General features: G+C 66.7%; 222 protein-coding genes, 1 tRNA gene and 3 pseudogenes (1 of these 226 running past the window's edge). 125 read left to right on the top strand and 101 right to left on the bottom strand.

What is annotated here, in order from left to right:
• From ASE90_RS13245 to ASE90_RS13195, 12 genes are all read left to right on the top strand, one after another.
• Positions 1-924 carry the 3' portion of a GMC oxidoreductase gene (locus ASE90_RS13245; RefSeq protein WP_200910897.1) on the top strand. It extends 771 nt beyond the left edge of the window, so the window shows 924 of its 1695 coding nt (coding positions 772-1695); its start codon lies off the left edge, out of view; the stop codon is at positions 922-924.
• Positions 921-1634, top strand: a complete 714-nt coding sequence (locus ASE90_RS13240; protein WP_056001465.1) for a gluconate 2-dehydrogenase subunit 3 family protein — start codon at positions 921-923, stop codon at positions 1632-1634. The genes ASE90_RS13245 and ASE90_RS13240 overlap by 4 nt, the downstream gene beginning before the upstream one ends.
• Before the next feature lie 190 nt (positions 1635-1824).
• On the top strand, positions 1825-2325 hold the full coding sequence (locus ASE90_RS13235; RefSeq protein ID WP_056001462.1) for a helix-turn-helix domain-containing protein: 501 nt from the start codon (positions 1825-1827) through the stop codon (positions 2323-2325).
• Between the two features lie 143 nt (positions 2326-2468).
• A complete protein-coding gene (locus ASE90_RS20200) occupies positions 2469-2936 on the top strand; it encodes a hypothetical protein (protein WP_056001459.1) in 468 nt (155 codons plus the stop codon).
• A complete protein-coding gene (locus ASE90_RS13225; RefSeq protein WP_056001456.1) occupies positions 2888-3229 on the top strand; it encodes a MarR family transcriptional regulator in 342 nt (113 codons plus the stop codon). The genes ASE90_RS20200 and ASE90_RS13225 overlap by 49 nt, the downstream gene beginning before the upstream one ends.
• 304 nt (positions 3230-3533) lie before the next feature.
• Positions 3534-3854 (top strand): hypothetical protein, encoded by a 321-nt coding sequence (locus ASE90_RS13220; protein WP_056001453.1) that lies wholly within the window; start codon positions 3534-3536, stop codon positions 3852-3854.
• A 36-nt stretch (positions 3855-3890) separates the two neighbouring features.
• On the top strand, positions 3891-4256 hold the full coding sequence (locus tag ASE90_RS13215) for a CsbD family protein (RefSeq protein WP_056001451.1): 366 nt from the start codon (positions 3891-3893) through the stop codon (positions 4254-4256).
• A gap of 7 nt (positions 4257-4263) precedes the next feature.
• Positions 4264-5781, top strand: coding sequence for a PAS domain S-box protein (locus ASE90_RS13210; protein ID WP_056001448.1), 1518 nt, complete (start codon positions 4264-4266; stop codon positions 5779-5781).
• Complete coding sequence (locus tag ASE90_RS13205; protein ID WP_056001445.1) at positions 5778-5960, top strand: hypothetical protein; 183 nt, start codon at positions 5778-5780, stop codon at positions 5958-5960. The genes ASE90_RS13210 and ASE90_RS13205 overlap by 4 nt, the downstream gene beginning before the upstream one ends.
• A gap of 31 nt (positions 5961-5991) precedes the next feature.
• Complete coding sequence (locus ASE90_RS13200) at positions 5992-6903, top strand: hypothetical protein (RefSeq protein WP_056001442.1); 912 nt, start codon at positions 5992-5994, stop codon at positions 6901-6903.
• Positions 6904-6969: 66 nt separating this feature from the next.
• A complete protein-coding gene (locus tag ASE90_RS19285) occupies positions 6970-7110 on the top strand; it encodes an entericidin A/B family lipoprotein (RefSeq protein WP_082449796.1) in 141 nt (46 codons plus the stop codon).
• A gap of 75 nt (positions 7111-7185) precedes the next feature.
• Positions 7186-9594 carry a ligase-associated DNA damage response DEXH box helicase gene (locus ASE90_RS13195; RefSeq protein WP_082449795.1) on the top strand — a complete coding sequence of 803 codons (2409 nt, stop codon included), beginning with the start codon at positions 7186-7188 and terminating at the stop codon, positions 9592-9594.
• A 278-nt stretch (positions 9595-9872) separates the two neighbouring features.
• On the opposite strand, the gene ASE90_RS13190 is transcribed toward ASE90_RS13195, so the two are convergent.
• Positions 9873-10142, bottom strand: a complete 270-nt coding sequence (locus tag ASE90_RS13190) for an I78 family peptidase inhibitor (RefSeq protein WP_235530303.1) — start codon at positions 10140-10142, stop codon at positions 9873-9875.
• Between the two features lie 89 nt (positions 10143-10231).
• The gene (locus ASE90_RS20695) at positions 10232-12736 is read right to left on the bottom strand and encodes a S8 family serine peptidase (RefSeq protein ID WP_056001433.1); all 2505 of its coding nucleotides are present in this window, start codon (positions 12734-12736) and stop codon (positions 10232-10234) included.
• Positions 12737-13391: 655 nt separating this feature from the next.
• Between ASE90_RS20695 and ASE90_RS20690 the strand changes: the two genes are divergently transcribed.
• Together ASE90_RS20690 and ASE90_RS13180 are read left to right on the top strand one after the other, a co-directional pair.
• Positions 13392-13772 (top strand): hypothetical protein, encoded by a 381-nt coding sequence (locus tag ASE90_RS20690; protein ID WP_156361579.1) that lies wholly within the window; start codon positions 13392-13394, stop codon positions 13770-13772.
• Between the two features lie 105 nt (positions 13773-13877).
• Positions 13878-14705 (top strand): TrmB family transcriptional regulator, encoded by an 828-nt coding sequence (locus ASE90_RS13180; RefSeq protein ID WP_056001430.1) that lies wholly within the window; start codon positions 13878-13880, stop codon positions 14703-14705.
• A gap of 202 nt (positions 14706-14907) precedes the next feature.
• Here the strand turns inward: ASE90_RS13180 and ASE90_RS13175 are convergent, their stop codons facing one another.
• The 9 genes from ASE90_RS13175 to ASE90_RS13135 all read right to left on the bottom strand — a co-directional run bounded on the left by ASE90_RS13175 (position 14908) and on the right by ASE90_RS13135 (position 21205).
• Positions 14908-15321, bottom strand: coding sequence for a hypothetical protein (locus tag ASE90_RS13175; RefSeq protein WP_162235096.1), 414 nt, complete (start codon positions 15319-15321; stop codon positions 14908-14910).
• A gap of 100 nt (positions 15322-15421) precedes the next feature.
• On the bottom strand, positions 15422-16204 hold the full coding sequence (locus ASE90_RS13170; RefSeq protein ID WP_056001426.1) for a 3-hydroxybutyrate dehydrogenase: 783 nt from the start codon (positions 16202-16204) through the stop codon (positions 15422-15424).
• The gene (locus ASE90_RS13165) at positions 16201-17418 is read right to left on the bottom strand and encodes a patatin-like phospholipase family protein (protein WP_056001423.1); all 1218 of its coding nucleotides are present in this window, start codon (positions 17416-17418) and stop codon (positions 16201-16203) included. Before ASE90_RS13165 ends, ASE90_RS13170 begins: the two co-directional genes overlap by 4 nt.
• Positions 17411-17977 carry a carboxymuconolactone decarboxylase family protein gene (locus tag ASE90_RS13160; RefSeq protein WP_056001420.1) on the bottom strand — a complete coding sequence of 189 codons (567 nt, stop codon included), beginning with the start codon at positions 17975-17977 and terminating at the stop codon, positions 17411-17413. Before ASE90_RS13160 ends, ASE90_RS13165 begins: the two co-directional genes overlap by 8 nt.
• 129 nt (positions 17978-18106) lie before the next feature.
• Positions 18107-18529 (bottom strand): nuclear transport factor 2 family protein, encoded by a 423-nt coding sequence (locus ASE90_RS13155; RefSeq protein ID WP_056002287.1) that lies wholly within the window; start codon positions 18527-18529, stop codon positions 18107-18109.
• Positions 18530-18613: 84 nt separating this feature from the next.
• Positions 18614-19258 (bottom strand): NADPH-dependent F420 reductase, encoded by a 645-nt coding sequence (locus ASE90_RS13150; RefSeq protein ID WP_056001417.1) that lies wholly within the window; start codon positions 19256-19258, stop codon positions 18614-18616.
• 234 nt (positions 19259-19492) lie between these two features.
• On the bottom strand, positions 19493-19726 hold the full coding sequence (locus ASE90_RS13145; RefSeq protein ID WP_056001414.1) for a DMT family transporter: 234 nt from the start codon (positions 19724-19726) through the stop codon (positions 19493-19495).
• A gap of 24 nt (positions 19727-19750) precedes the next feature.
• Positions 19751-20131, bottom strand: coding sequence for a hypothetical protein (locus ASE90_RS13140; RefSeq protein WP_156361577.1), 381 nt, complete (start codon positions 20129-20131; stop codon positions 19751-19753).
• Between the two features lie 180 nt (positions 20132-20311).
• Positions 20312-21205 carry a LysR family transcriptional regulator gene (locus tag ASE90_RS13135; RefSeq protein WP_056001408.1) on the bottom strand — a complete coding sequence of 298 codons (894 nt, stop codon included), beginning with the start codon at positions 21203-21205 and terminating at the stop codon, positions 20312-20314.
• Positions 21206-21403: 198 nt separating this feature from the next.
• Here ASE90_RS13135 and ASE90_RS13130 point away from each other — a divergent pair, with 198 nt between their 5' ends.
• Genes ASE90_RS13130 through ASE90_RS13110 form a run of 5 tightly spaced genes read left to right on the top strand, consistent with a single transcriptional unit; the run spans position 21404 to position 25329 of the window.
• Positions 21404-22321: a pirin family protein gene (locus tag ASE90_RS13130; protein ID WP_056001405.1), complete on the top strand. Its 918-nt coding sequence runs from the start codon at positions 21404-21406 to the stop codon at positions 22319-22321.
• Between the two features lie 35 nt (positions 22322-22356).
• Positions 22357-22965: an FMN-dependent NADH-azoreductase gene (locus tag ASE90_RS13125; protein ID WP_056001402.1), complete on the top strand. Its 609-nt coding sequence runs from the start codon at positions 22357-22359 to the stop codon at positions 22963-22965.
• A 23-nt stretch (positions 22966-22988) separates the two neighbouring features.
• Positions 22989-23819 (top strand): pirin family protein, encoded by an 831-nt coding sequence (locus ASE90_RS13120; RefSeq protein WP_056001398.1) that lies wholly within the window; start codon positions 22989-22991, stop codon positions 23817-23819.
• Between the two features lie 19 nt (positions 23820-23838).
• On the top strand, positions 23839-24273 hold the full coding sequence (locus tag ASE90_RS13115) for a nuclear transport factor 2 family protein (RefSeq protein WP_056001396.1): 435 nt from the start codon (positions 23839-23841) through the stop codon (positions 24271-24273).
• 30 nt (positions 24274-24303) lie between these two features.
• Positions 24304-25329: an Atu2307/SP_0267 family LLM class monooxygenase gene (locus tag ASE90_RS13110; protein ID WP_200910896.1), complete on the top strand. Its 1026-nt coding sequence runs from the start codon at positions 24304-24306 to the stop codon at positions 25327-25329.
• A 3-nt stretch (positions 25330-25332) separates the two neighbouring features.
• Here the strand turns inward: ASE90_RS13110 and ASE90_RS13105 are convergent, their stop codons facing one another.
• Complete coding sequence (locus ASE90_RS13105; RefSeq protein ID WP_056001390.1) at positions 25333-26259, bottom strand: LysR family transcriptional regulator; 927 nt, start codon at positions 26257-26259, stop codon at positions 25333-25335.
• A 77-nt stretch (positions 26260-26336) separates the two neighbouring features.
• On the opposite strand from ASE90_RS13105, the gene ASE90_RS19280 reads away from it, so the two are divergent.
• Genes ASE90_RS19280 through ASE90_RS13095 form a run of 3 tightly spaced genes read left to right on the top strand, consistent with a single transcriptional unit; the run spans position 26337 to position 28211 of the window.
• Positions 26337-26963, top strand: coding sequence for a DsbA family protein (locus tag ASE90_RS19280; protein ID WP_156361576.1), 627 nt, complete (start codon positions 26337-26339; stop codon positions 26961-26963).
• A 30-nt stretch (positions 26964-26993) separates the two neighbouring features.
• The gene (locus ASE90_RS13100) at positions 26994-27809 is read left to right on the top strand and encodes an MBL fold metallo-hydrolase (RefSeq protein ID WP_082449791.1); all 816 of its coding nucleotides are present in this window, start codon (positions 26994-26996) and stop codon (positions 27807-27809) included.
• Between the two features lie 3 nt (positions 27810-27812).
• Positions 27813-28211, top strand: coding sequence for a nuclear transport factor 2 family protein (locus ASE90_RS13095; protein WP_056001387.1), 399 nt, complete (start codon positions 27813-27815; stop codon positions 28209-28211).
• A 20-nt stretch (positions 28212-28231) separates the two neighbouring features.
• Here ASE90_RS13095 and ASE90_RS13090 read toward each other — a convergent pair whose 3' ends face one another.
• From ASE90_RS13090 to pobA, 10 genes are all read right to left on the bottom strand, one after another.
• Complete coding sequence (locus tag ASE90_RS13090; RefSeq protein ID WP_162235095.1) at positions 28232-29167, bottom strand: hypothetical protein; 936 nt, start codon at positions 29165-29167, stop codon at positions 28232-28234.
• A gap of 148 nt (positions 29168-29315) precedes the next feature.
• Positions 29316-29453: a hypothetical protein gene (locus tag ASE90_RS19275; RefSeq protein WP_414889235.1), complete on the bottom strand. Its 138-nt coding sequence runs from the start codon at positions 29451-29453 to the stop codon at positions 29316-29318.
• Positions 29454-29747: 294 nt separating this feature from the next.
• The gene (gene pcaF, locus ASE90_RS13085; RefSeq protein WP_056001381.1) at positions 29748-30950 is read right to left on the bottom strand and encodes a 3-oxoadipyl-CoA thiolase; all 1203 of its coding nucleotides are present in this window, start codon (positions 30948-30950) and stop codon (positions 29748-29750) included.
• Positions 30950-32128: a 3-oxoadipate enol-lactonase gene (gene pcaD, locus ASE90_RS13080; protein ID WP_056001378.1), complete on the bottom strand. Its 1179-nt coding sequence runs from the start codon at positions 32126-32128 to the stop codon at positions 30950-30952. Before pcaD ends, pcaF begins: the two co-directional genes overlap by 1 nt.
• 4 nt (positions 32129-32132) lie before the next feature.
• Positions 32133-33275, bottom strand: coding sequence for a lyase family protein (locus tag ASE90_RS13075; protein ID WP_056001375.1), 1143 nt, complete (start codon positions 33273-33275; stop codon positions 32133-32135).
• Complete coding sequence (gene pcaG / locus ASE90_RS13070) at positions 33272-33931, bottom strand: protocatechuate 3,4-dioxygenase subunit alpha (RefSeq protein WP_056001372.1); 660 nt, start codon at positions 33929-33931, stop codon at positions 33272-33274. The genes ASE90_RS13075 and pcaG overlap by 4 nt, the downstream gene beginning before the upstream one ends.
• The gene (gene pcaH / locus ASE90_RS13065; protein WP_056001369.1) at positions 33921-34622 is read right to left on the bottom strand and encodes a protocatechuate 3,4-dioxygenase subunit beta; all 702 of its coding nucleotides are present in this window, start codon (positions 34620-34622) and stop codon (positions 33921-33923) included. Before pcaH ends, pcaG begins: the two co-directional genes overlap by 11 nt.
• The gene (locus ASE90_RS13060) at positions 34619-35248 is read right to left on the bottom strand and encodes a 3-oxoacid CoA-transferase subunit B (RefSeq protein ID WP_056001366.1); all 630 of its coding nucleotides are present in this window, start codon (positions 35246-35248) and stop codon (positions 34619-34621) included. The genes pcaH and ASE90_RS13060 overlap by 4 nt, the downstream gene beginning before the upstream one ends.
• A complete protein-coding gene (locus tag ASE90_RS13055) occupies positions 35245-35958 on the bottom strand; it encodes a CoA transferase subunit A (protein ID WP_056001363.1) in 714 nt (237 codons plus the stop codon). The genes ASE90_RS13060 and ASE90_RS13055 overlap by 4 nt, the downstream gene beginning before the upstream one ends.
• On the bottom strand, positions 35955-37142 hold the full coding sequence (gene pobA / locus ASE90_RS13050) for a 4-hydroxybenzoate 3-monooxygenase (protein WP_056001360.1): 1188 nt from the start codon (positions 37140-37142) through the stop codon (positions 35955-35957). Before pobA ends, ASE90_RS13055 begins: the two co-directional genes overlap by 4 nt.
• 125 nt (positions 37143-37267) lie before the next feature.
• Between pobA and ASE90_RS13045 the strand changes: the two genes are divergently transcribed.
• Positions 37268-38146 (top strand): helix-turn-helix domain-containing protein, encoded by an 879-nt coding sequence (locus ASE90_RS13045; protein ID WP_056001357.1) that lies wholly within the window; start codon positions 37268-37270, stop codon positions 38144-38146.
• Between the two features lie 93 nt (positions 38147-38239).
• Here ASE90_RS13045 and ASE90_RS13040 read toward each other — a convergent pair whose 3' ends face one another.
• The 13 genes from ASE90_RS13040 to ASE90_RS12985 all read right to left on the bottom strand — a co-directional run bounded on the left by ASE90_RS13040 (position 38240) and on the right by ASE90_RS12985 (position 52236).
• Positions 38240-39163 carry a sugar phosphate isomerase/epimerase family protein gene (locus ASE90_RS13040; RefSeq protein WP_056001355.1) on the bottom strand — a complete coding sequence of 308 codons (924 nt, stop codon included), beginning with the start codon at positions 39161-39163 and terminating at the stop codon, positions 38240-38242.
• 19 nt (positions 39164-39182) lie between these two features.
• Complete coding sequence (locus tag ASE90_RS13035; RefSeq protein WP_056001352.1) at positions 39183-40139, bottom strand: sugar phosphate isomerase/epimerase family protein; 957 nt, start codon at positions 40137-40139, stop codon at positions 39183-39185.
• A 65-nt stretch (positions 40140-40204) separates the two neighbouring features.
• On the bottom strand, positions 40205-40978 hold the full coding sequence (locus ASE90_RS13030) for a TIM barrel protein (protein ID WP_056001349.1): 774 nt from the start codon (positions 40976-40978) through the stop codon (positions 40205-40207).
• Between the two features lie 347 nt (positions 40979-41325).
• Positions 41326-41487 carry a hypothetical protein gene (locus ASE90_RS19990; RefSeq protein WP_156361573.1) on the bottom strand — a complete coding sequence of 54 codons (162 nt, stop codon included), beginning with the start codon at positions 41485-41487 and terminating at the stop codon, positions 41326-41328.
• Entirely contained in the window at positions 41484-42422 is a 939-nt protein-coding gene (locus ASE90_RS13025; RefSeq protein WP_056001346.1) for a fumarylacetoacetate hydrolase family protein, read from the bottom strand. Before ASE90_RS13025 ends, ASE90_RS19990 begins: the two co-directional genes overlap by 4 nt.
• Complete coding sequence (locus tag ASE90_RS13020) at positions 42419-43204, bottom strand: cyclase family protein (RefSeq protein ID WP_056001343.1); 786 nt, start codon at positions 43202-43204, stop codon at positions 42419-42421. The genes ASE90_RS13025 and ASE90_RS13020 overlap by 4 nt, the downstream gene beginning before the upstream one ends.
• Positions 43201-44358, bottom strand: a complete 1158-nt coding sequence (locus ASE90_RS13015; protein WP_056001340.1) for an alpha/beta hydrolase family protein — start codon at positions 44356-44358, stop codon at positions 43201-43203. The genes ASE90_RS13020 and ASE90_RS13015 overlap by 4 nt, the downstream gene beginning before the upstream one ends.
• Before the next feature lie 5 nt (positions 44359-44363).
• A complete protein-coding gene (locus ASE90_RS13010) occupies positions 44364-45266 on the bottom strand; it encodes a VOC family protein (protein WP_056002285.1) in 903 nt (300 codons plus the stop codon).
• A 65-nt stretch (positions 45267-45331) separates the two neighbouring features.
• A complete protein-coding gene (locus ASE90_RS13005; RefSeq protein WP_056001337.1) occupies positions 45332-47647 on the bottom strand; it encodes a TonB-dependent receptor in 2316 nt (771 codons plus the stop codon).
• A 125-nt stretch (positions 47648-47772) separates the two neighbouring features.
• Positions 47773-48225, bottom strand: a complete 453-nt coding sequence (locus tag ASE90_RS13000) for a nuclear transport factor 2 family protein (RefSeq protein ID WP_056001334.1) — start codon at positions 48223-48225, stop codon at positions 47773-47775.
• Positions 48222-50564 carry a glycoside hydrolase family 3 C-terminal domain-containing protein gene (locus ASE90_RS12995; protein WP_056001332.1) on the bottom strand — a complete coding sequence of 781 codons (2343 nt, stop codon included), beginning with the start codon at positions 50562-50564 and terminating at the stop codon, positions 48222-48224. Before ASE90_RS12995 ends, ASE90_RS13000 begins: the two co-directional genes overlap by 4 nt.
• Complete coding sequence (locus ASE90_RS12990) at positions 50561-51127, bottom strand: NADPH-dependent FMN reductase (protein ID WP_056001329.1); 567 nt, start codon at positions 51125-51127, stop codon at positions 50561-50563. Before ASE90_RS12990 ends, ASE90_RS12995 begins: the two co-directional genes overlap by 4 nt.
• Before the next feature lie 5 nt (positions 51128-51132).
• Entirely contained in the window at positions 51133-52236 is a 1104-nt protein-coding gene (locus ASE90_RS12985; protein ID WP_056001327.1) for an LLM class flavin-dependent oxidoreductase, read from the bottom strand.
• 128 nt (positions 52237-52364) lie between these two features.
• Here ASE90_RS12985 and ASE90_RS12980 point away from each other — a divergent pair, with 128 nt between their 5' ends.
• From ASE90_RS12980 to ASE90_RS12965, 4 genes are all read left to right on the top strand, one after another.
• Entirely contained in the window at positions 52365-53033 is a 669-nt protein-coding gene (locus tag ASE90_RS12980; protein ID WP_056001324.1) for a TetR/AcrR family transcriptional regulator, read from the top strand.
• A gap of 87 nt (positions 53034-53120) precedes the next feature.
• Positions 53121-53750 (top strand): gluconate 2-dehydrogenase subunit 3 family protein, encoded by a 630-nt coding sequence (locus ASE90_RS12975; protein WP_056001322.1) that lies wholly within the window; start codon positions 53121-53123, stop codon positions 53748-53750.
• Positions 53750-55444 (top strand): GMC oxidoreductase, encoded by a 1695-nt coding sequence (locus ASE90_RS12970; RefSeq protein WP_056001319.1) that lies wholly within the window; start codon positions 53750-53752, stop codon positions 55442-55444. Before ASE90_RS12975 ends, ASE90_RS12970 begins: the two co-directional genes overlap by 1 nt.
• 159 nt (positions 55445-55603) lie before the next feature.
• Positions 55604-56944 carry an MFS transporter gene (locus ASE90_RS12965; RefSeq protein WP_056001316.1) on the top strand — a complete coding sequence of 447 codons (1341 nt, stop codon included), beginning with the start codon at positions 55604-55606 and terminating at the stop codon, positions 56942-56944.
• A gap of 43 nt (positions 56945-56987) precedes the next feature.
• Here ASE90_RS12965 and ASE90_RS12960 read toward each other — a convergent pair whose 3' ends face one another.
• From ASE90_RS12960 to ASE90_RS12945, 4 genes are read right to left on the bottom strand one after another with little or no spacing between them, the layout of a single operon-like run.
• The gene (locus tag ASE90_RS12960; RefSeq protein ID WP_235531812.1) at positions 56988-57803 is read right to left on the bottom strand and encodes a DUF1080 domain-containing protein; all 816 of its coding nucleotides are present in this window, start codon (positions 57801-57803) and stop codon (positions 56988-56990) included.
• A 29-nt stretch (positions 57804-57832) separates the two neighbouring features.
• Positions 57833-58210 (bottom strand): C-glycoside deglycosidase beta subunit domain-containing protein, encoded by a 378-nt coding sequence (locus tag ASE90_RS12955; protein ID WP_056001310.1) that lies wholly within the window; start codon positions 58208-58210, stop codon positions 57833-57835.
• A gap of 11 nt (positions 58211-58221) precedes the next feature.
• Positions 58222-59232 (bottom strand): sugar phosphate isomerase/epimerase family protein, encoded by a 1011-nt coding sequence (locus ASE90_RS12950; RefSeq protein ID WP_156357638.1) that lies wholly within the window; start codon positions 59230-59232, stop codon positions 58222-58224.
• 21 nt (positions 59233-59253) lie between these two features.
• Positions 59254-60483 (bottom strand): MFS transporter, encoded by a 1230-nt coding sequence (locus ASE90_RS12945; RefSeq protein ID WP_056001304.1) that lies wholly within the window; start codon positions 60481-60483, stop codon positions 59254-59256.
• A 108-nt stretch (positions 60484-60591) separates the two neighbouring features.
• Here ASE90_RS12945 and ASE90_RS12940 point away from each other — a divergent pair, with 108 nt between their 5' ends.
• Positions 60592-62013, top strand: a complete 1422-nt coding sequence (locus tag ASE90_RS12940) for an MFS transporter (RefSeq protein WP_156361572.1) — start codon at positions 60592-60594, stop codon at positions 62011-62013.
• A gap of 28 nt (positions 62014-62041) precedes the next feature.
• Positions 62042-62839: an MBL fold metallo-hydrolase gene (locus ASE90_RS12935; RefSeq protein WP_056001298.1), complete on the top strand. Its 798-nt coding sequence runs from the start codon at positions 62042-62044 to the stop codon at positions 62837-62839.
• On the opposite strand, the gene ASE90_RS19270 is transcribed toward ASE90_RS12935, so the two are convergent.
• Together ASE90_RS19270 and ASE90_RS12925 are read right to left on the bottom strand one after the other, a co-directional pair.
• Positions 62790-63233: a hypothetical protein gene (locus tag ASE90_RS19270; protein WP_235531811.1), complete on the bottom strand. Its 444-nt coding sequence runs from the start codon at positions 63231-63233 to the stop codon at positions 62790-62792. The genes ASE90_RS12935 and ASE90_RS19270 overlap by 50 nt on opposite strands.
• A gap of 199 nt (positions 63234-63432) precedes the next feature.
• Positions 63433-63702, bottom strand: a complete 270-nt coding sequence (locus ASE90_RS12925; RefSeq protein ID WP_056002282.1) for a GlsB/YeaQ/YmgE family stress response membrane protein — start codon at positions 63700-63702, stop codon at positions 63433-63435.
• A 162-nt stretch (positions 63703-63864) separates the two neighbouring features.
• Here ASE90_RS12925 and ASE90_RS12920 point away from each other — a divergent pair, with 162 nt between their 5' ends.
• Both ASE90_RS12920 and ASE90_RS12915 read left to right on the top strand, forming a co-directional pair.
• Complete coding sequence (locus ASE90_RS12920) at positions 63865-65325, top strand: PAS domain S-box protein (RefSeq protein ID WP_056001292.1); 1461 nt, start codon at positions 63865-63867, stop codon at positions 65323-65325.
• Between the two features lie 223 nt (positions 65326-65548).
• Positions 65549-66529, top strand: coding sequence for a hypothetical protein (locus tag ASE90_RS12915; RefSeq protein WP_056001289.1), 981 nt, complete (start codon positions 65549-65551; stop codon positions 66527-66529).
• A 186-nt stretch (positions 66530-66715) separates the two neighbouring features.
• On the opposite strand, the gene ASE90_RS12910 is transcribed toward ASE90_RS12915, so the two are convergent.
• The 6 genes and pseudogenes from ASE90_RS12910 to gyrB form a co-directional block, all read right to left on the bottom strand.
• Positions 66716-67081 (bottom strand): response regulator, encoded by a 366-nt coding sequence (locus ASE90_RS12910; protein ID WP_235530288.1) that lies wholly within the window; start codon positions 67079-67081, stop codon positions 66716-66718.
• Between the two features lie 50 nt (positions 67082-67131).
• Positions 67132-69477 carry a PAS domain-containing protein gene (locus tag ASE90_RS19265; protein WP_082449790.1) on the bottom strand — a complete coding sequence of 782 codons (2346 nt, stop codon included), beginning with the start codon at positions 69475-69477 and terminating at the stop codon, positions 67132-67134.
• 398 nt (positions 69478-69875) lie between these two features.
• Positions 69876-70394 carry a rhodanese family protein gene (locus ASE90_RS12900; RefSeq protein ID WP_056001283.1) on the bottom strand — a complete coding sequence of 173 codons (519 nt, stop codon included), beginning with the start codon at positions 70392-70394 and terminating at the stop codon, positions 69876-69878.
• Between the two features lie 4 nt (positions 70395-70398).
• Positions 70399-70713: an ArsR/SmtB family transcription factor gene (locus tag ASE90_RS12895; RefSeq protein WP_056001280.1), complete on the bottom strand. Its 315-nt coding sequence runs from the start codon at positions 70711-70713 to the stop codon at positions 70399-70401.
• Positions 70714-70737: 24 nt separating this feature from the next.
• A pseudogene (locus ASE90_RS19255) lies at positions 70738-71157 on the bottom strand (ArsB/NhaD family transporter); the annotation flags it as partial.
• A 125-nt stretch (positions 71158-71282) separates the two neighbouring features.
• Positions 71283-73763 carry a DNA topoisomerase (ATP-hydrolyzing) subunit B gene (gyrB, locus tag ASE90_RS12885; protein ID WP_056001274.1) on the bottom strand — a complete coding sequence of 827 codons (2481 nt, stop codon included), beginning with the start codon at positions 73761-73763 and terminating at the stop codon, positions 71283-71285.
• Between the two features lie 197 nt (positions 73764-73960).
• Here gyrB and ASE90_RS12880 point away from each other — a divergent pair, with 197 nt between their 5' ends.
• Positions 73961-74335 carry a glycine zipper 2TM domain-containing protein gene (locus ASE90_RS12880; RefSeq protein ID WP_056001271.1) on the top strand — a complete coding sequence of 125 codons (375 nt, stop codon included), beginning with the start codon at positions 73961-73963 and terminating at the stop codon, positions 74333-74335.
• An 86-nt stretch (positions 74336-74421) separates the two neighbouring features.
• On the opposite strand, the gene ASE90_RS12875 is transcribed toward ASE90_RS12880, so the two are convergent.
• Positions 74422-77445 (bottom strand): TonB-dependent receptor, encoded by a 3024-nt coding sequence (locus tag ASE90_RS12875; RefSeq protein ID WP_200910895.1) that lies wholly within the window; start codon positions 77443-77445, stop codon positions 74422-74424.
• A 263-nt stretch (positions 77446-77708) separates the two neighbouring features.
• Here ASE90_RS12875 and ASE90_RS12870 point away from each other — a divergent pair, with 263 nt between their 5' ends.
• Positions 77709-79223, top strand: a complete 1515-nt coding sequence (locus tag ASE90_RS12870) for a tryptophan halogenase family protein (RefSeq protein ID WP_056001265.1) — start codon at positions 77709-77711, stop codon at positions 79221-79223.
• A gap of 91 nt (positions 79224-79314) precedes the next feature.
• Complete coding sequence (locus ASE90_RS12865) at positions 79315-81867, top strand: TonB-dependent receptor (protein WP_235531807.1); 2553 nt, start codon at positions 79315-79317, stop codon at positions 81865-81867.
• Between the two features lie 143 nt (positions 81868-82010).
• Here ASE90_RS12865 and era read toward each other — a convergent pair whose 3' ends face one another.
• Positions 82011-82913 carry a GTPase Era gene (gene era, locus ASE90_RS12860; RefSeq protein ID WP_056001262.1) on the bottom strand — a complete coding sequence of 301 codons (903 nt, stop codon included), beginning with the start codon at positions 82911-82913 and terminating at the stop codon, positions 82011-82013.
• Positions 82914-83094: 181 nt separating this feature from the next.
• Here era and ASE90_RS12855 point away from each other — a divergent pair, with 181 nt between their 5' ends.
• Both ASE90_RS12855 and ASE90_RS12850 read left to right on the top strand, forming a co-directional pair.
• A complete protein-coding gene (locus ASE90_RS12855) occupies positions 83095-84669 on the top strand; it encodes an alpha-N-arabinofuranosidase (protein ID WP_056001259.1) in 1575 nt (524 codons plus the stop codon).
• Between the two features lie 172 nt (positions 84670-84841).
• Positions 84842-85399 carry a hypothetical protein gene (locus tag ASE90_RS12850; protein ID WP_056001256.1) on the top strand — a complete coding sequence of 186 codons (558 nt, stop codon included), beginning with the start codon at positions 84842-84844 and terminating at the stop codon, positions 85397-85399.
• On the opposite strand, the gene ASE90_RS12845 is transcribed toward ASE90_RS12850, so the two are convergent.
• Positions 85360-86460, bottom strand: coding sequence for a glycosyltransferase (locus ASE90_RS12845; protein WP_056001253.1), 1101 nt, complete (start codon positions 86458-86460; stop codon positions 85360-85362). The genes ASE90_RS12850 and ASE90_RS12845 overlap by 40 nt on opposite strands.
• A 135-nt stretch (positions 86461-86595) precedes the next feature.
• Here ASE90_RS12845 and ASE90_RS12840 point away from each other — a divergent pair, with 135 nt between their 5' ends.
• A complete protein-coding gene (locus ASE90_RS12840; protein ID WP_056001251.1) occupies positions 86596-87372 on the top strand; it encodes a hypothetical protein in 777 nt (258 codons plus the stop codon).
• 166 nt (positions 87373-87538) lie between these two features.
• Here the strand turns inward: ASE90_RS12840 and ASE90_RS12835 are convergent, their stop codons facing one another.
• Together ASE90_RS12835 and ASE90_RS12830 are read right to left on the bottom strand one after the other, a co-directional pair.
• Positions 87539-89014, bottom strand: a complete 1476-nt coding sequence (locus tag ASE90_RS12835; RefSeq protein WP_056001247.1) for a hypothetical protein — start codon at positions 89012-89014, stop codon at positions 87539-87541.
• A 4-nt stretch (positions 89015-89018) separates the two neighbouring features.
• Positions 89019-90626 carry an inorganic phosphate transporter gene (locus ASE90_RS12830; RefSeq protein ID WP_162235094.1) on the bottom strand — a complete coding sequence of 536 codons (1608 nt, stop codon included), beginning with the start codon at positions 90624-90626 and terminating at the stop codon, positions 89019-89021.
• Positions 90627-90844: 218 nt separating this feature from the next.
• Here ASE90_RS12830 and ASE90_RS12825 point away from each other — a divergent pair, with 218 nt between their 5' ends.
• The 7 genes from ASE90_RS12825 (at position 90845) to ASE90_RS12795 (ending at position 99310) form a co-directional block, all read left to right on the top strand.
• Positions 90845-91204 carry a hypothetical protein gene (locus ASE90_RS12825; RefSeq protein ID WP_056001243.1) on the top strand — a complete coding sequence of 120 codons (360 nt, stop codon included), beginning with the start codon at positions 90845-90847 and terminating at the stop codon, positions 91202-91204.
• Positions 91205-91287: 83 nt separating this feature from the next.
• Positions 91288-91701: a DUF2147 domain-containing protein gene (locus ASE90_RS12820; protein ID WP_056001240.1), complete on the top strand. Its 414-nt coding sequence runs from the start codon at positions 91288-91290 to the stop codon at positions 91699-91701.
• Positions 91694-94309 carry a bifunctional lysylphosphatidylglycerol flippase/synthetase MprF gene (gene mprF / locus ASE90_RS12815; protein WP_056001237.1) on the top strand — a complete coding sequence of 872 codons (2616 nt, stop codon included), beginning with the start codon at positions 91694-91696 and terminating at the stop codon, positions 94307-94309. Before ASE90_RS12820 ends, mprF begins: the two co-directional genes overlap by 8 nt.
• Entirely contained in the window at positions 94306-95055 is a 750-nt protein-coding gene (locus ASE90_RS12810) for an AcvB/VirJ family lysyl-phosphatidylglycerol hydrolase (RefSeq protein WP_056001234.1), read from the top strand. Before mprF ends, ASE90_RS12810 begins: the two co-directional genes overlap by 4 nt.
• Positions 95056-95152: 97 nt before the next feature.
• Positions 95153-96289 carry an HlyD family secretion protein gene (locus tag ASE90_RS12805; protein WP_056001231.1) on the top strand — a complete coding sequence of 379 codons (1137 nt, stop codon included), beginning with the start codon at positions 95153-95155 and terminating at the stop codon, positions 96287-96289.
• A 1-nt stretch (position 96290) separates the two neighbouring features.
• A complete protein-coding gene (locus ASE90_RS12800) occupies positions 96291-97847 on the top strand; it encodes an MDR family MFS transporter (protein WP_056001229.1) in 1557 nt (518 codons plus the stop codon).
• Positions 97847-99310 carry an efflux transporter outer membrane subunit gene (locus ASE90_RS12795; protein WP_056001227.1) on the top strand — a complete coding sequence of 488 codons (1464 nt, stop codon included), beginning with the start codon at positions 97847-97849 and terminating at the stop codon, positions 99308-99310. Before ASE90_RS12800 ends, ASE90_RS12795 begins: the two co-directional genes overlap by 1 nt.
• Here ASE90_RS12795 and ASE90_RS12790 read toward each other — a convergent pair.
• Positions 99252-99833 carry a TetR/AcrR family transcriptional regulator gene (locus ASE90_RS12790; protein ID WP_056001224.1) on the bottom strand — a complete coding sequence of 194 codons (582 nt, stop codon included), beginning with the start codon at positions 99831-99833 and terminating at the stop codon, positions 99252-99254. The two genes, ASE90_RS12795 and ASE90_RS12790, sit on opposite strands and share 59 nt — an antisense overlap.
• 218 nt (positions 99834-100051) lie before the next feature.
• Here ASE90_RS12790 and ASE90_RS12785 point away from each other — a divergent pair, with 218 nt between their 5' ends.
• The 4 genes from ASE90_RS12785 (at position 100052) to ASE90_RS12770 (ending at position 104977) form a co-directional block, all read left to right on the top strand.
• The gene (locus tag ASE90_RS12785; RefSeq protein ID WP_235531804.1) at positions 100052-101443 is read left to right on the top strand and encodes an MATE family efflux transporter; all 1392 of its coding nucleotides are present in this window, start codon (positions 100052-100054) and stop codon (positions 101441-101443) included.
• 139 nt (positions 101444-101582) lie between these two features.
• On the top strand, positions 101583-101870 hold the full coding sequence (groES, locus tag ASE90_RS12780) for a co-chaperone GroES (RefSeq protein WP_056001221.1): 288 nt from the start codon (positions 101583-101585) through the stop codon (positions 101868-101870).
• A gap of 79 nt (positions 101871-101949) precedes the next feature.
• Positions 101950-103596: a chaperonin GroEL gene (gene groL, locus ASE90_RS12775; RefSeq protein WP_056001218.1), complete on the top strand. Its 1647-nt coding sequence runs from the start codon at positions 101950-101952 to the stop codon at positions 103594-103596.
• A 199-nt stretch (positions 103597-103795) separates the two neighbouring features.
• Positions 103796-104977, top strand: a complete 1182-nt coding sequence (locus ASE90_RS12770) for an acyltransferase family protein (RefSeq protein ID WP_082449787.1) — start codon at positions 103796-103798, stop codon at positions 104975-104977.
• On the opposite strand, the gene ASE90_RS12765 is transcribed toward ASE90_RS12770, so the two are convergent.
• Together ASE90_RS12765 and ASE90_RS12760 are read right to left on the bottom strand one after the other, a co-directional pair.
• Positions 104940-105350: a DUF2147 domain-containing protein gene (locus tag ASE90_RS12765; protein ID WP_056001215.1), complete on the bottom strand. Its 411-nt coding sequence runs from the start codon at positions 105348-105350 to the stop codon at positions 104940-104942. The genes ASE90_RS12770 and ASE90_RS12765 overlap by 38 nt on opposite strands.
• Positions 105347-105628, bottom strand: coding sequence for an ETC complex I subunit (locus tag ASE90_RS12760; RefSeq protein ID WP_056001213.1), 282 nt, complete (start codon positions 105626-105628; stop codon positions 105347-105349). The genes ASE90_RS12765 and ASE90_RS12760 overlap by 4 nt, the downstream gene beginning before the upstream one ends.
• Before the next feature lie 298 nt (positions 105629-105926).
• Between ASE90_RS12760 and mdh the strand changes: the two genes are divergently transcribed.
• The 9 genes from mdh (at position 105927) to ASE90_RS12715 (ending at position 117484) form a co-directional block, all read left to right on the top strand.
• Entirely contained in the window at positions 105927-106889 is a 963-nt protein-coding gene (gene mdh / locus ASE90_RS12755) for a malate dehydrogenase (protein ID WP_056001210.1), read from the top strand.
• A 102-nt stretch (positions 106890-106991) separates the two neighbouring features.
• Complete coding sequence (locus ASE90_RS12750) at positions 106992-107279, top strand: GIY-YIG nuclease family protein (protein ID WP_056001207.1); 288 nt, start codon at positions 106992-106994, stop codon at positions 107277-107279.
• Positions 107280-107317: 38 nt separating this feature from the next.
• Positions 107318-108202, top strand: coding sequence for a succinate--CoA ligase subunit alpha (gene sucD / locus ASE90_RS12745; protein ID WP_056001204.1), 885 nt, complete (start codon positions 107318-107320; stop codon positions 108200-108202).
• Positions 108203-108278: 76 nt separating this feature from the next.
• On the top strand, positions 108279-111242 hold the full coding sequence (locus ASE90_RS12740; RefSeq protein WP_082449786.1) for a 2-oxoglutarate dehydrogenase E1 component: 2964 nt from the start codon (positions 108279-108281) through the stop codon (positions 111240-111242).
• 42 nt (positions 111243-111284) lie between these two features.
• Positions 111285-112541 carry a 2-oxoglutarate dehydrogenase complex dihydrolipoyllysine-residue succinyltransferase gene (odhB, locus tag ASE90_RS12735; RefSeq protein WP_056001198.1) on the top strand — a complete coding sequence of 419 codons (1257 nt, stop codon included), beginning with the start codon at positions 111285-111287 and terminating at the stop codon, positions 112539-112541.
• Between the two features lie 23 nt (positions 112542-112564).
• Complete coding sequence (locus tag ASE90_RS12730; RefSeq protein ID WP_162235093.1) at positions 112565-113056, top strand: DUF1877 family protein; 492 nt, start codon at positions 112565-112567, stop codon at positions 113054-113056.
• Positions 113057-113071: 15 nt separating this feature from the next.
• Positions 113072-114472, top strand: a complete 1401-nt coding sequence (gene lpdA / locus ASE90_RS12725; RefSeq protein WP_056001192.1) for a dihydrolipoyl dehydrogenase — start codon at positions 113072-113074, stop codon at positions 114470-114472.
• Positions 114473-114761: 289 nt separating this feature from the next.
• Positions 114762-116282: a CpaF family protein gene (locus ASE90_RS12720; protein WP_056001189.1), complete on the top strand. Its 1521-nt coding sequence runs from the start codon at positions 114762-114764 to the stop codon at positions 116280-116282.
• A gap of 32 nt (positions 116283-116314) precedes the next feature.
• Positions 116315-117484, top strand: a complete 1170-nt coding sequence (locus ASE90_RS12715; protein WP_056001186.1) for an aspartyl protease family protein — start codon at positions 116315-116317, stop codon at positions 117482-117484.
• A 239-nt stretch (positions 117485-117723) separates the two neighbouring features.
• On the opposite strand, the gene ASE90_RS12710 is transcribed toward ASE90_RS12715, so the two are convergent.
• Positions 117724-117915, bottom strand: coding sequence for a hypothetical protein (locus ASE90_RS12710; protein ID WP_056001183.1), 192 nt, complete (start codon positions 117913-117915; stop codon positions 117724-117726).
• A 26-nt stretch (positions 117916-117941) separates the two neighbouring features.
• Here ASE90_RS12710 and ASE90_RS12705 point away from each other — a divergent pair, with 26 nt between their 5' ends.
• A complete protein-coding gene (locus ASE90_RS12705; protein ID WP_056001180.1) occupies positions 117942-118742 on the top strand; it encodes a class I SAM-dependent methyltransferase in 801 nt (266 codons plus the stop codon).
• Positions 118743-119266: 524 nt separating this feature from the next.
• On the opposite strand, the gene phaR is transcribed toward ASE90_RS12705, so the two are convergent.
• Positions 119267-119839 carry a polyhydroxyalkanoate synthesis repressor PhaR gene (gene phaR / locus ASE90_RS12700; protein WP_056001177.1) on the bottom strand — a complete coding sequence of 191 codons (573 nt, stop codon included), beginning with the start codon at positions 119837-119839 and terminating at the stop codon, positions 119267-119269.
• 91 nt (positions 119840-119930) lie between these two features.
• Here phaR and ASE90_RS12695 point away from each other — a divergent pair, with 91 nt between their 5' ends.
• The 14 genes from ASE90_RS12695 (at position 119931) to ASE90_RS12630 (ending at position 133027) form a co-directional block, all read left to right on the top strand.
• A complete protein-coding gene (locus ASE90_RS12695) occupies positions 119931-120920 on the top strand; it encodes an alpha/beta fold hydrolase (protein WP_056001174.1) in 990 nt (329 codons plus the stop codon).
• A gap of 29 nt (positions 120921-120949) precedes the next feature.
• Entirely contained in the window at positions 120950-122122 is a 1173-nt protein-coding gene (locus ASE90_RS12690) for an acetyl-CoA C-acetyltransferase (RefSeq protein WP_056001171.1), read from the top strand.
• A 227-nt stretch (positions 122123-122349) separates the two neighbouring features.
• Complete coding sequence (locus ASE90_RS12685) at positions 122350-125538, top strand: TonB-dependent receptor domain-containing protein (RefSeq protein ID WP_056001168.1); 3189 nt, start codon at positions 122350-122352, stop codon at positions 125536-125538.
• A gap of 110 nt (positions 125539-125648) precedes the next feature.
• Positions 125649-126920, top strand: a complete 1272-nt coding sequence (locus ASE90_RS12680; RefSeq protein ID WP_056002270.1) for a glutamate-5-semialdehyde dehydrogenase — start codon at positions 125649-125651, stop codon at positions 126918-126920.
• 31 nt (positions 126921-126951) lie between these two features.
• On the top strand, positions 126952-127212 hold the full coding sequence (locus tag ASE90_RS12675; protein ID WP_056001165.1) for a hypothetical protein: 261 nt from the start codon (positions 126952-126954) through the stop codon (positions 127210-127212).
• On the top strand, positions 127200-127499 hold the full coding sequence (locus tag ASE90_RS12670; protein WP_056001162.1) for a type II toxin-antitoxin system RelE/ParE family toxin: 300 nt from the start codon (positions 127200-127202) through the stop codon (positions 127497-127499). The genes ASE90_RS12675 and ASE90_RS12670 overlap by 13 nt, the downstream gene beginning before the upstream one ends.
• On the top strand, positions 127496-128119 hold the full coding sequence (locus ASE90_RS12665; protein ID WP_056001159.1) for a nicotinate-nucleotide adenylyltransferase: 624 nt from the start codon (positions 127496-127498) through the stop codon (positions 128117-128119). Before ASE90_RS12670 ends, ASE90_RS12665 begins: the two co-directional genes overlap by 4 nt.
• A gap of 35 nt (positions 128120-128154) precedes the next feature.
• Positions 128155-128508 (top strand): ribosome silencing factor, encoded by a 354-nt coding sequence (gene rsfS, locus ASE90_RS12660; RefSeq protein WP_056001157.1) that lies wholly within the window; start codon positions 128155-128157, stop codon positions 128506-128508.
• Between the two features lie 12 nt (positions 128509-128520).
• Positions 128521-128943, top strand: coding sequence for a 23S rRNA (pseudouridine(1915)-N(3))-methyltransferase RlmH (locus ASE90_RS12655; protein WP_056001154.1), 423 nt, complete (start codon positions 128521-128523; stop codon positions 128941-128943).
• Positions 128940-130091, top strand: a complete 1152-nt coding sequence (locus ASE90_RS12650) for a murein hydrolase activator EnvC family protein (protein ID WP_082449785.1) — start codon at positions 128940-128942, stop codon at positions 130089-130091. The genes ASE90_RS12655 and ASE90_RS12650 overlap by 4 nt, the downstream gene beginning before the upstream one ends.
• A gap of 135 nt (positions 130092-130226) precedes the next feature.
• Positions 130227-131573, top strand: a complete 1347-nt coding sequence (locus ASE90_RS12645; RefSeq protein WP_056001151.1) for a S41 family peptidase — start codon at positions 130227-130229, stop codon at positions 131571-131573.
• Between the two features lie 4 nt (positions 131574-131577).
• Positions 131578-132057: a disulfide bond formation protein B gene (locus tag ASE90_RS12640; protein WP_056001147.1), complete on the top strand. Its 480-nt coding sequence runs from the start codon at positions 131578-131580 to the stop codon at positions 132055-132057.
• Positions 132054-132593: a demethoxyubiquinone hydroxylase family protein gene (locus ASE90_RS12635; RefSeq protein WP_056001144.1), complete on the top strand. Its 540-nt coding sequence runs from the start codon at positions 132054-132056 to the stop codon at positions 132591-132593. Before ASE90_RS12640 ends, ASE90_RS12635 begins: the two co-directional genes overlap by 4 nt.
• Positions 132594-132628: 35 nt before the next feature.
• Positions 132629-133027, top strand: a complete 399-nt coding sequence (locus tag ASE90_RS12630) for a hypothetical protein (RefSeq protein WP_056001141.1) — start codon at positions 132629-132631, stop codon at positions 133025-133027.
• Positions 133028-133410: 383 nt separating this feature from the next.
• Here ASE90_RS12630 and ASE90_RS12625 read toward each other — a convergent pair whose 3' ends face one another.
• Together ASE90_RS12625 and ASE90_RS12620 are read right to left on the bottom strand one after the other, a co-directional pair.
• Complete coding sequence (locus ASE90_RS12625) at positions 133411-134703, bottom strand: homoserine dehydrogenase (protein WP_056002264.1); 1293 nt, start codon at positions 134701-134703, stop codon at positions 133411-133413.
• A 216-nt stretch (positions 134704-134919) separates the two neighbouring features.
• On the bottom strand, positions 134920-135873 hold the full coding sequence (locus ASE90_RS12620) for an isopenicillin N synthase family dioxygenase (protein ID WP_056001138.1): 954 nt from the start codon (positions 135871-135873) through the stop codon (positions 134920-134922).
• A 119-nt stretch (positions 135874-135992) separates the two neighbouring features.
• Here ASE90_RS12620 and ASE90_RS12615 point away from each other — a divergent pair, with 119 nt between their 5' ends.
• From ASE90_RS12615 to ASE90_RS12600, 4 genes are read left to right on the top strand one after another with little or no spacing between them, the layout of a single operon-like run.
• The gene (locus ASE90_RS12615) at positions 135993-137282 is read left to right on the top strand and encodes a multidrug effflux MFS transporter (RefSeq protein ID WP_082449784.1); all 1290 of its coding nucleotides are present in this window, start codon (positions 135993-135995) and stop codon (positions 137280-137282) included.
• Positions 137283-137336: 54 nt separating this feature from the next.
• Positions 137337-137678: a hypothetical protein gene (locus ASE90_RS12610; RefSeq protein WP_056001134.1), complete on the top strand. Its 342-nt coding sequence runs from the start codon at positions 137337-137339 to the stop codon at positions 137676-137678.
• Positions 137675-138316, top strand: coding sequence for a hypothetical protein (locus ASE90_RS12605; protein WP_056001131.1), 642 nt, complete (start codon positions 137675-137677; stop codon positions 138314-138316). Before ASE90_RS12610 ends, ASE90_RS12605 begins: the two co-directional genes overlap by 4 nt.
• A complete protein-coding gene (locus ASE90_RS12600) occupies positions 138313-138711 on the top strand; it encodes an acyl-CoA thioesterase (protein WP_056001128.1) in 399 nt (132 codons plus the stop codon). Before ASE90_RS12605 ends, ASE90_RS12600 begins: the two co-directional genes overlap by 4 nt.
• 137 nt (positions 138712-138848) lie before the next feature.
• Here ASE90_RS12600 and ASE90_RS12595 read toward each other — a convergent pair whose 3' ends face one another.
• Positions 138849-139571, bottom strand: a complete 723-nt coding sequence (locus tag ASE90_RS12595) for an SIMPL domain-containing protein (RefSeq protein WP_162233614.1) — start codon at positions 139569-139571, stop codon at positions 138849-138851.
• A gap of 194 nt (positions 139572-139765) precedes the next feature.
• Between ASE90_RS12595 and ASE90_RS12590 the strand changes: the two genes are divergently transcribed.
• From ASE90_RS12590 to ASE90_RS12550, 9 genes are all read left to right on the top strand, one after another.
• Positions 139766-140974 (top strand): efflux RND transporter periplasmic adaptor subunit, encoded by a 1209-nt coding sequence (locus ASE90_RS12590; protein WP_056001125.1) that lies wholly within the window; start codon positions 139766-139768, stop codon positions 140972-140974.
• A 4-nt stretch (positions 140975-140978) separates the two neighbouring features.
• Positions 140979-144176, top strand: a complete 3198-nt coding sequence (locus ASE90_RS12585; protein ID WP_056001123.1) for an efflux RND transporter permease subunit — start codon at positions 140979-140981, stop codon at positions 144174-144176.
• Between the two features lie 87 nt (positions 144177-144263).
• The gene (locus tag ASE90_RS12580) at positions 144264-145529 is read left to right on the top strand and encodes a DUF445 domain-containing protein (RefSeq protein WP_235531802.1); all 1266 of its coding nucleotides are present in this window, start codon (positions 144264-144266) and stop codon (positions 145527-145529) included.
• Positions 145530-145778: 249 nt separating this feature from the next.
• The gene (gene pdeM, locus ASE90_RS12575; protein ID WP_056001116.1) at positions 145779-146441 is read left to right on the top strand and encodes a ligase-associated DNA damage response endonuclease PdeM; all 663 of its coding nucleotides are present in this window, start codon (positions 145779-145781) and stop codon (positions 146439-146441) included.
• 103 nt (positions 146442-146544) lie between these two features.
• On the top strand, positions 146545-147672 hold the full coding sequence (gene metX / locus ASE90_RS12570; RefSeq protein WP_056001113.1) for a homoserine O-acetyltransferase MetX: 1128 nt from the start codon (positions 146545-146547) through the stop codon (positions 147670-147672).
• Positions 147669-148103, top strand: a complete 435-nt coding sequence (locus tag ASE90_RS12565) for a GNAT family N-acetyltransferase (protein WP_056001110.1) — start codon at positions 147669-147671, stop codon at positions 148101-148103. Before metX ends, ASE90_RS12565 begins: the two co-directional genes overlap by 4 nt.
• Before the next feature lie 32 nt (positions 148104-148135).
• Positions 148136-148723, top strand: a complete 588-nt coding sequence (gene metW / locus ASE90_RS12560) for a methionine biosynthesis protein MetW (RefSeq protein WP_056002256.1) — start codon at positions 148136-148138, stop codon at positions 148721-148723.
• 29 nt (positions 148724-148752) lie between these two features.
• Positions 148753-149445, top strand: coding sequence for a hypothetical protein (locus ASE90_RS12555; RefSeq protein WP_056001107.1), 693 nt, complete (start codon positions 148753-148755; stop codon positions 149443-149445).
• A 40-nt stretch (positions 149446-149485) separates the two neighbouring features.
• Entirely contained in the window at positions 149486-150283 is a 798-nt protein-coding gene (locus tag ASE90_RS12550; protein ID WP_056001103.1) for a DUF72 domain-containing protein, read from the top strand.
• A 3-nt stretch (positions 150284-150286) separates the two neighbouring features.
• Here the strand turns inward: ASE90_RS12550 and ASE90_RS12545 are convergent, their stop codons facing one another.
• Complete coding sequence (locus ASE90_RS12545; protein ID WP_056001100.1) at positions 150287-151261, bottom strand: NAD(P)H-dependent glycerol-3-phosphate dehydrogenase; 975 nt, start codon at positions 151259-151261, stop codon at positions 150287-150289.
• Positions 151258-152298 (bottom strand): tRNA (adenosine(37)-N6)-threonylcarbamoyltransferase complex transferase subunit TsaD, encoded by a 1041-nt coding sequence (gene tsaD, locus ASE90_RS12540; RefSeq protein ID WP_056001097.1) that lies wholly within the window; start codon positions 152296-152298, stop codon positions 151258-151260. The genes ASE90_RS12545 and tsaD overlap by 4 nt, the downstream gene beginning before the upstream one ends.
• Before the next feature lie 85 nt (positions 152299-152383).
• Here tsaD and hemC point away from each other — a divergent pair, with 85 nt between their 5' ends.
• Genes hemC through ASE90_RS12510 form a run of 6 tightly spaced genes read left to right on the top strand, consistent with a single transcriptional unit; the run spans position 152384 to position 157728 of the window.
• Positions 152384-153295, top strand: a complete 912-nt coding sequence (gene hemC / locus ASE90_RS12535) for a hydroxymethylbilane synthase (RefSeq protein ID WP_056001094.1) — start codon at positions 152384-152386, stop codon at positions 153293-153295.
• Entirely contained in the window at positions 153292-153963 is a 672-nt protein-coding gene (locus ASE90_RS12530) for a uroporphyrinogen-III synthase (RefSeq protein ID WP_056001091.1), read from the top strand. Before hemC ends, ASE90_RS12530 begins: the two co-directional genes overlap by 4 nt.
• A 33-nt stretch (positions 153964-153996) precedes the next feature.
• Complete coding sequence (locus ASE90_RS12525; protein ID WP_082449839.1) at positions 153997-154911, top strand: hypothetical protein; 915 nt, start codon at positions 153997-153999, stop codon at positions 154909-154911.
• A gap of 11 nt (positions 154912-154922) precedes the next feature.
• Positions 154923-156107 carry an acyl-CoA dehydrogenase gene (locus tag ASE90_RS12520; RefSeq protein WP_200910894.1) on the top strand — a complete coding sequence of 395 codons (1185 nt, stop codon included), beginning with the start codon at positions 154923-154925 and terminating at the stop codon, positions 156105-156107.
• A complete protein-coding gene (locus tag ASE90_RS12515; protein WP_056001083.1) occupies positions 156107-156619 on the top strand; it encodes a GNAT family N-acetyltransferase in 513 nt (170 codons plus the stop codon). The genes ASE90_RS12520 and ASE90_RS12515 overlap by 1 nt, the downstream gene beginning before the upstream one ends.
• Positions 156616-157728: a CaiB/BaiF CoA transferase family protein gene (locus ASE90_RS12510; protein WP_056001079.1), complete on the top strand. Its 1113-nt coding sequence runs from the start codon at positions 156616-156618 to the stop codon at positions 157726-157728. The genes ASE90_RS12515 and ASE90_RS12510 overlap by 4 nt, the downstream gene beginning before the upstream one ends.
• 209 nt (positions 157729-157937) lie before the next feature.
• On the opposite strand, the gene ASE90_RS12505 is transcribed toward ASE90_RS12510, so the two are convergent.
• The 3 genes from ASE90_RS12505 to ASE90_RS19250 all read right to left on the bottom strand — a co-directional run bounded on the left by ASE90_RS12505 (position 157938) and on the right by ASE90_RS19250 (position 161082).
• A complete protein-coding gene (locus tag ASE90_RS12505; RefSeq protein WP_056001076.1) occupies positions 157938-159764 on the bottom strand; it encodes an AsmA family protein in 1827 nt (608 codons plus the stop codon).
• Positions 159765-159899: 135 nt separating this feature from the next.
• On the bottom strand, positions 159900-160688 hold the full coding sequence (locus tag ASE90_RS12500) for a class I SAM-dependent methyltransferase (RefSeq protein WP_056001073.1): 789 nt from the start codon (positions 160686-160688) through the stop codon (positions 159900-159902).
• A gap of 226 nt (positions 160689-160914) precedes the next feature.
• Positions 160915-161082 carry a DUF1674 domain-containing protein gene (locus tag ASE90_RS19250; protein ID WP_082449783.1) on the bottom strand — a complete coding sequence of 56 codons (168 nt, stop codon included), beginning with the start codon at positions 161080-161082 and terminating at the stop codon, positions 160915-160917.
• 93 nt (positions 161083-161175) lie between these two features.
• On the opposite strand from ASE90_RS19250, the gene ASE90_RS12495 reads away from it, so the two are divergent.
• From ASE90_RS12495 to ASE90_RS12485, 3 genes are all read left to right on the top strand, one after another.
• Positions 161176-162435 carry an RsmB/NOP family class I SAM-dependent RNA methyltransferase gene (locus tag ASE90_RS12495; protein ID WP_056001069.1) on the top strand — a complete coding sequence of 420 codons (1260 nt, stop codon included), beginning with the start codon at positions 161176-161178 and terminating at the stop codon, positions 162433-162435.
• A gap of 70 nt (positions 162436-162505) precedes the next feature.
• Positions 162506-163165, top strand: a complete 660-nt coding sequence (gene rpe / locus ASE90_RS12490) for a ribulose-phosphate 3-epimerase (protein WP_056001066.1) — start codon at positions 162506-162508, stop codon at positions 163163-163165.
• Positions 163162-164898 carry a heparinase II/III domain-containing protein gene (locus ASE90_RS12485; protein WP_056001063.1) on the top strand — a complete coding sequence of 579 codons (1737 nt, stop codon included), beginning with the start codon at positions 163162-163164 and terminating at the stop codon, positions 164896-164898. Before rpe ends, ASE90_RS12485 begins: the two co-directional genes overlap by 4 nt.
• Positions 164899-164904: 6 nt before the next feature.
• On the opposite strand, the gene ASE90_RS12480 is transcribed toward ASE90_RS12485, so the two are convergent.
• Complete coding sequence (locus ASE90_RS12480; RefSeq protein WP_056001060.1) at positions 164905-165684, bottom strand: SDR family oxidoreductase; 780 nt, start codon at positions 165682-165684, stop codon at positions 164905-164907.
• Positions 165685-165867: 183 nt separating this feature from the next.
• Between ASE90_RS12480 and purH the strand changes: the two genes are divergently transcribed.
• Both purH and ASE90_RS12470 read left to right on the top strand, forming a co-directional pair.
• On the top strand, positions 165868-167454 hold the full coding sequence (purH, locus tag ASE90_RS12475; protein ID WP_056001057.1) for a bifunctional phosphoribosylaminoimidazolecarboxamide formyltransferase/IMP cyclohydrolase: 1587 nt from the start codon (positions 165868-165870) through the stop codon (positions 167452-167454).
• A 69-nt stretch (positions 167455-167523) separates the two neighbouring features.
• Complete coding sequence (locus tag ASE90_RS12470; protein ID WP_082449782.1) at positions 167524-168126, top strand: HAD-IA family hydrolase; 603 nt, start codon at positions 167524-167526, stop codon at positions 168124-168126.
• Positions 168127-168328: 202 nt separating this feature from the next.
• Here ASE90_RS12470 and ASE90_RS12465 read toward each other — a convergent pair whose 3' ends face one another.
• From ASE90_RS12465 to ASE90_RS19240, 3 genes are all read right to left on the bottom strand, one after another.
• A complete protein-coding gene (locus tag ASE90_RS12465; RefSeq protein WP_056001054.1) occupies positions 168329-169441 on the bottom strand; it encodes a serine hydrolase in 1113 nt (370 codons plus the stop codon).
• Positions 169442-169535: 94 nt separating this feature from the next.
• Positions 169536-171125, bottom strand: a complete 1590-nt coding sequence (gene nadB, locus ASE90_RS12460; RefSeq protein WP_056001051.1) for an L-aspartate oxidase — start codon at positions 171123-171125, stop codon at positions 169536-169538.
• Positions 171126-171329: 204 nt separating this feature from the next.
• A complete protein-coding gene (locus ASE90_RS19240; protein ID WP_321163790.1) occupies positions 171330-171482 on the bottom strand; it encodes an energy transducer TonB in 153 nt (50 codons plus the stop codon).
• Positions 171483-171700: 218 nt separating this feature from the next.
• On the opposite strand from ASE90_RS19240, the gene ASE90_RS12455 reads away from it, so the two are divergent.
• Genes ASE90_RS12455 through ASE90_RS12435 form a run of 5 tightly spaced genes read left to right on the top strand, consistent with a single transcriptional unit; the run spans position 171701 to position 176228 of the window.
• A complete protein-coding gene (locus ASE90_RS12455; RefSeq protein WP_056001047.1) occupies positions 171701-172561 on the top strand; it encodes an STAS domain-containing protein in 861 nt (286 codons plus the stop codon).
• A gap of 5 nt (positions 172562-172566) precedes the next feature.
• Entirely contained in the window at positions 172567-172977 is a 411-nt protein-coding gene (locus tag ASE90_RS12450) for an STAS domain-containing protein (protein ID WP_056001044.1), read from the top strand.
• On the top strand, positions 172958-173362 hold the full coding sequence (locus ASE90_RS12445; RefSeq protein WP_056001042.1) for an ATP-binding protein: 405 nt from the start codon (positions 172958-172960) through the stop codon (positions 173360-173362). Before ASE90_RS12450 ends, ASE90_RS12445 begins: the two co-directional genes overlap by 20 nt.
• A complete protein-coding gene (locus ASE90_RS12440; RefSeq protein ID WP_200910892.1) occupies positions 173353-174366 on the top strand; it encodes an anti-sigma regulatory factor in 1014 nt (337 codons plus the stop codon). The genes ASE90_RS12445 and ASE90_RS12440 overlap by 10 nt, the downstream gene beginning before the upstream one ends.
• Positions 174363-176228: an ATP-binding protein gene (locus tag ASE90_RS12435; protein WP_056001039.1), complete on the top strand. Its 1866-nt coding sequence runs from the start codon at positions 174363-174365 to the stop codon at positions 176226-176228. Before ASE90_RS12440 ends, ASE90_RS12435 begins: the two co-directional genes overlap by 4 nt.
• A 129-nt stretch (positions 176229-176357) precedes the next feature.
• Here the strand turns inward: ASE90_RS12435 and ASE90_RS20685 are convergent.
• Positions 176358-176568 (bottom strand): annotated as a pseudogene (locus ASE90_RS20685) (IS3 family transposase); the annotation flags it as partial.
• Between the two features lie 329 nt (positions 176569-176897).
• A tRNA-Ser gene (locus ASE90_RS12430) sits at positions 176898-176990 on the bottom strand.
• A 164-nt stretch (positions 176991-177154) separates the two neighbouring features.
• On the opposite strand from ASE90_RS12430, the gene ASE90_RS12425 reads away from it, so the two are divergent.
• Positions 177155-177874, top strand: coding sequence for a DUF1134 domain-containing protein (locus ASE90_RS12425; protein ID WP_056001036.1), 720 nt, complete (start codon positions 177155-177157; stop codon positions 177872-177874).
• Positions 177875-178033: 159 nt separating this feature from the next.
• Here the strand turns inward: ASE90_RS12425 and ASE90_RS12420 are convergent, their stop codons facing one another.
• On the bottom strand, positions 178034-179365 hold the full coding sequence (locus tag ASE90_RS12420; protein ID WP_056001033.1) for a dihydroorotase: 1332 nt from the start codon (positions 179363-179365) through the stop codon (positions 178034-178036).
• Between the two features lie 45 nt (positions 179366-179410).
• On the opposite strand from ASE90_RS12420, the gene ASE90_RS12415 reads away from it, so the two are divergent.
• On the top strand, positions 179411-180142 hold the full coding sequence (locus tag ASE90_RS12415; protein ID WP_056001030.1) for a YgfZ/GcvT domain-containing protein: 732 nt from the start codon (positions 179411-179413) through the stop codon (positions 180140-180142).
• A 7-nt stretch (positions 180143-180149) separates the two neighbouring features.
• On the opposite strand, the gene ASE90_RS12410 is transcribed toward ASE90_RS12415, so the two are convergent.
• The 17 genes from ASE90_RS12410 to ASE90_RS12330 form a co-directional block, all read right to left on the bottom strand.
• Positions 180150-180959: an APH(3')-I family aminoglycoside O-phosphotransferase gene (locus ASE90_RS12410; RefSeq protein ID WP_056001027.1), complete on the bottom strand. Its 810-nt coding sequence runs from the start codon at positions 180957-180959 to the stop codon at positions 180150-180152.
• Between the two features lie 110 nt (positions 180960-181069).
• Positions 181070-182191, bottom strand: a complete 1122-nt coding sequence (locus ASE90_RS12405) for an OmpA family protein (protein ID WP_056001024.1) — start codon at positions 182189-182191, stop codon at positions 181070-181072.
• A 107-nt stretch (positions 182192-182298) separates the two neighbouring features.
• Positions 182299-182799 carry a DUF2793 domain-containing protein gene (locus tag ASE90_RS12400; protein ID WP_235531800.1) on the bottom strand — a complete coding sequence of 167 codons (501 nt, stop codon included), beginning with the start codon at positions 182797-182799 and terminating at the stop codon, positions 182299-182301.
• On the bottom strand, positions 182799-184913 hold the full coding sequence (locus ASE90_RS12395; protein ID WP_056001019.1) for a phage tail protein: 2115 nt from the start codon (positions 184911-184913) through the stop codon (positions 182799-182801). The genes ASE90_RS12400 and ASE90_RS12395 overlap by 1 nt, the downstream gene beginning before the upstream one ends.
• Positions 184914-184922: 9 nt before the next feature.
• Entirely contained in the window at positions 184923-185282 is a 360-nt protein-coding gene (locus ASE90_RS12390; protein ID WP_056001016.1) for an NlpC/P60 family protein, read from the bottom strand.
• Positions 185279-186061: a DUF2163 domain-containing protein gene (locus ASE90_RS12385; RefSeq protein WP_056001013.1), complete on the bottom strand. Its 783-nt coding sequence runs from the start codon at positions 186059-186061 to the stop codon at positions 185279-185281. The genes ASE90_RS12390 and ASE90_RS12385 overlap by 4 nt, the downstream gene beginning before the upstream one ends.
• Positions 186058-188346 (bottom strand): DUF2460 domain-containing protein, encoded by a 2289-nt coding sequence (locus ASE90_RS12380; RefSeq protein WP_056001010.1) that lies wholly within the window; start codon positions 188344-188346, stop codon positions 186058-186060. Before ASE90_RS12380 ends, ASE90_RS12385 begins: the two co-directional genes overlap by 4 nt.
• A 1-nt stretch (position 188347) precedes the next feature.
• On the bottom strand, positions 188348-188899 hold the full coding sequence (locus ASE90_RS12375; protein ID WP_056001007.1) for a tail tape measure protein: 552 nt from the start codon (positions 188897-188899) through the stop codon (positions 188348-188350).
• Complete coding sequence (locus ASE90_RS12370; RefSeq protein ID WP_056001004.1) at positions 188892-189083, bottom strand: phage tail assembly chaperone; 192 nt, start codon at positions 189081-189083, stop codon at positions 188892-188894. The genes ASE90_RS12375 and ASE90_RS12370 overlap by 8 nt, the downstream gene beginning before the upstream one ends.
• Entirely contained in the window at positions 189080-189391 is a 312-nt protein-coding gene (locus tag ASE90_RS12365; RefSeq protein WP_056001002.1) for a GTA-gp10 family protein, read from the bottom strand. The genes ASE90_RS12370 and ASE90_RS12365 overlap by 4 nt, the downstream gene beginning before the upstream one ends.
• Positions 189388-189795 carry a phage tail tube protein gene (locus ASE90_RS12360; protein WP_056001000.1) on the bottom strand — a complete coding sequence of 136 codons (408 nt, stop codon included), beginning with the start codon at positions 189793-189795 and terminating at the stop codon, positions 189388-189390. The genes ASE90_RS12365 and ASE90_RS12360 overlap by 4 nt, the downstream gene beginning before the upstream one ends.
• A 212-nt stretch (positions 189796-190007) precedes the next feature.
• Entirely contained in the window at positions 190008-190388 is a 381-nt protein-coding gene (locus ASE90_RS12355; protein WP_056002250.1) for a DUF3168 domain-containing protein, read from the bottom strand.
• Positions 190385-190588: a hypothetical protein gene (locus tag ASE90_RS12350; RefSeq protein WP_056000997.1), complete on the bottom strand. Its 204-nt coding sequence runs from the start codon at positions 190586-190588 to the stop codon at positions 190385-190387. The genes ASE90_RS12355 and ASE90_RS12350 overlap by 4 nt, the downstream gene beginning before the upstream one ends.
• The gene (locus ASE90_RS12345) at positions 190585-191079 is read right to left on the bottom strand and encodes a hypothetical protein (RefSeq protein WP_056002247.1); all 495 of its coding nucleotides are present in this window, start codon (positions 191077-191079) and stop codon (positions 190585-190587) included. The genes ASE90_RS12350 and ASE90_RS12345 overlap by 4 nt, the downstream gene beginning before the upstream one ends.
• Before the next feature lie 148 nt (positions 191080-191227).
• Positions 191228-192259, bottom strand: a complete 1032-nt coding sequence (locus tag ASE90_RS12340) for a phage major capsid protein (protein WP_056002244.1) — start codon at positions 192257-192259, stop codon at positions 191228-191230.
• 77 nt (positions 192260-192336) lie between these two features.
• Positions 192337-192714, bottom strand: a complete 378-nt coding sequence (locus ASE90_RS12335) for an HK97 family phage prohead protease (protein ID WP_056000995.1) — start codon at positions 192712-192714, stop codon at positions 192337-192339.
• Positions 192702-193010, bottom strand: coding sequence for a DUF6127 family protein (locus ASE90_RS12330; RefSeq protein ID WP_056000993.1), 309 nt, complete (start codon positions 193008-193010; stop codon positions 192702-192704). Before ASE90_RS12330 ends, ASE90_RS12335 begins: the two co-directional genes overlap by 13 nt.
• Positions 193011-193045: 35 nt before the next feature.
• On the opposite strand from ASE90_RS12330, the gene ASE90_RS19985 reads away from it, so the two are divergent.
• Positions 193046-193195 (top strand): hypothetical protein, encoded by a 150-nt coding sequence (locus ASE90_RS19985; RefSeq protein ID WP_156361568.1) that lies wholly within the window; start codon positions 193046-193048, stop codon positions 193193-193195.
• A 6-nt stretch (positions 193196-193201) separates the two neighbouring features.
• Here the strand turns inward: ASE90_RS19985 and ASE90_RS12325 are convergent, their stop codons facing one another.
• The 3 genes from ASE90_RS12325 to ASE90_RS12315 form a co-directional block, all read right to left on the bottom strand.
• Positions 193202-194329, bottom strand: a complete 1128-nt coding sequence (locus ASE90_RS12325; RefSeq protein WP_056000990.1) for a phage portal protein — start codon at positions 194327-194329, stop codon at positions 193202-193204.
• 177 nt (positions 194330-194506) lie between these two features.
• On the bottom strand, positions 194507-195814 hold the full coding sequence (locus tag ASE90_RS12320; protein WP_056000987.1) for a DNA-packaging protein: 1308 nt from the start codon (positions 195812-195814) through the stop codon (positions 194507-194509).
• Positions 195811-196299, bottom strand: coding sequence for a hypothetical protein (locus tag ASE90_RS12315; RefSeq protein ID WP_056000984.1), 489 nt, complete (start codon positions 196297-196299; stop codon positions 195811-195813). Before ASE90_RS12315 ends, ASE90_RS12320 begins: the two co-directional genes overlap by 4 nt.
• Before the next feature lie 269 nt (positions 196300-196568).
• Between ASE90_RS12315 and ASE90_RS20355 the strand changes: the two genes are divergently transcribed.
• Complete coding sequence (locus ASE90_RS20355) at positions 196569-196739, top strand: hypothetical protein (RefSeq protein ID WP_200910889.1); 171 nt, start codon at positions 196569-196571, stop codon at positions 196737-196739.
• Positions 196736-197074, top strand: a complete 339-nt coding sequence (locus ASE90_RS12310) for an antitoxin Xre/MbcA/ParS toxin-binding domain-containing protein (protein WP_235530300.1) — start codon at positions 196736-196738, stop codon at positions 197072-197074. Before ASE90_RS20355 ends, ASE90_RS12310 begins: the two co-directional genes overlap by 4 nt.
• A 248-nt stretch (positions 197075-197322) precedes the next feature.
• On the opposite strand, the gene dapF is transcribed toward ASE90_RS12310, so the two are convergent.
• Complete coding sequence (dapF, locus tag ASE90_RS12305; RefSeq protein WP_056000981.1) at positions 197323-198276, bottom strand: diaminopimelate epimerase; 954 nt, start codon at positions 198274-198276, stop codon at positions 197323-197325.
• Positions 198273-198929: a glutathione S-transferase family protein gene (locus tag ASE90_RS12300; protein ID WP_056000978.1), complete on the bottom strand. Its 657-nt coding sequence runs from the start codon at positions 198927-198929 to the stop codon at positions 198273-198275. Before ASE90_RS12300 ends, dapF begins: the two co-directional genes overlap by 4 nt.
• Before the next feature lie 67 nt (positions 198930-198996).
• On the opposite strand from ASE90_RS12300, the gene ASE90_RS12295 reads away from it, so the two are divergent.
• Positions 198997-201420: a DUF2339 domain-containing protein gene (locus ASE90_RS12295; RefSeq protein ID WP_162235092.1), complete on the top strand. Its 2424-nt coding sequence runs from the start codon at positions 198997-198999 to the stop codon at positions 201418-201420.
• Positions 201421-201460: 40 nt separating this feature from the next.
• On the opposite strand, the gene ASE90_RS12290 is transcribed toward ASE90_RS12295, so the two are convergent.
• On the bottom strand, positions 201461-201913 hold the full coding sequence (locus ASE90_RS12290; protein ID WP_056000972.1) for a DUF6456 domain-containing protein: 453 nt from the start codon (positions 201911-201913) through the stop codon (positions 201461-201463).
• Positions 201914-202007: 94 nt separating this feature from the next.
• Here ASE90_RS12290 and ASE90_RS12285 point away from each other — a divergent pair, with 94 nt between their 5' ends.
• The 7 genes from ASE90_RS12285 to ASE90_RS12255 all read left to right on the top strand — a co-directional run bounded on the left by ASE90_RS12285 (position 202008) and on the right by ASE90_RS12255 (position 212732).
• The gene (locus tag ASE90_RS12285) at positions 202008-202568 is read left to right on the top strand and encodes a helix-turn-helix domain-containing protein (protein ID WP_056000969.1); all 561 of its coding nucleotides are present in this window, start codon (positions 202008-202010) and stop codon (positions 202566-202568) included.
• A 237-nt stretch (positions 202569-202805) separates the two neighbouring features.
• Positions 202806-205082, top strand: coding sequence for a phosphoenolpyruvate--protein phosphotransferase (gene ptsP / locus ASE90_RS12280; RefSeq protein ID WP_056000966.1), 2277 nt, complete (start codon positions 202806-202808; stop codon positions 205080-205082).
• Between the two features lie 224 nt (positions 205083-205306).
• Positions 205307-206119: a helix-turn-helix domain-containing protein gene (locus ASE90_RS12275; RefSeq protein WP_056000963.1), complete on the top strand. Its 813-nt coding sequence runs from the start codon at positions 205307-205309 to the stop codon at positions 206117-206119.
• A gap of 59 nt (positions 206120-206178) precedes the next feature.
• Positions 206179-207129, top strand: a complete 951-nt coding sequence (locus tag ASE90_RS12270) for a tetratricopeptide repeat protein (protein WP_056000960.1) — start codon at positions 206179-206181, stop codon at positions 207127-207129.
• Positions 207130-207520: 391 nt separating this feature from the next.
• Entirely contained in the window at positions 207521-208567 is a 1047-nt protein-coding gene (gene tilS, locus ASE90_RS12265) for a tRNA lysidine(34) synthetase TilS (RefSeq protein ID WP_056000957.1), read from the top strand.
• Positions 208568-208636: 69 nt separating this feature from the next.
• A complete protein-coding gene (ftsH, locus tag ASE90_RS12260) occupies positions 208637-210601 on the top strand; it encodes an ATP-dependent zinc metalloprotease FtsH (RefSeq protein ID WP_056000954.1) in 1965 nt (654 codons plus the stop codon).
• A 193-nt stretch (positions 210602-210794) separates the two neighbouring features.
• Positions 210795-212732 (top strand): CocE/NonD family hydrolase, encoded by a 1938-nt coding sequence (locus ASE90_RS12255; RefSeq protein WP_056000951.1) that lies wholly within the window; start codon positions 210795-210797, stop codon positions 212730-212732.
• Positions 212733-212776: 44 nt separating this feature from the next.
• Here the strand turns inward: ASE90_RS12255 and ASE90_RS12250 are convergent, their stop codons facing one another.
• The 3 genes from ASE90_RS12250 to ASE90_RS12240 form a co-directional block, all read right to left on the bottom strand.
• Positions 212777-213685, bottom strand: coding sequence for a prephenate/arogenate dehydrogenase family protein (locus ASE90_RS12250; protein WP_056000948.1), 909 nt, complete (start codon positions 213683-213685; stop codon positions 212777-212779).
• Positions 213685-214779, bottom strand: coding sequence for a histidinol-phosphate transaminase (gene hisC, locus ASE90_RS12245; RefSeq protein ID WP_056000946.1), 1095 nt, complete (start codon positions 214777-214779; stop codon positions 213685-213687). Before hisC ends, ASE90_RS12250 begins: the two co-directional genes overlap by 1 nt.
• A 256-nt stretch (positions 214780-215035) precedes the next feature.
• Positions 215036-215875: a zinc-ribbon domain-containing protein gene (locus ASE90_RS12240; RefSeq protein ID WP_082449777.1), complete on the bottom strand. Its 840-nt coding sequence runs from the start codon at positions 215873-215875 to the stop codon at positions 215036-215038.
• A gap of 189 nt (positions 215876-216064) precedes the next feature.
• Here ASE90_RS12240 and ftsE point away from each other — a divergent pair, with 189 nt between their 5' ends.
• From ftsE to ASE90_RS12215, 5 genes are read left to right on the top strand one after another with little or no spacing between them, the layout of a single operon-like run.
• Positions 216065-216745 (top strand): cell division ATP-binding protein FtsE, encoded by a 681-nt coding sequence (gene ftsE / locus ASE90_RS12235; protein WP_056000941.1) that lies wholly within the window; start codon positions 216065-216067, stop codon positions 216743-216745.
• Positions 216742-217623: a cell division protein FtsX gene (locus ASE90_RS12230; protein WP_056000938.1), complete on the top strand. Its 882-nt coding sequence runs from the start codon at positions 216742-216744 to the stop codon at positions 217621-217623. Before ftsE ends, ASE90_RS12230 begins: the two co-directional genes overlap by 4 nt.
• On the top strand, positions 217620-218159 hold the full coding sequence (locus ASE90_RS12225; RefSeq protein ID WP_056000934.1) for a YdcF family protein: 540 nt from the start codon (positions 217620-217622) through the stop codon (positions 218157-218159). Before ASE90_RS12230 ends, ASE90_RS12225 begins: the two co-directional genes overlap by 4 nt.
• Complete coding sequence (locus ASE90_RS12220) at positions 218156-218851, top strand: lysophospholipid acyltransferase family protein (RefSeq protein ID WP_056000931.1); 696 nt, start codon at positions 218156-218158, stop codon at positions 218849-218851. The genes ASE90_RS12225 and ASE90_RS12220 overlap by 4 nt, the downstream gene beginning before the upstream one ends.
• Before the next feature lie 48 nt (positions 218852-218899).
• Entirely contained in the window at positions 218900-219199 is a 300-nt protein-coding gene (locus ASE90_RS12215; RefSeq protein ID WP_056000928.1) for a DUF6980 family protein, read from the top strand.
• Positions 219200-219214: 15 nt separating this feature from the next.
• On the opposite strand, the gene ASE90_RS12210 is transcribed toward ASE90_RS12215, so the two are convergent.
• A complete protein-coding gene (locus ASE90_RS12210; RefSeq protein ID WP_056000925.1) occupies positions 219215-221299 on the bottom strand; it encodes a malate synthase G in 2085 nt (694 codons plus the stop codon).
• Between the two features lie 131 nt (positions 221300-221430).
• On the opposite strand from ASE90_RS12210, the gene ASE90_RS12205 reads away from it, so the two are divergent.
• The 4 genes from ASE90_RS12205 to ASE90_RS12190 all read left to right on the top strand — a co-directional run bounded on the left by ASE90_RS12205 (position 221431) and on the right by ASE90_RS12190 (position 225278).
• Positions 221431-222285, top strand: a complete 855-nt coding sequence (locus tag ASE90_RS12205) for a LysR family transcriptional regulator (protein ID WP_056002238.1) — start codon at positions 221431-221433, stop codon at positions 222283-222285.
• A gap of 52 nt (positions 222286-222337) precedes the next feature.
• Positions 222338-223396, top strand: a complete 1059-nt coding sequence (hppD, locus tag ASE90_RS12200; RefSeq protein WP_056000922.1) for a 4-hydroxyphenylpyruvate dioxygenase — start codon at positions 222338-222340, stop codon at positions 223394-223396.
• Positions 223397-223629: 233 nt separating this feature from the next.
• Positions 223630-224922 carry a homogentisate 1,2-dioxygenase gene (gene hmgA, locus ASE90_RS12195; protein ID WP_056000919.1) on the top strand — a complete coding sequence of 431 codons (1293 nt, stop codon included), beginning with the start codon at positions 223630-223632 and terminating at the stop codon, positions 224920-224922.
• Entirely contained in the window at positions 224919-225278 is a 360-nt protein-coding gene (locus ASE90_RS12190) for a Rieske (2Fe-2S) protein (RefSeq protein ID WP_056000916.1), read from the top strand. Before hmgA ends, ASE90_RS12190 begins: the two co-directional genes overlap by 4 nt.
• Here the strand turns inward: ASE90_RS12190 and ASE90_RS12185 are convergent, their stop codons facing one another.
• A complete protein-coding gene (locus tag ASE90_RS12185; protein WP_056000913.1) occupies positions 225279-226313 on the bottom strand; it encodes a patatin-like phospholipase family protein in 1035 nt (344 codons plus the stop codon). It lies immediately after the preceding gene.
• A 370-nt stretch (positions 226314-226683) separates the two neighbouring features.
• On the opposite strand from ASE90_RS12185, the gene ASE90_RS12180 reads away from it, so the two are divergent.
• Entirely contained in the window at positions 226684-227301 is a 618-nt protein-coding gene (locus ASE90_RS12180) for a YbhB/YbcL family Raf kinase inhibitor-like protein (RefSeq protein ID WP_056000910.1), read from the top strand.
• A gap of 175 nt (positions 227302-227476) precedes the next feature.
• On the opposite strand, the gene ASE90_RS20885 is transcribed toward ASE90_RS12180, so the two are convergent.
• The gene (locus tag ASE90_RS20885) at positions 227477-227605 is read right to left on the bottom strand and encodes a hypothetical protein (protein WP_268795016.1); all 129 of its coding nucleotides are present in this window, start codon (positions 227603-227605) and stop codon (positions 227477-227479) included.
• An 80-nt stretch (positions 227606-227685) separates the two neighbouring features.
• Between ASE90_RS20885 and ASE90_RS12175 the strand changes: the two are divergent.
• Positions 227686-228724 (top strand): annotated as a pseudogene (locus tag ASE90_RS12175) (IS256 family transposase).
• Positions 228725-228959: the final 235 nt, after the last annotated feature.

Below are 228959 nucleotides of genomic sequence, written 5' to 3'. Positions count from 1 at the left end.
ATGGTATCGCGGGTGGTGATGGCGTCGGGCAACCGCGCTGGCGGCGTCGAATATGTCGACCGCAAGACCGGCATGCGCCACCAAATCACGGCACGCGCGGTCGTGCTGGCCGCCGGTACCGGCGAGACGACGCGCCTGTTGCTCAATTCGGGACAGGACGGGCGCGCCCTTGCCAACACCTCGGGCGAACTCGGCCGCAACCTGACCGATTCCACCGGCGCGTCGTTCCGCGCCTATATTCCCGGCCTCGCAAACCGCCCGCGCTATAACGAGGACGGGATTGGCGGGCAGCATATCTACATCCCGTTCTGGCTGTACGGCCAGCAGCATCGCGGCGAACTGGATTTCGCGCGTGGCTATCATTTCGAAATCAACGGCCGGTTCGGCATTCCGCCCGACACCGCATTGCCGCGCGCATGGGGACCGGCGTTGAAACAGGCGGTGCGCGAACGGTCCGGCGCGACGATCGGACTGACGCTGCGCGGCGAGATGATCCCCAACAAGGATTCCTATTGCGAGATCGATCCGGGGGTGAAGGACCGCTTCGGTATTCCGGTGCTGCGCTTCGCGTTCAAATGGTCGCAGCATGAGATCAATCAGGTCGCGCATGGCCGTCGTGCCGCGCATTCGGTGTTCCGCCGGCTGAACGGCACGATCCTCGACCCCGATTTGCCGCCCGAAAAGATCATGACGGCGGGCGGCGAGATCATTCACGAACTCGGCACCGCGCGCATGGGCAGCGACCGGCGATCCTCGGTCGTCGACGGCTATGGCCAGACATGGGACGTCGACAATATCGTACTGATGGACGGTGCGACCTTCGCATCGGGACCGCACAAGAATCCGACCCTGACGATCCTCGCGCTCACGCTGCGCGCATCGGAACGATTGGCGACGCGCCTGCGGTCGGGAGCGCTCGCATGACCTTCAGCCGCCGCACGACCCTGCAATGGTTCGCGACCGCGACCGCCCTGACGCTCACCGCACGGCTGCCGGCCATCGCGCCGGTGGTGAGCGAGGCCGGCATCCCGCCGCCCTTCGGGGTGGTCGACTGGCCCGCACAGGTCCCCGACCTGCCGCCGGCAAAGGGCTATGGCCGCGATCCCGACCTGACCGATCCCAAGGTGCCATGGCCGCTCACCCTGACCAGGGGGCAGCGCGCGACCATCGACCTGCTCGGCGACCTGATCCTGCCCGCCGACAAGGCATCGCCCGGTGCCGGCACCCTTGGCGTCGGAGCGTTCATCGACGAATGGATCAGCGCCCCCTATCCGCGACAGCAGGAGGATCGCGGCAGGATCCTCGCCGGGCTCCTCTGGCTCGACGCGCAGAGTCGGGCGCTGCACGGTGCGACATTCGCCGCATCGACGCCCGCGCGGCGGACGATGCTGCTCGACGCGCTGACCGTCGCCACCCCGTCGCTGGCCATGGCCCAGCCGGTCGCGTTCATGGACCGGCTGCGCAACCTCTTCATCCTGGGCTTCTACAGCCTGCCCGAGGGGAAGGCGGATATGGGCTATATCGGCGACCAGCCGACCGAGGGCCCCTATCCCGGCCCGAACGATGCCGCCCTGACGCATTTCGCCGCCTTGCTCGACGAACTGAAACTGACGGACGCCACCCGGCGGGGATAGCCGGACGCCCCCCCCCCCGAGGCGGAGTTTGGAAGCACGGCCTGCGCCGGTCGCGACGAGCATACCGTGCCGGCACACGTACCCGCATCGCCCTGTTCGCAAGGTGTGTAGCGTACCGAAGTCCGAATTATTCCGGCAACCGAGAGGCGCGGGCGTTGGAAAGGCCGGGCATGGCGGTAAACGTCCGGTTGTGACCGAATCGGAAGCCCTCGCCCGCCTGACACCGCGTGAACGCCGCTGCCTCGACCTGGTGGCGCAGCATTATGACACGGGCCAGATCGCCGCCGAACTCGGCATTTCGGTCGCGACGGTCAACGGCTATCTCGCCGATGCGCGGCGGAAGCTGGGCGCGCGCAACCGCAAGGAAGCGGCACGGATGCTGGGTGCGGCACCCGTTGCCTTGCGGGAACCGCCGGTCGCCGATGCCCCCTCCGAACATGGGGGTATGTTCGAACGGGTTGAGCCAGTGCCCCCGCCCCCGACACTGTCCGCCGCGCGGGTCGAGCGTGGATCGGGAGGATGGTTGTCCCGGCTGCTCTATCTCGAACGAACGATCGAACCCCATCGCTTTGGCGCGGGCGGTCGGACGTTGATGATCGTCGGGCTGGTCGTGGCGATGTGCGCTGCGCTGGCGATGGCGGTCGTCGCCGCCGTGGGCCTCGTATCGATCTTCGCGAGCCTGCGTTCCTGAAGCGACCAAGGGGCACGTCATGCACCAGCCATCCTGTCGGGCGACCACCGCGATCGCCCAGCGGCCACCGACCGCCAAAGGGTCGACCGGCGATGCGATCCGCGCACCGCTGCCGGTCACGGCCTAACCGATCGGGCGACGCCGTGAACGTCTGGCTCTTTCTGGCGCTGCTGGGGACCGTATCGGTCTGGACGCTGTGGCGTGGCGGAGCACCCGAACGGATCGCGATGCTCGCGATCCTGGTCGCGGTTGTCGCCACGCTCGCGGTCGTTTCCGACCGGCCGTTCGCCGACCGCGAGACCGGCATCTTCGCGGTCGATCTTGTCCTCACTCTGGCATTTTGTACGCTGGCGATGCTGGCGGAAAGGTTCTGGCCGATATGGCTAAGCGCAATTCTGATCGTTGGCCTGATGCTGCATCTGGCGATCTGGTACGCCCCGCGCCCGTACCGGGAAGTCTATCTGATCCTGCACGCAATGAGTGCCTATCCGACGCTCCTCCTGATCCTTGCGGGAACGCTGCGCCATCGCCACCGGCTGCGGCGCGACGGGCACGATCCGGCATGGTCGAGGACGGCACGTCGGAAAATGCCGCCCGCGCCCGCCGCCTGATCGCGATGAAGGACCGCATCGCCGGCCTGTATCCGGTGAAGGTGACCGATCCGGTCTATGACGCGCTGTTCCAGCTCTACATCGCCGAAGAGGAAGGCCGGCCGATGTCGGTATCGGCGGTGGCACCGATGATCCGCGTACCATCGACCACCTGGCTGCGCTGGGTATCGTTGATGGAAGAGGCCGGGCTGGTCGTGCGTCAGCCCGATCCGGCCGATGGTCGCCGCTGCTGGATCGCGCTGACCCGCGACTGCAAGGCGCGGCTGGACCAGTTGATCGCCGATCTGTGGTAAGCGGTGAATGTGCGATATCGTACGCTGGCTGTCGCTCGGGCCTACTGTCGCCGTTGAGTCAGTGAAACTGGCTCGACCGACACCGCATCGGCACGCTTGGGACAACTTCCTGAACGCGCTGTACAAATATCGTTTAGCAATTCGCTCGACATTGAATTTGTCACATTTCGTCGCGAAACATCCCGAACGACATGGTAGTTTGCTACTAGTCCTTGCAGCAGAAATACCAGGAACGGTAATCCTGCCGGTCGGTTGATGCGCCCGAACCGGCCGCGTGTTTACGCCCCGGTCGGAGGAACCGACCATGAAACCATTGGCGCTGATCTTGATCGGTGCGGCCACGCTATCGGCATGTGCTGCACCCGCCACCCGTATTTCTACAGGGTTGCAGCGCTATGGTCTCGATACGCAGCGTGCCGATTGCGTCGGCACCCGTTTGCAGGGTGACCTCTCGCTCGGACAGTTGCAGCAGCTCGGTCGCGCCGCCGCCGCCTATGGCAAGAACGACCCCAATCCGGGCGTCCTGACCGTCGGCGACCTGATCCGCGTCGCCAGCGAGCTGAAGGACCCGGCGATCCCGCTGGCGGTCGGCAAGGCCGCGGCGGGTTGCAACGTCCTGCCCTGACGCCCCGATCCCATTCATGCATACAGGAGACGATCGATGAACAACGACGAATTCGAAGGCAGCATCCGCTATGCGACCGGCAAGGTTGAAAAGGCCGTAGGCGATGTCGCCGGCCGCAGCGACTGGCAGGCCGATGGCGTCGTCGATCAGGTTGCGGGCGGCGCGCAGCACGGCTACGGCCGCGCCAAGTCGATCCTGAACGACGCGATCGACAGTGCGCCGGGCCTGCTGAAGGATGCCCGCGACCGTCTGGAATCGACCGGCAGGCAGGTGGCCGATGCCGCACAGCGCGGCGGCGAGACCACCGTGCGCACCGCACAGGAACAGCCGCTGGTCTGGGCACTGGGCGCAATCGCGCTCGGCTATGGTCTGGGCTGGCTGATCCACGGACGGCACGACTGATCGCAGCATGACGAAGGCGTCGTTCACCTCGCTGCGCGAGACGGCCGATCTGCGGCATTTGCGGCAGATCATCGTCGGTCTCGACGAAGGCGTGATCCTGATCGATCCCGATCAGAGCCTGTTATGGGCGAACGACGCCGCGCTCGCGATGCACGGCGTGAAGGATATTGCCGATCTGGGGGCGACGGTCGACGAATACCGGTCGCGTTTTCAGCTGCACTATCGCAACAATCACCGCCTGTCCGCCGACGATTACCCGATCGACCGGGTCGTATCGGGCGACCGTTTTTCGGAAGTGGTGGTCGAGGTGACGGTGGCGGGCGAGGACAAGCCGCGCTGGACGCATCAGGTGCGCAGCCTCGTGCTGAACGATGCCGACGATGCCGAACCGGCCTGTCTGGTGCTGGTCGTGCAGGACGTGACCGCCCGGTATGAGGCCGAGGACCGGTTCGAACAGTCGTTCAACGCGAATCCAGCCCCTGCCGTCATCTGCCGCCTGCGCGATCTGCGGTTCGTGAAGGTCAATCAGGGGTTCCTCGACATGACCGGCTATGACCGCGATCAGGTGCTGGATCGGACAGTGTACGACATCGACGTGCTGCGCGGTGCCGAGCGGCGCGATCTGGCCAAGGAACGGCTGGCCGAGGGGCGCACCATTCCGCAGATGGAGGCAGAACTCGACCTGCCGAACGGTGAGACCAAGCTGGTGATCGTCGCCGGACAGCCGATCGAGATGGGCGACGAACCCTGCCTGCTATTCACCTTCGCCGATCTCGAACCCCGCCGTCGCGCGCAAGACGCGCTGCGCCACAGCGAGGAACGCTTCACCCGGACGTTCCAGATGGCACCGGTGCCGATGGCGATCGGCGCGCGCGACGGCCACCTGCTGTGTGAGGTGAATGCCAGTTTCGTGCAGATGACCGGCTATTCGTCCGAGGAAATCATCGGCCGGCCGCTCGGCGACGTCGGGCTCTGGGAAAGTCCCGCCGTCCGCCGCCGTGTCGAGGCGGCGATCGATGCCGGGCAGGATCTGCGCGATGAAGAGGTGCGCATCCATGCCAAGGACGGCGCGATCCTCGACTGTATCGTATCGACCGAAGCGATCCGGCTGGGCGACGGTGCCTGTGTGTTGTGGGCGATGCAGGACATCACCCAGCGCAAGGCGACCGAAGTCGAGCTGGTCGAGGCGATCGAGGCGGTGATGAAGGATACCAGCTGGTTCAGCCGGTCGGTGATGGACAAGCTGGCCCGGCTGCGCACGCCGCCGGGCAACAAGACCGGCCCCGGTCTGAACGACCTGACGCCACGCGAACGCGACGTGCTGGCACTGATCTGTCGGGGTCAGGACGACAAGACGATCGCGCGCACGCTGGACGTATCGTCCAACACCGTTCGCAACCATGTCGCCCGCATCTACGCGAAAATCGGCGTCAACCGCCGGATCGCGGCGGTGGCATGGGCACGCACCCGCGGCTTCGACGACGGCACGCGGCTGGAAACCGGCGATCGGGAGGCAGCCGAATGAACGACAAGACTCCCCCCGACCCCAAGGGTGCCGACGACAAGCCGTCGGTCCGCGCCGTCAAGGGATCGGTCCACGAAGCGATCGGCAAGCTGATCGGCGACGACGACGCCCGCGATCGCGGCTCCGCCGAAAAGGCTGCGGGCGAAGCTGCCGGGGAAAAACCATCGTCGCGGCGCTGACCGCGACGTTCCGTAACCAACAGGAGTAACTATGGCGACCAATCTGAACACCGGCTACCGGCCGGCCGACCCCGCTTATGTGGACAAGACGCCGACCCGTATCTCGTGGGGCGCGGTATTCGCCGGGGTCGTGATCGCGGTCGCGGTACAGCTGGTGCTCGGCATCCTCGGTGCCGGCATCGGCCTGACGATGGTCGATCCGGTGGAGGGCACCACCCCCGGCGCCGCCGGCTTCGGCATCGGTGCGGGTCTTTACTGGCTGATCACCACTGTCGTCGCACTGGGCGCGGGCGGCTATGCCGCGGCTCGCGTGTCGGGCGTGACCGAACGGTTCGACGCGCTGGTCCATGGGCTGGTCGTGTGGGGCGTCACGCTGATCCTGACGCTGTATCTGCTGACCTCGGCGGTCGGCGGCATCATCGGCGGCGCATTCCGCACCGTCGGCGCGGTCGCCGGTACGGCGGGCAGCGCGGTCGGTACGGTCGCTTCGACAGCGCCCGTCGCCGCGTCGGTCGCGGGTGTCGATGCCAATGACGTCAAGGACGTCGCGCAGGATGTGCGGAGCGAAGCCGCCGCCTATCTCTCGGACGCGCCCAATGATCCGGCGCAGATGACCCCCGAACAGGCGCAGACCGAAATCGCGAGGCAGCTGCCCGCACTCGCCCGTGGCGGTGCCGATGGCCAGCGTGCCGAAAGCCGCATCGTCGATATCGTCGCGGCACAGCGCAAGATCAGCCGCCCCGAGGCGCAGGCGCAGGTCACGCGCGCCAAGCAGCAGTTCGTCCAGACCAAGGACGAAGCGGTCGCGACCGCCAAGTCGGCAACCGACAAGGCAGCCGGTGCGGCAGCCGGTACCTCGTTCGTCCTCGTGCTCGCGCTGCTGATCGGTGCGGCAGCGGCAAGTTTCGGTGCAACCACGGCGGCACGTCGTAAGTTGCGCTGAGTGTAGGTGGCGGGTCGGCGTATTTCGGCCCGCCACAACCCGGTTTTATCACGAAGGAGAAATGCCATGACCCGCAAGATCGGTCTCATCGTCGCCCTTGCCGCCACCGTCACGCTCGGCGCGTGCAACACGGTGAACGGCGCCGGCAAGGACCTGAAATCGGCCGGATCGGCCATCGAAGGTGCCGCCGGCACGGACAAGAAGTAAGTTCGGCAACGGGCGGGGTACGGAAGCGCCCCGCCCGCTTTGCAGTCGTGCGCCCGCGATCCTACATCGTGGTTCGTGCGAAACCTTCCTGCTCCCCTGTCCGACTGGTTCGCCGCACGCGGCTGGACCCCCCGCCGCCATCAGCTAGAAATGCTCGAACAGGCGCGCGCCGGACGCCATGCCCTGCTGGTCGCCGCGACCGGGGCGGGCAAGACGCTGGCCGGTTTCCTGCCGACGCTGGTCGATTTGATCGATACCCCGCGCGACGGGCTCCATACCCTCTACATCTCGCCGCTCAAGGCGCTTGCGGTCGACGTGCAGCGCAACCTGCTGACCCCGATCGCCGACATGGGACTGCCGATCCGGGTCGAAACGCGCACCGGCGACACCCCGTCCGATCGCAAGGCACGCCAGCGCGCCAAACCCCCGCATATCCTGCTGACGACGCCGGAATCGCTCAGCCTGTTGCTGTCCTACCCCGACAGCGACAAGCTGTTCGCGTCGCTCTCGACGATCGTCATCGACGAAGTCCATGCCTTTGCCACCGACAAGCGCGGCGACCTGTTGTCGCTGTGCCTGACCCGGTTGCAGAAATTCGCACCCACGCTGCGCCGTGTCGCGCTGTCGGCGACGGTCGCCGATCCCGATGGCTATCGCGCATGGCTCGGTCCCGATGGCGATATCGATACGGTGGCGCTGGTGCAGGGCGAGGCGGGGGCCGAACCCGATATCCGCATCCTGCTGCCACAGGAGCGCATCCCGTGGTCGGGCCATTCGGGGCGCTACGCCGCCGAACAGGTGATGCGCGAAATCCGCGCCCACCGCACGACCATCGTCTTCTGCAACACCCGCAGCCTCGCCGAACTGATCTTTCAGGATCTGTGGAAGGCGAATGACGACCAGTTGCCGATCGGCGTCCATCACGGCAGCCTTGACCGCGAAGCGCGGCGCAAGGTCGAACAGGCGATGGCCGACGGCCGATTGCGCGCGCTGGTCGCCACCGCCAGCCTCGACCTCGGCGTCGATTGGGGCAATGTCGATTGCGTGATCCAGATGGGCGCGCCCAAGGGGTCTTCGCGCCTGCTCCAGCGGATCGGGCGCGCCAACCACCGGCTGGACGAATCGTCGAAGGCGCTGCTGGTGCCCGGCAACCGTTTCGAATTTCTAGAGGCGCAGGCGGCCCTCGACGCGGTCGATGCCGGCGAGCTCGACCGCGACGTGTTTCGCCCCGGCACGCTGGACGTGCTGGCGCAGCATCTGATGGGCTGCGCCTGCGCCGAACCGTTCGACACTGCCGACATGCTCGACGAAGTGCGTGGGGCCCTGCCCTATTCGGCGCTCGACCGCGACACGTTCGACCGCGTCCTGCACTATATCGCCGAGGGCGGCTACGCGCTGAAGGCATATGATAAATTCAAGCGCCTGCGCTTGGGGAGCGATGGCCGCTGGACCGTCACCAAACCGGGTTTTATCGCGCAACACCGCTTGAACGCCGGCATCATCGTCGACGCCCCGACGCTCGACGTGCGGTTCAGGAACGGGCGGCGGCTGGGCACGGTCGAGGAATATTTCGCCTCGACCCTGTCGCCGGGCGACACCTTCTTCTTCTCCGGCTTGAGCCTCGAGGTCGAGAAGATCGAGCTGACCGATCTGGTCGTCCGCGCGACCAGCAAGCCCGCGCGCATCCCCAAATATGGCGGCACACGCATGGCATTGTCGACCAACCTCGCCGACCGGGTGCGCGGCTTCCTCGCCGATGCCGGCGAATGGCACCGCTTCCCCGACGATGTCCGCGAATGGCTGGAGATACAGGCGCGGCGATCGGTGCTGCCGCGCGCGGGCGAATTGCTGGTCGAAACCTTCCCCCATGACGGGCGGCACTATATGGTCGCCTACAGCTTCGAAGGGTGGAACGCGCACCAGTCGCTCGGCATGTTGATCACGCGGCGGATGGAGGCATTGGGGCTGAACCCGATCGGGTTCGTGTCGAACGACTATGCACTCGCCTGCTACGCACTCGAACCGATTACCGATCCGGGAGCGTTGTTTTCGCCCGACATTCTCGAACATGAGTTCGTCGACTGGGTACAGGGATCGGCGCTGCTCAAGCGCGCGTTCCGCGAGGTGGCGGTCATCGGCGGCCTTGTCGAACGCCAGCATCCCGGCAAGCGCAAGACTGGCAAGCAGGTCACCTTCTCGACCGACCTGATCTACGACGTGCTGCGCAAATACGAACCCGGCCATCTGTTGTTGCAGGCGGCGTGGGAAGATGCGCGGGCAAGAATGACCGATGTCGGACGATTGGCCGTCTTGCTCGAAACCGCCGAATCCCGGATGCGGCACGTCACGCTGGAACGGGTCAGCCCGCTGGCGGTCCCGGTGCTGGTGCTGATCGGCCGCGAACGGGTGACGCAGGGGTCGGCCGACGATGCGCTGCTGGTTGAGGCCGAAGCGCTGGCCGCGCAGGCGATGGCGCTGGATTAAGGCCTTTGGCCGTCGTCCCGCCCCCATCCGTTGGCTCCGAACGCGGGTTCCAGCCTGTCGAGAAGGACTAACCCCAAGCGATCAGCCCCGCCCGTTGCGTTACCCGTGCTCGTGCGACACCATCGGCTGGTCCCGGGTCGTCACCGGGTGAAAGAATGGGAGCACGTCACCCGGTGCGCAATTCACCGAATGGTCAGGCCTGGCGACCGGTGGACCCGGAATTTCCCGTCCTTGTCGCATGGTTCGAGGCGGGCCAACACCTGTTCATCGACGACAGCTTATCCGCACCGAATTTCGATGATGGTTCCATCGCCGTCCACGATCAGGTTGATGCGGTCCTGCACGAAGTCCATTGTCGCCATGTTACCCGGCCGCAGGATACGCAATCGAGAATTGCCGACGGCCGCCTGACGGACATCGTCCGAAAGCTTCGTACCGACCTTCAACTCCGCCATGCCGCGTTCCGCCAGCATGGTACCAATATCGCCGCCGAGACCAAGCCCGCCCAGCCTTCCGGGCCATGGCGGCGGCGCTGCCGGTATCGTCATCGCGATCACTCCTGCCCAGATAAAAATCGAGATACATGACTCGGTCGACACCGGTGCAGGCAACGCGCCTGCACCGGTGCTGCGTGGTATCAGGCGTACGCGGCCGGCATGTGGGTGCCGTCGTTCATGGCATACACATAATACCCGTCCTGCATGCCCATATAGACGAGCCCCTTCGTCGCGTCCAAGCCGTCGATGGCGACCCGGTCCCCGCTGTTGCCCGTATCGAGATTGAGGAGCTTGTTCGTTCCCAGACCGATATAGCCGTCGCGGTTGCTGTCGCGGATCGCGCGGGTCGTGTACAACAGGTCGTCCGAAGCGAAGTCGGTGATGCGGTCCACCCCGGAGGTACGGGCGTTGTCGAAGAAGAAGATATCCGCGCCTGCGCCGCCGGTGAGGATATCCGCACCGGTACCGCCGTCGAGCCAGTCGCGACCGGCCCCGCCGTCCAGCTTGTCGGCACCCGCCGCGCCGAACAGCATGTCATTGCCGCGCATGCCATGGAGTTCGTTGGCAAGGCTGTTGCCCGTCACGTTGTCGTTGCCGTCGCCGGTGACGACATTCTCGATCTTGCTGCGCGATGCGATCGTGAAGGCGTCCTTCCCGCCGATCGTGTTGGTGACGCCGGCGACGAGCGAGACATTGACGCTGGCCGTCACCGCCGCCGCGTTGATCCAGTCGACCCCGCCATTGGTGTCCGACAACAGTGCGCGCTTCGCGCCCTCACCCTCGATCGCCTTCATCGTGAAGAATTCGTTGGTGTAGGTGTACACGTCGTCGGCCGACGGTGCCGATCCGAACACGTCCATCTTCAGGCTGTCGATGGTCAGGGTGTTGTCGGTATAGCCCTCCGAGCTCTCGCCGAAGACAGCTTTCAGATCGAGGTCGAGCGACTGGAACTCCAGTGTCCACGTCCCCTTGGTTTCGACCCCCCGGAAACCGGAGAAGCCATAGACGAACTCCTGAGCCGGCCCCGAACCATCGAGTAGATTGCCCATCTGGGCGGTGAAACCGACCGTGCCATCCGGCGCGATCAGCTTGAACTGTGCGAACTGCGGCATGCCGGTCGCCCTCAACTGCTCCTCGCCGGCCCACAGAAATTTGACCAGCGTCGACCCCGTGATGGTGAGGTCGATATGGTCCGCGTCGATGCTCGTGCCGAATTCGAACGTGAAACGCTGCGGCTCGCCGACGATGTCGCTGTTGAACCCGATCGTGTTGGTCGCGACAAATTCGATATCGGTATTGGCGGTCATCCCGATGGGCAGCACGCCGGTGGTTGCCGTCACCTCGTTCGCCGAGGTCTTGGCCGGGCCGAACAACGACCACACTTCCGCCATGCGGGCCGCGCCATAGGCATCGACCGCGCCATAGCCATAGCTGTTGTTGAAATGCATCGCGCCGCCGTTCCAGCCGGCCGACTGCCCGTTGAGCTGGGTCGCCGTTTCGTTCATGGCGTACAATAAGGTTCCCCCGCCGGCGGACATCCTGTAGCCGGTCGGTCCGGTATCGAAGGCCAGCGGCATCTTGGCGGAGGCGGCAAGGATGTCCTTCACATCGCGCCAACCGAGCCCCGCATTGGCATCGAGCATCAGCGACACGACGCCCGTCACGATCGGCGTCGCGCCCGACGTGCCACCGAACTGGTCGGTATAGTCGGCGGCCGCGCCCGAATCGATTTCCATGTTGTAACCGGCCTGACCGCGAATATCGGTCGTCACCAGCCCGCTGCCGCCGAGTACGGTATAGTCGCTCGACGGACCGGCGACGAGGATATGGGCACCGTAGGAGGTGTAATAGGATGATACGCCGTCGGCCTCGCGATAGGCGGACACCGCGATGTTGTGACGATCGGTCTTCGATCCCTGCGACTCGCGGTCGACGCCTTCATTGCCTGCCGCCGAGACCGAGATCGTGCCCAGACCGTCCCGGCCGGTCGCCGCGATATAGGCAAAGGACTTCGCCAGATCGTAATAGAATGTGCCTTCGGTCGAACGCGACATGCGAGTCGTTATGGCGGTGTTGTTGTCACCCCAGCTGTGGTTAACGACATCGAACCGGTTGGCCTGGTTCATGGCCTCCATGAAGGCGCCGTAATTGCTGCCGTTGACATCGACGGGCGACGCGGAATCGAAGATGTTGACGCCGGTGACCTTGGCGTCGAACGCGACGCCGACACCGCCGCGGCCGTTGGCGGCCCCCGCGATCAGCCCCGCCACCGACGTGCCGTGCCCTTCCATCGATGCACCGAGGCCGCCGTTGATGGCGACGCCGTCGATGACCAGTTCCTTCGACGCGTCGTAATTGGCCGCAAGGTCCCAATGGTCCTTTTCGACGCCCGAATCATAGATGCCGACGCTGACGCCGCGGCCGGTATAGTCCTGCCACACCGAAGCGATATCGCCGAGCCGGGACAGATGCCATTGCCGGCCGAATTCCGCGCCGAGCGCCGCACCGGGGTTGAAGATGTCGAACGCCGTCGTCACCGTCTTGCCGGTGTAGAGATCATAGGACTGTCCGACCGGACCATCACGGACCAGAGGAGGAGTATTGGTCGCGGCATTGGCGGCGGTTGCCTGCAATGCGGTGCCCACTACCAGATCCTCGGAATCCGGAAGCTTTTCATACGTTGAAAATCTCGTCGTCATCGGTTTTAAACCCCCGCACAGTGTAGACTTTTGAATATTATTGGCCGGACAAGCGTTCCTCGATCAGGCGTAAAACGCAACAATGGTTCGCCATGTAATCGATGCCAATAATGACGCGTTTCATCGGGTCGCAAGTTTTCATGGAAGCAGATTCCGCTTCCGATAAAGGGCTTGTACGCAGCAGAACTGTCGAGGTGCCGTCATCCGACGACGCATTAAATGCATCGTCAGTGTAAAAACCTTCCCCCAGGACCCTTGATGACGATTAAGTACGAATCTTACTTATGTGTCAATGATCGGACATATCGATCTCGCAATGCGCAATGCCCGAAAATTGAACACCATCTGCTCAAAACTAGGGCAGGATAAAAAATACGTCAGCAAAAATAGGTACTTGATATGCCTGTTGCAGGTCACACGCCGGATTTTGCCATTTTGTCGAGAATATCCATACTTCCTAACACGTTGCGTGAATTCTTCACCGCTTGTTATAATCAAACCTGTAAAGTGACAGCGAAGAAGCAAGTATGATGCGCTTGCATCGGCCCGTGGAGATCGAAAATTTTTTTCATTTATTCATAATCCCGCAACCTGCCGGTGATTGCCAGGCACCGCAGCGCAACATCGCCAGCCGCAGACAAGCGGCGCGAAAGCGGCTTTCCGGCATCCGAACTTCAAAAGGTATTCGCAGGGACGTACCGGTCTGATCTGGCGTCAGAATGTCGTTTCTCGATCGATTTCCGAAGCGACGGATTCCCATGACGAGAAACCCGTGGTGCAGCGGGCATCGATCGAAACGACGCTAGGAATGGGCCTCGTCACCGCGCGGCATGAGGATGCCGATGCGGCGATTGTTCGGCACGATGACGCTGCGCAGCGTCGGTCGGGAAGATTGCAGGATGGGGCGGTCAGGGCAACGCAGCGTCCCGCTGCGGCAACGGCCTTCATAGTCGTGGCTACTAGCAGCTTACCGCCGCTTTGATAACCATTGTCGCATGGCCAGATGGTCCGGGAAACGGCAATGCTTTCCTTTAAATGCAACCCGCTCTAACGCATGGTTCACTGCAACAGGGTATGTCAGTTAGATATGGCGGACGACGGCGCGATAGAGACGACATTGGCCTCGCTTGGATTCACCGAGATGGAGGCACGATTATATTGCGATCTGCTGCGCCACGGCCCAGCGTCGGGCTATCGACTGGCGCAGCGCACCGGAAAGGCCGCCGCCAATACCTATCAGACATTGGGTACGCTCAGTCAGAAGGGAGCGGTCATCTTCAGCGATGAAGGTGGTGACAAGAAGGTCTACAGTCCGTTTCCGCCGCGCCAGTTGTTGAACATGCTTCGCCGACAGTTCGAGTTGCGTCACGATACTGCGCTGACCGGGCTGGAGGCGCTGCACGAGCCGAAAAGCGACGAGCGCGTCTATTCCATCGGCACCGTGGCACAGGTGCTCGAACGCGCCCGCACGATGCTGGAGCAGGCGACCGAGATCGTCCTGTTCGACTTCTTCCCGCAAATCTACGACCTGTTGCGGGAGGAGGTGGACGCCGTGCGCGCCCGTGGGGTGACGGTGGCAGGCATAGCCTATGAAGAGCGCCATGCGGTGCGCGATATGCCCCTCAACCGCGAGTCGACCGAACTGGTCGGATCGCGCTGGCCCGGTCTGGGACTGATCCTGATCGTCGATGCGTCCCAGCATCTGATTGCTCAATTGTCCAAGGATATGCAGCGTGTTCTAAACGCAGTGTGGACGGACAGCGTCTTCATCAGTTGCGTTTTCCACAGCGCGGTTGCCGCCGATATCCGACTGGTCGCGCTGCGGGCAGATCCATCGGATCCCCTACGCAAGCTATCGCTGCAGGGGGCCGCGCCGATCGGGTTGAAACGCATGCTGGAGAGCGATCGGCGTTAGAGGCGGACCTGCCCAGATCGTGTGGCGCGACATCGACTGGCGTGACGCAGGTCGTTCGAACTGATCCTCCCCCAGGGATGTGCATACGGTTTCGATGGTCATAACCGTCGATATGTTCGGACAGCGCCTGCTGTGCCTTGGCGTGCGTGGACCATCCGCAATTGCGGGTGCGGCTCATCAGGGGCACCGCGCCGTTATATCTCTATTTCGCTTCGATCCGTAGCATATCGATCATTGGCGATATTTCGCCGCAATGCTGACGAAATATTTCGAACGATTCGGCCATTACGGTCGCACGTCTGATCGGGTCGGTGTCGATAACCTGACTTTCGTCGATAAGGAAATCCAGCGGGATAGCGAGCCGGATCATCAGGTCGTGCAGGCGGAAGCGTAGGTCAGTATCGCCGATATCAAACATCGCCTCGCGGTTGCGTTCGTACAGTTCAATCTCGCGGCGCGCGGACCGGATGAGACGCATCGTCAGGCGCCCGAACGGATCGCCCCGATCATGGACCTCGTTGAGGGTAGCAACGACGTGCCGTAGCGAGGTGAGAACCTCATGCCCGATCGTCGCCGCGAACCGCGCGCGGCGACGTTGCTCGACCCTCGCTGCCAACCGCCCGGATATGAACCCGCCGGTGGTCGCGAGAACCGCGCCGATCGTGACGCTGAGGAGAGGCAGATATGGCGTCACGGCGTCACGATCGTCCGAAGCATCACTGCATGAACCAGCCGTGGCTGACGACGATCGACTGCCCGGTCAGCGCATTGGTCGGAAACCCCGCAAGGAACACGGCGGTCTGCGCGACGTCGTCGACCGTGGTGAATTCGCCGTCGACCGTCTCTTTCAGCATCACGTCGTGAATCACCGCGTCCTCGGTGATACCCAGTGCCTTGGCCTGTTCCGGTATCTGTTTCTCGACCAGCGGCGTGCGAACGAAACCGGGGCAGATGACGTTGGCGCGCACGCCGTGTTCGGCCCCTTCCTTGGCGACGACCTTGGCCAGCCCGACCAGCCCGTGCTTGGCGGTGACGTACGGCCCTTTCAGTTTCGACGCCTCCTTCGAGTGCACCGATCCCATATAGATGATGCTGCCGCCGCGCCCCTGTGCGTACATATGGCGCAGGCAGGCGCGCGTGGTCAGGAACGCGCCGTCAAGATGGATCGCCAGCAGCTTCTTCCAGTCGGCGAACGCGAACTGGTCGATCGGCGCGACGATCTGGATGCCGGCGTTGGACACCAGTATGTCGATCCCGCCGAACCGGGCGGCGACCGCTTCGATTCCCGCATCGACCTGTGCTTCGTCGGTGACGTTCATCGCCACCCCCATCGCGCGGGTGCCGTCCGGATCGAACTCCAGCGCGGTCGCATTCGCCGCATCGATGTCGAGATCCGCGATCGCGACCTTCGCACCGGCATCGAGGAAGTGTTTGGCGATATCCTTGCCGATACCGCTCGCTGCTCCGGTAATGACGGCGACCTTGTCCTGAAGAGTCATGCTGGGTCTTTCACCGTTGCGGGCAAGGCTTGCGCCCCGGCCCTGGGGGTCAGGAAGTCGTAGACGGCAACGCCGGGCGGTTCGGCCGGCGGCACGAGTATCTCGGGGTGCGCGAGCGTCGTCAGCGCATTCTCGTACCCGGTCCGCCAGTGATCCTCCATCGTCTGACGCGAGAATTCATAATCCTTCGAATCCCCTTCGTAGGTCGGCGAGCGATAGACGAGCTGGACGATGCTGTACGCGGCCGGGTCCGACGCACCGGCCAGCAGTTGCGCCTCCGGACTGTGCTTCAATGCATCCGGCAGGCTGTTGAACAGCGTGTTGAACGCCGCGCGATAGGTCTGGAGTTCGCGGAACGTGTCGGTCGCGGCGCGCGTGCGGCTGGAGAACTGGATCTCCTTCATCCGCACCGCCACCGAGGCAAGGTCGCGCGGAACGACACCCCCCGCGCTCCACAGATCGACCTGAAAGATCAGCGTGTCGAGACCGGCGGGTGCGGACAATACCCAATCGAGCGGCGTGTTCGACACCAGGCCGCCGTCCCAATATTGCTCGCCGTCGATCTCCACCGCCGGAAAGCCCGGCGGCAGCGCGCCCGACGCCATGATATGGTCTGCACGGATCGTGTCGGTGGCATTGTCGAAATAGGCGAAATTGCCGGTCCGGACATTCACCGCGCCGACGCTGAACCGCATTTCGCGCGCGTTGATCCGGTCGAAGTCGATCAGCCGCTCCAGCGTCGGCCGCAGCGCGCTGGTGTCGTACCAGCTGGTCGCGCCCGTCGTGCCGGCGAGCTGGAACGGCGGCGACGGGAAACGCGGCGCGAAGAAACCGGACACGCCGTTCAGCATCGTTCCGCTTGCCGCGATCTGGTTCACCCATCCACGTACGTGCGTATCGTCGATCAGGTGCGGCACCCAGTTTGGCCAACCGCCTGGACCGGAAGACACCCCTTCCCAGAAGTCGCGCAGCCGGTCGATTCGGTGTTCGGGCGCGTTGCCGGCGATGATCGCGCTGTTGATCGCACCGATCGAAATGCCCGCGACCCAGGTCGGCTCGATCCGGTGTTCGGACAATGCCTGGTAGACGCCGGCCTGATACGCCCCCAGCGCGCCGCCACCCTGCAACAGCAGCGCGATGCTGGGGAACGGCGTCGCCGTGGCGCAGGCGGTAGCGGCCGGGGCGCGGGCTTTCCGCGTGACGGGCTTATTCACGTTCGGGAACCGGCACGTTGAAGCCGTTTAGCGTCGTCGAAACGAGGCTGTACAGCCCCACGAGGTAGATCAGTTCGTTGGTGCCATGCTGGCCGAAGGTATCCACCGCAAGTCGATAGAGCGGCTCGGGCAGAACCCCGCCACGGACCAGCGCATAGGCGAAGTCGTAGGCAATGCTCTCTTCGGGCAGGAAGTCGGTCGGCTTGACGCCCGCGACGAGCGTCGCGAGCCGCTCGATCGCCATGCCCTCGCGTTCCGCGACGGCGATATGCGCGTAGATCTCATACGCGGCATCGAACCGCGCCCCGACGACGAGAATGGCGATTTGCCGGACGTTGTCGGGCAGGCTTGCTTCGGCAGTCATCGCCAGCGTCAGATCCCAGATCGCCTTGCCGATCCGCGGTTCGTGGAGCCACGGATTCCACGGTCCCATCAGTGCGCCGTCTTTCCGCTCGACCTGGAATGCATTGAAGTTGCTGGCGATGCCTTTACGCATGTCGTCGTACAGCGGCCGTTGTTCGGACGTCAGATCGCTTGGCTGGATCAACGGAAGGCGCATCGGATAAATCCTTTTACAATCACCGCTCCTATTGCGGATGCCGCGTTGGGACCGCGTGACGCGTGCGTGAAACTTTGGTCATCGCAGCGCCGGCAGTGGCGGGGAATGCCACCGCCGTCACCATCGGGATCAGCCGTCGAAGCTCGCACCGCTCATGGCGGTCATGAATGCCTGCGGATTCCAGTATTCACGGTAGCTGACGATCAGCCCGTCGCGGAACGTCACGAAGGTGGCGTAGCGCATCTCGTACGGATTGCCGTTCGAGAGCACCTTGCCCGATGCGCTCCATTCCGCGATCGCGACATTGGCATCGTCGGTGGTGTACACCTTGAGCGTCGGCAGCGACGCGATGTCGATCGCATCGGGATAGCCACGCAGATAGTCGTACAGCGCCGTCTTCCCTTCGATACGGGCTGGCGAACCTTCGGGTGCGAACGGGAATTCGGCGACGACATCTTCGGCGCAAAGATCGGCCCAGCCCTTCATATCCTTGGCGAGAAAGGTGTCGAGGCTCTTGCGCAGCAGGTCGGCGGCGGTCGGAATGTTGGTCATCTTCAGTTTCCGAAAAAAGATAATATAGTTACCCGCCGTCCCGTTGTGCGGGCGCAACGCCCCGGTGCCGACGGGCAACGACGATCATATCCGCACGAAATTGTGTGTCGCAAGCGGACCGAACGGCAGCGATGCAAGCGGCCCGCCGATGTCGAGCGTTCCCAGATCGATCGGCAGGAAACCGGTCGCCTCCAGAATTGTACGGACCTGCGCCTTGGCGTCGGCATCGTCCCCCGAATAGAACAATACGCGTTGTCCGCCGGCGGCTTCGGGATGCGGCAGGACGTTGACGTCGAGGTGGTTGAACGCCTTCACGACGCGTGCACCGGGAACGAGGTCGGCAACGATCGCGCTCGAATGGCGGTCACCGATATCGGCGGCCTTGATGCCATACGCGGCGAGCGGGTTCGCCGGGTCCTTGGCGTCGGGGGAATCGGGATCGAGGAACAGCACGGGGTTGGTGCCGTCGATCACGATCCGGCCGTTCCAGTCGGACAGGCCCGACAGCACGTCCTCCAGTGCGACCCATGGCATTGCCAGCACGACGATGTCCGCAGCCGCCGCCTCGGCGACGGTGCCGGCGGTGATGGTGTTGCCCAGTTCGCCGACGAGATCCTTCAGCGATTCCGGACCGCGCTTGTTGGCGATGATCGCGGCCCGGCCCTTCTGCGCCAGCGCCCGCGCCACGTTCGAACCGAGTGCGCCCGAACCGATGATACCGATGGTCATGTTATCTTTTCCTTTATGTCACGGAATGATGAAGAAACGGATCGATGCTTTCCCGATGTCGGGCGTCGCACGTGCGGTGACGGCTATGCGCATGGGACGGGAGAGTAGCCCTTCAGCGGCGCTGTCAGTTCGGACGGACCGAACCGCATAATTGACCGTCCCGACTGTGGCGGCGATCTGCGATGCCCGGGACGGCGCGATGCCCGACAGCATCAGGACTAGCGGAAGCCAAGGTCATCGCTGGTCGGCCCTGGGCGCGATGACGACGAGAAACGCCATCACCGCCAGCAACGTTATGATCGCGGCCGGCAGCGGATCGCCCAGCGCACGATAGAGGCGCGAGTAGATCGAGGCGGTCGCTGCCACACCCAGCCCGATACACACCGCCCTGACGGCGAGACGGATGGTGCGGAGGCAGAGGACGGCCGACCAGTCGTTGCCCGAGCCAGCGCGTATGATGACGTTCATGACGAATTCCTTCGATCAAGGGAGTCAGGCCATTACCCGCCCGGGCGCACGGACCAGTTGGCGGATTTCGGCAAGTGCCTCGCGGACGAAGCCGGCATGGATCAGGCGATCGACCTCCGCGTCAGGCAGCGCATCGCCATACACCCGCGCCATCACGGCGAAGCGGCGCAGCGCCTCCAGCCGCGGCTCCGCAAGGCGATTGGCCGGTTTCACGGCAAATACCCAGCGCAGCATCCTGCCGATCCGTCCCGGTTCGTTCAGGCTCGACTGTGCATCTGTGGAGGCGAGTTGCAGGACCTTCCGCTCCAGTGGCGCGATCCGTGACACCGTATCGCGCACCGGGCCGGTGACCGGCGCGACCAACGCGGCGCGGGGGAGGTCGAACGCCAGATCCAGATACGCCATGCCGAACATCCTTTCTCATCGCCGGCGGCGCGTTGCCGTCGTGAGACTGTATGTGGCAGTGACCGGACGATCGCGTCAGCTGAAAAAGATCGACGAGAACGTTCGAGAAAATAGATCGATCACGATGTGTGCTTCCCCGTCATCCGGTTGCATTGGCGCAATAAGGCGGCGGTTCCCGGCCTAAATCTGGTTGCGCAGGCGTTCGATCAGCCAGGACGCGGCGGGACCGGGCAGCGTATCGCTGCGATGGATCGCATGGAGCGAGTAGTCCCCGCTCGCCGCGTCGGGCATGTCGAGCACGACGAGACGGCCCGTAGCCACGTCTTCGCGAACCATTGGTTCGGGCATATAGCCCCAGCCGATCCCCGCGTTCAGCAGCATGTGCTTCGACGAGACGTCGGCCAGCTTCCACATCCGGCTGCTCATCACCCCGAATGTCCGTCCCTCGGTCAGCGGGGATCGATCGGTAAGGATCAGCTGGATATGCTCGCGCCCGGCCCCCGGCGCGTTACGTCCCGCCATCGCCAGCGGATGGGTCGTGGCGGCCACCGGAATCATCCGTACCCCGCCGATCGAGATCCGCTCGATCCCGTCCATCGTGTCGAGCGGACCACTGACGCCGATCGTCGCCCGGCGGTTGAGTATCAGCTGCGTCACCGCGCCCAGCGTTTCGACCGACAGATGAAGCGACACCGTTGGGAAGGCCGCGAAGAAACCGGTCAGCGCGTCGACGACCCGGTCTTTCGGCAGGAAGGTGTCGAGGACGACATGGAGTTCGGACTCCAGCCCTTGCAGCAGACCCTTCGTCTTGGCGCGCAGGGTATCGATGCCGCTGGCGACGAGCCGCGCCTCGCCCAGCACCATCCGGCCGGCATCGGTCAGCTGCGGCTTGCGGGTCGATTCACGATCGAACAGCCGGACACCGAGCTGCGCCTCCAGATTGGCGATCGTGTAGCTGATGACCGAGGTGGCGCGATTGAGCTTGCGGGCGGCGCCCGCGAAGCTGCCGACCTCCACCACGGTCACGAGGACGCGCAACTGATCGAGGGTCGGCGTGCCGGGTTCCGAACTCATGCTTCCTCCACATACGTCTGCCGAACGAACGGCAACCGTAGCAGCATACCGATTTAATCGAACATATCGATCTAAACTTGGCCGGTTTTCGCGAACCTTCATTCCCCATAGCTAGAGGCCAAGGCAACGTTTCCGGGCACACCGTCCCCCCCAGTCCGGAAGCACTGTCGGCCCGAACATCGTCCGAGGAGACGCCAGATGACGCTTTCATCCCACACCGGTCCGGTCGAGCAGATGATCCTGCCGGCGACCCGCGACCTCGGCGACTTCTCGGTGCGCCGCGCGCTGCCGTCGGCCAAGCGCCGCATGGTCGGCCCGTTCGTGTTCCTCGACAGCTTCGGCCCGGTCGTGCTCGGCCCCGGCCAGGGCGCCGACACCCGCCCGCATCCGCATATCGGGCTGAGCACGCTCACCTATCTGATCGAGGGCGAGAGCGATCACCGCGACAGCGAGGGCTATGTCCAGACGATCCGCCCGGGCGAGGTCAACCTGATGACCGCCGGTCGCGGCATCGTCCATTCCGAACGCAGCGGCCCCGCCAGCCGCGGTCGCGAGGAGACGATGTTCGGATTCCAGGCGTGGCTCGGCCTGCCGCAGGCGCTGGAGGAAACCGACCCCGGCTTCCAGCATGTCGACGCCGCGGACGTCCCCGTCCTGACCGACAACGGCATCCAGATGAAGCTGCTGGCCGGCAGCTTCGGCGGTCGCACCGCCCCGACCCGCCTGTTCTCGGAAACGCTCTATGCCGACATCGTGCTGGCACCGGGCGCGCGTTTCGCGATCGAGAGCAGCCATATCGAGCGCGCGGTCTATATCGTCCAGGGCGGGATCGAGGTGACCGGACAGGTCGGCATCTTCTGCAAGGACGAACTGGTCGTGTTCCGCCCGGGCGCCGAGATCGTCGTCCATGCCGGCGGCCCCACCCGGCTGATGCTGATGGGCGGCGAGCCGCTCGACGGGCCGCGCCACATCTTCTGGAACTTCGTCTCCAGCCGGCAGGACCGCATCGACCAGGCCGCCGCCGACTGGCGCGAGCGGCGCTTCCCCGGCGTGCCGGGCGACGACGTCGAATTCATTCCGCTTCCCGAAAACCCGCCGTTGCGCGCGGCGGCCTGAACCCTCCCCTCTCCATCCACTGAAAGGATTCCATCATGAAACTCCTCCACATCGATTCGAGCATTCTCGGCGCCTATTCGGTCAGCCGCCAGCTGTCGGCCAAGGCCGTTGCGCAACTGACCGCCGGTCGCGACGATATCGAGGTCGTCTATCGCGACGTCGCCGCCGATCCGATCCCACACCTGTCGGGCGGCTATCTCGCCGCACTGCAAAGCGCCGAAGCCGATCGCACGCCCGAGCTTCAGGCGGAGATCGCGCAAAGCGCTGCGGTGCTCGACGAATTCATCGCCGCCGACATCGTCGTGATCGGCGCCGGCCTCTACAATTTCGGCATCCCCAGCCAGCTGAAGGCGTGGATCGACCGCATCATGGTGGCGGGCAAGACGTTCAAATATGTCGATGGCGCGCCGGTCGGCCTCGTCCCCGGCAAGCGCATCGTCCTGACGGTCGCGCGCGGCGGCTTCTACACCGGTGACTCGCCGATCGTGTCGTTCGAGCACACCGAAACCTATCTGAAGACCGCTTTCGCCTTCATCGGCCTGAACGCGGAGGCGATCGTCGCCGAAGGCATCGCCGTCGGCCCCGAACAGCGCGCCGCCGCGATCGAAGCGGCCGAAACGCAGATCGCCACGCTCGCCGCCTGAACCCCCTGATCGGAGACGCCGCCATGGCCACCCTCGCCACCACGCGAGCCATCATCCACCGGACCCGTGGCACCCGCCACGGTCCGATCACTCGGCTGATGAGTCCGGGCGATCTCGGCCAACTGGTCAAGCCGTTCGTCTTCCTCGACCTGTTCGAGGCGGACCGCTTCACCGCCGGCGTCTCCGCGCATCCCCATTCGGGGATCGCGACGCACACCACCTTCCTGCGCGGCGGCATGACCTATGCCGATTCGACGGGCGAGGCGGGGGCGCTCCACGACGGCGCGGTCGAATGGATGCGCGCCGGCCGCGGCGTCTGGCATACCGGCCAGCCGCTGGGCGGACAGCCAATCCTCGGTTTCCAGCTCTGGCTGGCCTTGCCGCCCGAGCTGGAGCTGTCGGCACCCGAAAGCCGCTATCTAGATCCGGACACCCTCACCACCGTCGGGCCGGTGCGCGTCCTGCTGGGTACGCATGACGGTGTGTCCGGACCAATCGACCTGCCGATGCCGCTGACCTATCTCCACGTCCGCCTGTCCGACGGCGAGCGCTGGACCTACACGCCGCCCGCCGGGCACGACATCGCCTGGGTCGCGGTCAGCGGCAGGCGGCTGGGCGTGAGCGGCACCGTGGTCGAGCGCGAGATGATCGTGTTCGCCGACGGCGACGCCCCGATCGCGTTCGTCGCGCACGGGCCAACCGAATTCGTCCTCGGCTCGGCCGCGCGGCATCCGCATCCGCTCGTTCTGGGCAGCCATTCGGTCCACACCAGCGAAGCGGCGCTGGCCGAAGGCCGGCAGACCATCGCGGCGCTCGCCCGCACGCTCGGGGTCGCCGCGCTGCTGCGCGCCTGACCATCAGAGGAGACCCGACATGACCGATCAGGACGACTGCAACGTCGCGATCGCGAAGGAATATTTCCGCCGCAGCGACGCACGGGACCCGCGGCTGATGGAGCTGTTCCATCCCGACCTGCGCTTCTATTTCCCCAAATTCGGCATCGGCCACGGGCCGCAGTCGGTGCTCGACATGGTGGCGGGGTTCGCCGGACAGATCGAGGCGATCGAGCATGACAGGGACGACCTCCTGTACGTCGCGCGCGATCCCCATGTCATCGTCGAGGGGACATCGCGCGGGCGGCTGAACGGCGTGGAATGGGACGGCGGCAGGACCGCGGGCGGGCGTTTCTGCAACGTCTTCGAATTTCGCGACGGGTTGATCGCGCGGTGTCACGTCTATCTCGATCCCGATTATACCGGGCAGGACGAGGCGCGCTTCCGCTGGGGCCATGACGGCCGTGAGTGGTAGGATGACGGGTTCGCCCGCAACGAAGGACAGATGATGGACATCGGCATCGACAGTTTCGCCGCCACCTCCGCCGCACTGGGCGAGGAGCCGCCGGTCGGCGACGCCGATCGCATGGCGTTCCTGCTCGACGAGATCGTCGCGGCGGACCGCGCCGGGCTGGACGTGTTCGGCGTCGGCGAACACCATCGCGGCGACTATCTCGACAGCGCGACCGCGGTGATCCTCGCCGCCGCCGCGGCGCGGACGCGGACGATCCGGCTGACCAGCGCGGTCACCGTGCTGAGCGCCGCCGACCCGGTGCGCGTGTTCCAGGAGTTCGCGACGCTCGACCTGATCGCGCGCGGCCGGGCGGAGATGGTGGTCGGGCGCGGATCGTCGGTCGAGGCCTATCCGCTGTTCGGGTTCGACCTGAACGATTACGACGCGCTGTTCGCCGAGAAGCTCGACCTGCTGCTCAGGGTCCGCGAGCGCGCCAGCATCGACTGGTCGGGCCGGTTCCGCGCGCCGCTGCGCGGGCAAGGCATCTATCCGCGCCCGCAGCAGCCGGTGCTGCCGATCTGGCTCGGCGTCGGCGGGACGCCGCAGTCGTTCGTGCGCGCCGGCACGCTGGGCCTGCCGTTGATGATCGCGATCATCGGCGGCGAGATCGCGCGCTTCCGCCCGCTGGTCGACCTGTACCGCCGCGCCGGGGCGGCGGCGGGCCATGCGCCGGAGACGCTGAAGGTCGGGGTCCACGCGCTGGGCTTCGTCGCCGACACCGACGGCGCGGCGCGCGACGCCTTCTTCCCCGGCTGGCAATATATGTTCACCAAGGTCGGGGCGGAGCGTGGCTGGCCGCCGGCGACGCGTGCGCAATACGACCAGATGACGGGGCCGCGCGGCGCGTTCCTGATCGGCAGCCCCGACACGGTGGTCGCGCAATTGCAGCAGGCCGACCGCGACCTGGGCGGCATCGACCGGGTGACGTTCCAAATGAGCTCGGCCGCGCGCGACCAGCCGGCGATGCTGCGCTCGATCGAATTGCTAGGGCAGGCGGTGCGGCCGCGCGTGCGCTAGGCGTCAGCGGCGGCGTTCGCGCTCGGCGAGGATGTCGAGGAAGGCGGTGACGCGCGCCGGGCGGAAGCGCGTGCCCGGCATCACCGCATGGACGCCGCCGCGGTCGAGTTGCCAGTCGGGCAGCAGCCGGACCAGCCGCCCGCTCGCGAGGTCGTCCGCCACCGCGAAATCGGGCAGGATCGCGAGGCCGGCGCCGCCCCGTGCCGCCTGCAACACGCCGATCGTCGCGCTGATCGCCAGCGTCGTGGCGAAGCGCACCGTTTGCGCCGTCCCCGCATCCGACCGGAACGTCCAGCCGAGCGGATCGCCAAAATTGCTGTTGGCGACGAACGGCAGCGTCGCGACGTCCGCGGGCGTCGCCTCGGGCGGGAGCGTATGGTCCGGGCCGGCGACCAGCACCTGCCCGAACGTCCCGATCCGCCGCGCGCGCAACGCGCTGTCGGCCAGCCAGCCGACCCGGATCGCGAGTTCGATGTCGCTGCCGACCGGATCGAGCGTCGCATCGCTCAGCACCAGATCGACGGTGCAGGCGGGGAACCGGTCGCGGAACGCGGCGATCGCGGGCACCACCATCGCGACGCCGTAATCGAGCGGCGCGGTCAGCCGCAGCAGCCCGGTCGGCGCACCATCCGCCGCCGCCAGACCGTCGAACGCCGCCTGCGCTTCCGACAGGATCCGGGCGCAGCGTTCGTAGAAGATTCGCCCTTCCTCGGTCGGCCGGACGCTGCGGGTCGTGCGGACCAGCAGCGTGGTTTCGAACGCCTGTTCCAGCCGCGCGACCTGGCTGCTGACCACCGCCTTGGTGATTCCCAGCCGAACGGCGGCGGCGGTGAACGATCCGGTTTCGACGACCTCCGCGAAATAGGCGAGCCGTTTCAGGTTGTTGATGCCGTGATTGGCGGCGGCGCGCGGATTGTATGCTGTCGGCATACGGCGTGGGATATATTGTCGATCTAGCCCCGGCAATCGCTTGCGCGCATATCACCGTCAGCATGGAGAACAGTCACATGACGACCCGTTTCCTCTACCTCTTCGATCCGATGTGCGGCTGGTGCTATGGCGCGTCGGACGCCATCGCGACGCTCGCGGCGCAGCCCGGCGCGACGGTCGAGCCGCTGCCGACCGGCCTGTTCGCCGGCGCGGGCGCACGCACGCTCGATTCCGGCATGATGACGCACGTCCTGAGCGCCGACGGCGCGATCGCTGCCACCACCGGCGCGACGTTCGGCGACGCCTATCGCGCGCGCATCACGGACGGCGGCGACGTGCGGCTCGACAGCGGTCCCGCGACGCTGGCGCTGACCGCGGTCGCACGCACCGCGCCCGACCGCGAACTGGCGCTGCTCGGCATCGTCCAGCGCGCGCGCTATCGCGACGGGCAGAATATCGCCGACACCCGCGTGCTGGCGGACCTGCTGCGCACTGCCGGGTTGGAGCCGGCGGCGGTCGCACTGGGCGAGGACGCGCCGGACCTGCACGCCGCCAACCGCCAGCGGCTGGCGCGCGCCGGGTCGATCATGCACGCGCATGGCCTGCGCGGCGTCCCCGCGCTGCTGCGGATCGACGGCGACACGCTGACGCCGATCGACACGAACCTTCTGTACCGCGACCCGTTGTCGCTGCTTGCCGCCTGATCGCCTAACCCCCACCACCGGAGACAGACCATGACCGATACCCTGCACTGGCAATCCTTCCCCGCCGGCGAGAACGGCTTCTTCCGCGCACCCGTGCTGCTGTGGGGCGCGACCGAGGCGGTGCTGGTCGACGGCGGCTTCACCCTGCCCGACGGGCGCGCGCTGGCGGAGGCGATCGCGAAGACGGGCCGGACGCTGACCGCGATCTATGTCAGCCAGAGCGACCCCGATTATTATTTCAGCCTGGCCCCGATCAAGGCGGCGTTCCCCGACGCGCGCGTGCTGGCCGCGCCCGAGACGTTCGCCGCGATCGAGGCGAACGTGTCGAAGAAGCTGGCGACCTGGGGGCCGCAGCTTGGCGACAACGGACCGAAGACGCTGGACGACGTGGTCATGCCGACGCCGTTCGCCGACACCGCGCTGACCGTCGATGGCGAACGGGTCGAGATCGTCGCCGCGGACGGCCTCGCCAACCGGCGTTACCTGTGGGTGCCGTCGCTGTCGGCGATCGTCGGCGGGGTGCTGGTGTTCTCGGGCGTCCATGTCTGGACCGCGGACACCAACAGCCCGGCGGGGCGCGCGGCGTGGATCGCGCAGCTCGACGCGATGCTGGCGCGCGATCCGGCGGTCGTCGTGCCGGGGCACATGACCCCCGACGCGCCGACGGGGGCGGCGGCGCTGGCCTTTACCCGCGATTACCTGCGCGCGTTCGAGGCGGAGCTGGCGACCGCCGCCGACAGTGCGGCGCTGATCGCGGCGATGACCGCGCGCTATCCCGATGCCGGGATGGGCGTGGCGTTGCAGGTCGGCGCGAAGGTCGCGACCGGCGAGATGGCGTGGGGCTGAACCATGGCGACGAACAAGGACATCATCCGCGCCACCTATGAAGGGTCGTCCGAGGACAACGGCCGCAACCTGCGCGCCGCGCTGGCACCCGACGCGACCTGGACCGAGGCGGCGGGCTTTCCCTATGCCGGCACCTATGTCGGCGCCGACCGGATCGTCGCGGGCGTGTTCCACCGGCTGGCGACCGAATGGGACGGCTATGCCGCGAAGGTCCACACCTATCTGGAGGATGGCGACCGCGTCGCGGCGTTCGGCGTCTATTCGGGCACCTATCGCGCCACCGGCAAGGCGATGACCGCGACGTTCGCCCACCTCTACCGGCTGGAGGATGGGAAGATCGTCACGATGGAGCAATATGTCGACAGCGCGACGGTGATGGCGGCGCTCTCGCCGGATCGGTGAGGGGCGATGCGACCGCGCGTCTATTCGCGCGCGGTCGCGATCCGTTCCAGACTGCTGCGGACCAGCGCATGAGCCTCGCGGTCGGGCAGGGCCGCGAGCTGGTCCGGCGTGCGGGTCCGCGCCAGATCGTCGGCAACCAGCGCGCCGATATAATATCCCGATCGCGGCGGGAACGCACCGCCCTTCACGCCCAACGCGAAGTAACGATTGGAGACCGCCGGATCGCGACTGTCCAGATCGGCCAGAACGGCGCGTGCGATCTGCTGCCGCAACGGACGCGACCTGGCTTGCAGGGTCAGGTCCATGAGGCTGCGGTCGCGCCCGATATCGCCGTTCAGTCCTTCGCTGACATGGACCGCCAGCCCCTCGGACCACAGCGTCGCATAGAGCGGTTCGTTGCCGTCCGCGCTCGCGCCGAACGCGCCGCGGGACGCCTGCGCATGATAGATGTGGAAGAGTTCGTGATCGAACAGCAGCTTGAACTGCGACAGCCGGTCGCCGTCATATCGCAGGATCGTCACCGGCGAGAATACCAGCGCCAGCCCGTCCGGTGTCCTCATCGCCGCCGCGTTCATCGTTCCGAACGACGGCGCGACATAGATGGTGAAATTGCAGGTCAGCTTCGGAAACGCCCGGGTGAAGTCGTCGATATAATGCGGCATCTCCTCCACGATGACGCGGGAAACGGATCGGGCGGCGAACGGGTTCTTCGACAGGAAGGTCTGCTCCTCCTGCTCCCATGCCGTGAAATGGTCGCCGCGCAGGGCATTGACGAAATCGCCGGTGTACAGCGCCGGATTCTTGTCTGCCAGGATCGTCTTATAGTCCCGGAACGGGGCCGCCTTCGCCTGCAACGCCCAATATTGTGGCATGAGGTTCGTCACGGGACAGCGCGGCGCGCCCGATGACGTTGGCGTTGCCAGCAGCATCGCACCGAGTATCGCAGATCCAATCATCCTGTGTCCCCGACGCCCCGGCATGTTGCAGGTGCGTCCCTATCGCACACGCCGTCCGTCCGCCACCCATGGCGCATGGATGACGGACGTCCCCAGCGCACGCCGTTCGGCCGGTTGCGGATTCCGGGAACAGCGGATCGTCGTCCGGTCAGTATCCGACGGTGAAGCGATGGCGGATATGCGAGGGGCGTTCGATGTCGTCGGCCAGCGCGATCGCATAATCCTCGAACGAGATGCTCGAACCCCCGTCATTCGTGAGCAACGTGTCCTTGCCCAGCCGGAACACCCCCGGTCCGCTCGCCCGCGCAGCAACGCCGCCAGCGCGCCGCCATCGGTGACGTCGGGCAGCGCCGCGACCCTTCCGGGTGGCGCGCAATCGAGGTGACGTGGTGCCCGCCGCCGGACAATTCCTTCAGGATGCCTTGGTATCGCCGGGCTTGGCGAGCGGGACCAGCATGTCGTCGCGGGACCGGACAGCCCGCGCAGACGATCGCCTGTTATCGCTTCCCCATTCCCGACGCCTTCTGGCAGGCGGTGGCGGCGGAGAATTTGCTGCGGGCGACCCACCGCTCCCCGTATGTCAGGGGCGTTCCAGCATCAGCGCGATGCCCTGTCCGACACCGATGCACATGAACGCAATGGCGTAGCGTCCGCCGGTGCGGTGCAGTTCCTCTGCCGCAGTCATCGCAATGCGCGCGCCGGACATGCCGAGCGGATGGCCCAGTGCGATCGCCCCGCCGTTGCGATTCACGCGCGGGTCGTCGGTGGCGAGGTTCAGGTCGCGCAGCGTTGCGATCGCCTGGGCGGCAAAGGCTTCGTTGAGTTCGATCACGTCGATCTGATCGAGGCCGATGCCCGTGATCCGGCACAGCTTGCGCGCCGCCTCGATCGGGCCTGCCCCCATGATGCGCGGCGCGATCCCGGCGGATGCCATGCCCAGAATGCGTGCGCGCGGGGTCAGGCCATGGCGCGCTGCCGCGGCTTCGGACGCGATCAGGATCGCCGCCGCGCCGTCGTTCAGACCCGAGGCATTGCCGGCGGTAATCGTGCCGCCGGCGCGAACGACGGGTTTCAGCCTGGCCAGAGCGTCCAGACTGGTCGCGCGCGGATGTTCGTCCTGGGCGAAGACGATGGGATCGCCCTTGCGCTGCGGGATGGTGACCGGCACGATTTCGGCTGCCATGCGACCGCTGGCGATGGCGGCGGCGGTCTTTTGCTGGCTGGCGAGCGCAAAGGCATCCTGATCCTCGCGGCTCACCTGCCACTGGTCGGCGACATTCTCGGCCGTCTGCGGCATCGTGTCGACGCCATAGGCCGCTTTCATCGCCGGGTTGATGAAACGCCAGCCCAGCGTCGTATCCTCGATCTGCTGCGCCCGGTCGAAGGCGCTACCCGCCTTGCCCATCACATAGGGGGCGCGGGTCATGCTTTCGACGCCGCCGGCAATGACGAGGTCGGCGTCGCCGCTGCGGATCGCCTGTGCAGCGCTGCCGACCGCGTTCAGACCCGATCCGCACAGCCGGTTGATCGTGCCGCCGGGTACCGTGTCGGGCAATCCGGCGAGCAGCGCCGCCATGCGCGCGACGTTGCGATTATCCTCGCCCGCCTGATTGGCGCAGCCGAGCAGCACGTCGTCGACCGCCTCCCAATCGACACCGGCGTTGCGCTCGACGAGCACGCGCAACGGGATCGCCGCGAGGTCGTCGGCGCGGACGCTCGACAGCGCCCCGTTCAACCGGCCGATAGGCGTGCGGATCGCGTCGCAGAGATAGGCGTCGGGCATCAGGCTTCCTGTTCGAGCATGGCGATGATCTTCTGCGCCTCGGCAAAACCGGTGTTTGCGGCGGGAACGCCGGCATAGACGGCCGTCTGCATCAGCACTTCCTTGAGGTCGTCGGTGGTGAACCCGCCTTGCGCGAGCCCGGCGCGAACATGCAGCGCGAACTCCTCCCACCGCCCCAGTGCGCAGGTGATGGCGAGAACGAGCAGGCGGCGGGTGCGATCGTCCAGACCCGGCCGACCCCATATTTCGCCCCACGCGACGCGGGTAATCATCGCCTGGAAATCGGCGGTGAACGACGTGCGCTTTGCAAGGCTCGCATCGACCCAGGCATCGCCCAATACGCGACGGCGGTTGAGAAGGCCGACGTCGAACAGCATATCGGCCGCATCGGACGCCGCATCGGCAGTGCACAGAAAGCGGCACAGCGCCGTTGCCAGCGCCCCCGGCGCCTCGATCGGCGGAAGGTGCGCGCCATCGACGCCGGCATGGCACGCGCGCGGAATCGTCATCAGATGCTCGCCGTGCCCCGCATAGGGAGTCGAAACGTCGAGCGTGGCAGTGACGACCAGCGTCGGCACCGTTATCCCGCCGATCCGCCCGGCCAACGCCATGTCGCGGATTGCTGCCCCTGCCCCGGCATAGCCGGCATCGCACTGGCGAGCGATGCCGTCGCGCAGGCTGTCGGCGATTTCCGGGTGGCGCGCAGCAAAACCGGTCGACAGGAAACGTCCGACCGCCATGTCGGCGATCGCTGCCGTCCCCTTTTGTCGAACCGTTTCGATCCGGGCGGTCCACGCCGCCGGGTCCATCGTCGCCGAGGTACAGATCAACGCCAGCGCCGACACGCGTGCCGGATGATCGAGCGCCAGTTGCATCGCGACCATGCCGCCGAGCGACACGCCCGCGACCGCCGCCCGTTCGACTCCGGCGTCGTCGAGGATGGCCGCGACATCGTCCGCCAGCATCGACAGGCTATAATCGCCCGCCGGTGCATCCGACCCACCCGCCCCGCGCGTATCGATGCGCAACAGGCGAAAGGCGGGAAGCAGCAACGGGACCGTCCGGTCCCACAGCGACAGATCGGTGCCGATCGAATTGAGCAGCACCAGCAACGGGCGATCCGCCGCCCCTTCGAGCCTCCAGTGCAGCCGTACTCCGTCGCGGATGGTCGTGGCCATGGCGTCAGTCCCTCATCCCGTCGAGCAGGTCGGCGATGATCGCCGCGCTTTCGCCGATATCGTCGCCGACCCCCGCTACGGCGAGGTTGCGGGCAATGGCCGCTTCATCGACCTCCAGTCCTTCCGCCACCATCGCCAGCGCGGCGGCGCTGCCCGAAGCGAGGAGGAACAGGTCGGCCAGCGCCGGCCCCTCCGCCTGCCAACCACCCAGCCCCCGTTCCGCTTCCTGTGGCAGCCCGGCCAGCAGCGAAGCGACCAGTCCCGGTGCGCGGGTCGCAGCGGACAGCGCGACCTGACACCCCGTCGGGTTGCGCTTGTGCGCCATGGCCGACGATCCGCCACGCCCGGCGATCAGCGGCTCGCGCGCCTCACCGACGCCATTCTGCGCCAACAGGGCGACATCGCGGGCGAACTTGCCAAGCGCACCGATCAGGATGCCGATCGTCGCCCCGATCGCGGCGACGCCGCTACGCCGCGCGTGCCAGGGAGCGGACCGTTCCAGCCCGAGCGCCCGGGCAATATGCTCCGCGACCGCCGCGCCCTTGCCGTCCATACCGGCGCGCGTTCCCGCTGCGCCGCCGAGCTGCACGACGGCATTGGCCGCCACTGCGGTGTCGAGCATCGCCAGCGCGTCGCCGATCCCCCGCGCCGCCTGCGCCAGTCGCAGTCCGAAGGCGACCGGCATCGCATCCTGCAACAGCGTCCGCCCGATCGCTGGCCGCTCAGCATGGCTGCGCGCCAATACCGCCAGCGCATCGCGTACACGGGTGACATCGGTTGCCAACAACCGGTGCGCCGCGCGAACCTGCAGCATCAGCACGCTGTCGGCGACGTCCTGGCTGGTGGCGCTCCGGTGCAACGCCCGGGCCGCATCGCCGCCGACCATCCTTCGCAGGCGCGCGACCAGCGGGATGGCCAGCGTTCCAGCCAGTGCCGCTTCTTCGCCCAGCTCCACCGGATCGATCCCTGCCGGATCGACACCGGCGACGATCGCCGCGGCAAGGTCGGGCGCGATCACGCCGTACGCCGCCTGCGCGCGGGCCAAGGCGGTTTCGAAGGCGCAGGCATGGGCGACCGTCGCGGCATCGTCGAACACCGCGATCATTGCAGCCGTCGCGGCCGGGCGGAGGCGCAGCAGGTCGCTCACAGGTCGAAGAACACCGTTTCGCGATCACCCTGCAACACGAAATCGAGCGACCAGACGCCATCCCCCCCGGAGGTCGCGATCAACGTCGCACGCCGTTCCGCGGGAACCCGTGACAGCGTCGCGTCTCCTGCCTCCAGACCGGCAAAATACAGACGCGTCGCCAGTCGCTTGATGACGCCGCGCGCGAAGATCGACACGGCGATATGTGGCGCATGATCGCGCGCGATCCGACCGGGCAGAATGGTACGGAACCGATAGCTGCCATCCTCGGCCGTTGCCGCCCGGCCGAAGCCGACGAAATGCGGGTCGGCGTCCGCCTCAACAGGATAGTGGCCGGCGGCATCGGCCTGCCAGATTTCCAGCATCGCGTCGGGCACCGGTGCGCCATCGCCATCGAATACGCGGCCCGTGAGTTCGATCATCTGGCCCTGTGGCGTACCGGTCGGTGCGGACAGGTGCAGCACATAATGCGCTTCGGGAAACAATTCGGGGCGGGCACCCATGTCGGATTGGCCGACAAGGTCCGCCCCCCCCTTCCACGGCAGGCCATAATGGAAGAAGGGACCGACCGTCTGGCCGGGCGTCTGGCCGAACAGCGCGGGGTCCTGATTGTCCTGCCGGGGGTCGGGCAGGCGATCGGCGACGTCAATGGTCATGGTCGTCCTCCTCGAACGGCGTTTGCTCGCACCCCTTCAGCACCACGTCGAAACGATAGCCCAGTGCCCGATTCGGCTCGGTCACGTCCATGTCGAACCGGGCGACCAGCCGCTGGCGAAAAGGCATCGGCACCGCATTCGCGATCGGATCGATCTCGATCAGCGGATCGTCGGGGAAATAGAGCTGCGTCACCAGTCGCGTCGCAAAGGCCGGACCCAGCAGCGACAGATGGATATGCGCCGGCCGCCACGCATTGCGGTGGTTGCCCCATGGATACGCACCCGGCCGGATCGTAACGAAACGATAGCGCCCGTCCGCATCGGTCACGACACGGCCCGCGCCGGTGAAGTTCGGGTCGTGCGGTGCGTCCCATTGATCCTTGCCATGGATGTAGCGCCCGGCGGCATTCGCCTGCCAGATTTCCAGGACGGTGTTCGGCACGGCCCGACCATCCTCGTCCAGCACGCGGCCGGCGACGATGATCCGCTGTCCCTGCGGCATGGCGCGGTGCTGCGTCGTCAGATCGGCGAGTGCCGGGCCCATCAGCCGCTCCCAGCCCGCCGGGCCCGTCGTCTCGGTCCGCGTCTGCGGCACACGCAACAGCGGTTGCAGCGGGGCACGCCGCCGCGTCGACCCGTAGTCGGGGAAGAGCGACGGTGGCGCCCCGGCGTCGTCTCGCTGGTAGCTCATGCCGACAGCTCCACCCCGGTCCTGCCGCGCACTTCGTCCGCCGTGACGCCGGGTGCGCATTCGATCAGGCGCAGGCCCGGCTTGTCGCAGGCGATGACGGCAAGGTCGGTAACGATCAGGTCGACACAGGCCTTACCGGTCAATGGCAGCGTGCAGTCGGGGAGGATTTTCGGATCGCCATGTTTCGACACATGGTCCATCACCACGACGACTCGGCGGACCCCGGCGACGAGGTCCATGGCCCCGCCCATACCCTTCACCATCTTGCCCGGAATGGTCCAGTTGGCGAGGTCGCCCGCCTGGCTCACCTCCATCGCGCCAAGGATCGCCATGTCGATATGGCCACCCCGGATCATCGCGAAACTGTCGGCGCTGGAAAAGAAGCTGGACGTCGGCAACGCGGTGATCGTCTGCTTGCCGGCGTTGATGAGGTCCGGGTCCGCTTCGCCTTCATACGGGAACGGGCCGATGCCGAGCATTCCGTTTTCCGATTGCAGCGTCACCTCGATGCCCTCGGGCACATGATTGGCGACCAGCGTCGGAATGCCGATGCCGAGATTGACGTAGAAACCGTCTTGCAGCTCGCGTGCGGCTCGGGCCGCCATCTCGTCACGGGTCCAGCTCATGCCGCTTCCCCCCGGCTGCGCGTGGTCAGCTTCTCGATCCGCTTCTCGTTGATCGTGCTCTTGACGATCCGGTCGACATAGATGCCGGGCGTGTGGATGCCGTCGGGATCGAAGCTGCCTTCGGGGACGATCTCCTCGACCTCCGCCACGGTCACCTTGCCCGCGGTCGCCATGTTCGGGTTGAAGTTGCGCGCGGTCTTGCGGAACATCAGATTGCCCACCGGATCGGCCTTCCACGCCTTCACGATCGACAGGTCGGCGCGCAGCCAAGTCTCGCGGACATAGTCCTCGCCCTCGAAGGTTTCGACAGGCTTGCCTTGCGCGACGACCGTGCCGACGCCGGTCTTCGTATAGAAAGCCGGGATGCCCGCCCCGCCCGCCCGGATCCGCTCGGCAAGCGTCCCTTGCGGGTTCAGTTCCAGTTCCAGTTCGCCCGAGAGATACTGTTGCTCGAACAGCTTGTTCTCACCGACATAGGACGAGATCATCTTCGCGACCTGCCGGCTTTCCAGCAGCATCCACAGGCCGAAGCCGTCGGCGCCGGCATTGTTGGAGATGACCGTCAACCGCTTCACCCCGCTCGCCCGGATTTCGGGGATCAGGCTTTCGGGATTGCCCGACAGGCCGAAGCCACCCGACATGATCGTCATGCCGTCGAACAGCAGCCCGTCCAGCGCCGCACCGGGGGTATCGTAGATCTTGCGCTTCATGCCGCCTCCAGCGGTAGACCGACGTAATTTTCGGCCAAGGTACGTTGCGCCGCCATCGAGCCGCGCAGATAGTCCAGTTCGGCCATCTGGATGCGCCGGTCGAAACCATCCATGGTCGGGAAACGGTGGGTGACCGAAGTGAACCACCATGAGAACCGCTCGGCCTTCCACACCCGCGCCAGCGCGCGTGCCGAATAGCCGTCGATGCCGGTATCGCTGCGTTCGCGGTAATGTTCGGTCAGCGCCTCGCCCAGCATCGTCACGTCGGACACGGCAAGGTTCATGCCCTTGGCACCCGTCGGCGGCACGATATGCGCGGCGTCGCCGGCAAGGAACAACCGACCCCAGCGCATCGGTTCCGCGACGAACGAACGCAGCGGCGCTATCGACTTTTCGAACGACGCTCCGCGCGTGACCTTCGCCGCCGTTTCCGGTCCCAGGCGCAGGCACAGTTCGTCCCAGAACCGATCGTCCGACCAGTCGGCGATATTCTCGTCCAGTCCGCACTGGATATAATAGCGGCTGCGCGTCGTCGATCGCATCGATGCCAGTGCGAAGCCGCGTTCGTGATTGGCGTAGACCAGCTCATGTTCGGCGGGCGGCACATCGGCCAGCACCCCCAGCCAACCGAACGGGTAAACGCGTTCGAAGGTGCGCAGAACGTCGGCCGGCATCGCCGCGCGGCTGACGCCATGATAGCCATCGCAACCAACGACGAAATCGCACTCCAGTCGCTGCGCCTCGCTTCCGTCGCGCCACGTCACCACCGGCCGGTCGCTGTTAAGGTCGGACAGCGTCACGTCGGCGCTATTCCAGCGAATGTCGAGCCCTCGATCCGCAGCGGCATCGAACAGATCGCGCATGACTTCCTGTTGCCCATAGACGGTGACGGTCGACCCCCCGGTCAGTGCCGCCATGTCGATCCGGAACATCCGTCCGTCGAGGGACACGTTGGTGCCGCCATGGACCAGCCCCTCGCGTTCCAACCGTCCGGCGATACCAAGACGTCGCATCAGGTCGACCGTACCCTGTTCGAGCACCCCTGCGCGCACCCGCCCCTCGACATAGTCGCGGTCGCGGCGTTCGATCACGACCGCGGCGATCCCCTCGGCGCGCAGCAGATGAGCAAGGAACATTCCTGCCGGCCCGGCGCCGATGATCGCTACCTGCGTACGATGCCGCATCCCGTCCTCTCCTGTCGGCATTCTTGCCGTTCCGGGAGGCAGCATGCCGTATCGGGGAAGGGCAGACGATGGATACCCCGCGCAAAAAGTTGGACGATCCGGTTGCACATCCGTAGACTTGCGAGATGCGCGGCGGTTCGGTTCCCAGCTTCTATCTATATGGCGAGCCGCATCGCGCGGTGGACGCTGGCTTCGTTCATGCCGAACGACTGGACGATCGGTCGCGCCCCAGCGAATGGACGATCCTGCCGCACGCCCATGCCGATCTGGTTCAGTTGTTCGTTCTCGATCAGGGCGGCGGCGAGATGCGTGCCGAGGACGCACGGCTTGCCGTCGCTGCACCCGCGCTGTTGCTGGTGCCGCCCGCGGTCGTCCATGGCTTTTCGTGGCAGCGGGAATCGGCCGGATCGGTCGTCACCTTGTCGGTCCGCCATCTGGCATTGCTCGACAGCCGCTATCCCGGCCTAGCAGCCCTGTTCCAATCCGCGCGCGTCATCGCGCTGGACGATGCCGCACACGCCGCACTCGAAGCAGGCGTTACCGCGCTGATGCGCGAACTGGGCTGGGCGGCACCGGGCCATAGCGCAGCGGTCGATGCCGCGCTGCTCGCAATCCTTGCCGAGACATGGCGCGCGGGCGGATCGTCGGTGGCCGATACCGGCGTTGCTCCGGGCCATCAAAGCGCCCTGGTCGCCCGGTTCCGCGCGCGGGTCGACGAACGATTCCGTTTGCGGGAGCAGATCGCGGTCCATGCTGCCGCCCTCGGCGTTAGCGAGAGCCGCCTGCGAACGGCCTGCGCGCAGATCGCCGGCCTGTCGCCCGCGGCAATGCTCGACCAACGCGCGGTCCTCGAGGTCAAGCGCGCGCTACTCTACACCAACCTGTCGATCGCCGAGGTCGGCTATGCGTCCGGCTTCGGCGATCCAGCCTATTTCACGCGGTTCTTCACGCGCCACGCCGGAATGTCGCCGCGCGCCTTCCGATCGAGGGGGAGCTATCGTTGATCGCATACTGTGTTGCGGATGATGTCGCGGCAGGCGCAGTGAATGGCCGGGAAGGATCGGCGCCGCACGGGACGAGCCAATCCCCCCGAACCGTCAGTCGTAGATTGGACGCAGCACGGTATCGAGATGATAGCGCGTCAGCGCCATCGACGCGAGCATATCGGGCGATCCGTCATACTCGATCGACATCCACCCCTTGAACTGACGCTCCTTCAGCATCCGGTACAGCCCTTCCAGATCGAGCCTGCCGAGCCCCGGTTCCCAGAACCAGCGCGTGCCGTCGTCGGTGATCTCGGGGTCCTGCGCATGGCGGACGCTGTCGGGCTGTCGTTCCGACGCGGTGTCCTTCAGATGGAACGTGCTGATGCGGTCGTGATAGTCGTTGTAGAAGGTCAGCAGGTCCTCGCCCATGATCGCCACCTGCGCGGTGTCGAGACAGTAATGGACATAGCGCGGATCGGTGGATTCGATCAGCTCGCGATGGTTGGGCAGGTTGATCGCGCAGAAGAACTCGTTGTGCAGGCCGATCTTGACCCCGTGATCGGTGGCGTAGCGGCCGATCTCGTTCATCACCCTGGCGCACTGCTGCACTTCTTCGCGGCTCAGCGGCCCCGATCCGTAATAGTTCTGCGTCGGGCAGGTATTCATGTAGCTGCCGCCGAACCTGACGATCGTGTCGACCGCCTCGCGTCCCGATCGGACCGCTTCGTCGTAATGATCTGCCTGGTGCGAGGCATGCGCGCCGTGGAACATGCCGATCACCTCGACTCCGCGATCCTTGGCGAAGGCCGTGAAGTTCTCGGGCGATCCGAACAGCGGCAGGATATCGGCGAGATCCCATGGGGCGATCTCGATCCCGTCGAAGCCGAGCGCCGCCTGATACTTCAGGATCGTGTCCCAGTCCGAATAATAGGCGGTGTTCGTCTTGTCCTCGTAATAGAACTCCCGAAAATTATCGATCTTGCGATAGGGAATGCTCTTCCAGTGACACATGTTGGCGTAGCGGATGTTGGGCATCGCGGAAACTCCGTCCGGCTTAATTCTGTAGTTGGTTCATGAGCGCGCGGGTGCGCAGCAACGCCCGGAAGGGGTCGCGCGTCTGGCGGGCGCTGCACACGATCGGTCCGGCATAGCCGGTCTGCTCCAGTAGAGCGACAACAGCGCCGAGGTCGACGGTACCCGTGCCCGGATCACGGAACACCTGCATCGCGCGGTCCTCCGGGAATTCCGGGTTGGGCGTCTTCCACGTCCCGGCGGTATCGACGAAGCTCGTATCGGTCAGGTGGACGCACCCGATCCGGTCGCGCTGCGCGGTGACGAACGCCACCGGATCGATCCCCGCGATCGTGAGGGTCGCGGTATCGACGTCGAGCTTCACGCTGTCGGGCAACCGGTCGAGCAGCGCCAGAATGCGTTCGCCGCGGAACAGGCTCCAATATTCGTTGCGCAGCACCAGCGTGACGCCCGCTGCTTGTGCCTTTGCCGCAAGGCCGCCGAGCAGGTCGGCCGTCCGGTCGGTGAACGCCGCTGCCTTGTCCTCCAGATCAGGATGATAGTGCGCGATACGGCCATAATAGGCCGACGGGCTGATCGCGAGATAATCGGCTTTCAGATCGGCGGCATGACCCAGTGCTTCGCCCGCAAAATGCCCGGTGGCACCGAAATAGAAATCGAGGTTGGCGTTGCGCATGAACAGGTTGGAATCGAACGTCACCCCGGTGACCCGATCGATGTCACCCTTCGCCAGCGCCGCGCGATACTTGTCCGCATTCTGGTATTTGGTGTTGACGCAATAGCGGTTCATCGGAACGCCGCTGCGTCCGCCGAACTGCCACACCGGTTCATAAGGAATCTCGATCGAACGAAACCCTGCTGCGCCGATGAGTGGGTATAGCTCTTCCCAGAAATACTTGCTCTCGTACCGGTTTCGGTTGGGTTCCTGATAATGGCGATTGACCAGATCGAGGCTGATCGCGAATTGATCGCTATGCATGGATGAATTCCGCAATTGAAGGACGCTGTCGTTCGCGTCCCGAAGGTAAAAGGGGCTCGGCGACGTCAGTCGGATAGCTTCCGCCGGGATTGGGCCAGCGACTGATCCATTGGCATCGTCGGAAAATATTCGAGCCCGATCGCCCCATCATAGCCGATCGTACGCAGCGTCTGCGCGATCAGCCACCAGTCGAGCGTCCCGGTACCCGGTTCGTTGCGATCGGGCATGTCGGCGACCTGGACGTGCCCGACCAGGTGGACGCGCCCCGCCAGCACGGCGCCCATATCCTCGCCCATCACCGCACTGTGCCAGACATCGTAGAGCAGGCGCAGGTTGGGGCTGTTCACCGCCTCGACCAGATCGAGGCCGAGCTTGGTACTGACCAGATACATGGTCGCGAACAACCGGGTGTTGAGTGGTTCGAGAAGCAGCAGGACCCCGGCATCCTCGGCCGCATCGGCGGCGGCACGCAGCGCGGCGACGGCATTGGTGAAATGTTCTTCCTCGCTCATTCCATCGACACGGAAACCCGATGCGACGATCAGGTTCGGCTTGCCGAGGATCGCCGTCGCCGCGATCGTTTCCCGTACCGCGGTGACCATCGCGTCGCGCTCGGCGGGGTCGACGATCGAACGGCGCGGATCGACGCACAGGCTGGTCAACCGCATACCGGTTTCATCCAGCGCGGTGGCAATCGCCTCGACCGGCTTGTCGCGCCACAGGTGAAACTCGGCGAGATGGAACCCGGCGTCCCTGGCGGCGCGAAGCCGCGCGGCAAGATCGCCCGCTTCGGCGAATTGCCATTCGATACAAGAAGATAGCTGATAGACCGCAGACATAGGACCCTTCCCATTCTACGGCCCCGTGGTGCGCACCGCACCCCGTATGCCTGGCGAGCGCCTGCCCGCTATTTTGTGGTTCGTCTGGTACAATAATCGGTGCGATAATCAAGTTTGTAACGGGTGGCGAACTGCCGATCGGTCGCGGCGCATCGCTGCCCCCGTTCAGTACAGGATGCCGGCCATCCAGAACGACCCGACCAATGCCGTCAGCGCGCTGATCGCCATCGCCGCACAGCGTGCATCTTCGAACCGGCGCATCCCGGCCTGATCCTTCATCCGCATCGTCCACTCCCAAATTGGCCACCCCGACATCGTGCGTGCCGGTGACGGCAGGTTGAAATTCGTTACGCGGTGTCCCGCAGCGGCCGTTCATCGACGGTGTCCAGCCCATAGCCGTTGTTGCGCGCCATCAGGTCGAGCCCGAGCTTGTCGACCACGAAGACCATCCGCCCGTTACGGGCTTCGTCGATGATTTCCTCGGGGCTGGAGAAGAAGGCGTGGATCACCGCTGGACGACCCGTTGGCCAAGGGTGCCGAAGCGGTCGCCGGCGTGCATCGTGACCCGGTCACCGAAGCTGAGGAACGGCGTGAGGGGCCGACCGGCGATCGCGTCGATGGCGCGGCGTTCGGACAGACAGGTCGATCCGACCTTGGCATGGTTGGCGTTGGACACGGTGCCCGATCCGATGATCGTGCCGGCGGGCAAATCGCGGGTGCGGGCGGCGTGGGCGATCAGGTCGTGAAAGCCATAGGCCATGGCGCCACCGACCGGGCTGCCGAACCATTCGCCGTTGATCTCGACGGTCAGCGGCAGACAGACGCGGCCATCGGCCCATGCGTCGCCCAGTGCGTCCGGCGTCACCGCAAAAGGCGCGACCGAACAGGCTGGCTTGGCCTGTACCCAACCGAACCCGGTCTTCATCTCGACCGGTGCGATCGTGCGCAGCGACCAGTCGTTGAGGAGCAGAACCAAGCGGATATGGTCGAGCGCCTCGTCGGCGCGGCACCCCATCGGCACGTCGCCGGTGACGACCGCGAACTCGCCTTCGAAATCGATGCCATCGGCCTCGCTGGGGAACGGCACGTCCTCGGTCGCCGACAAAAAGCGATGCGACATCCCCTGATACATCAGCGGCTTGGTCGTCTCGATCGGCGGCAGCTTGAACGCCTGCTGCATGAGGTGCCCGTGCGTCGGGAAAGCCGAGCCGTCGAGCCATTGCCATGCACGCGGCAACGGGGCGAGCAGCGTGGCGGTATCGAGCGGCTCGCCCTGCCCCGCGTCGAGCCGCTGTGCCAGCACGCGCAACGCTGGCTCGGTCCGGGTCCAGTCGTCGAGCGCCGCTTGCAACGTCATGTCGGCGGGCAGGCACCGCTGCGCATCGTCCGACACGACGACCAGTGTGCCGTCGCGGCTGCCGTCGGCGCGGGTCGCGAGTCTCACAGCCCATCCTCGAAGATCGCGACCGCACGGCACCAGCCCGCCGATCCGCGCTTCACCTTGACCGGCAGGCACGACACGATGAACCCGGTGGCGGGCAGCTGGTCGAGCTGGGTGAGCTTCTCCATGTGGCAATAGCCGATGTCGCGCCCGGCCTTGTGCCCTTCCCACACCAGAGAATAGTTTCCGGTCTCCGCGACTTTGGCGGCGGTGTGGCTGAACGGTGCGTCCCAGCTCCACGCATCGGTGCCGGTGACCCGTACCCCCTGGCGGGTCAGGTACATGGTCGCGTCATAGCCCATGCCGCAACCTTTGCCGAGAAAGTCGGGCCGCCCCAGCGCCGCGCCGGCGGCAGTGTTGACCAGCACGATGTCGAGCGGGCGCAGCGTATGGCCGATCCGCACCAGTTCCGCCTCGACTTCGGCAGCGGTCACGACATGGCCGTCGGGCAAATGCCGAAAGTCGAGCTTGACGCCGGGTTGCAGGCACCAGTCGAGGGGGATTTCGTCGATGGTCAGCGCCGGTTTGCCGCCGTCCATGGTCGGGTGATAATGCCACGGCGCGTCGAGGTGCGTGCCGTTGTGCGTCGACAGCGTCAGCGTCTCCGACGCGGCAAAGCCTTCGCCACCCGCCATCTTGTCGGCGGTGATGCCGGGAAAGAACATCGCCGCTTCCGCCACCGTCTCGGCATGGGTCTGGCGGGTGATGGTCGGTCGCATGAACGGCGGATCGGTGACGACGTCCGGGTCGATCGCGATGGAAAGGTCGAGGATGCGGCGGGTCATGCCGTGGCACCCCCCAGCGTCTCGGCGAACCAGTCGGCCAGCAGGTCACGGCCATAGGCCATGTTGTCGGCGCCGACATGCTCGACCCCGCCTTCGCGGGCTGTGAAGATCACCTTTTCACGGCGGGGGGAGTTGACCAGCTGGTCGTAGAGGTCGTCGGCGTACGCGACGCCGATCTGCCGGTCGTTGGCACCGTGCGTCACGAGGAACGGCACCGTGATGCGGTCGATATGGCCGTTGAGGTTCATCGCCTCCGATTTGCCGAGGAAATCGTCCTGGTCGCTGGCACCGAACGCCCAGTGGACGTGCTTCCAGTAATGCGGGACGGGGTTCTCGCCCTCGCGCGCCATGCGCTTGTCCTGAACTTCACGCCAATTGTGGTTCGCACCCCACACCGCGCCGCTGGCGAAGCGCGGTTCGTATGCGACGGCGCGCGGCGCGAAATGGCCGCCCAGCGAAATGCCGGTCATGCCGATACGATCAGGATCGACATCGGCCTGCTGCTCCAGCCAGTCGACCGCCCTGCTCGCCCAATGCTCGCTGTGCGGATCGACGGGCAGGTTCTGCAACCGCAATGCTTCCCCCGACCCCGGCTGATCGACGCAGAGCGTCGAAATGCCACGCCGCGCCAGTTCGTGCGGCAGGCGGGTCCAGAACAACAGCTCCTTGCAACTGTCGAGACCGTTGCAGAACACCACCACCGGCTTGGCGCCCTGCCCCGGCGCACGGGTGTAGAGCGCGGGCATCGTGCCCGTCGCCAGCGGAATCTCCACCCGCTCACGGTTCAGCGCGCCCAGCACCGTCGAACGGTCGAACGCCTCGCGTGCCTTGGCATAGGTTTCCTTGCGCCCCGGCGCGCCATGGCCCTGCATCCGTTCGGCGGTGAACAGGTAGAGCGACGCGCGCTCCAGCTTGTTCGACGCGGAAAAGGCGCGCCCCTTGGCCTCGTCCTCGGCGGCCAGCTCGATCAGCTTGGTCCCCATCGCCGCCCATGCCGCCATGAACTGCGGCGTGCCGGCATCCGCACCGGTCGCCGCCGCTTGCGTGAGCGGCTGGCACATGTCGATGATCTCGCCGAGCTGCGCGCCCGACTCCATCGCGATCGCGACCGACAGGTTCCAAATGTAATTGGGGAAAGGTTCGTACAGCGCCATGTCGCTTACGCCACCGCCGCCTGCCACAGCCCGGCATCGGGCGCGGGCTTGGGCATGGTCTGCGGACCGCCGATACCGCTGCCCCACTGGTCCATCGTATCGGGGCGGGGCACATGGACCTGATGCTGGTGATGGTCGTCGTCGACCTCCTCCAGTTCCGACGTATACTCGACGACATTGTTGTTGGGCGTCGTGAAGTAGCTGAAGGTGTTGTTGCCCGCCGTATGTCGGCCCGGCCCCCATTTGATGTCGACGTCGTTGCGCTTCAGCCGGCCGACGCCGCGCATCATGTCGTCCATGGTCAGCACGTCATAGGCGACATGGTTGAAGCAGGGCGGCCCGGGCAGGAACGCCAGCCGGTGGTGCCAGCTGTTGCAGCGCATGAAGCACATGAAATCGCCCAGCCAGTCCGACACGCGGAAGCCCAGCGCCCTTTCATACCATGCGACCAATGCCTTGTGGTCGGGCGAGTGCATGACGACGTGGCTGATCTTGACCGGGATCGCCTCGCCCTTCGCCAGTTCGCGCTTGGTCCCGCGTTCGACGTCCGCCGAAATCTGGAGCGTGAAGCCGTTGGGGTCGAAGAAGCGGAAGCCATAGCCGCCGCCCAGCGTGTCCAGATCATGCGGTTCGCTGATGATCTTGCCGTCGTTCGCCTTCACCTGTTCGAACAGCGCATCGACATCGGCGCGTGTTTCGGCAGCCCAGCCGATGACGTCGATCCGCTGCGTCGCGTCCTCCCGCAGACGGACGACATATTTCTCGTCGGTTCCTTCCGCGGCAAAATAGGCCATGCCGTCGGCCGACGGCACCTCGGTCAACCCCCAGACATCGGCGTAGAAGCGTCGCTCCGCCGCCAGATCGGGTACGGCATAACCGACGAACCGGATTTCAGAAACGCGGGCCATGCTCGCCTCCATTCGGGAAAAAGGGACGGGCCGGCGCGTCGAGCGCCGACCCGGTTTGGGGATTGTCAGAAGCGGAACGTACCCTGCACGCCGTAGGTGCGCGGCTGGCCGAAGTTCCAGTTGTAGATGTTGATGCCGCCGCCGGTGAAACCGGCATAGGTCTTCACCCGGTTGTTCTCGACGTTGCGGACATAACCCTGAAGGCTGAGCTTATCGCCCGGCAGGTTCAGTTCGAGGCTGAGATCGGTCGTCGTGAACGCTTCGACCCGATCGCCGCGATAGTTGAACGCGGTCAGGTAATATTCCGACTTGAACCGGCTGAACCCGTTGGCGACCAGTTCATAGCCTTGGCCGAGGTCGATCGACTTGTTGTAATTGATGCCGATCGTCCATTTCGGTGCCTGCGGCGCGGCATTGCCGGCGAGGTCGAGCGTCAGCCGCGGTACGTTGGCCGGGGGATTGGTCAGCGTCGGGGCGGGAATACCGGCGAAGTCCTGCAGCTTCGCATCGATATAGTTGACGATCAGGCTCAGGCGGTCGCGCGGCGAAAGCTTGACCGTGGTGTCGGTTTCGATGCCCCACACCCGGCTTTTGCCCGCGTTGAACGTCCGCGCGCCGACCGTGGTGTCGATATAGACCTGCACCTGCTGGTCCTGGTAATCGTAGTAAAAGGCGGATGCGTTGAATTCGAGCGTGTTGTTCAGGAACCGGTTCTTCGAGCCGATTTCATAGGCGGTCAGATTTTCCGCATTGAACGCGCCGACCAGATCGAAGCCGCCGCTTTTGAACCCGGTGCTGACCTTGGCATACAGCATATTGTCGCGCGCCGGCTTGTATTCGACGCCCGCCGTCCAGGTGATCTTGTCCTCGGCATAGGACGGGAAGCGGATGACCGCGCCGGGGCCGCTGCCGTCGGCAGGCGGACGCACCATGTTCTGGGTGCGGAAAAAGCCATAATTGATGTATTCGGCATTCTTCTTGTCGTCGGTATAACGCACGCCGCCGGTGAAGCTGAGCGTATCGGGTACCAGCCAATAGGTCGCCTGCGCGAAAGCGGACTTGGATTCCGACTTCACATAGGGACGATAGAAGAAGTTCGCGAAGGCACTGGCCAGCGGCAGGTACAGGCCGCGCGCGATGATCTGGTTCTCGTGGAAATAGAAGCCGCCGACCTGCCAGACGAAGCTGCCCTGCGCGCCGCCGTTCAGCCGGACTTCGTGGCTGTGGGTGCGCGTGTCGTAGCGGTCGTTGTAGAAGGTGAACTGTTCGGGCAGGAACCCGTTCTGCGGCAGGATGACCTGGTTGTCGACGTGGCGATAGCCGCCGATATAGCTGAGCGTCGCAGGACCGAAGTCATAGGCGACACGCCCGCGCACCGCATATTGCTGGCTCTTGAAATTGCCGCGCCGGCCGATCGGGAAGCTGGCCGGGTCGAACGTCTGCGGCAGATCGACGAAGCTCGGCACCAACCGCTGCGTCAGCGTCGGATAGGTTGCGGGCGGTGCGACCGACGCGGGCAGTTCGGTAAGGCCCGGCGTCGCGCCGTTGACCAGCAGGCCATACTGTACCGGACCCGTCTGGTTCACATCGACATATTCGCCGGCCAGATAGACTTCGAGCGCGCCCGGCGCGAACAGGATGCTGCCGCGCACCGCATCGACATTGGCGTCGTCGCCCTGTCCGGCCAGCGAGCCGTTGTCGACATAGCCGTCATGTTCGTTGTGCAGACCGGCGATGCGGATCGCGACGTCGTTGCCCAGCGGTACGTTGACGGCACCGGTCGCATAGATCGCGTTATAGTTGCCATAGCCGGCGGTGGCCGATCCTTCGAAGCTGCCCAGAACCGGCTTGGCCGCGACGATGTTCAGCGCGCCGGCGGTCGAATTGCGACCGAACAACGTGCCCTGCGGACCGCGCAGCACTTCGATCCGTTCGAGGTCGAAGAAGTTGGCGTTCAGCGCGACCGGGCGGTTCACATATTCGCCGTCGATCGAGACGGTGAGGGCCGGGTCGGCGCTTTCGGAAATATCCTGGCTGGAAACGCCGCGGATCGCGATCTTCGTGAACACCGAATCGGGCGTGATGCCAAGGTCGGGGGCCAGACGCTGCAAGCCGCTGACGTCGGTAACGGCGGCTTTGGTCAGATCGGCACCGCTGACGGCGCGGATCGCGATCGGCGTGTCCTGCAGTCGGGTCGTGACCTTGGTCGCGGTGACGATGATCTCTTCGAGCTGGCTGTCGTCGCGTTGCGTCGTCGTGTCGTTGGCCGTGGTCGGTGGCGTCGCCCCGGTCGGTTCGGCGGTCTGCGCCCATGCCGGGGCAGCGACCCAGATGGCAGTACTAGCAAGCGCCATGCTGGCGATGCGGCGGAACGTCGTCATACGATCCCCTCTCCATGATGTCGGAGGCGTATCCGCCCCTCGTTCAGAACTAGAATTGCTATTCTATTTAAAACTTGAGTCAAGTGCCTCCGGTCATCCCGAAGCGCATTTAATTTCGCGGCATGTCAAAACATTGGATGCGGATTGCGCGCGGTCGCCGGGATCGGTTGGATCACGTCCCAATGTTCGACGATCTTGCCGTCCCTCAACCGGTAGATGTCGGCCACCGCCCCGCCGGCGCTGGCCGGATCAGCCCGGCCGTGCAGGTGGATGACGGCCAGGTCGCCGTCGACGATGATCCGCTTCACGTCGAACCGTGCGCCGGGCGCCGCGAATTTGGGTGCCAGTGCCGCGACGGCCGCGTCGCGACCATCGGGCAGGCCGGGATTATGCTGGATATAGTCGGACACGACGAATTTTTCGAACGCACCGGCGACATCGCGGCGACCGTAGAACTGGTTGGCAAAGGCCGTGACGATCGCCCGGTTGCGCTCGGTTTCCGACGCACGCGGGCGGGCCGGCGCGCCGGCGGCGATCAGTGTCGTGGCGAGCAGGGCGGAAGCGACGATCCGGTTCATGGGGTGATCTCCACTGCAAGGACAAGACGGTCGCTTGCCGGCCCGGCCGACAGGCGGGCGGCAGTCCGGTTCTGCCAGCCATCGCCGGCCCAGATACGGAACATCCGGGCTTCGGGCGTGACACGCACGACCGCCGTTTCGCCGGCCGCGATCACGACCCTGGCAAAGCCGACCAGCGCGAATTCCGGGTCGTGGCGATAAAGCTGGACCACCTCGCTGCCGGTGCGGGTGCCGACATTGCGGAGCGTGACCACCACGTCGCGACCATCGGCGACGGCCCCGATCCATTCGAACCGGGTATAACCCTGCCCGGCGCCGAAAGCGTAGAGCGGCGTACGATCGCGCGCGGCAAACCCGCGATAGCCGACCAGCACATCATCGTCGTAGCGCAGGTCGCCCACATCGTCCGGTTGCAGGGCAAGTGCGGGGTAATCTTCCTCGCGCCGTGCCAGCGTCACCGGCAGGCGTCCGCCCGGTTCGACATCGCCCGCCAGCACGGCCGCGAGCGCGGGGCCGAACCCCTCGCCCGGATACCATGCCGACAGCAACGCCGCCGCCCGGTCGCTCCAGCCCGCGTCAAAGGCGTGACCGATATTGGCGACGATCGCGACGCTGGCGTTCACCGCGCAGACTGCCTCAATCAGCGCGACCTGATCGGCGGCCAGGGCGGTATCGGCGCGGTCCTTGCTCTCGACGCTGGAATCAGACGTTTCGCCGACCATCAGCAGTACCGCGTCGGCGGTCCTGGCGGCATCAACAGCGCGCGCGAGCATCGCCGCCGCGCTGTGGGGGCCACGGACCCCGTACCACAGGCCGTGGACGCGTGCGCCGTCATAGGTGAACTCGACCTCGACCAGCACCCGCTGCCCGGCGGACAGCTGCACCTCGACGCTGTCGGCATCGCCCCGCTTGAGCGATCCCATGACGTCGGAGGCGGCCATACGTTCGGCATGGTCGTGGACGATGCGGCCGTCGACGCGCATCCGCACCGCGCCGGTCGCGCCGACATAGAAACGATGCGCACCATTGATCGTCGCGGTGAACCAACCGCTCGCCCGCACGCCAGCGGGACGATCGAACACCCCTTCGTCATGGACACCGACGAACCAGACGAGCGAATTGGTGTCGCGCACCTCGGTGAAGATCGGATCGCCGCCAAGATCGATGTCGGCAAAATAGTCCACGGTCATGCCGCGCCCTGCACCACCGAGCGGAACCACCGGCATCGACGGCAGCCGCGGCTGCGGATCGACGCCCGGTTCATAGACGATCGCGGTATCGCCGTAGCGCGCGCGGATCGCGTCGAGCGGGCGCAGCGCATCGGGCGACAGCGCGATCTTGGCAAAGGTGCCCCCTTGATAACAGGGGGCCGCCGCGTTGGGGCCGATCACCGCGATACGGGCGTGTCGTCCGGGGACGAGCGGCAACAGGTCGCCTTCGTTGCGCAACAGCACCATGCCCGCCGCCGCCGCTTCGACCAGCAGCGCGTCGGCATCCTCGGTCGGCGGGGTCTTCGTACCCGACCAGCGCCGCCCGGCGCGCGCGACGCGGTCGGCGGCATCGGCGAGACGGCTGGCAGGCACCTCGCCCCCTTCGACCGCGCCGATCGCCTTCGCCCCCACGAAGCGCGCGGGGCCGGGCATTTCGAGGTCGAGGCCACCGTTCAGGCTACCGGCCGTCGAATGCGTCCCGAACCAGTCGCTGATGAACGGGCCGGCAAAGTCCCACTCCTGCTTGACGATCGTGGAGATGTGGCCCTGTTCGGCGCACCATGTCCCGTTCACCCGGTTATAGGCGGTGAGCATCGCCCCCGCCCCGGCCGCCGCGCACAGTTCGAAGGGCAGGAGATAGATTTCACGCAGGGCGCGTTCGCCCACGACCGCGTTCATCCGGTCGCGATCGGTTTCGCTGTCGTTGCACACCAGGTGCTTCACACACGCGCCGGTGCCGGTCGATTGCAGACCACGCGTCCACGCAGCGCCGGCAAGGCCGGTCAGCAGCGGGTCTTCCGAATAATATTCGAACGCCCGTCCGGCCAGCGGGCTGCGCGCCAGATTGACGTTGGGCGCCAGCACCATGTCGACGCCGCAGCGCACCGCTTCGCCCCCGACCAGCGCGCCGACCCGTTCGATCAGCGACAGGTCGAAGCTGGCACCAAGCGCGGTGGCACAGGGCGACAGTCGGGCGACGTCGCGTTCGTCGACCCGCCCGCTGGCGATACCCATCGGCCCGTCGCTCAGATGCAGCGACGCAATGTCCGCATGCGGGATCGCGGCCGTGCGCCACATCGAGGCACCGGCGGTAAGGCTCGCCTGCTCGGCGATGGTCAGCGCGGTCACGCGACCGGCTCCAGACGAAAGGCCATGATCTGGCGCGCCATCGTCGCGATCTGTCCTGCGACCCCGGCGTCGGCGAGTTCGCCTTCGCTTCCGAACGGCTTTTGCGCGATCGAATTGATCGCGATTCCCGCCGGCGTCGGCCAGCCGCGCATCGCATGGACGATGCCCCGTAATGCCGCCAGCGTGACGCCACCCGCCTGCCATCCCGCCGCCGAGACGATCAGCCCGACCGGCATCCCGTCGAAATACACACGCTCATCGCCGCGCAGATCCTCGAGCAGGTCGATCGCGTTCTTCACGACCCCCGACACGCCGCCGTGATACCCCGGCGTCCCGATCACCAGCCCGTCGGCGTCACGCAGCGCGGCGACGAACGCCGCCTGCTCGACCGTGCGGTCGGGGCGTTCGGGATTGAAGTGCGGCAACGCGGCGAGCGCAGGCCCGTCGAACATCGTCGTCCGCGCGCCCAGTCCCTCGCATTCGGCAAGCACGGCGCGCACGAGCATCTCGCTCGACGACCGCGGGCGGAAGGTACCGCCAATCCCTACGATATGACGTGCCATCGCTTTCAAGCCTTCTTGAATGCGGGCATGACCTTTTCCGACAGCAGGCGCAGCGTCTGGTCGCCCAGCCGCAGCCGTTCGTCGGTCAGCGGCCCGGTGGTGGTGCCGCACAGGATGTTGCCGATGCCGAGTTCTTCGTACGGCTTCAGATGCTCGATCACCGTTTCGGGCGAGCCGTACAGGCACCAGGTGCCGATCCAGTCCTCGGTCAGTGCGTTCGGCGTCCGGTCGGTCTTCCTGTTCGCGTCGTTGGATTCGGCGCGAGCGTTGAATTCCGCCTCGCGTTCGATCGCATCCTGATAGGCGCGCAGGATCGCCATCATCTCGTCGCGGGCCTGTTCGTCGCTGTCGGCGACATGGACCAGCTGGTAGGTATGCGTCGTCCAGTCGAGCGCGCGGGCGATCTTCTCGGCGCTGTGGCCCGCTTCCTCGAGCATCGTGCGATAGATGCCGAAGAACTTGGCGACATGCTTCATCGGCTCCGTCCCGCCGATCTGCGGCGGGGTGAAGGCGGGGATGAACGCCGGCCACGCATTCTCGGCGGCACGGCGTGCGCTCGATTCCTTCATCGCCACCGGCATCAGCCGCGCATGACCCTCGCTATAGGCGGCGGGCGCAATGCGCTGCAGGACGCGGCCCTGGTGCGGACCGTTGTCGATCTCGACCGCCGGGTCGTCCATCGTCTTCGCCCAGAGCTGTTCGGCAAGCGCGAGATTCTTTTCGGCGATCGCACCGGCATCGCGGTAATCGACGCCGAAGCCGATCATCTCCTCGGGCGTGGTGCCCGAACCGACGCCGACCAGCAGCTTGCCGTCGGTCAACTGGTCGAGGATGTTGATCCGTTCGACGAAGCGCACCGGATGATGCAGCGGGACCGAGGTGACCGAAAAACCGAAATGCATGTGCGGGAACTTCGCCGCCAGATAGGACGCGAACATATAGCTGTCGCTGGCGATCGGCATATAACCGTTAAAATGATGGTCGGGCAGGAAGAGCGCATCGAAGCCGAGCGCAGCGGCATGTTCGGCATGGCTGGTCAGGGCATGGATCAGCGCGCGGTCCTGCTCCGGCGCCATCGAACGTGCATTGAGGAACACCGAGAAACGCATTCGACCTCTCCCTTTTCACGCCCGGTTATCCCGGTGCGCGGTTGCCGCCCGTTGCCGAGTGGCCTAAACTGAAATTAGAACTGTTATTCTGATATGCCGCCGATCCGGGGGCTGTCAATGGGGTGCCGATGGATATCGAAACGATCATGGCGAAGGCGCGTGTGCCGCAGCAGGGCCGCAGCAAGGCCAGCTTCGAACGCATGTTGGTCACTGCCGAACAGTTGATGACGGAGCGCGGATCGGACGAATTCACGCTCAACGAAGTGGCCAGGCACGGCAAGGTGTCGATCGGATCGATCTATTGTCGCTTTGACAGCAAGGACGACCTTGTCCATGTCGTGCAGCTGCGCGTGCTGGAGCGCGTCGATACCGACATGCTGGCCGCGATCGCGGCGGTACAGGCGCGTGGGTCCGACCTGGTCGAAATGGTCCATGATCTGGTCCAGTCGATCGCCGACGTGCTGCGCCGCTATGCCGAGGTGATGCGCCCGTTGATGCTGCGCGCGAGCGGCGATCCCGTCATCGCCTCGATCGGCAAGCGCAGCTATTCGCGCACCAGCGAAGCGGTGATCGATGCGTTGCTGACCTGTGAGAAGGAAATCCGGCACCCCCATCCGCGCCACGCCGCCGATGCCGGGTTCCGCATCGTCTATGCCGCGATCGCCCGCTATCTGGGGTTCGGTTCGTCGCTCGACGCCGCGGGCGAAGGCGACTGGAATCATTTGAAGAATGATCTGGGCGACATGCTCGCCGCATATTTGGCGACCGAGCCGAAGGGAAACCGCCAGCCCGCTTGACAACTCCCCCCATCCACGTTCAAATCAGAATAATAATTCTGATAAGCGTTGCATACAAGCGGCGCTCGAACGAGGATGAGGAGCGTCATGGCCGAAACAGGCTGGACCCGGCGCGACACGTTGGGCGGTGCTGCGCTGTTCGCGCTGGTGGTGGGAATACCCGTCGCGGCCGTACGGATGACCGACACCACCAACGACGTCACCGACCGGCAACGCATGGTGTTGCGCGTGGCAGCGCAAGGGGTGATCCCGCGGACCGCGACGCCCGGTGCGGGCGATATCGGCGCGCATGACTTCGTCGTTCTGGCGCTCGCCCACGGCCTCGACGGTACCCGCGCGCCGGCCGCCGGTGCGGCGCTGCCGGTCACCGTCGCCCGCCATCTGCGCCGCGACGGCACGCTCGATTATCTCGACTGGCTCGAATGGCAACTCGACAGCCGCGCGCAGGGCGACTTCCTGCGGGCCGCTCCCGCTCGCCGGCAAGCGGCACTCGCCGCGGTCGATGCCGAAGCGTTCGCCGAAACCGCTCGCGATGCGCCCGAGTCGCCGTGGAAGAAGCTCAAGGCGCTGATACTCACCGCCTATTACACGTCCGAAATCGGCGGATCGCGCGAGCTGCAATATGAACTGGTTCCCGGGAAATGGGAACCGGACCTACCCTTTGTCCCCGGCAGCCGCGCATGGTCGAGCGACTGGACCGCAGTGGAGTTCAGTTGATGGCAGACGCAATGTTCGACGCGATCGTCGTCGGATCGGGAATCACCGGTGGCTGGGCGGCCAAGGAACTTACCGAGGCGGGGCTGAAGGTCCTGATGCTCGAACGCGGGCCGATGGTGGAGCATGGCGCGGGCTATACCAACGAGACGAAGGCACCGTGGGATCTGGAATTTCGCGGCCTCGGCGATGCCGCGCTGTACGAAACCGATTATGCGGTGCAGCGCAAGAACCGCCACTTCACCGAATTCACGCAGGACCGCTTCGTCAACGATCGCGAGAATCCGTACACGACCGAAGGCGCGACCGAATTCAACTGGTGGCGCAGCTATAATCTGGGCGGCCGGTCGCTGTCATGGGGTCGGCAATGCTATCGCTGGTCGGATTACGACTTCGACGCCAATCGTCGCGACGGCCATGGCACCGACTGGCCGATCCGCTACGCCGAGATCGCGCCCTGGTATGACAAGGTCGAGGAGTTCGTCGGCGTGGCGGGCATGGCCGAAGGGTTGCCGCAATTGCCCGACGGGCGGTTCCTGCCGCCGATGGCGCTCAACCCTGTCGAGGAACATGTTCGCACGGTGATCGGCGAACGCTGGACCGGACGGCGGCTGACCATCGGGCGCAACGCCAACCTGACCGTCGCCAAGCCCGATCAGGGGCGCGCGGCGTGCCAGTATCGCTCGATCTGCGCGCGCGGCTGTTCCTATGGCGCCTATTTCTCGACGCAGAGTTCGACGTTGCCGGCCGCGCAAAAGACCGGCAATCTGACGCTGATCACCGGTGCGGTGGTCGAGGCCGTCGAATACGATCCGGTTACCGGCAGCGCGACCGGCGTCCGCTTCATCGACACCGGGAACGGTGATCGCAAACGGGTGACGGCCCGTATCGTGTTCCTGAACGCGGGATCGTTCAACAGCGTCGGCGTCCTGCTTCGCTCCGCCGACGCGACAAATCCCAACGGCCTTGCCAATTCGAGCGGCGTGCTCGGCACGCATATCATGGACCATGCGCAGACCGTCGCCGGCATCGCGATCATGCCGGGATTCGAAGACCACACCTATTTCGGCAATCGGCCGACCGGCGTCGTCATTCCCCGCTTCCGCAACCTCGATACGCTCGACGGCAAGGGGCACTCGCGCGGCTTCTCCTATCAGGGCGGAGCGTTCCGGGCAGCATGGACGCGGGGCAAGCGCGACGCCGGCATCGGCACCGAGTACAAGGACGGTCTGCGCGAACCGGGGCCGTGGCGGATGGTGCTGGTCGCCTTTGCGGACTCGATGCCGCGCGCGAGCAACCGCATCACCCTCGATCCGACGGTCAAGGATGCCAACGGCCTGCCCGCGATGCGAATCGCGTTCGAACATGGCGCGCAGGAACGCGCCGCGCTGGCCGAAGCGAAGGCGGAGGCTGCCGCGATGCTGACCGCCGCTGGCGGTCACGTCATCATGGGACTCGACCAGCCCAGCCCCGGCGGGTCGGCGATCCACGAAATGGGCGGCGCGCGGATGGGACACGACCCCCGGACCAGCGTGCTGAACAAATGGAGCCAGGCGCACGACGTGCCCAACCTGTTCGTCACCGATGGTGCGCAGATGTCGTCGTCGGCCTGCCAGAACCCGTCGCTGACCTACATGGCGCTGACCGCGCGCGCCTGCGCGACCGCCGTGTCGATGCTGAAGGAAGGCGCGATCTGATTCCCGTTTGCTAGCGGGCACATCCCGCCAGGTGCCGCAGGGTCGGTGCCGCCCGGAGTGAACACCCATGTATCTTGCCGCCTGTATCGCGGGGCGATCCGCCTTCACGGCCCCGCCCGTCCCCGGCCGTCACCGCGCCGCGCCGGGGGTCTGAAGGTCATGGACGACATGCTGGACGCGTCTCCCGACGCGTCTCCCGACGCTTCGCCGCCGCTCCCGGCGTCGGCCAAGGTCGCCTATGGCCTTGGCGACTTCGGCTTCGGTCTGTCGTGGAACATGGTGGGGGCGTTCCTGCTGTTCTTCTACACCGACGTCGCACTGCTCCCCGCGGCAGCGGTCGGCACCTTGCTGCTGGTCTCGCGGTTGGCCGACGCGGCGATCGACCCGATCATCGGCCTTGCGGTCGATCGGACGCACGGACGCAGCGGGCGTGCGCGTCCGTGGTTCAAATGGGGTGCCGTGCCGTTCGGGCTGCTCTGTGCCGCGACGTTCTGGATGCCGCCGGTCGGAGAGACGGGACGCCTGACATGGGCGGTCGTCACGTTCGGCGCGCTCGGCATCCTCTTTTCGGTGGTCAACATCCCGTACGGTGCGCTGCTGCCGATGATGACCAACCGCAATGGAGAGCGCCTTGCGCTCGGCAGCCTGCGCGCCGCCGGCACCGCGATCTCGGTTATCGTCGCCACCTCCGCGACGATGCCGCTGGTCGGCGCATTGGGCGGCGGCGACCAGGCAACGGGCTTTCTGCTCGTCGCCGGGTTGTTCGGGCTGCTGACCACCCTGACCACGCTCAATCTGTTGCGTTGTCCCGAACAGGTCCATGCCGTCGCGCAACCGCTCGCCCAGGCGATCTGGCCGCAGGTGCGGGCAATGATCGGCAACCGGGCGTGGAACACCGTCTTCCTGTTCGCGCTGCTCAACTTCGTCCGCTTCGGCGCGGTGCTGGCGATCACGCCGTTCTTCGCGATCAACGTGCTGGGCAAGCCGTGGATGATCTCGATCCTGCTCCCGGCGGTGTCGGGCACGTTGCTGATCGGCTCGATCCTCGCCCCGCCCTATCTGAAGCGGATGGGAATGCGGCGCGGCAACCTGATCGCGCTGCTGGTTGCGCTGCCGCTGTTCGCGCTGCTGCCGCTGGCCGAAGGGTCGACCGTCGCCTTCCTGACGCTCTACCTTGCCGGATCGGTGCTGCTCAGCATCACCATGACCGCGATCTTCGCGATGGCGGCCGAGGCGATCGAGTATCACGAACAACGGACCGGTACCCGCAACGAAGGGCTGTTGTCGTCGGGAATCAGCCTGTCGACCAAGATCGGCATGGCGCTCGGCGGTGCGCTGGTCGCGTTCGGACTGGCAGCTATCGGATATGTCCCCGGCCGGGGCGGCGCGGACGTCGCTACGGGGCTGCGCTGGCTTTACTACGCGCCGGTCGTCGCATGCCTGGTGGCGCAGATGGCGGTCATCGCTCGCTATCCGATGATCGACCGCGCGGTTCGGTAACGGTTCCGCTCCCCGGCCACCGGTCGGGGAGCAGGCCGGTCGATCAGGCCCCGCCGGCCTTCAGACGTTGAATATCCTCCGCCGAAAGCGCCCGGATCATAACATCCCGATACATGATTTCCGCCGCCTCGAATTCGAGTGCGATACGACCACCGGTCAGCGGTGCCTCCCCGCGATCGCGCATTGCGAACAGGGTCATGACGATCCGTCCGTTCACCAGATGGGCAGCCTGATCGCCGAAAGCATAGAGGTCCAGCGTGTTCCAGCCATCGAGCGTCTCATAGGCGCCGGTATGACGGAACCATTGACGAGCAGTGCCGCCAGCGACGACCGGCGGCTCGTAGGTCGTCGGCAGACCCGGGAAATAGGTCGGCCATAGCGGCGTCCCTCCCAAAACGGGGCCGGCGAGGGCCCGCGTATTGATCATGATGGCGTCGCCGACATCGCCCTCTTCGACCTGAAACTCGACGCCGTCGGGAAACAACCGGTCGCGCTCTGGACCGAGATGATACAGGATCCCGCTGTTGCGGCGCTGCAAGGCACGCGGCGCGAAGCGTGCCTGACCCCATCGATATTGAAGACGCAGATGATAGTTGGACCAGCTGTCGATCGTCGCGATGTGTCCGAACGCAGCCTTATCCGGCCCCCGATAGTCGCGCCCGTGGAAATGCAGGACGCCATCGTCGATCGCTACGACGCCCAGCGTGTCGCGGGCACCGATGCCGTCCTGATAGAAGGTCCAACCGTCGAGGTTGTTTTCGTTGAACAGCGGCCGCCAGCCGGCTTCGGTTCGTGGTCCCGCCGCGATCGCCGTTCCGGTCATGCCGACCAACGCAGTGGTCGCGGCACCTGCCAACACCGAACGGCGATTAAGACCAGGACCGGACATCATGCCATCAGCCGAAGCATCTTGGCGTCCTTCGTTGTTGGTACGAACGGCAGGTACGAGATGCGCATGGTCTCGGCCAGTTCAACGTGGTGCTCGCCCGGCGTCAGGCCGGCGGCGCGCTTGCAGCCGACCACGGCCTTCTCGCCAAAGTTCCACCGGTCGCCATATTCGGTTTCCAGCTCGTCGAGCGTCCACGTTCGGCCACGGAGCGTCAGCGTCACGTCCTCGCGCGGCACCGTCTCACCATTGATGGTGACCGCCACGTTCTCGATCATCGACAGGCCAAGCCCGCGATAATAAGGCAGCCGCGCTTCGATGCTGAAACCATCGGCGGTCGCCTTGAGGCTATCGTCCACGATCATCTTGTTGTCGAACATTTCGGATTCCTTCAGGCGGCGAGCGCGGTGGGGGTCGGGGCGTCGATCAGCCGCCCGAGCATCTCTTGCTGACGACGGACCTGTTCGACGGAGTCGACCTCATAGGCGTCCTCGATCCAGCGATTGCCTTCATATTCCGAGCAGATGTAGCCGTCATACCCGCCCTGTTTGAGTACGCGGACGATCTCGTCATAGGGAATGCACGGTTCGACCAGATCTGCGTCCATCTGGTAGAATTTGCCGTGGATGTTGTGGATGCGGGGCATGTAATCGAGCATCCGCTTCGGTTCGAACGCGGCATTGTGGCGCAGCGTTTCGGCCATGCCGATCGCCGGGCCGACGCCGCCCATCTCGCGCACGTTCAGGATCACATATTCGCTAAGAACGCGGTCCTCATATGCCTTGACGATATAGTCGGCGATGTGGTGCGGCACGCCGTTGCGCATGAAACGCTCCTTCCACACCGGCGGGAACTTGAACAGGAACATGCCCATGTCTGGCAGGAAGCCGAGCGCGTCGCTGCCCGACTTCTCAAAAGCCTCGGCATGGCGGATGATCCATGGATGGTCGAAATGCAGCGGCGCGTGCACTTCGATCAGGATCTTGATCGCCTTCTCCTCGGCGTATGGCGCGGCCGCTACCAGCACCTCGGGCGCGATCGATACCAGCGCGCGGATATATTTGACACCGAGCCGCGCGGCGAAGTCGATATCCTTCTTCACGCTCGCAACCTGTTCGTCGAAGGGCATTTCCCGACCCTTGTAGCGCTTGTAATCGAGCATGAAGTCATGGGCGACCGGCACCGCCCCGTATTTGTCGATCAGCTGGTGCCATTCGGCGACCTTTTCATCGGCGACACCCACTTCCGGCCAGCCCCAGAAGGTCTGCTCGCCGATGATCTCGATCCCCGGCGCGCCGAGCTCGACGCTCGTGCGGATGCAATCTTCGAGCGTCATCTTGCCGAGGAAGGTTTCGTTCTGGAAGCTGTAGAGGCTCACGCCCCGCTTGATCGTCATGGCGATGTCCTTTTGGAATATGCGGGATCAGGCGACTGCGGCGACGGGGGTACCGCCATCGCGCCGGGTCGCGGCGAAAAGGACCGCGGCGAGCGCGCCGACGACCCCGGCCGCGCCCATGATGAGGAACGCGCCCTGCATCGCGCCCGTCTGGACGCGGAACAATGAAACCAGGAACGGGCTGGAGAACTGCCCGAAGAAGAAGCACGCCGTCCACACGCCCATGCCGCGCCCGCGGTGTTCGAAGGGCAGCTTGGTCTGTGCCCAGGCGATCAGCGTCGGCACCGCCATCCCCGCCCCCGTCTGCTGCACGACCAGACCGGCGACCATCCAGCGCCAATCGGGTGCCAGCCCGATCGTCGTCAGCCCCCCGCCGATCAGCACGAGGAAGATGGCGAGTTGCACGACGGGACGCGCACGTCCCGTTGCCCAGAAGATCAGCGAGCCGACCATGACGAACAGGCTGGGGATGAAGGTCAGCTTGCCCAGTTCCTGTGACGACTGGATTCCGACTTCGCGGAACGCCATGCCGCCGTTGATGATGAACACATAATAGAGCGCGGAAGCGAACAGCGTCACCGCACCGATCGATGCCACCGATGCCGCCGGAAACGGGCTGCGCGCCGACGCGCTGCCGATGCCCAGCATCTTGCGTGCGGTCGCATCGCTGCTGGGTTCGTACAGGAACTTGGCGGCAGCAACGAAGGTCGGGAACGCGATCAGGTAGATCAGGAAGATACCGTTCCAGCGCAGGCCAGTCAGGAAACCCGAAGCGAGAATGACGCCACTGGCGAGGAACGGCCCGGCCAACCCTTGCAGCGTCAGCCAGTTGCGGCGCCCCTTTTCGTCCCAATAATCGCCGATCAGCGTGTTCATGGTTGTCAGGATCGCTGCTTCGGCAATGCCGAGCAGCAGCCGCGATCCGTAGATCGCGTTGAGATTGTCGAGCAGGAACGGCGCGGTCCCGAACACGCCGAACAGCAGCGTCGCCACCAACAGCAACTTCCGGCGTCCGAACTTGTCTACCAGGATCCCGGCGAACAGCGCGAAGATCGCGATGGTCAGTCCGGGTGCCGACACCATCGCCGGCACCTTCCATGCGGCACTGGGATCCCCCGCGAAATGGTCGATGATCGAGGGTACCGCCGGGAACAGCGACACGATCGCGAGGATCGGCAGGAAGCCGGCGATAATGACGGTCAGTCCCTGGCCGATGCCAGGGCTGCGGACGGTCTTGTCCTGTGTGTCGGCGATCATCCGAATCCTCTCCCACGCAATCGACCGGTACGCCGGCTCAATTAGAACTTGCATTCTGATAAGCGGTATTGCCATGACCTGCAACCCTGTCAAGCAAGGAACGATCAGGTGGCAAATGCGGTAGTTTCAGGCCAGTTGAGCGAACGACAGCGTAGCCTTGCGTTCGCTACCGTCCTGATTGCGTTCGTGATGGACGTCGTGGACTCGACGATCGTCAATACCGCGCTGCCCGCGATCCAGACTGCCCTGACAGCGTCCGATGGCGCGATGCAATGGGTCGTGTCGGGCTATTTCCTGACGTTCGCCGTGTTGTTGGTCGTCGGCGGACGACTGGGCGATTTATTCGGTTATGCCCGCATGTTCGTGATCGGAGTGGTCGGTTTCACGCTCGCGTCGCTTGCCTGCGGCCTTGCTCGGGACGGTAGTGCCCTGTCGATCGCCCGGCTTGCCCAAGGTGCAGCAGCGGCGATCATGGCACCACAGGGCGTGGCGCTGATCCAGCTGCTCTATTCGCCGACCGAACGTATCGGCCGTCTCGCTGCCTTCGGTGTCATTGGCGGCCTTGCGGCCATCGGCGGTCCGGTGATCGGCGGGCTGCTGATCGAATGGAGTCCGCTGGGTCTTGGGTGGCGTAGCGTGTTCCTCATCAACCTGCCTTTCGGCGTGCTGGCGTTGATCGCCGGACTGACGCTGTTGCCGCCCGGCCGGTCCGGCCAGGCATTGCGTCCCGATGTGCCGGGGACGCTGCTGTTGTTCGCCGCGCTCGGTACGTCGCTCCTCCCGCTGATCGAAGGACGGGCAGCGGGATGGCCGTGGTGGACCGCGGTGGCAGGCATCGCGAGTACCGGACTATGGTACGCGTTCTGGAGCTACGAACAGCGGCGACGAACGGTAATCGGCTCGGCGCTGATCGAACCCTCGCTCTTTGCCGACAGCAGCTTTCGCATCGGACTGACCGCTACGGCAGGCTTTGCCATGGCGTCGGCCGGATTTCTGCTGACGTTCAGCCTGACCCTGCAACGTGGCCTCGATTATGCGCCCATCGATGTTGCCCTGCTGCACGTTCCGTTCGGTCTTGGCGTGATGGCCGGGATCAGCCAGATCGGACGCAAGGCACTGCCTCGCCACGGGCGTCGCGTGCCAATGACGGGCGCCCTGACGATGGCGACCGGGTGCCTGGCGACGGCGCTGGCACTATGGATGGCCCTGCCGACGATCGTGATCGGGGGCGCACTCCTGCTCGCGGGAATCGGCATGGGCACTCTTAGCGGCCCACTCGGTCCGATCACCCTTGCCCATGTCGACCGAAACCATGCCGGCGTTGCCGGGGCCATGCACAAGACGGTGCAGCAGATCGGTGGCGCGCTTGGCACGGCGTTGATCGCGACGATCTACTTCACGATCGTTCCCGATCAACGACAACAATCGATCCCTGCGGCGTTTCTGGTGACGACCGCGGTCGTCGCACTCGACCTCCTGATCCTGGTGTTGCTACTTCGCCGTTTGCCCGAACGCCTGTTCGAGCGATGACCACCTTCCAACGATATGAGAGTCGGCTGTGATCCATGTCTGCGTCGCATGCGGAACGTCCTATCAATCGGATGAACTTCCGCCCGACCGCTGCGCCATCTGCGACGACGAGCGTCAGTATGTGCCGCGCGCCGGACAACAATGGACCAATCGGGAAGCCATCGCCGTTCGCCACAGCAATAGCTGGCGCGAGCATGTGCCCGGCCTGTTTGGCATCGTAACGACGCCTCGCTTTGCGATCGGGCAACGGGCATTCCTGTTGACCACGCCAGCGGGTAATATCTTGTGGGATTGTATTGCCAACCTCGACGCGGCAACCCGGAAACTGATCGAGGGGCTGGGCGGTATCGACGCAATCGCGGTCTCGCATCCGCATTACTATACGACCATGCAAGACTGGTCCGACGCCTTTGGCGCGCCCGTGTATATCCACGATGCCGACCGGCAGTGGGTGATGCGCGACCGTGCCGCCATTCAATTCTGGAACGATGACAGCCTGACGTTACTGCCAGGTGTCCGGTTGATTCATTTGGGCGGTCACTTCGCCGGCGGCACCGTCCTCCACTGGGAGAAGCATGACGGCACGTTGCTCGTGGGGGACATTATCCAGATCACACCCGGCGCAGACCGGATATCGTTCATGTGGAGCTATCCGAATATGCTTCCACTGGCGGGTGGAACCGTCAAGATGATGACCGAACGGATCGGTCGCATCGACTTCGATCGAATGTACGGTGCGTTCGAGGGTCAGGATATGGAAACCGACGCAAAGGATATCACCTTTCGTTCCGCGAACCGCTATCTGAAGTGCATTGAGGAAGCGTAGATGATCTGGCTTTGCCTACGGCTGGACTTTTGAACTCCATCCTTATCGCGACGAACGGCGCCGATCCGCGGTTCTTGACGGCATGCAATCCCTCTGGTTCGCCCCTGACTGTTTGCGATGTATCAAAGGCCGGCGCGTCAAGGCGTTCGGTTTCGACCGGCTTTCCATCAACCAGCTTGTAGGTGATGTACGTGATCGGCTGAGGCTGCTCGAAATACATCACGCTGGAGCAACGGTGATCGTGGACAGGTTCGGTCGCACCGGGAGCCACCTCTACCCGCAGCACGCGAATCTTGTCGTCTTCCAGTAAGACACGGTGGCTATCCGGAGCAGCGGCGACCGCGTCGAAGCTCGCTGGTGCAGTCTGAACCGCCAGCAGAAACAAGAATATCATCCCGCCCTCCTCAATTCGCGTGCCAGACTGTCATCAATTCATTGCTGCCGCAACGCGGCGGTTGCTGAAGTGCGACGGTCCTGAAACGCTGGAAGAAGGGCGACCCAGTTGCCAACGTTCCGACCGCGTATGGCGAAGGACGGCCGGGCAAGCCCGGGCACCGGCCCTTCAAGATATGGGCCGGTGCCCTGACGATACCTTACCGAACCGTGCCGCGACGAAAGAGGTTGACGATCGCGAGCAGCACGATCGCACCGACCAGCGACACCAGGATCGACGGGACGCTGATGACGCCGCTGGTGATCGGCGCGCCGCCGATCAGCGGCGTGACGAGGAAGCCGGCGAGGAGCGCGCCGACGATGCCGACGACGACGTTCAGGACGATGCCCTGTTGCCCGTCGGTCCGCATGATCAGGCTGGCGACCCAACCGATGATACCGCCGACGACGAGGAGTATGATAAGACCCATGACCATTCCTTTTACTTAAACTGAGGACCATGGTGAAACGGGCGATACATTCCTTCGGTTCACGACCCGCCATCGGCGACCATCGCGGCGCATGGTGCAACAGCACTATTATGATTGGTACGAAGCCGGGAACGCAGCGCGGCTCGCAGCGGTTAAAGGGACATGCCAGACCCTGCTGCCCCACCCACGCTCCGCCATCTCGAACAACTCATGGCGCAGTTGCTCGACGGCGTCATCGTCGTCGATCCGACCGGGGTCATCCTGCGCGCCAATGCCGCTGCGCTGAAGATGCACGGCATCGATCGCGTCGAGGATTTGGGCGCAACTGCCGAGGCCTATGCCGAACGCTTCACCCTGCGATCAGGCAATGGCCGCCTGCTCAAACGCCGCGAATATCCGCTGTTTCGGCTGTTGGGCGGTGAAGCATTCCCGGACGAGACGGTGCAGGTGGCGCCGTCGGGTGACGACGAGGTGCGATGGGTCCATGAAGTCCGCGACGTGGCCATGGACGTCGATGGCGGCGATGCGGATTATCTGGCGCTGGTCCTGAGCGATGTGTCCGCCCGCTTCAACGCCGAACGGCGGTTCAAGGCGATGTTCGAAGCCAATCCCGCCCCCGCCCTGATCGTGCGCCTGCGGGATCTGCGCATCGTGCAGGGCAATCCCGGGTTTCTGGCCCTTACCGGCTTCCTGCAGGAGCAGCTTGCCGGAAAGAGCCTGTTCGGGCTCGACCTGCTGGGCGGACTGGCGGACCCGACCGCAACGCGTGCCCGGATCGAACAGGGCCGGGTCCTGCCCCAGTCCGACGCCGAACTGCTCGTCGCCGATGGGACCCGGCGGCTGGTCGTCTTTGCCGGCCAACCCATCGACGTGACCGAGGAAGACGCGCTGCTGCTGACCTTCGCCGACCTGCAACCGCGGCGCGAAGCGGAGATCGCGTTGCAGGCGAGCGAGCAGCACCTTCTCGCCGTCTTCGACATGGCACCGGTCGCTATGGCAGTGACGCACCATGCCGACCATCGCATCGCGCGGGTCAATGCCGCCTTCCGCTCGCTCACCGGTCTTGACGACGAACGCGTGCTCGGAAAAACCGCCGATGAACTGGCGCTATGGGAAACGGCTGCCGAACGGGAGGTTGCGGAAGCGGCCCTGACGGCGACCGGATCGCTCCACCAGCACGAGGCCCGATTGCTGGCGCGGGGGCGCGACCCCATCGATTGCCTCGTCGCCGCGCAAGCCGTCGACATGGATCAGCAGCCCTGTGTGCTGTGGGTCTATCAGGACGTCACCGACCGGCGACGCAACGAGGTCGAACTGGCAGCCGCCATCGACGAGGTGATGAAGGACGCGAGTTGGCTCAGCCGCTCCATCCTCGACAAGCTCGCGACATTGCGGCGGCCGGGGCCGATCGCCGCCGCCATCGACCTCAGCGCCCGCGAACGCGAAGTCCTCGGCCTGATCTGCGACGATCTGGACGATGGCGACATTGCGCAGCGTCTGAACCTGTCGCGCAACACGGTTCGTAATCATGTTGCCCGGATCTACGCCAAGCTGGGCGTCAATCGCCGCAGCGGTGCCGTCATCTGGGGCCGCGAGCGCGGCCTCGGTTCGCATGGACTGTAGCTGCGGGGCATGTCGCCGGACGAGTGAACCATGCCGTCCTGCTTGGGTCCGGGTGGACGGTTGAACCAACGAGCTAGTGCTGTCGCACCATCGCTCCGACGCGCTTCGGTGAACCGTCCACGCCCCAACACGTTCGAACCTGCCTGGGTACAGCCCCATGGACCGCAGCCGTTGCGCTCCACCCGACTGTGCTCCGGCAAGACAACTCGATTGGAGAGACAGCATGAGCGATGGCAACCGGAACGGATACGGGGACAATGCTACGGACGACGGCATCGCCCGGCGTACCGAAGGTGCGTTCGACCGCCACGACGATTCGAACCGCGGTCCGCTCGACCGGGCAGCGAACGCCGTTACCGGCGGCAGCGGTGGCGTCGGCGGTGCGCTGCATCGTGACGATCCGAACCGTGGCCCATTCGATCGGGCCGAGAACACGCTTGGTGGCCATGACGACCCGAATCGGGGGCCGCTTGATCGCGCCGCGAACGCCATCACCGGCGGCAGCGGTGGTGTCGACGGTGCGTTGCATCGCGACGATCCGAACCGTGTTCCGTTCGATCGGACCGAGAATACCCTGCGCGGCCATGACGACCCGAACCGGGGACCGCTCGACCGTGCGGCCAACGCCATCACCGGTGGCGTCGGTGGCGTCGCCGCCGCCACGGTCGGAACGTCGCGCGGCACCGGCCAGACCGTCTCGGCAATCTTCGATACCGAAGCGGAAGCGCAGCGGGCGGTGGCCGACCTGCGCAGCGCCGGGGTCAGCGACAGCGCGCTGTCGGTGATCGCACGCAGCAACGGCACGACGACGGCTCGCGACGTCGATGGCGAGATCACCGACGAACATCATGAAAGCATCGCTCGGGGTGTGTTGGGCGGTGGCGCACTGGGTGCCGGTCTCGGCGTGCTGGCGCTGGCCATCCCGGGCGTCGGCCCGCTGATCGCGGCCGGAGCGATCGCAGCTTCCGCCGTGCCCGGCGCGATGGCGATCGGTGCCGTCGCTGGCGCTGCGGCCGGCACGTTCAACGAAGTGCTGAAGGGCCATGGCATCAGCGACGAGGACGCATCCTATTACGGCGAACACCTGACCGGTGGCGGCGTCCTCGTCACCGTCGATGCAGCCGCGGCAAATGCGAATGTCAGCGACATTCTGCGCCGCAACGGTGGGCACAGCGTCAACAACCCGCGCGTGGCCGCGCTCTAGCGTCCGGGGGTGACCGGGAGATTACCCTCCCGGTCCCTCGTCGTGCATCCTGAAACGGGAAAAGCGATCGACAAGAAACGTTCGGACGGCTCAGGCCGGTCTCATGAAGCGAAATCTATTCGCTTTCGACAACCAGCACGAAAGTCGCGGTCGTACGGAGAAGATGCTTCGACCCGTCTGACTCCTTTACCGTGAACCGGTCGCGACATTCCCCATCAATCGGTGCATGGCATCGACGATTTCGACGTGGTTCACCGGCTTGGGGTAGAACTCGGCACGCTCGGGAAGCCGCACGCTGTCGCGCGTGAAATAAGCAGCGGTCAGAATGATCTCGATCGGCGGCCAGCGCTGACGGATCGCCTCGGCAATCTCGATACCCTTGCGGCTGCGCGGCATGTCCAGGTCCATATAGACCAAGCGGATATCGAGGCGCTCTTCGAGGAGACGTATGGCATCGGCGCTGCTCAACGCCTCCACGGCCTCGAAACCGGCCTTTTCGACCATGCTGATCGCGTCGAGCCGCAAGATCGGCTCGTCTTCGACCACCAGCACGGGCCATCGCATAAGAGGTTGAGACTGTCCCATATCGTGAACCTACGCTTCTACGCCTCTTGAACCTGATACAATGGTGCCGTCGCCTCTACCGTGAGACCCTCTGCGCCGTAGCGAACCTCAACGCCGCCCGAGCCGCTTAGACCCATGCGAATGATCCGCGAGCCGAATCCTTTCCGCGTCGGTTCAACCGCCGGTGGGCCGCCATGCTCCGTCCAGCACAGATTGAGGGTATCCGTGTCGCCGTCGCGACGCAGCGCCCAGCTTACCGCCACCTTGCCTTGCGGCACGGTCAGGGCGCCGTATTTGGCGGCGTTGGTCGCCAACTCGTGCAACATGAGGGTAAGCGCCAGCGTAGCCCTCGACCCGATCGTCACTTCCGGACCGACGAGTGTGAAACGGGCCTCGCCGAACGTCGCCAGAGCGCCGTGAGCGACGTCGCCAAGCTTCGCTGTCGCCCAATGGTCCCGCGTCAGCACCTCATGAGCAGATGCGAGCGCGCCCAGTCGCTTGCCGAAAGCGGCCACCGCTTCCTGATCCTCCGCCTTGCCAAGCGTCTGGTGGGCAATGGCCTGCACCACGCTCATCGTGTTCTTGATCCGGTGAGCCAGTTCGCCGTTGAGAAGCTGCTGCTGCTCGCGCGCCTTATGGAGTTCGGTATGGTCGCGCGATACCGAAAGGATGCGGGCGACTTCGCCGTTCGGGCCGGCGATGGGCGACACGGACACCGACCAATGCTTGGGCGTGCCGATATAGGTGTCGGCCGGCGCCTCGAAGTGCGTCGTCTTGCCGCGCTTCGCAGCTTCGATGGCCTCGCGCGCGTAGGCAGGACCATCCTCCTTCAGAAACTCGGGCCATGGGCAGCCGCGAACGGCATTGAAGTCGCTGATCTCCATGACCTTCATGCCACCGTCGGTCATGAAGGACAGCGTGCCGTCCAACTCGACCACTTTGATGCAGTCGGTAGAAGCGGCCAGCACGCTTTGCATGAAGCTCGCCGTTTCGCGTGCCTCCTCTTCGGCCCGGCGTCGTTCGAGCGCGGTTCGGGTGCGGTTGCCGGCGTCGGCGATGAAGGCCAGATCCTCGGGCGTCCAGTCCCGTGGCCGATCGTCGTTGACGTAGAGGACGGCAACCGTGCGCCCCTTCTCGACGATCGGCCGGTTGACCAGGCTGCGCACCGCAACGGCTTCAAGCGGTGCCGTGTTGCCCGATGTGCGCGGATCGAGACGAATATCGGGAATGACGACGGTTTGCCCGTGGCGCAAATCGTCTGCATATGCCCCATAATCGTCCATTCGGTAGGTCCCTGCGAGGCTCGGATAGCCGTGCGCCGTCCAGTCGTTCGGAATGGTGAACGTTTCCCCGTCTTCCGCGACCGTTCCATACCCGACGCGGCCCGCGCCCAGGGTGCGCCCGATGATTGCCGTTGCCGCGCGCGTCACCGCATCGGGATCGGCGATGGCCGGCAGGGCGCGACCGAGTTCCGCAAGCGCCTCACGCCGTTGATCGGAACGAACGCGATCGGTAACGTCCTGGAACAGCGCCGCGAAACGATCGCCTCCCGCCGGTTGGCACATCCCATCGTACCAGCGGTGAAGATCACCGACCTGCCGTGTGAACCGGATTGCTTCCCCCGTCTCGACGACGCGGGCAAACTCCATCACCAGCTCGTCCTCAACGTCGGGAAACACCTCCCGGATCGTCCGCCCCACCGCGCAGCCGCGTTCGATCCCGACCAGATCGTACCACGCGTTGTTGACCTCGTCATAACGCCAGTCGACGATCCGGCCCGCCTCGTCTCGAACGACCTCGCCAAGGATGAATCCTTCCTCCAGCGTCTCGAACAGGCCGCGCCATCTTGCTTCGGTGGTGGACAGCTCTGCCGTTGCGGTGTTGCGCTGGCGCTGTGCCGTGACCCGCGACGTGCTTTCCGATGTGACGTTGAGCAGACCGACGACCTCCCCGGCCTCGCCCCGCACCGGCGAATAGGCGAAATCGTACCAGGTTTCTTCCGGAAAACCATTGCGCGTCATGGTCATGGGCTGGTCACGAAAGGCGACGCTCTCGCCCGCAAAGACGCGGTTGATCAACGGCTCGATATCATACCAGAGTTCAGACCATATCGCGGCCGTCGGTTGCCCAAGCGCACCGGGATGGCGTGCCCCGAGATACGGGGCGTAGCCGTCATTGTAGAGCAGGATACGCTCCGGCCCCCAGATCAAACACATGGGATGCAAGGAGGCAAGCATGGTATCGACCACCACCCGGAGTGCGGCAGACCACGTGCTGCGTTCCCCCAGTGGTCCCGACGCCCAATCATGGGCCGCTACCAGATCTTTCATGACCAGCGCGCTGCGCGTGTCGCTTCTCGAAACGTCCTGGACGTGGGTCATCATTGCTGTCGCTTCCTAGACCCTGGTACCGCACGGCCCGCCCCCGGCAGGCTGAAGCATCCATGTAGTGGGTCGCGCGCCAAAAGCGAACGGGATGCAGCAGGGTGATGCATTGCCGGACACCTGCGTGTACCGAGAACCTTGCCGAACACCGCCAAGACGCTGGTGCACCGCCACTTCATGCATCCGGCGCGGGCCTGACCGATCCGGCTGGCACGGGTGTTGACCGTGACGGCGACGGCCGCGGTTCCTGCCGCGGCGTGCGGCGATCCGACGCCGGCGACGCAGGTCAGGAGCGGCAAGGCGAAGATCGAGCCGGCCCCGCCGACCAAGCGGCAATCAGGCCGATCACGCCGCCCTATGCGGGTGGAGCAAGGATGACGGTATTGTCCATGATCGCGTCAAACAGCCGCGCGCCGGTTCCATGGCATGACGCGCAGCAGAGTGGCCATGCCGCACCATCCGGTCACCCCGGCAAACATCAGCCCGGCACCGACGAATGCCGAGAGGCCAAGGAAGCCGGGAGCCAAGAACAGGCCGAGCAGCACACCGACCAGCACCAGCCCGCCGGCGGTAATCTGCACCTGCCGCATGATCTCCAGCGGCTGCGACCGATCGGCGACAATGGGCTGTCCGGCCTGTCGCCACGCATCGATGCCGCCCCCGAGCATGAAGGCTGGTGCGCCGCCAGCTGCCGCGCCAAGTTGCGCCGCGTTTGCAGCGGTGCGCATCCCCGATGTACAGTGGAAGACAATGGGTCGACCATCCTTCGGTAGCTTGCTGATCTGATCTAGCGGGACGTTCTGTGCGCCAGGAATGTGCTCACGCGCATGTTCGTCGGTTCCGCGAATGTCGATCAGGTGCGCACCGGCATCGATCGCGGCGCGGGTATCGGCGGGGGAAAGGGTCGCGAGCGTCATCGCATCAATCCTTGCAATAGAGCTGGTAGAGGGTAGCAAGCAGCGTTTCGACGCGGGCGTCGGCAATGGCGTACCAGAGCGCCTGGCTCTGCCGCCGATAGGTGACGAGACCTTCGTCGCGCATCTTGGCCAAGTGCTGCGAGCAGGCCGATTGCGACAGGCCGACATCGCGGGCGAGATCGCCGACCGTCAGCTCGCCATGTTCGACCAGCTTGCACAGCAGCATCAGCCGGCGCGCATTACCGATCGCCTTCAGCGTGTCGGCAACCTGTCCGGCCTTCGCTTCGAATGTCGCGAGGTTCATCGACGGCTTGAGCATCGCCGCTACTCCATAAGTTTATTCTTATGTAGAATCCTCTAATATATTGGCAAGTGCTACGGGAAGAAATTTTGATCCGGCGCTATCGGAATTCGCGGCGTCACGGATCGCGGCGCCGCGAGCGCGGTGCACGGCCACATCGTAATTTCGCGGTATGTCACGACGAAGAAGAACAGCAGCGCGCGCAGCGTGGCGGTAATCGCCAACAGGTCGACCGGCACCATCGCGGCGCATCGTTGGCAAACCGGTCTTGAAGAAGGCGGCCGACACGATGTTGACGAGGTTCGTCACGACCAGCGGCAGGCCGGCGGTGTCGGAGACGAGCCCCGCTGCCATGACGAACGCAAGTTTCGTCTCGTCCTCGAAATCCGGCGTCCGCAGCACATCGATGACGATCGGCGTCAGGATCGGCGCCACGCCATCTCGAGCGAACAGCGCCACGACGGCCCCGCCCGTCGCGCTGTTCTGATCGTGTTAAGACGCGCCTGACCTATTCAGCGACTTGATCCCAAATTCCGGCTTTCTGCTTCCGTTTGCGATTATTCGCATCCGGGAACATGAGACCGATTTCAGACGTCCAGATTGGCGACGTTCAACGCATTTTCCTGAATGAAGTCGCGCCGCGGCTCGACGACATCGCCCATCAACCGCGTGAAGATCTCATCCGCCACATCGGCCTGATCGATCGCCACCCGCAGCATCGACCGGTTCGACGGGTCGAGTGTCGTTTCCCACAACTGCTCGGCGTTCATTTCGCCCAGACCCTTGTAGCGCTGGATTGACAGTCCCTTGCGCCCGGCGGCGAGAATCGCGTCGAGCAACTGGCTGGGTCGTGCGACCAGTGTCTCGCCCTTGGCGGCAACGGCGGGGATTTCGCCCTCCTCGACCTCGGGTTCGGCGACGGGATCGCTCGCGGCGCTGCGCGCGCTCACCAGCTTCGACACGCCGGCATAGCTCGCCGCTTCCTCGGCGGCGAGGCTGTGGAGCTTGCGCCCTTCCGCCGACAGCAGGAACGCCGGTTCGATATTGTGGGTGTCGGTCACCCCGCGCCAGCGCCGCTGGAACTGCAACCCGCCATCCTCGGTCACGCGCGCGGTCCAGTCCGCCTCGACATCGGTCCGCCCGATCCGCGACACCGCGTCCTGCAACCGCGTCTGGCGGTCGGTGTCGTTGATCTGCGGATCGAGCACGCCGGCCAGCGCCAGCACCTCGACGATGCCCATGTCGTACCGCCGCGGCACATAGCGCATCAGCGTCCGCATCCGCCGGGCATGACCCAGCAGCGCCTTCAGGTCGTCGCCGCTGCGCGCGCCCGCCGGGCTTTCCAGCACATGCGCGCTGACCCCGGCCTCGACCAGATATTCGTCGAGCGCGTTGTCGTCCTTCAGATACACTTCGGACCGGCTTTTCGTCGCCTTATACAGCGGCGGCTGCGCGATATAGAGGTGCCCCGCCTCGATGATCTCGGGCATCTGGCGATAGAAGAAGGTCAGCAGCAGCGTGCGGATATGCGCGCCGTCGACATCGGCGTCGGTCATGATGACGATCTTGTGGTAGCGCAGCTTGTCGAGATTGAAGTCGTCGCGGATACCGGTGCCGAGCGCGGTGATGATCGTCCCGATCTCGCGGCTGGCGAGCATCCGGTCGAACCGCGCGCGTTCGACGTTCAGGATCTTGCCGCGCAGCGGCAGGATCGCCTGGAAATGGCGGTCGCGGCCCTGCTTGGCCGATCCGCCGGCCGAGTCACCCTCGACGAAGAACAGTTCGGACTTGGCCGGATCGCGCTCCTGACAATCGGCCAGCTTGCCGGGCAGCGAGGCGATGTCCATCGCGCCCTTGCGCCGGGTCAGCTCGCGCGCCTTCTTGGCGGCCTCGCGCGCGGCGGCGGCGTCGATGACCTTCTGAATGATCGACTTCGCATTGGCGGGATTTTCCTGAAGATACTCGGCCAGCTTGTCGGCCATCAGCGCTTCCAGGGGCTGACGCACTTCCGACGAAACCAGCTTGTCCTTGGTCTGGCTGCTGAACTTCGGATCGGGCAGCTTGACCGATACGATCGCGGTCAGCCCCTCACGCATGTCGTCGCCGGTGAGGCTGACCTTTTCCTTCTTCAACATGCCCGACTTGTCGGCATAGTTGTTGAGCGTGCGCGTCAGCGCGGCGCGGAACGCCGCCATGTGCGTGCCGCCGTCGCGCTGCGGAATGTTGTTCGTGAAGGCGAGGACGTTCTCATAATAGCTGTCGTTCCATTCCAGCGCGACGTCGATGCCGACATCGTCGCGAAAGCCGTGGATCGCGATCGGATCGGGCATCAGGGGCGTCTTGGTCCGGTCGAGATATTTCACGAACGCGGCGATCCCGCCTTCGTAGAACAGTTCGATTTCGCGCGGCTCCTCGTGCCGGGCATCGACCAGCACCAGCCGGACGCCGGAGTTCAGGAATGCCAGTTCGCGAAAACGATGTTCAAGCTTGTCGAAGTCGAATTCGACGATCTTGAACGTGTCGGGGCTGGGCAGGAAGGTGACACGGGTACCCCGCTTGTCCGACGGCCCCACCATCTTCAGCGGCGCCTCGGCATCGCCGCGGCGGAAGCGCATGTAATGCTCCTGCCCGTCGCGCCAGATCGTCAGGTCGAGGAAGTCGCTGAGCGCGTTGACCACCGACACGCCGACGCCGTGCAGGCCGCCTGACACCTTGTACGCATTGTCGTCGTTGGTGTTTTCGAACTTACCGCCGGCGTGCAGCTGGGTCATGATGACCTCGGCCGCCGACACGCCTTCTTCGCTGTGGATACCGGTCGGGATGCCGCGGCCGTTATCCTCGACCGAGACCGAACCGTCGGCGTTGAGCGTGATCAGGATGCGGTCGCAATGTCCGGCCAGCGCCTCGTCGATCGCATTGTCGCTGACCTCGAACACCATATGGTGCAGGCCGGAGCCGTCGTCGGTGTCGCCGATATACATGCCGGGGCGCTTGCGGACCGCATCCAGCCCCTTGAGCACCTTGATCGAGTCTGCGCCGTAGTCGTTCTGATTGGGGTTCGTTGCCATAGCGAGTATATAGGGTTTCAGGGCACGGAACTAAAGCAAAACCCGCATGTGCGCCCCGACCGTTCCGGCCCGATAATGAACGGCAGCTAACAGGCGCATTCAGTATCGGCTCAAGCGAATCGGCGCATACCCCAAATCACAGACGGACCACCCGCCAGGGACTTTCGGACCGTCGCCAGATTTGAGGGAGAAGACCCATGTTCAAGAAGCTGACGCTCGCTGCCGCCGCACTCGCCACGGTCGCCACCGCCGCCGCTCCCACCGCCGCATCGGCGCAGAGCTGGCGCGGGGACCGCTACGAGCGGGACTATCGCGACGGCCGCAGCTATCGCGAATATCGCGGCGACCGCGGCTATTACAACGACCGCAACTATGCCCGCCGCAGCAACAATCGCGGATGCGAGAATGGCGACGGCGGCACGGTGATCGGCGCGATCGCCGGCGGCCTGCTCGGCAACCAGGTCGGTGGCAATGGCAACCGTCTGCTCGGTACCATCCTCGGCGGTGGCGTGGGCGCACTGGCCGGCCGGGCGATCGATAAGTCGGACGCCCCGCGCTACTGCCGCCGCTAAGCCTTTCCCGACCCCGAGTTGCGTAACGGGGTCACGGGAATGGGGCCGGTCCTCCGACACGGAGGGCCGGCCCTTTTTTATCGCGCTCAGTCGCCGAAGCGGAAGCGCAGACCCACGCCATAGTAGCGACCCTCGTCGCGCACGTCGATCGGCGACGACCGGCCGGGCTGGAAGTTGACATAGTTACGGAACGGTCGCGCCAAAATGTTGCCGATATCGGCGCTGACGGTGATGTTCTTGTTGATGTCATAGCTCGCCCCGGCGTCGAGCCGATCGCGGGCATAGGTGGATTCGCCCGAGTATTGGAAGCCGCTCAGCTGGTCGGTATTATACCGGTTCACCCAGTCCGAACGCCGGTTGTACGAGACGCGGGCGACGAGACCCGACTTCTCGTAAAACAAGGCGGCGTTATACGTCCATTTCGACAGGCCGGGAATGGTCAGATACGCGCCCTCGCCTTCGAACGTGTCGGTATTCGGGTTGTAGCCGTTGGGGTAACGGTTCTTTCCCGTCAGGTAGCTGACGTTGCCCGAGACACCGAAACCGCTCAAAGCGCCCGGCAGGAAGTCGAAGAAGGTCTGGAAATTGGCTTCCGCGCCCTTGATGTTCGCATCACCCGCGTTGATCGGGCTCGACAGCGACAGGATGCCGAATTGCGGATCGTTGCGGAACCGCTGCACCCCGGTCGTGAACCCGAATATGTCCCGCTGGAACACCGACGCGCTGACGAAGCCCGTTTTCGAGAAATACCATTCGAGGCTGATGTCGTAGTTCGTCGACGTGAACGGCTTGAGCGACGGATTGCCCTGCGACCCGCTATAGTTCGGGTAGATGCGGCCCGGAATCCGGCAGCTCGTGGTGTCGGTCGGGTTGTAGTTCGGGGCGGTCGGTTCGAGGCACGGCTGGTAGATCACCGGCTGAATGTTCAGCGCCGGATTGAGGTCGCCGAAATTCGGCTTGGTCCGCGTCTTGGTGTAGCCGAGACGAAGTTGCAGTTCGGGCGTGAATTTGAAACGGGCACTGACGTTGGGCAGGATGTCGAGATAGTCCTGCTTCTCGGTCCGCTCCGACAGCGAGCGGATGCAGGTGTCATCCCGCGGATCGGCCGGCGTGCCGCCATCGTTCAGGGTGCAGATGTTCGATACACCGAAGCTGGTGCCATGCGTCATCACGGCGCGAACGCCGACGACGCCATCGATTTCCAGCCCACCCAGCGCGAAATTATACTTGCCCTGCGCATAGGCCGCGTAGGTGCTCTCGTCGGCCTGCCAGCCCGAGGTCGTGGGCGGCTGGACCGTTTCGGTGCTCCATTCGGCCAGCCGGTCCTTATACCCTTGATCGTTCGGGAACCGTGCCACCAATTGGGCGAGCGTATCGTAGCTCAGCTTCCGCAGTGCTTCCCGGTTCTCGTAGATGCCGGCACGCGGCGGCTGGAGGTACGACACGAAACCCTGCGCGCTGCCACGGAACGGATCGATCGTCTTCGCCAAGTCGCCGATCGGCAACGATGCATAGGGGATCAATGCCGCCGACAATTCGGCATAGCGTGAACCATCGGTGGTTCGCTCACTGTGGTGCTTCGTCGCGCGCAGACCGAACTGGATCTTCGGCAGAACGGCCCAGTCGGTATCGAGCGCGAGGTCGCCGCGCCACTGCCAGTCGTCGCCCTTCACATCGTACGTGGCTTCATAATAGCCGCGGAACATATAGTTGGCGGGGTTGAACGGGTCCCAGCTCGGAAAGTTGAACGACACGCCGCCATCGCGATTGAACGCGACGTCGACCGACTTTGCGCCGACGGTACGGAAATCGAGGCTGTAATTGTCGCGGGTGTAGCGGCTTCGGCTATAGGCGAGGTCGGTCGACAGCGTCGCACGATCGGTCTGCCAGCGCGCACCGGTCGCGATCTGATAGGTGTTGGTCTGATCCTGCGTCGTGTTGCGATAACCCTGCGGCTCGGAGCCTGACGTCTTCGACAGCGATACCGCCTGCGGTACCGTCGTCACGTCATAGGGCGGCTCCTTGCCGGGAAGCAGTTTGATGTCGTTGTACGACTGCCCGTCCATCAGCACGACGTTGGTGAAAACCGGTGGGGTCGAATTCGGACCCCATTGCTCCAGCGGCACGTCGAAATTGTCGGCATAGCCGCGACCGCGATAGCCCTGGTAGATGCCCTCTACATAGATTTCGGTGTCCGGGTTCGGTTTATACTGCAGTGAGAAGTTGCCGGACGGACGATACCGTTTGCCGCCATCATTATACAGGCCGATATTGTTCGGGAAGAAGAAGAGGCCGTTGGCGTTGCCCTTGTCGAAATTGTCGCGAACCTTCGCTCCCTGCACACCGAAGTCCGAGTAACGGGAATCGCGGACATAGCTCGCATTGTAGCGGACGCCGTTATAATATTGCGACTGTGCGAAAGTGGCGTTGACCAGCAGGCCCATTTCGCCGTCGCCCACCTTCCAGCGGTCCGAAATCAGCACGTTGCCGCCCGGATCGTACTTGCGGCTCTGGTCATTATAGGTACCGCGGAAGCCGCCGGCGATGACGCGGCCGTTGAAGTCGAGCGGACGACGCGTGCGGACGTTGATCAGGCCGGCAAGACCCGGTTCGACCAGATCGGCGGTACCCGACTTGTACACTTCCATGCTGGCGATCGCCTGTGCCGGAAAATCCTGCAACTGCACGCGGCGCAGTTCGGCAGTGAACAGTTCGCGACCGTTATACGACGTCGCAACGTCAGGCAGGCCACGGATCAGCACCCCGTTCACTTCATCGCTGAAGCGGGTGACCTGGACACCGGCGATACGCGCCAGGCTTTCGGCGGCGGTGTAATCCGGCAGCTTGCCGATATCGTCAGCGACGATCACGTCGATGATCGAGTCCGAATTGCGCTTGATCGCCTGCGAGCTGGCAAGGCTGCGGCGAAGACCACGCACCAGGATTTCGGACTGTTCGTCGTCCTTCTTGGTCGCGTCCGGCACTTCGACCGTTTCGCCGGCATCGGCACCGACCGGTCTGTCGGTCGGCGAAACCTGCGCGAATGCCGGCGCGGCAGCCAGCATGATTGGCACGACGGCGACCGACGCCATCAGCGTGAAACGACGCATTATACCCCCCCTTTTTGTATTTTATGTTCTATATGACAAATCGCTATTATCTATTTGTCCTACTTTCAAGCGGTATTTGTTGCTGAAGGGTTGCTGATATCGCTACCAATTGGGCATGTGCGGCGAACCCGATGGTCGACGCCGGATCGATATCGCATTAACCCGTGCCACATGCCGGGATCGGGCAAGATCGTTGCCGATAATACGATATTCGAACGATCGCCCGCCGGTGATTCGATCCTGAACCGGCAAAGGAGGGGGCCATGCCAAAACCTGCGACTGTGTCGACAACGGATGCATTAGTACGGCAAGTCGTTATCGTCGGTGGGGGAACGGCAGGCTGGATGGCGGCGGCAGCGCTGTCGCGCGCGCTTGGACCGGTCGGGCGTCATATCACGCTGATCGAATCCGACGCGATCGGCACGGTCGGCGTCGGCGAAGCGACCATTCCGCCGATCCGTGCCTTCAACGCCATGCTCGACATCGCCGAGGACCGCTTCCTGCGCGAAACGATGGGCAGCTACAAACTCGGCATCGAATTCGTCGATTGGGGCCGGATCGGGCAGCGTTATTTCCATCCCTTCGGCGCGGCGGGACAGGATTTCCACGGTGTGCCGTTCCATCAACTGTGGCTGCGCCACCGGGCGCGCGGTGGCGATACCGGGCTGACCGATTATTCGATGTGCACCGTCACCGCGCGCGAGGGACGGTTCGGGATCCCGCCGGCGGGCGACCGCACGCCGCTCGCGCATATCGCCCATGCCTATCATTTCGACGCGACCCTCTATGCCGCACTGCTGCGTCGCGTCGCCGAGGAACAGGGCGTCGTCCGCCATGAAGGGCGGGTCGTGCAGGTCGATCGCGACGGCGGGACGGGCGACGTCACTGCGGTCCGGTTGGACGACGGCCGGACGATCGCCGGCGATCTGTTCGTCGATTGCTCGGGGTTTGCCGGGCTGCTGATCGAAGGGACGCTGGCGACCGGCTATCACGACTGGCGGCATTGGCTGCCGATGGACCGCGCGCTGGCGATGCCGACGACCCGGCTCGATCCGCTGCCGCCCTACACCCGCGCCACCGCCCATGCCGCCGGATGGCAGTGGCGGATACCGCTGCAGCATCGCACCGGCAACGGGCATGTCTATTCCAGCGGCTTCACCACCGCCGAGGATGCCGAACGCCTGCTACGCGACCATGCCCCGGGCGAGCCGTGCGGCGATGTCCGGTCGCTGTCGTTCACCACCGGTATGCGGCGCAAGGCATGGTCGCACAATGTCGTGGCACTCGGCCTTGCCGCCGGTTTCGTCGAACCGCTCGAATCGACCAGCATCCACCTGATCCAGCATGGCATCCAGCGGCTGATCGCATTGTTTCCGGGCGCTGCCGTCCACCCGGCCGAACGCGACGCCTATAATGCCGACATGGCCCGCGCGTTCGAGGCGGTCCGCGACTTCGTCGTGCTGCATTACAAGGCGACGACCCGCAACGACAGCGACTTCTGGCGTACGATGCGGGCGATGACCGTGCCCGACAGCCTTTCCCACCGGATCGAATTATGGCGCGCGCAGGGGCGGTTGATTCCGCAGGCGGGCGATATCTTCGCGGTTCCCAGCTGGGCGGCGGTGCTGACCGGACAGGAGCTATGGCCCGCCGCCTACGAACCGGGCGTCGACCGGCTGAGCGCCGATTCGGTCGAAGCCGCACTGCGTGACATGCACGCCGCCTATCGCCGCGCTGCGCGGTCGCTGCCGATGCACGCCGCGGCCTTGCCTCGATAGGATCGTCCCGCCGCGCGGTTGCCTCGTTTCGCCACGATCCGGTCGGAAACGCCGCCTACTGCGCGCTCGCAACGACGATGGAGCATGCTGCATGACGGGACACGGGCGGGACGGCTGGCGGATGCTGGCCGGGGCGGCAGTGGTGATGGCCCCTGCCCCGGCACTGGCGCAGGACGATCCCGAACCGGCCACCGATGACATGCACAAGGACGACATCGTCGTCACCGGCAAGCGTCCGCCGGGATCGGCGCTGGGCGAGGCCGCACCGGTCGCGGTGCTCGATGCAGAGGCGATCCGCGCCCTGGGCGTGACCAGCATCAACGACCTGCTGAAACTGCTCAAGCCGCTGACGACGTCGAACAGCGGCGGCGAACCGGTGTTCCTGCTCAACGGCCGCCGCATCTCCGGCTATCGCGAGATCCAGACCCTGCCACCCGAAGCGCTGGAGCGGACCGAGATCCTGAACGAACAGGATTCGGCGCGGTTCGGGTTCCCGGCCACGGTCCGCATCGTCAATTTCGTCACCAGGAAACATTTTCGCGCGCTGACCATCGAACAGGGGGCGGGCACCACCACCGATGGCGGCGGCGGCACCGCGCGCGTCGAACTGGGCACGACCCGGATCGAGGGGGACCGCCGCACCTTGCTGTCGATCAAATACGACCGGCAGAATCCGCTGTTCGCCGATGAACGCCCCTATCAGATCGACAGCGACACGGTGTTCGACCGCACCGGCAATCTGCGCGGGCTGAACGGCGGCAGTATCGACCCAGCACTCGATCGCCTCGCCGGCCGCGCGGTCACCGCCACCGCCGCGCCGACCGATCCGGCCCGCCGCGACAGCCTGAGCGCCTATACCGCCGGCACGACCCGCGCGACCGATCTCTCGCCCTTCCTGTCGCTCCGCAGCAACGACCAGCTGAAGGTCGACATGACCCATGCCGTGCCGATCGGCAAAACCCTGACCGGGTCGCTGAACCTGATCATGGACGCGCAACGCGGTTTCGCGCTGGCCGGATTGCAGGGGGCCGCGCTGCGCCTGCCCGCCGCCAATCCCGCCAGCCCGTTTGGCGGCGACGTGATGCTCTATCGCTATCTGGACGAAGCCGGCGCGCTGACCCAGCGCAACGACAATCTGACGCTGCACGCCGGATCGGCCGTGCAGGGCGGGATCGGTCGCTGGATGTGGACGGTCAGCGGCGAATTCGACCGCGTCCGCGCCCGCGCCTCGGTCGATCGCGGCGTCGATCCGGCGGTATTGCAGGCGGCGGTCGATGCCGGCGCCGATCCGTACGACCTGTCCGGTCGCATCGCCACCGCCGGCCGGATCATCGTCCGCAGCCGCACCCTGACCAACACCGCCACGGCCAAGGCGACCGCCAACGGCCCGCTGTTCGATCTGCTCGCCGGACAGGCGCTGCTGACCCTGAACGCCGACTATGCCACGTCGAACAGCACCGGGCGGCTGGCCGACAATGCCGAGGCGGCGACGTCGCTCACCCGGACGATCGCGGGCGGCAGCGCCAGTCTCGACCTGCCGATCACCTCGGCCGATCGTGGCGTGCTGGACGCGATCGGCACGGTTTCGGCCAATGCGACGCTCGGGCTGACCGGGGTGTCGGATTATGGCAACCTGACCAGCAGCAACCTCGCGCTGCGCTGGAACCCATGGCGGCCGATCCAGATCACCGCATCGATCAACACCGCCCGGACGCCGCCGGTAATCGCTGCGTTGACCAACCCGGTCGTCACCGTCCCCAATACGCCGTTCTTCGACTTCGTGACCGGCACCAGCACGTTGATCGTGGTGACCGGCGGCGGCAATATCGATCTCGCACCCGAAGAGCGGCAGATCCGCACCCTCGGCGTCGACTGGCAACCGATCAAGGGCAGCGAGCTGCGCCTGAACCTCGCCTATGTCGACACGCGGATCACCGATCAGCTGGTGTATCCGGGCAGCGCGACCGCCGCGCTGCAAGCGGCGTTTCCCGAACGATTTCCGCGTGATGCCGCCGGACAATTGCTGCGCGCCGACCTGCGCCCGATCAACGCGCTGCGCGAACGCGAACGCAAGATCACCACCGGCTGGTCGTTCTTCGGCCAACTCGGCCCCAAACCGCCCGCACCGACACCCCCGGTCAAGGACGCGCCGCCCCCGCCTCCGCCCAGGCAGCGCCCGATGCTGTGGAGCTTCACCACCTTTACCGTCCGGCTCGACGACCAGCTGGTGCTGGCCCCGGGCCAGTCGCAGCTCGACCTGCTCAATGGCGCGTCGCTCGACGGCAATAGCGGGCGTCCGCGCTATGAAGTGCAGGGCAATGTCGGCGGTTCCTACGGCCCGGTGCGGCTGGGCACCTATATCTTCTGGCAGGCACCGACCCGGATCCGCAGCACGATCGCCGCATCCGACCTGCGCTTCACCCCGGCGACGTTCATGGGCTTTTATTCGCAGTTTGAGGGCCAGCAACTCGCCCCCAAGGCGGCGTGGGCAAAGGGGATGACGTTCCAGTTCGAGGTGCAGAATATCCTGAACGACCGACCCGACGTCCGCGACCGGAACGGCGCGGTGCCGTTCCGTTTCCAGCCCTCGTTCCTCGATCCGTACGGGCGGATCGTGAAGCTGTCGGTGCGCAAGCTGTTTTGAGAGCGCCCCGTCCCATTGCCTCCGTCATTCCCGCGAAGGCGGGAATCCATATCCGCCGACATCCGGGCAGGGTTCGCCACCATAACGTCTATGGATTCCCGCCTGCGCGGGAATGACGGCTGTGAGACGGAGGACGCCCGCCCCTACTCGACCCAATCCAGCCCGATATCGCGGTACAGCATCCGGTCTTCTTCCCAGTTCGGCTTGACCTTCACATGCAGGTACAGATGCACCCGCACGCCGAGCAGTTCCTGCAATTCCTTGCGCGCGGTCGCGCCGATTTCCTTGATCCGCTGTCCGCCCTTGCCCAGCACGATCGCGCGCTGCGTCTCGCGCGCGACATAGATTTGCTGGTGGATTTCGACCGACCCGTCCTCGCGCTCCAGATAGCGTTCGGTATCGACCGCGCTGGCATAGGGCAGTTCCTCGTGCAGCTGGTGATACAGCTGCTCGCGGGTGACTTCCGCCGCCAGCATCCGGTCGGTGGCGTCGCTCACCTGATCCTCGGGGAAATGCCATGGCCCCTCGGGCATCCGCTTCGCCAGCGCCGCCTTCATCTCGCTCAAGCCGTCGCCGGTCGTCGCGCTGACGAAGAAGGTCTCCTCGAACGCCGCCAGTTCGTGCAACCGCGCCGCGTGGTCGAGCAGGCGCGGCTTGTCGGCGATATCGACCTTGTTCAGGATCAGGATCTTGGACTCCTTCCGCCCGGCGAGCGGTTCGACGATCGCGCGGACCTTCGGCCCGATCCCGCCCTTGCCGTCGACGACCACCGCGACCGCATCGGCACCCGCCGTGCCTTCCCACGCCGCCGACACCATCGCGCGGTCCAGCCGCCGCTTCGGTTCGAAGATGCCCGGCGTATCGACCAGCAACAGCTGCGTATTTCCCTCGATCGCGATGCCCATCAACCGGGTGCGCGTCGTCTGCGCCTTGGGGCTGGTGATCGCGACCTTCTGTCCGACCAGCGCATTGACCAGCGTCGACTTGCCCGCATTGGGGGCGCCAAGGACCGCGACAAGGCCGCACGACTGGGAAGAAGACGTCAAAAGCTAACCTCATTCAAATTTCGATGATGCCCTTCTTACGCGCGCCGGCGGCGCAAGCAAAGCATGTGCGCGGCGCAAGTCGGTGCTTGATCCGGCCCGGCAGGCCCGCTACCCAATAGTCCGACAAGAACATAGGAGGGGGCGAGAACCCATGCGTGACCAATCCACTGCGCGCCGCACGATGCGGACCCGTGCGCGCAATTTCGTGCTCGGTACGGCATCGCTGCTGATCGCGGCGACCGCATCGGCCCAGACGCCCGCCACCACGCCGCAGCCGGGCGAGCCGGCGCAGATCGCGATCCGGGGCGACCAGCAGGGTCCGACCTATGACCGCCGCATCTTCACCCAGTTCGCCGAACATCTCGGCAACGGCATCTATGGCGGCCTGTGGGTCGGCAACGACCGCAGGATTCCCAACACGCGCGGGTTTCGCAACGACGTCGTCGCCGCGCTGAAGCGGCTCGGCGTGCCGGTCATCCGCTGGCCCGGCGGCTGCTTCGCCGACGAATATCACTGGCGCGAAGGGATCGGGCCCAAGAACAAGCGCCCGGTCAAGATCAACAACCACTGGGGCGGCGTGACCGAGGATAACGCGGTCGGCACCCATGAATTCATGGACCTGACCGAACAGGTCGGTGCCGAAGCCTATATCTCGGGCAATGTCGGCAACGGCTCCCCGCGCGAAATGGCCGAGTGGGTCGAATATATGACGCAGGAGGCCGGCACCCTCGCCGACGAACGCGCAAAGAACGGCCGCAAGGCACCGTGGAAGGTGCCCTATTTCGGCATCGGCAACGAACTCTGGGGCTGTGGCGGCAACATGCGCCCGCAATATGCCGCCGACGAGACCCGCCGCTTCGCGACCTTCATCAAATCGCCCGCCGGCAGCCGCATCCTGAAGATCGCGTCGGGCGCGAACAACGACGACTATAACTGGACCGACGTGATGATGCGCGAATCGATCGGTCAGATCGATGCCGTCTCGCTCCATTACTACACCGTTCCCGGTGGCTGGGCACCGCGCGCCAGTCCGACGCAGTTCGACGAATCGGGCTGGGCCGAAACGCTCGCGCTGACGTGGCGGATGGACGAATACATCACCAAGCACGTCGCGATGATGGACAAGTACGACCCGCAAAAGCGCGTCTGGCTGGCCGTCGACGAATGGGGCACGTGGTATGCACAGGATCCGGGCACGACGCCGGGCTTCCTGCGCCAGCAGAACACGATGCGCGACGCGCTGGTCGCCGCGATCAACCTCGACATCTTCGCCAAACATGCCGACCGCGTGAAGATGACCGCCATCGCCCAGATGGTGAACGTGTTGCAGGCGATGATCCTGACCGACGGGCCGAAGATGGTCCTGACGCCAACCTATCACGTGTTCGAAATGTACAAGCCGTTCATGGACGGCACGGTGCTGCCGATCACGGTCAACAGCCCCTATTACTCGCGCGACAAATGGGTGATGCCGGCGGTGTCGGCCTCGGCGGTGCGCGGCAAGGACGGGGTGGTCCATGTCGCCCTGTCGAACGCCGATCCGAACCGTCCGACCACCGTGTCGGCGGCGCTGACCGGGATCAACGGCGCAACCATCACCGGCCGCGTGCTGACCGCCCCGACGATCACGGCGCACAACACGTTCGACAACCCGAACGCCGTGACCCCGACCGCCTTTACCGGTGCACAGGTCGCGAACGGCACGCTGACGGTGACGCTGCCGGCCAAGTCGGTGGTGATGCTCGACATCAAGTGAGGAACGGGGCGGCGCAGGTCGCCCCGGACCGCTCCCCTCCCCGAAACGGGAGGGGAACCACGCTGGTCGACGCAACGACCGCGCATTCTTCACCGAATCTGCACAGGCCATCCATTCGCGGCCGACACCGACCGGCCATAGGGTCCGGTACGAAGACCGCGAAAGGACCGTCATGCCCCGATCGATCAATCCACACCTGCTCGGCTGGGGCGGCGCGCTGCTGCTGCTCGCCATGCCCGCCCTGCTGGGCGCGCCATGGACGTCGTCCGATTACGGTTTCGCCGCAATCCTGTTCGCGCTGGCGGGCGGCGCGGTCGAACTCGGCCTGCTGGCATCGTCGAACATCGCCTATCGCTTCGGCACGATGGTGGCGGTCGTCACTGCGTTCCTGCTGACCTGGGTCAATGCGGCGGTCGGGTTTCTCGGCAACGAAGCCAATCCCGCCAATGCGTTGTTCGGCATCGTGCTGCTCGTGGCGCTCGGCGGGGCGGTCCTCGCCCGCTTCACGGCACGCGGCATGGCACAGGCGATGGCCGTCGCCGCCGTCGCGCAACTGCTGGCGGGCATCGTCGGCTGGACCCTCGGCTGGGCCTCACCGGGCGCGAACGGTGTCCGTGAAGTGGCGATCGGCACCGGCCTGTTCTGCGCGCTGTGGTGCATCAGTGCGGCGTCGTTCGCCCGCGCCGCGCGTCAATCGGCCCAGAGCCGCACCGCCAGCCCCTCGATATAATCCGCCGCCCGCGCCGCCGCATCCGCGTCGTAAAGCGCGGCCAGCGCCGCCGGATCGAGCGCCTTCGCCGCATCCAGCAGCCCGCGCCACGGTGCCAGCGACCCCGGCCACTGGTGCAGCGCCACCGCCGCGCCGACCTCTGCCAGCCGGTCGGCCTTGCGCGTCTGTTCGGCGAAATACCGCCATTCGGGCGCGCAGATATAGGGGCGGCCGACCCGCGCGATCTCGTGTACGGTATTGTCGCCCGCCGATGCGATGACGACGTCGGCGGCGGCGATGTAATCGGTGACGCCCTCGACCCAGCCGCGCTCGACCAGATTGCCGAAATCGGTCTCATGCCCTTCGCGGTGGACCGGCCCGATCACCAGCCACAGGGCTTGCGGAACCGCCCGCGCGGCCATGGTCAGCGGCGCATAGGGCGTCCCCGCCCCGCCGCCGCCGGTCAGCACCAGCACGACCTCTTGGGTAGGATCGATGCCCAGCTTCGCCCGTGCCTCGTCCCTGGTCGGCACGGGATCGGTCGTGGTGCACAATCCACCGGTGTAACAGGTCTTGGCCCGGCCCCAGTCGGGGAAGTCGTCCTGTTCGATCGCTTCGTCGAACGGCGCCAGCAATCCGACGCATGCCTGATACGCGCCCAGATGCCCCGGATCGGTGCGATCGCCATGCATCCGGATCTTGATCGCAGGCACGCTGGCGATCCGCGCCATCAGCGCGATCTCTGCCGAAACGTCGACCACGAACAGCGCGGGTGCGGCATCGTCGAGATGGTCGAGGATCGTCCGCATCGTCCGCCGCGTCGCCTCGACGCCCAGCGGCACGCAGTGCAGCACTTCGGGCGTCGGCTGGTCGAACAAGGCCCTGGTCGGCACCGGCGCGCCGATCATGTTCGGCAGGGCGACGATCTCGATCGGGCGGTCGAATCCGTCGAACAGGTCGGGGCGGGCGCACAGGATCGTCACCCGCCGGTCGGCGGGCAGTTCCCGGATAATTGCGATCGCCCGATTGGCATGGCCGCGACCCTGATGGTGGATGAAGAAGGTGATCGGCCGCGTCGTCATGTACCCCCCGGAGAAACCCGTCTTGGCCGCAGGAACGCGGCGGAACCGATTCCGGCTCCCCGCGTAGCTGCCTTCAGCAGAAATTATTTCGGAAGCTCAACGATTTCCGATGATTCAGATGGGAATAGAACCTGCATGATGACGCATGACGGCTGGTCCAATCCGCGCCCCGGCCTGACGATCCTGCGTCGCGGCGACGCGCCGATCCGCTCGATCCAGGTGTACGGACAGCGTTGTTCGGGCACCAACGTTCTGATCCGGTCTATCGAGGCCAATCTGGGCCGCACCGCCTTTACCGAAAGCTACGGCTTCAAACACTGGTTCGTCCCCGAACAGGTGTTGTTTCCACGCGACGTGATGGTGCTGGTGGTGGCGCGCGACCCGGTCGACTGGGTGCGCAGCCTGCATCGCCAGCCATGGCACGCCCATCGCGAGATAAAAAAACTCGGCTTCTCCGACTTCATCCGCGCGCCGTGGCATAGCTATTGGGACAGCGAATTCTGGGGGGTCGAGGCGGATCATCCGGTGCTGGGGCGCGAAATGCTGCACGAACGCTGCCCCGATACCGGCGATCGCTTCGCCAATCCGGTGGCCAAACGCACCGCCAAGCTGCGTCACTGGGCCGGGCTGCACGACCGGGCGCATCATGTGGCATTGCTGGGCCATGCGGCGTTCTGCGCCGATCCGGCCGGCGTGATCGCCGACCTCGCCGCCGCGACCGGCCTTGCGATGGCCGATCCCTTCATCGCGCAGGACACGTACAAGGGACAGGGCCGGCGCAGCTTCACCCCGACCGCCTACCCACCGGTATCCGATGCCGATCTCGCCCATATTCATGCGTGGCTCGACCCGGCGGTCGAGGCGAAGTTCGGTTTTGCCATTCCGGAACGTCAGGCGCAGGCGGCGGAATAGAAGAATGGTTCACGCGAAGGCGCGAAGGCGCGAAGGGGTTTCGCCAGCGGGCAACCCACCCGCGCCAGCGGTCTCATCTCCGTTGCAACTGGGGAGGATGTCTCCCGATCGCGCGACCGTCGCCCGGAACGCAACGCCTTCGCGTCTCCGCGCCTTCGCGTGAACCCTATCTTCCTTCAGCCTTAGCCCGCCCGACCAACACCGCCAAAGCAACCGTCAGCAACCCGGCAACCAACGCCCAGATCGCCAGCCCCTGCCACGGCGTATACCCGAACCATTCATCGGCCACCGTCCGCAAATACCCCGGATCGAACCGCGCCGCGAACACCGACTTTAACAGTGCGCGCGGTTCGTCCTGCGGGGCGGTGATCTCCGCGCTGGCGATCGCCATGTTCAACGTGACCGACCCGGCCAGCAGCGCGCCGACGGCCACCCGCGACCAGCGGGTCGTCCGTGCCCAGAAGGCACCGATGCCGATGCACAGGAACCCGACCGCGGGCAACGCATGGCGCGGCCCGGTCGCGTTGCCGCCGTCCCAGTAATAATAGGAGGCGTTGATCAGGAATGGCACCACCGCCCCTGCGATCGCCAGCCAACCGAGATCGCGTGTGGCGCGATCACGCACCAGCATCGCCAACCCGAACGGCGCGACGATCAGGATCGGCGCGACCCACACCATGCCGCGCCGCTCGCCGAAAACCAGTTCGAACAACACATAGGGCTTGGGATAGGTCAGTCCGAACAGCCCCTCCTGCATCCCTGCAAAGCCGGCCACACCCGAATAGCCGAGCCGCAACACCGTCCCGAACGCGATCAGGTTGTAGGCGAGCAGCACGACCAGCGCGCTCGTACCCGCCGCCAGCGCGACGAGGGACGTCCGTATGGCGGCGGCGCGGGGCAGATCGCGCAACCGCCACAGCGCGAAGCCCGCAACCGGCAGCCCGGCGATCAATGCCGAATGCTCGATCAGCACCGCCCAGCCGAGCGCCAGCCCGGCGATGACGGCATGCCCCCGCGATCGCGCCGGCCCGGTCCCGCGCCATACCGCCCAGCTCGCGATCAGCAGCAGCGCGGCGACCGGCGCATGGCCGAAGATCGTGGTGGACCATCCCCAGACGGTCGTGCCCAGCCCATAGGCGAGCGCGGCGACCGCCCCCGCCTCGATATCGCCGGAGATCCGGCGAACGAGATCGTAGAGCAGCATCGCTGCCAGCGCGCTCAACACCGCACAGATCGTCGCCGCGACCAGCCGGATGCGGATCTTCAGGAAGCGGTTGAACGCGGGATTTTCGAAGGCGGGGACGAAGGTATCGGCGCGCTGCCCCGATATCCGGTCGGCAAGGGCGACGGCGGGGATGCCGAGCACGGTCATCCCCGGTGCCTTGTCCGAATAATAATGCTCCCCGAACTGCGCCTTGTCGATCGTCAAGGGCGCGAATTCGTCGATCGTCGCATCGCCCTGTTCGACCAGCGACAGCGTGGCGAACATCCGCACGGCGTTGTTGGGATTGAACTCCCACGACCCGAACCATGCGCAGGAGAACCAGACCAGCAGCGCGATCAGCCATGCCACCGGATCGCGGCGGAGCGGCACGACCGGCACCGCATCGGGCCGGTCGACCCGTTCCGCCGCCCCCGTCATCCGATCAGAAGACCCGGTTGAGCAGCAGGTACAGCGACCCCGACAGCAGCACCGACACCGGCAACGTCAGCACCCACGCCATCAGGAGGTTGCGCACCGTCGACGTCTGCAACCCCGACCGGTTCGCCGCCATCGTGCCGGCGACACCCGACGACAGGACATGGGTGGTCGACACCGGCAGGCCCATGCTGTCGGCACCGAAGATCGTCGCCATCGCCACCAGTTCGGCCGACGCGCCCTGCGCATAGGTCAGGTGGGTCTTGCCGATCTTTTCGCCGACGGTGACCACGATCCGCTTCCACCCGACCATCGTGCCGAGGCCGAGGGCAAAGGCGACCGCGACCTTTACCCAGAGCGGGATGAAGCGCGTACCGGCGTCGAGCGAGCCGCGATAATCGGTCAACACCTGCTGATCGCGCTCGTTCAGGCCCAGCGACTTTTCCTTGCCGATGCGCTTCACCGCTTCGGAGGCGAGGTACATGTCGTTGCGCATGTTGCCGCTGACGGCGGCCGGTACCTTCGCCAGCGAACCATATTCGCGGACCTGCCGGTCGATCGTGCCGACCAGCGCAGTGACGGCGGGCACGGTTTCGGCGTCCAGCTTGCGCTCGGTGATGTAGCGCTGCGTCTGGCTGCGGGCGGCGGTATCGTCGAGGCTGACGCGCGCGCCGCGGGGGCTCAGCACCTGCGTCGCGGCCGCGCTGTTGGTGACGAACTGCGCTTCATATTCGGCGGGAACCGCGCGGTTGAGCGCATAGGCGGTCGGCACGGTACCGATCAGGATCAGCATGATAAGGCCCATGCCCTTCTGCCCGTCATTCGACCCGTGGGCAAAGCTGACGCCGGTGCAGGTGAAGATCAGCAGCGCACGGATCCACAGCGGCGGCGGCGTATCGCCGACCGGCGCCTCGTACAGCTTGCGGTTGCGGATCAGCGTCTTCATCGTGAGGAACAGCAGCGCGGCGACCCCGAAGCCGATCAGCGGCGAGATGAGCAGCGCCTTGCCGATCTCGGTCGCCTTGTCCCAGTCGACGCCAGCCGACCCGCTGCGCCCTTGCAGGATCGCATTGGCGACGCCGACGCCGATGATCGATCCGATCAGCGTGTGCGACGACGACGACGGGATGCCCAGCGCCCAGGTGGCGAGGTTCCACACGATCGCCGCGATCAGCAGCGCGAAGACCATCGCGAAGCCCGAAGACGACCCGACCTGCAAGATCAGTTCGATCGGCAGCAGCGAGATGATGCCGAACGCGACCGCGCCGGTCGACAGCAGCACGCCGAGGAAATTGAAGAAGCCCGACCACACGACCGCGACGTGCGCGGGCATCGAATTGGTGTAGATCACCGTCGCCACCGCATTGGCGGTGTCGTGGAACCCGTTCACGAATTCGAAGCCCAGCGCGATGATGAGCGCCAGCACCAGCAGCCCGAACGGCATCAGCGTCAGCGGATCGACACTCGCCGCCGCCGCATCGCGATAGACGTTGTAGACGACATAGCCGAGCGCGGCGACGATCGCCACGGCGAATCCAAACGTACCGGCACGACCAAAGCTGTCGTCCAGTTTCGGGCCGGGGCGTACATCCCGCTCCAGCGCTGCGCTCGTCATCGAAATTCCCCTGCCGAATGGACGAATCGCCCTACTGGCGAAGTGTGACAGTTGCACACCGCCCCCGCGTCGGCGTCGCGGTCGGCGAGCGGCCCATAGCCGATGGAAGATGCTTTGGCGATATGATGCGAAAGGGTGTTCGGCCACGGTTTATCCGCCGGCCGCGCCCTTTTCTGTGCTTGACGCAGACGCCCGCTTCGCCGCACCGCAGGGCCGCCATGACCGACCGCATCGATCCGCCGCGCGCCGGACGGCGCAACCGTCGCGACCTGCTCGACGAGCGGACCTGTCAGATGATCTGCCCGATCGCCGCGGCGATGGTCGGCGTCTGCCTGACCGGCATCGGGCTGCTCCACGTCACCATCACCCTGCGCGCGCGCCAGACCTTTGCGGACGACCTGTTGTCGATCGACGCGCTGATGTTCCTGATCGCGACGCTCAGCGCCTATTTCGCGCTGCGGGTACAGGGCGTGCGGCGACTGCACTGGCTGGAACGGATCGCGGATACGGCCTTCATCATCGCGATGCTGTTGCTGACCGCCGCCTGCTTCTTCATCACCTACTCCCTCAACCGGTGAATCATTACCGATTGTTCAGCGCGCGCTGAACGCCCGGCAAGAATAAGGCCGCTACACGCCCCAGGATGAAGGGGATGTGAGCGATGCGCAGGTGGTTGGCGATTTTGGCGATGACACTGGCGGTGCCGGCGGGCGCGGCGGAAGCGCCCCAGCCCGCCGGGCTGTGGCTCAGCCCGCATAGCGATGTGGCGGTCCGCACCGCGCCGTGCGGCAACCGGCTGTGCGGCTGGGTGGTCTGGGCCAGTGCGACCGCGCAGGCCGATGCCCGCGCCGGCGGCACCGACCGGCTGATCGGCACCGAATTGCTCGAAGACTATACCGCCGACGGGCGCGGCACCTGGTCGGGCATGGTGTTCGTCCCCGATATGGGCCGGCGGTTCTCGTCGCGGATCGAACAGCCCTCGGTCGATCGCCTGCAGATTCGGGGCTGCCTGCTCGGCGACATGCTGTGCCGGACCCAGATGTGGACCCGGATCGCGCAGGTGCCCCATGGCTGACCTGCGCCGCTGGATCGAACGCTATCGGACGCCGATCAGCGTCCTGATCGTCCTCGTACTGATCGGACTGGGCTTCGCGGCGCTGGAGCATCTGACGCAGGAAGTCCGCTTCGACGATGTCCGCGCGGCAATGCACGCGCTGTCGCCGCACCGGATCGTGCTGGCGCTGATGGCGACGGCGGGCAGCTATCTCGCGCTCACCTTCTACGACGTGCTGGCGCTGAGCGTCATCGGACGCCCGCTGCCGTGGCGGACCGCCGCGCTTGCCTCGTTCACCAGCTATACGCTCAGTCACAATCTCGGCCTCGCCCTGCTGACCGGCGGATCGGCGCGCTACCGCGTCTATACCACCGCCGGACTTGACGGACCCGACGTCGCCCGCGTCATCGCGATCGCCAGCGGCACCTTCTGGGCCGGGGTGATCAGCGTCACCGGCGTGGCGCTGCTGCTGCATCACGGCCCCCTCGACCTTGTCGGGTTGAAGCTCGGCGCGGGTGAGGTCGCGCTGGCCGGCTGGGGCATCGCGGCGCTGACACTCGGGTCGCTCGCCGCCTGTGCGCTGATGCGCAGCCCGATCCGCCTGTTCGGCTTTTCCATCCCGCTGCCGACGCCGATGCAGCTGTTCCTCCAGATCGCCATCGCGCTGATCGACATCAGCTGCGCCAGCGCCGCCCTGTTCGTGCTGATCCCCGGCGCGACCCCGGCGCTGCTGCCCGCCTTCATCCTCGCCTATGCGCTCGGCATCGTCGCGGCGGTCATCACCCATGTTCCGGGCGGGATCGGTGTGTTCGAGGCGGTGGTGCTGGCGGTCGTCCCCGCCGGCCGCGCCAAGCTGTTCGCCGCGCTTATCGCCTATCGTGTGCTCTATTACCTCCTGCCGCTCGCGCTCGGCATCCTCGTGCTGGCATGGCATGAAGGCGCGCGGCAGCGGCGGCGGCCGGTTCGCTTCCTGTCGGGCGTCCGCGCCGTCGCCACCGGCGTCGCCCCGCTGGCACTCAGCGCCGCGACCTTCACCACCGGCGCGATGCTGCTGCTGTCGGGATCGCTGCCCTCGGTCCGCGCGCGCATGGGCGACCTTGCCGCAATCCTGCCGCTGCCGATGATCGAGGCGAGCAGCATCGCCGCCAGCCTGACCGGCACCGGCCTGCTGCTGCTCGCCCCCGCGCTCTATCGCCGGCTCGATGGCGCGTTCGTTGCCGCCCGCGCACTGTTGATCGCGGCCGCGCTGTTCTCGATCGGCAAGGGGCTGGATTATGAGGAAGCGACGATCTGCCTGACCGTCGCCACGCTGCTGCAATGGACCCGCAGCGCATTCTATCGGCGGACGACGCTGACCAGCCAGCCGATCGGTCCCGGCTGGATCGCATCGGTCGCGGCCGTCATCGCTCTGACGATCTGGGCGGGTTTCTTCGCGTATCGCCACGTCCCATATTCGGAAAATCTGTGGTGGAAATTCGCGCTGAACAGCGATGCGCCGCGGTTCCTGCGCGCGTCGCTGGGCGTGATCGTGATGCTGGCGGGCGCGTGCATCTGGCGGTTGATGGCACCGACCGCCGCTGCCGCCCGCACCATGCCCTCGATCGTCGACGCCGCCAGCGTCCGCCGCATCCTGACCCAGGCCAACCGCACCGATGCGATGCTGGCGCTGACCGGCGACAAGCGTTTCCTGCTGTCCGATGCGGGCGACGCCTTCGTCATGTATCAGGTGTACGGTGCCAGCTGGATCGCGATGGGCGATCCGGTCGGCCCCCGCGCGGCGTGGGGCGAATTGCTGTGGAACCTGCGCGATCTGGCCGATCGCGAACAGGGGCGGCTGCTGCTCTACGAAGTATCCTCCCCGGTGCTCGACATCGCGATCGGCATGGGATTGAACATCGTCAAATATGGCGAGGATGCGGTGGTCGACCTGACGACCTTCACCCTCGACACGCCCCGCCTGCGCGCGCTGCGCAAGTCCGAACGCGCCGTCGCGCGCAAGGGCGCGAAGCTGCACATCGTCGCCGCCAGCGAACTCGGCAGCATCATCGACGAGCTCGAAAGCGTGTCCGACGAATGGCTGACGGCCAAGGCACAGCGCGAGAAGGGCTTCAGCCTCGGCCATTTCGACCGCGCCTATCTCAGCCATTTCGACGTGGCGGTGGTGACGATCGACGACCGCATCGTCGCCTTCGCCAATCTGTGGCTGACCGCGTCGAGGAACGAAGCCTCGGTCGACCTGATGCGCCATCGCAGCGACGCACCGCCGGGAACGATGGATTTCCTGCTGGTCGACCTGATGCTGTGGGCGCAGGCACAGGGCTATGCCCGCTTCTCGCTCGGCATGGCGCCGCTGTCGGGGATCGAGGATCGCCGGCTCGCCCCCGCCTGGGCCAAGGCGGCGGCGTTCATCTTCCGCCATGGCGAACGATTCTACGGCTTCCGCGGCCTGCGCACCTACAAGGAGAAGTTCGCGCCCGGATGGGAGCCGCGCTACATCGCCGGCCCCGGCGGCATCGGCCTGTTGCAGAGCCTGCGCGACCTCTCCCGCCTGATCGGTCGTCCGCAGCCCGCCCAGTATCTGCCCCCCGCCCCGGCCCCCGCCCCCCTGCCAGCGAAAGTCCATCCATGAGCCTGTCGCCCCTCGCCCGCCGCACCCGCCTGCGCCGCCGGATCGGCATCGGCGCACTCCTTGCCGGGCTGCTGGTCCTGCTCGGCCTCGCCGCCCCGGCGCTGCACCTGATCGATACCCAGTCGATCCGCTTCTTTCAGGGAAAAAAGCATCCCGACGTCGTCGCCGTGTACTTCTCCGGTGACATGGGATTGCGCTTCGGCATGGGCAGCAAGGTCGTGCCCGCGCTCGCCGCGCACGGCATTCCGGTGATCGGGGTCAGCTCGCCGGTCAATTTCGGCACGACCCGCAGCCGCGAACAGGCCGATGCGATCGTCGTCGGGGCCATCCGTACCGCGCTGGCGCAGACCGGCGCGCACCGCGTGATCCTGATGGGCCAGTCGTTCGGCGCCGACATCGTCTCGGCGATCGCGCCCGACCTGCCCGCCGACCTGCGGGCAAAGGTCGCGGCGATCAACGTCGTCGTGCCGGCGCAGACCGTCTTCTTCCGCTCCGACCCGACCGGCATCCTGTATCACGGCACGCCCGATGCGCATCCCGAAGCGGCGATGCGCGCACTGCACTGGGCACCCGTCATCTGCATCTACGGCACCGACGAGACCGAAAGCCTGTGCCCGACCCTGCGGGGCAGCGGCGCGCAGGTCGTCGGCCTGCCCGGCGGGCATTTCCTGCGCAACGACGACCAGTTGCTGGTCGCGACCATCCTCGCGACGCTGCGCACTGCCGACCCGTCGATCCTGACGTGAGGATTCTCCCGCTCGGTCTTGAACCGGACATTTTGCCCGCTTATTGTGCGATGCAGCGGACGGAGGGGCGTTCCGCGACTCATCGGAACGACGACGCATGACCGACCAGCAGCCCATTGCCGTTGCCGCAGACGAACCGGAATCAGCGAAGCCAACCCGCAAGAACGGCCGGGCGAAGCTCATCCTGATCGTCGTGCTTCTCGTCGCGCTGGTCGCGGGCATCTGGTGGTACATCGGCTATCAGGACCACGGCAAATATCTGCAGGACACCAACGACGCGACGGTGCAGGCCGACATGGTGACCATCGCCCCGCGCGTATCGGGCTATGTCGCCGAGGTGCTCGTCGCCGAGAATCAGGACGTTCGCGCCGGCCAGCCGCTGGTCCGCATCGATCCGCGCGACGCGCGCGCACAGGCGGCGCAGGCCGAGGCGCAGATCGCCGTCGCCGGGGCGCAGGCCGATACCGCCCGTGCGCAGATCAACGAACAATATGCCGCGATCGAACAGGCGCGCGCGCAACTCGCCGCCGCCCGCAGCAAGGCGGCCTATGACGCCGCCGAGGTCGCACGCTATCGCCCGCTTGCCGCGTCGGGTGCCGAAACCCGCCAGCAACTGGCGCAACTCGAAGTCGCCGCGCGCCAGTCGGCCGACAATGTCCGCGCCGCGCAGGCCGCCGTCGCCGCGCAACAGCGCCGCGTCGGATCGCTCGAAAGTCAGGTCGCGCAGGGCCGCGCGCAGGGACAGGCCGCCCGCGCCCAGCTCGCCGCCGCCAGCGTCGATGTCGGCGCGACCCAACTGACCGCCCCGATCGGCGGGCGGATCGGCGACAAGACGGTGACGATCGGCCAATATGTTCAGGCCGGTACGCGGCTGATGTCGATCGTCCCACTCGATCGGCTGTATATCACCGCCAATTTCAAGGAAACGCAGCTCGCGCTCATGCGCCCCGGCCAGCCGGTCGAGATCCATATCGACGCGCTCGACGACGTGGTGGTGAAGGGTCGGGTCGAGAGCCTCGCCCCCGGCACCGGCGCGCAATTCTCGCTGCTGCCGCCGCAGAACGCCACCGGCAACTTTACCAAGATCACGCAGCGCGTGCCGGTCCGCGTGTCGATCGAGGCGACGCCCGCCGCCCGCCGCCTGCTGATCCCCGGCCTGTCGGTGACCGTCACCGTCGACACCCGATCGGCCCGCGACGAAATGCAGCAGCTTCGCGAGCAGGCGGGCCGCTGACATGGCCAGTGCGGCGATGACCGCCGCCGCCCCGCCGCAACGTGCCGATCTGAGCGCGTGGCTGGCGGTGATCGCCGGCAATCTCGGTGCACTGATGGCGACGCTCGACATCTCAATCGTCAATTCGGCTCTGCCAACCATTCAGGGGGAGATCGGCGCGAGCGGGACCGAGGGGACATGGATCGCCACCGCCTATCTGGTCGCCGAGATCGTCATCATCCCGATGGCCGGCTGGTTGCAGCGGATGCTGGGCCTGCGCACCTTCCTGCTGATCGCCGCCGGGCTGTTCACGATCTTCTCGGTCGTCTGCGGCATCGCCACCACCCTGCCGATGATGATTATCGGCCGGGTCGGACAGGGCTTTACCGGCGGGGCGATGATCCCGACCGCGCAAACGATCATCGCCCAGCGCCTGCCGCGATCGCAACAGCCGATCGGCATCGCCGTGTTCGGCGTGACCGCCATTCTCGGTCCGGTGCTGGGGCCGCTCGTCGGCGGCTGGCTGACCGAGAATATCAGCTGGCACTATGCGTTCTTCCTGAACATTCCGATCTGCGCGATCCTCATCACCCTGCTGTTGGTCGGGTTGCCGCACGAGAAATCGAAGCTGGAACTGTTCCGGCAGGCCGACTGGTTCGGCATCGCCGGGCTGGCGCTGGGTCTTGGCGGACTGACGGTGTTCCTTGAGGACGGGCAGCGCGAACAATGGTTCGATTCCGAACTGATCCGCTGGATGGCGTTCATCACCGCCATCGGCTTCGGCCTGCTGTTCTATGGGCAGGCGACGTCGCAACGCCCGATCATCAAGCTGAAGCTGCTGCTCGACCGGCAATTCGGGTCGGTCGCGCTGATGGGCGTGGTGCTCGGCGTCGTCCTCTACGGCACCAGCTACGCCATTCCGCAATTCCTTGCGGCGCTGGCCGATTACAATGCGTTGCAGGCGGGCAAGGTCGTGCTGCTGTCGGGCATCCCCAGCCTGATCCTGATGACGATGGTCCCGATCCTGCTCAAACGCGTCGATATCCGCATCGCGGTATCGGCCGGGCTGCTCATCATGGGCACGTCGGCGCTGCTCGACGCGAACCTGACCGCGCAATCCTCCGGCCCCGACTTCACCGTGTCGCAGTTGATGCGCGGTGTCGGGCAGATTCTAGCGATGCTGTTCCTGAGCCAGGCCTGTGTCCGCTCGGTCCCGCCCGAGGATGCCGGCGATGCGTCGGGCCTGTTCAACGCGATGCGCAATCTGGGCGGCAGCTTCGCGCTGGCCGGCATCTCGATCCTGCAGGATCAGCGGATGTATTTTCATTCGCGCCGCATCGAGGAAACGCTGAACGCCAACAGCCCGGCGGTGCAATCCTATGTCACCGGCCTCGGTCAGGCGGCCGGCGACCAGCGCGCCGGTCTGCGGCTCCTGTCGCAACAGATCGCGCAGCAGGCGCTGACCATGACCTACAACGACATCTTCTGGATCATGGGCGTCGGCGCACTCGCCGTCCTGCCGCTGGTCCTGTTCCTGCGCCCGCTGCCCACGGGTGCCGAACCGGTAACGGTGCACTGATGACCCGATCCCTTCCCCTGTTCGCCCTGTTGCTGCTCGGTGCCTGCACCGTCGGCCCGAACTATGCCGGTCCGCCGGCAACCGTATCGGACGCCAGCGGGCGCAGCGGCTTTGTCCGCGCGACCGATGCGGCACTGACGCCCGCCCCCGGCCTTGCCCGCTGGTGGGAAGGGCTGAACGACCCGCTGCTCACCCGGCTGGTCGACGATGCCCTGACCCAAAGCCCGACCATCGATCTCGCCACCGCCCGCCTGCGCGAGGCGCAGGCGCGGCTGACCCAGCAGCGCATCGGCCAACTGCCCAGCGCCAGCGCCAACGGCACCGCGATCGTTGCCGAACTGCCGCCGATCCAGCCGGATGCGGGTGGCACTAGCGCCAGCTTCTACAATCTCGGAATAAATGCGTCGTGGGAAGCCGACCTGTTCGGCGGCGGCCGCCGCACGGTCGAACAGGCGCGGGCGACCGCCGGTGCCCGGCAGGCCGATCTTGCCGATGCGCAGGTGTCGCTGTCGGCCGCCGTCGCGCAGGCCTATGTCGCGCTCCGCGACGTACAGGCCCGCATCGGCTTGAGCGACGCCAACACCCGCCTGCAACAGCGTCAGCTCGACCTGACCCGCCAGCGCTTCGCCGCCGGCACCGCGTCCAGACTCGCGATCGAACGGCTCCAGACGCAGCTTGAGAATACCCAGGCCGACGCGATCCCGCTCGCCGCACAGCGCGACGAGTATCTGAACCAGCTGGCGGTCCTGACCGGCCGCACCCCCGGCACGCTCGATGCGACGCTGACCCAGCCCGCCCCGGTGCCGCTGCCGCCGCAACGCGTCGCGGTCGGCGATCCCGCCGCGCTGATCGCCCGCCGCCCCGACATCCGCGCCGCCGAGCGCCAGCTTGCTGCCGGCACCGCCGCGATCGGGGTGAGCAAGGCGCGCGAACTGCCCGGCATCCGCTTTCTCGGGCTGCTCGGCCTTGGCGGCACGTCGCCCGAAAAGATCCTCGACCTCGGCAATCTGGCGGCACTCGCGGTGCCGTCGCTCAACTGGTCGTTCCTCGATTTCGGCCGTGCCAAAGCCGCCACCCGCGTGTCGGAGGCGCAGCGCGATCAGGCCGACGCGACCTATCGCCGCACCGTGCTCGACGCGTTGCAGGATGCCGAGACTGCCCTGTCGCGCTTCGGCAATCGCCGCCAACAACTGGGGCAATTGGTGCAGGTGGAGGCGACCGCCGCCCGCGCCGCCGCGCTCAATCGTCAGCGGGTCGCCGCCGGCACCGCCACGCTGATCGATCAGCTCGATATCGAACGCCAGCAGGTCTCGGCGGCCAGTGCCGTCGCACAGGCGCGCGCCGGGCTGACCCAAAGCTATATCGCGGTGAACAAGGCGCTGGGGCTCGGCTGGACCGATCCGGTCAGCGCGGACGCAGCCCCGCGAACAACAGCCGCAGACCTGTCTCGATCTGCGCGCTGACTTCATCGTCGCTCATGACCGGCAGCACCAGACTGCCGGCCATGCGCAGCGCCAGCACCAGATCGCACGACGTCGCATCGTCCCGCACCTCGCCGCGCCGCTGCGCCGCGACCAGGGCCGGAGCGAGGATCGCCTCCAGCCGCCCCCCGAGCGCCTGAAACGCCGCGCGGTTGGCATCGTCGAGATGCAGTTCGGCGGCAATCCGTGCGAACAGCGAGAACGCCCCCGTCCCCGCCCGCACCATCGCCGCGACCGTCTGCGCGATCGGCAGGGTCGGGTCGACCAGCACCGCCAGCCGATCGACCTCGCGCGAAAAGATCGCCAGTGCCAGCGCTTCGCGATCGTCGAAATTGCGATACAGCGTCGCCCGCCCGACCCCGGCCGCCGCCGCGACGGTTTCCAGCGGCACGCCATAGCCCTGTTCGGCGAAACAGGTTGCCGCCGCATCGATCAGCGCATCGCGCCGACGGGCGGCATCGCGCCGTAGCGCGCGGATCGACCGTGGCTCGGCATCGTCGTTCATCACGGTGTCCTACCGGGAAAAGGAGGCGGCGTCATCGGCCCGACACGCTCCATCGCTTCCATCGTCGCTCCCGCGAAGGCGGGAGTTCATAAACGCTACCGGTGCGAACCCCGCCGAAACGTTGGCGGGTATGGATTCCCGCCTGCGCCGGAATGACGAATATAGTACCCCCCGCCCCCAACTGGCCTCCCCCCGCCAAAACCACTACACGCCCCCCCGTGACCAACGCCGCCGCCCCTGCCGCGCCCGCCAGCGCCCGTGCCGAACTGACCGCGACGTTGCGGCTGGCGGCGCCGCTTGTCGGCGCGAACCTGTTGCAGATGGCGGTCTATGCGGTCGACGTGGTGTTCGTGGCGCGGCTGGGCGCGGTCGAACTCGCCGCCGCCACGCTCGGCGTCTATCTCTACAGCGTCATCCTGTTCGCCCTGTCGGGACTGGTTGGGGCCGCCGCGCCGATCATCGCCGCCGAACTCGGTCGTCGTCGCCATGCCGTGCGCGAAGTGCGACGCTCGTTCCGCATGGGCGCATGGATCGCGGTGCTGGGCAGCCTGCCGTTCATGGCGATCCTTGCCCATGGCGAGAGCCTGTTGCTGCTCGCCGGGCAGGACCCGCGGGTCGCCGTGCGCACCGATGCGTTTCTCGACATTCTGCTCTGGGCGTTGATCCCGGCGCTCGCCGGCAACGTGATGCGCATCACTGCCTCCGCGCTCGGCCGCGCGGGATGGGCGATGGCCATCACCGCGCTGGGTCTTGGCGTCTCGATCCTTGCCAACTGGTTGCTGGTGTTCGGCAATCTCGGCTTTCCGGCGCTGGGGCTGGAGGGGTCGGCGGTGGCCAGTCTCAGCACCGCGATCGCGATGATGATCGCCTATGCGGTGGTCCTGCTCGCCGATCGCCGGCTGCGGCGCTTCCATCTGTTCGGCAACTGGTGGCGCGGCGAATGGACCCGCCTGCGCCAAATTTTCGTGCTGGGGCTACCGATCGCGGCGACGATGACGTTCGAAGGGGCGCTGTTCTCCGCCGCCGGGTTCCTGATGGGCCTGATCGGCGTGACCGAGGTCGCGGCCCATGCCATCGCGTTGCAGATCGCCGCCTTCCTGTTCCAGGTGCCGTTCGGCATCGCGCAGGCGGCGACGATCCGCGTCGGCCTCGCCTATGGGGCCGGCGACCGCATCTGGATCGCGCGCGCCGGATGGTCGGCGCTGATCGTCGGCACCGGCTTCATGGGGTTCACCGCGCTGCTGCTATGGATCGCGCCGCGTGCTTTCCTGTCGATCTATATCGAACCGGACGCATCCGCCAATGCGGCGATGGTCGCGCTGGCGCTGCAATATCTCGCCATCGCCGCCATCTTCCAGCTGGCCGACGGTGCGCAGGCAGTCGCGGCGGGGGTCCTGCGCGGGGTTCAGGATACGCGGGTGCCGATGGTGATCGCGTTCGTCGGCTATTGGGGCGTCGGCTTCACCGCCTCGGTCGTGCTCGGCTTCTGGACCGATCTGGCCGGGGTCGGGGTATGGATCGGCCTCGCGCTGGGATTGCTGGCGGTTGCGCTGCTGCTGGTCGACCGCTGGCGCCGGCGCGAACGGCTGGGGCTGGTTCGACCCGTCTGACAGGGGCCACGTATCACCTGCAAAATTGTTCCGGCCCTGCTTGACGCTGGGTGAACGGCTCCACATATCCCTGCTGCTGGCACTCCCGAACGGTGAGTGCCAGGACCAGTTTCGTATTACCAATCAAAGGGAACCGCGCATGAACTTCCGTCCGCTGCACGACCGCGTGCTCGTCCGCCGCGTCGAGGCCGAGGAAAAGACGCTCGGCGGGATCATCATCCCCGACACCGCCAAGGAAAAGCCGCAGGAAGGCGAAGTCGTCGCCGCCGGCACCGGCGCACGCACCGAAACCGGCACGATCACGCCGCTCGACGTCAAGGCCGGCGACCGCATCCTGTTCGGCAAGTGGTCGGGCACTGAGGTCAAGGTGAACGGCGAAGACCTGCTCATTATGAAGGAATCGGACATTCTCGGCATCGTTGGCTGAGCGACCGATCCTGATCCGGTCGCACTTGCATGGCGAGTGTGACCTTTGTGACTTTTGACATTTGGAAAGGGTAGCCACCATGGCAGCCAAGGAAGTAAAATTCGGTCGTGACGCCCGTGAGCGCATTATGCGCGGCGTCGACATCCTCGCCGATGCGGTGAAGGTCACGCTCGGGCCGAAGGGCCGCAACGTCGTGATCGACAAGTCGTTCGGCGCGCCCCGCATCACCAAGGACGGTGTGTCGGTCGCCAAGGAAATCGAACTGAAGGACAAGTTCGAGAACATGGGCGCGCAGATGGTGCGCGAAGTGGCCTCGAAGACCAACGACATCGCGGGCGACGGCACCACCACCGCCACCGTGCTGGCACAGGCGATCGTGCGCGAAGGCATGAAGTCGGTTGCCGCCGGCATGAACCCGATGGACCTGAAGCGCGGCATCGATATCGCCGTCCTGAAGGTCGTCGAGGACGTGAAGGCCCGTTCGAAGCCGGTATCGGGTTCGTCGGAAGTCGCACAGGTCGGCATCATCTCGGCCAATGGCGACGTGGAAGTCGGTGAGAAGATCGCCGAAGCCATGGAAAAGGTCGGCAAGGAAGGCGTCATCACCGTCGAGGAGGCCAAGGGCCTCGAATTCGAGCTGGACGTCGTCGAAGGCATGCAGTTCGACCGCGGCTATCTCTCGCCCTACTTCATCACCAACCCGGAAAAGATGCAGGTCGAACTGACCGACCCGTACATCCTGATCCACGAGAAGAAGCTGTCGTCGCTGCAGGCGATGCTGCCGATCCTCGAAGCGGTGGTGCAGTCGGGCCGTCCGCTGCTGATCATCGCCGAGGACATCGAAGGCGAAGCGCTGGCGACCCTCGTCGTCAACAAGCTGCGCGGCGGCCTGAAGGTCGCAGCGGTCAAGGCTCCGGGCTTCGGCGATCGTCGCAAGGCGATGCTCGAAGACATCGCGATCCTGACCAAGGGCGAAGTCATCAGCGAGGACCTCGGCATCAAGCTCGAGACCGTGACGCTGGGCATGCTCGGCACGGCCAAGCGCGTGACGATCGACAAGGACAACACCACGCTGGTCGACGGCGCCGGCGATGCCGAAGCGATCAAGGGCCGCACCGATGCGATCCGTCAGCAGATCGAAGTCACCTCGTCGGACTATGACCGTGAGAAGCTGCAGGAGCGTCTGGCGAAGCTCGCCGGTGGCGTCGCGGTCATCAAGGTCGGCGGTGCGACCGAAGTCGAGGTCAAGGAGCGCAAGGACCGCGTCGACGACGCGCTGCACGCGACCCGCGCAGCCGTCGAAGAAGGCATCGTTCCCGGCGGCGGCACCGCGCTGCTGTACGCGACCAAGGCGCTCGACGGCGTCACCGGCGCGAACGACGACCAGACGCGCGGCGTCGACATCGTCCGCAAGTCGCTGACCTCGCTGGTGCGTCAGATCGCGCAGAATGCCGGCCATGACGGTGCGGTCGTCTCGGGCAAGCTGCTCGACCAGACCGACACGTCGTTCGGCTTCAACGCCGCGACCGACGTGTACGAGAACCTCGTCGCTGCCGGCGTGATCGACCCGACCAAGGTCGTCCGCACCGCGCTGCAGAACGCGGCCTCGGTCGCCGGTCTGCTCATCACCACCGAAGCGACCGTTTCGGAACTCCCGGACGACAGCAAGGGCAGCGCAATGCCCGCCGGCGGCGGCATGGGCGGCATGGGCGGCATGGACTTCTGATTTTGGACCGGGGGAGCCACGCTCCCCCGGACACAAAATCGGAAAGGCCGGCGGGTGCCAAGGCACCCGACCGACGGGCACCGGCTTTGCCGGTGCCAGACCCCAGAGAAAAGGCCGGGAAGGGACACCCCCTTCCCGGCCTTTTCGCATTTTCTGCCAACATATCAAATATTAGCACCTGTCGGGTACGACGACGGCGATGACCGCTGCCCCCGCCACCGCGATCTCCCACGACCGACCCTTGACCGCGCATTACCCCGCGCTCGACGGTCTGCGCGGCATCGCGGCGCTATTGGTGGTCGCCTTCCATCTGTTTCAGGCACATGCGCGCGGCGACGTGCAGCGGCAGATCGTCAACCACGGCTATCTAGCCGTCGACTTCTTCTTCCTCCTGTCGGGCTTCGTCCTTTCACACGCCTATGACCATCGCTGGGAAAGCATGTCGGTCGCCGACTTCTGGCGCCGGCGTCTGATCCGGCTACAGCCGATGGTGGCGATGGGCAGCGTGATCGGCGCGGCGCTGCTTCTGTCCGGTGCATCGTCCGCGACCGAAGCCATATCGCCCCCGCGCGTCCTCGGGATCCTGCTGCTGGGCGTGGCGATGATCCCGCTCGCGCCCCATGCCGGCTTGCAAGGAGGCGCGGCACTCTATCCGCTCAACGGGGCGGCGTGGTCGCTATTCTACGAATATATCGCCTATGCCGCCTATGCCGCAGGCGTGCGCAACGCCTCCGATCGGGCATTGGGGCTGCTGGTCGCCCTGTCGGCGCTGGCGGTATTTCACCTCGCCGTGTTCGGCCCGCATGGCGAGATGGTCGGCGGCTGGGCGTTCGACGGGTGGGGCGTGCATGTCGGGCTGACCCGGGTCATGTTCCCTTTTTTCGCGGGCATCCTCCTGCGCCGCAGCGGCTGCGCGCTGACCGTCCGCCACGGCTTTCCCATCGCCGCGGCGCTGCTGATGGTCGCGCTGGCGATGCCGAGGATCGGCGGCACCGACCGGCTCTGGCTCAACGGCCTGTACGAGGCTGGCTGCGTCCTGCTGCTATTCCCGCTGATCGTCATACTCGGCGCGAGCAGCGGCAGGGCCGCCGGCCGCTCCGGACAGGCCACCCGCTTTCTGGGCGACCTGTCCTACCCGCTCTACATCACCCATTATCCGGTCGTGACGCTCTACGCGGACTGGGTCGACCAGCGCCACCCGCCGATCGTCGCGACCAGTTTGATCGGACTTGCCGTGTTCGTCGCCTGCCTCGCCGTCGCGCTGCTCTGTCTCCGGCTATACGACGTTCCGGTCCGGCGCTGGCTGTCGCGTCCGTCGCGCGCGCGCCGGGCCGAAACCGGCCTTACCCCGCCGGCTTCCACCGCTGCGTCTGGCAGATGAAGGCGATACACCCCTGCACCTTCAGCGTGCCGTCACCGTTGCGCGACACGATCGATTTATAGCTCTTGCCGTTGCGCGGGTCGTAGATGCGGCCGCGCCAGTCCTTGCCGCCGTCGGCGAAGCCGCTCAGGATCGGCATGCCCAGAATAGGCCGCGAACGGAGCGCCGGATCGCTGTTGTTGACGTCGGTCTTGGGCGCGTTCGGCTCGGACTTCAGGATGCGGACCAGCTTGCCGCAGACCGTCGCGCCGCAGCGGCCGATCTCGATCACGCCCGACCCGTCCTCGGTCACATAACGCCCGGCGATCGGCGTCGCCGCGAACGCGGGCATGGCCAGCAGCATTGCGCCGGCGACGAACGAAGCGCGGATCATTTGAAGTTGTCCGCATAGGCCTGCAGCTTCAGCTTGCGCTCGGGCGCGGGCACCACGTGAAAGTCGATCCCTTCGCGCTTCGCGTAATCGGTCGCGGCGTCAAGCGACGGAAAGCGCAGCTTGACCTGTTCGCGCGTATCGCCCGACCCCGCCCAACCGGTCAGCGGATCGGCCTGTTTCGGCTCGGCCGGTTCGAATTCGAGCATCCAGATCTGCGTCTTGGCACGACCCGACTGCATCGCGTTCTTCGGGTATTGATAGATACGGGCGTTGGGCATCGACGAAACCTTAGCAATCGGAATTCACCGCCTGCATAGCAAAGCCCACGCCGGTTGCCAGCAGAGTCGCACAGCGGACCACCCCGAATCGCGGTTTGTTACTTCCGCCAGGCGGCTTGATGGCAATTTTTTAGCGGTTGTTCCGCAAGAAGCCCGCATTTGCGACCCGATTGAGCCCTATTGCACTTGAGATCTATTATCATTAAGACGTGCTTTAGGGTTGTTTCTCGTTGGAAAACGCCGTACAGCGCCCCCGTCGCGGCAGGACCGCGCCCGACTTGCTACGGAGAGAGACGTCTTGGCTCGCAAGAAGATCGCGCTGATCGGCGCTGGCAACATCGGCGGCACGCTCGCCCACCTCGCTGCCCTCAAGGGGCTGGGTGACATCGTTCTGTTCGACGTCGTCGAAGGCGTGCCGCAGGGCAAGGCGCTCGACCTGTCGCAGTGCGGACCCGTCGAAGGGTTCGACGCGACGATCACCGGCACCAACGACTATGCCGACATCGCCGGTGCGGACGTCATCGTCGTCACCGCCGGCGTCGCGCGCAAGCCCGGCATGAGCCGCGACGATCTGCTCGGCATCAACCTGAAGGTGATGAAGGCGGTCGGCGAGGGCATCAAGAACAACGCCCCCGACGCGTTCGTCATCTGCATCACCAACCCGCTCGACGCGATGGTGTGGGCGCTGCGCGAATTCAGCGGCCTGCCGCACAACAAGGTCGTCGGCATGGCCGGCGTGCTCGACAGCGCGCGCTTCAGCCACTTCCTCGCCGACGAGTTCGAGGTGTCGGTCAAGGACGTTAACAGCTTCGTGCTGGGCGGACATGGCGACACGATGGTCCCGGTCCTCGAATATTCGACCGTCAGCGGCATCCCGGTCACCGACCTGATCGAAATGGGCATGTCGACCAAGGAGCGCGTCGACGCGATCGTCAAGCGCACCCGTGGCGGCGGCGGCGAGATCGTCGGCCTGCTCAAGACCGGTTCGGCCTTCTACGCACCCGCGACCAGCGGCATCGCGATGGCCGAAGCCTATCTGTACGACCAGAAGCGCGTCCTGCCCTGCGCGGCGTATCTGTCGGGCGAGTACGGCATTGACGACCTGTATGTCGGCGTGCCCGTCGTGATCGGTGCCGGCGGCGTCGAGAAGATCGTCGAAGTGAAGCTGGCCGACGAAGCCAAGGCGAACCTCTCCGTCTCGGTCGATGCGGTCAAGGAACTGCTGGTCGCCTGCAAGGGCATCGACAACAGCCTCGCATGACTTAGGTGACGTACCCCCGCGCAGGCGGGGGTCCAGGGTAACGGAGCGTACCGCTCGTGGCTCTGGATCCCCGCCTGCGCGGGGATACGAAGGGGCGGCGGGATGAAGGCAGGTTTCGTCTACATCGTTGCCAGCCGCCGGAATGGAACGATCTATACCGGTTCGACCAGCAATCTGATCCAGCGCGTCCATCAGCATCGCGACGGTACGGTTGAGGGATTTACGAGCCAACACGAATGCATTCTTCTGGTCTGGTACGAATGTCATGACGATCTGCAGGAAGCGCGATTACGCGAACGCCGGATCAAGAAATGGAACCGTGACTGGAAGTTGCGGCTGATTGAAGAGAACAACCCCGGCTGGCACGATCTGTTCGGACAGCTGACCTGATTTTCGCTCCGTCACTCGGAGCAGCAAGGGAAACGAAGATGAGCATCCTCGTCAACAAGAACACCAAGGTCATCACCCAGGGGATGACCGGCGAAACCGGCAGCTTCCATACCAAGGCGGCGCTGGAATATGGCACGCAGATGGTCGGCGGCGTGACGCCGGGCAAGGGCGGCACCGAGCATCTCGGCCTGCCGGTCTACAACACCGTCGCCGAAGCCAAGTCGAAGACCGGCGCCGATGCCTCGGTCATCTACGTGCCGCCGCCCTTCGCCGCCGACTCGATCCTCGAAGCGATCGACGCCGAAATCCCGCTGATCGTCGCGATCACCGAAGGCATTCCGGTGCTCGACATGGTCAAGGTCAAGCGCGCGCTGTCGGGTTCGAAGTCGCGGCTGATCGGCCCAAACTGCCCGGGCGTGCTGACGCCGGGCGAGTGCAAGATCGGCATCATGCCGGGTTCGATCTTCAAGAAGGGCAGTGTCGGCGTGGTCTCGCGCTCGGGCACGCTGACCTATGAAGCGGTGTTCCAGACTTCGAACGCCGGCCTCGGTCAGACGACCGCCGTCGGCATCGGTGGCGATCCGGTCAACGGCACCAACTTCATCGACGTGCTGGAGCTGTTCCTGGCGGACGACGAAACCCAGTCGATCATCATGATCGGCGAGATCGGCGGCGATGCCGAAGAACAGGCCGCGCAGTTCCTGATCGACGAAGCCAAGCGCGGTCGCAAGAAGCCGATGGCCGGCTTCATCGCGGGCCGTACCGCCCCTCCGGGCCGTCGCATGGGCCATGCCGGCGCGATCGTGTCGGGCGGCAAGGGCGACGCGGAAAGCAAGATCGCGGCGATGGAAGCCGCCGGCATCAAGGTTGCGGCTTCCCCAAGCGAACTGGGTTCGACGCTGCTCGAAGTGCTGAACGGTTGAAGGTGACTTGCCCCGTGCGACCACCCGCACGGGGCACCGCCCGGTTCGACCGGGCAGAAGCGGACAGGATGTGACCATGGGCTACGAAGGCCAGGATTTCGACATCGCCGCCGGCGTCAGCCCGGCATTCGTGGAAACGCTCTATGGTCGCTACCGCGAGAATCCCTCGTCGGTCGATGCCGGCTGGCGGCAGTGGTTCGACGGGCTGGAGGGTGCGACCCAGCATCCCAGCTGGCAGAGCAAGCGCTGGCCGCTGACCGAGACCGACGCGCTGACCGCCGCGCTCGACCCGACGCAGATGGAGCCGGCGCCCAAGCCCGTCCGGGGCGGCAAGCCCGCCCCGGCCGCCGCTGCCGCGCCCGCGCCGAAGGTCGATGTCGCCAAGGCCGCAGGCGATGCGATCCGCGCGCAGTTGCTGATCCGCACCTATCGCGTGCGTGGTCACCTCGCCGCCAATCTCGATCCGCTGGGCCTCGCCCGTCGCGAACTGCCCGAGGACCTGCGCACCGAATATCACGGCTTCTCCGATGCCGAGATCGACACGCCGGTCTATCTGGGCGGTACGCTCGGCCTCGAATGGGCGACCGTGCGCGAGATCGTCGACATCCTGCGCGCCAATTACTGCGGCAATGTCGGCCTTGAATATATGCACATCGCGGACGTGGAGGAGCGCAAGTTCCTGCAGGACCGGATGGAAGGCCGCGACAAGGCGATCCAGTTCACCCCCGAAGGCAAGAAGGCGATCCTCGCCAAGGTCATCGAGGCGGAGCAGTGGGAGAAGTTCCTCGGCCGCAAATATGTCGGCACGAAGCGCTTCGGCCTCGACGGCGGTGAATCGATGATCCCCGCGCTCGAAGCGGTCATCAAGTACGGTGGCCAGCTGGGCGTGCGTGAGATCGTCTACGGCATGGCGCATCGCGGCCGTCTGAACGTGCTGACCAACGTCATGAACAAGCCGTTCCGCGTCCTTTTTCACGAATTCGCGGGCGGCAGTGCCAACCCCGACGATATCGGCGGTTCGGGCGACGTGAAGTACCACCTCGGCACCTCGACCGACCGCAGCTTCGACGACGTGTCGGTGCACATGTCGCTGGTCGCCAACCCCAGCCACCTCGAAGCGGTCAATCCGGTCGTGCTCGGGAAGGTCCGTGCGCAGCAGACCTTCCGCGGCGATCTCGAAAAGCACGAACAGGTCCTGCCCGTCCTGATCCACGGCGACGCGGCATTTGCGGGCCAGGGGATCGTGTGGGAATGCCTCGGCTTCTCGGGCATCCGTGGCTACAACACCGGCGGCTGCGTCCACTTCATCATCAACAACCAGGTCGGCTTCACGACTTCGCCGCAGTTCGCGCGCTCGTCGCCCTATCCGTCGGACGTGGCGAAGGGCGTGCAGGCACCGATCTTCCACGTCAACGGCGACGATCCCGAAGCGGTGACCTTCGCCACCAAGATGGCGATCGAATTCCGTCAGGCGTTCAAGCGCGACATCGTCATCGACATGTGGTGCTATCGCCGCTTCGGCCATAACGAAGGCGACGAGCCGTCCTTCACCCAGCCGCTGATGTACGCGAAGATCAAGGGCCACCCCGGCGTCAGCGACATCTATGGCAAGCGGTTGCAGGACGAAGGCGTCATCGACGGCGACTTCGTCACCGCCAAGACCGCCGAGTTCACCCAGCATCTCGAAGGCGAATTCGAAAACGCCAAGAGCTACAAGCCCAACCGCGCCGACTGGTTCGCCGGTCGCTGGTCCGGCCTGCACGCGCCGATGGATGCCGAAGGATCGCGCCGTTCGGTCGATACCGGCATCGAACAGAAGCTGTTCGATTCGCTCGGCCGCACCCTGACGACGGTTCCCGACAGCATTCAGGTCCACAAGACGCTGTCGCGCGTCCTCGATGCCAAGCGCGGCATGTTCGCGGGTGGCGAAGGCTTCGACTGGGCGACCGCCGAGGCACTGGCGTTCGGTTCGCTGCTGTCGGAAGGCTTCGGCGTGCGCCTGTCGGGTCAGGATTCGGGTCGCGGCACCTTCTCGCAACGCCATGCGGTGTGGGTCGACCAGACCGACGAACACAAATATGTCCCGCTCAACAATATCGAGCATGGCAGCTTCGAGGTGCTGGACAGCCCGCTTTCCGAATATGGCGTGCTCGGCTTTGAATATGGCTATGCGCTGGCCGATCCGAAGGCGCTGGTGATCTGGGAAGCGCAGTTCGGCGATTTCGCCAACGGTGCGCAGATCATGATCGATCAGTTCATCGCGGCGGGCGAAGCCAAGTGGCTGCGCGCCAACGGCCTCGTGTTGATGCTGCCGCACGGCTACGAAGGTCAGGGTCCGGAACATAGCTCGGCGCGTCTCGAACGCTTCCTGCAACTGTGCGCGGGCGACAATATGCAGGTCGCCAACGTTACGTCGCCGGCGAACCTGTTCCATCTGCTGCGTCGCCAGATGCATCGCAATTTCCGCAAGCCTCTCGTCATCATGACGCCCAAGTCGCTGCTGCGGCACAAGATGGCGGTGTCGAAGACCGAGGACTTCCTGCCGGGCACCCATTTCAAGCGGTTGCTGTCCGATCCGTCGGCACCGGCCGATGCGAACACGACCCGGCTGGTGCTGTGTTCGGGCAAGGTCGCGTTCGACCTGATCGAAGCACGCGACGCGGCCGGCGATACGCAGACCCAGATCGTCCGCGTGGAACAGATTTATCCGTTCCCGTCGGACGCGCTGGTCGAGCGGCTGAAGCGTCTGCCCAACCTGACCGATGTGGTCTGGGCACAGGAAGAGCCGAAGAACAACGGTTCGTGGTTCCTGGTCGAACCGGCGATCGAGGAGGCGCTGGCCGAGGCCGGTTCGCAGGTTCCGCGCGCCCGGTACGCGGGTCGTGCGGCGGCGGCATCGCCCGCCACCGGGCTGATGAAGCGGCACCAGGCCGAACAGGGCGCGCTGGTCGCCGATGCGCTCGGCCACAATGTCCGCGACGAAATCCGCCGCACCCGTCAGGCCGAGGGCGATCGCGCCACCGGCAAGGCCGCATCCTAACCGTGTTATTACCCCCGACACGGGGGAGATGAGGAAGATCCGATGGCAACCGAAGTTCTGGTCCCCACGCTGGGCGAATCGATTACCGAAGCGACGCTGGGCGAATGGTTGAAGAAGCCCGGTGAGGCGGTCGCCGCCGACGAACCGATCGCCAGCCTCGAAACCGACAAGGTGTCGGTTGAGGTGCCCGCGCCGGTCGCCGGCGTCATGGGGCAGCACGCCGTGCAGCCCGGCGATACCGTGTCGGTCGGCGCGATGATCGCGACGATCGAATCGGGCGACGGTGCCGCCGCCGCGCCGAAGGCAGAAGCGCCGAAGCAGGACGCCGCTCCGGCCCCCGCCGCGGCACCTGCCCCGGCCGCTGCACAGCAGGCTCCTGCCGGTGGCGACAACAATGTCGATGCCGCCGCGCTGTCGCCGTCGGTGCGTCGCGCGATCCTCGAACACGGCGTCGACCCGGCCAAGGTCAAGGGCACCGGTCGCGACGGTCGCATCACCAAGGAAGACGTGGTCGCCGCCGCCGGTGACAAGTCGGCCGCTGCTGCGCCGGCCGCCGCGCCTGCTGCCGCCGCAGCGCCGGCCGCCAGCGCCGCCCCGGCTCGCGGCGAGGAACGCGTGAAGATGACGCGCCTGCGTCAGACGATCGCCCGCCGCCTGAAGGAAGCGCAGGACACTGCCGCGCTGCTTACCACCTTCAACGACGTCGACATGACGGCGGTGATCGAGGCGCGCGCGAAGTACAAAGACCTGTTCGAAAAGAAGCACGGCGTTCGGCTGGGCTTCATGGGCTTCTTCGTGAAGGCCGCGACGATGGCGCTGAAGGACATTCCTTCGGTCAACGCATCGATCGAGGGCGATGAGATCGTCTATCGCGACTATGCCGACATCTCGGTCGCCGTATCGGCACCGGGCGGCCTGGTCGTTCCCGTGATCCGCGACGCCGACAAGCTGTCGGTCGCGGGCGTCGAAAAGACGATCGGCGACTTCGGCAAGCGCGCCAAGGATGGCACGCTCAAGATGGACGAGATGAAGGGCGGTACCTTCACCATCTCGAACGGCGGCGTGTTCGGCTCGCTGATGTCGACGCCGATCATCAACCCGCCGCAGTCGGCGGTGTTGGGCCTCCACCGCATCGAGGAACGCCCGGTCGTCCGCGACGGACAGGTCGTGGTGCGCCCGATGATGTACCTCGCGCTCAGCTATGACCATCGCCTGATCGACGGTCGCGAAGCGGTGACCTTCCTCGTCGCGCTCAAGAACGCGATCGAGGACCCGACCCGCCTGCTGATCGACCTCTAAGGACGACCCGGAAACCGATGGGCATGGTGATCTATCTGCGTCGGGCCGGCGATGCCGACATCGACCGGCTGGTCGCCGACCCATCGGTGTTCGAGGACTTCCTGTTCGAGGAAGGCGTCGAGGATCTCGACTTTCTCGATCTGGGCGAGGCGTGGCACGCGGTCCATTACCTGCTGACCGGATCGGCGGACGATCTCGGCGACACGCTGGGCATCATCATCGCCGCGCTCCCCGAACTGGGCGCGGACGAGAATGGCGAGGGCGGGATCGGCCTGATCGCGCCGCCGCTGATGCAGGCGTTCGCCGATGCGCTCGACCGGCAGGACGATGCCATGCTCGCCCGCCGCTTCGATCCGCGGGCGATGGCGAAGGCCGATGTCTATCTGGCCGACACGTTCGGCGGCGCCGATGCACTTGATTACGTGATGCGGGGGATTCCGGCCCTGCGACAATTTGCGGCACAATGCCGCCGTACCGGCGACGGCGCGATCCGCGTGATCGCCCACAACGACTAGGACGGGATAGAGACTATGGCTGAATATGACTTCGACGTCCTCGTGATCGGTGCCGGCCCCGGCGGCTATGTCGCGGCGATCCGCGCGGCGCAGCTGGGCCTGAAGACCGCGTGCGCCGAAGGGCGCGAGACGCTGGGCGGCACCTGCCTGAACGTCGGGTGCATCCCGTCCAAGGCGCTGTTGCATGCGTCCGAACTGTATGAGGAAGCAACCGGCGGTCACCTCGCCAAGTTCGGCGTCGAGATCCAGGGCGCGACACTGAACCTCGACCAGATGCATGCTGAAAAGGCCAAGGCAGTCGGCGAGCTGACGGGCGGCATCGAGTATCTGTTCAAGAAGAACAAGGTCGAATGGCTGAAGGGCTATGCCGCGTTCGAGAACGACCATAGCGTGAAGATCGGCGACCGCACCGTCACCGCGCGCGACATTGTCATCGCCACCGGTTCGAGCGTTACCCCGCTGCCGGGCGTGGCGGTCGACAACGACGCGGCGATCATCGTCGATTCGACCGGTGCGCTGGCGCTGCCCAAGGTACCCGAGCATCTGGTCGTCATCGGCGGCGGCGTGATCGGGCTGGAACTGGGCAGCGTGTGGCGTCGCCTGGGTGCCAAGGTCACCGTGGTCGAATATGCCGACCAGATCCTGCCCGGTTTCGACGGCGAGGTCCGCAAGGAATCGGCCAAGCTGTTCAAGAAGCAGGGCTTCGACCTGAAGACTTCGACCAAGGTCACCGGCGCGTCGGTCGACGGCGGCACCGCGACGCTGACGGTCGAACCTGCCGCCGGCGGCGAAGCGACCACGCTGACCGCCGACGCCGTGCTCGTATCGATCGGTCGCCGCGCCAACACCGAGCATCTGGCACTCGACAAGGCCGGCCTGTCGGTCAACCAGCGCGGGCAGGTCGACATCGACGACGAATTCCGCACCAAGGTCGACGGCATCTGGGCGATCGGCGACGTGGTCCACGGCCCGATGCTGGCGCACAAGGCCGAGGACGAGGGCGTCGCGGTCGCAGAGTTCATCGCCGGCCAGACCGGCATCGTGAACCACGACGTCATCCCGAGCGTGGTCTACACCATGCCCGAAATCGCCGGCGTCGGCCTGACCGAGGAAGCCGCGAAGGAAAAGGGCGAGGTAAAGGTGGGCAAGTTCCCGTTCGCCGCCAACAGCCGTGCCAAGACCAACCGCGACACCGATGGCTTCGTGAAGGTCATCGCCGATGCCAAGACCGATCGCGTGGTCGGTGTGTGGATCGTTTCGTCACTGGCCGGCACGATGATCGCGCAGGCGGCCCAGGCGATGGAATTCGGCGCGACCAGCGAAGACATTGCATACACCTGCCACGCACACCCGACCCATGCCGAAGCGCTCAAGGAAGCGGCGATGGCGGTGCGGGGCAAGCCGATCCACATCTGATCGGGTGCGGACGGGATCGTCGTTCCCGCGCCGGCGGGAATGACGAGCAGCCGCCGAGGGATGGAAGCAGACATATGCGGGGCGGGGCATGGCGACATGCTCCGCCCTTTCGCTGTCGGGCTTGGCCGAGACGCAGAGGCAACTACCCTCCCCTCCCTGGAAGAGGAGAAGCGCCCCCGTCCGACCGCCTACCGGACGTAGTTAGGCAAATATAAAAACATCCCCCCTAGCCTGTCGTCTGAGAATCAATGGGGTGGCGAGCGTGAACGCATTCGGGCGGCGGAGCGGCATGGGCGGAGCGGGCGGCGGCAGGCCGTCCTTCGGGGTCGCGCGGCCGATGCAGGGATCGGGGCCGGCACGCGCCGCCGATCTCGACCTTGGCTCGCAATTTCCATCGCTGACCCAGATACCGCTGTCAGGCGACGATTTCACCCCGATGCCGGGCGAACAGGCGGGTAGCCTGCCGCAGGGGGTGGGCGACGCGATGCAGCGGCTCGCCGACCGACAGGCATTGTCGGGCGACGCTGGCAACAGCCGTGTCGAAGGGTTCGAATCCTCGATCCACCGCATTAAGGAACAGGTGTTGCCGCGCCTGCTCGAACGCGTCGATCCCGAAGCCGCCGCAACGCTCAACAAGGACGAGCTGGCCGAGGAATTCCGGCCGATCGTCGGGGAGGTGCTGGCCGAATTGAAGCTGACGCTGAACCGGCGCGAGCAGTTCGCACTGGAAAAGGTGCTGGTCGACGAGCTGTTGGGCCTTGGGCCGCTTGAGGAATTGTTGGCGGACCCGGCGATCAGCGACATCATGGTCAACGGTCCGGAACAAACTTTCGTCGAGCGTAAGGGCAAGCTGGAACTCGCCAATATCGCGTTTCGCGACGAAGAGCATCTGTTCCAGATCGCGCAGCGCATCTGCAACTCGGTCGGGCGGCGTGTCGACCAGACGACGCCGCTGGCCGATGCACGGCTGAAGGACGGCAGCCGCGTCAACGTGATCGTGCCGCCGCTCAGCCTGAAGGGCACCGCGATCTCGATCCGTAAATTCTCGGCGAAACCGATCACCATCGACATGATGTCGGGCTTCGGATCGATGAGCAAGGAGATGGCGACCACGCTGAAGGTCGCGGGCGCCAGCCGGTTCAACGTCGTGATCTCGGGCGGTACCGGCTCGGGCAAGACCACCATGCTCAACGCCCTGTCGAAGATGATCGACCCCGGCGAGCGCGTGCTGACGATCGAGGACGCCGCCGAATTGCGGCTGCAACAGCCGCACTGGCTGCCGCTGGAAACCCGCCCGCCCAACCTGGAGGGGCAAGGCGAGATCACCATCCGCGATCTGGTGAAGAACGCGCTGCGTATGCGCCCCGACCGGATCATCCTCGGCGAAATTCGTGGCAGCGAGTGTTTCGACCTGCTCGCGGCGATGAACACCGGTCACGACGGATCGATGGCGACGCTCCACGCCAACTCGCCGCGCGAATGCCTCGCGCGGATGGAGAACATGGTGATGATGTCGGACATCAAGGTGCCGAAGGAAGCGATCAGCCGCCAGATCGCCGACTCGGTCGACCTGATCGTACAGGTCAAGCGCCTGCGCGACGGTTCGCGGCGCGTCACCAACATCACCGAGGTGATCGGGATGGAAGGACCGGTGATCGTCACCCAAGAGCTGTTCAAGTTCGAGTATCTCGACGAAAGCGCCGACGGCAAGATCATCGGCGAATATCGCTCGATGGGGATGCGCCCCTACACGCTCGACAAGGCGCGGCAATATGGCTTCGATCAGGCGCTGCTGGAGGCCTGCCTGTAGCACTTGCGCGACCGTCGCCCTACATCCGGGCGGTGTTGCTCCGCCTGATCCTCGCGCTGCTGCTGTGCGCGCCCGCCATCGCCCGTGCGCAGGGCACGCTGTCCGCCGATGCCGAGGCGCGCTGGGTGCCCTTCACCCTGACCGCCGCCAACCATCTGCGGTTCGCGATGACCATCGATGGGGTCGCGGCGCAGGCGCTGCTCGACACCGGGCTCAACCATTCGGCGGTCAGCCGCGACTTCGCCCGCCGCGCGAAGCTGACCATCGATCCGCAGGGCGCGGCGTCGGGCGTGGCGCTGGGCGGTTCGATCCGCGTCGACTGGGCGGCGACCAAATCGGTGGCGTTCGGCGCGCTCGACCGCAGCGGCGGACGGGTGGCGGTGATCGACCTGCCCAAACTGCTCGCCAGCGCCTCCGGCGATGCCGATGTGCTGGTCGGCACCGACCTGATCTCTCCCCATGCGCTCGACATCGATTTCGCCAACCGCCGGTTCCGCCTGTTGCCGAGCGGACGGATGCCGTTCACCGGCACCCGCGTGCCGCTGTCGATCCAGTCGGGCAGCGGCCTGTATCTGACGCAGGCGATGCTGGCGAAGACGCGCGTCCGCCCGCTGCTGATCGATACCGGCGACGGCGGTGCGCTCAGCATCGCGCGCAACGCGTGGCGGGCGGCCGCGATCAGGGGCGCGCGGGTCACGTCGACGATCGCCTATGGCGCGGGCGGGGTGGTCGATGCCGGGCTGACCGTTACCGACGCGGTATCGCTGGGCGGGCAACCGACCGGGTCGATCGAAGTGCGGATCGAGGCGGATGGCGGCTTTGCCAAACAGGTCCGCGTCGCCGGGCGGATCGGCACCGGGCTGTTGCTGCGCTACCGCGTGCTGCTCGATCCCGGCGCGGGGCAGATGCTGTTGTCGCCGAACCCCGACGCCCCGCCCGCGCCACTCAAATCGACCAGCGGCCTGCTGCTGGGGTACGACCGGGCGCGGCTGCGCGTACTGCACGTCATGGCCGGCGGCCCGGCGGCGAAGGCGGGGTGGAAGGCCGACGACCTGATCTGTCAGGTCGATGGACAGGCCGTGGCGCTGACGGCCAATGGCGGCGTCGACGTCCGCTGGGGCACCGATGCACCGGGACGGATCGTGCGGCTGACGATGTGCGACGGCGCGGCCCGAACGCTGACGCTGGCGCGCTTCTATTGAGCCGTGGCAGCGGGGCTGCCTCGCTCCCCTTGCCCGGCGTTAGTCACGACAGCCGCTTGCGGGCCTCCGGCGCCCTCTGATCGGCCGGTGGCCGTGGTCGACATCGGCGGACGGCGCAGTCGTTCCGCCACCCGCCAGCAGCAACAAGGCGGCCCCGATCCCCTTTGACTGCGCGGCGTCCCCCGACACATCGCGTCGGGGAGAGGATAACAGCGTTGCCGCCGGCCCGATATCGCACCCTATTTCAGGGCCATCGCGACGCTGAACACCGCCAGCAGCACCGCGATCAACTGGACCAGCGTCCATGGCATCCAGCCGACGCGATCGGGATCGCGGCGCAGGGTACGGCGACGTTCCGCCAGCACCGACACTGCAAAGAGCATCGCCGCCACGCCCGCGATCGTCCATAACAGCCTGTGTGCGTCGTCCACCCGTTCCTCCCGTCAGGAGTTTTCCCATGCGTCGAACCGCCCTGTTCCTGCCAGTCCTAAGTACCGCGCTGGTCGCGCTGACCCCCGCCCCGGCGCAGGCCCCGCGCGGCCCGCTGGCCGCTGCGGTCGCATCGCCGCTGCGCGATCCGGCGAATACGGCACGCGACCGCTATCGCCATCCGGCCGAAACGCTGGCGTTTTCCGGCGTGAAGCCGACCGATACGGTGGTCGAGATCTGGCCGGGCAATGGCTGGTACACCGAAATCCTCGCCCCGATGCTGCGCGACAAGGGCCGCTATGTCGCCGCCGGCCCCTTGCCGCGTACCGCCGAGATGGTGGCGAAGCTGCAAGCGCGCGATGCGACCGCGTTCGGCAAGGTGCAGGCGATGGCCTTCCCCGCCGGGGCCGGACAGACCGGCGTGCCCGACGGCGTCGCCGACAAGGTGCTGACGTTCCGCAACGTCCATAACTGGCGCTTCGGCGGGGCCGATCAGGCGCAGGCAGCGTTCAACGCGATGTTCCGGATGCTGAAACCCGGCGGCGTGCTGGGCGTGGTCGAGCACCGCCTGCCCGAGCAACGCGACGCCGCTGCCGAAGAGAAATCGGGGTATATGAAGGAAAGCTCGGTCATCGCCTTTGCAACGAAGGCCGGGTTCAGGCTGGCGGGCACATCGAACGTGAACGCCAACCCCAAGGATACCGCCGACTGGCCGCAGGGCGTGTGGACGTTGCCGCCGACCTATCGGTTGAAGGACGTCGACCGCGCCAAATATTCCGCGATCGGCGAAAGCGACCGGATGACGCTGCGCTTCGTCAAGCCGAAGTAACATTCATCGGGTGGGGGCCGTATCGCTCACCCCCCGGCCGTTCGCGGGGATCGAGCCCGTTCGAGCAGCGGCGATCGAAAATGACCGGGACACCCGGAAGCGCGTATGGGGTTACGGGTGGCATGTCCTTCGATACACCGCTTCGACTTTGCTAAGCGGCTACTCCAGACGAACGGACCAGGACCGATCGACCTTCAGTTCGCTGGGTGCAGGAATGGCCTTCCATCCCCGTTCGTCACTCCCGCGCAGGCGGGAGTCCCTATACGCCAGCGTCGCGGATCGAGCCAAACCGTCGGCGTTTATGGATTCCCGCCTGCGCGGGAATGACGAAGTTCCTTGGTTATCTCTGAATGTCGATCGGCCCCAAAAGCAAAACGCGCCGTTCGGTTCGAGCCGCGATCGGGCGACCTACCGCGCGCGTATTTGGAACGGGGTTTCGCAGGGTAGCCGTTCTCGACAGACGCTTCCCGACAAGCTCGAACCTGACAGTATGGATGGGGGAGTCGAACGGCACCCCCGCCCGATCATCCCAGCTTGTCGACCTTGTCCTGCAACCGCGCGAGTTCGGCGCGCAGGGCGGCCATTTCGTCGACCTTGACCGGCGTTTCGGTCGTGGTCGTCGCGGGGGTCGCAGCCCCGGGTGCACCGGGGGCACCCGGCTTGAACGCATGCGCCGCCGCTTCGAACATGGCGAGGTTGCGCTTGGCGATTTCCGCGAAGGGCGAATGGGCGAAGGCACCTTCGACCGCGGTCTTGAACTGTTCCTGGTTCCGGCGGAAGCTGTCCATCGACGCCTCCAGATACCCCGGCACCATTGCCTGCATCGAATCGCCGTACAGCGTGATGAGTTGACGCAGGAAGCTGACCGGCAACAGCGTCTGTCCCCGGCTCTCCTCCTCCATGATGATCTGCGTCAGCACGTTATGGGTGATGTCGTCGTCGGTCTTCGCATCGACGACCTTGAAATCGCGATGTTCGCGCGTCATCGCTGCCAGATGCTCGAGCGTGATGTAGGACGAAGTCTCGGTATTATAGAGCCGACGATTGGCGTATTTCTTGATGATGACGGGGCTGCCGTCGGCCGCTGCCTTCTTCATGCGAAATCCTTGCGCGAAAGATGTTCCTATGGCTACACCGGTTGATACCGCGCCGCAACACGGACCACGGCCTTTACCGTTGTTTCTCTCGATGTTGCGCAGCGAAACCGCCGATGATCCCGGCCGTCGCGCCCGCGCGCTGACGGGCCTGCGCGCCTATCAGGACGCGCCGCGCCTGCCGCGCACGCCCATGGCCGAACCGGTCGCGCGCGACGGACGGATCGTTCTACGCGATTATGGCGGTGCGGGACGACCGGTGGTGGTGATCCCGTCGCTCATCAATCCGCCGTTCGTCCTCGACCTGTCGCCCGAAAAATCGCTGCTGCGCTGGCTGGCCGGACAGGGGCTGCGGGTGTTGCTGGTCGACTGGGGGACGCCCGCGCCTGACGATCGTGCGATGGACCTTGGGCGTCATGCGCAGGCGGTGGCGCGGCTGTGCGCGACGCTGGACGAACCGCCGTTGCTGGTCGGCTATTGCCTTGGCGGGACGATCGCGCTCGCCACGGCGGGGTTCGTGCCGGTGGCGGGCATCGCCCTGATCGCGACGCCGTGGCATTTCACCGGGTTCGACGATGCGACCCGCGCCGGCGTCGCCGACCAATGGACCATGGCGCAGCCGACCGCCGAGCGGATGGGCCTCGTCCCGATGGAGTTTCTTCAGGCGATGTTCTGGCAGCTCGATCCGGGGCGCACCGTCGATAAATATGTCGGCTTCGCCGATCTGGACCCGGCATCGGCCAAGGCGCAGGCGTTCATCGCGCTGGAGGATTGGGCCAATGCCGGCGCGCCGCTGCCCTATGCGGCGGGACGCGAATTGTTCGACGACCTGTTCGATGCCGATCTGCCCGGCACCGGACGCTGGCGGGTCGCCGATCGCATCGCCTCCGCCGACCATCCTGTGCCGATGGTCGAATTCGTCGCGGCGGACGACCGCATCGTTCCCGCCGCCAGCGCGATCGGCCTGCCCGACCGGCGTATCGTGCCCGCGGGCCATGTCGGCATGATCGTCGGATCACGCGGACCAAGCGTCCTGTGGGAACCGCTTGCGCACTGGCTATGCGACGGTTCGCGCACTAGATAGCGCGCGAACCTTTAGGAGAAGGATTGCCCATGACCGACGTCGTCATCGTAGCCGCCAAGCGTACCCCCGTCGGGAGCTTCCTCGGCGCTTTTGCCGCGGTGCCGGCGCATGAACTGGGGCGGCAGGCGATCGCCGCCGCGCTGGATCAGGCCGGCGTCGCTGCGGCGGACGTATCGGAAGTGATCCTCGGCCAGGTGCTGACCGCGGGACAGGGCCAGAATCCGGCCCGGCAGGCGTCGATGGCGGCGGGCGTGCCGAAGGAAGTGCCGGCATGGAGCCTGAACCAGGTGTGCGGGTCGGGCCTGCGCGCGGTGGCACTGGCGGCACAGGCGATCCAGACCGGCGATGCGACGATCGTGGTCGCGGGCGGACAGGAAAGCATGTCGCTGTCGGCGCATGCGGTACAGCTGCGCGCCGGCACCAAGATGGGCGACGGCACGATGGTCGACACCATGATCAAGGACGGCCTGACCGACGTCTTCAACGGCTATCACATGGGCATCACTGCCGAAAACCTTGCCGAGCAATATCAGGTGACCCGCGCCGAGCAGGACGAATTCGCCGTCCGCTCGCAGAACCGCGCCGAAGCCGCCCGCAGCGAGGGCCGCTTCGTCGACGAGATCGTCCCGGTGACGATCAAGGGCCGCAAGGGCGACACGGTCGTCGATCAGGACGAATATATCCGTGCCGGCGCGACCATCGACGGCGTGTCGGGCCTGCGTCCGGCGTTCAAGAAGGACGGTTCGGTGACCGCCGCCAACGCGTCGGGCCTGAACGACGGTGCTGCCGCGCTGGTCGTGATGTCGGCCGACGAAGCCGCGAAGCGCGGTCTCGAACCGCTCGCCACGATCAGGAGCTGGGCGACCGCCGGCGTCGATCCGTCGATCATGGGCATCGGCCCGGTCCCCGCCTCGCGCCGGGCGCTGGAAAAGGCCGGCTGGAGCGTCGACGACCTCGATCTGGTCGAAGCCAACGAAGCCTTTGCCGCACAGGCGCTGGCGGTCGGCAAGGACATGGGCTGGACCGCCGACAAGGTGAATGTGAACGGTGGCGCTATCGCGATCGGCCATCCGATCGGCGCATCAGGCGCCCGCGTGCTAACCACGCTACTGTACGAGATGAAGCGCCGCGACGCGAAAAAGGGGCTGGCGACGCTGTGCATCGGCGGTGGCATGGGCATCGCGATGTGTGTCGAGCGGTGATTCCGGAGTTGTAACGAAGTGTTTCTGCGCAGCTTAATTATCTGGAGATGGCGCCCTAAGACAAAAAGCTACCCGAGCTGCGCAGCACTATGGAAAATATGTGACATCCATGTCACATTCATCTTCGTAAATTTTCGATTGCTTCACAACTTCTTGCCAGCCCCGATAAAAATCAATTTTCTAGCGCCAAGGCCGGATCAGTCCGGCCCAAATTCGGGGCGATATCCATGAACATACACCGTCTTTTCGGTGCGACGGCGCTTGCAACCGTCGCATTTCTTCCCCATGCCGCGTTCGCGCAGGCGGAAAATGGCGCGGCCACCGCCGATTGCGCCCCAGGCGATAATCGGCTCGAATGCGCCACCGCTACGGCCGACAATCAGAGCGAGATCATCACGGTAACCGGATCGCGCATCGTCCGCCCGGCCAATCTCGATTCCGCCAATCCGATCGTTTCGGTCAGCCTGCAGGAGCTGACGAACAACGGCAACGTATCGCTCGGCGATGCGCTGAACACGCTGCCGGCACTTGGCGCGACCTACAGTTCGGCCAACTCGACGCGGTTCATCGGCACGGCGGGACTGAGCCTGCTCGATCTGCGTCGTCTCGGCACCACCCGAACGCTGGTCCTGCAAAATGGACGCCGTCACATCACGGGTACGCCAGGATCGTTTCAGGTCGATATCAATACCATTCCCGTCGACCTGCTCGACCGGGTCGATACCGTCACCGGCGGCACCTCGGCCGTCTATGGCTCTGACGCGATTGCCGGTGTGGTCAACTTTGTCACGAAGCGCGACTTCGAAGGGGTCCGTCTGCGCGGACAGGGCGGCATTTCGGATCGTGGCGATCGTGGCGCCTATTTCCTGAGCGGCACTGCCGGCAAGAATTTTGCCGACGGCCGCGGCAACATTGCGATCAACGCCGAATATTCCTTTTCCGACGTGCTGTACAACACCGACCGCGACGACCTGACCGGCGCGTATAGCGGACGTTCGCAGTTCAACGCGGTCGAGAATACCGGGCCGAACCTGAACAGTTCTGCCGGCCAGCTTCGCGGTTCGGAATCCGCGCTGGGCAACGGCATTCCGGATCAGGCGTTCCTGACCGGCGTACGCAACGGCAATATTTCGGAAGGCGGCATGTTCATCGCCGGCTGCCCGACCGCCGCAGCAACCGGTGAGTCCGCAGCAGCGTTCGCGGCGCGACGGACGGCGGCATGTTCCGGCATTCCGGCACCGACCAGCGCCAATCCGCTGGCACAATATGGGCGGGCCTTCGGATTCCTGTCCGATGGCTCGTTGCAGGCCAATAACTGTCTGAATGACCTGCGCTTTACGGTCGCAAGCTCGAATTGCGTTGGCGGTATCGGGTCGACGCTGCGTTTGACCGGCATGTTGCAGCCGCGCATCGAACGCTATGGTGCCAACCTTCTCGCCCATTTCGACGTAGCCGATGCCTTCCGTCCGTTCGTCGAGGCGAAATGGATCCGGATCAATTCGTTGCAGGAAGGTCAGCCGACTTTCTACAACAACTCGTTCAGCATCAATAACCCGTATCTGTCGACCCAGGCGCGCAACCAGCTGACGTCGGTCCTCGCACCGGGTGCCACGACCTTCGCGGCACAGCGCTTCAACGTCGACTTCGGCGCGCGTGGCGAGGACCATCAGCGCGACACCTATCGGATCGTCGGAGGCGTCGAGGGCACGTTCAACACCGACTGGAAATACGAACTGGCGGTGAATTACGGCCGGGTCGAAACATCCTATTCGACGGCGGGCAACGTCCTCCAGGCGCAATATGCACGGTCGATCAACGCCGTTCGCAATACCGCCGGCCAGATCGTCTGCGCCGTGAATGCGGATACGAATGCCGCCAATGACGATGCAAGCTGCGTACCCGTCAACCTGTTCGGCAATGGCAATGTCTCGCAGGCCGCGCTGAGCTATTTCGGCTATACCTCGACTCGTGAGGAATGGGCCGACCAGCTGAACGCTACCGCCTATGTTTCTGGCAATCTCAGCCAGTTGTTCGAACTGCCCGGTGGACCGATCGGGTTCGCCGTGGGCGGTGAATATCGCAAGGAACGCGCCTATGCCGCCTACGACCCGACGACCGCTGCGGGCCTGACCTTCCTGAACGCCATTCCGACCTTCGATCCGCCGTCGTTCGTATCGAAGGAGGCGTTTGCCGAAGTCCGCGTGCCGCTGCTGACCGAAACCTTCATCCACGAACTCTCGCTCGAAGGGGCAGCACGCTATTCCGACTACAGCGTCGGCGATATTGGCGGGACCTGGACCTGGAATCTGGGCGGCGTGTTCGCACCCGTCCGCGATCTGCGCCTGCGTGCGGGCTATGGCAGTTCGGTGCGGGCGCCGACGCTCAGCGACCTGTTCACCGCCAATGTGCAGACTTTCGCCAACGGCTTCTCCGACCCGTGCGGACGTCAGAACATCAACAACAACCCGAACCGCGAACGGAATTGTGCCGCGGCCGGTGTGCCTCTGACCCAGACGTTCAACGGCACGACCGAACCGTTCACCAACGTTCCGACGTCGGGAATTTCAGGTTTTAACCGGGGCAATCCCGCCCTGCGCGAAGAGCGTTCGAACAGCTTCACCGTCGGTGCCGTGTTCCAGCCGCGGGTGCTGCCGGGCTTCTCCGCCTCGTTTGATTATTACAATATCCGCATCAAGGACGCGATCAATTCGCTGGCGGGCCAGACCATCATCAACCAGTGCTACGACAATCCCAGCGGTGTCGACAACGAGTTCTGCGCCGTGGTCTTTCGCCGACCGGACGGTACGTTGGCCGGACAGCAGAACGTGACCCATGCCGGCGGCGTCGTATCGCTGCCGCTCGACGGCCCGTCGTTCTTCTCGCAACCGTTCAACTATGCGAAGCTCGAAGCATCGGGCGTCGACGCCGACATTGCGTATAATACCAGCCTCGGTGGTGATACGCGGATGACGCTGCGTGCGCTGGTCACCTACGTCATCAAGCGGAACAACTTTACGGACATTGCCGATCCGACGTTCCGCACGCGGCAGTTAAGCCAGGTGGGCGATCCGCAATGGCGCGCCAATTTGCAGACGAATTTCGATTTCGGCGTGTTCGACCTGAATTACCAGCTGCAATACGTCGGAAAGCAAACGATCGGGGCCTATGAAACGCAGAACGTGTTCGACGGGCGTCCGGCGCAAAATCCGGACTCGTTCCCGTTCGTCTATTATCCGGAAATCTTTTATCACAACCTGCGCATCGGCGCAGTGGTGAACGATCGTTTCCGGCTGTACGGGGGTATCGACAACATCACCGATACACTGCCGCCGCTCGGCCAACAGGGTACCGAAGCCGGCAGCTTGTGGACCAATACCGGTCGCTACATGTATGTCGGGTTCGAAACGAAATTCTGATCGAGCCTGCCAGCGACTATCGAGGGGCCGCGTGTATAGCGGCCCCTTTTTTATGGACGACGTTGCCATATTGGGCGATGCGCCATCGCAGGATCATGAAGGGATCTTCGATGTCAGCCGCCGAGACATATACCAATCCGGTCACCGACATGGCCACCCTAGGGCGAACCGCCCGGACCGCCGCACATGCGCTGGCGACCACGCCGACCGCGGTCAAATCGACGGGTCTCCGTCACGCCGCAGCCGCGATCCGCAAAGACGCCGCCGCGATCCTAGCCGCCAACGCACAGGACATCTCCGCGGCCGAAGCCAACGGCCTGTCGGGGGCGATGCTCGACCGGTTGCGACTCGACCCCGCCCGACTCGAAGCCACGGCCGCGGGTGTCGAGGCAGTGGCGGCCTTGCCCGATCCGGTCGGCGACGTCATCGACCGCTCCGAACGTCCCAACGGCCTCGTCCTCACCCGCGTTCGCGTGCCGATCGGCGTGATCGGGATCATCTATGAAAGCCGCCCCAATGTGACTGCCGATGCCGGGGCGCTGGCGGTGATGGCGGGCAACGCCGCGATCCTGCGCGGCGGCAGCGAGGCGATCCATAGCAACCGCGCGATCCATACGGCGATGGTGCGCGGGCTGGTGGCCGGCGGATTGCCCGAAGGTGCGGTGCAACTGATCCAGACGACCGACCGGGCGGCGGTCGGGGCGATGCTGGCCGCCGAGGGGCTTATCGACCTCATCATTCCGCGCGGGGGCAAGAGCCTCGTCGCGCGGGTGCAGGCGGAGGCGCGGGTGCCGGTGCTGGCGCATCTCGACGGGCTGAACCACAGCTATGTCGATCGCGCCGCCGATCCGACAATGGCCCGGGACATCGTCGTCAATGCCAAGCTGCGTCGCACCGGCGTGTGCGGCGCGACCGAGACCCTGCTGATCGACCGGGGCTATACCGATCCGCTGCCGATTCTGACCGGGTTGCTCGACGCCAGCTGCGAATTGCGCGGCGATGCGGAGGTGCGGGCGCTGCACCCCGCGATCCTCGAGGCGAATGACGACGACTGGGACACCGAATATCTCGATGCGATCCTGTCGGTGAAGCTGGTCGACGGCGTCGACGCGGCGATCGCGCATATCTCGGCGCATGGATCGCACCATACCGACGCGATCATCACCGCCGACGAACCGACCGCCGACCATTTCCTCGCGCGGGTCGATTCGGCAATCGTGATGTGGAACGCCTCCACCCAGTTCGCCGATGGCGGCGAATTCGGGCTGGGCGCGGAGATCGGCATCGCCACCGGCCGGCTGCACGCGCGCGGCCCGGTCGCGCTGGAGGGGCTTACGACGTACAAGTGGATCGTGCGCGGGACCGGTCAAACCCGGCCTTGATGGCGGGGCTGACGCGGCATAGGTTGCGGTGATGGAAAAGACCTCGCTGACTGCGTCGATCGACATCGAAACCGCCGCCATCGTGCAACGATTGGCGACGGCTCGCGGTCAATCGATCGGCGATGTCGCTGCGGCTCTATTGCATGAAGCTGCCCTGTCCGAAGAACGCCTTCTGGATGCCGCGCAGACTGGACTGGACGACTTGCAGCACGGCCGAACGATCCCCCATGACGTGGTGATGCGGGAATTGGATGCGATGATCGCTCGCCATCGCGCACGATGCCAGGACTGATCTGGACCGCGTCGGCCCTTCGCGATCTGGCCGATCTCGATGCCTATCTGATCGAGCAGGATGCCGCCCTGTCGGCGGTGCGCATCCTGGGTTACCTTCGTGCAGCGGCTGATCGGGTGCGAGATTACCCTGGCATCGGTCGATCGATCGCCCAGGGCGTCCGGGTCTGGCGGGTTGCCCGCACCGCTTATATCCTGCTCTACACGCTCGAGCAGGACGATGTAGCGATCCTCCGCGTCTTGCACGAACGTCGGAACTGGCGCGACGACCGGTCTTCGCTGGCATGAGCCGCATCGGCCTGCTCGGCGGATCGTTCAATCCCGCGCACAACGGCCACCGCCGGGTGTCGCTCGCCGCCAGACGCGCACTGGCGCTGGACGAGGTGTGGTGGCTGGTATCGCCCGGCAACCCGTTGAAGCCTGCCGCCGGCATGGCCCCGCTTGCCGCGCGGCTGGCGTCGGCCAAGCGAGTGGCACGCCATGCGCCGATCCGGCCAACCGCGATCGAACGCCGGCTAGGCACCCGCTATACCGTCGATACCTTACGGAGACTGGTGCGGCTGTACCCGCAGCATCGCTTCATCTGGCTGATGGGTGCGGACAATCTGGCGGAGTTTCATCGTTGGCGCGACTGGCGCGGAATTGCGCGGACGGTGGCGATTGCGGTCGTCGCGCGTCCGGGCTATGATGGTCGCGCCCTCGCTAGTCCTGCGATGGGCTGGTTGCGGCGCCATGCGCGGCCCGCAGGCCAGGCGAGACGATGGACGATGTGGAGTTTGCCGGCGCTGGTCCGTTTACGCTTCCGCCCCGATCCGACTTCGGCGACCGCGATCCGCGCCGCCGATCCCGCTTGGCACCGTCGGGCAATTCCGCCCGTCCGGTCCGGTGCACAGGCCCCTGAAAGCTGACCCCCTTGCCGACTTCTTCCGACCCGACTGACGCCATGCGCGAGACCGAAGCGCTGCACCGCCTGGTGCTCGCCAGCCTCGACGACGACCAGGCGGTCGAAACGGTGTCGATCCCGCTCGCCGGCAAGTCGAGCATCGCCGATTACATGGTCATCGCCAGCGGCCGGTCCAGCCGGCAGGTGGCATCGATGGCGACCAAGCTGGCCGAACGGGTCAAGGCCGAGTTCGGCCGCCCGTCGCGCATCGAAGGGCTGCCGACCGCCGACTGGGTGCTGATCGACACCGGCGACGTGATCGTCCACCTGTTCCGCCCCGAAGTCCGCACCTTCTACAATCTGGAGCGGATGTGGGCGTTCGGCGACACGCTGAACCCGACCGCGCACGCATAACGCCGTCCGCCCGTGCTGCTGCATATCGTCGCGCGCGGGCGGATCGGGCGTGGTCCCGAAGCCGAACTGATCGACCGCTATCTCAAGCGCGTCGGCTGGCCGACCCGGATCACCGAACTGCCCGATACCGGCGGCAAGATCCCGCCGGTCGATCCGGGCACGCGCATCGTGATGCTGGATGAAAAGGGCCGCGACCTGCCGTCGCTGGCGTTCGCGACGCAGCTTGGCCGCTGGCGCGACGATGGCGTGCGCGAAACCCGGTTCCTGCTGGGTGCCGCCGATGGCTTCGACGATGCGCAGCGGGCACAGGCCGATCTGTTGCTGGCGTTCGGCCGGGCGACATGGCCGCATCTGATGGCACGGGCGATGCTGGCCGAACAATTGTGGCGCGCGACCAGCATCCTCGCCGGCCACCCGTATCACCGCGAAGGATGAGGCGCGCCTTCGCCCTGATCGCCGGGCTGGCCGCGCTGGCGGGCGCGGCGGCGTGGGCGCAGGATGACCCGGTCGCCAGCGGGCGCGAGCGGCTGGAAAGCGCGCGCCGGGCGGCGGCGGCAGCCAGCGTCCGATCGCAACAGCTCGACCGTGCCGCCCGTGCCGCCAGCGCCGGGGCCGAACGCAGTCGTGCCGCGCAGGCCGCGCTCGCCGCGCGCATCACTGCTGCCGAAGCGGATCGCCGGGCGGCGCAGGCGCGCGTTGCCCTGATCGGGGAACTGCTCGCCCGGCGGCGTAGCGAACTGGCCGCCCGGCAGGCTCCGGTCGCGCGGCTGGTCGGGGCGTTGCAGTCGCTGGCCAGTCGTCCCGCATGGCTGGCCGTCGCGCAGCCGGGGTCGACCGACGATCTGGTCCATGTTCGTGCGGTGCTCGGCACCGTGGTGCCGGCGATGCAGCAGCGTACCGCCGCGGTCCGCACCGCCATCGCCGATGCCGCGCGGCTGCGCTCGCAGGCGGGTACGGCGCTGACCGCGCTGGCGGCGAGCAACGCGCGACTGGAAAGCGAACGGCTGGCGCTGGTCCAGGCAGAGGCGGCACAACGGCTGCGCTCGCGGGTGCTGGCGCGCGGGGCGCTGGTCGAATCGGACCGGGCGATTGCGCTGGGCGAACAGGCGCGCGATATCGTCGATTCGCTGGAGGAACTGGGCGAGGTCAGCGATACCCGCGCCGCGCTGGCCGCGTTGCCGGGGCCGCTGCCGCGCCCTGAAACGGGCGCATCCCCGCTGCCCCCGCCTGCCTATCGCCTGCCGGTCGCGGGGATCGTCGCCGCCGGGTTCGGCGAAATCAGCGACAGCGGGGTGCGTGCGCGTGGCGTCACGCTGACCGTTCCACCGGGGGCTGTCGTCGTTGCGCCGGCGGCTGGCACCATCGCGTTCAGCAAGCGGTTTCGCGGCTATCGCCGGGTTATCATCCTCGACCATGGCGGCGGCTGGACGACGGCGATCACCGGCCTTGCCGCCAGTGCCGGTCCGGTCGGCGCGCAGGTGCGCGCGGGAACGGTGATCGGGCGCGCGCCGGGCGGGGAGTCGCCGGTGACGGTCGAACTGCGCCGCCACGGCGTGCCCGTCGATCTGGCCGCGATGCTGTAGCGAGGGCGGAAAACCGCTTGCATCCGCCCCCGCGTCGTCCATCTCCGGTTCAGGCCATCGCCGCTTTGATCGCCGGACGATTTCCAGCTAGTGTGGCTTCCGTACCGCAGTCGAAAGCATCAAGCGTATATGCGTATGTCCCGTCCGTTTCTTCAGGCTACCGCGATCGTCGGCGCACTGGCGCTGGTCCCCGTCGCGACCGGCGCGATGGCGCAGGCCGATGCCGGCAGCTTTCGCGAACTCGATAATTTCATGGACGTCTATAACCGGGTGAAGGCGAGCTACGTCGACAAGGTCGACGACAAGACGCTGATGGAAGGGGCGATGCGCGGCATGCTGGCCGCGCTCGACCCGCATTCCAGCTATCTCGACGCCAAGGATTTCGAAAATCTCCGCATCGCCACCAGCGGCAATTATTCGGGCCTCGGCCTGTCGGTCACGATGGAGGATGGCGCGGTCAAGGTCATCACCCCGACCGAGGATACGCCGGCGGAGCGCGCGGGCATCAAGTCGGGCGACTATATCACCCATGTCGACGGCAAGCTGATCGTCGGCGGAACATTGGACGAAGCGGTCGCGCAGATGCGCGGGCCGACGGGGTCGAAGGTATCGCTGACCATCGTCCGCCCCGGCCGCGACAAGCCGATCGAACTGACGCTGGTGCGCAGCACGATCGTGCAGAAGCCGGTGAAGTGGGAAGTGAAGGACGGCATCGGCGTCATCAACATCAACACCTTCAGCGAGACGACCGGGGCCGATACCCGCGCCGCGATCGCCGGGATCGACAAGGCGCTGGGCCACAAGCCCAAGGGCTATGTCATCGACCTGCGCGACAATGGCGGCGGCCTGCTGACGCAGGCGATCGAGGTGTCCGACACCTTCCTCGCGCGCGGCGAGATCGTGTCGCAGCGTGGCCGCGACAAGGCGGATACCGAACGCTATTTCGCCGAGGAAATGGTGCCGGGCGATCTGGCGCAGGGGCTGCCGATCATCGTGCTGACCAACCCGGGCACCGCATCCGCTTCGGAAATCGTCGCCGGCGCGTTGCAGGACCATCACCGCGCGATCGTGATGGGCGAGCGCAGCTTCGGCAAGGGATCGGTCCAGTCGATCTTCGACCTGTCGAAGAATACCGCGCTGCGCCTGACCACCGCACGCTATCACACGCCATCGGGTCGATCGGTACAGGAAGGCGGTATCGACCCCGACCTGAAGGTACCGCAGATTTCGGACCCCGATTACAAGAGCCGTCCGGTGTACCGCGAAGCCGATCTGCGCCGGCATCTGGTCAACGAAGCCGGCATCGACGACAAGACGCTGACCGAGGATACGAAGGACGATCCGCGCTTCGCCGAAACCGCCGAATCGCTCAAGAAGCGCGGCGTCGACGATTTCCAGCTCTATTATGCGCTGCAAACGATGGGTCGGGTCGGTCCGACGACGCGGATGGCCGCTGCTGCGCCGAAACCGGGCAAGCGCTGAAGCGATGCGCGCCAACGACCTGCCGCTCGCGCGCTGGATCGCGCTGCTGTTGCCGCTCACGCTGATCGCGGGGGCGCTCGGCTCGCAATATCTGGGCGGGCTGTATCCGTGCGAGATGTGCCATTGGCAGCGCTGGCCGCATTATGCGGCGATCATACTGGCGGCGCTGTCGTTCTTCGCGCCGCGTACCTCGGCGAAACGGCTGCTGGTAATCCTTGCCGCGCTCGGTATTCTGACCAGCGGGCTGATCGGCGTGTTCCACGCCGGCGTCGAATATCATTGGTGGCAGGGCGTCACCGCCTGCGCGAACACGCTGCATGCGACCGGCGGCGATCTGCTGGCGGCGATCGTGCGGCAACCGGTGGTGCGCTGCGACGTGCCGCAATGGTCGGTCCTCGGCATCTCGCTGGCCGGGTTCAACGCGATCTTTTCGATCACCGGTGCGTTGGTGGTGCTGATGCTGGCGACACGGAGGCGGACATGAGCAAGTGGCGACCCGGCGATCCCCGGCCCGGCGGTGTCCGATCCATGATTCGCGTCGATCAAGCGGGCGAATATGGCGCGACGCGCATCTATGCCGGACAGTTGGCGGTGATGGGCGACCGCAGCCCGATGGCGGCGGCGATCCAGGGCATGGCGTTGCAGGAGGCCGAGCACCGCGCCTATTTCGACGCGCTGATCGCCGAACGTGGCGTGCGGCCGACGATCATCCAGCCGATCTGGGACGTTGCCGGTTTTGCGCTGGGGGCGGCGACGGCGGCGCTCGGGCCGGAGGCGGCGATGGCGTGCACCGCCGCCGTCGAGACCGAGATCGACAAGCATTATGAGGATCAGCTCACCGAACTGGGCGACGACGATCCCGAACTCGGGGCCGCGATCCGTAAATTCCAGGCCGAGGAGCTGGAGCATAAGGAAGCGGCGCTGGCACACGGTGCCGAACGCGCGCCCGCTTATCCCCTGCTGTCGGCGGCGATCCGCGCGGGCTGCCGCATCGCCATCGAAGTTTCGAAACGCATTTGATCGTCAGGGCGTTACCCCGACAGGAGGATTTTGTGATGACCCGCATGTTTCTGGCCGGTGCCGCCGCGATCGTCGCCTTTGCCATGCCGGCGGTGCCCGCCAATGCGCAGGTCCGCAACGGTACGCTCGTGATCTATGGCAATGACAAATGCCCGACCAACGCCGATGGTGAGGAGATCGTGGTCTGCGTTCGCCGTGGCGAACAGGAACGGTTCCGCATTCCCAAGGAACTGCGCGACGGCGAACCGACCCGCGACGGCGAAAGCTGGGCCACCCGGGTCGAGGACAATCTGAACGCGGGCGCAAGCGGAATCGGCAGCTGTTCGACCGCCGGTGTCGGCGGGCAGACCGGATGCTTCGTCCAGCGCGCCAATGCCGCGCGGGCGGAACGTCGCGCACGGCGCGATGCCGAGGCGAACGTCCCGCTGCCGTGACGGCGGTCCGCTGACCGGTAGCTATTTCGGGGCTTTACCGGGACTGCAGCGCGATATAGCGCGATGACATGGGTCCTGCCCGTTCGTGCTGAGTAGGGGCTGAGCTTGTCGAAGACCCGTATCGAAGCACTTGGCCACCGACCGTCCTTTGATACGCTGTTTCGACAAGCTCAACAGCTATTCAGGACAAGCGGACGGGTCTGAAGTCATCGGACTGTAAACCCGGCATCGGCCGCACCCCCGCGTAGGAAGGGCCAGAGCCGGTTAGCTATCGCCTGCGTCCGTGGCCCTTGCCCCCGCCTGTGGCGCGTTGCGCCGATAGGCAGGTTCAGGCGGCAGTCCGGTACCCGCGACAATCGCGACAGAATGCTACGGCGCGACGCTCACGCGCCCAGCACGTGCATCCACATCGGTCGGCCAAGCACGCTGGTCGAGCTTTCCAGCTTCTCCAGCGCCTGCGCGACGCTGCGCTCCGGCCCTTCATGCGTGACGATCGCCACCAGCACGCTGCCATCGGCATTCGCGCCGCGCTGGATCAGGCTTTCGATCGACACGCCGGCATCGCGCATCGCCGCGGCGATTTCGGCGAGGACGCCGACCTTGTCGGTGACCTGCAACCGCAGATAGGCGCGGCCGCGACGGTCGCCGGTCGGTTCGGGGGCCGCCGGGGTCAGGTCGGCGACCGGCATTGCATAGGGCGGGCCGAATTCGCCACGGGCGATGTCGATCAGGTCGGCGACCACCGCGCTGGCCGTCGGACCATCGCCGGCACCGCGCCCCTGAAAGAACAGCCGCCCGACGAAATTACCCTCGGCGACCACGGCATTCAGCGACCCGGTAACATGCGCCAGCGGGTGGTCGAGCGGCACGAGGTGCGGATGGACCCGCTGGAACAGCCCGCGCGGCCCCGCTTCCCCCACCCCGACCAGCCGGATGCGATAGCCGAGCGCCGCCGCTTCGGCGATATCGGCGGCCAGCACGTGGCGGATGCCGGTGACCGCCACCGCATCGAACGCCGGCTGGGTGTTGAAGGCGAGGCTGGCGAGGATCGACAGCTTGTGCGCGGCATCGACGCCGTCGATGTCGAAGCTCGGGTCGGCTTCGGCAAAGCCCAGCGCCTGCGCCTCGGCCAGCACCTCGGCGAAATCGCGCCCCTCGGCCTCCATCTTCGACAGGATGAAGTTGCAGGTACCGTTGAGGATGCCGAAGACCTGCGAAATCTCGTTGGCAGCCGCCCCTTCGCGCAGGCCCTTGACGACCGGCACGCCGCCCGCGACCGCCGCCTCGAACTTCAGCGCGACGCCCTTGCCCTCGGCGGCCTTCGCCAGTTCGAGGCCGTGATGCGCGATCATCGCCTTGTTGGCGGTGACGAAGCTCTTGCCCGCCGCCAACGCGCCGCGCGCCAGCGTCAGCGCAGGGCCATCCGATCCGCCGATCAGTTCGACCACGACATCGGCATCGCCCGCCTGCACCAGCGCGGCGGTGTCGTCGACCCATTGGTAGCGCGACAGGTCGACGCCACGATCGCGGCTGCGGTCCCGCGCCGATACCGCGACGACCTCGATCGGGCGACCGGCCCGGCGTGCGATCAGCGCGCCGTTGGTTTCGATCAACCGAATCACGCCCGCACCCACGGTTCCAAGGCCGGCAATGGCGACGCGGAGCGGTTCGGTCATGATATCCTCGGTTCGTTGCGACATAAAATTGCGGCCGGAGCGTCGCCCCGGCCGGTTTCGTGTCTCTAATGGGTGCGACGCGGGAGGGAAAGGGTGTTGGGTACACCCATCGTCATCCCCGCGCAGGCGGGGATCCATAGACGCCAGCGTTTCGAACGAACCGTGACGACAGCGTTCGTGGATTCCCGCCTTCGCGGGAATGACAGGGAGCACGGCTTACGGCTTGATCAGCCCGATCTCGACCAGCCGCTGGTAGAGATAGTCGTGGGCGGTGATCGGCGTTTCGTAGCGATTGGGGCGTTCGTCCGAGATACAGCCCGGCAGCGTCTCGATCAGGAAATCGGGGGCGGGATGCAGGAAGAACGGCATCGAATAGCGCGAATGGCCGCGCCGTTCGGGGGCCGGATTGACGACGCGGTGGGTGGTCGAGGGCAGGACATGGTTGGTCAGCCGTTGCAGCATGTCCCCGACATTGACGACCATCGCGCCCGGCGGCGGTGCGACCGGCAGCCAGCGCCCGTCGCGGTCGAGCAGTTCGAGACCCGCTTCCTCCGCCCCCAGCAACAGGGTGATGAGGTTGATGTCCTCATGCGCGCCGGCGCGCACTTCGGGCGCATCGGCCGCAACCGGCGGATAGTGGAGCAGGCGCAGCACCGAATTGCCGTCCTTGACCGCAGGGTCGAACCAGTTCGGCGCCAGCCCCAGATAGCGCGCGATCGCCGACAACAACCGGTCGCCCGCCGCATCCAGCGCGGCGAACAGGTCGAGGAACGCCTCGCGAAACCCCTCCGGCCGGTCGGGCCAGACATTGGCGGGCATGACGTCGCCATAGCGGTGCCCGGCGGCAAGTTCGCGGCCGACATGCCAGAACTCCTTCAGATCGACATGCGTCGCGCCCTTGGCGATCTCGGTCTTGAACGGGGTATAGCCGCGCGCACCGCCGCCGCCCTCGACGAAATAGCCGCGCTTGTCCGCCTCGGGCAGGTCGAAGAACGCCTTGGTCATCGCCCATGCGCGATCGATGATGTCGCTGTCGACACCATGGTCGGATACCATCGCGAAACCGAAGCGTTGGAACGAGCCGCCGAAATCGCGGGCAAAGCCATCGGGGTCCTGATCCGCCTGCGCCATCGAAATCAACGGAACCTGCGAAAGCGGCGTGTCGGCCATGGGTCTCAAATCCTGAAAGATACCGGAACGAAGCCATGAAGATAGACGCCCGGCCCGCCCACGAACAGGGTCATCCTTTGCGTGACGCAGCGCCCGAGTTCCGGCATGGGGATGATGCGATGCAACAACGATCCGATCCCCTGTCGCCCGACACCTTCGCCGCGTCGGCCGACGCCACGCCCGCATCCGACAGCGGCGGTGGATCGGCGGACCGTTCGCCGCTGCCATTCGGGGAGTTCGTGACGCTGATCGCGGCGTTGATGGCGTTGACTGCGCTCGGCATCGATTCGATGCTGCCCGCACTGCCCGCGATCGGCGATGCGCTGGGCGTCGCCGAACCCAATACGCGGCAGTTCGTCGTTACCTCGTTCCTCCTCGGCTTCTCGATCGCGCAGCTGGCCTATGGTCCGCTCGCCGATCGCTATGGCCGGCGGCCGGTGCTGATCTTTGCGCTGATCGCGAGCACGATCACCAATCTGGTCGCGGCGGTATCGGGCAGCTTCCTGCTGCTGCTGATCGCACGTTTCGCATCGGGCGCGGCGGTGGCGGGCGGACGCGTGGTCACCGTGGCGCTGGTGCGCGACTGTTATTCGGGGCGGGCGATGGCACGGGTCATGAGCCTCGCCTTCATCTTCTTCATGGCTGCCCCGGTGCTGGCCCCGACCTTCGGCCAGTTCGTGCTCGCCTTCGCATCGTGGCGCTGGATCTTCGGCGGGATCGCGATCGTCACTGCCGCGGTGTTCGCGTGGTTCGTGCTGCGGATGCCCGAAACGCTGGCCGAATCGGACCGCGCGCCACTCGACCCCAGCCGGATCATGGCCGGCTATCGCATCGTCCTGCGCGATCGGTATGCGGTCGGCTATACCGTAGCGGCGGCGCTGCTGTCGGGCGGGCTGTTCGGCTTCGTCGGGTCGATCCAGCAGATCATGGAAGTGACGTTCGGCCGCCCGAAGCTGCTGACGGTCGTATTCGCCTGCGTCGCGGGTACGATGGCGGCGGGGTCGTTCTTCAATTCGCGGATCGTGATGCGTTTCGGCACGCGGCTGATCTCGCATGCCGCCTTGCTGGGGCTGGTCGCGGTCGCGGCGGTCCATCTGGCCATCACGCTCGCCGGCCTCGAATCGCTGACCAGCTTCATCATCCTGCAGGCGATCATGATGGCCTGTTTCGGTCTTGCCTCCTCCAATTTCTCGGCGATGGCTATGGAGAATATGGGGTCGATCGCCGGCACCGCCTCGTCGTTGCAGGGATTCGTGTCGATGCTGGGCGGCGCGGTGCTGGGCGCGCTGATCGGTCAAGCATTCGATGGGACCACCGTACCGCTCTATGGCGGGTTCCTGTTCCTTGGGCTGATCGCGCTGCTCGTCGTGTTTCGTACCGAACATGGCCGCCTGTTCCGCCGGGGATAGGAACCGGGGCGCGATGCGGCGGGTTTCCCTGTCCTAACCAGCAGGAGTCACGCGATGGGTGGTCATCAGGTAAATGGTCAGGGGTCGGGCGACGACGGCTATGACGAGGACGGCTATGACGAAAGCCAGCGCGCCGAAATCCTCGAAGCGACCCGCGACGGACCCAGCGACGGCACGATCCTGACCGACCTCGAACCCGATCTCGGCCTGTCCGACGATGAGGACGAGGACGAACTCGACATGGTCGACGACGAGCTCGCCGAAGAGGATGAGACGGTCACGATCACCGGGCAGGGCGATCAGGCCGAGGACGAGTTGCAGGAAGATTTCGACGAGGACAATCTGGCCGAAGACGGCGACCTTGCCGATGCCGATCGGGACGCGATCGAACCGTGAGGACGGCGGCGGTTGCCGGGCTGGCGGTGCTGCTGTCGGCGTGCGGCGGCGGCGAGGCGGGTAACGAGATGGCGGCGGCGAACGACGCCGCCGTCGCTGCTGCCGAATCGACCCCCGTTGCCGGTGCCCCGACACCGGTGACGCCGTCAACCACATTGCCGCCCGGCGACGGCATTCCCGGCGTATCGGCCCCGCCCCCGGCCAATGACGTCCGCGCGGTCGCCACACCCGATCCCATGGCGACCGAAGCAGGTCCACAGGAAGCGGTGGCGGTGCTGAACCGGTATTTCGCCGCGATCGACAGCGGGCGATATGACGATGCCTACCGCCTGTGGAACGGGCGTGGCGAGGCGGCCGGCATGTCGGCCAAGGCGTTCGCCGATTCCTTCGCCAAATACACCGAGTATCGCGCGACGATCGGAACGCCCGGCCGGATCGATGCCGGGGCCGGGCAACGCTATATCGACATACCGGTACGGGTAATCGGACGGTTGCGGGACGGGACGCCGGTATCGCTCGCCGGGCCGATCACGCTGCACCGGACCGGCGATATCGACGGCGCGACCGCCGAACAACGGTCATGGCGTATCCAGACCAGCGGGCTGAAGCCGCGCCCTGCGACCGCCCCTACGCAATGAGCCCGCCTCGCTACACCCGACAGATCACCGCCGGTCCCGACGACATCGATGAGCTGGGCCATGTCAACAACGCCGTCTGGGTCCGCTGGATTCAGGACGTGGCGGTCGCGCACTGGCACGCACTGGCCACGCCCGAACAACATGCGGCCTATGTCTGGGTCATCACCCGCCACGAAATCGACTATCGCGGCAGTGTCCTCGCCGGGGAAACGGTCACCGGCGAAACCTGGGTCGCCGATGCCCCGAAGGGGGCGAGGTTCGACCGGCTGATGCGGTTTACCGGCACGGATGGCCGGGTGAAGGTCGACGCCCGCACGACATGGGCATTGCTCGACCGGCAGAGCGGGCGACTGCTGCGCGTGCCTGCCGAGGTGGTCGATCGGTTTACGCGATAACCGTCCATCACTCCCGCGAAGGCGGGAGTCCATACACGCTACCGGCGCGGCCCGTGTCGCCAACGTAAGCGCCTATGGATTCCCGCCTTCGCGGGAATGACGAAGGAGGCTTCCCCGGTTGAGAGATCCGCCTGCGATCACCGCAGCAGGAAGCGGACCGAGACATTGATCGTCATATCCTGTTCGCCCGCCGCGACCGGCGTCGAATCGGCCATTTTCACCATGCGCGCCATTTGCAGCATCGGCATCGGCGGCTGCGGCAATTGTCCGCCGTCCTCCGCGATCAGCAGGATGCGGTCGACCCGCAGCCCGGCAGCGCGGGCATAGAGATCGGCACGGGTACGCGCCCGGCGGATCGCGTCGGTGCGGGCTTCGTCGAGCGCGGCATCGGCGGCATCGACCGACAGCGTCGGCCCGTCGATCTGGTTCGCGCCCTGCGCCACGAGTGCATCAAGGATCGCGCCGCTCTTCGCCACGTCGCGGAACCGGACCGCGACACTGTTGCTCGCCTGATAACCGGTGATCGCCGGGGGCTGGTTTTCGGCATAGCGATATTGCGGCTGCAACTGGATCTGGGCCGTCTGGATATCGCGATCGGCGACCCCGGCGCGGCGCAGCGCGGCGACGACGCGGGTCATGCGCTGGCTGTTGTCCGACAACGCCGCCGCAGCCGTCGCCGCCTGACTGACCACCCCGGCGCGGATGGTGGCGATGTCGGGCACGCGCGTCGCCTTCCCGGTCGCGCTGATGTCGAGCAGCGTCCCGTCGGTCAGGACCGGCGCCGACGCCGACACCGTCGATTGCGCGGCGGCGGGAAGTGCGGTGCCGATGGCGGCAAGGATCAGGACGGAACGGAGCATCGACAATTCCCTTTCGACTATAGTCACGACGAACGACCGGTCGTTACGCATCCGCCGCAAAACGTCGCATGAACGCAATCGATGCAGCCCTTGCCGTGCTTATCGAAAAACGCGATGTCTATGCTTGAGGGAAGTGCTGTATTCGGGTAATACAGCATGGAATTGGCTGGGGGCCTTCCAACAGGATGGGGTGGATGAATTACGAATCGACGTCGATCGCGGGTGACCGCCAGCTTCTGACCGGACCCGACGGCGCGAAACGTTCGCGCCGCCGTGCCGTCATCGTCGGGATCGTGATCGTCCTGCTCGTCCTGCTCGGTGCCTTCTGGGCATTCGGTCGCAAGGGGGGCGACGCGCCGGCCGCACAGGGTGCGCCGCCCGCCGCTGCCGGCGGTACGCTGCCCAAGGTGACGGTGGTGGTTCCCGGTCGCGACACGGTGACCCGTGCGGTCACCGGTACCGGATCGCTCGCTGCCCGCCGGGAAATGCCGGTCGGCGTCGTCGGCGAAGGCGGTCTGGTCACGCGGGTATTCGTCGAGCCGGGCAGCTGGGTAAGCGCCGGACAAGTGCTGGCGACCGTCGATCGCTCGGTCCAGGCGCAGACCGCCGAATCGCTTTCGGCGCAGGTGCGGGTCGCCCGCGCCGATGCGCAGATCGCGCAGACCGAACTCGATCGCTCGAACCAGCTGGTCGAGCGCGGCTTCGTGTCGAAGGCCGATATCGATCGCAAGACCGCGACCCGCGACGCCGCCAACGCCCGCGTCCGGGTGGCGCAGGCGCAACTGGCCGAGACGCAGGCACGCAACCGCCGCCTCGACATCCGCGCGCCCGCCGCCGGCCTCGTGCTGACCCGCGCGGTCGAGCCGGGTCAGGTCGTCGGCAGCGGCAGCGGCGTGCTGTTCCGCATCGCGATGGGCGGGCAGATGGAAATGCGCGCGCAGCTGTCCGAGGCCGATCTTGCCAATGTCCGCGCCGGTTCGGCGGCGCAGGTCGTGCCGGTCGGCGATACCCGCGTGTTCAAGGGGCAGGTGTGGCAGGTCGCACCGATCATCGACCCGCAGACGCGACAGGGCATTGCCCGGATCGCGCTGAACTACGACCCGGCGCTGCGTCCCGGCGGCTTTGCCAGCGCGCGCATCGGGGCGGGTGCCTCGACCGCGCCGCTGCTGCCCGAATCGGCGGTGCTAAGCGACGACAAGGGCAGCTATGTCTATCTGGTCGATGCGCAGAACAAGGTGATCCGCCGCGACGTCCGCGTCGCCGAAGTATCGGACGAAGGTGCGCTGATCGCCTCCGGGTTGATCGGCGACGAACGCGTGGTCGCAAGTGCCGGCGCGTTCCTGAATGTCGGACAGGAGGTGGTGCCGGTACGCGCCGCCGCCGCTTCCGCTCGCAAGGAATAGCGCCATGGGCTTTCGCAACATTTCGGCATGGTCGATCCGGAACCCGGTACCGCCGCTGGTGCTGTTCCTCGCGCTGACGATCGCCGGGATCGTCAGCTTCATGCGCATGGATGTGAACCAGGACCCGGATATCGAATTCCCGGTCGCGATCGTCGTGATTACCCAGCCGGGTGCTGCGCCTACCGAACTCGAAACGCAGGTGACGCAGCGCGTCGAGGCGGCGGTGCGATCGTTGCAGGGCATCGACCAGATCGAATCGAGCGTTACCGAAGGGTCGTCGCAGACCGTCATCCAGCTCGATATCGGCACGCCGATCGACCGCGCCGTCAACGACGTGCGTGAAGCGGTGAACCAGATTCGCGGCCAGTTGCCCGACGGCATTCTCGAACCGCAGGTCTTCCGCGCGAATACCACCGACAAGGATCTGGCGTCGTGGACCGCGATCGCCGACGACATGACCGCCGAACAGCTCAGCTGGTATGTCGACAATACCGTCGCCAAGGAATTGTTGGGTATCGAGGGCATGGCGACCGTCGAACGCGTCGGCGGCGTCGACCGCGAAATCCGCGTGACGCTCGACCCCGCCCGGTTGCAGGCGCAGGGGCTGACCGCGAGCCAGGTCAATCAGGCGCTGCGCCAGGTCAATCTGAACGCGGCGGGTGGTCAGGCGGAAATCGCCGGCACGCAGCAATCCGTCCGCGTGCTCGGCAACGCCGCCACCGCCTATGCGCTGTCGCAGACGCAGGTGCCGGTCGGCAGTGGCCGCTCGGTCCGGCTGGCCGACATCGCCGACGTCCGCGACGCCTATGCCGAACCCACCAGCCGCGCCGAATATAATGGTCGCCCAGTGCTGGCGTTCGATATCAAGCGCGCCAAGGGCGCGTCGGACGTGACCGTGTTCCACGAGGCGGAAAAGAAGCTTGCCGACCTGCAGAAGCGTAATCCGCAGGTTCGCTTCGCCCTGCTGTCCAATTCGGTGAAGTTCACCGAAATCCAGTATCATTCGGCGATGACTGCGATGGTAGAGGGCGCGCTGCTCGCGATCGTCGTCGTGTTCCTGTTCCTGCGCGACTGGCGCGCGACGATCATTTCTGCGCTCGCCATCCCGCTGTCGGCGATTCCCGCCTTCTGGTTCATGGACATGCTGGGCTTCACCCTCAACCAGATGACGCTGCTGGCGCTTAGTCTGGTCGCGGGGGTGCTGGTCGACGATGCGATCGTGGAGATTGAGAACATCGTCCGCCACATGCGCATGGGCAAATCCGCCTATCAGGCATCGATCGACGCGGCCGACGAGATCGGCATCGCGGTGCTGGCGACGACGATGGCGATCGTCGCGGTCTTCCTGCCCGTCGGGTTGATGCCGGGCATTTCGGGCCAGTTCTTCAAGAATTTCGGCCTGACCGTCGTCGCGTCGGTGCTGATGAGCCTTGCCGTCGCGCGACTCATCACGCCGATGATCGCCGCCTATTTCCTGAAGGCGCACGGGTCCGCCAGCCATGGCGAAGGCTGGCTGATGGACCGGTATATGGGCGTGCTGCGCTGGACGCTGCGCCACCGCTGGTCGACGATCGTCGGCGGCGCCGTGGCGCTGACGCTGACCGTCATCATGTTCATGGTCCTGCCGCAGACCTTCCAGCCGCCGCAGGACCGCGACCGCGTGACCGCCAGTGTCGAAATGGTGCCCGGCACCACCCTCGAACAGACCGCGGTCGTCGTGAAGCGCGTCGAGGATCTGTTGCGGGCGCAACCGCTGGTCAAATCGGTCTATTCGTCGAGCTATGCGGGCAACGGCCGGGTGACGGCCGAACTGCTCGACAAGCCGAGCTTCGGCCAAAGCGTCCGCCACACCTTCGGGCTGGTCGACGACGCGACCTATGACGCGATGCGCAAGTCCAAGAGCACCGAGTTCGAACGCGGCCTCGCCCCCCAGCTCGCCGCCATTCCCGATGCGCGGGTAACCTTCCGGTCGCAATTCGGCTGGGGCGGGTCGAGCCGCGACCTGTCGATCACGCTGGGCGGCGACGATCCGGTCAAGCTGAACGAAACCGCGAACCAGCTGGTCAAGCAGATGGAAAAGCTGCCGATGGTCGTCGCCCCGCGCGTGTCGGGCGATCTGAAGCGGCCGGAGATCATCATCCGGCCGCGCAGCGACCTCGCCGCCAGCCTCGGCGTCACGACCGCCGCGCTGTCGGGGGCGATCCGCATCGCGACGCTGGGCGATATCGACCAGAACAGCGCGCGCTTCTCGCTGTCCGACCGGCAGATCCCGATCCGCGTCGCCCTGTCGCGCGATGCCCGGTCGCGGCTGTCGACGATCCAGAACCTGCCGGTCCCGACCGGCAATGGCGGATCGGTGCCGCTGTCGGTGGTCGCCGATATCGGCTTCGGCGCCGGCCCGACCAAGATCGACCGCATCAACCAGCAACGTCGTTTGGTCGTCGGCGCCGATCTGGCCCCCGGCGTGGTGTCGGGCGTCGCGCTGGAGGCGATCCACAAGCTGCCGATCATGCAGAACCTGCCGCTGGGCGTCACCGAACTGACCGTCGGTCAGGCGAAGTGGCAGAGCGAGATGATCACCAACTTCATCGTCGCGGTGATTTCGGGCATCCTCCTCGTCTTCGCGGTGCTGGTGCTGCTTTACAAGCGGGTGATGCCGCCGTTCGTGAACATGGGATCGCTGTTCCTCGCACCGCTGGGCGGGCTGCTGGCATTGTGGATCACGGGCAACCCGATCTCGATGCCGGTCTATATCGGGCTGCTGATGCTGCTCGGCATCGTCGCCAAGAACTCGATCCTGCTGATCGATTTCGCGCTGGAGGAAATGGAGAAGGGCGTCGACAAGGAGGTCGCGATCCTCGATGCCGGGCACAAGCGTGCGCAGCCGATCGTGATGACCACCGTCGCCATGGTCGCCGGCATGGTGCCGACCGCGATGGCGCTGTCGGGCGACGCATCGTCTCGCGCGCCGATGGGCATCACCGTGATCGGCGGGCTGGCACTGTCGACGCTGCTGACGCTGCTGATCGTGCCGGGCGCGTTCAGCCTCGCGGTCGGGCTGGAACGCTGGGTCGGTCCGCGCCTGTCGCGGCGGCTGCTCACCTATCGTCCGGGCGATGGCGACCGGCCGGCGATCGAACATCAGCCGGGCGGGCAATTGCCGCCGGCCGACGGGCCGAAGTCGCTGCCGGCGGCGGAATGACCCACCGCCATCCGGTTCGCGCCCGTCGCGAACCGGATGGCGATGCCAGCGATTGAACTTTCCCCGCAGCCGGCGATTGTTTCGCTGATGCCACGATCTTCCACCATCGCTGGGGCCGGCGATGCGGTTCCCCTTCCCTTACGCCGGATGCGGCGGCTCGCCACCTTCATGCTGGTGGCGATGGCGGGGCTGTTCCTGCTGTCGCGGCGGCTGGAGGGGGTCCACCCGGCATGGGGCTTCGTTCAGGCCTTTGCGGAGGCGGCGATGGTCGGCGGCCTTGCCGACTGGTTCGCGGTCACCGCGCTGTTCCGCCATCCGCTCGGCCTGCCGATCCCGCATACCGCGATCATCCCGCGCAACAAGGACCGGATCGGCGACACGCTGGCCGCGTTCCTGCGCGACAATTTCCTGACCGCGCATGTCGTCGCGCGCCGCATGCACCGGGTTGACGCCGCCGCCGTCGCCGGCAAGTGGCTGGCCGACCCGGCGACGCGCAGCGGGCGGCTGCGGCATGGCGCGTCGCGGCTGGCGGTCAACGTGCTGGAGGGCCTCGACCCCGATCAGTTCGGGACGATGGTCCGTGGCGCGCTCGCCAACCGGCTGCGCGCGATGCGGGTGTCGCCCGCGCTTGGCCGCACGCTGGCGGCGGCGATCGCCGAGGATCGCCACCTGCCGCTGATCGACGCCATCATCCGCTGGACGTCCAAGACGCTCGACGCGAACGAGGAACTGGTCCGCACGATGATCCAGAAGCGCGCGGGTGCCGTGTTGCGCTGGACCGGGCTGGACGCGACGCTGGCGACGTCGGTGCTGAACGGCCTGCACAAGATGCTGGCCGACGTCGCCGAAGACCCGACCCATCCGCTGCGCGCCAAGGCGAACGAGGGCCTCGCGCTGCTGGCCCACGATCTGCAACATTCGCCCGAGATGCAGGCCAAGGTCGAACGGCTGAAGAACGAGCTGATCGAAAACCCGGCGCTGGCCGGCTGGTGGATGGGGGTGTGGGAAAAGATTCGCGGCGGCCTGCTCAACGCCGCCCGCAATCCCGACCGTGCGCTGGCCGGACCGATCGGCGAAGCGATGCGGCAACTGGGGCTGACGCTGCAATCCGATCCGGTACTGAAGGCAAAGGTCAATCGCTTCGTCCGCCGCGCGGTGGTCGGGGCGGTCGCCGATTATGGCGACGGCATCGTCCGGCTGGTGTCGGACACGGTGCGCGGCTGGGACGCGCAGACCATCACCGGCCGCCTCGAAAACGCGGTCGGGCGCGACCTGCAATTCATCCGGATCAACGGCACGCTGGTCGGTGGCACGGTCGGGCTGGCGATCCATGTGGTCGATATCTGGCTGTAACGTCGACGCTGGTGAACCTTCGAACGGCCCCTCCCTCATCGCCCCGGACCTGAGCAAGGCGTCTGCGCAAGTACCAATTCTCGACCCTGCCGTACCCCCGCTTGCGTGGGGGTACGGCGAGTTTCGGCCAAGCTTGCGTCTTTCGCAAAGGTCTCGACCTGATCCGATGTGACAAAAGAACGACGACCGCGCAGATCGTTACGCCCTCATGGCTTGAGCATCCCCCCGGCTTGCGTCATAGGCGCGGCCATGGTTCGCCTTTCGTTCGCCGGTCACGCTTTCGATGCCCTGTCCGCCGGTGCGCTGTTCTGGCCGGCGCGGCGCGCGCTGCTGCTCGCCGACCTGCATTTCGAAAAGGCGAGCTGGTTCGCGCAGTTCGGGCAGATGCTGCCGCCCTATGATACGCTGGAAACGCTGGCGGGGATCGAGGCGGTGGTGGCGCGGACCCGGCCGGCCGAAATCTGGTGCCTCGGCGACAGTTTCCACGATGTCGGCGGCTGCGACCGGTTGGGCGACGAGGCGCAGACGCGGCTGCGCGCGCTGACGACGGCAAGCGACTGGACGTGGATCACCGGCAATCACGACCGGATCGTCGCCGACCATTGCGGTGGCCGGGTGATCGACGAAGCGGTCGTCGACGGACTGGTGTTACGCCACGAAGCCGACCCGGCCGAACCGCGCCCCGAACTGTCGGGCCATTTCCACCCCAAATTGCGGGTCAGGCTGCGCGGACGGGGCGTGTCGCGCCGCTGCTTCGTGGCGACCGCGACCAAGCTGATCCTGCCCGCCTTCGGCTCGCTCACCGGCGGTCTCGACGCGGATCATCCCGAAATCGTCCGCGCGGTCGGCGGCCGGGCAGAGGCGTTGATCGCGCTGGAAGACCGGCTGCTGCGATTTCCGCTAGCTGCTTGACGGCGGTTTGAAAATGCGCGGTAGCGCGCGTTTCGCAGGCGGTGCCGACCCGATCCCACCGCAACGCTTGAACCCGCTGCCATGCGCAATTACCGCAGCACCCATGGATTCCCGTTTCGGTCCCGATCGCCGCGCGACACTGGCCACCCCGCTTGCGCTGGATGGCGGCGCGACCCTGTCCGCGATCGACATCGCCTATGAAACCTATGGCACGCTGTCGCCCGCGCGCGACAATGCGATCCTGATCTGCCACGCGCTGACCGGCGACCAGCATGTCGCCTCCACCCATCCGCGCACCGGCAAACCCGGCTGGTGGTCGCGCATGATCGGGCCGGGCAAGCCGATCGACCTCAACCGCCATTTCGTCATCTGTTCGAACGTGCTCGGCAGTTGCATGGGATCGTCGGGACCGGCCAGCATCGATCCCGCGACCGGCAGCCCATGGGCGATGCGCTTTCCGGTGCTGACCATTCGCGACATGGTGCGCGCGCAGGGGATGCTGCTCGACCATCTCGGCATCGACTACTTGCGCGCGGTAGTCGGCGGGTCGATGGGCGGGATGCAGGCGCTGTCCTGGTCGGCGACGTTGCCCGACCGGGTGCAGGCGGTGGTGGTGATCGCCTCGACCGCGCGGCATTCGGCGCAGAACATCGCCTTTCACGAAGTCGGACGACAGGCGATCATGGCCGACCCCGACTGGCGCGGCGGCGAGTATTATGCCGACGGGTCGCCGCCCGCCGCCGGGCTGTCGGTGGCGCGGATGGCGGCGCACATCACCTATCTGTCCGAAGCGGGCCTGACCGCCAAATTCGGCCGCAAGCTGCAGGCGCGCGCCGATGGTGCGGCCGGGACCAAGACCTTCGGCTTCGACGCCGATTTTCAGGTCGAAAGCTATCTGCGGCATCAGGGGCTGGCCTTTACCGACCGGTTCGACGCCAATTCCTATCTCTACATCACCCGCGCGCTCGATTATTTCGATCTGGCGGAGGAACATGGCGGGGTGCTGGCCAATGCGTTCCGCGCGACAAAGGCGCGGTTCTGCGTCGTCAGCTTCGATACCGACTGGTTGTATCCGACCGCCGAATCGCGCAGCATCGTCCATGCGCTGAACGCCGCCGGCGCGCCGGCCAGCTTCGTCGAACTTTCGTCACCGTTCGGCCATGACGCGTTCCTGCTCGATTCGCCCGAACTCGACCGGATCATGCGCGGCTTTCTGGAGGCGGACGCATGACCTTCGCGCTTTCCAACGATCGCGACCGGCTCGACATCGGACGAATTCATGGCTGGCTGGCAACGAGCTACTGGTCGCCCGGCATCGAGCGTGAGCGGGTCGAGCGCGCCATTGCCGGGTCGCACCCGATCGGTGCCTATCGCGACGGCGTGCAGATCGGGTTCGCCCGTGCGATCACCGACCGGGCGACCTTCGCCTGGATCGCCGACGTTTTTGTCGACGACGGCGCGCGGGGGCAGGGCATCGGGCGGGCGATGGTAGGCTGGTTCGTCGATCACCCCGATCTGGCCGGTATCCGCCGCATCGGCCTCGTCACGGCGGACGCACATGGCGTGTATGCGAAGCTCGGCTTCCAACCCCTGCTGCGGCCCGATCGCTACATGGAACGGCTGTCGGCGGAAGCGGCGGCAATGCTGGAGGCGATGCCATGACCACGATCGCCGGATCACCGCGTCGGACCCCGATGGCCCTGCGCCCCGACCTTGCGATCATCGCGGCCAATATCACGCCCGGTTCGCGGATCCTCGATGTCGGTTGCGGCGACGGGCAGTTAATGGCCGCGCTGTGCGACGAACGCGGCGTCGATGCGCGCGGGCTGGAAATCGATCCGGGCAATGTCGCCGATGCGATGGCGCGCGGGCTGTCGGTGATGCAGGGCGATGCCGATCGCGACCTTGCCGACTATCCCGACGCCAGCTTCGACTATGCGATCCTCAGCCAGACGTTGCAGACGGCGATGCGGCCGCATGTCGTGCTCGACCATCTGTTGCGCATCGGTGCGCAGGCATTCGTGTCCTTCCCGAACTTCGCGCACTGGCGGGTGCGCGCGTCGCTGCTGTGGGGCGGGCGGATGCCGGTGACGACGCTGTTGCCGCTCGAATGGTATGAAACGCCGAACATCCACCACGTCACCATCGACGATTTCCGGGCGTTCGTCGCAAAGCGGGGGATCACCGTCGTCGATGCGTGGTTCCTGTCGGGGGGCAAGCGTACCACGGCGGCGGCGGCGAATTTCCGTGCCGAACACGCGGTGTTCCTGCTGCAACGCTGATGCCGCGGGAACGAAGGGGAGTGAGAAAGATGCGTAGCCGCCTGCCGCTGGTCGTCGCCTGCGGGGTCGCCCTGCTTGCCGGCTGCGCCCGCAGGACGCCGGAGGTGGCGACCGTCACCCCGCCGACCATTCTGGTCCCGCCGCCCGCGCCGAAACCCAAACCGCCGCAGGGGGCCGCGCCGAACCTCGTCATCCCGGCGACCACGCCCGATGGCGGCTATGCCACGCTCAACCGGGGCCTTTCGCCCGATGCCACGCTCTGGCACCTGCGCGCTGCGCTGAATGTCGCGGCGCTACAGTGCAACATCGGCGATCCGGCCGGGGTCGCGGCCTATAACCGGCTGCTGAAGGTACATGCCACCCGCTTCGCTGCGGCGTTCAAGGCGCTGGAGGCGGAGTATAAGCGCGGCGGCGGCGACTGGCAGGACCGGTTCGACGACGCGATGACCCGCGTCTACAATTACTTTGCGCAGCCGCCGGTCCGCGATGCCTTTTGCGCACGCGCGCTGCCGATGTTGACACAGGTGGCCGACATGCCCGCCGGCGGGCTGGATGCCGTCGCCGCGCCGAATATCGAGGCGCTCGACCAGCCGTTCGTCGATTTCTACCGCGCCTACGACCGCTATCGCGCCGACCTGTCAACCTGGACCGCCGCACAGCCCCCAGTGCTGACCGTCGACCCGCAAATTCTGACGACTTCTACGGACGTTACCGCCCACTGACCCCTTGCCAGCCACCTCGCTACGCGACACCTTCGTCACCATGACCCACGCTCCCATTCTCATCGGCATCGGTGGCTGGACCTTCCCGCCATGGCGCGGCAGCTTCTACCCCGAAAAATGGCCGCAGAAGCGGGAGCTGGAGTTCGCGTCGCACGCGCTGACCGCGATCGAGATCAACGCGACCTATCACGGCACCCAAAAGCCGGCGAGCTTCGCCAACTGGGCCGCGACCGCACCCGACGATTTCGTCTTCGCGGTAAAAGCCTCGCGCTTCTGCACCAATCGCAAGATACTGGCGGAGGCCGCGGAATCGATCGCAAAATTCGTCGGCTCCGGCATCACCGAACTCGGCGACAAGCTCGGTCCGATCCTGTGGCAGTTCATGGCGACCAAGAAATTCGACGCCGACGACTTCGCCGCCTTCCTCGCATTGCTGCCCGCAACCCATGCCGGCATGAAGCTCCGCCATGCCATACAGGTCCGCCACGACAGCTTCCATGTTCCAGAATTCGTAGCGATGGCGCGCACGGCGGGGGTGGCGATCGTCTATGCCGACTCGGCTGACTATCCGGCGATTGCCGACGTCACCGGCGATTTTGTCTATGCCCGGCTGGAAAACGCGGTTGAGGACGTGGCCACCGGCTATGATGACGCCGCGCTCGATCGCTGGGCAGAGGCGGCACGGACGTGGGCGGCGGGTGGTGCGCCCGGCGATCTGCCCTATGCCGACCCGAACCAGCCGCCCGTAAAGCCCCGCGAAACGTACATCTTCTTCATCAACGGCGCGAAGGTGCGTGCGCCAGCCGGCGCGCAGGCGCTGATCGATCGCGTCAAATAGCCGCTACATGCCCTCGCGGCGTAGCGGACGGCTGAGCAGCGTATCGATCACCTGCCCCACCGGCATGCCGGTCAGCAGCGCACCGACCGCCGCCGTCACCGGCATGTCGACGCTGGCGTCGGCCGCCGCCTCGCAGAGCACCGGCGCAGTGAACGCCCCCTCCGCCACGGTCCGGCGATCGGCAAGCAGGTCGGCGGCCGCGCGCCCCTGCCCCAGCCCGACGCCCAGCGCATAGTTGCGCGACGCGGTCGACGAACAGGTCAGCACCAGGTCGCCCAGCCCCGACAGCCCGGCCAACGTTTCGGCCCGCGCCCCGCGCGCCAGACCGAAACGGGTCATCTCCGCAAAGCCCCGTGCGATCACCGATGCGCGGGCGTTTTGGCCCAGCCCGGCCCCCTCGACCACGCCACAGGCGATGGCCAGCACGTTCTTGACCGCCCCGCCAATCTCCGCCCCGATCACGTCGTCGCTGGCATAGGGCCGGAAACCCGGTGCCGCCAGCCGTTCGGCCAGCCGGTCGCGCAGCGCGGCATCGGCACAGGCGAGGGTGACGGCGGTCGGCTTGCCCGCCGCAACTTCGTGCGCGAAAGTAGGGCCGGACAGCACGGCGACGGGTGCCTGCGGGTGGACGGCACGCGCGACCTCGCCCACCAGCATCCGGCTACCTGCCTCGATCCCCTTGGCACACAGCACCAGCGCGCGGTCGCCGACGTCGATCGTCGACAGCACGGCGCGGACATGCTGGGCGGGGGTCACCACCAGCAGCGCGTCGGCTGAGCCGAGATCGGCGCTGTCGGTCGTCGCGCGAATGGCCGATGACAGCTTCACGCCGGGCAGAAAGACCGGATTTTCGCGGGCATCGTTGATCGCATCGGCGACGGCAGGCTCGCGCACCCACAGCGTCACCTCGCCCCCGCGCGCGGCGACCTGTGCCAGCGCGGTGCCCCATGCCCCGCCGCCGATGACCCCGATCTTCATGCCTTCACTCCTGCCCCGCGTACCTTTTCCGCCAACGGATCGAGCGGCCAGCGCGGGCGTGCCGCCACGTCGAGCGGATCGCTATGGCCCGCCATGAACCGTTCCGCCCCGGCCCATGCGATCATCGCCGCATTATCGGTACACAGCCACAGCGGCGGCGCGACGAACCGCAGACCGTTGGTTCCGGCCAGCCCCTCCAGCGCGCCGCGCACCGCGCGATTGGCGGCGACCCCGCCGGCCACGACCAGCGCGCTGACCGGCCCCGCCAGTGTCAGCGCCAGCCGCGTCCGGTCGAGCAGGCAATCGACCACCGCCTGCTGAAACGACGCGGCGATATCCGCCACCGAATAGCTGCCGGCGTCATGCGCGCGCAGCACCGCGCTCTTGAGACCGGCGAAGGAGAAATGCGGATCGGGCGTACCGAGCAGCGGGCGCGGCAGCGGCACCGCCCGCGCATTGCCGTCCAGTGCCGCCGCCTCGACGCGCGGGCCACCGGGATAGCCCAGCCCGAGCACCTTGGCGGTCTTGTCGAACGCCTCCCCCGCCGCGTCGTCGATCGTCGTGCCGAGGCGGCGATAGCTGCCGACCCCGTCGACGCGCAGCAACTGGCAGTGCCCGCCCGATACCAGCAGCAACAGATAGGGATAGGCGAGATCGGGATCGGTCAGTCGGGGCGACAGCGCATGCCCCTCCAGATGGTTGACCGCGACCAGCGGCTTGCCCGCCGCCAGCGCCAGCGCCTTGGCCGTCACCAGTCCGACCATCACCCCGCCGATCAGCCCCGGCCCGGCGGTCGCGGCAATCGCGTCGACATCGCCGAGCGCCACGCCGGCATCGGCCAGCGCCCCTTCGACCAGCGACGGCAGAATCTCGACATGGGCGCGCGCGGCGATTTCGGGAACGACGCCGCCATAAGGGGCATGCGCCGCTTCCTGTCCGGCAAGGCGATGCGACAGGATCGTGCGGTCACCACGGACGAGCGCCACGGCGGTTTCGTCGCAGCTGGATTCGATACCGAGGATCAGGGGGGTGGCCATCCATCCGGCCTTAGCGCGGATTGACCGGCGGTGCGAAGCCTTCGCGTGGCTTGCCCTTGCCGCACGCCATGCGTAGCGAGCAGCCATGACGTTCAAACTAGGCACGCGCGGATCGCCGCTGGCGCTGGTACAGGCGCATGCCACGCGTGACGCGCTGGCGATGGCGCATCAGATCGATCCGGCGGACATCGAGATCGTTACGATCAAGACGACCGGCGACCGGGTGCAGGACCGCGCGCTGGCGGAGATCGGTGGCAAGGCGCTGTGGACCAAAGAACTCGACCGCGCGCTGTGTTGCGGTGAGATCGATGCGGCGGTCCATTCGATGAAGGATGTCGAGACGATCCGCCCGACCGAAATTCGCATTGCCGCGATGCTGCCGCGCGCCGATGTCCGCGACCGACTGGTCGGGATCGCGGCGCTGGCAGAATTGCGCGAGGGCGGCGTCGTCGGGACCAGCAGCCCGCGGCGCGCGGCGCAGGTGCTGCACCACCGTCCCGATGCGAAAATCGTGCTGTTCCGGGGCAATGTCGACACCCGGCTCGGCAAGCTGGCGGCGGGCGAGGTCGACGCGACCCTGCTTGCCGCGGCCGGTCTCGCCCGACTGGGGCGGCCCGATGTCGGCACGGCGATCGCGATCGACGACATGCTCCCCGCCCCGTCCCAGGGTGCGGTCGGGATCGAAGTGCGGGCCGAGGACGACCGCACCCTCGCCTTCGTCCGTGCCATCGACCATGCGCCGACGCATCAGGCAGTGCGCGCCGAGCGCGGCTTCCTTGCGGCGCTGGGTGCCGATTGCCATTCGCCGGTCGCGGCGCTGGCGACGATCGCGGGCGATGTGCTGACGTTGACCGGCCAATTGCTGGCGCAGGACGGCAGCGCGCAGGTGCACGGCAGCGTCAGCGGTGCGATCGACGACATCGACCTGCCGCGCGGCCTGGCCGAACGACTGCTTGCCACCGCGCCCGAGAATATCGCCAAGCTGTTCGCGCAATGATCGTGCCGATCGCGGTGTTGCGCCCCGAACCGGGCAATGTCGCGACCGTCGCCGCCATCGAGGCGCTGGGCAGATGCGCGATCCGCCTGCCGCTGTTCGTGGTTCTGCCGCTGGCCTGGGACGGTCCCGATCCGGACGCGCAGGACGCGCTGGTGCTGACCAGTGCCAATGCGGTGCGTCATGCCGGACCGGCGCTGTCGCGCTATGCCGCGCTGCCGGTCCGCGCGGTCGGTGCGGCGACGGCGGCGGCGGCGCGGGCGGCGGGGCTGCAGGTGTTCGCGACCGGCAGCAGTGATGGCCGGGCCTTGCTCGACGCCGCACTGGCAGACGGCGTGCGCGCGGCATTGTTGCTGACTGCGCGCGACCGGGCGGTGACCGCGCACCCGGCGGTCACCGCGATCGAAGCGGTCTATGCCAGCGAGGCCGTCGACCCCATCGACCCCGCCCCCCTGACCGGATCGGTCGCGCTGGTCCATTCGCCCCGCGCGGCCCGGCGGCTGGCCGATATCGTCTCCGATCGCAGCGGCGTCGCCATCGCGGCGATTTCGGATGCCGCCGCCGCAGGCCTCGGCAGCGGCTGGCGGGCGGTGACGGTGGCGGAGCGGCCCGACGACGCGAGCGTGATCGCCGCCGCCATCGCGCTGGCCGACACGCTCGCGCGCGATTGACCCGGCGCGCGGGCGCGGGGATAAGGCGGCATGATGAGCGAAGATGCGTCCTTTGCGACGACCAGCGGCCCGTACCGGCAGCGACGAAGCCGCGGATGGCTCCTTGTCGCCGTGCTCGCCTTTCTGATCGGCATCGGCGCGACGCTGGCCGTGCTACGCTATGTCGCACCCCGGCTCGGCTGGGGCGGGTCGACGCAGGTCGCCACGCCGGTCGCGCAACCCACCCCGGTCCCTGCACCGCAGCCGGTCGCGGCGGTCGCGCTGCCGATCCTGTCGGCGCGTGAGGCGGCGCTGGCGGCGCGGATCGCCGATCTGGAGACACGGATCGTCGGCCTCGACAACAGCGCACGCAACGCCGCCGGCTATGCGACGCGGGCCGAAGACATGATGGTGGTCGTCGCCACCCGCCGCGCGCTCGATCGCGGTCGGCCGCTCGATTATCTGGAAGGACAGTTGCGCGAGCGGTTCGGCGACAGCCGTCCCGATGCGGTCCGCACGCTGATCGCCGCCGCACAGGCACCGGTCACGCTCGACGACCTGCGCACCGCGCTGGATGCGGTGGCGACACCGCTGATCGCCGGCCCGACCGGCGAAGGCTTCTGGAACGGGCTGCGTCGCGAATTCGGCCAGCTGATCGTCCTGCGACAGGGCGCGACGCCCAGCAGCCGCCCGATCGACCGGCTGGATCGGGCGCGACGGCGGCTCGACACCGGTCAGGTCGAACAGGCGATCGCGGAGATCGAGCGGATGCCTGGTGCCGCCAGCGCGCGGCGCTGGACCGCCGCCGCCGAACGCTTCGTCGCGGCGCGCAAGGCGTTGATCGACCTCGAATCGGTCGCACTGACCATGCCGCGGCCCGCCCCCGTTACCCAACCCGCGCCGGTGCCTGCCGCACCGCCGCCATCCGAATCCCCGGTCGCCGCCGATCCGGTCGACCCGACGCTGTAAGGACATTGATCATGGCCGACATGGGCCGTTTCGACTGGCAGGACCCGTTCGCGCTCGACGCGCAGTTGACCGACGAAGAACGCATGGTCCGCGACGCGGCGCATGGCTATGCCCGCGAAAAGCTGTTGCCGCGCGTTACCCGCGCCTTCCTCGATGAGGATTTCGCGCGCGAGATCATGTCGGAAATGGGCGAGCTGGGTCTGCTCGGGCCCACGATCGATCCCGAATATGGCGGGGCGGGCCTCGGCTATGTTGCCTATGGTCTGGTCGCGCGCGAGGTCGAGGCGGTCGATTCGGGCTATCGCAGCGCGATGAGCGTGCAGTCGAGCCTCGTGATGCATCCGATCAACGCCTATGGATCGGAGGAGCAGCGGCGCAAATATCTGCCGAAGCTGGCGAGCGGCGAATGGGTCGGCTGTTTCGGACTGACCGAACCCGATGCCGGATCGGACCCGGCGGGTATGCGCACCCGTGCCGCGAAGATCGACGGCGGCTATCGCATCTCGGGTGCCAAAATGTGGATCACCAATTCGCCGATCGCCGATGTCTTCGTCGTGTGGGCCAAGTCCGATGCGCATGACGGCAAGATCCGCGGCTTCGTGCTGGAAAAGGGCATGAAGGGGCTGTCCGCACCGAAGATCGAGGGCAAGCTGTCGCTGCGCGCGTCGATCACCGGCGAGATCGTCATGGACGGGGTCGAGGTCGGCGAGGACGCGTTGCTGCCGCATGTCGAGGGGCTGAAGGGGCCGTTCGGCTGCCTCAACCGCGCACGCTATGGCATCGCATGGGGCACGATGGGCGCGGCGGAATTCTGTATGCAGGCGGCGCGGCAATATACGCTGGACCGCAAGCAGTTCGGGGTGCCGCTGGCGTCCAAGCAGCTGGTTCAGCTGAAGCTGGCCGACATGCAGACCGAGATCGCGCTGGGGTTGCAGGCGGCGTTGCGCGCGGGGCGGATGTTCGACGAGGGGACGCTGGCCCCCGAAGCGATCTCGATCATCAAGCGCAACAATTGCGGCAAGGCGCTGGCCATCGCCCGCGTCGCGCGCGACATGCATGGCGGCAACGGCATCGCCGCCGAATTCCATGTGATGCGCCATGCGATCAACCTCGAAACGGTCAACACCTATGAGGGGACGCACGACGTCCATGGCCTGATCCAGGGCCGGGCGATCACCGGGATCGCCGCCTTCTGATGAACCGGCAGCCGGTGTTGCAGGGGGAACTGGTCCGGATCGCGCCGACGGTGCCGGAGGAGTATGCCGCGCTCTTCGCCGTCGCGTCGGACCCGGCGATCTGGGACCAGCATCCCGCGCACGACCGCTGGCAGGAAGACGTCTTTCGCGCGTTCTTCGACGAAGGGCTGTCGGGAGGCGGGATGCTGACGATCCGCGATGCCGGCGACGGCAGCGTGATCGGGTCGAGCCGCTATGGCCCCCATGACCGGCACGCCGACGAGATCGAGATCGGCTGGACCTTCTTTGCGCGCGACCGGTGGCGGCGGGGCTATAACCGCGAGACCAAGCGGCTGATGATCGACCATGTCGCGCCCCATGTCGCGGCGATCACCTTCCATATCGGACAGGAGAATCGCCGGTCGCGGACCGCCGTCGAGGCGCTGGACGCGACCTTGCTCCCCGGCACCGTCGACGTGCTGCGCGGCGGGCGGATGGTACCGCACGTCATCTACGAACTGCGCCGCGCATGAAGCCGCTGGCCGGGGTCCGCGTGGTCGAGCTGGCGCGCATCCTGGCGGGGCCGTGGTGCGGGCAGTTGCTCGCCGATCTGGGGGCGGAGGTGGTGAAGGTCGAGCGACCGGGGGCGGGTGACGACACCCGCCATTGGGGGCCACCGTTCGTCACCGCGCCCGACGGCTCGGCGCGCGACGCCGCTTATTTCCACGCCGCCAATCGCGGCAAGCGGTCGGTGGCGATCGATATCTCGACGCCAGAGGGGCAGGAACAGGTCCGCGCGCTGGTCGGCGAGACCGATATCGTCATTGAGAATTACAAGGTCGGCGGCCTCGCCCGATACGGCCTCGATCACGCCGCGCTGTCGGCGGTGCGGCCGGGGCTGATCACCTGTTCGATCACCGGCTTCGGGCAGGACGGGCCCTATGCCCACCGCGCCGGATACGACTTCATCATCCAGGCGATGGGCGGAGCGATGTCGCTGACCGGCGAGCCGGACGGGCCACCGCAAAAGGCGGGGGTCGCCTATGCCGACATCTTTACCGGCACCTATGCAGCAGTCGCGATCCTCGCGGCGCTGCGCCGTCGCGACCGGACCGGTGCGGGCGCGCATATCGACATGGCGCTGCTCGACACGCAGGTCGCGGTGCTCGGCAATCAGGCGCTGAACTGGATGGCGAGCGGCATCGTGCCGACGCGGATGGGCAATGGCCATGCGAACCTCGCCCCCTATCAGGCGTTCGAGACCGCCGACGGTGCGCTGATCGTCGCGGTCGGCAACGACCAGCAATTTGCGCGGCTATGCGGCGTGCTGGGGCTAGACCTGCACCACGACCCGCGCTTTGCGACCAACCCGGCGCGGGTGGTCCATCGCCGCGATCTGGTGCCGGCGATCCAGACGGCGGTGGCGCGCTGGGCCAAGGCCGATCTGTACGAGGCGCTGGAAGCCGCCGGCATTCCCGCCGGCCCGATCAACGCGCTGAACGACGTATTCGCCGATCCGCAGGTGATGGCGCGCGGGATGGCGATCCGGCCCGACGGCCTGCCCGGCCTTGCCAGCCCGATCGTCATCGACGGCGAGCGGATGGTCGCCGAACGCGGCGCACCGCCGCGGCCCGACGCCTGACCACGGCATCAAAGGTCACGAAGGTCACACTCGCACGCGGTTGGCGATGTAGCGGATCGCGCGTCACCTACGGGATCAAAGGTCACAAAGGTCACACTCGCGCGCGGTTGGCGGCATAGCGGCGCGGAGGGCGGATCGGACGGATGTCAAAGAGCAGGCGCACGACACGCACCGGCGATCCTGCCGCCGGGACGGCCTGTAGGAAAGCGTTATCGCAGCACCCGCCGGACCAGCGCGCCGCAATCGGCGTTGCCGGCGCGCGGGGTGTCGTCGCCGCCGATCGCGCGGCCGATCATGCGCAGGATGCCGCCCGCGCTCTTCACGCCGGGCGGGATGCGGATGTCGGGGCTCTGGATACGGCCGCCGATGCGGACCGGCTGGTCGAGGTGGAGCAGCGTGCGTTGCTTGGGGCTACCGGTCAGCGCGATCGACAGGCGTTCGTCGGACAGGCGCACCACCCCCTGCCCCCGCGTCTGCGCGCGCGAGGTGTCGATCAGCATCGGGTCGATCCGGCCGATGCCATTGGTGACGTTTAGCCGTAGTCCGAGACAGCGCAGCCGGGCGCGGGCATCGTCGTCGGTGGTCAGCCCGCGTGCGACATCGGCACCGAGCAGCGACGCCATCTTCGCCGGAAGGGTCCCGCCCGCCGCCGCGAAGCCGATCATGCCGTCCGACCGCCCGATCGCCTCGCGGATCGTGTCGCCGCTACCGACCAGCTTCAGCTTTGCCCGCAAGGGGGCATCGACCGGCGCGCCGCCGGCAAAGGTCGAGATGCGCGAATCGACCAGCTTCAGGTCGAAGGTGGCGCGGGGCGTCGTCCGTTCGCGCTGGTCGACGATCACCTGCCCGGTAATCCGCCCCTGCGCCAGCCGCACCGTCAGCGGCGCGACGGTCAGGCGGCGGTGGTCGATCGCCAGCACGGTATCGAGGCTGCGCAGGCCCGCCATGTCGAGCAGCCGGTCGACGCGGATCGCCAGCCGCCCGTCGAGATCGCCCATCTTGGCAAGGTTGATGCGGGTGCCGGGCACCACGCGCGGGCCGATGCGGCGTTCGATCGCGATGGCGCGGGCACGGCCTTCGTCGGTGGCGAGGTCGTCGAACGACAGGTCGGCGAAGCGCAGGCTGCCGTCGATCTTCGTCCGCTCGCCATCCTTGCCGATCGTCGCGTTCGCCGACGTCAGGCTCGACCGGCCGATCGTGCCCGACAGCCGTTCGATGACCCACGTCGGATCGTCGTGGCGGACGCGCGCGGTCAGCTTCACCGGCTGGGTCCCGAACAGACCGGCCTCGATCAGCGCGTCGAGCGTCTTGAGGTCGTTGGCGCGCGCGGTCAGGTCGACGGTCATGCGGTTGGTGCCGAGCGGGGAGGCCATGACCCCCTTCGCATCGACGGTGATGGTCGGGCCGTCGACCCGCGCCCGGAACGGCCATGGCCCGTCGCCGGTGATGGCCGGGCCGGTCAACGCGACCTGCACCGGGCGGTTGTCGATCGCGCCGTTCCCCTGCGCGCGAAAGCCCTTTGCATCGGATGCGACGGTGACGGCGAAGCGGCGGTTCTGCACCGCGTCGCGATAGTCGATCACGAGGTCGCGGATCGACAGGCTGGTGATCGCCGCCGCCGAACTTTTCTGCCCACGTTTGTCGGGTTGCCAGTTCTTGCGCCCGTCGCGGGTGCGGACCATCGCGACGCGCCCGCCATCGATCGCCAGCGCCTGAAGATCGAACCTGCCGCGCAGCATCGGCAGGACCTCGAACCGGAAATCGACGCGGTTCAGCCGGACCAGATCGCCCTGCCCCGCCCAGCTGGGCTGCGCGATGGTCAGGTCGCGGACGATCAGCGTGGGGGAAAAGGACAAGGCCTCGACCCGTTCGATCGTGCCGATCGACACGTCCGACCCGAACCGCTGCGCCAGCCGCGCGCTGACCCGGTCGCGCAGCACGCCCCAGGGGAAGGCGGCGAGGATCAGCAGGAGGAGGAGTGCGAGGCCGAGGATGCCGCCAAGGATGAACCGCCACGGGCGCGCGAGCCTGACCATTTTTGGATAAGTCGGAACGCGGGCGTTCGTTCCATGGGCGCAATGGAATTGCCGGGGTGAAGGTTGGTGGGCGAAGGGGTAAGGTCGCCGCTATCCCGATTGGCATCGAGAAGCGAGAAAGGTGGCCTGGGACGCCTACTTCCGCCCCAAGAGCAGTTCGGATGCCTTGGTGATCGTAAAAACCCCGTTTGCGCGCTCGAACGCCTCCGCCACGGCGTTGGCAAGCTTCTTGGGCACACCCGGCTCGTCGGCAAAAGGAAGGCTGGTAAGATAGCCGAGTAGGTCAACTGGATCGGTGACGCGGAGGAGATCTTCGTACCGAACGACATCGACGTAGGGAAACACGCGCTGCATCAGCGCAAGACCCTGCTCAGAGGATAGGGCTTCCGGGCGCGGATCGGGAGCGTTGCCGAACGGTGCCCGCGCCAACGCCGACAACTCCGCCATCGTGCCCGCCGAATTGAGAACGACCGCAACGGTGCCGTTCGCGCGAGTGATGCGTGCCATCTCCCGGAGGCCGGCAGCGGGGTCGGCGAGGTGATAGAGCATATGCACCGCGATCGTCGTATCGGCGCTAGCATCGACAATGGGTAACGCCACCGCATCAGCGACCGCGACTTCAACGTCTACCCACCGATGCAGGGCGTTGATGGAGGTACGGGCCGCCTGGACCATGCCCGTCGAAAGATCGAACAGGCGCAGCCTCAAGTCGACCGGAAGGGTTTGAGGCGCATTTGTCCAAAATGATCCCGCGCCGCATCCTACGTCTGCAACCGTTGCGCCTGCTGGTATTGGGATGTGTGCCGCCAGCCATTCAAACCAGTCACCCCGCCCGTAGCGATTATGCAGCACCGAACGGGCCTTGAGCCTATCAGGGAAGCGGTACTGCACATCACGTAGGTAGTTCTGCTCGCTATCCACCATGACGATCCCGACGACTATTCACGGTTCGACAATTGCGTGGTTCGCTCATGGGGTCAACGTGCGGCGGCCTTCCCGACTGGGAACCTGTGACGACAATCTGATCGCCCCAATCGCGCTGACAGACCCCTGCGGGTTCCGCTTTCCCAAAACCCGTTCCCGATTTGCAATTCCCCAAACTGCCAATTTCGACGGGGAAGCGGGAATGCGAATACTCCGTGCCGCCCCCTCAAAAATCGACCGCAATGCCCTTGTGCGTCCAGTCGCCATAGCGCGTCGGGCTCAATCCCAGCGGGTCGTCGGCGTCCGGTTTGGGCGGGATCGGTTCGGGGGTCGGCACCGGCGGCGATTTGGAGAGGTGCGCGGGTGGCTTCACATGCGGGGGTCGGGTGCCCATAGGAGACTCCTTCACGGTTCGTCAGGATGCACTTGGCGGACCAGCGACAGGAATCAAGTGATCGATCGACCAACTTCGCCGGAGCGCCGCTGAATGGCCCGCCCGCAACTCGCCCCCGAAGCGCCGGGCCTTGCCGCGCGCCGCGCCGCGCTGCGGCTGCTCGATGCCGTCATCCGGCGCGGACTGCCGCTGGAGGCCGCATTGGCGAAGGCCACGCAGGAACTCGACCGACGCGAGGATCGCGGCCTTGCCCATGCCATCGCGGCGGCGGTGCTGCGGCGGCTGCCCGATCTCGACGCGCTGATCGACAGCGCGACGCAGCGCCCCCTGCCCGACGATGCCAAGGCACGGTTCGTGCTGCGCATCGCGCTGGGGCAGGCGCTGGTGCTGAACACGCCGCCGCATGCCGCGATCGCGACGGTGCTGCCGCTGGTCGAGGGCGGTCCGCGCAAGCTGGTCCACGGGGTGTTCGGCACGCTGATGCGCGGCAATGCCCGGCTGCCCGACGCGGCGACGCTGCCCGCCGACACCGATGCCCGCTGGTGTGCGGCGTGGGGCGAGGACATGGTGATCGCCGCCGCGCACGCCATCGCACAGCAGCCGCCGGTCGACCTGTCGTTGAAAGGCGAGGCGGGGCCGGAGGGCACGACGCTGGCCCCGCACCACCGGCGGCTGCACGATGCGGGATCGATTCCCGACGTTCCCGGCTATGCCGAGGGCGAATGGTGGGTGCAGGATCTGGCGGCGTCGATCCCGGCGCGGCTGCTGGGAACCGGGCCGGGCACCGCGATCGACCTGTGCGCGGCACCGGGCGGCAAGACGCTGCAACTCGCCGCCGCCGGGTGGGATGTGACCGCGCTCGACAATTCGGAAAGCCGGATGGGGCGGTTGCGCGAGAATCTGCAGCGGACCGGGCTGACGGCGTCGGTCGTCACCGGTGATGCGCTGGTGTGGAAGCCGGGCGTGCCGGCGGACGCGGTGCTGCTCGACGCGCCGTGCAGCGCGACCGGCATCTTCCGCCGCCACCCCGATGTGCTGCACCGGGTGCGCCCGAGCGTGATCGCCGAAACGGCGGCGTTGCAGGCGCGGTTGCTGGCGCGCGCCGCCGACTGGGTGAAGCCGGGCGGGCGGCTGGTCTATGCGACCTGTTCGCTGGAGCCGGCCGAGGGCGAGGCGCAGCTGGCGCGGTTCCTGTCGGGGCGGAGCGACTATGCGGTCGAGCCGGCGAGCGCGGACGAACTGCCCGCCGGGGTTGCGCCGCACGCCGACGGCTATGTGCGGACGTTGCCGGGGATGCTGGCGGAACAGGGCGGGATGGACGGGTTCTTCATCGTGCGGTTGCGGCGGCGTTGAGGAACGGGGTTCGTGCGGTGTGCGAACCCCAAGCCTTGCCGCGACAATCAACCATGCTAGGACGAATTTCATGCAGCCCGTCCGTATCGCCCCGTCCATCCTGTCCGCCGATTTCGCCAAGCTGGGCGAGGAAGTCCGTGCCATCGACACGGCCGGGGCCGACTGGATCCATATCGACGTCATGGACGGGCATTTCGTCCCCAATCTGACGATCGGGCCGGCAGTGGTGAAGGCGCTGCGCCCGCATAGCCCCAAGCCGTTCGACGTCCACCTGATGGTATCGCCGGTCGATCCGCTGGTCGAAGCATTCGCCGAGGCCGGGGCCGACATCCTGTCGGTCCACCCGGAATCGGGGCCGCACCTCCACCGCACGCTGCAACGGATCAAGGCACTGGGCAAGCGCGCCGGCGTGGTGCTCAATCCCGGCACCCCGGTCGAGGTCGTCGATCAGGTGATCGATCTCACCGACCTGTTGCTGGTGATGAGCGTCAATCCGGGGTTCGGCGGGCAGAAGTTCATCGACAGCCAGTTGCGCAAGATCGAAGCGCTGCGGGCGCGAATCGATGCGACCGGCCGGCCGATCGATCTGCAGGTCGATGGCGGCATCGACCGCGCGACCGCGCCGAAGGCGATCGCGGCGGGGGCCGACTGCCTCGTCGCCGGCACTGCGACCTTTACCGGCGGGCCGACCGCCTATGCCGCGAACATCGCCGCATTGCGGGGCGCATGATCCCGCCCCAGCCGATCGACGAACCGCGCGACGGGATCGACGTCGGCAAACGGCTGGTCCGGCAGGGCGGGGGCACCGGGCTGTCGCTGTCCGAACGCATCGCCGAAAAGCTGCAACGGCTGGCATGGCGCACGCCGCTGCACGGGCTAAGGCTGAAGGGGCGGCATCCGCTCAAGCTGATCGCGATCGCCGATGATCCCTTCCTCGGCGATCTGGCGCGCGGACAGGCGCTGCTGGCGGGGCAGTTGATGTTCCGCGGCGAAAGCGTCCCGATCGACCGGCTGGGGCTCGACCGGCCGAAATTCTCGACGGCGTTTGCCGAGCATCTGCACGGCTTTGCGTGGCTGCGCGACCTGTCGAGCGTCGCGCCGCGGGTGACGGCGGTGCCGATCGCCGAGACGCTGATGCTGCAATGGCTGAACGCGCATGGCGACCGGGTGTCGGAACCGGCCTGGAGCGCGCACCTGACCGGGCGGCGGATGCTGTTCTGGATCGCGCACGCGCCGCTGATCCTGTCGTCGACCGACCTCGTCTATCGCTCGCGCGTGCTCAACACCATCGCCCGCGCCGCCCGGCATCTGGACGGTGAGGCGGGCAAGGCACCGGCGGGCATCCGCGCGATCACGGCATGGGCGGGGGTGGTCGCCGCCGGCCTCGTCATTCCGGGCGGCGATCCGCGGCGCGGCTTTGGCGAGAACGGCCTGGCGCGGGCGCTGACCACCGGCGTGTTCGACGATGGCGGCATCGTCAGCCGGTCGCCCGCCGACCAGCTCGACGTCGTGATGACGCTGACCGCTTTGCGCGAAATCTATGCCGCGCGGCGGCTCGATGTGCCCGAAGCGCAGCAACTGGCGCTGACCCGGATGGTCGCGGCGCTGCTGGGCGTGGCGCATGGCGAGGGTGGCCTTGCCTGCTGGCAGGGATCGGGGCCGGTCGATGGCGACCGCATCGCCGATGTCGTCGCCGCGACCGGCGTACGCACCCGGCCGCTGCGCCATGCCAGCGACTGGGGCTATCAGCGGCTGGCGGCGGGGCGCACCGTGCTGATCGTCGATTCCGCGCCGCCGCCGGTGGCGCGCGCCGCGCGCGAGGGATGTGCGTCGACGCTGGCGTTCGAACTGTCCGATCAGGGCCAGCGCATCGTGGTGAATTGCGGCGGGGCGGCGGCGGCGCTGCTCACCCTTTCGGCCGATCTGCGCCGTGCGCTGCGCACGACGGCGGCGCATTCGACACTGGTCCTCGACGACACCAATTCGACCGCGATCCATGCCGACGGATCGCTGGGCAAGGGCGTCGGCGTGGTCGACATGGCCCGGCAGGAAAGTGACGCGATCAGCCGGATCGAGGTCGCGCATGACGGCTATGCCAAGCGGCTGGGCTTCCAGCATCGCCGCGTGCTGACCCTGTCCGCCGACGGCCGCGACGTGCAGGGCGAGGACATGCTGATCCCGACCGGCCGGCGCGGGCGCAAGGGCGAGACGAGCTTCGTCGCGCGCTTTCATCTGGCCCCGGGGATCGAGATCGCCCCGACCCCCGACGGGCAGGCCGCATTCCTGCGCGTGCCCGACGGGCCGGTGTGGCAATTCCGCTGCAGAGGGGCGACGCTGGGCGTCGAGGAAAGCCTGTGGATCGACGAAAGCGGCCTGCCGGTCGCGACGTTCCAGCTGGTGCTGTCGGGCACGACGCCGCCGGGCGGGCATGACTTTTCATGGCGGTTTCACCGGGCGCGGTAGGGAGAGCTACCCCGGCGACGCCGCCGATCCGGCAAGCAACCCGCCATCGATATTGACCTCGGTCCCGGTGATATAGGTCGCTTCGTCCGATGCCAGCATCGCCGCCACTGCCGCGACCTCTTGTGGAAGGCCGAAGCGTTTGAGCGGCGTGTCGGCGACCAGTGCCGCCATCCGCGCCTCCCGGTCCGGCCCATCGCCCAGCATCGGTTCCCAGATCGGGGTCAGGATCGCCGCCGGATGGATCGAATTGCAGCGGATGCGCCATCCTTGTTGCGCACAATAGAGCGCGACGCTCTTGCTATGGTTGCGGATCGCCGCTTTCGACGACGCATAGGCTGCTGCGCCGGGAATGCCGACCAACCCCGATCGCGACGAGATATTGATGATCGACCCGCACCCCGCCACCTTCATGGCGCCGATCGCGTAGCGACAGCCGAGGAAGGTTCCGTCGAGGTTGACGCGGTGGACCGCTTGCCAATCCGCCAGCGACGCATGTTCTGGGTCGTGCGCGACCATCCCCCCTTCGAACCCGGTGACGCCGGCGTTGTTGACGACGACATCGACGGCGGGAACCTCGCGCGCCAACCGCCCCCAGTCCCCTTCCTCGCGAACGTCGAGGCGTAGGAAGCGACAGCCGATCGCATCGGCGGCGGCGCGGCCGGCGGCTTCGTCGATATCGGTCAGGACGACGTCGCCGCGCTCTTCATGGAAGCGCGTGGCAATGGCGTAGCCGATCCCGCGCGCAGCGCCGGTGACGACACAGATTTTCGATTGCAGACGTTGCATGGGGTATTCCGGTGATGGAGGGTCATGGGCAGCATCTCGCCGCCGATCGTGTCGCACTCAGCGGAACTGCTGGACCATCTTCCGTACTCCGGTTCGTATGGCACGGACCCTACCCCTTCCACCCAAAGGTCGCAACCCGCGCCCCCTTGCCCCGCCGCGCCATTCGCGCGAAAGGGCGCGCCCATGGATCATGTCATCGCACAGCGCGCGCTCCTTTCGGTTTCCGACAAGAGCGGCATCGTCGACCTCGCCACCGCGCTCAGCCGCCATGGTGTCGAACTGGTGTCCACCGGCGGGACCGCCGCCGCGCTGCGCGATGCGGGCCTCACCGTCCGCGACATTTCCGACCTGACCGGCTTTCCCGAAATGATGGACGGCCGGGTCAAGACGCTGCACCCGATCGTCCATGGCGGGTTGCTGGCGGTGCGCGACAATGCCGAGCATGTCGCATCGATGCAGGAACATGGCATCGGCGCGATCGATATCGTCGTCGTCAATCTCTATCCGTTCGAAGCGACCGTGGCCAAGGGCGCCGACCGCGACACGATCATCGAGAATATCGATATCGGCGGTCCTTCGATGGTGCGGTCGGCCGCGAAGAACCATGATGCGGTCGCGATCGTCACCGATCCCGCCGACTATGCCGCGCTGATCGCCGAACTGGACGCGAACGGCGGCACCAGCCTCGCCACGCGTCGCCGGTTCGCCGCGAAAGCCTATGCCGCGACCGCCGCCTATGACTCGGCGATCGCGCAGTGGTTCGCCTTCGCCGATCAGGGACAGGCATTTCCCGACACGCTCCCCCTCGCCTTCACCCGTGGCGCAGAACTGCGCTATGGCGAGAACCCGCACCAGTCGGCCTCGCTCTATATCCCGCGCGGGCCGGCTGCGCGCGGTATCGCCCAAGCCGAACAGGTGCAGGGCAAGGCGCTGAGCTACAACAACTATAACGACGCCGATGCGGCGCTGGAGCTGGTCAGCGAATTCCGCGACGGCCCGCCGACCGTGGTTATCGTCAAGCATGCCAATCCGTGTGGCGTGGCGACCGGCAACACGCTGATCGAGGCGTATCAGGCGGCGCTTGCCTGCGACAGCGTGTCGGCGTTCGGCGGGATCATCGCCGTCAATCGCCCGCTGGACGGCGAGACCGCGCGCGCGATCAGCGGCATCTTCACCGAAGTCGTCGCCGCCCCCGACGCCGATGACGAGGCCAAGGCGGTGTTCGCCGCCAAGAAGAATCTCCGCCTGCTGCTGACCGGCGAGCTGCCCGATCCGGCGCGCGGCGGGCTGACCGTCAAGACGATAGCCGGCGGGCTGCTGGTCCAGTCGCGCGATGCCGGCAATCTCGATCAGGTCGAGCTGAAGGTCGTGACCAAGCGTCAGCCGACGACACAGGAACTGGCCGATTGCCGCTTCGCATGGACCGTCGCCAAGCACGTCAAGTCGAACGCGATCGTCTATGCCCGGGGCGGCAGCACCGCAGGGATCGGCGCGGGACAGATGAACCGGCTGGAATCGGCGCGCATCGCCGCGTGGAAGGCGAAGGACGCCGCCGACAAGGCCGGTTGGTCACAAGCGCGGACGATCGGTTCGGCGGTGGCGTCGGATGCGTTCTTCCCGTTTGCCGACGGGCTGCTGGCGGCGGTCGAGGCGGGTGCGACGGCGGTGATCCAGCCGGGCGGATCGATCCGCGACGAAGAGGTCATCGCGGCCGCAGACGACGCGGGGCTGGCGATGGTGTTTACGGGGATGCGCCACTTCCGGCATTGATAGGCGCCCCCTTCTCTCGGAGGGGAGAAGGGGGTTTGCTCGGCGGCCCCCAACCGGTACGAACGCGCCATGCCGTTGTTTCGCGATACCGCCTACGCCGCCTTCCTGTTCGATATGGACGGGACGCTGCTCGATTCCTCTGCGGCGGTCGAACGCGTCTGGCGGCGCTGGTGCGATCGGCATGGGATCGATGCCGAAGCGCTGATCGCGGTGTGTCATGGGGTCCGGGGCGAGGATACGGTGCGGCGCTTTGCCACGCCGGGCATGGATGTCGATGCCGAGGCCGCATGGCTGAATGCCGCCGAGCTCGAAGACGTCGATGGCGTCGTGCCGATCGCGGGCATCCACGACCTGATCGCCGGCCTTGCCCCCGATGACTGGGCGATCGTCACCTCCGCGCCGCGCAACCTTGCCGAGATACGCTTGCAGGCGATCGGGCTGCCGGTGCCGGCAGTGTTCGTTACTGCCGAGGATGTGACGAGGGGCAAACCCGATCCGCAGGGCTTCCGCCTCGCCGCCGACCGGCTGGGCGTCGCGATCGGCGAATGTCTGGTGTTCGAGGATTCGCCCGCCGGCGTGGCGGCGGGCAAGGCGGCAGGGGCGGCGGTCGCGATCGTCGGACCGCGCGTACCGGCCGAGGAGGGACGCTACGCCATTGCCGACTATTGCTGAATTGACGATCGGTCGCCGGACGCTGCTGGCGGCGATGGGTGCTGCCCCGTGCGGCACTGGCGGCCAATCCGCCGATCCCCGGCTGGTATGCCGATCCCGAAATCTGCATCTTCGGGAACCGCTACTGGATTTATCAGGCCGAGGTTGCTGACGAAGCGGTAAGCGTATCCCCGCTCGCGCGGAGATATGGGTGGCGACAGCGTTACCCGTGCACGGCGACGATCGCCGATACCACCGTCTGGATCAGCTGCTGGCGTTCCTGCACCGGCCGGGCCGTGTCGCCGATCATCACCGCCACGGCATAGGATTTGCCGTCGGGCGCAGTCAGGATGCCGACGTCATTGAAGCCGGCGGTGCGCCCGCCCAGATCCTGTCCGGTCCCGGTCTTGTGCGCGACGCTCCACCCGGTGGGCAACGCCGCGCGAAGGCGGGCGCGGCCGGTGCGGGTATGGCTCATCGTGTCGAGCAACCAGCTGGTCGATTGCGGCGTCAGCAACATGCCGTGGCGCAACCGTGCCAGCGCATCGGCGATCGCCCCTGCCCCCGCGCCATCGGGCGGATCGGCGACATAGGCCTGATAGGCGGCGCGACGGACATTGGGGTCGAGCTGCGACCGCGCCTGCGCAAAGGCGTTGCCCTGCGAATATTCTTGTTTCCACGGCAGCCCGGCGGTCTTCGCCTGCAACAGCCGCTCGCCCGGCCCGAAGCGGATATTGCCGAGGCCGCGGCTGGCGATGAAGTCGCGCACCGCCACCGGTCCGCCGGCAAGGTTGAGCAGCTTGTCGTTGGCGGTATTGTCGCTGAGCGTCAGCGCGCGGCGCAGCAGATCGCCGACCGTCGTGCGGAACACGCCGTCCTTCATCAGATACGCGATCGGCTGGTGAAACAACGTCAGGTCGCTGCGGGTGATGGTGACCGGGGTGGCCAGCGCCAGCTTGCCTTCGTCGATCGCGTTCATCGTGGTCAGCGCGACCCACAGCTTGCTGACCGATTGCTGCGGCATGCGCTGATCCATCGCATGGCCGACGACCCAGCCCTCATCGATGCTGCGCACCGCGATCCCGACCCGGCCCTGAAACCCGCCGCCCAGCGCATTGATCGTCGCGACCAGCGCCGGAGGCGCGGGGCGCGTCGGTGCGGGCAGCGGCACCGGCACCGCCGCTTTCGGCACGGCCGCCTGCGCCGCGGGCGGCAAGGTCCGCGTCGCCAGACCCACGCCGCCGAGCGCCATCAGTCCCATCACCAGCGCCGCTTGTTGCGGCCGGACTTTCTTCAGCATCTGCACGATCTTCTCACCCCGTCCTGCGCCGACCATGCTGCGAGGGCGATTAACATTACAAGACGTTGTTGCCGCCTTGCGACGAATCTCCCCGCACAGACGACGAATGGCGGAAACCCATGCCGTAGCGTCAGGGGACAAGGATCGTGTCGACCGCTTGCGGCCCCGTTTCGGGATAATCGAGCGTGTAGTGCAACCCGCGGCTCTCCTTGCGGTGCAGCGCGGACCGGACGATCAGGTCGGCCGATTGCAGCAGGTTGCGCAACTCGATCAGGTCGGGGGTGACGCGGAAATGGCCGTAATAGTCGGCGACTTCCTCGTTCAGCATCGCGATGCGGTGGCGGGCGCGCTCCAGCCGCTTGGTCGACCGGACGATGCCGACATAATTCCACATGAACCGGCGGATTTCGGTCCAGTTCTGCTTGATGACGACCTCTTCGTCCGAATCGGTCACGCGGCTTTCGTCCCATGGGCGGATCGCGGGCGGCGGGGGCAATGCGTCCCAGCGTTCGGCGATGTCGCGCGCCGCCGCCTCGCCGAACACGAAGCATTCGAGCAGCGAGTTGGACGCGAGCCGGTTGGCACCATGCAGCCCCGATTGCGACACCTCGCCCACCGCATACAGGCCGGGCAGGTCGGTGCGCCCGTCGCGATCGATCACCACCCCGCCACAGGTATAATGCTGCGCCGGCACCACCGGGATCGGCTGGCGCGTCATGTCGATGCCGAGGCCGAGCAGCTTTTCATGGATGTTGGGGAAATGGCCGCGCACGAATTCGGGGTCCATGTGGCTGATATCCAGATGGACGTAATCCAGCCCGAACCGCTTGATCTCGGCATCGATCGCCCGGGCGACGATGTCGCGCGGCGCGAGTTCGGCGCGCGGATCGTAATAGGGCATGAAGTTCTTGCCGGTGGTCGGGTTGATCAGCTTCCCGCCCTCGCCGCGCACCGCCTCGGTGATCAGGAAGTTCTTGACCTCCAGATTGTACAGGCAGGTCGGGTGGAACTGCATGAACTCCATGTTCGACACGCGGCATCCCGCCCGCCACGCCATGGCGATGCCGTCGCCGGTCGCGCCGCGCGGCGCGGTGCTGAACAGATAGGTCCGCCCCGCCCCGCCGGTCGCGAGGATCGTCGCACGCGCGGTGTAGAGCTCGACCCGGTCGGTGGCGCGGTTGAAGGCATAGACGCCCCACACATTGCCCGCCCCCGAATAGCGCTGCTCATGGCGACTGGTCGCCAGATCGACCGCGACCATATCGGGCAGCAGGGTGATGTTGGCATGCGCCCGCGCCGCCCGGATCAGCGCCTCCTGCACCGCCCAGCCGGTGGCGTCGTCGACATGGACGATCCGCCGGTGCGAATGGCCGCCCTCACGCGTCAGGTGCAGCGCCTCGCCATCCATGTTGAACGGCACGCCCAGCGCGGCGAGCCGTTCGATGGCGGCGGGTGCCCCCTCGACCACGAACTCGACCGCCGCACGGTCGTTGAGCCCGGCACCGGCAACCATCGTATCCTCGACATGGTTTTCGAACGTATCGCCGGGTTCGAACACCGCCGCGATCCCGCCCTGCGCCCACGCGGTCGACCCTTCGTTCAACGCGCCTTTCGCCAGCACGGTGACGCGGAACCGCTCGGCCAGATGCAGCGCGGCGGTCAGGCCGGCGGCGCCCGATCCGATGATGAGGATGTCGGTCTGGGCAGGGTCGTGGGACAAGGGGCACTCCGATCGGCTTGGTGCGCGACTATGCGGGTTCGGGGCGGTGTGACAAGGTTGGATGCGGTGGTGAGGAGGGTGCGTCGACGCAGCGCCGGCCGGACGACGCGAAAGTTAGCGTCCGAGGTCCGCGCGCACATGGTTCGGTGGTGGTCGCCGGCGAACGCCGTCGCCCGTCGCAACTGAACACGAGCGGACCGGATATCAGCGCAGTTCGAACGGAATGCGGACGAAGCCCTTCACCTGCGCAGGCCGACCGTCGACGATCGTCGGCGACCAGCGCCAGCGGCGCACCGCGCCCAGCGCCGCCTTGTCGAGGCGATCGGGTTCGCGACTGGCTGGGCCAGACCAGCGGATAGAAGGTCCGCTCAGCCAAGATATGAAGGCCGCCGGATGATCGGTAGCAAAGACCCCGTAACGGGCACTTCACGCATCGATCCGGCTCGCCAACTGGGCTGCTTATTCATGCGAAAATCGTACGTTGTTCAACCATTTCCAGCTGCCCTATCATACGATGCGACAAGCCTCTTCAACCTCGCTAAGGGTTTGAAAACGCCGTCAGGAGGATTGTGATCATGGAAGACGGCTTTGCCGCATTGTCGAAGATCGTAGGTGAGCGCGAGCGCGAGATCGTTGCGCGCTGGCGCGAGTTACTGGCCATGTCCGCCGGTGGCGCAGGCCGGATCAAGGATGCGGAAGTCGAGAAACAGTGCCGCGATTTCCTGTCTGCCTTTGCCGATGGTTTGCGTGCGGGGGCGACGGCGGCGAGCGACCCCGCATTCGCGCCTGCCCGACAATTGCTGGACGGCGTATCCCGATCGCGTGCCAATCAGGGCTTCACGCCGACCGAAACGGCGACGTTCGTGTTCTCGCTGAAGGAGCCGCTGTTCGAGCAGGTGCGCGTCAGATTTCCGGACGACGCCGCCCGCGTCGCGGGTATCGGTTGGGAAATGACCAGGATTCTGGATCAGCTCGGCCTGTACACGATGGAAGTCTACCAACGCAGCCGCGAGGAGGTTGTACGCCGGCAGCAGGAGGAGATCGCAGAGCTGTCGACCCCGGTGGTCAAGCTATGGGAAGGAATCCTTGCCCTGCCGCTGATCGGTACGCTCGATTCCGCACGCACCCAGGTGGTGATGGAGAACCTGCTGCAGGCGATAGTCGACCAGAGCGCCGATCTCGCCATCATCGACATCACCGGCGTGCCGACGGTGGACACGCTCGTCGCGCAACATCTGCTCAAGACGATCGCCGCCGCGCGCCTAATGGGTGCGGACTGCATTGTGTCGGGCATTCGTCCCCAGATCGCACAGACGATGGTGCATCTGGGCGTCGAACTCGACGTGGTGTCGAAGGCCACGCTCGCCGACGCCCTGGCGCTCGCGTTTCAGCGCACGGGGCGGTCGGTCGTCCGCAAGGTCGCGTCGAAGGGCTGAGCAGCATGGATCGCATTCCCATCCTGAAGCTCGGTCGCGCTTTGCTGGTCAGCATCCAGGTCGACATTCACGATCGTCTCGCCAAGGCGCTGGAAGAGGATCTGTCGGAGCGCATCGTCGCGACTGGCGCGCGCGGCGTGATGATCGACATTTCGGGGCTCGAGATCGTCGACTCGTTCATGGGTCGCATGCTCGACAACATCGCCGCCGTATCCCGCCTGCTCGATGCCGACACGGTGGTCGTCGGCATGCGCCCGGCGGTCGCCATCACGCTTGTCGAACTCGGGCTGTCGCTGACCGGGGTCAAGACCGCGCTCAATGTCGAGCGCGGCATGGCCTTGATCGGCAGCGGGCAGTACGAAGACAGCGATGGCGAAGACGCCCCGGAGGGCGGCGATGAACGCGACGCGGGATGATACCCTGCCGATCAGGGAGTCCGACGATGTCGTCCGCGTCCGTCAGGCCGTTCGGGTACAGGCCATCGCTGCGGGTCTGGGCCTTGTCGACCAGACCAAGATCATCACCGCTGCGAGCGAGCTTGCCCGCAACACTCTCGACTATGGCCTTGGCGGAACCGCCCGGATCGAGACCTTCACCGTTCCGCCGCGGCGGGGCGTGCGGTTGACGTTCGAGGATTCGGGTCCGGGCATTCCCGACCTCGATCGCGCGCTGACGGATGGCTACACGACCGGCGGTGGTCTTGGCCTCGGGCTGAGCGGTGCGCGGCGCCTATGCGATGATTTCGAGATTCGGTCCGTGGTCGGCGAGGGAACGTACATCATGATCGCGCGATGGAAATGACGATGCGCGCGGTCGAAGTTCGTGAGATTTCGCAGGTCGCAGAAGCACGCCGCGTGGCCGTTACCCTTGCCGAGGCGCATGGCTTCGGCGAGGGCGATGCAGGGCGCGTGGCGATCGTGGCAACCGAACTCGCGACCAACATTCTGAAACACGGCGACGGCGGAAGCCTGCTCTTCGGCAGCTTCGAGGATTCGTCCGGCGCCGGGATCGAGTGCATTGCCCTCGACAAGGGCAGCGGCATGGCGAACGTGGCCGATTCGATGCGTGACGGGCACTCCACGACGGGCACGGCCGGTAACGGACTCGGCGCGATCGCCCGAGGTTCCCACATGACGGACATCTATTCCGCGCCCGGCGGCGGCACCGCACTTCTTGCGCGTCTCCAGCGGGGCAAGCCTACGCATCTTGGCGCTCCTCCACATCCGACGTTCGGCGCTATCAGCCTGCCGATGCATGGTGAGGAGGCCTGCGGCGATGCCTGGTGCCGGAAGGACGATGCGAGCGGTGCGACCTTCATGGTTGCGGACGGGCTTGGTCATGGTCCCCTGGCCGCGCAAGCCGCCCATGCCGCGACGCGCATCTTTTACTCCAGCGCGGCGCCACTGCCGAGCGAGATGCTGCCTGTTATGCACAATGCGCTACGCCCGACCCGAGGAGCAGCGATCGGGATCGCGCATGTCGATGCGAAAGCCGGCCAGATCATCTTCGCCGGCGTCGGGAACATCGCCGCCACCCTTATCGATGGCAACGGCGTCCGCCGCATGGTCTCCAACAATGGCACCATCGGTCACATCGCCCGCCGCATGCGCGACTTTACCTATCCCATCGTGGGTGAAACCTTGATCGTGCTGGCATCGGACGGACTGGCGACCAGTTGGGATCTCAATGCCTATCCCGGGCTCGTTGCACACCACCCTTCGCTCATCGCCGGCGTGCTGTGGCGCGATTTCAACCGTGGGCGGGACGATGTGACGGTATTGGTGTCGAGGGTGGAGATCGGATGACCCTCAACCCCATCCTGACCGTGGCGCTGATCGGAGAGGCCGACATCGTCGCGGCCCGTCAGCGGGCCCGCCAGATCGCCGGGCTGCTGGGCTTCGAGGCGCAGGACCAGACACGGATCGCCACCGCCGTGTCCGAGATCGCGCGCAATGCCACGACCTATGGTGCTGGCGGCCGGATTGAATTCGGCGTGGAGCGGGCCGATCCGTCCAGCCTCGTCATCCGGATCCGCGACAAGGGGCCCGGTATTGCCGATGTGGACGCGATCCTGGAGGGTCGTTTCAAGAGCGTCAGCGGCATGGGCGTCGGTATTTCCGGAACCCGACGGCTGATGGACCGGTTCGAATTGGAGAGCCAGCCTGGCCGCGGTACGTCGGTCCTTCTCGGCAAGTGCCTGCCTTCGACTGCACCGTCCGTCTCACCGGCGCACCTGGCGGAGATCGGAAAGGTGCTCGCGGCGACGGGCGCCTCGGATCCGCTGGCCGAAGTGCGTACGCAGAACCAGGAATTGCTGCAGGCGCTGGCGGACCTGAAGCTTAAGCAGGACGAAAGCGAGCGGCTCAATGCCGAACTGGAGGAAACCAATCGTGGCGTGGTCGCCCTCTACGCCGAACTGGACGAGAAGGCAGGCGAATTGGCCGCGCTGAACGGAGACCTCGAACAGCGGGTAGCTGCGGCCGTTATGGAATGCCAGCAGGCCAACGACGCCTTGCGGCAAAGTCAGAAGATGGAAGCCGTCGGGCAGCTTACGGGCGGCATCGCGCATGATTTCAACAACCTGCTCCAGATCGTCACGGGCAACCTCGAAATGCTGTCGCGCAGGCTCCCCGCCGATGATCTCCGACTGCGACGGGCGGCGGACAACGCCATGTCGGGTGCCCAGCGGGCGGCGACGTTGACGCAGCGCCTGCTCGCCTTCGCGCGGCGACAGCCGCTCGCCCCCAGGCCGCTCGATTCGAACACTCTCGTCGAAGGTTTGTCCGATCTCATGCGCCGTACGCTGGGTGAGTCCATCTCGATCGAGGTCCACCTCGCGCCAGAGCTGTGGAAGATCGAGGCGGATGCCAACCAGTTGGAAAATGCGCTGCTCAACCTCGCCGTAAACGCGCGCGACGCGATGAAGCCTGGCGGCACGCTGACGATCACAACGGCCAACGGCATCATCGGCGAAGCCGATGCCGAGGACGATACCGTACCCGGTCATTATGTCTCGCTTGCCGTATGCGATACGGGTGACGGCATGTCGGAAGCGACGATGTCGCGCGTATTCGAACCGTTCTTCACCACGAAGGAGGTCGGCAAGGGTACGGGACTCGGCCTCTCGATGGTGTACGGATTCGTCAAGCAGTCGGGTGGCCATCTCAGGATCGAGAGCAGCATCGGCCGCGGTACGACGGTGACCCTGTACCTGCCCAAGTTCACGGGCACCGTCGTCGAGGAAACGCCGCTCGTCATCGGCGCAACCGCCACTGCGCGGCCGGGCGAGAGAATTCTGATTGTCGAGGACGACCCCGACGTGCGCGCGCATAGCTGCGATGTCCTGACGGAACTCGGCTATAGGATCGTAGCAGTGGCCGACGGGTCGGCCGCGATCGACATACTCGACGGCGATGGTCCGATCGATCTCGTCTTCACCGATGTCGTTCTGACGGGAACCGTGAACGGCCGGGACATCGCCGTGCACGCGCATGCGGTCCGGCCGGGAACCCCGATCCTTTTCACCTCCGGATATGCGCGTGAAGCGATCACGCATAATGCGCATCTTGACGAAGGTATCAGCTTGCTACCCAAGCCGTTCAGTTACGACGATCTTGCCGCGCGTGTTCGCCTGTCGATCGATCAGGCGCTCGCCGTGCGCGCCTGACCGGTTCGTAGCGCCGCTCATGTCATCGCCACCGGTAACGAAAGCCGAAAAGCCCGACCCGGTGAAGCAAGGCCCCGGGAAGCTGAAAGCCGGACCGATGCCCCCCCCCGTTTTCCTGTACACGGGTTTCGGTCCTGTTGCGTTCAGCTTTTCCGAGGCCCTGTATCCGATGGTGAGTGAATCCGCGGGCAACCATCGTAACCCTCGATCTGCGCGAACAGATCGCGTCTGGCATCCTCGCGGATCGCCCTTCGTCGCTGGTGAACGAGTTCGACCTTGAGCGTGAAGAAGAAGCTTTCCGAAGGCCTTTGTCGTAGCAGCAGGCAGTCCGGCACATTGTGGTTTGGCCTTCCTCGATGTCCGCAAGCCACACCCGACGGGACACCCCGGCGACGAACTCCCGGTTCAGGCGGTTTAGCTCGACCGGCCGATGGTGGTGGCGGAAACAACCATCCACTGACCGCCAACCGGACCACCCGATGGGGGGCGCGCATCGAAGCGGGCGGAAACCCGTGCCTCGGACCCAGGCACTCAGAACTTTTCGCGCCAGCATCGGATGGGATGACATGCGAAACCTTCCGCATGGGTCGGAACGCGACTATTCCTGTATGACGCTACTTTTAGATGTTGGACCATTCGGACGCACCGACCGACCAACCGAGCCAAAGTTGGCGGAGACGGAGGGATTCGAACCCTCGGTAGGAGTAATCCCCCTACGGCGGTTTAGCAAACCGCTGGTTTCAGCCACTCACCCACGTCTCCCGAGCGCGTTGCGCCTTGGAGTGGGGGCCTATAACGAGGGTTTGGGTTGCGATCAACTCCCTACGTCGAACGTAATTGCCGGCCGATCGAACGCGCGTTCATTGCAGGGACAGGCGCTTGGCCGCTATCGTGCGTACGAGGGCTTGCATGCGGGGAGTAGCGTGATGAAACGGTTGATCGGCTGGATGGCGCCGCTGTTGTTGATAGCGATCCCTGCCGAGGCGCAGGTGCGCACCGTCGACCCCAATGATGCGATCGATGGCGATCTGGCACCCGCGCCGCAGCCGACGCCGCGCAGCGACGTGCCGCCGGCCTATCGGCAGGAACCGGTCCAGCCCGCCCAGAACCAGCCGCCGGTCAACCAGACCCCACCCAGCAGCACAGCGACCAGTACCGCCAACGACACGTTCGAACGCGACGACCTGATCGGTGCGGCGGAAGGCGTGTTCGGGCGCGGTGCCGAAGGGCTGGCCGGCATCATCGAGAACATCCTGAAGGATCAGGGCAAGCCCAACGCCTACATCGCCGGGCGCGAAGCGGCGGGCGCATTCGTCGTCGGCTTGCGCTATGGCTCGGGAATCATGAACCATCGGGTGGAAGGCCAGCGCCCGGTCTATTGGACCGGACCGTCGGTCGGGTTCGACGTCGGTGGCGATGCGACCAAGGTCTTCGTACTGGTCTACAACCTCTACGATTCGCAGGAGTTGTACAAACGCTTCCCGGCAGCCGAAGGTCGCGCCTATTTCGTCGGCGGATTTTCGGCGAGCTACTTGCGGCGTGGCGATGTGGTCATGATCCCGGTGCGCCTCGGCGTCGGCTGGCGGCTCGGCGCGAATGTCGGCTATATGCGTTTCAGCGAAAAGCAGCGGTGGTTGCCATTCTAGGGGCAGGGGCGGCCCGCAACTGCGGGACTCGCCCAAGCCCGGCCGACGACGCGGCCTTTGTCCGCGGTGCGGGCCAAGGAATTTTCGAGAGCGGGTGAAAGAAGAAGCGTCACCCCGGATCACGTCCGGGGCGACGATGACCCTATCGCCCTACTCGCTTCACCCACCCCGAAAAGCGGTCGATTCGAACCGGACCGGCGCACCCAGCGCTTCCCCGACCAGTTCCGCTTCCCACATCGCGGTCCGTCCGCGCACGATCGTGCCGACCGGACGCCCCGTCAGCGTATCGCCGGTGAACGGCGACCAGCCGGCGCGCGACGCCAGCCAGCTTTCCTCGACCGTCCAGCGCCGCTTCAGATCGACGACGGTCAAATCGGCATCATAGCCGAACGCGATCCGCCCCTTGCCCGCCAACCCGAAAATCCGCTGCGCTCCGGCGCTGGTAAGATCGATCAGCCGCTGCAGCGTCAGCCGCCCCTCCGCAACATGGTTGAGCAACAGCGGCAGCAACGTTTGCACCCCCGGCATCCCGCTCGGTGTCGCCGGATAGCGCTTCGCCTTCTCCTCGACGGTGTGCGGCGCATGGTCCGATCCGATCACGTCGGGCACGCCCTGGTTCAGCCAGAACCACAGCCCGTCGCGATGCTCACCCGACCGGATCGGCGGATTCATCTGCGCATAGGTGCCCAGCCGCGGATAGGCGTCCTCGCCCGCCAGCGTCAGATGCTGGGGCGTCACCTCGCACGACGCGATGTCCTTGTTCGCACCCAGCAATTCCAGCTCGGCCGGGGTAGTGACGTGCAGCACATGCACCCGCCGCCCCGCCTCGCGCGCCAGCCGCAGGATGCGCGTCGTCGCGATCAGCGCGCTTTCGTCGTCGCGCCATACCGGGTGCGACGCCGGATCGCCGCTCACCCGCTCACCCTCGCGGGCGATCATCCGCATCTCGTCCTCGGCATGGATCGCGACGCGACGCTGGCCCGATCGCAGCACGCGCAGCAGATCGTCATCCTCCGACACCAGCAAATCGCCGGTCGACGATCCCATGAAGACCTTGATCCCGGCCGTGCCCGGCAACCGCTCCAGTTCGTCGAGATGATGCGCGTTGCGCGCGGTCGCCCCGACATAGAAGGCGTGATCGCAATACATCCGCCCCTTGGCACGGGCGAGCTTGTCGGCGATCGCTTCCTCGGTATCGGTCGCCGGCTTGGTGTTCGGCATTTCGAACACCGCGGTCACCCCGCCCATCACCGCCGCGATCGACCCGCTGGCAAGGTCTTCCTTGTGCTCCAGTCCCGGCTCGCGGAAATGGACCTGCGTGTCGATGACGCCGGGCAGGATGTCGAGACCGGTACAGTCGATCGTCTCGCCGGCATCGCCCGCCACACCGATGCCGGCGATCCGGCCGTCGATGATGCCGATATCGACGCGCGCCGGGCCGCCGGGAAGGTGGACCGTGCCACCGGTAAGCTTGGTATCGAAGGTCGCCATTGCCGCCTCTTGTAGCCAGGGGGTGAGCCGTCCTACCTGTTGACCATGACCGTTACCACCCCCGGAACCTGGCTTGCCGACCGCGCCCTGCTGCGCATCGCGGGCGACGAAACACGCGCCTTCCTACAGGGGCTGGTGACGCAGGACATGGCCACGGTCACCCCCGACACCCCGCAATGGGCGGCGCTGCTGAGTGCGCAGGGGAAGGTGCTGTTCGATTTCATCCTGTGGGCCGACGACGACGCCATCCTCATCGATTGCGAAGCCGACGCCGCCGATGCGCTTGCCAGGCGGCTGACGCTCTACCGGTTGCGACGCGCGGTAACGATCGACCGCAGCGATGCCGGCGTGCACTGGTCGCCTGCGGGCGGACGCGGCGTCCCCGATCCCCGGCTCGCCGAACTCGGCTATCGCTGGATCGACGCGGCGGGCGATCCGGCGCATGGCTGGACCGGGCACCGGTTACGCCACGGCGTGGCCGAGGGCCGCGCCGAACTGGGTGACGGGCAAACACTCTGGCTCGAATGCAATGCCCGCGAACTGAACGGCGTCAGCTTTACCAAGGGCTGTTACGTCGGACAGGAAAATACGGCGCGGATGAACTATCGCTCGACCGTCAACCGCCGGTTGGTGGTCGTCCCGACCGTCACACCCGGTCCGCGCACCCGCTTCATCCACGAATCGCTCGGGCTCGCGGTCGAACATCGCCGGATCGACGACTTGGGCGAGGCGCTCCGCCCCGACTGGCTGGCCGCTGCCCTCGCCGAACCTGCCTGACCGCGCGTCAGAACAACTCATCGAGCAGTAGATGGAAATCGACCTTGCGCTGGTCGGGCTGGGCGACGCCGTAACGTTCGAACATCCGCCGGGTTAGTCCAGCATCGAATTCGTCCAGACAATGGCCAAGGATCGCCAGATCCTGATAGCGATCGGCGACGCCTACCCGCCCGAGATCGATGCAGCCGACCACCCGCCACCCGTCGATCAGCACGTTGTCGAGCGAGAAGTCGCCATGGGTCACGACCGCGTCGGGCGACAGCGGCAACAACTGCCCCATCGCTTCCCAAACCTGCCCGGCGCTCCAGCCCTGCCGCGCGTCGTCGAAATCGTCTTCGTCGATCAGCCCGGCCTCGATCCGCGCTTGCGCCGCCGCAAGCCGAACGCCGTGCCCGCTATCGAACGGACAATCGCTGATCGGAATGGCATGGAGCGACCGCAGGAACTCGGCCAGCGCATCGACCACTTCGTCGCCGCGCTCCGGTTCGGCATCGAGAATCTGCCACGCGGTCCGTCCCGGCAGGGCCGTCGTCAGCAGCCACGCCGTATCGGTCGTAACCTCGCAACGTACGAGGGCCGGTACCGCGATCCGGCCGGTCAGCCAGCGTAACCGGACCATTTCGTCGACGATATCATCCGCAACCGTGCCAGTGCCGTGTTTCAGGAAGCGTTCGGGCGCGCCCGCCCTGCCGCGTACCCGGTAGATTGTCGCTCCCGACTCTCCCACGCGATCACGTGCCCAGCGACACCCGGCTACATCGGCCGTGAACGCAGGCGGCACGTCAATAGGCGCGCATGTTGTTTCGCGTTCGTCCATATGCCCCCTTTAATCCAGACCGCGCCCCGCAAAGCGACGTGCACAAACGAAAAGGGAGGCCGGTTGCCCGACCTCCCTTCCGAGAATTCCGCTTCGACGACGAAGCTGAATTACATGCCCGAACCCGGACCGTACGTGATTTCCACACGACGGTTCTGCAGTTCACGGACGCCATCGGCGGTTTCGACGCGCGGACGCGCTTCACCGAATGCTTCGGTCGAGATCGAACCACCCGAGATGCCACGGCCTTCCATGTACGCACGGACTGCATCAGCGCGACGCTGCGACAGACCGACGTTGTACTGGGCCGAACCCGAACGGTCGGTGAAGCCTGCCAGCATGACCTGCGCGTTGCCGCACGACTGGTAGTTCGAAATGGCGTTGTCGAGAATGCCAGCCGCTTCCGGCGTGACGTCCGACTTGTCCCATTCGAAGAACACGATGTACGGTCCCGGGGTGCAAACCTGAGCAGGCGGCGGCGGCGTTTCGACCGGAGCCGGCGGCGGCGGCGGCGTTTCGACCGGAGCCGGCGGCGGCGGCGGCGGCGGGGTCGGCGCGCCGAAGTTGAAGGTCAGGCCACCCAGCAGGCTGTGCGACCGGAAACGACCATCATAGCCGACGCCACGAACGTTCACGAGGCGAACGTCATCGGCGTTGAAGAAACGATACTTCAGCGAAACATCAACGTTTTCGCTCAGCGGCGCGCGGATACCCGCCAGAGCCTGCCATGCGAACACGGTGTCCGAGTCGTCGAGCGCCGCGAAGCTGTTGTTCACGCGATAGTCGTGCGCCTTGACGCGTGCGACACCGGCACCGCCGCCGACGAAGCCGCTGATGGCATCGTCGTCGCCGAAGTCGAGCAGGGCATTCGCCATGAACGACAGCGCCGAGGTACGGCCACCGCCGCTATAGGTGCCCGCGCCGACCGAAGTCGATGCGCCGGTTGCGATCGAACCGGTGGTACGCAGTTCGTCGACGGTCGCGCTCTTGTAAGCGACTTCGGTTTCGATGCGCAGGGCACCGAAATCGTAACCGACGGTGCCACCGACATCGTAGCCATAGTTGCTGTCGACGGTGGTGACGCCACCGGCCGGCGTGGTCAGATCATAGTCGATATCTTCGACGATCATTGCGCCGCCTTCCACACCCACATACCACGCGTTGTCGCGGGCGAGGGCGGGAGTTGCGAGCGCAGTGGTCGCGAGCGCCAGTGTGACGGCAAGCTTCCGCATTCTAGTCCCCTTTCACAGTTGTCCTACAGACAGCGCAAACCAAGTATCGAAGCGTTAGTTTCCACGCAAGCGCACAAAATCTGCGGTGTTGCACGATTACAACGAAATCAGGTGGCGATCAGCCCATGCCCGCGCAGCGCCGCGAGCACGGCCGACAGCGTCTTGCGCGCCTCTTCGTCACGGACCGAACCGCCCTCTGCGCCTGCGATGGCAGCGCGTTGCGATCCGATCACCGGCACCCCGTCGATCGTCAATCGCGTACAGCGCAAGTCGCCGATGCGCCACGCACCCCCGCGGAACTCCACGGTCGTTTCGCTGGCGGACCACCAGAGCCGCATGCCGTCGCGCGGGGCTGCGAACCGCCATCCGCCCGCCGTCATCCCTGCGAGATGCTGCGCCTTTCCCGCCCATGCGCCGGTCGGCGTCGCCCCGACGATCCAGCAGGTTCCGACCGTCGCATTCGGCAGCGGCGTGTCCTCTGCGACCCCGGCGACGCATCCATGCAACAGCATGTCGATCAGGGTCAGCGCCTCGTTATGCGTCATTTCCTTCTGCGCCTGCGAGGCGTGCAGCAGCGGCAGCGACAGGCGGCTGGTCTGTTCGGTCATCATCTCGTCTCCGGTCGATAGATTGTCGTCGCCGCGCCAGACGGGCCATGAATGCCGATCTGACGAACCTCGATGGTCAGCGGCATCGTCGGCAGCGCGATGCGCAGCAGCGGTTCGGCGATCTCGATGGTCCGCGTACCGCCCAGTGTGACGCGATACGCTTCGCGCTCCTCGCCGATCGGCACCTCGACGCCGTCGCGCCAAGTCACCACCCCCCGTGCGCACCGTATCCAGCGCAATTCGAGCATATTCTCCCGCACCCCGGCGGTCAGGTGGACCGGCGCGGGCGGCACCAGCCCCGATCCTGCCGGAACGATGGTCGCGGTGGTGACGTCGTCGGTGGCGATCCCCACCGCCATCGCCGTCATCGCCCTTCCCACCGCCGGCACAGGTTCGTCGATCCGCCGCAGCGTCGCTGGATCCAGCAGCACGAACGCCTCGCCCGCCACGTGCCCGGCCATCGCCGCCGCGGTTCCGCGCCGACCGCGCCACAGTCCCGAAAGCCGCCAGCGTGCCGCCCCGATCCGCTCGGCCCGCGCGAACTGCACGATTTCATCGCCGATCAGCGCCGCATTGCCGCCACGGTCGATCGCCGCCGCATCGATCCCGGCCAGCGTCATCGCGTCGTGCAGCAACGCGACCTCGACGCTGTTCATGCGGTCCTCGATCAGCGCACTCGCCGGTCCGGGCGGCAGGGTGACGGTACCGATCACTGCCGGGGCCGCGCTGTCGCCGATCTCGCTCCAGCCACCGGCATCGTCGCCGGTCAGCACCATCGCCCGCCGCCAGCCCGCCTGCGTTCCCGCTGCCAACGCCGCGATGGCCGGCACGCTGTCGCCTGCCTCCGCCGGCAGCTCGACGAGCATCAGCCGCGTCCGGCCCGCGACCACATCCGCCGCCAGTCGCGGCTGCCCGACCGCCGCCGGGGCCGGCAGCGTCGCCGCCGCGATCCGCACCAGTTCGATGGTGATCCGCATCGCCTCGATCCGGGTCCGTCGCACCCGCCACGCCCCCGGCTCGCCCGCGATCGTCACCCGGTCGCCCGGCGCGACATCGATCGCACGCCAGTCGAGCACGACCGTCCGCACCTCCCCCGCCAGCACCGCGCGGGCGGCGATATCGCCCGCGATTCTCGCCGCACCCGCCGCATCCAGCGCCGCCCGCAACTCGACCCGCAGCATTCTCTGCGCACCGCCCGGTCGCAGCACCTGCTGCACGCCCGCCTGATAATCGCGCGCGACATCGTGATAGGCGATGGCGACGTCGCTCGGGCTCATCGGCGGCCGCCGCCATTCGGGTGCTTCGCCGACCGGGCCATCGTCGCGGATCGTTCGCGCCGGTCCGCTGCCGATCCGCAGCAGCGTGCCCTCGCCATCGGGCGCATACCAGCCGCCCAGCGGATCGACCAGCGCCGCCACCGCATCGCGCACCCGCGCACCGCTCGCCGCATAACCGATCAGCACCGGCCCGGCCGTCTCCGCCCGAATCGCGCCATCGCCCAGCGCCTCGGCGATCCGCCCGACCGCGACCGGCGCATCGTCGGCGATCACCTCGAAGGTCAGCGACGGGATACGATTGCCGAAATCGGCCAGCGCCAGATCCTCGAACACCGCATAGGCGATGCCGCGATGCGCCGGGGCGTTGCCGATCCCGACGATGCTCTCGATCAGCGGATCGGGCGTCTGCGCCTCATCCCCCGGATACCAGCGAAATCCGGTCCGCGTCTTCCAGTCGCCCGCCGCCCCGCGCAACAGCTTCCCCTCGGCCCAGATGCGCCCGATCCCCCGGATCAGCCGCGCCGACAGCGCTACCGCGAACGACGCGGAATAGCTGTATTGCCGCGTCCGCGCCGACCCCTTGCCGCTGGTCGCCGACGCCTCGCGCAGATCGGTCGCCCAGATCACCGTCCCCGCCACCCGCATCGTCCCGAACAGTTTCGGGATCGCCGCGCCATAGCTGGACAGTTGTACCTGCAATTCGCGCAGCCGCGGCCCGTCGCGCGGCGGCCCGGCGAACAGCTGGTCGTCGATCGCCCGCCCGGCCATCGCGCCCAGCGCCGCTCCGATCGGCCCCGCAATCGCGCCACCCACCACGGTCAGCACCACCGTCGCCATATGTCTCTCCTATTTCCGCCAGATGCTCAGGATCGGCCACGGCACGTCGCGCCGTTCGACCACCGCCCGCGCGACCGCATCGGCGTGCAGGATGCCGCCCCCGGTCGACAGCCCCAGATGCAACTGCCCCGGCCCGGTCAGCAGCAGCAGCACATCGCCGGCCATCGCCCGATCGACCCGCCGAAACCCTGCCGCCGCCAGCACCGTCACGACCCGCGTCGCATCGCCGCTGCGCCCGGGATAGTCCGCCGGCACGTCGACCTTATGCGCCCAGCCGACCAGCCCGACACAGTCGAACCCGCCTTCCCCGCGCCCCTGCCGCCGGAACCGCACCCCGATGACGCTGCGCGCCCGTTCGAGCGCGCTCATGCCCCCGGATACCGGGTCAGCAGGTCGATCCCCGGCAGATACGGCTCGCCCCGAAAATTCGCCACATTGCCGAACCGATCGCGACAGGTGTCGAGCGTGCCGTCGCACCCCTCGGCGATCTCGACCAGCGCGCCCTTGCCCTCGAACCGCGGCGGCAGTTCCAGCGTCACGCCGGCCGCGTCCCCGGCAAGGATCACCGCCGACAGCCCGCTATTGGCACCGCCGATCCACCGCAGCCGCCCGCGCGCAAAGCCCGCCCCGCCCGCCAGCGACAGCCGCGCGCCATCCTGCGCCGTCACCCGCGCCATCCGCCGCCGCCCGGCCATCGCCACCCGGCACCGCCTGTCGCCCAGCGTCGCGCGGCACCCCGGCGACGTCGCCTCCACCACCGGCGCATCCAGCCGCACCTCGCCCCCCAGCATCTCTGCCGAGAAACGCCCGCGCCGCGTCTCGACACCGCCGATCCGCCCGGTCGCGACCGGCACCGGCGTCCCCGGCGTTTCCCAGTCGACCGCGAACACCGCCACCCGCGCCCCGTCATAGCGCCCCGCCATCAGGTCGCGCTCACCGGTCGCGGCATGGCTCAGCGCCCCCTCGACCGCCATCACCGGCGCGTCGAGCGTGTCGTCACGCACGATCGCCGACGGCACCATGCCCGGCGCGGCGCGATACAACAGGCCATCGACCACCACATCGCGGTCATGCGCGGTAAGGCCGATCGTCACCCCGTCGCGCCGGTCGATCCGCCAGCACCACGTCAGCGTCGTCACCGCGCTCATGGCTCGCGCACCTCGATCAGCGGCACGCTGGCGGCACTCGCCGCGCCAAAGGTCGCGCGCGCCACCTGCAACCGGTCCTCGGCAAAGCGTACGGCCACGTCGAACGCGAACCCTGCCGTCACCGCCACGCCCCTCGCCGGCGCGACATCGAGCTGCACCCAGCCGCCGGCGACCACCGCAAAGCCCTGCGTCTCGACCCCGCCGACGCCGACCCGCACGCTGCCCGCCACCGGCCGGGTGATCCGCCGCACCATCGCCCCGTATCGCTTCACCAGCGCGAACCGCGTCGTCACCCCGTCGCCGGTCCCGATCGCCACGTCGCCGAATGCGGGCGGCACCCCCGTCGCGTGATCGAACGGGTCCTGCAACCGGAACCCGCGCGCCGGTCCCAGCCGTGCCCGAAAGAAATCGAGCAGCACCGCCACATCGCGCTCCGACCGGACGCCCGGCCCGACATCATAGCGCGTGCGCGGCTCGGCCCAGTCGACATTGCGCGCCTCGGCACCCCCGGCCCCCACCGCGATCGCGGTCGAGGTTTCCGGCATCACCTCCGCCTGCGCGCCCAGCGCCAGCGGAAAGCGCACGTCATCGAACGCCTCCATCGCCCCCTCCTCCTCGAAATAGGTGAACCCGTCGCGCAACACCTGCGGCAGCGCCCAGACGAACGTCTCTGCCACCCCGCGCCCGCGCGCGACCTCGGCCGCCGCCGTGATCGCCGGCCACTGCCCGCGATCCTCGGGCCGCAACACGAACCCCGAAAAATAATGCTGTTCGTCGACCGGATAGCCGAGCCGTGCCCCCGCCGCGCTCACGCCACGCGCGGTCGACCCGACATTGCCGGTCGCCGCCCAGTCATAATCCTCCAGTTGCAGCACATCGAACGCCGGTTTGGCCCAGCCGACCGGCAAATTCGCCCGCTTCACCTGCGGACTGGCGGCGTCGAGGATCGTCGGCAGATAGGCGAGCAACAACGCCTGTTCCGCCCCCGCCCCCCGCGCCGCCGCGACCAGCGCCGCCGTCGATGCCGCCAGCAATTGCCCCGCCCGGTCGAGCACCGCCCGCTTCGCCACGGTCAACTCGCCGCGCACATCTTCGATCACCACCGGATTGCCGCCCAGCGCCGCCTTCGCCGCCGCATCGTACAGGCAGATGCGATGATCGGTCGTCACCCACCACCATGGTTCGCCGACCTGAAACTGCCCCTTGCCCCCCGCCGCGCGCGCGATCCCGACGAACGCCCGCGCCACCGCCTGCAAATACGCCATCGCCCCGCCATGCGCTGGCGACAGCAATGTCGATGGCGGCACCCATCCGGTCAGCGCTGGCGACCCGTCGCTCGCCCGCTGTTTCCAGTCGCCCCAGCAATGCGCGTCGAACAACTCGTAACTAAGCGACCAGATAGGATCATAGCCCAGCGCGTCGGCACGCGCCGCAAAGTCGCGATGCCACGCCACGCACGGGCCGTTCAGCACGCCCCCGGCCAGCGACACGAACAGCCCGTCGCCTGAGCGTTCGAGCCGGAAATAATGGCTCATCCCGACATAGTGGACGAGGGCACCACGATACCCCAGCCGCAACGCATTGTGCAGCAACCGCGCGGGCGTCAGGTGATAGCTGTCGTCATAGCCGCTCGCGATGCGCAGCCCATGTTCGGGCACCACGACCTCACCGATCGCCAGCACCGATCCCGGCCCGTCGCACCGGATCGCCGACAGCTCGACCCAACCCTCCGACGGGCTGCTGAGAAATCCGTCGCCCGCATCATAGTCCGGCGGCACCAGCGACACGAACATCCGGTCGACATCGCCCGCCCAGACCGGCACCGCATCGTCGGGCAGCCGGTACCCGCCGACGACGTTCGCGAAATCGATCGCGATCTCCGCATCGTCGGGCGTCCCCGTGGCATAGTTCCACAGCCGCACATACCACGCCCGCGCCACCCCCTCGGCATCGCGCCCCTCGATCGTCAGCACCGGCCCATGCGTCGCATCCAGCGGCCGAAGCCCCGCCGAGCGCCAGCGAAACCGCAACCGGCAGTCGCGATAATCGCGCGACGTCGCGTAGCGCAGCAACACATGGTCGTGCCGATCCTCCGACGCCCAGATCAGCCCCGCCAGATCGTCGCGCCGATAGAATACGCATGTTACCCGCAGCGCATCCGGCGCGGTCGTCACCACCGACGCCATCATCGGTCGCGGAAAATCGACGGTCCAGTACACCGGATCGAACCGCGTCAGCACGCCTTCGTCCTGCACCGTCCGCTGTTCGGCCAGCCAATGCCCCATCTCAAGCCTCCATCAGCGCGGCACGCACCGCCCGCGCGACCTGCCGGCTCGATTGTTGCAGCGCGCGCGGCGCATCCTGCCCCGGCGCATGGACGGTGATCGCCACCCGCACGTCGCGCGCAGGCCCGCCCTGCATCGCCACCACCTGTCCGCTGCTGGTCGGCACGAACAATTCCGGCCCGCGCTCGCCGACCAGATAGGGTCGCGCCGGGCTGACCGGTCCGCCCGTCGCCCGCCCCGGTGCGCCGCCGACCAGCGCACCCAGCACGCCGGCGATCCCGCCCGCCACGCCGCCGCCACCGCCGCCCGACCCCAGCACCGCCGCCGCCGCGATCTCCGCCAGCACCTTCAGTGCGGTATCGCGCAGATCGTCGAAATCCAGCTTGCCGGTGCGGATCGCGCGGCCCAGCGCGGTCTCGATCGCGCGCCCTGCCCGCTCGACCCCGCCGGCAAACGGCCCGTCCAGACTGGCCTGCATCGCCGCCACGTCGCCGGCGAACCCGGCGGTATCGGCGCGCACGCGCACGATCAGCCGTTCGATTTCCTCATCCATCGGGAAAACGCTCCTTCAGCGTGTCGATCGTCGCGCGGTCGCAGGGGGCGGGCGCATCGCCCCGCACCGCCTGCACCAGCGCGCCCAGTTCGGCGGGCGTCGCCGCCCAAAAGGCGTCCGGGCACCACCCGAACGCCACTCCCGCCAGCCCGGCCGCCCGGGCCGCGCCCTCGGCAAAACTCACCGCCCGCCCAATATCTGCGCGATCAGTTGTTTGAGCGCCGGCGTCGCCGCGGCGATCCCGGCCGCCGTCACCGCATCGGCAAACTCCTCGCGCGACATCGCCACCGGATCGCGCAGGCAATGCCACAGCAGCGCAATCAGGTCGGCCAGCGTCAGCCGCCCCGCCGCCGCCCGCTCGACCAGTGCGAACAGCGACCCGACCTCGCCCTCCGCCGCGACCAGCGCGGCAAAGCTCGGCCGCAGCACCAGCGTCTCGCCGCGCACCCGCAGGCTGGCCTCGCCGCGCACGGCATTCGCCGCGCCGCTCATGCCGACACCACCGGGCCGGAGGATTCGAGCGCCAGCGTGTAATTGCGCTCGCCATTATAATCGCCGGCATAGTCGAGCCGCGTGACGAGAAACCGTCCGGTCATCGTCTCGCCCCCTTCGAAGGTCAGCCGATACTCCTCGATCGTGCCGGCCAGCGCATTGGCCCGCAGCCGGACTTCCGCCCCCGATCCGGTAAAGACCCCCGCGCCCGACACGCTGACCGACCGCACCCCCGCGCCCGACAGCAGTTCGCGCCACCCGCCCGAATCCTTGCTGGTGATCGCAACCGCCTCGCCATTGACGCTCAACTGCGTCGTGCGCAGCCCCGCGACCGTCGCATAGGCCACCGGCACCGCCCCGTTCCCGATCTTCAGCAGGAACGCACTCCCCTTCTCTGCCGCCATGTCATTCTCCCGATGTTGATGATGCTCGCCGCCCCGCCTCCGGCGTATCCCCGCGAAGGCGGGGATCCAGAGCCACCGGCGCCACCTTTCCTCCACTCGTACCCCGGCGAAGGCCGGGGCCAGGTTGGGGGACGCTGCTTTGTCTTCAGAACCGTGCCGCAACTGGACCCCGGCCTACGCCGGGGTACGACCGTACGGAAAAGCCATTCCCCTCACCCCGCCAGCATCCGCACCCGAAACTCGACCGATCCGATCCAGCCCTTGCCCTCGCGCACCACCCGGCTGCGCACGAACACCAGACTGACGATCCGCCACCCCGCCAGAGCCGCAGGCGCCGACAGCACCGCCCCTTCCGCCGCCGCCGCCAGCGTCCGCAGCCGCACCGGCACCTCGCCATCGTCGAACAGTTGCACGACCACCCGCCCCTCGCGTCCGGCGGCATCCTTGGTTCCCCAGTCGGACAGCACCGGCATGTCGACCACGACGAAGGGCCGCGCGGCACGCACCGGCGGCGCATCGAACACACTCGCCCCGGTCAGCACGCCCCGCAGCCGAGCGACCAGCATCGCCTGCAACAGCGTCCCCGCGATCATCGCCCCCACCCCGCGATATCCTGCAACCGCGGATCGACGATCGTCCGCCGCGCCAGCCCCTTGCCCGACAGCACCACCGCGTCGTCGACCGCCTCGGCCCGCACCCCCGGCACCGCCGCCGCTGCCGCAGCTACCCGTGCCTGCATCTCGGCCGCCCGCCGCTCGGCAACCGCGATGCCCCGCACCAGCGCCGCCCTCATCGCCGCGCCCCCGTCAGTTGCATCCGCCGCCACGGCCGCCACAGCGCCCCGACCGCCGCCGGGGGCGCGGCGCTCGCCGTTCGTTGATCGAACAGATGTGCGACCAGCACCACCACCCCTTGCGCGACCGCCGCCGGCACCGTCTCCCACGTCGCTGCGATCCCGGCGGTGAAGTGCACCGGGCTGGCCGCCGCCATCCGCACCCATCCCGTGCCGTCGGCATCGATATCGATCGCCGTGACCGGTGCGACCGCGACGATCGCGCTGACCGGTCCCACCGGCAACGCCCGCCACTCGCCGCTCGCCGCCATCATCGCCTCGTGCGGCCGCGCGAGGATCGCGGTCCCGGTATAGGCCTCGGCCAGCGCCAGCGCGCTCGCCGCCAGCCGATCGATCACCGCATCCTCGGCACTGCCCGTGATCCGCAGATAGTCCCGCGCCGCCGCGCGCACCCCCGCGATCGCCGCCGCCGGAAAAGGCGCTGCGCTCATATACATCTCCCGTTTTTTGATCCGCTCACGCGGATGGCGGTGCCGGCCCGCTCCCCCACCCGGCCACCCACACGGTATTCTCGATGGGTGGCCGGGTGGGGGAGCGGGCCGGCACCGTCTCGGGGCGGGCTATCCCCGCCCCGACCCATTAAGCCGCTGCGATCTTCAGCAGCTTGATCGCCTCCGAATTGACCACCGCTCCGCCGACGCGCTTGGTCGCGTAGAAATGGACGAACGGCTTGTTCGAATACGGATCGCGCAGGATCTGCGTCTCGGCCCGCTCGGTGATCAGATACCCTGCCCGGAAATTACCGAACGCGATCGGGAAACTGCCCGCCGCGATGTCCGGCATGTCCTCCGCCTCGACCACCGGATAGCCCAGCAGCGTATCGGGCTGCCCCGCCGCCAGCCCCGGCATCCACAGGAACGCGCCCTCGGCACTCTTGAACTTGCGGATGCGCGCCGCGGTCTGCGCATTCATCACGAAGGTCGCACCCTGCCGATACGCCCCGCGCAACGCCTGGACCAGATCGATCAGCCGGTTCTCGGGCTCAGCGCCAAAGTCCGCCGCCGCCCCGCTCGCCAGATACTGCATCGTCCCGAACGCCCGCGTCGCATCACCCGTCGCGGCGGTCGGCCCGGTCAGGAACCCGCGCGGCCGCCCGACGCCATTGCCGCTAACGAACGCCTGCCCCTCGGCGCGCGCGAACTCGCTCGCGATCTCGCCGGCCAGCCATTGCTCGACATCGAACGCCGCATCGTCGAGCATCGCCTGGCTCGCCGCCGGATTGGCGTAGAGTTCGCCCATCGGCGGTGCGATCTCGTTGAAGGTCGGCGTCGCCGTCTCCGGCCGCGCGCCGCCTTCGCTCGCCCAGCCCGACGGCGTGCCGCCGCTGGTCACCAGCTTGCGATAGCCCGCCGTGCCGACGCTCACGACCTGCGCGATGCGGCGGATCGGGCTGGCACTCTTCAGCGTCGCGCCGATCATCGCATCGATCTCGCGCGGGACCGCCACGCCGCCCGCCGCATCGCTGGTCCCGGCCACCGCCTTGGTCTCGACCTCGGACCCGCTGCGCACGAACGCACCGAAGCCACCCCCCGGCGCCGCGCCGCTCAGCATCGGCCGGCTGCCACCGACACCCGCACCCGAAAAGCTGCCCACCAGCGTATCGATCGTCATACCGTCTTCCCCATGCAAAAAGGGGCGCCGCACCTGCGACACCCCTTCGGTTGAAAAATGATTGTGAAACCGCAGGATCACCCGTCCTCGACGGCATGAATCCGCGCCAGCGGCTGCATCGGCTGCGCGACGATACTGACCTCGACCAGCTCCGCCGCCGCGATCGTCCGCCACGCGCCCTGCCGCACCTGCGTCGCGCGGTACCCGAACGACAGCCCGGTCACCGCGCCACTCGCCACCAGCCGTGCCGCCTCGCCTGCCTCGATCCGACCGATAACGCGCAAGCCCCGCGCGTCCTCGCCGGCCAGCTCGACCGTCCCGATCGGATCGCCGCGATGGTGCCACAGCAGCGGCACCCGCCCCGCCGCCGTCAGCGCGCCGGGCAGCACCACATCGCCGCCCCGGTCGGCCCGCCCGAAGATCGCGGCGTACCCTGCGAACCTCACCGCGCCCATTCGGGCCACCCGCTCTTCACCGCGATCCCGACCAGCAGCAGCGCGAACACCATCCGCATCACCCATGCCAGCGCCGCGCGCACCGCCGATCGCTTGGCATCGCGCCAAGCCTTCAACAGTTCGCGCAGTTCCTGCACATCGCCCGCCGCCGCCGCATCCGACAGCCCGATCCGCGCCATCGCCCGGCTCGCGCCCAGCTCGCCCGCCTCCTCCGCGATCGCCCGCAGCGTCTGCAGGTCGGCACCGTCGCCCGCCGCCTGTCCCATCAGCTGCGCCAGCAGCACCCCGTCGCCCATCGCCCGTCTCCTGCCTTTGTGCTAGGCGGCGGCCCGTGAGACCCCGCCTGCACATCATCCTCGCCGCCTTCGGCGCGGCCCTCCTCGCCTTCACCTTCGCGCTGCCCGTGCTGAAGGGGAAACGTTGCACCCAGGCCGGCGGCAGTTTCGACCGCCTGACCATGACGTGCGACCTGCCCCGCTAGGGCCGGTCACAACCCCACCAGCGCCCGCTTCTCCTCCGGCGTCAGGAAATCCGCCCCCGCCACCCGCGCCCACAACTGGTCGCGCTCCTCGCTAAGCGCCACCACCCGATCCAGATCGACCGACAGCGCCCCGCTCCCGATCCACCCGTCGATCGCCTGCCCCAAGGCGCACAGCACCCGCTCGCCCAGCGGCACGATCGTCTGCCGCCACAGCGCCCGGTTCGCCTCGCGATAATTCGCGAACGTATTGTCCCCCGGCAGCCCGAGCAGCATCGGCGGCACCCCGAACGCCAGCGCGATCTCCCGCGCCGCCTGTGCCTTCAACCCGACGAAATCCATGTCCGCCGGCGTCAGGCTCATCGCCTGCCATTTGAGGCCCCCGTCGAGCAGCATCGGCCGCCCGGCATTGGCCGCCCCGGCAAAGGCATCGTCCATCTGCGCGCGCAGCCGGTCGAACTGTTCGCCCGACAACACCCCGCCATCGCCCGGATCATGGACCAGCGCCCCCGATGGCCGCGCGGCATTGTCGAGCAGCGCCTTGTTCCAGCGCGCCGCCTCGTTATGGATCGCCACCGCCCCCGCCGCCGCGCCCAGACACCCGAGGCCATAATGATCGTCGAGCGGGTGGAAGCCGCGGATATGCACCACCGCCGGCCGCCCCGCGCCATCCTCGGCCGCAATCCGCGTCACCCGATCGCCGACGCGGTAGCGGTACGCGACCGGCCACCCCGCCGCATCCGCCTCGACGGTCACCCGCTCGGGCCGCAGCGCATACAGCTCGCCGATCCCGCCCGCCCCGTCCTCGATCAACTGGATATAGGCATTGCCGTGCAGCAGCAGCTGCGCCCCCACACTCTCCAGCAATTCCTGTCCCGCCGATCGCGCCGCGACCAGCGCCACCGCCCGCACGTCGCCCACGACCGGCATCGACGCGACCCCCTCCGCCACCAGCCGTACCGCGCGCTGCGCGATAGGATTGCCCAGATAGGCGGCGCGCACCTGCGCCTCATAGCCCTGCGCCCACCCCCCCGCCGCCGGCCCGCTCCCCTCGCGCCACAGCACCGCACCGGTGCCGCCCCGCGCCAACACCGGACGCGACCCATCGCGCCCGGACCTGCGTCCGAACCATTTCATGGCAATTCTCCCGAAACCAAAGATGACCGCCCATCTTCCCTCTCCCCTTTCAAGGGGAGAGGGTTGCGCAGACTTGGTCTTTGCCCAGCAAAGGCCTAGTCGAAGCTGGGAGAGGGGTCAGCGCGCAGCGCGCGAGCCAAAGGCTCGCTCGATCCCCCCGAACCAGTATCGCTCCCCTCACAACACCCGAACCGTCGCGACCCCGCGCCGCCCTAACATCAACTCCTGCATCGCCCACACCATCGCATCGGCGCGATCGGGCGACCGCCCCGGCCCCTGATAGCCGCCCCCGGCGATCAGCCCGCACAATTCGTCCTCCAGCGCCGGGAACGCGCCGACATGGAACGCCCGGCCATGTTCGTACAGCGCCACGATCGGCTCGGCCCGCGCCGCCTTCCCCCGCGATGCGTGGACCAGCGTGACCGGCAACCCGGCCTCCGCCGCGCGCAGCACGCTGGCGACCATCGCCCCGCCCTGGTTCGATTCCGCCACCACCCGGTCGGCACCATAACGTGCCGCGCACGCCGCGACGGCTTGCGACCAGCCCTCGGGCGACAGGCCGGCCACGCTCGCGTCGGCCAGCACATAGCCATGGCCATCCTCGCCAAGGCCAACCGCGACGATCCCGCACGCATCGCCATCGACCCCCGCCGGCGGATCGACCCCGACCACCACCCGCACCAGCGTCGGTGCCGCCGCCACCCGCTGCGTCTCGATCAGCGATCGTTGCCACAGCGCGCCCGCCACCTCCTCGATCAGCTCGCCGTCCAGTTCCTGCCGCCCCAGCCTTGTCCCGGCATAACTGCCCTCGACCTGCGCGACATAGCTTTTGGGCAGATGCATATTGTCATAGGTCCGCCCGCCGGTAATCCGTACGCCGTCCATCGCCCGGATGCGCCGCAGCAGCGGCACGACGCGCGGCGTCGTCGTCACCAGCGTCTGCGGCTGCTCGCCCAGCCGCATCCCCATCATCAGATTGTCCCATGTCGCATCGGCATTGCGCCATTTGGCCAGCTCGTCGCACCACGCGATATGGTGTTCGGGACCGCGCAGGTTCTCGCCGCTCTCGGCGGCGTAGATATAGGCACGGGCACCCGAACCGAATTCAACCAATCCGTGCGACGGCCGATAGGTCACCGGCCCGAAATGCCGTCCGATCGCCAGCACGCCGGCGGGTCCCCGGATCATCACTTGTTCGACGTCGCGCCGGGTCGCCCCGACCAGCGCGATGCGCAGGTCGCGCCGATCGGCTGCCTGTTCGCAGACCCATTCGGCACCGGCATGGGTCTTGCCGAACCCGCGCCCCGCCTGGATCAGCCATACCGTCCAGTCACTGTCGGCGATCGTCTGACCGTCATGCGCCCACAGCTTCCACCGCGTCGCCAATTCGCGGCGGCGGTGCGGTGTCAGGCGCGACAACGTTCGTTCGAGTTGCACATCGTCCATCTCGGCCAATGCCCGGACCAGCGGATCCATCTCGCTCATGTCCGACGCTCCAGCTTGCCACGCATCGCCTTGATCCGCTTGATGAGCATCGCGTCCGTTTCGGCCTGCGTCGCCCGCAACTGCGCCTCGCGCCGCCCGGTGCCCTGCTTGACCAGCGCCTGATGCCGATCGAGCAGACGGATCGCCTGTTCGACGCTGATCGGGCCGGTGACGACCTTGTCGGGATCGCCGGCCGGAACATCCTCCAACGCGGCGATCGCTTTGGATACCAGCATCTCTTCCAGCCGGTCGTACCCGGCCAGCAGCGCCATTCGCCACTGTTCGGCAAAGGCAACGTCGCGTCGGCGCAGGGCATAAACGCTGGCCTGCGTCAGCCCGACCGCTTCGGTCGCCGCCCGGACGTTACAGGTCGCGGCTACATGGTCCAGAAACTGCGCGCGGCGTGACGGCGTCCATCCGGCGGCGATCCGCTGCTGTTGCACCGGTCGCCTGCCGCCGCTGGTAAGCACTTTCTCCCGCTCCATCGTCTTCCCCCCGATCGCGTGCCCCGGACGCGAAACGGGGCCGAAGGCGTCGCCGCCCGGCCCCGATCCGCAATTCCTCACTGTTCCTGTTTTGTGCCAGATGAGCGTGACGATGTCAAGCGCAATGTTCCTATCTGGTTCGTTTTGCGCCGGCCATGGCGACGGGCGCACCGCATCCCCATATAGGGTGCATCGCTGGCAGATGGTCCGTAGGCGCCAGCGACCGGGAGACTCGCGTGCTTCCGCTTACGCTGTTGGGAGCGTCGATTATGGACCTCAACGATTTGCTGCACCGCCATCAGGTGGCGCTGATGCGCGCGGCCTCGGCCGCCACGAACGAGGCGCGCGAGTCGCACGACGGCACCGCGCGCTGCTACGAAACCAAGATCGAAACGGTGCGCAGCATGCTCGGCGCATCCGGCCGGATGGTGGCGGCATGACCGCCGCCCCCGACACGCTGGCCGACCTGCCCGCCGACGCCGTGGCCGAACTGCCCGTCGAAGCCGTGGCCGAAGCGCCCGTCGAAACCCCGCGCAAGCCAGGGGCGATGCGCTTCAAGCGCAAGTACACGACGGTGCGCCTCACCCCCGATCAGGCCAGTCGTCAGGGTCAGGTCGCGACCAGCGCCTTTCGCCGCTTCGGCGAGCGCGACAAGGCGATGGCGTTCCTGAACGACCATGACGACGCCCTTGGCGGACGCCCGCTCGACCTGGCGATCGCGAGCGCGGAGGGGCTGCAAAGCGTCGAAGCGGCGATGCTGGCGCGGACGGCCTAACCACGCATCAATCCATCTCGCGGGGCAGGCGCTCCGCGAGAGGCGGATCGATGAAGGCCTCTGCGAACGTCGCACGCGCCATCACCGCGTGACTATACTCCGCAGGCTTCGGTCAAGGGAGGCGCGGCCTACCTTTCCCCGTTCAGTTCGAGCAGCTTCGAGCCTGTCGAGAAGCGTCCGTCGAGAACCCCGCCCCGGTTGAGCCACCCCTCCTCGACAAGCCCGAACCGAACGGGGAGTGGCCGCCTTCACAACCCCGCGAGCATGGCCTCCCACGCCGCGACTTCGTCCTCGCGCCGCGCCACGATCCGCAGCGGCCCGACCGCACCGGTCGCCGGATCGACCTCGATCTCCCCGTCCCATGCGAACGTCGCATTGCCCGCGATCGTCACCACGTCGCCGACATCGGCCGTCGCGCGCACCATGCCGCCCCGGTTGAAGACCCGCGTCTCGACGCTCCAGCCGATCCGCCCGGTCCGCGCCGCCGCCAGCGTCGACGCCGCCATCGCGCTGCCGCAGCTGTTGGTCAGCCCGACGCCGCGTTCATAGGTCCGCACGAACAGCGCGCGCTCATGCCCCTTTTCGCGCAGTTCGACGAAACTGACATTGGCCCGCGCCGGGATCAGCGCCGGTCCGCGCTCGCACCAGTCGCCCAGCGTCACCAGCTCGCCATCGTCGACCGCGTCGACGAACGCCACCAGATGCGGGTTGGGCATGGCGACGGCGGTGAAGCGCCGCTCGCTCGGCAATCCGGGGATCGCCGCCTCGACGAACGCCGCGTCGCCAACGGTCAGCCCGACGTCCGCCGGCCGCAGCGATACCGGCCCGACCTTCGTTTCGATCGTGGTGACGCCCGTCGCGATCGGCGCGACCCGCCGTGCCTCGGCATCGCTGACCTTCAGCCGCACCCGCCCGGCCTCGGTGTCCGTCACCTCGAACCCCAGCCGCGCGGTACAGCGCAGGCCGTTCAGGCACGTCTCCGCCTCCGACCCATCGGGATTGAACATCCGCATCCCGAAAATATGCGAGGGATCTTCGCCGGTTAGCAGCAACAGCCCGTCACCGCCGACATCCCCCGCCCGATCCGCCAGCGCCCGCGCCACCCGCGCCCATTCGGCATCGGCCAGATCGATGCCCCGCGCATCGATCAACGGGAAATCATTGCCCGACCCATGGCAATGTACGAACGAAAACTTCTTCACCCTATCTTACTCCGTACCTTGGCAAGGAACCCGCGCTCCGCCTCCAGCCGCCGGGCAAAGGCCGGCCGCGCCAGCATCCTGTCCAGATAGCGCGCCAGTTCCGGATGGCCCGCCGCCTCGATCGGCGCGGTCGCGTGCAGCGAACTCGCCAGCGCGCTGGTCACCGCGATATCGGCCAGCGTGAAACCGTCCCCGACCAGAAAGTCGCGCCCTGTCAGCGCCTGTTCCAGATAGGCGAGGATCGGCGGCCACTGCTCGCGCTCGGCCCGGTCCGCCGCCGCCGCATCGCCCGGCACCCCGCGCAACAACGGCCCGACCACCCGATTGAACAACATCGTCCTGCCCGTGGCGAAGATCACCGTATCCGCCAACTCGTCGAACCAGATCGTCCGCCCGCGCGGCCGCGCATCGGCCGGGATCAACGCCGGTTCGGGATGTTCCGCCTCCAGATAGGCGATGATCGCGCTCGAATCGGACAGGGCGTAGTCGCCGTCGACCATCGCCGGGATCTGCCCGAACGGGCTGATCGCACGAAAGGCGGGTGTGGTATCGCCCGGCGCGGTCGGGACCAGCTCGACCGCCAGCCCCTTTTCCTCGGCAAAGACCACTGCCTTGCGCACGAAGGGCGAGATGGTCGATCCGTATATCTTCATGGGTGCGTCTCCATTGGCCCCGACAAGGGGCGACACCGGCCCCCGGCCTGTGCCACAACCGGTGGTGGTGACGATAGTCCTCCTCCTCGCGGTGATCGCCCTGTCGGTCGCGCTGGCCCGGTTGCAGCGGCGCGTCGCGGCGCTGGAGGCACGACTGGCCGCCCCCACGCCGCCGATCGACTTGCCCGAAGCGGCGGCACCGGCGGCACCCGAGGCGCACCGCCCCCGCATCGCCCCGCCTCGCCCAAGGTTGCCGCGACCGACCATACCGAGCATCGATTTCGAAACGCTCGTCGGCAGCCGCCTGCCGGTGTGGATCGGCGGATTGGCGCTGGTCGTCGGCGGCATCTTCCTCGTCCGGCTGTCGATCGAGGCGGGGTGGCTGACCCCGGCGATCCGCACCGCGTTCGCCGCCGCCTTCGCGCTGGCGCTGCTGATCGGCAGCGAAGCAGCCCGCCGCCTACCCGCCACCCATGACGATCCGCGCATCGCCCAGGTGCTGGCCGGGGCCGGCATCGCCTCGGCCTATGCCACGCTCTATCTCGCCGCCGCGCTCTATCATCTGGTCGATCCGCTTGCCGGGTTCGCGATGATGCTGGCAATCACCGCGCTCGGCCTGTTCCTCGCGCTGCGCCACGGTCCGCCGACCGCGGTGATGGCGCTGGTCGGCGGGTTCGCGGCACCGTTGGTCGCGGGCTATGACGCCGCCGGCATCGGCGCGCTGCTCGTCTATCTCGGCCTGTTCGTCGCCGCCCTGCTCAGCCTCGCCATCGTGCGCGGCTGGGCGTGGCTGGCGATGAGCGCGCTGGTCGCCGCGTTCGGCTGGGCGGGGCTGCTGATCGCGCTGGTCCCGCCCGACCGGCTGGCCGGCATCGGCGCGTTCCTCGTCGCACTGGCGATCGGCGGCAGCCTCGCCGCCCCGCGCGCCGCGATCGAGCGCCGCTGGCTGCGCGCCGCGCCGCTCCTCGCGGCCCTTGTCCAGATGCTGGCGATCGCGCCGATGCTCGATTTCTCCGCGCTGGCATGGGGCTTCTACCTGACGCTATCGGCGGCGGCGCTGTTCCTTGCGTGGCGCGACAGCGCGCTGCTGCCCGCCGCCATCGCCGCCGCGATCCTCGTCACCCTGCTGACCGCGGCCGGGATGGTGCAGGATGACGGCAACGCGACCGAATCGATGGTGCCGATCGCCATGCTGATCTTCGCGGGGGCCGGTGCCGGCTTGTCGCGGCGCAGCGCCGGCTGGGCATGGGTCGCCCTGATCGGCAGCATCGGCCCGCTGCTGGCGACACAGTTCTGCACGCCATGGATCGCGCGTCCGGCGCTGTGGCTGCTGCTCGCGCTGGCCGGGGCGGCGCTCGCATGGCGGCATCGCGACCGCAGCGGGACCGGCGATGCCGGACTGGTCGGGGGTGTCGCCACGGTCGCGCTGGCGGTCGGCATCCTGCTCGCCACCTATCTGCCCGCGCCATGGCTCGCGCTCGCGCCGCTCGCAGCGGGCGGGGTGCTGCTCGCCGCGCTGCGCTTCGACCGCCAAGCGATCGGACGGCTGGCCGCCCTGCCATGGCTGTTGCTGATCCTCGCCGCCGGCGAACCGATCGCGCAGATCGGCGTGGCGCTCGGAAAGTCGCTCGGCTTCGACGTCTTTCCCTACGCCTATCTGCCGCGCGCCGCCGATGCCGCCACGCTCCTCCTCCTGCCCGGCATTGCGATCCTTGCGGCGGCATGGCGCGCACCGGCGCTGTTCGCCTCGTTCCGCCGGGTCATCGTGCCGACCGAGATCGCGCTGACCGTCCTCGGCAGCTATGTCCTGCTCAAACAACCCTTCGCCATCGCCACCCTGCCCGCCTTCGAGGCCAACGGGTTCGTCGAGCGCGTCCTGCTGACCGACCTCGCGCTGCTGGTCGGGGCCTTGCTGTGGCAACGGCATCGCCGCCTCGCCACCGCCTTCCTCGCGCTCGGCCTCGCGCGCCTCGCCTGGTACGACCTGCTCGGCCTCAATCCGATCTGGATACCGCAAGCGGTCGGCTCGCTCCCGCTGCTCAACGCCGCCACGCTCCACCTCGGCTTCGCCGCCGCGCTGGTCTGGCGGCTGCGCGACTTCCCCCGCCGCAGCCTGATCGCGGCGCTGCTCACCCTCGCCGCGACGCTCGCCACCATTCGCCAGGTCGCCCATGGCACGCTGCTGACCGGTCCGGTATCGACGCCCGAAAACTGGGGCTATTCGGCGGCGATGCTCGGCCTCGCGATCGTGTGGCTGTGGCGCGGCCTGTCGGTGGGCAGCGCCGACCTGCGCCGCTTCGGCCTCGCGCTGCTGACCCTCACCACGCTGAAGGTCTTCCTGATCGATGCCGCCGCGCTGGCGGGCGTGCTGCGCATCCTGTCGTTCATGGGGCTGGGCGCGGCGCTGATCGCGATCGGCTGGGCGTATCGGAAGTTTCTGGTTGCGGCACCGGCCCGCTCCCCCACCCCACCACCCACGCAAGTATCATGAATGGGTGGTGGGGTGGGGGAGCGGGCCGGTGCCGTCTTCCTCAAAACCGGTAATGCGCCGCCAGCCGATCCAGCGCCAGCGTAAGCACCAGCCGCCCGGCCCGCGCCGGCCAGCCCAGCGCCTTTTCGGCCGCCGGCAGCCCCTCGTTCGCGCACACCGTTCGCCACAGGATGTCCGACAGCCCCGGCCCGACCGCCGCGATCGCCGCATCGAACCGGGCCTTGGCCGCGACCTGCCTGCCCGACGGGTCGACCGGCGCGCCCTTGCTGCCGCGTGGCGCGCCGTCCCAGCGCATCGTCACCTGCGGCCCCAGCGACGCGCGTTCGAAATCGCCGCGCAGCCGCTCCCCCGCCTCGAACTGCCGTCCATCGACCATCGACCGTGCCTTCAGCCAGTCGAGCGGCGATTCACGCAGGTTGATCGTCACCCGCCGCCCGCCCGCCGCATCGCGGATTTGCCCGGCCTCCAGCCGACGTTCCACCAGTTCGCGCATTCCGTATCTCCCATCACCGAGTCCGGCGGGCTTGCCATGGGGTCACGCTTGTAGGAAAGCGATTGTACCAGATGGGTTTGCGAAAGGGCCATTGATGATTACCGCCATCCGCGAGGTGCGCCGTGCCCGCGGGCTGACGCTGGAGGAGGTCGCGATTCGGTGCGTGCCCCCCACCACCGCGCAGACCATCGGCCGCCTCGAAACCGGCACGCGGACCGTATCGGTCGGCTGGCTGAACCGTATTGCCGGGGCGCTGGCCGTCGATGCCGCCGATCTGATCCGCCTGCCCGAACGGCCCGACCTGCCGGTCGCCGCGCTGCTCGACGCGTCGGGTGCCGCCGCACCGCGCCGGGCGATGAGCGTCACCCCGCCGCGCATCGAACCCGATCTCGTCACCGTGATCGTGCAGAGCGCGACTGGCGACTATCGCGCCGGTGACCTCGTCTGGTGCCGCCGCCTCGCCCCCGCCGATTACCTCGCCGCGCTCCACCGCGACGTCCTTGCCCCCGGCCCCGCCGGCCGCTTCGTGTACGGCCGGCTGCTCGCGTTCGACGGCGACGCGGTGTCGCTGCTCCCGACCCGGCTCGGCGCCAGTCCGGTCGCGCTGATCGCCCCTTGGCTCGCGGTCGCAGAACGGCTGGTGCGTAATTTGTGAGCCGGCAACGTCGCCCCCGGACGAAACGTTCGAACGGGCGACGTCGGCCGTAAACAAGCCGTCGTCCCCGCGAAGGCGGGGACCCATAGACGCAGCGGCGCGCTTCCTGCCCGAACGTCAGCGTGTATGGATTCCCGCCTTCGCGGGAATGACGAACCGATGGGAGCACCCCCAATTCCCCCCGGCCCCGACCTAAAGCGTCGTGACGCCCCCTCCTTCCCGTGTTAGCCCTGTGCCATGCCCCTATCGGCCACCGCCTCCGCCCGCGAAATCCTGACGAACCTTCACGACGTGATGGCGTCGCGAAGTCCGGCGCAGGCCAAGCTCAACTCGGTCGTCCGCATCATCGCCGAGGCGCTCGATAGCGAAGTCTGCTCGATCTACCTGCTGCGCGAGGGGCTGCTCGAACTCTTCGCCACGGTCGGCCTCGCGCAGGAGGCGGTCCACGTCACCAAATTCGCGCCGGGCGAAGGGCTGGTCGGCACCATCGTCGCCAATGTCGAGACGCTGAACCTCGCCGAGGCGGCGAGCCATCCCGACTTCGCCTATCGCCCGGAAACGGGGGAGGACAAATATCACAGCTTCGCCGGCGTGCCGGTCATCCGCCGCGAACGCGCCGTCGGCGTGCTGACCGTGCAGCATGCCGATCCGCGCCGCTATGCCGATATCGAGATCGAGGCGCTGCAGACCGTCGCGATGGTGCTGTCCGAACTCATCGCCAATGCCGACCTGATCGACGCGACCACCGGCGCATCGATCCGGCCGCAGGCGACCGGCGCGGTGCGGGTACCCGGCTTCAAGCTGGTCGAGGGGATGGGCGCGGGCGTCGCCGTCTTTCACCAGCCGCGCATCGTCATCGAACATACCGTGGCGGAAGATACAGAGGCGGAGCGCCACCGCGTCTATGCCGCGTTCGACAAGATGCGCGACCAGATCGAGCGCATGTCGAACCAAGCCGAATTCGGCGTTGGCGGCGAACATGACGAGGTGCTCGCGACCTACAAGATGTTCGCCTATGACGAGGGCTGGGCACGCCGCATCAACGAGGCGATCGACAGCGGCCTGACCGCCGAGGCCGCGATCGAACGCGTGCAGCAGCGCACCCGGATGCGGATGCGCGAGATCAAGGACCCGTTGCTCGCCGACCGGATGCACGATCTGGAGGACCTGTCCAACCGACTGCTGCGCATCGTGTCGGGCCAGCTCGGCACCGCCGCGCAAATGGGCCTTCGACAGGACACCGTTCTGATCGCGCGCAACCTCGGCCCCGCCGAGCTGCTCGAATATGACCGCCGCCGGCTGAAAGGGGTCGTGCTGGAGGAAGGGTCGCTGACCGCGCACGTCGTCATCGTCGCCCGCGCGATGGGCGTGCCGGTGCTCGGCCGCGTCCGTGACGTCCGCCGCCTGATCGCGGAGGGCGACCGGCTGCTGCTGAATTCGGTCGAGGACCTGCTGGTCATCCGCCCGACCCCGGCGATGGAGGAAGCGTTCGAGGCGAAGCTGGCGCTGACCCAGAAACGCCGCGCCACCTTCGCCGCGATGAAGGGCGAACCGCCCGTCACGCGCGACGGCCATCGCATCACGATGATGGTCAATGCGGGCCTGCGCGACGACGTCGCCGCGCTCGACCTGACCGGGGCCGACGGCATCGGCCTGTTCCGTACCGAATTCCAGTTCCTCGTCTCCGCCACCCTGCCGCAGCGAGAGCGCCAGCAGCGGCTCTATCGCGACGTACTGGACGTCGCCGGCGACCGCCCGGTCGTGTTCCGCACCGTCGATATCGGCGGCGACAAGGCGCTGCCCTATCTCGACCATGCCGAGGGGCATGACGAGGAAAACCCGGCAATGGGCTGGCGCGCGCTCCGACTGGCACTGGGTCGCGAAGGGTTGATGAAGGCACAGGCCCGCGCCCTGATCGAGGCCGCCTCAGGCCGAACCCTGAACGTCATGTTCCCGATGGTGTCCGAACCCTGGGAATTCGAGGAAGCCCGCACCCTGTTCGAGGCGCAGCGCGAATGGCTGCGCGGTCGCGGCAAGTCGCTGCCGACCGATATCCGCTACGGCGCGATGCTGGAGGTGCCGGCGCTCGCCGACGTGCTGGATTTCCTGTGGCCGAACCTCGATTTCCTGTCGATCGGCACCAACGACCTTACCCAGTTCCTGTTCGCCGCCGACCGTGCCGATCCGCGCCTCGCCATGCGCTACGACTGGCTGTCGCCTGCGATCCTGCGCTTCCTGCGCCGCGTTACGAAGGCCGCGCACGAAGCGGGCAAGCCGGTCGCGGTGTGCGGCGAAATGGGCGGGCGTCCCTTGGAAGCGATGGCGCTGATCGCGCTCGGCATCGACCGCCTGTCGATCACCCCGGCAGCGGTCGGCCCGGTCAAGGCGATGATCCGCACGCTCGACCGGCAGGCGGCGATGGCCGAGATCGACCGCCTGCTCGCCATCCCCACCCGCACCCTCCGCCCCGCCCTTGAAGAATGGGCGAGGACGAACGGCGTGGAACTCTCCTGAAACTCCTCCCCGCACGCGGGGAGGGGGACCGCCGCAAAGCGGTGGTGGAGGGGGCGCGCCCCGCAACGCAACGGCAGGGCATGCCGCCGCCCCACCCGCATGACATACGATCCCCGCCCCAATTCCCCGCCAACTCCCCGCTCCGGCGTTGACAGGCGCAGCCCGCTGGCCGAAACCCCTTCGCGACCGGGGGCTGGCAGCGGCGGGTAAGAAGGGTAGTGATGATGGACGGCGACGGCACCACGGGCACGCCACGCACGGCGGGCATGATGCTGCGCTCCGCACGCGAGGCGCAGGGCCTGACCCTGTCCGACATCGCGCAGCGCACCCGCATCCCCTTGCGCCACCTCGAAGCGGTAGAGGACAGCAAGTTTCAGGCGCTGCCCTCTTCCACCTATGCGATGGGGTTCGGCCGCGCCTATGCCCGCGCGGTGGGCGTCGACGAGACCGATGTCGCCCGCGCGCTCCGCGCCGAACTCGCCACCAATTATCAACGTCCTGAACCGCTGCAGGACCTTGAGCCGATCGACGTGCGCCGTGGTCCGTCGGGCGGGCTGGTCGCCGCCGCCGCCGCGATCGCGATCGTGCTGTTGCTGGTCGCCGGTGTGTTCTTCGGCACGTCGCTGTTCCGGCAGGACGAGCCAGCGGCCCCCGCCGCGACCGTCGCCGGCGATCTCGGCATGCTGCCCGAAGCCACCCCGACCGCGGCCCCCGGCGGTGCCAGCGTCCCCGTCGCCGCGCCGGCCAGCGGCGGACAGGTGACGCTCACCGCCACCGGCCCGGTCTGGGTCCGGATCTTCGACGATTCGGGCACGCTGGTGAACAAGGAAATGGCCGCGAACGAGCGCTACGACGTGCCCGCGACCGCCAAAAATCCGCAGATCCGCACCGGCCGCCCCGATCTGCTGACCGTCACGCTCAACGGATCGAACGTGCCGCCGCTCGGCACCGCCGAACGCGCGGTCACCGTCGGCATCAGCGCCGACGCGATCCGCGGCCGCACCACGCCCACGCCGACCCCCAGCCCGGCGGGTTAAGCGTGGCGACAGGCGACATGCGCCACAGTCCTCCCCGTTCCGCCTCGAAGGGCCTTTCCATGCGACCTCTCCTCGGCCTGCCGCTCGCCGCGCTCGGCCTGCTCCTCGCCCTGCCCGCCGCCGCCCAGGATCAGGGCGCGCTCGACGGCCGCGTCAACAAGCTCGAGCGCGAGATGCGCGCCGTGCAGCGCAAGGTGTTCCCCGGCGGCGCCCCCAATCAGGTCGAGCCGCAGATCACCGCGCCGACCCAGCCGACCGACATTCCCGGTTCCCCGTCGAGCGGCCCGCTCGCCACGCTGACCGCGCGGATCGACGCGCTCGAATCGCAGCAACAGTCGCTGACCGGTCAGCTCGAACAGGTGCAGTACAAGCAGCGCCAGCTCGAGGAATCCTTTGCCGCCTACAAGGCCGCGACCGATGCCCGGCTGAAGACCGCCGAGGCCGGCGCGCTGCCCCCCGCCGCCCCCGGCGCGGTCGCCGCGGCGGGCGACACCAGCACCGACACCCCGCCGCCGGCTCCCACGCGCGGTCCGGGCAATGGCGGCGACACGCTCGGCACGCCCGCCGCCGACCCAACCCGCGCCGCCCGCGTGAACGCGATCGAGAAACCCGCGACCGGCGACGCGGCCGAGGACGGCTACACCTATGGCTATCGCCTGTGGAACGCGAAGCTCTATCCAGAAGCGATCGCTGCGCTCCGTCCGGTCGTCCAGCAATACCCCAAACACCGCCGCGCCAGCTTCGCTCAGAACCTGATCGGCCGCGCCTATCTCGACGATGGCAAGCCCAGCCTCGCCAGCCGCGAGTTCTACGAAAACTACAAAAACGCCCCCGACGGCGAACGCGCCCCCGACAGTCTGTTCTATCTGGCTGACGCACTGACCAAGCTCAGAAAGACCAAGGAAGCCTGCGACGTCTATGGCGAGCTGACCGATGTCTATGGCGACAAGATGTCGGGGACGATGAAGGCCGATATTGCGAAGGGGCGGACGGCGAACAAGTGTGTATGATGCACAGCTATACGCACATTGTTCATGCTGAATAGGGACTGAACTTGTCGAAGGCCCGTATCGAAACGTTGGTGTCGGTCCTTCGCGACGCTGTTTCGACAGGGTCGACCGCTGCGCAGGACGAATGGCGGGGGATTGCGTTCGGGCCACCCGGTCAGACTACGCGCCTATTCGTTGCCGGAATGACCTCCCCCCACCCGCCCCGTTCGGTTCGAGCAGCTTCGAGCGAAGTCGAGAAGTGTCCGTCGAGAACGGGTCGTTCGAGGCACCCCCTTCTCGACTACGGTTCTCGACAAGCTCGAACCTGCGCTCGAAGCAAACGGGGAGGGGCAGGCGAACGGATCGGAAGCACGGCGGGACCCGTCCCAACAACACGCCCCCACTCCCCCCAATGACCCTCCCCCCCGAAGCCATCACCCGCTTCACCACCGACCTCACCACGCTCGCGCCGGCACCGACGCCCGCCAGTCCGCTCGCGGTCGCCGTCTCCGGCGGCCCGGACTCGATGGCGATGCTGGCGCTTGCCACCGCCGCCTTCCCGAACGCGGTCATCGCCGCCACCGTCGACCATCGCCTGCGCCCCGCCGCCGCGCAGGAAGCCGCGATGGTCGCCACATGGTGCGCAACCCACGGCATCCCCCACGCCACCCTGTTCCCCGATCACCCCCCGACCGGGGCCAGCATCCAGGCACAGGCCCGCCACCTCCGCTACGCCCTCCTCGCCGACTGGGCGCTCGCGGCGAGAGCCGGCGCGCTCGCCACCGCGCACCATGCCGACGATCAGGCAGAAACCTTCCTGATGCGCGCCGCGCGCGGTTCCGGCCCCGCCGGTCTCGCCGGCATCCGCCCCCGCTGGGACTTTCGCGCCGATCGGTGGGCCGCCGACCCGACCCGACCCCCGGCGAAGGCCGGGCTACGGCCGGATGGCGAGGCACCGGCACTTCCCGTCATCCGCCCCCTTCTGAACTGGCGTCGCAGCGACCTACGCACCCTCGCCGCCGACCTGCCCTTCGTCGACGACCCGTCGAACGCCGATCCGCGCCACGACCGCACCCATGCCCGCGCGCTGCTCGCCACCGGCCAGATCGACCCGCTCGCGCTCGCCGCTGCCGCCGCGCATTGTCGCGACGTCGATACAGCGCTGACTGACACCGTCGATTGGCTGTGGCGCACCCGGCGCACGGCCGACGACGCAGCGACCCGGATCAACGTCACCGACCTGCCCCGCGAGCTCCGCCGCCGCCTCGTGCGCCGCGCGATCGGCGACGCCCGCCCGACTCACGGCGTCACCGAAGGCCGCTGGTCCGACGCCGCCAATATCGAATCGCTGCTCGACGCGCTCGAGTCGGGAAAACCGGCGACACAGGCCGGCATCCTAGTCGTGCCGAAGCGGCAAATCTGGCGGTTTTCTCCCGCTCCGCCGCGTCGTTCAGTCTGATCGACGTTGTTCCATTGTCATTAACCTTCGCTGGCCTATCTTGTGGTTACTGAGAGGTAACACGTCCGCATGAACGACAACGACAAGCAGAACGGCCCCGACAACAATGGCGGCGGCAATCCGTGGATGAAGAGCCTGTTGATCTGGGTCGGCATCCTCGTATCGCTGGCGATCTTCGTCCAGTTGTTCAACGGTCCCTCGACGCAGAATCAGGGGCAGGTGATCCCGTATTCGACCTTCCTGAACAAGGTCGACGAAGGGTCGGTCCGCGACGTCAACATCGCGACGACCACGATCACCGGCACCTATACCAATGACGACAAGTTCCGCACCAACGCGCTGAACGATCCCAACCTGATCGAACGGCTGCGCGCGAAGAACGTCGTCATGAACGCGCGCCCCGACGAAGGGCCGAATATCTGGCTGGTCATGCTGTACCAGTCGCTGCCGTTCCTGCTGTTCCTCGGCATCGCCTTCTTCGTCCTGCGCCAGATGCAGAAGGGTGGCGGCGGTGGCGGCGCGATGGGCTTCGGCAAGTCGCGCGCCCGGATGCTGACGCAGAAAGAAGGCAAGGTCACCTTCGACGATGTCGCCGGCATCGATGAAGCGCGCGCCGAGCTGACCGAGATCGTCGACTTCCTCAAGGACCCGACCAGGTTCGCGCGGTTGGGCGGCAAGATTCCCAAGGGCGCATTGCTGGTCGGTTCGCCCGGTACCGGCAAGACGCTGCTCGCCCGCGCCATCGCGGGGGAAGCCGGCGTGCCGTTCTTCACCATTTCGGGTTCGGACTTCGTCGAAATGTTCGTCGGTGTCGGTGCCAGCCGCGTGCGCGACATGTTCGAGCAGGCCAAGAAATCGGCCCCCTGCATCGTCTTCATCGACGAAATCGATGCAGTCGGCCGTCATCGCGGCGCGGGTCTGGGCAACGGCAATGATGAGCGCGAACAGACGCTGAACCAGCTGCTGGTCGAAATGGACGGGTTCGAGGCGAACGAGGGCATCATCATCGTCGCCGCGACCAACCGTCCCGACGTGCTCGACCCCGCACTGCTGCGTCCGGGCCGCTTCGATCGTCAGGTCGTCGTGCCCCGTCCGGATATCGAGGGCCGGATCAAGATCCTGCAGGTCCATATGAAGAAGGTGCCACTGGCCCCCGACGTCGATCCGCGCGTCATCGCACGCGGTACGCCGGGCTTCTCGGGTGCCGATCTCGCCAACCTCGTCAACGAAGCGGCGCTGACCGCGGCGCGCAAGGGCAAGCGGCTGGTCGCGAACCAGGAATTCGAGGAAGCGAAGGACAAGGTCATGATGGGTGCCGAACGGCGCTCGATGGTCATGACCGACGATGAAAAGCGGATGACCGCCTATCACGAGGCCGGCCATGCCATCGTCTCGCTCCACGAACCGGCATCGGACCCGATCCACAAGGCCACGATCATCCCGCGCGGTCGTGCGCTTGGGATGGTGATGCGCCTGCCGGAACGTGATTCGTACAGCTATCATCGCGACAAGATGTACGCGAACCTGTCGGTCGCCATGGGTGGCCGCATCGCCGAGGAAATCATCTTCGGCTATGACAAGGTGTCGTCGGGCGCGTCGGGCGACATCCAGCAGGCGACCTCGCTCGCCCGCGACATGGTCACCCGCTGGGGCATGTCCGATGCGGTGGGTCCGGTCGAATATGGCGAACCGCAGGGCGAAAGCTTCCTCGGCTATTCGTCGTCGGCCCCGGCACGGATGTCGAACAAGACCGCCGAGCTGATCGACAGCGAGATCAAGCGCATCGTCGAAGGTGGTCTGGACCGCGCCCGCAAGCTGCTGACCGACCATGTCGATCAGCTGCACCTGCTGGCCGGCGCGCTGCTGGAGTTCGAAACCCTGTCGGGCGACGAGATCAAGCGCCTGATTGCGGGCGAGGATATCGGCCGCGACGAAGGCACGCCGTCCACCCCGTTGGCGGCTGGCGGCACCTCGATCCCCAAGACCCGCCGTCCGCGCGGGCCCTTCGGATCGCCGACGCCGCAGGGCGCATAACCCCGGTCCGGTGGTGGGGCCGTCGCTCCGCCACCGGATGCAGCACTGCGTCGCACGAATGGCGCGCGAGTGTGACCTTTGTGACCTTTGGCGCGGATATGCCGGTCGGGGATGTTGACTTCCCCCGCGGTCCGCCGAACGATGTGACATCATCGCATCGCCGCCCGGCGATCGGTCAGGAGTCCTCGTTCCCATGCGTATCCGCCCGCTTCTCCTTGCCTGCACCCTTGCCCTCGGCGCGTCGTCGCTCGCCGCGCAGACTGCCACCCCCGGCCACGACATCTGGCCGGCCAAGGGCGACATTCCGGCGAACTTCGTGCCGCCGACCGATAAATACGACTATGTGAAGCGCGAAGTGATGGTCCCGATGCGCGACGGGGTGAAGCTGCACACGGTCATCATGATCCCGAAGGGCGCGGTGAACGCCCCGATCCTCCTGACCCGCACCCCTTATAACGCGTCGGGCCGCGTCGCCCGCGCCGACAGCACCAGCTATGTCGCGACGCTGCCGCAGGGCGACGAGGTCTTTACCCGCGCCGGCTATATCCGCGTGTTCCAAGACATTCGCGGCAAATACGGGTCGGAGGGCGAGTATGTCGTCACCCGCCCGGTACGCGGCCCCCTCAACCCGACCGACGTCGATCATGTCACCGACGCCTATGATACGATCGACTGGCTGGCGAACAAGGCGAACCTGCCCGAAAGCAACGGCCGCGTCGGTATGCTCGGCTCGTCCTACGAAGGCTTCACCGTCGTCATGGCGCTGCTCGCCCCCCATCCCGCGCTGAAGGTCGCAGCACCCGAAAGCCCGATGATCGACGGCTGGATGGGCGACGACTGGTTCCATTACGGCGCGTTCCGCCTCGCCAATATCGGCTGGATCGGCAGCCAGACCGGCTACAAGGGTGCCGGTGCCGCCCCGCCGTCGACCACCTACGACGATTACGACCAGTTCCGGAACGTCGGCTCGGCGAACGACTGGGCCAAGGCGTCGGGCTATGCCCAGCTTCCCTTCTGGCAGCGCTTCGTTGCGCACCCGTCCTACGACGCCTATTGGCAGGGGCAGGCGCTCGACAAGCTGCTCGCCGCCAACCCCTCCAACGTTCCGACCATGTGGGAACAGGGGCTGTGGGATCAGGAGGATATGTACGGCGCGATCACCGCGTGGGAGGCGCTGAAGGCGAAGGGCAAGGGCGGCAACAACTTCCTCGTCATGGGACCCTGGCGGCACAGCGGCGCCAACTACGACGGCTCGACGCTGGGCGACCTGAAGTTCAACGGCGATACCGCGCTGCAATGGCGCGAAAAGTATCTGTTCCCGTTCTTCGACCAGTATCTGCGCGACGGCCGCCCCGCCTTCACCCCGCCACAAGCGCTGATCTACAATACCGGTGAGAACCACTGGGACGAACTGCCGGGCTGGCCGCTCGCCTGCGAGACGGGCTGCGCCGCGCCGCTCAAACCGATCTATCTGGGCGGGGATGGCGACCTCGGCTTCGCACCTGCCAAACCCGGCGGCGACAGCTATGTCTCCGACCCCGCGAAGCCGGTTCCGCACCTGTCGCGCCCGGTCAATTTCGACGACGGCCGGTGGAAGGCGTGGCTGGTCAGCGACCAGCGCCATGCCGATGGCCGTACCGACGTCATGACCTACCAGACCCCGGTCCTGACCCAGCCGGTCAAGGTATCGGGCGCGCCGATCGCCGACATCTTTGCGAAAACGACCGGCACCGACGGCGATTTCGTGGTGAAGGTCATCGACGTCTATCCCGACGTCGTGCCCGGCGAACCGGCGATGGGCGGGTATCAGCTACCGATCAGCCTCGACATCTTCCGCGGCCGCTATCGCAACGATTTCGCCAAGCCCTCGGCGATCCCGGCGAACAGGACGCAGCGCTATCGCTTCCGACTGCCGACGGTGAACCATGTGTTCCAGCCGGGTCACCGCATCATGGTGCAGGTGCAGTCGTCGCTCTTCCCGCTCTACGACCGCAACCCGCAAACCTATGTCCCGAACATCTTCACCGCGCCCAAGGACGCGTACAAGAAGGCGACGGTAACGATCGAACGCGGCGGCAACAGCCCGAGCGCGGTGTGGCTGCCAGTGGTGCCAATGGCGCTGACGAAGTAACCCCGCACACCGTCATCCCGGCACCGGCCGGGATGACGGGGGGATTACCCGTGATCGCGCCCGAAATCCTCGCGGGCGTCGTCCTGCCCCTGCTCGACGATCGACCGCCGGATCGCGCGGGTCCGGGTGAACAGGTCGAACAGCTCGTCGCCCTTGTCCCACCGGATCGCCCGTTGCAGCGCCGACAGGTCCTCCGAAAAACGCTGGAGCATCGCCAGCACCGCGTCCTTGTTCGCGAGGAACACGTCGCGCCACATCGTCGGGTCCGACGCGGCGATGCGGGTGAAGTCGCGGAACCCACCCGCCGAATATTTGATGACCTCGCTCTGCGTCACCGTTTCGAGGTCGGACGCGGTGCCGACGATGGTATAGGCGATCAGGTGCGGCAAATGGCTGGTTACCGCCAGCACCAGATCATGATGCGCCGCATCCATCGTGTCGATCTCGGCACCCAGCCGTCGCCAGAACTCGGCGACCCGCTCGACCGCGATCGGATCGGCATCGGCCGCCGGGGTCAGGATACACCACCGCCCCCGGAACAGCGTCGCGAAGCCCGCATCCGGCCCGCTGCGCTCGGTCCCCGCCACCGGATGCGCCGGGACGACCATCACGCCCGGCAACACCTCGGCAAAGGCGGCGGCGACCCCGGCCTTGCTCGATCCGACATCGCTGACGATCGCGCCTGCCGGCAGGTCTTCGGCGATCTCGGCGGCGACCGCACCGATTGCCCCGACCGGCACGCATAGGATGACCAGATCGGCATCGATCACCGCCGCGCCGGCATGGTCGGTGCAGTCGTCGACGATCCCCAGTGCCCGCACCTGCTCGCGCGCTTCCGCCGACGCGTCATGCCCGGTCAGCCGCACCGTCGGCATCTCGGCGCGCACCGCCCGCGCGATCGACGATCCGATCAGCCCCAGCCCGATGATGGCGACGCGGGAAAAGGGCAGCATCAGCCGCCCACGATCTCGCGCAGGGCAGCGGCGACGCCGCGCACCTCCGCCTCGGTCCCGATCGAGATGCGCAGGCCATTGGCCAGCCCCTGTCCGGGCAGCCAGCGGACGATGAAGCCCCGGTCCATCAACGCCTGATACGCATCACCCGCGCCGACCGGCCCGTCGAACAGCACCAGCACGAAATTGGCCTTGGACGGCACCGCGCGCAGGCCCGCATTGCCCATCGCCGCGATCTCGCCCTCGAACCACGTCCGCCACTGGCGGTTATGTTCGCGGCTCGCCTCGACGAACCCCTTGTCGCGGATCGCGGCGATTGCCGCCTGCTGCCCGGCGGTGGTCACGTTGAACGGTGCGCGGATGCGGTGCATCGCATCGATCGCCTCCGCCGAACCATAGCCCCATCCGATCCGTTCGGCGGCAAGGCCGTGGATCTTCGAAAAGGTGCGCGTGATCAGCACGTTCGGCTGCGTCCTCGCCAGTTCCAGCCCGTGATCGTCCTCGGCCGCGTCGAGATATTCGGCATAGGCCTGATCGAGGACCAGCAGCACGTCGGACGGCAGGCCCGCATGCAGCCGGGCGATTTCCGACCGGGGGGAAAAGGTGCCGGTCGGATTGTTGGGATTGGCCACGAACACCACGCGGGTCCGATCGGTCACGCAGGCGAGGATCGCGTCGACGTCCGTTGCATGGTCCTTGTCGGGTGCGATTACCGGCGTCGCGCCGACCCGCCGCGCCGCGATCTCATAGACCGCAAAGCCGTATCGGACGAAAATCACCTCGTCGCCCTGACCCGCATAGGCCCCGGCCGCCAGATGCAGCACTTCGTCCGACCCGGTGCCATAGATGATCCGGGCCGGGTCCAGCCCGTGCGCCTGCCCGATCGCCGCGCGCAGATCGGCCGCCCCGGCGTCGGGATAGCGTTCGAGGCTGCGGTCGGCGGTGGCAAAGGCCGCGCGGGCATGGGGGGAGGTGCCGAGCGGGTTTTCGTTCGACGACAATTTCGCCACCTGCCGCCCGTCGTCGGTCTTCGACCGGCCGGGAACATAGGGAGCGATGTCGAGGATCCAGGGCTTGGGAGCAGGCGCGTTCATGGTGCGGCACTGGCAAATGCCGCCGCCGAACGCAAGGCATCGGTCATGGGTGGCGGGCGGTCTTGGAGTCCGTTTGAAAAATGCGGTGGCGCATTTTTGCGGTACCGGCCCGCTCCCCCTCCCGGCCACCCATTAAAATACCGTGTGGGTGGCCGGGAGGGGGAACGGGCCGGTACCGCCTGCGAAACTCGCTCTACCGCGAGTTTTCAAACAGCCTCTTGCCTACTCACCACGACCCCGCCGCTCGCCTCGCCGCCTACAGTCCCGACGCGAAGCTCAGTTCGAGTTCCTTCGCATTGGCCGGAACATCCAGCGCCGCGCTGTTGAAACTCAGGCTGCCGCTCGGTCCGATCGCCCGCGTCTGCGGCTTGATTGTCCAGCTATAGACGCTGCGATCCTGATCGTCCTTCAGCACCGCACGAATATCGGGGATTCGCTGGCGGCTGCCGGTTTCATTGATGATCTTGCCCGAGACCGCGAACAATTCGTTGCCGCTCGACAACAGCCGCCGTTCGGGGGTGTTGATGGCGAATTTCAGCGCCGCATCGGCATTGGTCGCGATCGGCAGGCCCAGTTGTTCGGCGATGCCCGGCGTGCCCGTGTACAGGATCGCCCCCGTCGCGGCGAGCATCGCGACGCCGGCGGCCACCGCGATCGCGGTGCGACGGCGCGCGGGATTGCGGCGCGGTACGAAGGGCGGCTGATGGGCAAAGGCGCTGACCGTCTCGCCACGCTCGGCCCGTTCGGCATCGGGGTCGATATAGCGCCGCGCCGGTTCGGCGGTGCGCGCCCGCAACGGCCGCGCCACATCGGCGGCATAGGCGGCTTCGGCGAAGACCGGTGCCGCCGGAGCATAGTCGCCGGCCGGGGCGGCACGCGGCATGTCGGACACGGCATCGGCGACCACCGGCTGCGGCACGCGCACCGGCTCGGCCGGCGGCGGCGTCTCGCGCGGACCATGGCCCAGATCGACCATCGCCGGCGGCTGGAACCAGCTATGCCGGCACCCTGCGCAACGAACCGTGCGCCCCGCGGGTCCGATCGCCGAATCGGCGACCAGATAGCGCATATGGCATTGCGTACATTCGAGGATCATTACGTCCCCTGCCCCCTGCATGAGCCGCGCCGCGCCACCGCTGATGCGGGGCGAACCGGGCGCGCCTTGAAATCAAGCGCTGAATCTACGTCCCCGACGCCATCCGGGCAAGGCGCGATGTTGCCCGGCTTGAGACAAACGCCCCCATGTGCGATTGGCAGGGACGACCGGCGGAATCCAAGGGCGCACGTGGCCAGTATCGTTCAGTTCGAGAATGTCGGCCTTCGCTATGGTCACGGGCCGGAAACGCTGAGCGATCTCAGCTTTACGCTCCGCGAAGGCACGTTCCATTTCCTGCTCGGCGCATCGGGTGCGGGCAAGACCTCCTTGTTGCGCCTGCTCTATCTGGCACAGCGGCCGAGCCGCGGCGTGATCCGGCTGTTCGGCGAGGATATGGTGTTGTCGCCGCGCGAACGCCTGCCCGGGTTCCGGCGGCGGATCGGGGTGGTGTTTCAGGATTTCCGGCTGGTCCCGCATCTCTCCGCCCGCGACAATATCGCGCTGCCGCTCCGCGTCGCCGGCATGCCCGAGGACGAACTGGCCGGGCCGGTCGCCGAGATGCTGGCATGGGTCGGGCTGACCGATCGCGCCGATGCCCGCCCGCCAACGCTGTCGGGTGGCGAGCAGCAGCGCGTAGCCATCGCCCGTGCAGTCATCACCCGCCCCGAAATCCTCGTCGCCGACGAACCGACCGGCAACGTCGATCCGATCATGGCCGAACGCCTGCTGAAGCTGTTCGCGTCGCTCAACCGGCTGGGTACCACCGTCGTCATGGCGACCCACGACCATCACCTGCTCCATCGCGTCCCCGATGCGCTGGTGATGCAGCTGGATGCCGGACGGCTGCTCGCCGACACGGACGCTGCATGATCGGGCGCGCGGCCGTGCAACCGCTGCTCGACGACCGACAGGGGCGACGGGCGATGGTGTGGATCATGGCGATCATGATCTTCCTGACGACGCTCAGCGCCGCGCTCGGCCTGTCGACGCAGGGTGCGGGGCGCGCGCTCGACCGGCAACTCGCCGCGCGGGTGACGGTCCAGGTGATCGAGGGCGACGCCGCCCGCCGCGACGCGGTCACCGCCGCGCTGCTCGGCCGGTTGCGCCGTTCCGCCGACGTCGCCCGCGCGAACGAGGTCGACCGCGCCCGTCTCGCCGAACTGCTCGAACCGTGGCTGGGCGAGGCGGGGCTCGACGCCGACCTGCCGATGCCGGCGATGGTCGATGTCGACCTGCGCAGCGGCGACGACGCCACCGTCGCCCGGGTCGATGCGCTGGCGAAGGCGGTCGGCGACGGCATCCGCGTCGATCGTCATGCAACGTGGCTGGCCCCGGTCCGCGCCTTCGTGGCGGCACTCGGCTGGACCGCGCTCGGGCTGGTGATGGTGATGGCGAGCGCCACGGCGGCGGTCGTCCTGCTGGTGGCCCGTGCAGGGCTTGATACCCATCGCGGAACGATCGACATCCTGCATATGCTGGGTTCGACCGACCTTCAGATCGCCCGCCTGTTCCAGCGGCGCATCGGGCAGGATACGCTGACCGGCGGGCTGATCGGCGCGCTGGCCGGCGGGCTGCTGGTGGCGTTGCTGGGACAGCGGATGGCGACGCTCGACTCTCAGCTGGCCGACGGCGTTTCGCTGCTGCCGCTCGACTGGTTGGTCATCGCCGTCCTGCCGGTCGCCTTCACCCTGCTCGCCATGTTCGCCGCGCGGATCGCGGTGCTGCGGCGGCTGGCGCGGGTGTTGTGATGGGCCGGCTCTTCTCGGTCGCGCTGCTGCTTTATGCGCTCGGCTTCGCGCTGTTCGCGGTGACGCTGCCACAGCCCGGCCCCCTGCAACAGCGGACCGACGGCGTCGTGGTGCCGACCGGCGGATCGGGCCGGATCGAACGCGGGCTGGCGGTGCTGGCGGCGGGTCAGGCGCGGCGGATGCTCATCACCGGCGTCGACCCCGATGTCCGCCCGCGCGAACTGGCCGCGGCGATCGATGCGCCGCGTGCGTTGTTCCGCTGCTGCGTCGATCTGGGCAAGGAAGCGGTCGACACCCGCTCCAATGCCGACGAAACCGCCTTATGGGTCCGCCGCAACCGCTATCGCTCGATCCGGCTGGTCACGTCGAACTGGCATATGGCGCGCGCGACGATGGAGCTGCGCCACGCGCTGGGCAATTCAGTCGAGATCGTGCGCGATCCGGTGACCGGCCATCCGGGCTTCGCGCTGCTGTTCGGCGAATATAACAAATATCTGGTGCGGGGCGTAGTGATGCGGCTGGGAATCGATCTGTGATCGCGTGGATTCGCACGTGGGTGTTCCGCATCCTGTTCTACGCCGCGTCGGGGCCGATCGTGCTGAGCGCGCCGGTCTCGGCATGGTTCGGGCAGCGGGCGATGCACGTCCACGCCCATGTCTGGATCGCCACCCACCGCTTCCTCGCCCGCTGGATATTGGGCGTGCGCGTCCGGGTGGAGGGGGTGCGACCGCCCGGCACCTATCTGTTCGCGGTCAAGCATCAGGCGATGTTCGAGACGCTGGAGATGGCGCAGCGGATCGACGGCCCGCTGATCGTGATGAAGCGCGAGCTGATCGACATGCCCTTCTGGGGCCGCACCGCCCGTGCCTATGGTGCGATCGGCGTCGACCGCGATGCGTCGTCCAAGGCGCTGCGCCAGATGCTGAAGGAAGCCGCCGTCGCACGGAAGCAGAACCGCTCGGTCCTGATCTTTCCCGAAGGCACGCGGGTCCCCGTCGGCGAAGCCCCGCCGCTCCGCTCGGGGTTCGCCGGGCTGTACAAGGCGCTCAACATGGCCGTCGTCCCGGTCGCGCTCGACAGCGGCCACTGCATGCGACGCCCCGGCCCCAACCGGCCGGGCATCATCACCATCCGCTTCCTCGATCCGATCCCCCCCGGCCTGCCGCGCGAGGAGATCGAGGCGCGGGTCCATGCCGCGATCAATGCGCTGGAGCCTGCGGCGGGATAGTGTCCTGTGGGCAGTTTGCGCACTTTCTCGGAAAGGTTATCATGCCGCATGAACCGCGACCGTAACCGCAACGATGCCGCAACCGACGCGAACCATATGGATCAGCATTCGCAAAATGGCTGGGGTTCCGTTCGCTATGATTCGCGGTTTGACGAATATTGGATTCCTGCGGGCAAGGCCAGACAAACGCTATTCTTCTGCCCATGGTGTGGCGTAAAACTTCCACCATCTCAACGGGATCGCTGGTTCGATCAGCTGGAAGCGCTCGGCTTCGATCCTTGGGAAGACAAACTGCCCGAGCCTTATCGCAACGGCGCATGGCGAGACCAGGCATCACAAGACCGCTGAGCGACAGCCAGCCCCTCACCCCACCGCTTTCGCCACCTTCCGATACGCATGCAGCAACGGCTCGGTATAACCATTGGGCTGGGCCAGTCCCTCGAACACCAGCGCCCGCGCCGCCGCCAGCGCGACCCCGCCCGCCAGCGGCCGATACGCCGGATCGCCCGCATTCTGCGCATCGACCTTGAGCGCCATCCGGTCGAACGCCGCATCGACCTCCGCCGCAGAACACACCCCGTGCAGCAGCCAGTTGGCGATGTGCTGCGACGAAATGCGCAGCGTCGCGCGGTCCTCCATCAGGCCGACGTCATGGATGTCGGGCACCTTGGAACACCCGATCCCCTGATCGATCCAGCGCACGACATAGCCGAGGATTCCCTGCGCATTATTGTCGAGCTCCCGCGCGACCTCTTGCGGCTGCCAGTTCCGCCCGACAGCGAGCGGCAAGGTCAGCAACCGCGTCAGCGGCGCGACCGGTTCGGCCGCCCGTGCCGCCTGTCGCTGCGCAACATCGACCGTATGATAATGCAGCACGTGCAGCGTTGCGGCGGTCGGCGACGGCACCCACGCGGTGCTGGCCCCGCTCATCGGATGCGCGATCTTCTGGTGCAGCATATCGGCCATCCGGTCGGGCGCGGCCCACATCCCCTTGCCGATCTGCGCCCGCCCGCCAAGGCCACAGGCAAGTCCGATCTGGACGTTGCGATCCTCATAGGCCGCGATCCAGTCGGCCCCCTTCATCTCACCCTTGGGGATCATCGGCCCGGCATGCATCGCGCTGTGCAGTTCGTCGCCGGTGCGGTCGAGGAAACCGGTATTGATGAACACGATCCTGTGGCGAACGGCATGGATGCACGCCGCCAGATTGGCGGAGGTGCGCCGTTCCTCGTCCATCACCCCGACCTTGATCGTATGGCGTGGCAGCGTCAGCAGGTCCTCGACCGCGTCGAACAGCCGATCGGTGAACGCGACCTCCTCCGGCCCGTGCTGCTTGGGTTTGACGATATAGATCGATCCCGCCCGACTATTGGCGCGCGCACCGTTCAGGTCGTGCAGCGCGATCAGGCTGGTGACGATCGCGTCGAGGATGCCTTCGGGTGCCTCGCCGCCATCGGCCAGCAGCAACGCGGGCGTCGTCATCAAATGCCCGACATTGCGCACGAACAGCAGCGACCGTCCCGGCAGGACCAGTTCGCCGCCATCGCCGTCGACATAGCGGCGATCGGCGGCAAGGGTGCGGATGACCGTCCGTCCGCCCTTTGCAAAGCTGGCCGACAGATCGCCCCGCATCAGCCCCAGCCAATTGGCATAGGCCGCGACCTTGTCCCCGGCATCGACCGCCGCGACCGAATCCTCCAGATCGCAGATCGTGGTCAGCGCCGATTCGAGCAGGATGTCGGCCAGCCCCGCCGGATCGGTGCGCCCGATCGCATGGTCGCGATCGATGACCAGTTCGATGTGCAGCCCGTGATGCCGCAGCAGCAGATTATCACCCGCCCGCCCGAGCAGTTGCGCAGGGTCGGCCAGTCGCGGCGCGTCGCCGGTCCAGTCGCGCCAGCTCGACCCGGCCAGCGGCACCGTCTCGTCCAGAAACGCCTTCGCGCGGTCGATCACCGCCTGCCCGCGCGCCGCATCATAGCCGCCCGGTGCCGGCGTACCGGGGATCGCGTCGGTGCCGTACAACGCATCGTAGAGGCTGCCCCAGCGCGCATTGGCGGCGTTCAGCAGGAACCGCGCGTTCAGGATCGGGACGACCAGCTGCGGCCCGGCCAGCGTCGCGATCTCCGCGTCGACGCCGGTCGGGTCGACCTCGAACGGCGCAGGCTCGTCGACCAGATAACCGATCGAACGCAGGAACGCCGCCTGTTCGGCCGGATCGATCGCTTGGCCCGCGCGCTCGACGAACCATGCATCCAGCTGCACCTGCAACGCATCGCGCCGGGCGAGCAGCGCGCGATTCTCGGGGGCGAAGCGCGCAAGGATCGCGGCCGATCCTGCCCAGAAGGAGTCGACCGGGATGCCGGTGCCGGGCAACGCCCGCGCTTCGATGAACTCGGCCAGTTCGGCGGCGACCGACAGTCCGGCACGATCGACATAGGCTTGCATCACGGCATCCTCCCCGCACGTCGTCCCAGCGAATGCCGGACAGACGGTTGTTGTACGACGAAGCGCTACCACCTCGCCTTTCGCATCGGTAGCGGTCATAATCGCAAGACAGTCATTCTATGGAGGAACGAATGACCCTCGACCCCGACCATGCGCTGTTCGTCGCCATCCTCGACAGCGGCAGCATCGCCGCGACCGCTCGGAACAGCGGCATATCGCCGGCGATGGTCTCGAAACGGCTGGCCCGGCTGGAGGCGCGGCTCGGGGTGCGGTTGATCGAACGAACGACGCGGCGGCTGCACCCGACCCCGATCGGTACGCAACTCCATGCCGACCTGACCCAGATTCTCGCCGCGCTGGCTGCAGCGGAGGCGCGGGTGACCGGTGCAGCTGCGACCCCTGCCGGGCCGCTCCGCATCGCCGCGCCGACCTCGTTCGCACGGCTGCATATCGCGCCCCATCTCGGCGACTTCCTGCGCACCTATCCGGCCATCGCCCTCGAACTGACCCTGTCGGACGGCTATGTCGATCTTGCCGCCGAACGGATCGACTGTGCGATCCGCATCACCGCCGAGCCGCCTGCCGGCTATGTCGCGCGGTCGCTGGCGGGCAACCGGCGCGTGGTGTGCGCCAGTCCCGCCTATCTGGCCGCGCACGGCGTGCCGACCAGCCCCGCCACGCTGGCTGGCCATCGCCTGCTTGCGGCGCAGGGGCAATTGCCGTGGACGCTGCTTCGACCGGCCCGACGCGCGGTGGTCGAGGGCGTGTCGCACGTCCGCACCGATTCGAGCGAGATCGTCCGCGAGCTGGCGCTGGCCGCTGGCCGGCTGGTCCGCGTCCTGCCCGAATGGGAGGGCGCGCATGACCTTGCCATCCACGCGCTGCACGCCGGCCAGCCGCGCCCCGCAGTCACCGCCTTCGTCGATTTCCTCGCCGATCGCCTGTCGTCGCCGCCTTGGGAGCCGCTTGACACGCACGTCGGTTAGGATCAGTTTCGTATCAATTGATACGAAATAGGAGGATGCTGCCGTGGAGCATATGGACGTCAACCCGATGGGTCTCGACGGTTTCGAATTCTGCGAATTCACCGCCCCCGATCTCGACCGCATGGCCGCACAGCTCGAACAATTCGGCTTCGTCGCCGCGTCGAGGCATCGCAGTCGCGACGTCGTCCGCTACAGGCAAGGCCGCATCAACCTGCTGCTCAACCGTATTCCCGATGGACATGCTGCGGACTTTGCTGCGCAGCATGGGCCATCGGCATCGGGCATGGCGTTCCGCGTCGCCGATGCGAAAGCGGCGTTCGAAGCGGCTGTCGCGCGCGGTGCGATGCCTGCCGACCCTTCGCGTGGCGTGCTCGGTGAAGGCTATGCGTTGCAGGGCATTGGCGGATCGATGCTGTATCTGGTCGACCGGCACGGCGCGGCCGGATCGCTGTACGACGACTGGGATGCGATTCCGGGCGCTGCCGAGGCGGAAGCCGCGAACCATGTCGGCCTCGACCTGCTCGACCACCTGACCCACAATGTGAAGCGCGGGCAGATGCGGACCTGGTCGACCTTCTACAACCAGATTTTCGGATTCGAGGAGCAGAAATATTTCGATATCAAGGGCAAGGCGACCGGCCTGTTCAGCCAGGCGATGATCGCCCCGGACAAGGCGATCCGCATCCCGCTGAACGAAAGCCAGGACGACAAGAGCCAGATCGAGGAATTCATCCGCGACTATAATGGCGAGGGTATCCAGCACCTCGCCTTCACCACCGACGACATCTTCGAGACCGTCGAAAAACTGCGCGCGCGCGGCGTGAGGTTACAGGACACGATCGAAACCTATTACGAACTGGTCGACAAGCGCGTGCCCGGGCACGGCGAGGACCTCGAACGCCTGCGCCGCAACCGCATCCTGATCGACGGCAATGTCGGCGAGGAAGGGTTGCTGTTGCAGATCTTCACCGAACCGATGTTCGGGCCGATCTTCTTCGAAATCATCCAGCGCAAGGGCAATGAAGGCTTCGGCAACGGCAATTTTCAGGCGTTGTACGAGAGCATCGAGCTGGATCAGATCCGGCGCGGGGTCATCACGGTCGATGCCTGAGGCATTGGCCGGATGCAGGCACGCAGGTGCCCGGCCCCGCCCGGCCAGCGCGACGGAGCCGGGCCACAAGGCGCGGCTTCGCCCCGACGGTCGGCCCGGCGGGCAATCCAACCACCGTCACCCCGGCGCAGGCCGGGGTCCATGGTCACGGTTCGCACTCGATAGAAACGCCACGTCGCGTTACCATGGATTCCGGCCTTCGCCGGAATGACGAAACGATGAGGGAGAGGATCATGTCGGGCTCCGCTTACCACCCCGGTTTCGCCAACCACATCGCCACCGAGGCCGTCGCGCACGCCCTGCCGATCGGCCGCAACAGCCCGCAGCATGTCCCGTTCGGCCTGTACGCCGAACAACTCTCCGGCACCGCCTTCACCGCCCCGCGCAGCGAGAACCGCCGGTCCTGGCTCTACCGCCTGCGCCCGACGGCCAACCATGGCGCATTCGTGCCGTACACCGGCGCAACGACCGTTGAAACCGCGCCGATCGCCGGTCCGCCGCCCAGCCCGAACCGCCTGCGCTGGGACCCGCTGCCCTTGCCGACCGAACCGACCGACTGGGTCGACGGCCTCGTCACCTATGGCGCGACCGGCGACGTCGCGGCGCAGAGCGGCGTCGGCATCCACCTCTATGCCGCGAACCAGGACATGGCGCGCGCCTTCTTCTCGGCCGATGGCGAGTTGCTGATCGTGCCGCAGCAGGGACGGCTGGCGATCGACACCGAACTCGGCCGGATCGACATCGCCCCGCTCCAGATCGCGCTGATCCCGCGCGGCGTCCGCTTCCGCGTGTCGCTGCCCGATGGCGCGGCACGCGGCTATGTCTGCGAGAATTACGGCAGCCTGTTCCGCCTGCCCGACCTCGGGCCGATCGGCGCCAACGGCCTCGCCAACCCCCGCGATTTCGAGACGCCATCGGCATGGTATGAGGATCGCGACACCCCCTGCGACGTGATCCAGAAGTTTCAGGGCGGGCTATGGACCACCACGCTCGACCATTCGCCGTTCGACGTGGTCGCGTGGCACGGCAATCTCGCGCCCTGCCGCTATGACCTGACCCGCTTCAACACGATCAACACCGTCAGTTTCGACCATCCCGATCCGTCGATCTTCACCGTGCTGACCGCGCCCAGCGACACGCCCGGCACCGCCAATTGCGACTTCGTGATCTTTCCGCCGCGCTGGATGGTCGCCGAAGACACGTTCCGCCCGCCATGGTTCCACCGCAACATCATGAGCGAGTTCATGGGCCTCATCACCGGTTCCTATGATGCGAAGGAGGGCGGCTTCGCCCCCGGTGGCGCGTCGCTGCACAACCAGATGAACGGCCACGGCCCCGATCAGGCCAGCTATGACAAGGCCGTCGCCGCCGACCTCAAACCGCACAAGATCGCCGACACGATGGCGTTCATGTTCGAAACCCGCCACGTCGTGAAGCCGAGCCGCTGGGCGATGGCATCGTCGACCATGCAGCTTGACTATGACGAGGTATGGACCGGTTTCGCCAAGGCGCGCCTGCCCGGATGAGCGACGCCCGCGTCTTCGCGACACCAGCTGGCGTCACGCTCGGGCCGCTGACCGACATCGCCGACGGTCGCGCGCGCAATTACGTGTTGCAACTGCGCGCCGGGCGATTCCACGGCCTCGTCGTGCGGCGCGGCGATGCGGTGGTCGGCTATGTCGACCGCTGCCCGCATATGGGCCTGCCGCTCGCGCAAACGCTCGACGCCTATCTGACGCCCGATGGCAGCGCGATCACCTGTAGCTGGCACGCCGCGCTGTTCGCGATCGACGACGGCAAGTGCCTCGGCGGTCCCTGCCCCGGCCAGTCTCTGACGCCGTGGCCGGTGGACGTACGGGACGGCGCGATCGTCACCGCCTGATCAGGCCGCCACCGCCTCGGGCAGTGCGGTCAGCGTCGATCCCTGCCCCAGTCGCGCGCCATGCTCGGCCAGCCACGCATCCGCCGTCGCCCGCCCCAGTTGGCGCAGCGCCTCCAACTGCGACCGGCGCGTGTCGCTCTTGCCGGTCGGCCCCCGCTCGGACAGCGTCGGCGCGGCCTCCATCAGGTGCAGGTTAGTCCGCGCCAATGCCGTGAAATTATCGTCGATCGGCGGCGCGCGCCTTGCGATCGCCTGCACCTCGGTCAGCGCCTTCAAGTCGCGCAGCAGACATGCGTTGAACCCGATATCGCTCATCCGTCCCATCACCTCGACCAGCGTGTCGGGCGTTTCGCCGGTGGCGAACGGCGTGATCTGCACGATCAGCATGTCGGTTTGGCCATGCCCCCCGAAAATCAACGGCTCCAGCGCCGGATTGGCCGAAAAGCCGCCATCCCAATGGGGTTCGCCATCGATCGTCACCGGCCCGAACAGCTCGGGCAGGCAGGCCGACGCCATCAGTGCGTCGAGCGTGATCTCGTCATTCTGGAACAGCCGCGCCGCCCCGGTCGCAACCCGCGTGGCGGCGATCGACAACGGGATCGCGCCGGGCGACGTCAACAGCGACAGGTCGAGACTGTCGCCAACCACCCGCCGCAGCGCCCGCATGTCGCGCAGTCCCGGCGACAGCGGCGCGATATAGCGGCTGATCAGCTTTCCGAACTCCAGCGACCGGCGCAACAATGGCTCGAACGCCGGCAGCATCCAGAAGTCGGTATCGAACGCCTGCAACGGCGAATTGCGCGAAACGCTCTCCCACAACCGCGCCAGGGCGTCTTTCGCTCCCTGTCGCCCGCCGCTGGCGAAGCCGGTGACCAGCGCCGCACCGTTCAGCGCCCCGGCCGACGCGCCGCTCACCGCGACGATCGGCCAGTCTTCCTCCAGCAGCCGGTCGAGCACGCCCCAGCCATAGGCACCATGCGCGCCGCCCCCTTGCAGCGCGAGCGCCAGACGCGGCGGTTGGGACGGTACGGTCATGACGGTCTCCGGACAAATCGATTCACGCTGCAACGCAGCAATGCCGGATCGTATCCGGTCGACTGGTCGTCGACGATCATACCCCGTCTCACCCCGACACAGGCAACCTCTGCGAACGTATGGAATCCTGTCGCCGGCCCTACTCCCGCGCAGGCGGGGGTCCGGGGCTCCAGGCGCAAGCCGTTGTTCTGCCCGGCTCTGGACCCCCGCCTGCGCAGGGGTACGGCGAGTTTTTGGCGAAGCTTGCGACGTTCGCAGAGGTCGCACACAGCGGACGTGGATACATTCGAACGAGGATTTCTGACGATCCCGTGGACCTTGCCGTCGGTCTCGCCGGTTATCGGCGGACCATCGCGACGAAAGGACCATCATGCTCGAACATGTTCCGGGGTGGCTGGGCGCCCTGCTGCACAATGTCCGCGCGGGCGCGTCGAAGCTGACGATCGTCGATCCGGCACTGGGCAACTTCGCCAGCCTCGACCTTGCCAGCCTCGCCTTTGCCGACGGACAGCGCCTGCCCGAACGTTTCACCGCCGATGGCGAAGGCGTCTCGCCGCCGTTGCACTGGCGCGGCGTCCCTCCGGAAGCGACGTCGCTGGCGCTGATCGTCGAGGACCCCGACGCCCCCTCGACCCAGCCGCTGGTCCACGCGATCCTGTGGGGCATCCCCGCTGCCGACGGCCAGGTCGCCGAAGGTGCGATCCGCCCCGATGGCGACGGCGATGCGCTCCATGGCGATGTCGGCCGCAACAGCTATCTACGCGAAGGCTGGCTGCCGCCCGATCCACCGACCGGGCACGGCGAACATCGCTACGCCTTCCAATTGTTCGCGCTGAAGGACGCGCCGCAGCTCGACCCCAATCCCGGCCGCAGCGCGGTGGTCGAGGCAATGGCCGGGCGGGTGCTGGCGGCGGGGCTGCTCACCGGGGTCTATTCTCGTGAAGAACCGGCCGAAGTCGGCCCGGTCGGCGCAACGGCACCAGCCTGAAGCTCCTCCCCGGCACGGGGGACTGTTTACATGAGGTGCTTTTTGGATTCTCTTCTGTTCGTGTAATTTGGGACAGGGAGGATGGGATGCGGTGTCCAGAGTGTGATGGGACGGACCTGATCAAGCGGGGACGCAAGTCGGGCCATTAGCGCTACGCGTGCCGGACCTGCGGTCGCTACTGCACCGACAGCCAGCCCAGGTTCAGTGCCGAGACGAAAGCCCTGGCGATCGAGATGTACATGAACAGAATGGGCATCCGGGCGATCGGCCGGGCGATCGGTGCATCGTCGGCGGGGGGCCTCAAGTGGATCTGTAAGGAGCATGCGGGGGCCTGTCAGGAGTTTCGTGTGCGGGCGGGCATAACGGGAAAGAAGGAGCCCCGATATGTCTCGACGCAAAGAGCCTGCGATACCGAATGATCTTCTGGATCAGCTGTTGGCCGGGGACGACGGCGCCGGCAATTCGCGCAACGGCTACGGTCGGAAGACGATCACGACTGATACGGGCAAGCTGGCGATCGACGTACCGCGCGACCGGCAGGCCAGCTTCGACCCGCAACTGATCGCCAAATACCAGCGGCGCTTCCCCGGCTTCGATGAGAAGATCGTGTCGATGTACGCGCGGGGCATGAGCACCCGGGAGACGCCGTGCTCGACGAGGTGGCGACCTGGCAGCAACGGCCGCTCGATCCGGTCTATCCGCTCGTCTTCTTCGACGCCTTGCGGGTGAAGATCCGCGACGAGGGCATGGTCCGTAACAAAGCCATCCACATCGCGCTGGGCGTCCGTGCCGATGGCGCCAAGGAGGTGCTGGGCCTGTGGCTCGAACAGAACGAGGGTGCGAAGTTCTGGCTCAGGGTCATGAACGAGCTCAGGAACCGCGGCACCGAGGATATCCTGCTCGCCGTCGTCGACGGCCTGAAGGGTTTTCCCGAGGCGATCACCGCGGTGTGTCCCGACGCGATCGTCCAGACGTGCATCGTCCACCTGCTGCGAAACTCGATGGACTTCGTCTCGTGGAAGGACCGCAAGGGTCTGGCGACGGCGCTGAAGGGAGTCTACCGCGCGCCCAGCGCCGAGGCGGCCGAGCAGGCACTGACGGTCTTCGAGGCCGGTCCCTGGGGCACCCGCTATCCCGCCATCGGCCAGAGCTGGAGACGGGCCTGGGCGGAGGTGATCCCGTTCTTCGCCTTCCCCGACGAGGTTCGCCGGATCATCTACACTACCAACGCCATCGAGGCGCTGAACTCGCCGTGCGTGCCCGGGGGCATTTCCCCAGCGATGAGGCCGCCACCAAGCTGCTCTACCTGATCTTGAACCGCTCGGAGAAAGAGTGGAGGATGCCGCCACGCGAGTGGACCATGGCCAAGGCCCAGTTCGCCGTCATCTTCGGCGAGCGCTTCATCAGGGCCATGGCGGCGTAATGTTCATCCGCCCGTCCGCACACGAAATTCCTGACAGGCCCGCATCGACGCGTTGTCGCCTATCATGTGAGCGATCGCGGCGTCACCAGCGCGAGCGCCATCTACGCCCTGGCCAAGGCCGCTGTCGGCCAGATCGGCGCCATCTTCACCGACGCCAACTCCTGCTACCACCTCGCCTTCGCGCGGATCGGCGCGCCCGAACCCCACCAGCAGACCAAGGCGCAGACGCATCTGA

Source organism: Sphingomonas sp. Leaf67 (assembly GCF_001421965.1).
Taxonomy (GTDB): domain Bacteria; phylum Pseudomonadota; class Alphaproteobacteria; order Sphingomonadales; family Sphingomonadaceae; genus Sphingomonas.
The sequence above is the reverse complement of the archived record's forward strand: the minus strand, read 5'-3'. Positions and strand labels throughout refer to the sequence as shown.

Bases quoted from the DNA above. Each gene is read 5' to 3' on its own strand.
- ASE90_RS13240 (WP_056001465.1), top strand. From the start codon at position 921: ATGACCTTCAGCCGCCGCACGACCCTGCAATGGTTCGCGACCGCGACC.
- ASE90_RS13225 (WP_056001456.1), top strand. From the start codon at position 2,888: ATGGTCGAGGACGGCACGTCGGAAAATGCCGCCCGCGCCCGCCGCCTG.
- ASE90_RS13220 (WP_056001453.1), top strand. From the start codon at position 3,534: ATGAAACCATTGGCGCTGATCTTGATCGGTGCGGCCACGCTATCGGCA.
- ASE90_RS13215 (WP_056001451.1), top strand. From the start codon at position 3,891: ATGAACAACGACGAATTCGAAGGCAGCATCCGCTATGCGACCGGCAAG.
- ASE90_RS13210 (WP_056001448.1), top strand. From the start codon at position 4,264: ATGACGAAGGCGTCGTTCACCTCGCTGCGCGAGACGGCCGATCTGCGG.
- ASE90_RS13205 (WP_056001445.1), top strand. From the start codon at position 5,778: ATGAACGACAAGACTCCCCCCGACCCCAAGGGTGCCGACGACAAGCCG.
- ASE90_RS13200 (WP_056001442.1), top strand. From the start codon at position 5,992: ATGGCGACCAATCTGAACACCGGCTACCGGCCGGCCGACCCCGCTTAT.
- ASE90_RS19285 (WP_082449796.1), top strand. From the start codon at position 6,970: ATGACCCGCAAGATCGGTCTCATCGTCGCCCTTGCCGCCACCGTCACG.
- ASE90_RS13190 (WP_235530303.1), bottom strand. From the start codon at position 10,142: ATGACGATACCGGCAGCGCCGCCGCCATGGCCCGGAAGGCTGGGCGGG.
- ASE90_RS13180 (WP_056001430.1), top strand. From the start codon at position 13,878: ATGGCGGACGACGGCGCGATAGAGACGACATTGGCCTCGCTTGGATTC.
- ASE90_RS13170 (WP_056001426.1), bottom strand. From the start codon at position 16,204: ATGACTCTTCAGGACAAGGTCGCCGTCATTACCGGAGCAGCGAGCGGT.
- ASE90_RS13160 (WP_056001420.1), bottom strand. From the start codon at position 17,977: ATGCGCCTTCCGTTGATCCAGCCAAGCGATCTGACGTCCGAACAACGG.
- ASE90_RS13155 (WP_056002287.1), bottom strand. From the start codon at position 18,529: ATGACCAACATTCCGACCGCCGCCGACCTGCTGCGCAAGAGCCTCGAC.
- ASE90_RS13150 (WP_056001417.1), bottom strand. From the start codon at position 19,258: ATGACCATCGGTATCATCGGTTCGGGCGCACTCGGTTCGAACGTGGCG.
- ASE90_RS13145 (WP_056001414.1), bottom strand. From the start codon at position 19,726: ATGAACGTCATCATACGCGCTGGCTCGGGCAACGACTGGTCGGCCGTC.
- ASE90_RS13140 (WP_156361577.1), bottom strand. From the start codon at position 20,131: ATGGCGTATCTGGATCTGGCGTTCGACCTCCCCCGCGCCGCGTTGGTC.
- ASE90_RS13135 (WP_056001408.1), bottom strand. From the start codon at position 21,205: ATGAGTTCGGAACCCGGCACGCCGACCCTCGATCAGTTGCGCGTCCTC.
- ASE90_RS13130 (WP_056001405.1), top strand. From the start codon at position 21,404: ATGACGCTTTCATCCCACACCGGTCCGGTCGAGCAGATGATCCTGCCG.
- ASE90_RS13125 (WP_056001402.1), top strand. From the start codon at position 22,357: ATGAAACTCCTCCACATCGATTCGAGCATTCTCGGCGCCTATTCGGTC.
- ASE90_RS13120 (WP_056001398.1), top strand. From the start codon at position 22,989: ATGGCCACCCTCGCCACCACGCGAGCCATCATCCACCGGACCCGTGGC.
- ASE90_RS13115 (WP_056001396.1), top strand. From the start codon at position 23,839: ATGACCGATCAGGACGACTGCAACGTCGCGATCGCGAAGGAATATTTC.
- ASE90_RS13110 (WP_200910896.1), top strand. From the start codon at position 24,304: ATGATGGACATCGGCATCGACAGTTTCGCCGCCACCTCCGCCGCACTG.
- ASE90_RS13105 (WP_056001390.1), bottom strand. From the start codon at position 26,259: ATGCCGACAGCATACAATCCGCGCGCCGCCGCCAATCACGGCATCAAC.
- ASE90_RS19280 (WP_156361576.1), top strand. From the start codon at position 26,337: ATGACGACCCGTTTCCTCTACCTCTTCGATCCGATGTGCGGCTGGTGC.
- ASE90_RS13100 (WP_082449791.1), top strand. From the start codon at position 26,994: ATGACCGATACCCTGCACTGGCAATCCTTCCCCGCCGGCGAGAACGGC.
- ASE90_RS13095 (WP_056001387.1), top strand. From the start codon at position 27,813: ATGGCGACGAACAAGGACATCATCCGCGCCACCTATGAAGGGTCGTCC.
- ASE90_RS13090 (WP_162235095.1), bottom strand. From the start codon at position 29,167: ATGATTGGATCTGCGATACTCGGTGCGATGCTGCTGGCAACGCCAACG.
- pcaF (WP_056001381.1), bottom strand. From the start codon at position 30,950: ATGCCCGACGCCTATCTCTGCGACGCGATCCGCACGCCTATCGGCCGG.
- pcaD (WP_056001378.1), bottom strand. From the start codon at position 32,128: ATGGCCACGACCATCCGCGACGGAGTACGGCTGCACTGGAGGCTCGAA.
- pcaG (WP_056001372.1), bottom strand. From the start codon at position 33,931: ATGACCATTGACGTCGCCGATCGCCTGCCCGACCCCCGGCAGGACAAT.
- pcaH (WP_056001369.1), bottom strand. From the start codon at position 34,622: ATGAGCTACCAGCGAGACGACGCCGGGGCGCCACCGTCGCTCTTCCCC.
- ASE90_RS13060 (WP_056001366.1), bottom strand. From the start codon at position 35,248: ATGAGCTGGACCCGTGACGAGATGGCGGCCCGAGCCGCACGCGAGCTG.
- ASE90_RS13055 (WP_056001363.1), bottom strand. From the start codon at position 35,958: ATGAAGCGCAAGATCTACGATACCCCCGGTGCGGCGCTGGACGGGCTG.
- pobA (WP_056001360.1), bottom strand. From the start codon at position 37,142: ATGCGGCATCGTACGCAGGTAGCGATCATCGGCGCCGGGCCGGCAGGA.
- ASE90_RS13045 (WP_056001357.1), top strand. From the start codon at position 37,268: ATGCGCGGCGGTTCGGTTCCCAGCTTCTATCTATATGGCGAGCCGCAT.
- ASE90_RS13040 (WP_056001355.1), bottom strand. From the start codon at position 39,163: ATGCCCAACATCCGCTACGCCAACATGTGTCACTGGAAGAGCATTCCC.
- ASE90_RS13035 (WP_056001352.1), bottom strand. From the start codon at position 40,139: ATGCATAGCGATCAATTCGCGATCAGCCTCGATCTGGTCAATCGCCAT.
- ASE90_RS13030 (WP_056001349.1), bottom strand. From the start codon at position 40,978: ATGTCTGCGGTCTATCAGCTATCTTCTTGTATCGAATGGCAATTCGCC.
- ASE90_RS13020 (WP_056001343.1), bottom strand. From the start codon at position 43,204: ATGACCCGCCGCATCCTCGACCTTTCCATCGCGATCGACCCGGACGTC.
- ASE90_RS13015 (WP_056001340.1), bottom strand. From the start codon at position 44,358: ATGGCGCTGTACGAACCTTTCCCCAATTACATTTGGAACCTGTCGGTC.
- ASE90_RS13010 (WP_056002285.1), bottom strand. From the start codon at position 45,266: ATGGCCCGCGTTTCTGAAATCCGGTTCGTCGGTTATGCCGTACCCGAT.
- ASE90_RS13005 (WP_056001337.1), bottom strand. From the start codon at position 47,647: ATGACGACGTTCCGCCGCATCGCCAGCATGGCGCTTGCTAGTACTGCC.
- ASE90_RS13000 (WP_056001334.1), bottom strand. From the start codon at position 48,225: ATGAACCGGATCGTCGCTTCCGCCCTGCTCGCCACGACACTGATCGCC.
- ASE90_RS12990 (WP_056001329.1), bottom strand. From the start codon at position 51,127: ATGGCACGTCATATCGTAGGGATTGGCGGTACCTTCCGCCCGCGGTCG.
- ASE90_RS12985 (WP_056001327.1), bottom strand. From the start codon at position 52,236: ATGCGTTTCTCGGTGTTCCTCAATGCACGTTCGATGGCGCCGGAGCAG.
- ASE90_RS12980 (WP_056001324.1), top strand. From the start codon at position 52,365: ATGGATATCGAAACGATCATGGCGAAGGCGCGTGTGCCGCAGCAGGGC.
- ASE90_RS12975 (WP_056001322.1), top strand. From the start codon at position 53,121: ATGGCCGAAACAGGCTGGACCCGGCGCGACACGTTGGGCGGTGCTGCG.
- ASE90_RS12970 (WP_056001319.1), top strand. From the start codon at position 53,750: ATGGCAGACGCAATGTTCGACGCGATCGTCGTCGGATCGGGAATCACC.
- ASE90_RS12965 (WP_056001316.1), top strand. From the start codon at position 55,604: ATGGACGACATGCTGGACGCGTCTCCCGACGCGTCTCCCGACGCTTCG.
- ASE90_RS12955 (WP_056001310.1), bottom strand. From the start codon at position 58,210: ATGTTCGACAACAAGATGATCGTGGACGATAGCCTCAAGGCGACCGCC.
- ASE90_RS12945 (WP_056001304.1), bottom strand. From the start codon at position 60,483: ATGATCGCCGACACACAGGACAAGACCGTCCGCAGCCCTGGCATCGGC.
- ASE90_RS19270 (WP_235531811.1), bottom strand. From the start codon at position 63,233: ATGATATTCTTGTTTCTGCTGGCGGTTCAGACTGCACCAGCGAGCTTC.
- ASE90_RS12925 (WP_056002282.1), bottom strand. From the start codon at position 63,702: ATGGGTCTTATCATACTCCTCGTCGTCGGCGGTATCATCGGTTGGGTC.
- ASE90_RS12920 (WP_056001292.1), top strand. From the start codon at position 63,865: ATGCCAGACCCTGCTGCCCCACCCACGCTCCGCCATCTCGAACAACTC.
- ASE90_RS12915 (WP_056001289.1), top strand. From the start codon at position 65,549: ATGAGCGATGGCAACCGGAACGGATACGGGGACAATGCTACGGACGAC.
- ASE90_RS19265 (WP_082449790.1), bottom strand. From the start codon at position 69,477: ATGATGACCCACGTCCAGGACGTTTCGAGAAGCGACACGCGCAGCGCG.
- ASE90_RS12900 (WP_056001283.1), bottom strand. From the start codon at position 70,394: ATGACGCTCGCGACCCTTTCCCCCGCCGATACCCGCGCCGCGATCGAT.
- ASE90_RS12895 (WP_056001280.1), bottom strand. From the start codon at position 70,713: ATGCTCAAGCCGTCGATGAACCTCGCGACATTCGAAGCGAAGGCCGGA.
- gyrB (WP_056001274.1), bottom strand. From the start codon at position 73,763: ATGGCAACGAACCCCAATCAGAACGACTACGGCGCAGACTCGATCAAG.
- ASE90_RS12880 (WP_056001271.1), top strand. From the start codon at position 73,961: ATGTTCAAGAAGCTGACGCTCGCTGCCGCCGCACTCGCCACGGTCGCC.
- ASE90_RS12875 (WP_200910895.1), bottom strand. From the start codon at position 77,445: ATGCGTCGTTTCACGCTGATGGCGTCGGTCGCCGTCGTGCCAATCATG.
- ASE90_RS12870 (WP_056001265.1), top strand. From the start codon at position 77,709: ATGCCAAAACCTGCGACTGTGTCGACAACGGATGCATTAGTACGGCAA.
- ASE90_RS12865 (WP_235531807.1), top strand. From the start codon at position 79,315: ATGACGGGACACGGGCGGGACGGCTGGCGGATGCTGGCCGGGGCGGCA.
- ASE90_RS12855 (WP_056001259.1), top strand. From the start codon at position 83,095: ATGCGGACCCGTGCGCGCAATTTCGTGCTCGGTACGGCATCGCTGCTG.
- ASE90_RS12850 (WP_056001256.1), top strand. From the start codon at position 84,842: ATGCCCCGATCGATCAATCCACACCTGCTCGGCTGGGGCGGCGCGCTG.
- ASE90_RS12845 (WP_056001253.1), bottom strand. From the start codon at position 86,460: ATGACGACGCGGCCGATCACCTTCTTCATCCACCATCAGGGTCGCGGC.
- ASE90_RS12840 (WP_056001251.1), top strand. From the start codon at position 86,596: ATGATGACGCATGACGGCTGGTCCAATCCGCGCCCCGGCCTGACGATC.
- ASE90_RS12835 (WP_056001247.1), bottom strand. From the start codon at position 89,014: ATGACGGGGGCGGCGGAACGGGTCGACCGGCCCGATGCGGTGCCGGTC.
- ASE90_RS12830 (WP_162235094.1), bottom strand. From the start codon at position 90,626: ATGACGAGCGCAGCGCTGGAGCGGGATGTACGCCCCGGCCCGAAACTG.
- ASE90_RS12825 (WP_056001243.1), top strand. From the start codon at position 90,845: ATGACCGACCGCATCGATCCGCCGCGCGCCGGACGGCGCAACCGTCGC.
- ASE90_RS12820 (WP_056001240.1), top strand. From the start codon at position 91,288: ATGCGCAGGTGGTTGGCGATTTTGGCGATGACACTGGCGGTGCCGGCG.
- mprF (WP_056001237.1), top strand. From the start codon at position 91,694: ATGGCTGACCTGCGCCGCTGGATCGAACGCTATCGGACGCCGATCAGC.
- ASE90_RS12810 (WP_056001234.1), top strand. From the start codon at position 94,306: ATGAGCCTGTCGCCCCTCGCCCGCCGCACCCGCCTGCGCCGCCGGATC.
- ASE90_RS12805 (WP_056001231.1), top strand. From the start codon at position 95,153: ATGACCGACCAGCAGCCCATTGCCGTTGCCGCAGACGAACCGGAATCA.
- ASE90_RS12800 (WP_056001229.1), top strand. From the start codon at position 96,291: ATGGCCAGTGCGGCGATGACCGCCGCCGCCCCGCCGCAACGTGCCGAT.
- ASE90_RS12795 (WP_056001227.1), top strand. From the start codon at position 97,847: ATGACCCGATCCCTTCCCCTGTTCGCCCTGTTGCTGCTCGGTGCCTGC.
- ASE90_RS12790 (WP_056001224.1), bottom strand. From the start codon at position 99,833: ATGAACGACGATGCCGAGCCACGGTCGATCCGCGCGCTACGGCGCGAT.
- groES (WP_056001221.1), top strand. From the start codon at position 101,583: ATGAACTTCCGTCCGCTGCACGACCGCGTGCTCGTCCGCCGCGTCGAG.
- groL (WP_056001218.1), top strand. From the start codon at position 101,950: ATGGCAGCCAAGGAAGTAAAATTCGGTCGTGACGCCCGTGAGCGCATT.
- ASE90_RS12770 (WP_082449787.1), top strand. From the start codon at position 103,796: ATGACCGCTGCCCCCGCCACCGCGATCTCCCACGACCGACCCTTGACC.
- ASE90_RS12765 (WP_056001215.1), bottom strand. From the start codon at position 105,350: ATGATCCGCGCTTCGTTCGTCGCCGGCGCAATGCTGCTGGCCATGCCC.
- ASE90_RS12760 (WP_056001213.1), bottom strand. From the start codon at position 105,628: ATGCCCAACGCCCGTATCTATCAATACCCGAAGAACGCGATGCAGTCG.
- ASE90_RS12750 (WP_056001207.1), top strand. From the start codon at position 106,992: ATGAAGGCAGGTTTCGTCTACATCGTTGCCAGCCGCCGGAATGGAACG.
- sucD (WP_056001204.1), top strand. From the start codon at position 107,318: ATGAGCATCCTCGTCAACAAGAACACCAAGGTCATCACCCAGGGGATG.
- ASE90_RS12740 (WP_082449786.1), top strand. From the start codon at position 108,279: ATGGGCTACGAAGGCCAGGATTTCGACATCGCCGCCGGCGTCAGCCCG.
- odhB (WP_056001198.1), top strand. From the start codon at position 111,285: ATGGCAACCGAAGTTCTGGTCCCCACGCTGGGCGAATCGATTACCGAA.
- ASE90_RS12730 (WP_162235093.1), top strand. From the start codon at position 112,565: ATGGTGATCTATCTGCGTCGGGCCGGCGATGCCGACATCGACCGGCTG.
- lpdA (WP_056001192.1), top strand. From the start codon at position 113,072: ATGGCTGAATATGACTTCGACGTCCTCGTGATCGGTGCCGGCCCCGGC.
- ASE90_RS12720 (WP_056001189.1), top strand. From the start codon at position 114,762: ATGGGCGGAGCGGGCGGCGGCAGGCCGTCCTTCGGGGTCGCGCGGCCG.
- ASE90_RS12705 (WP_056001180.1), top strand. From the start codon at position 117,942: ATGCGTCGAACCGCCCTGTTCCTGCCAGTCCTAAGTACCGCGCTGGTC.
- phaR (WP_056001177.1), bottom strand. From the start codon at position 119,839: ATGAAGAAGGCAGCGGCCGACGGCAGCCCCGTCATCATCAAGAAATAC.
- ASE90_RS12695 (WP_056001174.1), top strand. From the start codon at position 119,931: ATGTTGCGCAGCGAAACCGCCGATGATCCCGGCCGTCGCGCCCGCGCG.
- ASE90_RS12690 (WP_056001171.1), top strand. From the start codon at position 120,950: ATGACCGACGTCGTCATCGTAGCCGCCAAGCGTACCCCCGTCGGGAGC.
- ASE90_RS12685 (WP_056001168.1), top strand. From the start codon at position 122,350: ATGAACATACACCGTCTTTTCGGTGCGACGGCGCTTGCAACCGTCGCA.
- ASE90_RS12680 (WP_056002270.1), top strand. From the start codon at position 125,649: ATGTCAGCCGCCGAGACATATACCAATCCGGTCACCGACATGGCCACC.
- ASE90_RS12675 (WP_056001165.1), top strand. From the start codon at position 126,952: ATGGAAAAGACCTCGCTGACTGCGTCGATCGACATCGAAACCGCCGCC.
- ASE90_RS12670 (WP_056001162.1), top strand. From the start codon at position 127,200: ATGCCAGGACTGATCTGGACCGCGTCGGCCCTTCGCGATCTGGCCGAT.
- ASE90_RS12665 (WP_056001159.1), top strand. From the start codon at position 127,496: ATGAGCCGCATCGGCCTGCTCGGCGGATCGTTCAATCCCGCGCACAAC.
- rsfS (WP_056001157.1), top strand. From the start codon at position 128,155: ATGCGCGAGACCGAAGCGCTGCACCGCCTGGTGCTCGCCAGCCTCGAC.
- ASE90_RS12650 (WP_082449785.1), top strand. From the start codon at position 128,940: ATGAGGCGCGCCTTCGCCCTGATCGCCGGGCTGGCCGCGCTGGCGGGC.
- ASE90_RS12645 (WP_056001151.1), top strand. From the start codon at position 130,227: ATGTCCCGTCCGTTTCTTCAGGCTACCGCGATCGTCGGCGCACTGGCG.
- ASE90_RS12640 (WP_056001147.1), top strand. From the start codon at position 131,578: ATGCGCGCCAACGACCTGCCGCTCGCGCGCTGGATCGCGCTGCTGTTG.
- ASE90_RS12635 (WP_056001144.1), top strand. From the start codon at position 132,054: ATGAGCAAGTGGCGACCCGGCGATCCCCGGCCCGGCGGTGTCCGATCC.
- ASE90_RS12630 (WP_056001141.1), top strand. From the start codon at position 132,629: ATGACCCGCATGTTTCTGGCCGGTGCCGCCGCGATCGTCGCCTTTGCC.
- ASE90_RS12625 (WP_056002264.1), bottom strand. From the start codon at position 134,703: ATGACCGAACCGCTCCGCGTCGCCATTGCCGGCCTTGGAACCGTGGGT.
- ASE90_RS12620 (WP_056001138.1), bottom strand. From the start codon at position 135,873: ATGGCCGACACGCCGCTTTCGCAGGTTCCGTTGATTTCGATGGCGCAG.
- ASE90_RS12615 (WP_082449784.1), top strand. From the start codon at position 135,993: ATGCAACAACGATCCGATCCCCTGTCGCCCGACACCTTCGCCGCGTCG.
- ASE90_RS12610 (WP_056001134.1), top strand. From the start codon at position 137,337: ATGGGTGGTCATCAGGTAAATGGTCAGGGGTCGGGCGACGACGGCTAT.
- ASE90_RS12600 (WP_056001128.1), top strand. From the start codon at position 138,313: ATGAGCCCGCCTCGCTACACCCGACAGATCACCGCCGGTCCCGACGAC.
- ASE90_RS12595 (WP_162233614.1), bottom strand. From the start codon at position 139,571: ATGCTCCGTTCCGTCCTGATCCTTGCCGCCATCGGCACCGCACTTCCC.
- ASE90_RS12590 (WP_056001125.1), top strand. From the start codon at position 139,766: ATGAATTACGAATCGACGTCGATCGCGGGTGACCGCCAGCTTCTGACC.
- ASE90_RS12585 (WP_056001123.1), top strand. From the start codon at position 140,979: ATGGGCTTTCGCAACATTTCGGCATGGTCGATCCGGAACCCGGTACCG.
- ASE90_RS12580 (WP_235531802.1), top strand. From the start codon at position 144,264: ATGCCACGATCTTCCACCATCGCTGGGGCCGGCGATGCGGTTCCCCTT.
- pdeM (WP_056001116.1), top strand. From the start codon at position 145,779: ATGGTTCGCCTTTCGTTCGCCGGTCACGCTTTCGATGCCCTGTCCGCC.
- metX (WP_056001113.1), top strand. From the start codon at position 146,545: ATGGATTCCCGTTTCGGTCCCGATCGCCGCGCGACACTGGCCACCCCG.
- ASE90_RS12565 (WP_056001110.1), top strand. From the start codon at position 147,669: ATGACCTTCGCGCTTTCCAACGATCGCGACCGGCTCGACATCGGACGA.
- metW (WP_056002256.1), top strand. From the start codon at position 148,136: ATGGCCCTGCGCCCCGACCTTGCGATCATCGCGGCCAATATCACGCCC.
- ASE90_RS12555 (WP_056001107.1), top strand. From the start codon at position 148,753: ATGCGTAGCCGCCTGCCGCTGGTCGTCGCCTGCGGGGTCGCCCTGCTT.
- ASE90_RS12550 (WP_056001103.1), top strand. From the start codon at position 149,486: ATGACCCACGCTCCCATTCTCATCGGCATCGGTGGCTGGACCTTCCCG.
- ASE90_RS12545 (WP_056001100.1), bottom strand. From the start codon at position 151,261: ATGAAGATCGGGGTCATCGGCGGCGGGGCATGGGGCACCGCGCTGGCA.
- tsaD (WP_056001097.1), bottom strand. From the start codon at position 152,298: ATGGCCACCCCCCTGATCCTCGGTATCGAATCCAGCTGCGACGAAACC.
- hemC (WP_056001094.1), top strand. From the start codon at position 152,384: ATGACGTTCAAACTAGGCACGCGCGGATCGCCGCTGGCGCTGGTACAG.
- ASE90_RS12530 (WP_056001091.1), top strand. From the start codon at position 153,292: ATGATCGTGCCGATCGCGGTGTTGCGCCCCGAACCGGGCAATGTCGCG.
- ASE90_RS12525 (WP_082449839.1), top strand. From the start codon at position 153,997: ATGAGCGAAGATGCGTCCTTTGCGACGACCAGCGGCCCGTACCGGCAG.
- ASE90_RS12520 (WP_200910894.1), top strand. From the start codon at position 154,923: ATGGCCGACATGGGCCGTTTCGACTGGCAGGACCCGTTCGCGCTCGAC.
- ASE90_RS12515 (WP_056001083.1), top strand. From the start codon at position 156,107: ATGAACCGGCAGCCGGTGTTGCAGGGGGAACTGGTCCGGATCGCGCCG.
- ASE90_RS12510 (WP_056001079.1), top strand. From the start codon at position 156,616: ATGAAGCCGCTGGCCGGGGTCCGCGTGGTCGAGCTGGCGCGCATCCTG.
- ASE90_RS12505 (WP_056001076.1), bottom strand. From the start codon at position 159,764: ATGGTCAGGCTCGCGCGCCCGTGGCGGTTCATCCTTGGCGGCATCCTC.
- ASE90_RS12500 (WP_056001073.1), bottom strand. From the start codon at position 160,688: ATGGTGGATAGCGAGCAGAACTACCTACGTGATGTGCAGTACCGCTTC.
- ASE90_RS19250 (WP_082449783.1), bottom strand. From the start codon at position 161,082: ATGGGCACCCGACCCCCGCATGTGAAGCCACCCGCGCACCTCTCCAAA.
- ASE90_RS12495 (WP_056001069.1), top strand. From the start codon at position 161,176: ATGGCCCGCCCGCAACTCGCCCCCGAAGCGCCGGGCCTTGCCGCGCGC.
- rpe (WP_056001066.1), top strand. From the start codon at position 162,506: ATGCAGCCCGTCCGTATCGCCCCGTCCATCCTGTCCGCCGATTTCGCC.
- ASE90_RS12485 (WP_056001063.1), top strand. From the start codon at position 163,162: ATGATCCCGCCCCAGCCGATCGACGAACCGCGCGACGGGATCGACGTC.
- ASE90_RS12480 (WP_056001060.1), bottom strand. From the start codon at position 165,684: ATGCAACGTCTGCAATCGAAAATCTGTGTCGTCACCGGCGCTGCGCGC.
- purH (WP_056001057.1), top strand. From the start codon at position 165,868: ATGGATCATGTCATCGCACAGCGCGCGCTCCTTTCGGTTTCCGACAAG.
- ASE90_RS12470 (WP_082449782.1), top strand. From the start codon at position 167,524: ATGCCGTTGTTTCGCGATACCGCCTACGCCGCCTTCCTGTTCGATATG.
- ASE90_RS12465 (WP_056001054.1), bottom strand. From the start codon at position 169,441: ATGGTCGGCGCAGGACGGGGTGAGAAGATCGTGCAGATGCTGAAGAAA.
- ASE90_RS12455 (WP_056001047.1), top strand. From the start codon at position 171,701: ATGGAAGACGGCTTTGCCGCATTGTCGAAGATCGTAGGTGAGCGCGAG.
- ASE90_RS12450 (WP_056001044.1), top strand. From the start codon at position 172,567: ATGGATCGCATTCCCATCCTGAAGCTCGGTCGCGCTTTGCTGGTCAGC.
- ASE90_RS12445 (WP_056001042.1), top strand. From the start codon at position 172,958: ATGAACGCGACGCGGGATGATACCCTGCCGATCAGGGAGTCCGACGAT.
- ASE90_RS12440 (WP_200910892.1), top strand. From the start codon at position 173,353: ATGGAAATGACGATGCGCGCGGTCGAAGTTCGTGAGATTTCGCAGGTC.
- ASE90_RS12435 (WP_056001039.1), top strand. From the start codon at position 174,363: ATGACCCTCAACCCCATCCTGACCGTGGCGCTGATCGGAGAGGCCGAC.
- ASE90_RS12425 (WP_056001036.1), top strand. From the start codon at position 177,155: ATGAAACGGTTGATCGGCTGGATGGCGCCGCTGTTGTTGATAGCGATC.
- ASE90_RS12420 (WP_056001033.1), bottom strand. From the start codon at position 179,365: ATGGCGACCTTCGATACCAAGCTTACCGGTGGCACGGTCCACCTTCCC.
- ASE90_RS12415 (WP_056001030.1), top strand. From the start codon at position 179,411: ATGACCGTTACCACCCCCGGAACCTGGCTTGCCGACCGCGCCCTGCTG.
- ASE90_RS12410 (WP_056001027.1), bottom strand. From the start codon at position 180,959: ATGGACGAACGCGAAACAACATGCGCGCCTATTGACGTGCCGCCTGCG.
- ASE90_RS12405 (WP_056001024.1), bottom strand. From the start codon at position 182,191: ATGCGGAAGCTTGCCGTCACACTGGCGCTCGCGACCACTGCGCTCGCA.
- ASE90_RS12400 (WP_235531800.1), bottom strand. From the start codon at position 182,799: ATGACCGAACAGACCAGCCGCCTGTCGCTGCCGCTGCTGCACGCCTCG.
- ASE90_RS12395 (WP_056001019.1), bottom strand. From the start codon at position 184,913: ATGGCGACGGTGGTGCTGACCGTGGTGGGTGGCGCGATTGCGGGGCCG.
- ASE90_RS12390 (WP_056001016.1), bottom strand. From the start codon at position 185,282: ATGAGCGCGCTCGAACGGGCGCGCAGCGTCATCGGGGTGCGGTTCCGG.
- ASE90_RS12385 (WP_056001013.1), bottom strand. From the start codon at position 186,061: ATGAGCGCGGTGACGACGCTGACGTGGTGCTGGCGGATCGACCGGCGC.
- ASE90_RS12380 (WP_056001010.1), bottom strand. From the start codon at position 188,346: ATGGGGCATTGGCTGGCCGAACAGCGGACGGTGCAGGACGAAGGCGTG.
- ASE90_RS12375 (WP_056001007.1), bottom strand. From the start codon at position 188,899: ATGGATGAGGAAATCGAACGGCTGATCGTGCGCGTGCGCGCCGATACC.
- ASE90_RS12365 (WP_056001002.1), bottom strand. From the start codon at position 189,391: ATGAGCGGCGCGGCGAATGCCGTGCGCGGCGAGGCCAGCCTGCGGGTG.
- ASE90_RS12360 (WP_056001000.1), bottom strand. From the start codon at position 189,795: ATGGCGGCAGAGAAGGGGAGTGCGTTCCTGCTGAAGATCGGGAACGGG.
- ASE90_RS12355 (WP_056002250.1), bottom strand. From the start codon at position 190,388: ATGATCGCGGGGACGCTGTTGCAGGCGATGCTGGTCGCTCGGCTGCGG.
- ASE90_RS12350 (WP_056000997.1), bottom strand. From the start codon at position 190,588: ATGAGGGCGGCGCTGGTGCGGGGCATCGCGGTTGCCGAGCGGCGGGCG.
- ASE90_RS12345 (WP_056002247.1), bottom strand. From the start codon at position 191,079: ATGAGCGCAGCGCCTTTTCCGGCGGCGGCGATCGCGGGGGTGCGCGCG.
- ASE90_RS12340 (WP_056002244.1), bottom strand. From the start codon at position 192,259: ATGACGATCGATACGCTGGTGGGCAGCTTTTCGGGTGCGGGTGTCGGT.
- ASE90_RS12335 (WP_056000995.1), bottom strand. From the start codon at position 192,714: ATGGGCGCGGTGAGGTTCGCAGGGTACGCCGCGATCTTCGGGCGGGCC.
- ASE90_RS12330 (WP_056000993.1), bottom strand. From the start codon at position 193,010: ATGGGCGACGGGGTGCTGCTGGCGCAGCTGATGGGACAGGCGGCGGGC.
- ASE90_RS12325 (WP_056000990.1), bottom strand. From the start codon at position 194,329: ATGAAATGGTTCGGACGCAGGTCCGGGCGCGATGGGTCGCGTCCGGTG.
- ASE90_RS12320 (WP_056000987.1), bottom strand. From the start codon at position 195,814: ATGAGCGAGATGGATCCGCTGGTCCGGGCATTGGCCGAGATGGACGAT.
- ASE90_RS12315 (WP_056000984.1), bottom strand. From the start codon at position 196,299: ATGGAGCGGGAGAAAGTGCTTACCAGCGGCGGCAGGCGACCGGTGCAA.
- ASE90_RS20355 (WP_200910889.1), top strand. From the start codon at position 196,569: ATGGACCTCAACGATTTGCTGCACCGCCATCAGGTGGCGCTGATGCGC.
- ASE90_RS12310 (WP_235530300.1), top strand. From the start codon at position 196,736: ATGACCGCCGCCCCCGACACGCTGGCCGACCTGCCCGCCGACGCCGTG.
- ASE90_RS12300 (WP_056000978.1), bottom strand. From the start codon at position 198,929: ATGAAGATATACGGATCGACCATCTCGCCCTTCGTGCGCAAGGCAGTG.
- ASE90_RS12290 (WP_056000972.1), bottom strand. From the start codon at position 201,913: ATGCGCGAACTGGTGGAACGTCGGCTGGAGGCCGGGCAAATCCGCGAT.
- ASE90_RS12285 (WP_056000969.1), top strand. From the start codon at position 202,008: ATGATTACCGCCATCCGCGAGGTGCGCCGTGCCCGCGGGCTGACGCTG.
- ptsP (WP_056000966.1), top strand. From the start codon at position 202,806: ATGCCCCTATCGGCCACCGCCTCCGCCCGCGAAATCCTGACGAACCTT.
- ASE90_RS12275 (WP_056000963.1), top strand. From the start codon at position 205,307: ATGGACGGCGACGGCACCACGGGCACGCCACGCACGGCGGGCATGATG.
- ASE90_RS12270 (WP_056000960.1), top strand. From the start codon at position 206,179: ATGCGACCTCTCCTCGGCCTGCCGCTCGCCGCGCTCGGCCTGCTCCTC.
- tilS (WP_056000957.1), top strand. From the start codon at position 207,521: ATGACCCTCCCCCCCGAAGCCATCACCCGCTTCACCACCGACCTCACC.
- ftsH (WP_056000954.1), top strand. From the start codon at position 208,637: ATGAACGACAACGACAAGCAGAACGGCCCCGACAACAATGGCGGCGGC.
- ASE90_RS12255 (WP_056000951.1), top strand. From the start codon at position 210,795: ATGCGTATCCGCCCGCTTCTCCTTGCCTGCACCCTTGCCCTCGGCGCG.
- ASE90_RS12250 (WP_056000948.1), bottom strand. From the start codon at position 213,685: ATGCTGCCCTTTTCCCGCGTCGCCATCATCGGGCTGGGGCTGATCGGA.
- hisC (WP_056000946.1), bottom strand. From the start codon at position 214,779: ATGAACGCGCCTGCTCCCAAGCCCTGGATCCTCGACATCGCTCCCTAT.
- ASE90_RS12240 (WP_082449777.1), bottom strand. From the start codon at position 215,875: ATGATCCTCGAATGTACGCAATGCCATATGCGCTATCTGGTCGCCGAT.
- ASE90_RS12230 (WP_056000938.1), top strand. From the start codon at position 216,742: ATGATCGGGCGCGCGGCCGTGCAACCGCTGCTCGACGACCGACAGGGG.
- ASE90_RS12215 (WP_056000928.1), top strand. From the start codon at position 218,900: ATGAACCGCGACCGTAACCGCAACGATGCCGCAACCGACGCGAACCAT.
- ASE90_RS12210 (WP_056000925.1), bottom strand. From the start codon at position 221,299: ATGCAAGCCTATGTCGATCGTGCCGGACTGTCGGTCGCCGCCGAACTG.
- ASE90_RS12205 (WP_056002238.1), top strand. From the start codon at position 221,431: ATGACCCTCGACCCCGACCATGCGCTGTTCGTCGCCATCCTCGACAGC.
- hppD (WP_056000922.1), top strand. From the start codon at position 222,338: ATGGACGTCAACCCGATGGGTCTCGACGGTTTCGAATTCTGCGAATTC.
- hmgA (WP_056000919.1), top strand. From the start codon at position 223,630: ATGTCGGGCTCCGCTTACCACCCCGGTTTCGCCAACCACATCGCCACC.
- ASE90_RS12190 (WP_056000916.1), top strand. From the start codon at position 224,919: ATGAGCGACGCCCGCGTCTTCGCGACACCAGCTGGCGTCACGCTCGGG.
- ASE90_RS12185 (WP_056000913.1), bottom strand. From the start codon at position 226,313: ATGACCGTACCGTCCCAACCGCCGCGTCTGGCGCTCGCGCTGCAAGGG.
- ASE90_RS12180 (WP_056000910.1), top strand. From the start codon at position 226,684: ATGCTCGAACATGTTCCGGGGTGGCTGGGCGCCCTGCTGCACAATGTC.